General features: G+C 39.5%; 196 protein-coding genes, 2 tRNA genes, 3 rRNA genes, 7 pseudogenes and 1 riboswitch (1 of these 209 cut by a window edge). Of the genes and pseudogenes, 117 read left to right on the top strand and 91 right to left on the bottom strand.

What is annotated here, in order from left to right; all coding sequences use genetic code 11:
• Nucleotides 1-100 precede the first annotated feature (100 nt).
• The 6 genes from dnaA (at nucleotide 101) to H7R46_RS00030 (ending at nucleotide 7,864) form a co-directional block, all read left to right on the top strand.
• A complete protein-coding gene (gene dnaA / locus H7R46_RS00005; RefSeq protein ID WP_002115442.1) occupies nucleotides 101-1,510 on the top strand; it encodes a chromosomal replication initiator protein DnaA in 1,410 nt (469 codons plus the stop codon).
• Nucleotides 1,511-1,607: 97 nt separating this feature from the next.
• Entirely contained in the window at nucleotides 1,608-2,756 is a 1,149-nt protein-coding gene (gene dnaN, locus H7R46_RS00010) for a DNA polymerase III subunit beta (RefSeq protein WP_069122199.1), read from the top strand.
• A gap of 14 nt (nucleotides 2,757-2,770) precedes the next feature.
• On the top strand, nucleotides 2,771-3,853 hold the full coding sequence (gene recF / locus H7R46_RS00015; protein WP_002115479.1) for a DNA replication/repair protein RecF: 1,083 nt from the start codon (nucleotides 2,771-2,773) through the stop codon (nucleotides 3,851-3,853).
• Between the two features lie 52 nt (nucleotides 3,854-3,905).
• Nucleotides 3,906-6,374: a DNA topoisomerase (ATP-hydrolyzing) subunit B gene (gene gyrB, locus H7R46_RS00020; RefSeq protein WP_002115497.1), complete on the top strand. Its 2,469-nt coding sequence runs from the start codon at nucleotides 3,906-3,908 to the stop codon at nucleotides 6,372-6,374.
• A 35-nt stretch (nucleotides 6,375-6,409) separates the two neighbouring features.
• The gene (cybC, locus tag H7R46_RS00025) at nucleotides 6,410-6,802 is read left to right on the top strand and encodes a cytochrome b562 (protein WP_025465985.1); all 393 of its coding nucleotides are present in this window, start codon (nucleotides 6,410-6,412) and stop codon (nucleotides 6,800-6,802) included.
• A gap of 135 nt (nucleotides 6,803-6,937) precedes the next feature.
• Entirely contained in the window at nucleotides 6,938-7,864 is a 927-nt protein-coding gene (locus H7R46_RS00030) for a hypothetical protein (protein ID WP_182924233.1), read from the top strand.
• 50 nt (nucleotides 7,865-7,914) lie between these two features.
• On the opposite strand, the gene H7R46_RS00035 is transcribed toward H7R46_RS00030, so the two are convergent.
• Complete coding sequence (locus H7R46_RS00035) at nucleotides 7,915-9,843, bottom strand: ATP-binding cassette domain-containing protein (protein WP_064784537.1); 1,929 nt, start codon at nucleotides 9,841-9,843, stop codon at nucleotides 7,915-7,917.
• Nucleotides 9,844-10,096: 253 nt separating this feature from the next.
• Between H7R46_RS00035 and H7R46_RS00040 the strand changes: the two genes are divergently transcribed.
• The 4 genes from H7R46_RS00040 to erpA all read left to right on the top strand — a co-directional run bounded on the left by H7R46_RS00040 (nucleotide 10,097) and on the right by erpA (nucleotide 14,180).
• Nucleotides 10,097-11,101, top strand: coding sequence for a putative solute-binding protein (locus tag H7R46_RS00040; RefSeq protein ID WP_086260978.1), 1,005 nt, complete (start codon nucleotides 10,097-10,099; stop codon nucleotides 11,099-11,101).
• Between the two features lie 255 nt (nucleotides 11,102-11,356).
• Nucleotides 11,357-12,364, top strand: a complete 1,008-nt coding sequence (locus tag H7R46_RS00045) for a putative solute-binding protein (protein WP_002115480.1) — start codon at nucleotides 11,357-11,359, stop codon at nucleotides 12,362-12,364.
• A gap of 351 nt (nucleotides 12,365-12,715) precedes the next feature.
• Complete coding sequence (locus tag H7R46_RS00050) at nucleotides 12,716-13,720, top strand: putative solute-binding protein (protein ID WP_005804873.1); 1,005 nt, start codon at nucleotides 12,716-12,718, stop codon at nucleotides 13,718-13,720.
• Nucleotides 13,721-13,844: 124 nt separating this feature from the next.
• Nucleotides 13,845-14,180: an iron-sulfur cluster insertion protein ErpA gene (erpA, locus tag H7R46_RS00055; protein ID WP_002115421.1), complete on the top strand. Its 336-nt coding sequence runs from the start codon at nucleotides 13,845-13,847 to the stop codon at nucleotides 14,178-14,180.
• Between the two features lie 60 nt (nucleotides 14,181-14,240).
• Here the strand turns inward: erpA and H7R46_RS00060 are convergent, their stop codons facing one another.
• Nucleotides 14,241-15,083, bottom strand: coding sequence for an alpha/beta fold hydrolase (locus H7R46_RS00060; protein WP_086260979.1), 843 nt, complete (start codon nucleotides 15,081-15,083; stop codon nucleotides 14,241-14,243).
• Between the two features lie 127 nt (nucleotides 15,084-15,210).
• Nucleotides 15,211-16,338: an anhydro-N-acetylmuramic acid kinase gene (locus H7R46_RS00065; protein WP_086260980.1), complete on the bottom strand. Its 1,128-nt coding sequence runs from the start codon at nucleotides 16,336-16,338 to the stop codon at nucleotides 15,211-15,213.
• A 61-nt stretch (nucleotides 16,339-16,399) separates the two neighbouring features.
• Here H7R46_RS00065 and tyrS point away from each other — a divergent pair, with 61 nt between their 5' ends.
• On the top strand, nucleotides 16,400-17,632 hold the full coding sequence (gene tyrS, locus H7R46_RS00070) for a tyrosine--tRNA ligase (protein WP_017481201.1): 1,233 nt from the start codon (nucleotides 16,400-16,402) through the stop codon (nucleotides 17,630-17,632).
• 167 nt (nucleotides 17,633-17,799) lie between these two features.
• Here the strand turns inward: tyrS and H7R46_RS00075 are convergent, their stop codons facing one another.
• Complete coding sequence (locus tag H7R46_RS00075) at nucleotides 17,800-18,090, bottom strand: hypothetical protein (RefSeq protein ID WP_182924234.1); 291 nt, start codon at nucleotides 18,088-18,090, stop codon at nucleotides 17,800-17,802.
• Nucleotides 18,091-18,633: 543 nt separating this feature from the next.
• On the opposite strand from H7R46_RS00075, the gene H7R46_RS00080 reads away from it, so the two are divergent.
• The 6 genes from H7R46_RS00080 to H7R46_RS00105 all read left to right on the top strand — a co-directional run bounded on the left by H7R46_RS00080 (nucleotide 18,634) and on the right by H7R46_RS00105 (nucleotide 24,742).
• Nucleotides 18,634-20,171 (top strand): 16S ribosomal RNA (locus H7R46_RS00080).
• 59 nt (nucleotides 20,172-20,230) lie between these two features.
• Nucleotides 20,231-20,307, top strand: a tRNA-Ile gene (locus tag H7R46_RS00085).
• Nucleotides 20,308-20,362: 55 nt separating this feature from the next.
• A tRNA-Ala gene (locus H7R46_RS00090) sits at nucleotides 20,363-20,438 on the top strand.
• A 352-nt stretch (nucleotides 20,439-20,790) separates the two neighbouring features.
• Nucleotides 20,791-23,681, top strand: a 23S ribosomal RNA gene (locus H7R46_RS00095).
• A 187-nt stretch (nucleotides 23,682-23,868) separates the two neighbouring features.
• Nucleotides 23,869-23,983 (top strand): 5S ribosomal RNA (rrf, locus tag H7R46_RS00100).
• Together the 16S, 23S and 5S rRNA genes with 2 tRNA genes alongside form the textbook arrangement of a ribosomal RNA operon.
• A gap of 162 nt (nucleotides 23,984-24,145) precedes the next feature.
• On the top strand, nucleotides 24,146-24,742 hold the full coding sequence (locus tag H7R46_RS00105; RefSeq protein ID WP_032012858.1) for a glutathione S-transferase family protein: 597 nt from the start codon (nucleotides 24,146-24,148) through the stop codon (nucleotides 24,740-24,742).
• A 49-nt stretch (nucleotides 24,743-24,791) separates the two neighbouring features.
• On the opposite strand, the gene H7R46_RS00110 is transcribed toward H7R46_RS00105, so the two are convergent.
• Nucleotides 24,792-25,496 (bottom strand): TIGR04219 family outer membrane beta-barrel protein, encoded by a 705-nt coding sequence (locus H7R46_RS00110; protein WP_078219904.1) that lies wholly within the window; start codon nucleotides 25,494-25,496, stop codon nucleotides 24,792-24,794.
• 639 nt (nucleotides 25,497-26,135) lie between these two features.
• Between H7R46_RS00110 and H7R46_RS00115 the strand changes: the two genes are divergently transcribed.
• Nucleotides 26,136-27,614: a sodium-dependent transporter gene (locus H7R46_RS00115; protein WP_002119149.1), complete on the top strand. Its 1,479-nt coding sequence runs from the start codon at nucleotides 26,136-26,138 to the stop codon at nucleotides 27,612-27,614.
• 12 nt (nucleotides 27,615-27,626) lie between these two features.
• Nucleotides 27,627-27,770: a methionine/alanine import family NSS transporter small subunit gene (locus tag H7R46_RS00120; protein WP_016142648.1), complete on the top strand. Its 144-nt coding sequence runs from the start codon at nucleotides 27,627-27,629 to the stop codon at nucleotides 27,768-27,770.
• A 41-nt stretch (nucleotides 27,771-27,811) separates the two neighbouring features.
• Here H7R46_RS00120 and rsmB read toward each other — a convergent pair whose 3' ends face one another.
• Together rsmB and fmt are read right to left on the bottom strand one after the other, a co-directional pair.
• A complete protein-coding gene (gene rsmB, locus H7R46_RS00125) occupies nucleotides 27,812-29,116 on the bottom strand; it encodes a 16S rRNA (cytosine(967)-C(5))-methyltransferase RsmB (RefSeq protein WP_086260912.1) in 1,305 nt (434 codons plus the stop codon).
• Nucleotides 29,113-30,072, bottom strand: a complete 960-nt coding sequence (fmt, locus tag H7R46_RS00130) for a methionyl-tRNA formyltransferase (protein ID WP_005066547.1) — start codon at nucleotides 30,070-30,072, stop codon at nucleotides 29,113-29,115. The genes rsmB and fmt overlap by 4 nt, the downstream gene beginning before the upstream one ends.
• Nucleotides 30,073-30,419: 347 nt before the next feature.
• Here fmt and ilvD point away from each other — a divergent pair, with 347 nt between their 5' ends.
• From ilvD to H7R46_RS00145, 3 genes are all read left to right on the top strand, one after another.
• Nucleotides 30,420-32,249: a dihydroxy-acid dehydratase gene (gene ilvD / locus H7R46_RS00135; RefSeq protein ID WP_025469767.1), complete on the top strand. Its 1,830-nt coding sequence runs from the start codon at nucleotides 30,420-30,422 to the stop codon at nucleotides 32,247-32,249.
• A 313-nt stretch (nucleotides 32,250-32,562) separates the two neighbouring features.
• Nucleotides 32,563-33,852 (top strand): hypothetical protein, encoded by a 1,290-nt coding sequence (locus H7R46_RS00140; protein ID WP_005066551.1) that lies wholly within the window; start codon nucleotides 32,563-32,565, stop codon nucleotides 33,850-33,852.
• Between the two features lie 77 nt (nucleotides 33,853-33,929).
• Nucleotides 33,930-34,661, top strand: coding sequence for a sulfite exporter TauE/SafE family protein (locus tag H7R46_RS00145; protein WP_005066553.1), 732 nt, complete (start codon nucleotides 33,930-33,932; stop codon nucleotides 34,659-34,661).
• An 8-nt stretch (nucleotides 34,662-34,669) separates the two neighbouring features.
• Here the strand turns inward: H7R46_RS00145 and H7R46_RS00150 are convergent, their stop codons facing one another.
• The 4 genes from H7R46_RS00150 to H7R46_RS00165 form a co-directional block, all read right to left on the bottom strand.
• A complete protein-coding gene (locus H7R46_RS00150; RefSeq protein WP_005066556.1) occupies nucleotides 34,670-35,560 on the bottom strand; it encodes a LysR family transcriptional regulator in 891 nt (296 codons plus the stop codon).
• A gap of 79 nt (nucleotides 35,561-35,639) precedes the next feature.
• Nucleotides 35,640-36,935 carry a solute carrier family 23 protein gene (locus H7R46_RS00155; RefSeq protein WP_002119102.1) on the bottom strand — a complete coding sequence of 432 codons (1,296 nt, stop codon included), beginning with the start codon at nucleotides 36,933-36,935 and terminating at the stop codon, nucleotides 35,640-35,642.
• Nucleotides 36,936-37,232: 297 nt separating this feature from the next.
• On the bottom strand, nucleotides 37,233-39,917 hold the full coding sequence (ppc, locus tag H7R46_RS00160) for a phosphoenolpyruvate carboxylase (RefSeq protein ID WP_005066558.1): 2,685 nt from the start codon (nucleotides 39,915-39,917) through the stop codon (nucleotides 37,233-37,235).
• 170 nt (nucleotides 39,918-40,087) lie between these two features.
• Nucleotides 40,088-40,711 carry a TetR/AcrR family transcriptional regulator gene (locus tag H7R46_RS00165; RefSeq protein ID WP_002119184.1) on the bottom strand — a complete coding sequence of 208 codons (624 nt, stop codon included), beginning with the start codon at nucleotides 40,709-40,711 and terminating at the stop codon, nucleotides 40,088-40,090.
• A 148-nt stretch (nucleotides 40,712-40,859) separates the two neighbouring features.
• Here H7R46_RS00165 and H7R46_RS00170 point away from each other — a divergent pair, with 148 nt between their 5' ends.
• The 4 genes from H7R46_RS00170 to dnaJ all read left to right on the top strand — a co-directional run bounded on the left by H7R46_RS00170 (nucleotide 40,860) and on the right by dnaJ (nucleotide 46,821).
• Entirely contained in the window at nucleotides 40,860-41,966 is a 1,107-nt protein-coding gene (locus tag H7R46_RS00170; RefSeq protein WP_005066561.1) for an efflux RND transporter periplasmic adaptor subunit, read from the top strand.
• Nucleotides 41,963-45,088 (top strand): efflux RND transporter permease subunit, encoded by a 3,126-nt coding sequence (locus tag H7R46_RS00175; RefSeq protein WP_005066563.1) that lies wholly within the window; start codon nucleotides 41,963-41,965, stop codon nucleotides 45,086-45,088. Before H7R46_RS00170 ends, H7R46_RS00175 begins: the two co-directional genes overlap by 4 nt.
• A gap of 139 nt (nucleotides 45,089-45,227) precedes the next feature.
• Nucleotides 45,228-45,605 carry a membrane protein gene (locus tag H7R46_RS00180; RefSeq protein WP_002119294.1) on the top strand — a complete coding sequence of 126 codons (378 nt, stop codon included), beginning with the start codon at nucleotides 45,228-45,230 and terminating at the stop codon, nucleotides 45,603-45,605.
• Between the two features lie 103 nt (nucleotides 45,606-45,708).
• Entirely contained in the window at nucleotides 45,709-46,821 is a 1,113-nt protein-coding gene (gene dnaJ / locus H7R46_RS00185; protein WP_002119101.1) for a molecular chaperone DnaJ, read from the top strand.
• 114 nt (nucleotides 46,822-46,935) lie between these two features.
• On the opposite strand, the gene H7R46_RS00190 is transcribed toward dnaJ, so the two are convergent.
• Nucleotides 46,936-47,289: a hypothetical protein gene (locus tag H7R46_RS00190; protein WP_005066567.1), complete on the bottom strand. Its 354-nt coding sequence runs from the start codon at nucleotides 47,287-47,289 to the stop codon at nucleotides 46,936-46,938.
• 183 nt (nucleotides 47,290-47,472) lie between these two features.
• Here H7R46_RS00190 and dapB point away from each other — a divergent pair, with 183 nt between their 5' ends.
• The gene (dapB, locus tag H7R46_RS00195) at nucleotides 47,473-48,294 is read left to right on the top strand and encodes a 4-hydroxy-tetrahydrodipicolinate reductase (RefSeq protein WP_005066570.1); all 822 of its coding nucleotides are present in this window, start codon (nucleotides 47,473-47,475) and stop codon (nucleotides 48,292-48,294) included.
• Between the two features lie 50 nt (nucleotides 48,295-48,344).
• Nucleotides 48,345-48,998, top strand: a complete 654-nt coding sequence (locus H7R46_RS00200; RefSeq protein WP_005066572.1) for an START domain-containing protein — start codon at nucleotides 48,345-48,347, stop codon at nucleotides 48,996-48,998.
• A gap of 40 nt (nucleotides 48,999-49,038) precedes the next feature.
• On the opposite strand, the gene H7R46_RS00205 is transcribed toward H7R46_RS00200, so the two are convergent.
• A complete protein-coding gene (locus H7R46_RS00205; protein WP_005066574.1) occupies nucleotides 49,039-50,229 on the bottom strand; it encodes an MFS transporter in 1,191 nt (396 codons plus the stop codon).
• Nucleotides 50,230-50,233: 4 nt separating this feature from the next.
• Nucleotides 50,234-51,037: a 2,5-didehydrogluconate reductase DkgB gene (dkgB, locus tag H7R46_RS00210; protein WP_005066576.1), complete on the bottom strand. Its 804-nt coding sequence runs from the start codon at nucleotides 51,035-51,037 to the stop codon at nucleotides 50,234-50,236.
• 120 nt (nucleotides 51,038-51,157) lie between these two features.
• Between dkgB and H7R46_RS00215 the strand changes: the two genes are divergently transcribed.
• A complete protein-coding gene (locus tag H7R46_RS00215; protein ID WP_002119144.1) occupies nucleotides 51,158-52,060 on the top strand; it encodes a LysR family transcriptional regulator in 903 nt (300 codons plus the stop codon).
• Here the strand turns inward: H7R46_RS00215 and H7R46_RS00220 are convergent.
• Complete coding sequence (locus tag H7R46_RS00220) at nucleotides 52,044-52,418, bottom strand: hypothetical protein (protein ID WP_005066578.1); 375 nt, start codon at nucleotides 52,416-52,418, stop codon at nucleotides 52,044-52,046. The genes H7R46_RS00215 and H7R46_RS00220 overlap by 17 nt on opposite strands.
• Nucleotides 52,419-52,508: 90 nt before the next feature.
• Between H7R46_RS00220 and H7R46_RS00230 the strand changes: the two genes are divergently transcribed.
• Nucleotides 52,509-53,933, top strand: coding sequence for a PLP-dependent aminotransferase family protein (locus tag H7R46_RS00230; protein ID WP_005066581.1), 1,425 nt, complete (start codon nucleotides 52,509-52,511; stop codon nucleotides 53,931-53,933).
• Nucleotides 53,934-53,935: 2 nt separating this feature from the next.
• Here the strand turns inward: H7R46_RS00230 and ahr are convergent, their stop codons facing one another.
• From ahr to H7R46_RS00270, 8 genes are all read right to left on the bottom strand, one after another.
• On the bottom strand, nucleotides 53,936-54,964 hold the full coding sequence (gene ahr / locus H7R46_RS00235; RefSeq protein WP_005066582.1) for an NADPH-dependent aldehyde reductase Ahr: 1,029 nt from the start codon (nucleotides 54,962-54,964) through the stop codon (nucleotides 53,936-53,938).
• 38 nt (nucleotides 54,965-55,002) lie between these two features.
• Nucleotides 55,003-55,563, bottom strand: a complete 561-nt coding sequence (locus tag H7R46_RS00240) for a DNA-3-methyladenine glycosylase I (RefSeq protein ID WP_005066585.1) — start codon at nucleotides 55,561-55,563, stop codon at nucleotides 55,003-55,005.
• 30 nt (nucleotides 55,564-55,593) lie between these two features.
• Entirely contained in the window at nucleotides 55,594-55,839 is a 246-nt protein-coding gene (locus tag H7R46_RS00245) for a hypothetical protein (protein WP_005066589.1), read from the bottom strand.
• Between the two features lie 9 nt (nucleotides 55,840-55,848).
• A complete protein-coding gene (locus H7R46_RS00250) occupies nucleotides 55,849-56,385 on the bottom strand; it encodes a M23 family metallopeptidase (protein ID WP_005066592.1) in 537 nt (178 codons plus the stop codon).
• A 47-nt stretch (nucleotides 56,386-56,432) separates the two neighbouring features.
• Nucleotides 56,433-57,467, bottom strand: a complete 1,035-nt coding sequence (mutY, locus tag H7R46_RS00255) for an A/G-specific adenine glycosylase (protein ID WP_005066597.1) — start codon at nucleotides 57,465-57,467, stop codon at nucleotides 56,433-56,435.
• A 140-nt stretch (nucleotides 57,468-57,607) separates the two neighbouring features.
• Complete coding sequence (locus tag H7R46_RS00260) at nucleotides 57,608-57,970, bottom strand: HIT family protein (protein WP_005066600.1); 363 nt, start codon at nucleotides 57,968-57,970, stop codon at nucleotides 57,608-57,610.
• Nucleotides 57,971-58,154: 184 nt separating this feature from the next.
• Nucleotides 58,155-58,892, bottom strand: coding sequence for a dienelactone hydrolase family protein (locus H7R46_RS00265; RefSeq protein WP_086260911.1), 738 nt, complete (start codon nucleotides 58,890-58,892; stop codon nucleotides 58,155-58,157).
• Nucleotides 58,893-59,064: 172 nt separating this feature from the next.
• Entirely contained in the window at nucleotides 59,065-59,223 is a 159-nt protein-coding gene (locus H7R46_RS00270) for a DUF1328 domain-containing protein (RefSeq protein WP_002053759.1), read from the bottom strand.
• Between the two features lie 193 nt (nucleotides 59,224-59,416).
• On the opposite strand from H7R46_RS00270, the gene H7R46_RS00275 reads away from it, so the two are divergent.
• The 3 genes and pseudogenes from H7R46_RS00275 (at nucleotide 59,417) to H7R46_RS00285 (ending at nucleotide 62,530) form a co-directional block, all read left to right on the top strand.
• Entirely contained in the window at nucleotides 59,417-59,875 is a 459-nt protein-coding gene (locus tag H7R46_RS00275) for a YcgN family cysteine cluster protein (RefSeq protein WP_057069170.1), read from the top strand.
• Nucleotides 59,876-59,985: 110 nt separating this feature from the next.
• Nucleotides 59,986-61,159 (top strand): annotated as a pseudogene (locus H7R46_RS00280) (PQQ-dependent sugar dehydrogenase).
• Nucleotides 61,160-61,264: 105 nt separating this feature from the next.
• A complete protein-coding gene (locus H7R46_RS00285; RefSeq protein ID WP_017402866.1) occupies nucleotides 61,265-62,530 on the top strand; it encodes a replication-associated recombination protein A in 1,266 nt (421 codons plus the stop codon).
• A gap of 13 nt (nucleotides 62,531-62,543) precedes the next feature.
• Here the strand turns inward: H7R46_RS00285 and H7R46_RS00290 are convergent, their stop codons facing one another.
• The 5 genes from H7R46_RS00290 to dapA form a co-directional block, all read right to left on the bottom strand.
• Nucleotides 62,544-63,380 carry a formate/nitrite transporter family protein gene (locus H7R46_RS00290; RefSeq protein ID WP_057085416.1) on the bottom strand — a complete coding sequence of 279 codons (837 nt, stop codon included), beginning with the start codon at nucleotides 63,378-63,380 and terminating at the stop codon, nucleotides 62,544-62,546.
• Nucleotides 63,381-63,529: 149 nt separating this feature from the next.
• On the bottom strand, nucleotides 63,530-63,733 hold the full coding sequence (locus H7R46_RS00295; protein WP_002119286.1) for a hypothetical protein: 204 nt from the start codon (nucleotides 63,731-63,733) through the stop codon (nucleotides 63,530-63,532).
• Between the two features lie 191 nt (nucleotides 63,734-63,924).
• Nucleotides 63,925-64,644 (bottom strand): phosphoribosylaminoimidazolesuccinocarboxamide synthase, encoded by a 720-nt coding sequence (gene purC, locus H7R46_RS00300; RefSeq protein ID WP_002119240.1) that lies wholly within the window; start codon nucleotides 64,642-64,644, stop codon nucleotides 63,925-63,927.
• A 36-nt stretch (nucleotides 64,645-64,680) separates the two neighbouring features.
• Complete coding sequence (locus H7R46_RS00305; RefSeq protein WP_002119179.1) at nucleotides 64,681-65,283, bottom strand: hypothetical protein; 603 nt, start codon at nucleotides 65,281-65,283, stop codon at nucleotides 64,681-64,683.
• Nucleotides 65,284-65,298: 15 nt separating this feature from the next.
• Nucleotides 65,299-66,192, bottom strand: a complete 894-nt coding sequence (dapA, locus tag H7R46_RS00310; RefSeq protein ID WP_005804343.1) for a 4-hydroxy-tetrahydrodipicolinate synthase — start codon at nucleotides 66,190-66,192, stop codon at nucleotides 65,299-65,301.
• Between the two features lie 328 nt (nucleotides 66,193-66,520).
• On the opposite strand from dapA, the gene pncA reads away from it, so the two are divergent.
• The 3 genes from pncA to H7R46_RS00325 all read left to right on the top strand — a co-directional run bounded on the left by pncA (nucleotide 66,521) and on the right by H7R46_RS00325 (nucleotide 69,678).
• The gene (pncA, locus tag H7R46_RS00315; protein WP_078224876.1) at nucleotides 66,521-67,165 is read left to right on the top strand and encodes a bifunctional nicotinamidase/pyrazinamidase; all 645 of its coding nucleotides are present in this window, start codon (nucleotides 66,521-66,523) and stop codon (nucleotides 67,163-67,165) included.
• Between the two features lie 53 nt (nucleotides 67,166-67,218).
• Nucleotides 67,219-68,157 carry a bile acid:sodium symporter family protein gene (locus tag H7R46_RS00320; protein ID WP_086260910.1) on the top strand — a complete coding sequence of 313 codons (939 nt, stop codon included), beginning with the start codon at nucleotides 67,219-67,221 and terminating at the stop codon, nucleotides 68,155-68,157.
• A 177-nt stretch (nucleotides 68,158-68,334) separates the two neighbouring features.
• Nucleotides 68,335-69,678 carry an MATE family efflux transporter gene (locus H7R46_RS00325; RefSeq protein WP_086260909.1) on the top strand — a complete coding sequence of 448 codons (1,344 nt, stop codon included), beginning with the start codon at nucleotides 68,335-68,337 and terminating at the stop codon, nucleotides 69,676-69,678.
• A 20-nt stretch (nucleotides 69,679-69,698) separates the two neighbouring features.
• Here H7R46_RS00325 and H7R46_RS00330 read toward each other — a convergent pair whose 3' ends face one another.
• Nucleotides 69,699-70,169 carry a DUF523 domain-containing protein gene (locus H7R46_RS00330; RefSeq protein WP_086260908.1) on the bottom strand — a complete coding sequence of 157 codons (471 nt, stop codon included), beginning with the start codon at nucleotides 70,167-70,169 and terminating at the stop codon, nucleotides 69,699-69,701.
• A 528-nt stretch (nucleotides 70,170-70,697) separates the two neighbouring features.
• On the opposite strand from H7R46_RS00330, the gene hppD reads away from it, so the two are divergent.
• The gene (gene hppD / locus H7R46_RS00335) at nucleotides 70,698-71,753 is read left to right on the top strand and encodes a 4-hydroxyphenylpyruvate dioxygenase (RefSeq protein ID WP_005066617.1); all 1,056 of its coding nucleotides are present in this window, start codon (nucleotides 70,698-70,700) and stop codon (nucleotides 71,751-71,753) included.
• A 70-nt stretch (nucleotides 71,754-71,823) separates the two neighbouring features.
• Here the strand turns inward: hppD and H7R46_RS00340 are convergent, their stop codons facing one another.
• The 4 genes from H7R46_RS00340 to fahA form a co-directional block, all read right to left on the bottom strand.
• Nucleotides 71,824-72,603 carry an IclR family transcriptional regulator gene (locus H7R46_RS00340; RefSeq protein ID WP_005066619.1) on the bottom strand — a complete coding sequence of 260 codons (780 nt, stop codon included), beginning with the start codon at nucleotides 72,601-72,603 and terminating at the stop codon, nucleotides 71,824-71,826.
• Nucleotides 72,604-72,897: 294 nt separating this feature from the next.
• A complete protein-coding gene (locus H7R46_RS00345) occupies nucleotides 72,898-73,446 on the bottom strand; it encodes a VOC family protein (protein ID WP_005066622.1) in 549 nt (182 codons plus the stop codon).
• A gap of 17 nt (nucleotides 73,447-73,463) precedes the next feature.
• Entirely contained in the window at nucleotides 73,464-74,096 is a 633-nt protein-coding gene (gene maiA, locus H7R46_RS00350; protein WP_005066626.1) for a maleylacetoacetate isomerase, read from the bottom strand.
• On the bottom strand, nucleotides 74,083-75,390 hold the full coding sequence (gene fahA / locus H7R46_RS00355) for a fumarylacetoacetase (protein WP_005066628.1): 1,308 nt from the start codon (nucleotides 75,388-75,390) through the stop codon (nucleotides 74,083-74,085). Before fahA ends, maiA begins: the two co-directional genes overlap by 14 nt.
• 356 nt (nucleotides 75,391-75,746) lie before the next feature.
• On the opposite strand from fahA, the gene H7R46_RS00360 reads away from it, so the two are divergent.
• From H7R46_RS00360 to zigA, 3 genes are all read left to right on the top strand, one after another.
• Complete coding sequence (locus H7R46_RS00360; RefSeq protein WP_005066632.1) at nucleotides 75,747-77,135, top strand: amino acid permease; 1,389 nt, start codon at nucleotides 75,747-75,749, stop codon at nucleotides 77,133-77,135.
• Between the two features lie 163 nt (nucleotides 77,136-77,298).
• Nucleotides 77,299-77,985: a D-Ala-D-Ala carboxypeptidase family metallohydrolase gene (locus H7R46_RS00365; protein WP_005066633.1), complete on the top strand. Its 687-nt coding sequence runs from the start codon at nucleotides 77,299-77,301 to the stop codon at nucleotides 77,983-77,985.
• Nucleotides 77,986-78,127: 142 nt separating this feature from the next.
• Nucleotides 78,128-79,393, top strand: a complete 1,266-nt coding sequence (gene zigA / locus H7R46_RS00370; RefSeq protein WP_025469768.1) for a zinc metallochaperone GTPase ZigA — start codon at nucleotides 78,128-78,130, stop codon at nucleotides 79,391-79,393.
• A gap of 33 nt (nucleotides 79,394-79,426) precedes the next feature.
• On the opposite strand, the gene H7R46_RS00375 is transcribed toward zigA, so the two are convergent.
• Nucleotides 79,427-80,539, bottom strand: coding sequence for an acyltransferase family protein (locus H7R46_RS00375; protein ID WP_005066638.1), 1,113 nt, complete (start codon nucleotides 80,537-80,539; stop codon nucleotides 79,427-79,429).
• Nucleotides 80,540-80,892: 353 nt separating this feature from the next.
• On the opposite strand from H7R46_RS00375, the gene hutC reads away from it, so the two are divergent.
• The 9 genes and pseudogenes from hutC to H7R46_RS00420 all read left to right on the top strand — a co-directional run.
• Nucleotides 80,893-81,645, top strand: coding sequence for a histidine utilization repressor (gene hutC / locus H7R46_RS00380; protein WP_005066641.1), 753 nt, complete (start codon nucleotides 80,893-80,895; stop codon nucleotides 81,643-81,645).
• A complete protein-coding gene (locus H7R46_RS00385; RefSeq protein WP_005066642.1) occupies nucleotides 81,642-82,217 on the top strand; it encodes a HutD family protein in 576 nt (191 codons plus the stop codon). The genes hutC and H7R46_RS00385 overlap by 4 nt, the downstream gene beginning before the upstream one ends.
• 261 nt (nucleotides 82,218-82,478) lie before the next feature.
• Nucleotides 82,479-84,146 carry a urocanate hydratase gene (gene hutU / locus H7R46_RS00390; RefSeq protein ID WP_014207979.1) on the top strand — a complete coding sequence of 556 codons (1,668 nt, stop codon included), beginning with the start codon at nucleotides 82,479-82,481 and terminating at the stop codon, nucleotides 84,144-84,146.
• Nucleotides 84,147-84,233: 87 nt separating this feature from the next.
• The gene (gene hutH, locus H7R46_RS00395) at nucleotides 84,234-85,772 is read left to right on the top strand and encodes a histidine ammonia-lyase (protein WP_000421598.1); all 1,539 of its coding nucleotides are present in this window, start codon (nucleotides 84,234-84,236) and stop codon (nucleotides 85,770-85,772) included.
• A gap of 64 nt (nucleotides 85,773-85,836) precedes the next feature.
• Nucleotides 85,837-87,249: an amino acid permease gene (locus H7R46_RS00400; RefSeq protein WP_005066647.1), complete on the top strand. Its 1,413-nt coding sequence runs from the start codon at nucleotides 85,837-85,839 to the stop codon at nucleotides 87,247-87,249.
• Between the two features lie 51 nt (nucleotides 87,250-87,300).
• Nucleotides 87,301-88,506 carry an imidazolonepropionase gene (hutI, locus tag H7R46_RS00405; protein WP_005066649.1) on the top strand — a complete coding sequence of 402 codons (1,206 nt, stop codon included), beginning with the start codon at nucleotides 87,301-87,303 and terminating at the stop codon, nucleotides 88,504-88,506.
• 10 nt (nucleotides 88,507-88,516) lie between these two features.
• Nucleotides 88,517-89,437 (top strand): formimidoylglutamase, encoded by a 921-nt coding sequence (gene hutG, locus H7R46_RS00410; RefSeq protein WP_017398981.1) that lies wholly within the window; start codon nucleotides 88,517-88,519, stop codon nucleotides 89,435-89,437.
• 93 nt (nucleotides 89,438-89,530) lie between these two features.
• Nucleotides 89,531-90,059: pseudogene (locus H7R46_RS19245) on the top strand (glutamate racemase); the annotation flags it as partial.
• A gap of 52 nt (nucleotides 90,060-90,111) precedes the next feature.
• Nucleotides 90,112-90,897 (top strand): annotated as a pseudogene (locus H7R46_RS00420) (IS3 family transposase); the annotation flags it as partial.
• An 83-nt stretch (nucleotides 90,898-90,980) separates the two neighbouring features.
• On the opposite strand, the gene H7R46_RS00425 reads toward H7R46_RS00420, so the two are convergent.
• From H7R46_RS00425 to H7R46_RS00445, 5 genes are all read right to left on the bottom strand, one after another.
• Entirely contained in the window at nucleotides 90,981-91,466 is a 486-nt protein-coding gene (locus H7R46_RS00425) for a GNAT family N-acetyltransferase (protein ID WP_001061528.1), read from the bottom strand.
• Nucleotides 91,463-93,427 carry a carbamoyltransferase C-terminal domain-containing protein gene (locus H7R46_RS00430; protein ID WP_005066660.1) on the bottom strand — a complete coding sequence of 655 codons (1,965 nt, stop codon included), beginning with the start codon at nucleotides 93,425-93,427 and terminating at the stop codon, nucleotides 91,463-91,465. Before H7R46_RS00430 ends, H7R46_RS00425 begins: the two co-directional genes overlap by 4 nt.
• A 6-nt stretch (nucleotides 93,428-93,433) precedes the next feature.
• Entirely contained in the window at nucleotides 93,434-94,144 is a 711-nt protein-coding gene (locus H7R46_RS00435; protein ID WP_005066662.1) for a hypothetical protein, read from the bottom strand.
• Nucleotides 94,134-94,805 (bottom strand): hypothetical protein, encoded by a 672-nt coding sequence (locus tag H7R46_RS00440; RefSeq protein ID WP_227591713.1) that lies wholly within the window; start codon nucleotides 94,803-94,805, stop codon nucleotides 94,134-94,136. The genes H7R46_RS00435 and H7R46_RS00440 overlap by 11 nt, the downstream gene beginning before the upstream one ends.
• Before the next feature lie 77 nt (nucleotides 94,806-94,882).
• The gene (locus H7R46_RS00445) at nucleotides 94,883-95,089 is read right to left on the bottom strand and encodes a hypothetical protein (RefSeq protein ID WP_005066667.1); all 207 of its coding nucleotides are present in this window, start codon (nucleotides 95,087-95,089) and stop codon (nucleotides 94,883-94,885) included.
• A 525-nt stretch (nucleotides 95,090-95,614) separates the two neighbouring features.
• Between H7R46_RS00445 and H7R46_RS19470 the strand changes: the two are divergent.
• Nucleotides 95,615-96,714, top strand: a pseudogene (locus H7R46_RS19470) (IS3 family transposase).
• A gap of 44 nt (nucleotides 96,715-96,758) precedes the next feature.
• Here H7R46_RS19470 and H7R46_RS00460 read toward each other — a convergent pair.
• The gene (locus H7R46_RS00460; RefSeq protein ID WP_005066669.1) at nucleotides 96,759-98,867 is read right to left on the bottom strand and encodes a peptidase domain-containing ABC transporter; all 2,109 of its coding nucleotides are present in this window, start codon (nucleotides 98,865-98,867) and stop codon (nucleotides 96,759-96,761) included.
• Between the two features lie 13 nt (nucleotides 98,868-98,880).
• Nucleotides 98,881-99,651, bottom strand: coding sequence for an HlyD family efflux transporter periplasmic adaptor subunit (locus tag H7R46_RS00465; RefSeq protein ID WP_005066671.1), 771 nt, complete (start codon nucleotides 99,649-99,651; stop codon nucleotides 98,881-98,883).
• Nucleotides 99,652-100,858: 1,207 nt separating this feature from the next.
• Between H7R46_RS00465 and H7R46_RS00470 the strand changes: the two are divergent.
• The 4 genes and pseudogenes from H7R46_RS00470 to H7R46_RS00485 all read left to right on the top strand — a co-directional run.
• Nucleotides 100,859-101,347 (top strand): annotated as a pseudogene (locus tag H7R46_RS00470) (DUF885 domain-containing protein); the annotation flags it as partial.
• A gap of 104 nt (nucleotides 101,348-101,451) precedes the next feature.
• A complete protein-coding gene (locus H7R46_RS00475; RefSeq protein ID WP_005066675.1) occupies nucleotides 101,452-102,090 on the top strand; it encodes an HAD family hydrolase in 639 nt (212 codons plus the stop codon).
• Between the two features lie 23 nt (nucleotides 102,091-102,113).
• Complete coding sequence (gene murI / locus H7R46_RS00480; protein ID WP_005066677.1) at nucleotides 102,114-102,914, top strand: glutamate racemase; 801 nt, start codon at nucleotides 102,114-102,116, stop codon at nucleotides 102,912-102,914.
• Between the two features lie 712 nt (nucleotides 102,915-103,626).
• Nucleotides 103,627-103,921 (top strand): annotated as a pseudogene (locus H7R46_RS00485) (hypothetical protein).
• Between the two features lie 242 nt (nucleotides 103,922-104,163).
• Here the strand turns inward: H7R46_RS00485 and glmS are convergent.
• The 8 genes from glmS to H7R46_RS00525 all read right to left on the bottom strand — a co-directional run bounded on the left by glmS (nucleotide 104,164) and on the right by H7R46_RS00525 (nucleotide 112,436).
• Entirely contained in the window at nucleotides 104,164-106,002 is a 1,839-nt protein-coding gene (gene glmS, locus H7R46_RS00490) for a glutamine--fructose-6-phosphate transaminase (isomerizing) (RefSeq protein ID WP_005066680.1), read from the bottom strand.
• A 12-nt stretch (nucleotides 106,003-106,014) separates the two neighbouring features.
• Nucleotides 106,015-107,379: a bifunctional UDP-N-acetylglucosamine diphosphorylase/glucosamine-1-phosphate N-acetyltransferase GlmU gene (gene glmU, locus H7R46_RS00495; protein WP_005066682.1), complete on the bottom strand. Its 1,365-nt coding sequence runs from the start codon at nucleotides 107,377-107,379 to the stop codon at nucleotides 106,015-106,017.
• Nucleotides 107,380-107,387: 8 nt separating this feature from the next.
• Nucleotides 107,388-107,921 (bottom strand): phosphatidylglycerophosphatase A, encoded by a 534-nt coding sequence (locus H7R46_RS00500; protein WP_005066683.1) that lies wholly within the window; start codon nucleotides 107,919-107,921, stop codon nucleotides 107,388-107,390.
• On the bottom strand, nucleotides 107,899-108,816 hold the full coding sequence (thiL, locus tag H7R46_RS00505) for a thiamine-phosphate kinase (RefSeq protein ID WP_005066687.1): 918 nt from the start codon (nucleotides 108,814-108,816) through the stop codon (nucleotides 107,899-107,901). The genes H7R46_RS00500 and thiL overlap by 23 nt, the downstream gene beginning before the upstream one ends.
• Nucleotides 108,817-108,832: 16 nt before the next feature.
• The gene (nusB, locus tag H7R46_RS00510) at nucleotides 108,833-109,282 is read right to left on the bottom strand and encodes a transcription antitermination factor NusB (protein ID WP_002119137.1); all 450 of its coding nucleotides are present in this window, start codon (nucleotides 109,280-109,282) and stop codon (nucleotides 108,833-108,835) included.
• A 3-nt stretch (nucleotides 109,283-109,285) separates the two neighbouring features.
• Nucleotides 109,286-109,756 (bottom strand): 6,7-dimethyl-8-ribityllumazine synthase, encoded by a 471-nt coding sequence (gene ribE, locus H7R46_RS00515; protein ID WP_002119264.1) that lies wholly within the window; start codon nucleotides 109,754-109,756, stop codon nucleotides 109,286-109,288.
• 11 nt (nucleotides 109,757-109,767) lie between these two features.
• On the bottom strand, nucleotides 109,768-110,889 hold the full coding sequence (gene ribBA, locus H7R46_RS00520) for a bifunctional 3,4-dihydroxy-2-butanone-4-phosphate synthase/GTP cyclohydrolase II (RefSeq protein ID WP_002119278.1): 1,122 nt from the start codon (nucleotides 110,887-110,889) through the stop codon (nucleotides 109,768-109,770).
• 239 nt (nucleotides 110,890-111,128) lie between these two features.
• Nucleotides 111,129-112,436 carry a hypothetical protein gene (locus tag H7R46_RS00525; protein ID WP_080564099.1) on the bottom strand — a complete coding sequence of 436 codons (1,308 nt, stop codon included), beginning with the start codon at nucleotides 112,434-112,436 and terminating at the stop codon, nucleotides 111,129-111,131.
• Between the two features lie 59 nt (nucleotides 112,437-112,495).
• On the opposite strand from H7R46_RS00525, the gene serB reads away from it, so the two are divergent.
• Nucleotides 112,496-113,719 (top strand): phosphoserine phosphatase SerB, encoded by a 1,224-nt coding sequence (gene serB, locus H7R46_RS00530; RefSeq protein WP_005066692.1) that lies wholly within the window; start codon nucleotides 112,496-112,498, stop codon nucleotides 113,717-113,719.
• 23 nt (nucleotides 113,720-113,742) lie between these two features.
• Here the strand turns inward: serB and H7R46_RS19445 are convergent, their stop codons facing one another.
• Nucleotides 113,743-114,015 (bottom strand): hypothetical protein, encoded by a 273-nt coding sequence (locus H7R46_RS19445; protein ID WP_025465982.1) that lies wholly within the window; start codon nucleotides 114,013-114,015, stop codon nucleotides 113,743-113,745.
• Between the two features lie 113 nt (nucleotides 114,016-114,128).
• On the opposite strand from H7R46_RS19445, the gene aciT reads away from it, so the two are divergent.
• Nucleotides 114,129-114,464 (top strand): ciprofloxacin tolerance protein AciT, encoded by a 336-nt coding sequence (gene aciT, locus H7R46_RS00535; protein WP_002119105.1) that lies wholly within the window; start codon nucleotides 114,129-114,131, stop codon nucleotides 114,462-114,464.
• A gap of 251 nt (nucleotides 114,465-114,715) precedes the next feature.
• Nucleotides 114,716-115,195, top strand: a complete 480-nt coding sequence (locus H7R46_RS00540) for a hypothetical protein (protein WP_002119134.1) — start codon at nucleotides 114,716-114,718, stop codon at nucleotides 115,193-115,195.
• A gap of 44 nt (nucleotides 115,196-115,239) precedes the next feature.
• On the opposite strand, the gene dtd is transcribed toward H7R46_RS00540, so the two are convergent.
• On the bottom strand, nucleotides 115,240-115,683 hold the full coding sequence (dtd, locus tag H7R46_RS00545) for a D-aminoacyl-tRNA deacylase (RefSeq protein WP_002119296.1): 444 nt from the start codon (nucleotides 115,681-115,683) through the stop codon (nucleotides 115,240-115,242).
• A 168-nt stretch (nucleotides 115,684-115,851) separates the two neighbouring features.
• Here dtd and pncB point away from each other — a divergent pair, with 168 nt between their 5' ends.
• The 5 genes from pncB (at nucleotide 115,852) to H7R46_RS00570 (ending at nucleotide 121,107) form a co-directional block, all read left to right on the top strand.
• Nucleotides 115,852-117,066: a nicotinate phosphoribosyltransferase gene (gene pncB, locus H7R46_RS00550; protein ID WP_005066697.1), complete on the top strand. Its 1,215-nt coding sequence runs from the start codon at nucleotides 115,852-115,854 to the stop codon at nucleotides 117,064-117,066.
• 147 nt (nucleotides 117,067-117,213) lie between these two features.
• Complete coding sequence (locus H7R46_RS00555) at nucleotides 117,214-118,062, top strand: sulfurtransferase (protein WP_025469770.1); 849 nt, start codon at nucleotides 117,214-117,216, stop codon at nucleotides 118,060-118,062.
• On the top strand, nucleotides 118,059-118,910 hold the full coding sequence (gene asd / locus H7R46_RS00560) for an archaetidylserine decarboxylase (protein WP_005066701.1): 852 nt from the start codon (nucleotides 118,059-118,061) through the stop codon (nucleotides 118,908-118,910). Before H7R46_RS00555 ends, asd begins: the two co-directional genes overlap by 4 nt.
• 426 nt (nucleotides 118,911-119,336) lie before the next feature.
• Complete coding sequence (locus H7R46_RS00565; protein ID WP_005066703.1) at nucleotides 119,337-120,557, top strand: acetamidase/formamidase family protein; 1,221 nt, start codon at nucleotides 119,337-119,339, stop codon at nucleotides 120,555-120,557.
• A gap of 130 nt (nucleotides 120,558-120,687) precedes the next feature.
• Nucleotides 120,688-121,107: a hypothetical protein gene (locus H7R46_RS00570; protein WP_005066705.1), complete on the top strand. Its 420-nt coding sequence runs from the start codon at nucleotides 120,688-120,690 to the stop codon at nucleotides 121,105-121,107.
• Between the two features lie 72 nt (nucleotides 121,108-121,179).
• Here the strand turns inward: H7R46_RS00570 and H7R46_RS00575 are convergent, their stop codons facing one another.
• Nucleotides 121,180-121,938 (bottom strand): AcfC family putative adhesin, encoded by a 759-nt coding sequence (locus H7R46_RS00575; protein WP_064784741.1) that lies wholly within the window; start codon nucleotides 121,936-121,938, stop codon nucleotides 121,180-121,182.
• 241 nt (nucleotides 121,939-122,179) lie between these two features.
• Between H7R46_RS00575 and H7R46_RS00580 the strand changes: the two genes are divergently transcribed.
• Nucleotides 122,180-123,376 (top strand): alpha/beta fold hydrolase, encoded by a 1,197-nt coding sequence (locus H7R46_RS00580; protein ID WP_198768975.1) that lies wholly within the window; start codon nucleotides 122,180-122,182, stop codon nucleotides 123,374-123,376.
• Nucleotides 123,377-123,444: 68 nt separating this feature from the next.
• Here the strand turns inward: H7R46_RS00580 and phoR are convergent, their stop codons facing one another.
• The 3 genes from phoR to H7R46_RS00595 form a co-directional block, all read right to left on the bottom strand.
• Nucleotides 123,445-124,803 carry a phosphate regulon sensor histidine kinase PhoR gene (gene phoR / locus H7R46_RS00585; protein ID WP_002121907.1) on the bottom strand — a complete coding sequence of 453 codons (1,359 nt, stop codon included), beginning with the start codon at nucleotides 124,801-124,803 and terminating at the stop codon, nucleotides 123,445-123,447.
• 9 nt (nucleotides 124,804-124,812) lie between these two features.
• Entirely contained in the window at nucleotides 124,813-125,523 is a 711-nt protein-coding gene (phoB, locus tag H7R46_RS00590; RefSeq protein ID WP_000650776.1) for a phosphate regulon transcriptional regulator PhoB, read from the bottom strand.
• Between the two features lie 254 nt (nucleotides 125,524-125,777).
• Entirely contained in the window at nucleotides 125,778-126,449 is a 672-nt protein-coding gene (locus H7R46_RS00595; protein WP_005066712.1) for a TetR/AcrR family transcriptional regulator, read from the bottom strand.
• A 210-nt stretch (nucleotides 126,450-126,659) separates the two neighbouring features.
• Here H7R46_RS00595 and H7R46_RS00600 point away from each other — a divergent pair, with 210 nt between their 5' ends.
• Nucleotides 126,660-127,493 (top strand): SDR family NAD(P)-dependent oxidoreductase, encoded by an 834-nt coding sequence (locus H7R46_RS00600; protein WP_002121857.1) that lies wholly within the window; start codon nucleotides 126,660-126,662, stop codon nucleotides 127,491-127,493.
• 57 nt (nucleotides 127,494-127,550) lie between these two features.
• On the opposite strand, the gene H7R46_RS00605 is transcribed toward H7R46_RS00600, so the two are convergent.
• The 5 genes from H7R46_RS00605 to H7R46_RS00625 all read right to left on the bottom strand — a co-directional run bounded on the left by H7R46_RS00605 (nucleotide 127,551) and on the right by H7R46_RS00625 (nucleotide 132,694).
• Nucleotides 127,551-128,918 carry an MATE family efflux transporter gene (locus tag H7R46_RS00605; RefSeq protein WP_197976151.1) on the bottom strand — a complete coding sequence of 456 codons (1,368 nt, stop codon included), beginning with the start codon at nucleotides 128,916-128,918 and terminating at the stop codon, nucleotides 127,551-127,553.
• A 106-nt stretch (nucleotides 128,919-129,024) separates the two neighbouring features.
• The gene (locus H7R46_RS00610; protein WP_005066718.1) at nucleotides 129,025-130,179 is read right to left on the bottom strand and encodes a pyridoxal phosphate-dependent aminotransferase; all 1,155 of its coding nucleotides are present in this window, start codon (nucleotides 130,177-130,179) and stop codon (nucleotides 129,025-129,027) included.
• A gap of 28 nt (nucleotides 130,180-130,207) precedes the next feature.
• Nucleotides 130,208-131,518, bottom strand: coding sequence for a DUF445 domain-containing protein (locus tag H7R46_RS00615; RefSeq protein ID WP_005066720.1), 1,311 nt, complete (start codon nucleotides 131,516-131,518; stop codon nucleotides 130,208-130,210).
• Nucleotides 131,519-131,531: 13 nt separating this feature from the next.
• Nucleotides 131,532-132,095, bottom strand: a complete 564-nt coding sequence (locus H7R46_RS00620) for a CC0125/CC1285 family lipoprotein (RefSeq protein ID WP_005066722.1) — start codon at nucleotides 132,093-132,095, stop codon at nucleotides 131,532-131,534.
• 59 nt (nucleotides 132,096-132,154) lie between these two features.
• Entirely contained in the window at nucleotides 132,155-132,694 is a 540-nt protein-coding gene (locus H7R46_RS00625) for a DUF924 family protein (RefSeq protein ID WP_002121850.1), read from the bottom strand.
• Between the two features lie 168 nt (nucleotides 132,695-132,862).
• Here H7R46_RS00625 and gshA point away from each other — a divergent pair, with 168 nt between their 5' ends.
• The 6 genes from gshA to H7R46_RS00655 all read left to right on the top strand — a co-directional run bounded on the left by gshA (nucleotide 132,863) and on the right by H7R46_RS00655 (nucleotide 142,609).
• Nucleotides 132,863-134,440: a glutamate--cysteine ligase gene (gene gshA, locus H7R46_RS00630; RefSeq protein WP_005066727.1), complete on the top strand. Its 1,578-nt coding sequence runs from the start codon at nucleotides 132,863-132,865 to the stop codon at nucleotides 134,438-134,440.
• A gap of 16 nt (nucleotides 134,441-134,456) precedes the next feature.
• The gene (locus tag H7R46_RS00635; RefSeq protein ID WP_005066730.1) at nucleotides 134,457-134,978 is read left to right on the top strand and encodes a disulfide bond formation protein B; all 522 of its coding nucleotides are present in this window, start codon (nucleotides 134,457-134,459) and stop codon (nucleotides 134,976-134,978) included.
• Between the two features lie 156 nt (nucleotides 134,979-135,134).
• On the top strand, nucleotides 135,135-138,440 hold the full coding sequence (locus tag H7R46_RS00640) for a type VI secretion system Vgr family protein (RefSeq protein ID WP_032013087.1): 3,306 nt from the start codon (nucleotides 135,135-135,137) through the stop codon (nucleotides 138,438-138,440).
• A gap of 13 nt (nucleotides 138,441-138,453) precedes the next feature.
• Nucleotides 138,454-140,955 (top strand): peptidoglycan DD-metalloendopeptidase family protein, encoded by a 2,502-nt coding sequence (locus H7R46_RS00645; RefSeq protein WP_182924235.1) that lies wholly within the window; start codon nucleotides 138,454-138,456, stop codon nucleotides 140,953-140,955.
• Between the two features lie 4 nt (nucleotides 140,956-140,959).
• Nucleotides 140,960-141,766, top strand: a complete 807-nt coding sequence (locus tag H7R46_RS00650) for a hypothetical protein (protein ID WP_005066744.1) — start codon at nucleotides 140,960-140,962, stop codon at nucleotides 141,764-141,766.
• Between the two features lie 117 nt (nucleotides 141,767-141,883).
• On the top strand, nucleotides 141,884-142,609 hold the full coding sequence (locus H7R46_RS00655) for an SH3 domain-containing protein (protein WP_005066746.1): 726 nt from the start codon (nucleotides 141,884-141,886) through the stop codon (nucleotides 142,607-142,609).
• Nucleotides 142,610-142,673: 64 nt separating this feature from the next.
• Here H7R46_RS00655 and H7R46_RS00660 read toward each other — a convergent pair whose 3' ends face one another.
• A complete protein-coding gene (locus H7R46_RS00660; RefSeq protein WP_005066749.1) occupies nucleotides 142,674-144,017 on the bottom strand; it encodes a hypothetical protein in 1,344 nt (447 codons plus the stop codon).
• A gap of 211 nt (nucleotides 144,018-144,228) precedes the next feature.
• Here H7R46_RS00660 and H7R46_RS00665 point away from each other — a divergent pair, with 211 nt between their 5' ends.
• On the top strand, nucleotides 144,229-144,810 hold the full coding sequence (locus tag H7R46_RS00665) for a YqiA/YcfP family alpha/beta fold hydrolase (protein ID WP_005066751.1): 582 nt from the start codon (nucleotides 144,229-144,231) through the stop codon (nucleotides 144,808-144,810).
• A 14-nt stretch (nucleotides 144,811-144,824) separates the two neighbouring features.
• On the top strand, nucleotides 144,825-146,708 hold the full coding sequence (parE, locus tag H7R46_RS00670; RefSeq protein WP_005066754.1) for a DNA topoisomerase IV subunit B: 1,884 nt from the start codon (nucleotides 144,825-144,827) through the stop codon (nucleotides 146,706-146,708).
• A gap of 129 nt (nucleotides 146,709-146,837) precedes the next feature.
• Here the strand turns inward: parE and H7R46_RS00675 are convergent, their stop codons facing one another.
• Nucleotides 146,838-147,341 carry an ureidoglycolate lyase gene (locus H7R46_RS00675; RefSeq protein WP_005066756.1) on the bottom strand — a complete coding sequence of 168 codons (504 nt, stop codon included), beginning with the start codon at nucleotides 147,339-147,341 and terminating at the stop codon, nucleotides 146,838-146,840.
• A complete protein-coding gene (gene alc, locus H7R46_RS00680; RefSeq protein WP_005066758.1) occupies nucleotides 147,338-148,348 on the bottom strand; it encodes an allantoicase in 1,011 nt (336 codons plus the stop codon). Before alc ends, H7R46_RS00675 begins: the two co-directional genes overlap by 4 nt.
• 199 nt (nucleotides 148,349-148,547) lie before the next feature.
• Here alc and hpxO point away from each other — a divergent pair, with 199 nt between their 5' ends.
• Nucleotides 148,548-149,705, top strand: a complete 1,158-nt coding sequence (gene hpxO / locus H7R46_RS00685; RefSeq protein ID WP_005066760.1) for an FAD-dependent urate hydroxylase HpxO — start codon at nucleotides 148,548-148,550, stop codon at nucleotides 149,703-149,705.
• 52 nt (nucleotides 149,706-149,757) lie between these two features.
• Here hpxO and H7R46_RS00690 read toward each other — a convergent pair whose 3' ends face one another.
• From H7R46_RS00690 to puuE, 5 genes are all read right to left on the bottom strand, one after another.
• On the bottom strand, nucleotides 149,758-150,483 hold the full coding sequence (locus H7R46_RS00690; RefSeq protein WP_005066762.1) for an outer membrane protein OmpK: 726 nt from the start codon (nucleotides 150,481-150,483) through the stop codon (nucleotides 149,758-149,760).
• A 121-nt stretch (nucleotides 150,484-150,604) separates the two neighbouring features.
• On the bottom strand, nucleotides 150,605-151,972 hold the full coding sequence (locus H7R46_RS00695; protein WP_005066765.1) for a nucleobase:cation symporter-2 family protein: 1,368 nt from the start codon (nucleotides 151,970-151,972) through the stop codon (nucleotides 150,605-150,607).
• A gap of 24 nt (nucleotides 151,973-151,996) precedes the next feature.
• Nucleotides 151,997-152,320: a hydroxyisourate hydrolase gene (gene uraH / locus H7R46_RS00700; RefSeq protein ID WP_005066767.1), complete on the bottom strand. Its 324-nt coding sequence runs from the start codon at nucleotides 152,318-152,320 to the stop codon at nucleotides 151,997-151,999.
• Nucleotides 152,317-152,820 (bottom strand): 2-oxo-4-hydroxy-4-carboxy-5-ureidoimidazoline decarboxylase, encoded by a 504-nt coding sequence (gene uraD, locus H7R46_RS00705; RefSeq protein ID WP_005066769.1) that lies wholly within the window; start codon nucleotides 152,818-152,820, stop codon nucleotides 152,317-152,319. The genes uraH and uraD overlap by 4 nt, the downstream gene beginning before the upstream one ends.
• A gap of 99 nt (nucleotides 152,821-152,919) precedes the next feature.
• Nucleotides 152,920-153,885, bottom strand: a complete 966-nt coding sequence (gene puuE / locus H7R46_RS00710) for an allantoinase PuuE (RefSeq protein WP_005066771.1) — start codon at nucleotides 153,883-153,885, stop codon at nucleotides 152,920-152,922.
• Between the two features lie 252 nt (nucleotides 153,886-154,137).
• On the opposite strand from puuE, the gene H7R46_RS00715 reads away from it, so the two are divergent.
• From H7R46_RS00715 to dsbD, 4 genes are all read left to right on the top strand, one after another.
• Nucleotides 154,138-154,488 (top strand): HPF/RaiA family ribosome-associated protein, encoded by a 351-nt coding sequence (locus tag H7R46_RS00715; RefSeq protein ID WP_001019316.1) that lies wholly within the window; start codon nucleotides 154,138-154,140, stop codon nucleotides 154,486-154,488.
• A 153-nt stretch (nucleotides 154,489-154,641) separates the two neighbouring features.
• Nucleotides 154,642-155,187 (top strand): ankyrin repeat domain-containing protein, encoded by a 546-nt coding sequence (locus H7R46_RS00720; RefSeq protein ID WP_005066773.1) that lies wholly within the window; start codon nucleotides 154,642-154,644, stop codon nucleotides 155,185-155,187.
• 12 nt (nucleotides 155,188-155,199) lie between these two features.
• Entirely contained in the window at nucleotides 155,200-155,967 is a 768-nt protein-coding gene (locus tag H7R46_RS00725) for a transporter (RefSeq protein ID WP_005066775.1), read from the top strand.
• An 18-nt stretch (nucleotides 155,968-155,985) separates the two neighbouring features.
• Nucleotides 155,986-157,812 (top strand): protein-disulfide reductase DsbD, encoded by a 1,827-nt coding sequence (gene dsbD / locus H7R46_RS00730; protein WP_005066777.1) that lies wholly within the window; start codon nucleotides 155,986-155,988, stop codon nucleotides 157,810-157,812.
• Here dsbD and H7R46_RS00735 read toward each other — a convergent pair.
• Complete coding sequence (locus H7R46_RS00735; RefSeq protein WP_005066779.1) at nucleotides 157,807-159,000, bottom strand: GGDEF domain-containing protein; 1,194 nt, start codon at nucleotides 158,998-159,000, stop codon at nucleotides 157,807-157,809. The two genes, dsbD and H7R46_RS00735, sit on opposite strands and share 6 nt — an antisense overlap.
• A 174-nt stretch (nucleotides 159,001-159,174) precedes the next feature.
• On the bottom strand, nucleotides 159,175-160,086 hold the full coding sequence (locus H7R46_RS00740; protein WP_005066781.1) for an alpha/beta hydrolase: 912 nt from the start codon (nucleotides 160,084-160,086) through the stop codon (nucleotides 159,175-159,177).
• A 152-nt stretch (nucleotides 160,087-160,238) separates the two neighbouring features.
• Between H7R46_RS00740 and H7R46_RS00745 the strand changes: the two genes are divergently transcribed.
• Nucleotides 160,239-160,676 (top strand): DUF2147 domain-containing protein, encoded by a 438-nt coding sequence (locus H7R46_RS00745; protein WP_005066784.1) that lies wholly within the window; start codon nucleotides 160,239-160,241, stop codon nucleotides 160,674-160,676.
• A 38-nt stretch (nucleotides 160,677-160,714) separates the two neighbouring features.
• On the opposite strand, the gene H7R46_RS00750 is transcribed toward H7R46_RS00745, so the two are convergent.
• Together H7R46_RS00750 and H7R46_RS00755 are read right to left on the bottom strand one after the other, a co-directional pair.
• A complete protein-coding gene (locus H7R46_RS00750; protein WP_005066786.1) occupies nucleotides 160,715-161,065 on the bottom strand; it encodes an arsenate reductase in 351 nt (116 codons plus the stop codon).
• A gap of 452 nt (nucleotides 161,066-161,517) precedes the next feature.
• Nucleotides 161,518-162,342: an exodeoxyribonuclease III gene (locus H7R46_RS00755; protein ID WP_017481819.1), complete on the bottom strand. Its 825-nt coding sequence runs from the start codon at nucleotides 162,340-162,342 to the stop codon at nucleotides 161,518-161,520.
• Between the two features lie 38 nt (nucleotides 162,343-162,380).
• Between H7R46_RS00755 and pyrE the strand changes: the two genes are divergently transcribed.
• Nucleotides 162,381-163,031, top strand: a complete 651-nt coding sequence (gene pyrE, locus H7R46_RS00760; RefSeq protein WP_000211303.1) for an orotate phosphoribosyltransferase — start codon at nucleotides 162,381-162,383, stop codon at nucleotides 163,029-163,031.
• A gap of 239 nt (nucleotides 163,032-163,270) precedes the next feature.
• Nucleotides 163,271-163,465, top strand: coding sequence for a hypothetical protein (locus H7R46_RS00765; protein ID WP_005066792.1), 195 nt, complete (start codon nucleotides 163,271-163,273; stop codon nucleotides 163,463-163,465).
• Between the two features lie 236 nt (nucleotides 163,466-163,701).
• On the opposite strand, the pseudogene H7R46_RS19475 reads toward H7R46_RS00765, so the two are convergent.
• The 4 genes and pseudogenes from H7R46_RS19475 to H7R46_RS00780 all read right to left on the bottom strand — a co-directional run.
• Nucleotides 163,702-163,779: pseudogene (locus tag H7R46_RS19475) on the bottom strand (ferric siderophore receptor protein); the annotation flags it as partial.
• A gap of 62 nt (nucleotides 163,780-163,841) precedes the next feature.
• Nucleotides 163,842-164,986, bottom strand: a protein-coding gene (locus tag H7R46_RS00770) for an IS3 family transposase (RefSeq protein WP_085944219.1) whose coding sequence is annotated in 2 segments (ribosomal slippage) — nucleotides 163,842-164,722 and nucleotides 164,722-164,986 — 1,146 coding nt in all. Because the reading frame shifts where the segments join, the coding sequence is not laid out codon by codon here.
• 54 nt (nucleotides 164,987-165,040) lie between these two features.
• Nucleotides 165,041-167,173: a TonB-dependent receptor gene (locus H7R46_RS00775; protein WP_320104091.1), complete on the bottom strand. Its 2,133-nt coding sequence runs from the start codon at nucleotides 167,171-167,173 to the stop codon at nucleotides 165,041-165,043.
• Between the two features lie 230 nt (nucleotides 167,174-167,403).
• The gene (locus H7R46_RS00780) at nucleotides 167,404-167,616 is read right to left on the bottom strand and encodes a DUF1737 domain-containing protein (protein ID WP_005066797.1); all 213 of its coding nucleotides are present in this window, start codon (nucleotides 167,614-167,616) and stop codon (nucleotides 167,404-167,406) included.
• 160 nt (nucleotides 167,617-167,776) lie between these two features.
• Between H7R46_RS00780 and gshB the strand changes: the two genes are divergently transcribed.
• The 8 genes from gshB to lpxC all read left to right on the top strand — a co-directional run bounded on the left by gshB (nucleotide 167,777) and on the right by lpxC (nucleotide 177,014).
• Nucleotides 167,777-168,721: a glutathione synthase gene (gshB, locus tag H7R46_RS00785; protein ID WP_005066799.1), complete on the top strand. Its 945-nt coding sequence runs from the start codon at nucleotides 167,777-167,779 to the stop codon at nucleotides 168,719-168,721.
• Between the two features lie 238 nt (nucleotides 168,722-168,959).
• A complete protein-coding gene (gene murG / locus H7R46_RS00790) occupies nucleotides 168,960-170,057 on the top strand; it encodes an undecaprenyldiphospho-muramoylpentapeptide beta-N-acetylglucosaminyltransferase (RefSeq protein ID WP_005066800.1) in 1,098 nt (365 codons plus the stop codon).
• A gap of 11 nt (nucleotides 170,058-170,068) precedes the next feature.
• The gene (murC, locus tag H7R46_RS00795) at nucleotides 170,069-171,517 is read left to right on the top strand and encodes a UDP-N-acetylmuramate--L-alanine ligase (protein ID WP_002122011.1); all 1,449 of its coding nucleotides are present in this window, start codon (nucleotides 170,069-170,071) and stop codon (nucleotides 171,515-171,517) included.
• 37 nt (nucleotides 171,518-171,554) lie between these two features.
• Nucleotides 171,555-172,481 carry a D-alanine--D-alanine ligase gene (locus H7R46_RS00800; protein WP_005066802.1) on the top strand — a complete coding sequence of 309 codons (927 nt, stop codon included), beginning with the start codon at nucleotides 171,555-171,557 and terminating at the stop codon, nucleotides 172,479-172,481.
• 2 nt (nucleotides 172,482-172,483) lie between these two features.
• The gene (locus H7R46_RS00805) at nucleotides 172,484-173,338 is read left to right on the top strand and encodes a cell division protein FtsQ/DivIB (RefSeq protein ID WP_005066804.1); all 855 of its coding nucleotides are present in this window, start codon (nucleotides 172,484-172,486) and stop codon (nucleotides 173,336-173,338) included.
• 60 nt (nucleotides 173,339-173,398) lie between these two features.
• Nucleotides 173,399-174,661 carry a cell division protein FtsA gene (gene ftsA, locus H7R46_RS00810; protein WP_002122057.1) on the top strand — a complete coding sequence of 421 codons (1,263 nt, stop codon included), beginning with the start codon at nucleotides 173,399-173,401 and terminating at the stop codon, nucleotides 174,659-174,661.
• A gap of 164 nt (nucleotides 174,662-174,825) precedes the next feature.
• The gene (gene ftsZ, locus H7R46_RS00815; RefSeq protein ID WP_002121912.1) at nucleotides 174,826-176,001 is read left to right on the top strand and encodes a cell division protein FtsZ; all 1,176 of its coding nucleotides are present in this window, start codon (nucleotides 174,826-174,828) and stop codon (nucleotides 175,999-176,001) included.
• Nucleotides 176,002-176,111: 110 nt separating this feature from the next.
• Nucleotides 176,112-177,014 (top strand): UDP-3-O-acyl-N-acetylglucosamine deacetylase, encoded by a 903-nt coding sequence (gene lpxC, locus H7R46_RS00820; protein WP_002121967.1) that lies wholly within the window; start codon nucleotides 176,112-176,114, stop codon nucleotides 177,012-177,014.
• A gap of 97 nt (nucleotides 177,015-177,111) precedes the next feature.
• Here lpxC and H7R46_RS00825 read toward each other — a convergent pair whose 3' ends face one another.
• The gene (locus H7R46_RS00825; RefSeq protein WP_017387570.1) at nucleotides 177,112-177,558 is read right to left on the bottom strand and encodes a DciA family protein; all 447 of its coding nucleotides are present in this window, start codon (nucleotides 177,556-177,558) and stop codon (nucleotides 177,112-177,114) included.
• Between the two features lie 100 nt (nucleotides 177,559-177,658).
• On the opposite strand from H7R46_RS00825, the gene H7R46_RS00830 reads away from it, so the two are divergent.
• The 5 genes from H7R46_RS00830 (at nucleotide 177,659) to H7R46_RS00850 (ending at nucleotide 184,547) form a co-directional block, all read left to right on the top strand.
• Nucleotides 177,659-178,351 (top strand): M23 family metallopeptidase, encoded by a 693-nt coding sequence (locus tag H7R46_RS00830; RefSeq protein ID WP_002121983.1) that lies wholly within the window; start codon nucleotides 177,659-177,661, stop codon nucleotides 178,349-178,351.
• A gap of 249 nt (nucleotides 178,352-178,600) precedes the next feature.
• Nucleotides 178,601-181,318 carry a pyruvate dehydrogenase (acetyl-transferring), homodimeric type gene (gene aceE, locus H7R46_RS00835; RefSeq protein WP_005066811.1) on the top strand — a complete coding sequence of 906 codons (2,718 nt, stop codon included), beginning with the start codon at nucleotides 178,601-178,603 and terminating at the stop codon, nucleotides 181,316-181,318.
• Between the two features lie 2 nt (nucleotides 181,319-181,320).
• The gene (locus tag H7R46_RS00840) at nucleotides 181,321-183,309 is read left to right on the top strand and encodes a 2-oxo acid dehydrogenase subunit E2 (RefSeq protein WP_005066814.1); all 1,989 of its coding nucleotides are present in this window, start codon (nucleotides 181,321-181,323) and stop codon (nucleotides 183,307-183,309) included.
• 146 nt (nucleotides 183,310-183,455) lie between these two features.
• The gene (locus tag H7R46_RS00845; protein ID WP_005066815.1) at nucleotides 183,456-183,734 is read left to right on the top strand and encodes a hypothetical protein; all 279 of its coding nucleotides are present in this window, start codon (nucleotides 183,456-183,458) and stop codon (nucleotides 183,732-183,734) included.
• A 36-nt stretch (nucleotides 183,735-183,770) separates the two neighbouring features.
• Nucleotides 183,771-183,956, top strand: a riboswitch (yybP-ykoY riboswitch).
• Between the two features lie 15 nt (nucleotides 183,957-183,971).
• A complete protein-coding gene (locus H7R46_RS00850) occupies nucleotides 183,972-184,547 on the top strand; it encodes a TMEM165/GDT1 family protein (protein ID WP_005066819.1) in 576 nt (191 codons plus the stop codon).
• Nucleotides 184,548-184,607: 60 nt separating this feature from the next.
• Here H7R46_RS00850 and H7R46_RS00855 read toward each other — a convergent pair whose 3' ends face one another.
• Nucleotides 184,608-186,764: a TonB-dependent siderophore receptor gene (locus H7R46_RS00855; protein WP_005066821.1), complete on the bottom strand. Its 2,157-nt coding sequence runs from the start codon at nucleotides 186,762-186,764 to the stop codon at nucleotides 184,608-184,610.
• Between the two features lie 227 nt (nucleotides 186,765-186,991).
• Between H7R46_RS00855 and H7R46_RS00860 the strand changes: the two genes are divergently transcribed.
• The 5 genes from H7R46_RS00860 to recJ all read left to right on the top strand — a co-directional run bounded on the left by H7R46_RS00860 (nucleotide 186,992) and on the right by recJ (nucleotide 193,305).
• Nucleotides 186,992-187,789: an MBL fold metallo-hydrolase gene (locus H7R46_RS00860; RefSeq protein WP_002121869.1), complete on the top strand. Its 798-nt coding sequence runs from the start codon at nucleotides 186,992-186,994 to the stop codon at nucleotides 187,787-187,789.
• 194 nt (nucleotides 187,790-187,983) lie between these two features.
• On the top strand, nucleotides 187,984-189,450 hold the full coding sequence (gene guaB / locus H7R46_RS00865) for an IMP dehydrogenase (RefSeq protein ID WP_002121951.1): 1,467 nt from the start codon (nucleotides 187,984-187,986) through the stop codon (nucleotides 189,448-189,450).
• Nucleotides 189,451-189,599: 149 nt separating this feature from the next.
• Nucleotides 189,600-190,937, top strand: coding sequence for a phosphoglucosamine mutase (gene glmM / locus H7R46_RS00870; protein ID WP_002121981.1), 1,338 nt, complete (start codon nucleotides 189,600-189,602; stop codon nucleotides 190,935-190,937).
• 10 nt (nucleotides 190,938-190,947) lie between these two features.
• Nucleotides 190,948-191,604, top strand: a complete 657-nt coding sequence (gene pdxH / locus H7R46_RS00875) for a pyridoxamine 5'-phosphate oxidase (RefSeq protein WP_002121930.1) — start codon at nucleotides 190,948-190,950, stop codon at nucleotides 191,602-191,604.
• On the top strand, nucleotides 191,605-193,305 hold the full coding sequence (gene recJ, locus H7R46_RS00880) for a single-stranded-DNA-specific exonuclease RecJ (RefSeq protein WP_005066825.1): 1,701 nt from the start codon (nucleotides 191,605-191,607) through the stop codon (nucleotides 193,303-193,305).
• Nucleotides 193,306-193,350: 45 nt separating this feature from the next.
• Here the strand turns inward: recJ and H7R46_RS00885 are convergent, their stop codons facing one another.
• The gene (locus tag H7R46_RS00885; protein ID WP_002121889.1) at nucleotides 193,351-194,118 is read right to left on the bottom strand and encodes a putative porin; all 768 of its coding nucleotides are present in this window, start codon (nucleotides 194,116-194,118) and stop codon (nucleotides 193,351-193,353) included.
• 392 nt (nucleotides 194,119-194,510) lie between these two features.
• On the opposite strand from H7R46_RS00885, the gene prfB reads away from it, so the two are divergent.
• The 5 genes from prfB (at nucleotide 194,511) to H7R46_RS00910 (ending at nucleotide 199,370) form a co-directional block, all read left to right on the top strand.
• A protein-coding gene (gene prfB / locus H7R46_RS00890) for a peptide chain release factor 2 (protein ID WP_099475557.1) occupies nucleotides 194,511-195,606 on the top strand; the annotation gives its coding sequence in 2 pieces (ribosomal slippage) (nucleotides 194,511-194,582 and nucleotides 194,584-195,606; 1,095 coding nt in all).
• A gap of 221 nt (nucleotides 195,607-195,827) precedes the next feature.
• Nucleotides 195,828-196,130 (top strand): ArsR/SmtB family transcription factor, encoded by a 303-nt coding sequence (locus tag H7R46_RS00895; RefSeq protein WP_002121891.1) that lies wholly within the window; start codon nucleotides 195,828-195,830, stop codon nucleotides 196,128-196,130.
• A 28-nt stretch (nucleotides 196,131-196,158) separates the two neighbouring features.
• A complete protein-coding gene (locus H7R46_RS00900; RefSeq protein WP_005066827.1) occupies nucleotides 196,159-197,217 on the top strand; it encodes an alkene reductase in 1,059 nt (352 codons plus the stop codon).
• A 156-nt stretch (nucleotides 197,218-197,373) separates the two neighbouring features.
• Nucleotides 197,374-198,666, top strand: a complete 1,293-nt coding sequence (locus H7R46_RS00905) for a 3-deoxy-D-manno-octulosonic acid transferase (protein WP_005066829.1) — start codon at nucleotides 197,374-197,376, stop codon at nucleotides 198,664-198,666.
• Nucleotides 198,663-199,370, top strand: a complete 708-nt coding sequence (locus H7R46_RS00910) for a 16S rRNA (uracil(1498)-N(3))-methyltransferase (protein WP_005066833.1) — start codon at nucleotides 198,663-198,665, stop codon at nucleotides 199,368-199,370. The genes H7R46_RS00905 and H7R46_RS00910 overlap by 4 nt, the downstream gene beginning before the upstream one ends.
• Here the strand turns inward: H7R46_RS00910 and H7R46_RS00915 are convergent.
• Complete coding sequence (locus tag H7R46_RS00915; protein WP_005066835.1) at nucleotides 199,350-200,330, bottom strand: mechanosensitive ion channel family protein; 981 nt, start codon at nucleotides 200,328-200,330, stop codon at nucleotides 199,350-199,352. The two genes, H7R46_RS00910 and H7R46_RS00915, sit on opposite strands and share 21 nt — an antisense overlap.
• 113 nt (nucleotides 200,331-200,443) lie before the next feature.
• Nucleotides 200,444-201,019, bottom strand: coding sequence for a DUF805 domain-containing protein (locus tag H7R46_RS00920; protein WP_005066837.1), 576 nt, complete (start codon nucleotides 201,017-201,019; stop codon nucleotides 200,444-200,446).
• 294 nt (nucleotides 201,020-201,313) lie between these two features.
• Here H7R46_RS00920 and acs point away from each other — a divergent pair, with 294 nt between their 5' ends.
• A complete protein-coding gene (acs, locus tag H7R46_RS00925) occupies nucleotides 201,314-203,263 on the top strand; it encodes an acetate--CoA ligase (protein WP_005066839.1) in 1,950 nt (649 codons plus the stop codon).
• A gap of 41 nt (nucleotides 203,264-203,304) precedes the next feature.
• Here the strand turns inward: acs and H7R46_RS00930 are convergent, their stop codons facing one another.
• On the bottom strand, nucleotides 203,305-203,847 hold the full coding sequence (locus H7R46_RS00930) for a cysteine hydrolase family protein (protein ID WP_005066841.1): 543 nt from the start codon (nucleotides 203,845-203,847) through the stop codon (nucleotides 203,305-203,307).
• Between the two features lie 105 nt (nucleotides 203,848-203,952).
• Between H7R46_RS00930 and H7R46_RS00935 the strand changes: the two genes are divergently transcribed.
• Entirely contained in the window at nucleotides 203,953-204,366 is a 414-nt protein-coding gene (locus tag H7R46_RS00935; protein WP_005066843.1) for an Lrp/AsnC family transcriptional regulator, read from the top strand.
• Nucleotides 204,367-204,459: 93 nt separating this feature from the next.
• Here the strand turns inward: H7R46_RS00935 and sfnG are convergent, their stop codons facing one another.
• On the bottom strand, nucleotides 204,460-205,572 hold the full coding sequence (gene sfnG / locus H7R46_RS00940; protein ID WP_005066846.1) for a dimethylsulfone monooxygenase SfnG: 1,113 nt from the start codon (nucleotides 205,570-205,572) through the stop codon (nucleotides 204,460-204,462).
• A 44-nt stretch (nucleotides 205,573-205,616) separates the two neighbouring features.
• Nucleotides 205,617-206,354 (bottom strand): FMN reductase, encoded by a 738-nt coding sequence (msuE, locus tag H7R46_RS00945; RefSeq protein ID WP_005066848.1) that lies wholly within the window; start codon nucleotides 206,352-206,354, stop codon nucleotides 205,617-205,619.
• 376 nt (nucleotides 206,355-206,730) lie between these two features.
• On the opposite strand from msuE, the gene H7R46_RS00950 reads away from it, so the two are divergent.
• Nucleotides 206,731-207,381 carry a response regulator gene (locus tag H7R46_RS00950; protein WP_002122041.1) on the top strand — a complete coding sequence of 217 codons (651 nt, stop codon included), beginning with the start codon at nucleotides 206,731-206,733 and terminating at the stop codon, nucleotides 207,379-207,381.
• A 42-nt stretch (nucleotides 207,382-207,423) separates the two neighbouring features.
• Here the strand turns inward: H7R46_RS00950 and H7R46_RS00955 are convergent, their stop codons facing one another.
• Together H7R46_RS00955 and H7R46_RS00960 are read right to left on the bottom strand one after the other, a co-directional pair.
• Complete coding sequence (locus H7R46_RS00955; protein ID WP_005066850.1) at nucleotides 207,424-208,191, bottom strand: hypothetical protein; 768 nt, start codon at nucleotides 208,189-208,191, stop codon at nucleotides 207,424-207,426.
• A gap of 389 nt (nucleotides 208,192-208,580) precedes the next feature.
• Nucleotides 208,581-212,078 (bottom strand): PAS domain-containing hybrid sensor histidine kinase/response regulator, encoded by a 3,498-nt coding sequence (locus H7R46_RS00960; RefSeq protein ID WP_182924236.1) that lies wholly within the window; start codon nucleotides 212,076-212,078, stop codon nucleotides 208,581-208,583.
• Between the two features lie 181 nt (nucleotides 212,079-212,259).
• Between H7R46_RS00960 and H7R46_RS00965 the strand changes: the two genes are divergently transcribed.
• From H7R46_RS00965 to H7R46_RS00980, 4 genes are all read left to right on the top strand, one after another.
• Nucleotides 212,260-212,592, top strand: coding sequence for a DUF485 domain-containing protein (locus tag H7R46_RS00965; protein WP_000372818.1), 333 nt, complete (start codon nucleotides 212,260-212,262; stop codon nucleotides 212,590-212,592).
• Between the two features lies 1 nt (nucleotide 212,593).
• Complete coding sequence (locus H7R46_RS00970; RefSeq protein WP_002121878.1) at nucleotides 212,594-214,309, top strand: cation acetate symporter; 1,716 nt, start codon at nucleotides 212,594-212,596, stop codon at nucleotides 214,307-214,309.
• Between the two features lie 172 nt (nucleotides 214,310-214,481).
• Nucleotides 214,482-215,174, top strand: coding sequence for an ion channel (locus tag H7R46_RS00975; RefSeq protein ID WP_005066857.1), 693 nt, complete (start codon nucleotides 214,482-214,484; stop codon nucleotides 215,172-215,174).
• Nucleotides 215,175-215,340: 166 nt separating this feature from the next.
• Nucleotides 215,341-217,308 carry a BCCT family transporter gene (locus H7R46_RS00980; protein ID WP_005066859.1) on the top strand — a complete coding sequence of 656 codons (1,968 nt, stop codon included), beginning with the start codon at nucleotides 215,341-215,343 and terminating at the stop codon, nucleotides 217,306-217,308.
• 59 nt (nucleotides 217,309-217,367) lie between these two features.
• On the opposite strand, the gene omp33-36 is transcribed toward H7R46_RS00980, so the two are convergent.
• Nucleotides 217,368-218,270, bottom strand: coding sequence for a porin Omp33-36 (gene omp33-36, locus H7R46_RS00985; protein ID WP_005066862.1), 903 nt, complete (start codon nucleotides 218,268-218,270; stop codon nucleotides 217,368-217,370).
• Between the two features lie 1,010 nt (nucleotides 218,271-219,280).
• On the opposite strand from omp33-36, the gene H7R46_RS00990 reads away from it, so the two are divergent.
• The gene (locus H7R46_RS00990) at nucleotides 219,281-220,990 is read left to right on the top strand and encodes a GGDEF domain-containing protein (RefSeq protein ID WP_005066867.1); all 1,710 of its coding nucleotides are present in this window, start codon (nucleotides 219,281-219,283) and stop codon (nucleotides 220,988-220,990) included.
• A gap of 40 nt (nucleotides 220,991-221,030) precedes the next feature.
• Here H7R46_RS00990 and uvrA read toward each other — a convergent pair whose 3' ends face one another.
• On the bottom strand, nucleotides 221,031-223,862 hold the full coding sequence (gene uvrA / locus H7R46_RS00995) for an excinuclease ABC subunit UvrA (RefSeq protein WP_005066870.1): 2,832 nt from the start codon (nucleotides 223,860-223,862) through the stop codon (nucleotides 221,031-221,033).
• A gap of 296 nt (nucleotides 223,863-224,158) precedes the next feature.
• On the opposite strand from uvrA, the gene H7R46_RS01000 reads away from it, so the two are divergent.
• From H7R46_RS01000 to H7R46_RS01015, 4 genes are all read left to right on the top strand, one after another.
• Entirely contained in the window at nucleotides 224,159-224,761 is a 603-nt protein-coding gene (locus tag H7R46_RS01000; protein WP_005066871.1) for a TetR/AcrR family transcriptional regulator, read from the top strand.
• A gap of 3 nt (nucleotides 224,762-224,764) precedes the next feature.
• Nucleotides 224,765-225,742 carry a zinc-binding dehydrogenase gene (locus H7R46_RS01005; protein ID WP_005066875.1) on the top strand — a complete coding sequence of 326 codons (978 nt, stop codon included), beginning with the start codon at nucleotides 224,765-224,767 and terminating at the stop codon, nucleotides 225,740-225,742.
• A 65-nt stretch (nucleotides 225,743-225,807) separates the two neighbouring features.
• Nucleotides 225,808-226,161 carry a DUF1304 domain-containing protein gene (locus H7R46_RS01010; protein ID WP_005066877.1) on the top strand — a complete coding sequence of 118 codons (354 nt, stop codon included), beginning with the start codon at nucleotides 225,808-225,810 and terminating at the stop codon, nucleotides 226,159-226,161.
• Nucleotides 226,162-226,213: 52 nt separating this feature from the next.
• Nucleotides 226,214-226,555: a GlpM family protein gene (locus tag H7R46_RS01015; RefSeq protein ID WP_005066878.1), complete on the top strand. Its 342-nt coding sequence runs from the start codon at nucleotides 226,214-226,216 to the stop codon at nucleotides 226,553-226,555.
• A 42-nt stretch (nucleotides 226,556-226,597) separates the two neighbouring features.
• Here the strand turns inward: H7R46_RS01015 and H7R46_RS01020 are convergent, their stop codons facing one another.
• The 3 genes from H7R46_RS01020 to tenA all read right to left on the bottom strand — a co-directional run bounded on the left by H7R46_RS01020 (nucleotide 226,598) and on the right by tenA (nucleotide 228,620).
• Nucleotides 226,598-227,404: an SDR family NAD(P)-dependent oxidoreductase gene (locus tag H7R46_RS01020; RefSeq protein WP_005066880.1), complete on the bottom strand. Its 807-nt coding sequence runs from the start codon at nucleotides 227,402-227,404 to the stop codon at nucleotides 226,598-226,600.
• A 103-nt stretch (nucleotides 227,405-227,507) separates the two neighbouring features.
• Nucleotides 227,508-227,879: a MerR family transcriptional regulator gene (locus H7R46_RS01025; protein ID WP_005066882.1), complete on the bottom strand. Its 372-nt coding sequence runs from the start codon at nucleotides 227,877-227,879 to the stop codon at nucleotides 227,508-227,510.
• Nucleotides 227,880-227,945: 66 nt separating this feature from the next.
• A complete protein-coding gene (gene tenA / locus H7R46_RS01030) occupies nucleotides 227,946-228,620 on the bottom strand; it encodes a thiaminase II (RefSeq protein WP_005066884.1) in 675 nt (224 codons plus the stop codon).
• A 262-nt stretch (nucleotides 228,621-228,882) separates the two neighbouring features.
• Between tenA and H7R46_RS01035 the strand changes: the two genes are divergently transcribed.
• Entirely contained in the window at nucleotides 228,883-229,965 is a 1,083-nt protein-coding gene (locus H7R46_RS01035; RefSeq protein ID WP_005066886.1) for a DUF475 domain-containing protein, read from the top strand.
• Between the two features lie 147 nt (nucleotides 229,966-230,112).
• Nucleotides 230,113-230,686, top strand: the beginning of a protein-coding gene (locus tag H7R46_RS01040) for an MFS transporter (protein ID WP_005066887.1). Its footprint extends 791 nt past the window's final position; only the first 574 of its 1,365 coding nucleotides appear in the window; it begins with the start codon at nucleotides 230,113-230,115; its stop codon lies off the right edge, out of view.

Raw genomic sequence — 230,686 nt, forward strand, 5'->3', positions numbered from 1 at the left:
ACAGATGTGGATAACTTGGTTAGAATGGCGACCCCTTCTCATCAGGAAGGGTTAATCTTTAGATTATTTGAATTTAAAAACGCAGAAATAGGGGATACACATGCTTTGGACAGACTGCTTAACTCGCTTGCGACAAGAGCTCTCTGATAACGTCTTTGCGATGTGGATTCGCCCATTAGTTGCTGAAGAAGTAGAAGGGACACTGCGTCTTTATGCACCTAATCCTTATTGGACGCGTTACATTCAAGAGAACCATCTAGAATTAATTTCTATATTGGCCGAACAGTTATCAGAAGGACGAGTACGTCAGGTTGAGATTTTAGTTGATTCTCGTCCTGGTAGTATTTTGTCATCAGGTGAGCAGCCAGCAACTACAACTGCTGCTTTGCAAACTGCGCCCCAACAAAGTATTAAAGTAAAAAAAGAACCAGATTCTATTTCCAGTTCACCTACTACTAATAGTGTAGTGAACCCAAAAACACCGAAAAAGAAACTATTAAACCCCCAATTTACTTTTTCTTTATTTGTTGAAGGCCGTTCGAACCAGATGGCTGCTGAAACATGTAGAAAGGTATTAACACAATTAGGTGCTTCACAGCATAACCCTTTATTCTTATATGGTCCGACAGGATTGGGTAAGACTCACTTGATGCAGGCAGTTGGTAATGCTTTATTGCAAGCCAAGCCTAATGCACGGGTGATGTATATGACCTCTGAGAGCTTCGTTCAGGATTTTGTAAGTTCTTTGCAAAAAGGCAAAGTTGAAGAATTTAAGAAAAATTGCCGTTCTTTAGATTTATTGTTGGTCGATGATATTCATCTTTTAGCAGGTAAAGAAGCAAGTTTGGTTGAATTCTTCTATACATTCAATGCATTACTTGATGAATCTAAACAGATTATTTTAACTTCAGATCGTTATCCAAAAGAATTGACCGAGTTAGACCCGCGTTTGGTTTCTCGCTTTTCTTGGGGACTTTCTGTAGGCGTTGAACCGCCAGATATTGAAACTCGTATCGAAATTTTATTGAAGAAAGCCGAAAATAGCGGTGTTGATTTACCTAGAAACTGTGCTTTATTTATTGCTCAGCAAGTGGTTGCTAATGTACGTGAACTTGAAGGTGCACTTAATAAAGTTGTAGCAATTTCTCGATTTAAAGGTGCGCCAATCGATCTTGATGTTGTCCGTGAGTCTTTAAAAGATGTGTTGGCAATTCGTGCACGTACGATTAGTGTAGAAAATATCCAACGTGTGGTCAGTGAATATTTCCGTATTCCGTTAAAAGAATTGGTTGGCCCAAAACGAACTCGAATCTATGCGCGCCCACGTCAGTTGGCAATGGGACTTGCTCGTGAGTTAACTGGTGATAGCTTTCCCGAGATTGGAATGGCTTTTGGTGGGCGTGACCATAGTACCGTAATGCATGCCTGTGAAAAAGTTGTGAGTCTACGAGAAGAAGATCCGATTTTTGACGAAGATTATAAAAATCTACTGCGTTTACTTCAGAGTTAATGAAATAATAAGACGTTGTTGCAAAGTCTACGTAAGTGCAGCATAGTACACAGCTAAAAAATGAAATATTTGCTCCAAGTTGCTAGAGGAATGAATCGTGCGTTTGAAAATCGCTAAAGAAAGCTTACTCAATGTTTTATCGCATGTTGTCGGTGCGGTAGAACGTCGTCATACATTGAATATTCTTTCAAACGTCAAAATTCAGGCTAATGCTCAGGCACTCACCATTACTGGTTCTGATTTAGAAGTCGAGCTGGTTGCCAGTACTGTTTTAACAGAAGGGGCATGCATTGAAGCAGGTGAAACAACTGTTCCTGCTCGTAAGTTGATGGAAATTTGTAAATCATTGCCAACAGCTGCATTGATCGACTTACAAATTACTGAAGATCAAAGATGTATTTTAAAATCTGGTAATAGTCGTTTTGTTTTAGGTACTTTACCAGCAGAAGATTATCCATTATTGACCACTGAAAATAGTCAGGGTACACAAGTACAGGTCACTCAACGTGAGTTAAAGCGTTTATTTGAAAAAACTGCTTTTGCGATGGCTGTACAAGATGTACGTTTCTATTTAACTGGTACTTTATTAGAAATTGATGAAAATCAATTGCGTGCGGTAACAACAGATGGTCACCGTTTAGCACTTTGTGAAATTACAGCTTCTTCTACCTCATCTCAATTGGTTCAAGCAATTGTGCCTCGCAAAGCTGTGGGGGAATTACAGCGTTTACTTAGCATTGAAGATGAACAATTAACGTTGCTTATTGGCCGTGAATTACTAAATGTAACGATTAATACGCCAAGTCGTGATAAAGAGCAGGGTGATATCACTGTTCGCTTTACTACTAAATTGATTGATGGAAAATTCCCTGATTATCGTCGTGTGATTCCACGTGGTGGCGATAAACATGTATTAATTAGCCATGATGTGTTCAAACAATCATTACAACGCGTCGCAATTTTGAGTAATGAGAAATTACGTGGTGTTTTCTTGAATTTTAATCAGGATTCTTTACAGCTACGTGCAAATAACCCTGAACAAGACGAAGCGATTGAAGATTTAGCGATTCAGTATCAAAACATACCGCTTGAAATGTCATTTAATGCACAATATTTACTGGATGTTTTAGGTGTGCTTGATGGTGATGATGTAAATATGAGCATGACTGAGGCAAATCAATCTGTATTGGTTCAAGATCCGGCACATCCTGATCAAACCTATGTCGTTATGCCGATGCGTGTATAATCTGGCTATCTAATATGCATCTTACGCGTTTAAATATTGAACGTGTGCGTAATTTAAAAACGGTTGCACTCCAAGGGTTGCAACCGTTTAATGTATTTTATGGCGCTAACGGTTCAGGAAAAACTTCAATACTGGAAGCAATCCATTTGCTTGCAACAGGGCGGTCGTTCCGTACCCATATACCTAAAAATTATATTCAATACTCTGCTGAAGATGCGATTGTTTTCGCGCAATCTGCAACTGAAAAAATTGGCATGCAAAAGTTGGCCTCTGGTGAGCAGTTGATGAAGGTCAATGGCGATACAGTGGCTACACAAGGACAACTCGCTAAACTGCTTCCTTTGCAGCATATTGATCCACAAAGTACAGATATTATTGACCATGGGGCGAAACCTCGGCGCCAGCTTTTAGATTGGCTGATGTTCCACGTGGAACCTGAGTTTTATTTTGCTTGGCAATATTATTCTCGTGCATTAAAGCAGCGTAATACTTTGCTTAAAACCAGACGGAATATTTCTCTAGCGGATTTAGAGCCGTGGAATAAAATGTTGAGTGATTATGGTGAAATTTTACACTCTCAGCGTTTAAGTATTGTGGAACAATGGAATGTCTTTTTTCAAAATGATTTAAGTCAATTGCTACCTGATCTAGAGATTGAACTGGAATATAGTCCCGGTTTTCATACAGAGCAGGGACTCATGCAAGACTTGCTGAATCAACACCAAAAAGACATCGAACGACGCTATACCGAATATGGCCCACATCGTGCAGATTTGCGCTTAAAAACCCCGTTTGGACATGCTGATGTAGTTTTATCAAGAGGTCAGAAAAAACTCTTGATTATTGCCTTAAAACTGTCACAAATTGCAATGTTACATGCGAGTAATAAGGAAACTGTGGTATTATTAGATGATCTGACAGCAGAATTAGACTTAACCGCACAACAACGTTTAATTGAACGATTAAGCCAACTTGGTAGCCAGGTTTTTATGACAACTTTAGATCATGCATCGGTAAAAAAACACTTACATGATCTGTCTATTTCATATCAATTATTCAATGTTGAATCCGGTCAAGTTAGTCTTGCTTCACCATAATTTTTTGATGTTACCCATCTTTGAATAAACCTATATTTGCTAGGGAGAAACCATGAGTTCAGAGTCTCAATCAGCCTCTCAAACAGAACAAACCAATGAAAAGGCTTATGATTCCTCTAGTATTAAAGTATTACGTGGATTAGATGCAGTTCGTAAACGTCCGGGTATGTATATTGGGGATACAGACGACGGTACCGGTTTACACCATATGGTATTCGAGGTTGTCGATAACGCAATCGATGAAGCTTTAGCTGGGCATTGTGACGAAATTATTGTCACAATTCACGAAGATGAATCAGTGAGTGTTTCTGATAATGGCCGTGGTATTCCAACAGATATCCACCCTGAAGAAGGGGTGTCTGCAGCGGAAGTAATTCTTACGATCTTGCACGCAGGCGGTAAGTTTGACGACAACAGCTATAAAGTTTCAGGTGGTTTGCACGGCGTAGGCGTTTCAGTTGTAAATGCGCTTTCAAGTAAATTGCATTTAATTATTAATCGCGCTGGCCAAGTGCACGAACAAGAGTATCACCACGGTGATCCGCAATATCCATTACGTGTGATTGGTGAAACGGATAGCAGTGGTACAACTGTACGTTTTTGGCCAAGTGAACTAACTTTTAGTCAAACTATTTTTAACGTTGAAATTTTAGCGCGTCGTTTACGAGAGCTTTCATTTTTAAACGCGGGCGTGCGTATTGTTTTACGTGATGAACGTATTAACCTTGAGCACGTATATGACTACGAAGGTGGTTTATCTGAGTTTGTAAAATACATTAACGAAGGTAAAACCCATCTCAACGAGATTTTCCATTTCACTGCTGATACAGAAAACGGTATTGGTGTAGAAGTTGCATTACAGTGGAATGAAAGTTATCAAGAAAACGTGCGTTGTTTTACCAACAATATTCCTCAAAAGGATGGCGGTACTCATTTAGCAGGTTTCCGTGCAGCTTTAACGCGTGGTCTTAACCAATATCTTGAAAATGAAAATATTCTCAAGAAAGAAAAAGTCAATGTGACAGGCGATGATGCACGAGAAGGTTTAACCGCGATTATTTCGGTAAAAGTACCTGATCCGAAATTCTCTTCTCAAACTAAAGAAAAACTAGTATCGAGTGAAGTAAAACCAGCGGTTGAGCAAGCAATGAACAAAGAGTTCTCTGCTTACTTACTTGAAAACCCGCAAGCTGCAAAATCAATTGCCGGTAAAATTATTGATGCTGCGCGTGCACGTGATGCTGCACGTAAGGCGCGTGAAATGACACGTCGTAAAAGTGCACTTGATATTGCAGGTTTACCAGGTAAATTGGCAGATTGTCAGGAAAAAGACCCAGCACTTTCTGAATTATATCTAGTCGAGGGTGACTCTGCTGGTGGTAGTGCTAAACAAGGTCGTAATCGTAAAATGCAGGCTATTTTACCGTTGAAAGGTAAAATCCTGAACGTTGAACGTGCACGCTTTGACAAAATGATTTCTAGTCAGGAAGTGGGTACTTTAATCACTGCACTTGGCTGTGGTATTGGTCGTGAAGAATATAACCCTGATAAGCTTCGCTATCATAAAATCATTATCATGACCGATGCCGACGTCGATGGTTCGCACATCCGTACCTTGTTGTTAACGTTCTTCTTCCGTCAAATGCCAGAATTGGTTGAGCGTGGGCATATTTATATTGCTCAGCCACCTTTGTATAAATTGAAGAAAGGTAAGCAAGAACAATACATCAAAGATAATGATGCGTTGGAAACTTATCTCATCTCAAATGCAATTGATGAGCTATCTCTACATACCAATGCTGAAGCACCTGCAATTACTGGTGAAGCACTGGCGAAAGTGATTCAAGACTATCAAGTTTCACAAAAGAGCTTACAGCGCTTAACTTTACGTTATCCAGCTAGCTTACTGGATGCTTTACTTGAAGTAGAAGCATTCAAGAGTGATCAAAACCATGATGAAGCTTATGTACAACAATGGGCAGATCAGGTACGCGATATCATTACCAGATTACAGCCAAGTTTACGTCCAGAAATCTCTCTAGAGGCATTTGAACGTGAAAATGCTCAAGGTGAAAAATCTGCGCATTATTGGCCGCGTATTACTGTCTATGTTCATAATCTGCCGCATGCGTATTTGCTTGATGCAGCTTTACTGAATTCTGCTGAATATGCACGTTTACTCAAAAACTCGAAGAGTTGGTTCACTTTACTTGAAGACGGTGCTTTTTTACAAAAAGGTGATCGCCGTATTCAAGTGGCTAACTTCCATCAAGTTTGGCAACATATTTTACAAGATTCACGCCGCGGTATGATGATCCAACGCTATAAAGGTCTTGGAGAGATGAATGCTGAACAGTTGTGGGAAACAACAATGGACCCTGAAAACCGTAATATGTTGCAGGTGACAATTGATGATGCGATTGAAGCAGATCGTATGTTCTCTTGCTTAATGGGTGATGATGTTGAACCACGTCGTGCATTCATCGAAGAGAATGCTTTAAATGCGGATATTGATGCTTAATTCATAACATGATTCTAAATCAGTCTAGGGAGAGAATGATGAGTCAGAAATTATTAGCTAGCCTTTTAATTTCATGTGTGTTTTTAGGAAGTTCTGCTGTTTGGGCGGCAGACCTAGAAACGAATATGAAAACTTTAGCTAAGAGTACTAAAGCATTTGCTGAAGCGAAAGATGCTGATAACGCGAAAAAACAGCTTGTTGTAATGCGTGAAGCAGCAGTTTCTTCTAAGCAATATTTGCCGCATAAACTCGAAGGTTTGCCATCAGAAAATGTAAAGGTAAAAGAGTACCAAGCTGGTTTAGATCAGCTTGTTGCCGAAATTGATAAAGTAACTGTTTTAGTTGAGCAAGGACAATTAGATCAAGCCAAAACTGAAGCAATTAATTTAGTCAAAATACGAAATGAAAATCATAGAAAATTTAGATAATTGATTTTTTATGGTAAAGGGCTAATCATCATTAGCCCTTTTTTTGTATCCGAAAAAGCATTTTGTTTAACACGTAAACTATTCGAAGTTATATTCTCTATGCGGTACTTTCTAATAACAATAGGAAATATAATTATGAAAAAGATTTATAAACTTATATTGGGTAGCATTGTTTTTTTCACTAGTGTGTTTCAATTGCATGCTGCGATAGCCCCCACCTTTTATGGAAAATTAGTATTTCATCGTTATAGTGATTATGAGGCATGGGACAGTAGGCTTTATCTTTATAACTTAACAACACAGCAGACCACATTACTCGGTGCAAATTGGAAAATTGACCATATGATGAATGGTCATTTTTCTCCAGATGGAAAATGGTTAACGTTCATGGGAGTTAACTCTGGGCAGCATTATGGTGATGCATGGGATGTATATGTATGGAAGGTCGGAAGCACTGAGTTACCCATTAATCTAACTCAGGGAAATAATAAGCGCGATGAAGACCCTAAATTTATAGATAACCAGCGTATTATTTTTAAACAAAATGGCGATCTAAAAATCATTAAAATGACGGATCGGACGATGACTTCTGTGACTCAAAATGGTTGGGATATAGAAGAATCGATGCCTTATCCGATGGTGAATACCACTCAAATTTTGTATGCAAAAGGTGCTGGAAATAATTCTAGAATTTTTAGTATTGATCAGACGGGTGCTTATGATACACAGCTGACCAATATCGCTTCATATTATCCAGTATGGTGGCAAGGAAGTCGGTTCTTATATGTGCGCTGGTATAGCCCAACAAATCCTCATGACCAGATCTATATTTATGATATGGCTAATAAACAAACTACACGTTTGCCATTTAACAATATTAATTATGATACTTCCGATCCAGCTCCTTTAGATCAGCGTTACATGGTGGTGTCTCTTGCAGGACAAACAGGAAGTCGAGGCGGATACGATTTATATATTGCAGACAGCTTATCAAGCAATGTCTGGCCTTTACCGATAAATACCAATTTAAATGAATTAGGGGCTTTTTATACGCCTTATTAATCAATAAAAAAGCCGATTAAGAAATCGGCTTTTTTATTTTAGAAAATGGATTAATCAAAAGAAGCTTCCATTTCTTCTAATTCCATCATGAGTTCCAAAAGCTGCTCTTCATGTTGCTCAAGTTTAGCTTTCAGCTCTGTCTGCTCATTCATAAGTTTGAGTAGATCATCCTTACGTGCAGCCTCATATAAAGATGTGTCTGCTAAGGATTCTTCAATTTTGGCGAGCTGAGGTTGTAGCTTTTCAATTTGTGATTCAACCTTTTCAATATTTTTACGAATAGGTCGAGTCTGTTCACGACGACGAGCTGCTTCTTTACGCTGTGCTTCTTTATCAACTTTAGCAGGTGCTGGAGCGGCAGAGGACGAATTATTCTGTGCCACAGCAGTCTGAGCATTGATTTGTTGCTGACGTGCTTCACGTAGCCATTTAGCATAGTCCTGTAAATCACCCTCGAACTCAGTACATTTACCGCCGTGTACTAAAAGAAGCTCATCACATACACTTGCAATAAGTTGACGTTCGTGGGAAACCAGAACAACGGCACCTTCAAAATCTTGTAATGCCATGCTCAGTGCATGACGCATATCAAGATCTAAATGGTTTGTTGGTTCATCGAGAATTAAAACATTTGGACGCTGCCATACAATGAGTGCTAGGGCTAAACGAGCGCGTTCTCCACCAGAAAAGCTTTCACATGGTGTATCCATGCGTTCACCACTAAAGCCAAAACTCCCTAAGAACGAACGTAGAGTGGCTTCACTGATTTGTTTATCTGCTATACGGGCAAGCTGTAACATTGGGCTAGCATGACCATCTAAAGCATCCATCTGGTGCTGCGCAAAGTAACCAATATTAAGCAGCTCGGAAGCTTTACGTTCACCTGCCAAGAGTGGTAAATCACCAACCAAGCTCTTAATCAATGTTGACTTACCTGCGCCGTTCATACCCAGTAAACCAATACGAGAGTTTGGTGTAATTTGTAATCTGATTTTTTCGGCTATCTGTTTATCACCATAACCAATGCTGGCATTGTCTAAAGTCAGCAAAGGTGAACTCATTTTAGTCGGTTCACGGAAACTAAATGTAAACGGCGTATCTACATGGGCTGGTGCAAGTTGCTGCATGCGCTCAAGTTGTTTAATACGACTTTGTGCCTGACGAGCTTTAGTCGCTTTTGCTTTAAAACGATCAATAAACTTTTGTAAGTGAGCACGTGTTTCTTGCTGCTTTTCAAAAGCTTGTTGTTGCTGGGCAAGACGTTCACTACGTGTGGTTTCAAATGTAGAGTAGTTTCCGGTGTAAAGTGTGAGTTCTTGATTTTCAATGTGAAGAATATGATCTGTAATCGCATCTAAAAAGTCGCGGTCATGCGAAATTAGAATGAGTGTACCTTCATAGGCTTTAAGCCAATCTTCTAACCACAGAATTGCATCCAAATCTAAGTGGTTTGTTGGTTCATCCAGTAAGAGTAGATCAGAACGACTCATGAGGGTACGCGCCAAATTTAAACGCATACGCCATCCACCCGAGAAGCTCTCAACGTTCAAACGTAATTGATTTTCTAGAAAACCAAGGCCTGCCATGAGCTGCGCAGCTTTAGAGGGCGCTGAATAACCATGGATTTCATCAAAACGGCCATGCAATTTAGCCAGTTCAAAATTAGTCAGTTGATCTGGTTGAGCAAGCTTATTTTGAATATCCCAAAACTCTTCATCACCTGAAAGAACAAAATCAATTGCAGGCATATCTAGGGCTTTTACTTCTTGGGCCATATGCGCCACGGTCCAGCCTGTAGGACGAGTAAGTGAACCTTCATCTGCACCTAAACTTCCAAGTAATGCAGCAAATAAGGTCGATTTACCTGCACCATTTACACCAGTTAGACCAATCTTCCAACCTGGGTGTAATTGCATAGACGCTTTTTGAAATAGAACACGTCCACCGCGGCGTAAAGAAACTTGGTCAAATTGAATCATCTTATTGTATCGAGGTGAGTTAGGGATGCTGTATTTTAAAGAGAACTGCCGATGAAAACAAAACTTTCCGGATTTTAGTGAGTAGCTGTTAATAATTACATATATCAATACATTCTAAATTTCGCTATTCATCCGAAATTTTCAAAATATTGAACAAGATAGAATACTTTTAAAAAAATATGGCTAAAATAAAAACAGTTTAAAATTTGGTTGATTAATGAGCTACTAATAAAACTAGACTAAGGAAAGTCAAATGAAAAAAAGATTGGGGATAATTGGTGCAGTATTTTGCTGTGCTGTGGGGACAGTACATGCTGGGCAAAGTGTCTGTGTGTTTGATTTATTAGGAAAGTCAGGTGAATCCTATAAAATGATGGAAGAGTGGGCGCTTGCAGCGAAAGAATGGCAAGCAGATATCACTTTAATTCCATTTCAAGATGAAGGCTTAGTTGACCGTAGACTGCGTGAAGGAAAATGTGACGCCGCTTATATGACCTCCATGCGGGCGCGAAATTATAATAAATTTGCAGGTTCAATTGATGCGATTGGAGGGGTAACCAGTAATGCAATTGCCCAAAAAGCTATTAGTTATGTTTTAGATAAGCGTAATAAACATCGCATGGTGACTGCACAAAATGGAACCAATTACGAGGTCGTCGGTATTGTCCAGATTGGATTAGCTTATTTATTTGTGAGAGATAAAAACCTCAACTCAATTGAAAAAGTACGTGGGACTAAGTTTGCTATTTTGCAATATGACGCAGCACAAAAAATTATGGTGGAAAGCGTTGGCGCTCAGCCCATTCCCTCAGAAATTACCGATTTTGTGAAAAAGTTTAATAGTGGCCAAGTCGATGCAATTGCGGCACCAGCCTATGCTTATAAACCTTTAGAGATTGGTAAAGGGGTTGGCGTGAAAGGGGCAATGTTTACTTTCCCCGTAGTTAACGTTACGGGTGATTTAATTGCCCGAAGTGATAAGTTCCCCACAGATTTCGGTATAAAGTCACGTGCTTGGTTTATACAAAAATTACCTCAGAATTTTGTCATGATAAAACGGCTAGAAATGGGCGTACCCTCAAAAATTAAAATTAATTTTTCAGCAGAAGACAAAACTAAATATCAAAAAATTTTACGTGAAGGTCGCCTCAGCTTAACAAAACAAGGTGTATACGATGCAACAATGATGAGTGTGCTAAAGCGTGCCCGCTGTACAGTTGAACGGACAAATTTTGAATGTACGCTTAATGGAGAGTAGTTTATTTTTTAAACACAAAAACGCTACATATATTTCAAAGCTGAATATGGGTATGAAAATTGTGAATATAAAAAATAACTTACGGAAAATTAGCGATTTTTCCTTTTAATAAATAATTTAAAACCAACAAACAATGGTTCAATGAGATAAAAATATTTGAGTAAAAGCTCTATTTTTTTCTAAAAAACATGATTAATATCTGTGTTTGAAAGGAAACTTCAAACAAAAAATCTGTTCCGTGGAAGGATGAAGAAAATGAAAAAAATCGTACTTGCTATGGCTGCCGCTTCTGTTGTTGGTTTTTCTGCTTCAGCGCAAGCAGCGAGTACCGTATGTGTATTCGACCTCTTAGGAAAAGCAGGCGACTCATATAAAATGATGGAAGAATGGGCTCTTGCTGCAAAAGGCTGGGGTACTGAAATTAACTTAGTTCCTCGTCAGGATGAGGCTGTTGCCGATAATGATTTTAAAGCGGGTAAATGTGATGCTGTAGCAATGACAGCAATGCGTGCACGCCAATATAACAAATTCGCAGGATCTATCGACTCACTCGGTGGTGTTCCAAACAACCAAATCGCTCAACGTGCAATTACTTATGTATTAGATGCACGTAATGCAGCAAAAATGACCACAAATATGGGTGGTAAAAAATACGAAGTTGCTGGTATTTCTCCGCTAGGTTCAGCATTCATTTTCGTACGCGACAAAAACATCAACTCTGTTGAAAAAGCTGCGGGTAAAAAATTCGCTGTACTTGGCTATGACGATGCACAAAAAATTATGGTGCAACGTGTAGGTGCTCAAGCAGTTCTTTCTGATATCTCAAACTTTGCTGCTAAATTTAACAATGGTCAGGTAGATATGGTAGGTGCACCTGCTTATGCTTACAAACCATTAGAGTTAAATAAAGGTTTAGGCGCAAACGGTGTAATGTGGAACTTCCCTGTATTACACGTTACAGCAGATCTAGTATTACGTTCTGATAAATTCCCAGCTGGTTTTGGTCAAAAATCTCGTGACTGGTTTGTTAAACAGTTACCTAAGAGCTTTGCAATGATCAACCGTTTAGAAGCGCAAATTCCTGGCAAATACAAAATGAACTTAAGTGCAGAAGACAAACTTAAGTATCAAAAAATGTTGCGTGATGGCCGTATGGACTTAACTAAACGCGGTGTTTACGATGCTGGAATGATGTCTGTACTCAAAAAAGCGCGTTGTTCTGTAGACAAAGCTAACTTTGAATGTTCAATGCCTGGTGAATAATCCTAATTTCTTTCAAAAAGCCTAGACTGAGTTCTAGGCTTTTTGTTTTATATACGCTGTCAGTTCTGCCATTGTGGTTAGTTAGAAAGACGTTAAGCTAAATTTAGATAAAAACTTCATAAGGAAACATGAAGGTATAAAAATAGATCAAGGACTTGAGTGATTAAAATAATTGCTAATAGATAGGTCATTCGCTATCTATTTTTCAGGGAAATAAAATCATAAAAGCAAATACGGTCTATACAAATATTCCATCATGATTTTTATATGAAGCCTATCCGATTCATACCTGATGGTGTGAAATTTCTTGGTATCGAAAAACAAAAACTCCACAAGGAAAGGAAAAAGAATATGCAATTTTCCAAAACGCTATTACTTGCGATGGGACTTACCACAGTTTCTTTTGCAGCCGAGGCTAAACAAACAGTATGTGTTTTTGACTTCGTTGGAAAAAATGGCGACGTTTATGCGCTGATGAAGGATTATCAACTTGCCGCTAAAAACTGGGGAGCTGATATCGAGCTTAAAGTAAACCAGAATGAAGCCGTGATTGCTGAAGATTTTAAAGCGGGTAAATGTGATGGTATTAGCGTGTCAGGGATGCGTGGTCGCCAATTTAACTCATTTACTGGTTCATTAGACGCAATTGGAGCGATTCCTGACCTCAAGCTTGCTGTAAAAGTGATGCAAGGTCTAGCGAGTCCGACTTTTAGTAAATATATGGTTAATGGTCGCTATGAGGTTGTCGGTGTTATTCCGGTTGGTGATGCTTACCTTTTGGTAAATGACCGTAGCATCAATACAGTAGCGAAAGCTGCAGGTAAGAAAATTGCTGTGCTTGATTATGATGAAGCACAAAAAATTATGGTTCAGCAGGTCGGGGCACAGGCGGTTAGTGCTGACGTAACAAATTTCGGTGCGAAATTTAATAACCATCAAGTTGATATTATTGGTGCGCCAGCAGCAGCATTTAAACCTTTGGAACTACAAAAAGGTTTAGGTACAAAAGGTGCGATCGTGAATTATCCAATCTTACAGGTCACAGGAAATATTATTATCCGACCTGATAAGTTTCCAGCTGGTTTTGGACAGAAATCTAGAGAGTGGGTTTCAGGTCAGCTACCACGTGCTTTTACCATCTTGGGTAAGATGAAAGCTGATATTCCACAAAAATACTGGATGGATGTCCCAGCAGCCGATAAACCGGGCTACCAAAAGCTCATGCGTGAGTCTCGAATTAACCTTACACAACGTGGTGTATATGATAAACGCATGATGAAACTATTATGGCAATTCCGTTGTAAGCAAGATGCTAAAAACTTCGAATGTGGCTTACAAGACGAGAATTACAAATAATCTTGATAAAAATACTCAAGATTCGCTTTAAACTTCGAAGACAGACCCTATATTGATTATGCTATACTCAATATAGGGTCTTTTTTATTTTGAAAGGCACAGCAAAATCCGAGGAACAATCATCATGAATGCCCAAGCTCTAGTTTTGACAGATAATGCTGCCAATAAGGTACGCCAACTCCGTGATAGTGAAGGGAATGACGATCTCATGTTACGTGTATATGTAACGGGAGGCGGGTGTTCAGGGTTTTCGTATGGCTTCAATTTTGCTGAAAGCGTAAATGAAGATGATGCAGAATTCGTAAATGGCGATGTAAAAATGCTGGTTGACTCACTTAGCTACCAATACCTCATTGGTTCAGTAGTTGACTATGTAGAAGGTCTTGAAGGTTCGCGTTTTATCGTACAAAACCCGAATGCAACAACAACATGTGGTTGTGGTTCTTCATTCTCGATTTAATAGAATTTTAAAATTTAAAAAACCTCTCTATTTTGAGAGGTTTTTTTATTGATCAAATCATTATTTTTTACGGACAGATTCTAAAAAGTATTGCACCAGTTCAGGCGCATTCTGATAGGGAATCCAATGCGACGCATCCATAAAAACTGCTTCATAACTATTTTTAAAATAATGTGAGTTTAGCTCGGCGCTTTTTTCTGTAACGGCAATATCATGTTTACCCCAAATAAAAAGAGTGGAGACATCTATGGCTTTAAACGGATTTTGAGGTTTGTCCCAAAAAAAGCCACGATACCAATTCAACGCCGTGGTTAATCTATTTTCCTTTATAAACTCAGCCTCAAATATCGCAATTTGCTGTTCAGTCATGCCTGATGACTTTAGAAACCTACGACCCAATTTAGGTATCTTTTTAAATAAAAGTTCGGGCAGAATCGGTAACTGAAAAATTGCAAAATAATAAGATTTAAAAAGTTGTCTACTGCTTAAACAAGCTTTTAAAAATGCAGCTTGGTGGGGTACAGAAACTAAAGTGAGATGTTGAATATATTGTGGATACTTCATAGCAACGCCTGAAGCAATTGCCGAGCCCCAGTCGTGCCCAATTAAATAAACTGGCTGGCCAAGCTGTTCAATTAAACTTGCCACATCTTCTACAAGTTCACTCAATGAATATTGAAATCGGCTTTTAGGCCTAGCATTTAAACTATAACCACGTTGATGAATCGCAAGTGTTCTAAATTGATGCTCATGCAATAATTCCGAAGTCTGCTCCCAACTATGAGCAGTTTCTGGAAAACCATGCAATAAAACAACGAGAGGACCATCTAGAGGGCCTGAATCAATCACATCGAATGTCCAAGCCCCGCGTGTATATTGATGAATACGTTTGGTCAGATCCATACAAACATGCCTTAAATTATTTTTATCGGCATTTATCATGAGTTTTTATGCTCATTTACATAACAGCATTTCGGGTCAGTAAATGTGCTATGAGGTCGAATCTAGTCAAACAAATCAATAAATAGTTTTATACTGCCGTGATCGTACCTAGGATTCTGAAATCCGAAGCGCCTGTGACTGCTGGCAAATTTCCACTTAAACCATCTACAAAGCGCATTGCTAACCATGCAAATGCTGTAGCCTCGACCCAAGTAGGGGAAAGTCCTAACACATCGGTAGGTTGAACAGACCAATTATGTTTACGTAAACGCCAACGTAATTGTTCTAGTAAATAAGAGTTATAAGCTCCACCACCGCAAACATACACTTCGCCTGTTTCCATCTCAGAACGATAAATCGCTTTTTGAATAGCACGCACAGTAAGTTTTAATAGGGTTGCTTGAATGTTTTCAGGGGTATCTTCTAACTCATCGTAAGTTAAATCATTTCGCCAATCGATTAACTGATCATCTAACCAGTCAATATTAAAGTCTTCACGTCCTGTGCTCTTAGGTGGTTCTTTAGAAAAATACTCATGCGCATGAAGACGGTCGAGTAAAGAGCGAATAGGGTGACCATAGGCAGCCCAATCACCATTTTCATCATATGGATGACCTGTATGGCGATGACACCACGCATCCATCAAAATATTTGCAGGTCCTGTATCAAAACCAAATACGCCGTCAGCATTATTGGCTGGCAGCATACTCACATTGGCAATACCACCCAAATTCAAAATCACACGATGAATACTTGGATGTTGAAATAATGCTTGATGGAAAGCCGGAACCAATGGCGCGCCTTGACCTCCTGCTGCCATATCTCTACGACGGAAATCTGAAACAACCGGAATCTGAGTAATTTCAGTAATAATGTTTGGATCACCAATTTGTAGCGTAAAGCCATGTTCTGGACGATGACGAATGGTTTGCCCATGCGAACCAATTGCTTTTATTTGGCTACGGTCTAATTGATGCTTTTCAATGAGAGTATTAATCCCATGACCAATCATTTGGGCCAGAGCAACATCAGCTTTACCCATGCGGTCAATTTCATTGTCATCAGGTAAAGTTAATGCCATAAGCTCATCACGTAACTCGGGTTCGAATGGAACTGTAAGAGTGGCATGAAGCTGTAGTGGCTCAAATGAAGCCGCAACAATATCTACACCATCCATACTAGTGCCAGTCATTACGCCGATATAGATTGCGCTCATATGCAACTTCCCCTGCAAGACGCTGAAAAAATGTTAGTATATCGCACAAATTGAATAACTGATGTGTTTAGGTTTTGTGATGTCAAATTTCTTGCCCGCCGAAGAACAGCTTGCCCTCATCCAACGAGGCACGCACGAAATTATTTCAGAAGAAGATTTACTGAAAAAGCTTAAAGAGAATCGTCCTCTTAAAATTAAAGCTGGTTTTGACCCTACAGCACCAGATTTACATTTAGGACATACGGTTCTTATTAATAAACTAAAAACTTTCCAAGACTTGGGCCATGAAGTTACCTTCTTAATTGGTGACTATACAGCGATGATTGGTGACCCAACTGGTAAAAGCGCAACTCGTCCACCGTTGTCACGTGAACAAGTAGAAGCCAACGCTAAAACTTATCAAGAGCAAGTATTCAAGATATTAGACCCGAATAAAACAAAAGTACGTTTTAACTCAGAATGGTTTAATCAAAAGTCTGCTGCTGACCTTATTCAATTAGCAAGCCAGCAAACCGTATCACGTATGTTAGAGCGTGATGACTTTACTAAGCGTTATAGCAATCATCAGCCGATTGCAATTCATGAGTTTTTATATCCTTTAGTTCAAGGTTATGACTCAATTGCGCTTGAAGCTGACGTTGAGTTAGGCGGTACAGACCAGACCTTTAACTTACTTATGGGTCGTACTTTACAAAGCCGTTATGGCCAAGAATCTCAAGTGTGTATCACCGTGCCGATTCTAGAAGGTCTAGATGGCGTAAATAAAATGTCTAAATCTTTAGGTAACTATATTGGTGTATTTGATACACCAGGGGCAATGTACCAAAAAGTTTTATCAATGCCAGACTCTTTAATTGAACGCTATTTCGATTTATTAAGCTTCAAATCTCTTGATGAGATCAAAGCTCTATTAGATGAAATTGCTGCTGGTCGTAATCCGCAAGAAGTAAAACGCATCCTTGCACTTGAGCTAGTTGAACGCTTCCATGATGCAGAAGCTGCTGCTAATGCCCATAAGAGTGCTGGTAACCGTATTACAGAAGGTGAAGTACCTGAAGACACACCAGAAGTGACTATTTCACTTGGTGAGTTTGGAGGAGAAATCTTTATTGCTACGATTTTACGTGTAGCGGGGCTAAACCCAAATGCAGCTGCGGCAAAAGATGCGGTTGCTCGTGGTGCGGTAAAAGTTGACTGGAATGCCGTTGATGCAAGCTTCTCTGTAAAAGAAAAAGGAAGCTTTATTATTCAATCAGGTAAAAAAGCAATTGCACGTGTAATTTTCACTGACTAATAAAATAAAGTTATAGAGTAAAAAGCAGGAGTAATCCTGCTTTTTTTATTTCTGATCACAAAATCAATTAAGCGTTCCACGTGGAACAATTTGTAATTAACTTAATAAGTAGAAAAATAGAATAAGTAAAGAATAGAAAGTATTAATCAATAAATAGAGTATTTGCTCTAGTCTGTCTTTGGAATCTTTGGAATCTTTGGAATCTTTGGAATCTTTGGAATCTTTGGAATCTTTGGAATCTTTGGAATCTTTGGAATCTTTGGAATCTTTGGAATCTTTGGAATCTTTGGAATCTTTGGAATCTTTGGAATCTTTGGAATCTTTGGAATCTTTGGTATCTTTGGAATCTTTGGAATCTTTGGAATCTTTGGAATCTTTGGAATCTTTGGAATCTTTGGAATCTTTGGAATCTTTGGACTTAAGGGAGTATATATGTCTATAAACCCTATTAAAGACATAGGAAATTAAAAATGTCCCAAATTCTTAAATATAAAACTAATATAAGGCAGTGAAAGTGCCTAAAAAAAAGCCATATATATCACTTTTTTCGCAAAATAGTAGAAAAAAACGGCACTCAAGTGAAAAAGGCTGAAATACCCCTTGCAAAGGGGATGAGATGGTCTATAATGCACATCCATCGGCGGTGATGCAGATAGAAACTTGTTGAAAAACAGTTACTTGTGATTAGATTGGTTGCTTTAAGTGATGAATTTGATGGTAAGTTGGTTTGAGAGATAAGTTTTAAAAATATCGAAATTACCTGTTGACTTTTAAGAGATTAAGAGTAATATAGCCGACCTAGCTTGCTGGTGACGAACCAGGAAGAAGATCATTAAGAGAATTGAAGAACAACTTGTGTGGATTTTTACTGATTGATTAATCGAAATAATTTTCATTAATTGATTGGTTTAAATTACTCGAAGTTTATTTGAGCGAAATTTAAGTCAGTAATTGATGAGCCAGAATTGGCACCTTGTCTTTAATAAGGTGCAAAATGATTTTAACTGAAGAGTTTGATCATGGCTCAGATTGAACGCTGGCGGCAGGCTTAACACATGCAAGTCGAGCGGAGAGAGGTAGCTTGCTACTGATCTTAGCGGCGGACGGGTGAGTAATGCTTAGGAATCTGCCTATTAGTGGGGGACAACATTTCGAAAGGAATGCTAATACCGCATACGTCCTACGGGAGAAAGCAGGGGATCTTCGGACCTTGCGCTAATAGATGAGCCTAAGTCGGATTAGCTAGTTGGTGGGGTAAAGGCCTACCAAGGCGACGATCTGTAGCGGGTCTGAGAGGATGATCCGCCACACTGGGACTGAGACACGGCCCAGACTCCTACGGGAGGCAGCAGTGGGGAATATTGGACAATGGGCGCAAGCCTGATCCAGCCATGCCGCGTGTGTGAAGAAGGCCTTATGGTTGTAAAGCACTTTAAGCGAGGAGGAGGCTACTTTAGTTAATACCTAGAGATAGTGGACGTTACTCGCAGAATAAGCACCGGCTAACTCTGTGCCAGCAGCCGCGGTAATACAGAGGGTGCAAGCGTTAATCGGATTTACTGGGCGTAAAGCGCGCGTAGGCGGCTAATTAAGTCAAATGTGAAATCCCCGAGCTTAACTTGGGAATTGCATTCGATACTGGTTAGCTAGAGTGTGGGAGAGGATGGTAGAATTCCAGGTGTAGCGGTGAAATGCGTAGAGATCTGGAGGAATACCGATGGCGAAGGCAGCCATCTGGCCTAACACTGACGCTGAGGTGCGAAAGCATGGGGAGCAAACAGGATTAGATACCCTGGTAGTCCATGCCGTAAACGATGTCTACTAGCCGTTGGGGCCTTTGAGGCTTTAGTGGCGCAGCTAACGCGATAAGTAGACCGCCTGGGGAGTACGGTCGCAAGACTAAAACTCAAATGAATTGACGGGGGCCCGCACAAGCGGTGGAGCATGTGGTTTAATTCGATGCAACGCGAAGAACCTTACCTGGCCTTGACATAGTAAGAACTTTCCAGAGATGGATTGGTGCCTTCGGGAACTTACATACAGGTGCTGCATGGCTGTCGTCAGCTCGTGTCGTGAGATGTTGGGTTAAGTCCCGCAACGAGCGCAACCCTTTTCCTTATTTGCCAGCGAGTAATGTCGGGAACTTTAAGGATACTGCCAGTGACAAACTGGAGGAAGGCGGGGACGACGTCAAGTCATCATGGCCCTTACGGCCAGGGCTACACACGTGCTACAATGGTCGGTACAAAGGGTTGCTACCTAGCGATAGGATGCTAATCTCAAAAAGCCGATCGTAGTCCGGATTGGAGTCTGCAACTCGACTCCATGAAGTCGGAATCGCTAGTAATCGCGGATCAGAATGCCGCGGTGAATACGTTCCCGGGCCTTGTACACACCGCCCGTCACACCATGGGAGTTTGTTGCACCAGAAGTAGCTAGCCTAACTGCAAAGAGGGCGGTTACCACGGTGTGGCCGATGACTGGGGTGAAGTCGTAACAAGGTAGCCGTAGGGGAACCTGCGGCTGGATCACCTCCTTAACGAAAGATTGACGATTGGTAAGAATCCACAACAAGTTGTTCTTCATAGATGTATCTGAGGGTCTGTAGCTCAGTTGGTTAGAGCACACGCTTGATAAGCGTGGGGTCACAAGTTCAAGTCTTGTCAGACCCACCATGACTTTGACTGGTTGAAGTTATAGATAAAAGATACATGACTGATGATGTAAGCTGGGGACTTAGCTTAGTTGGTAGAGCGCCTGCTTTGCACGCAGGAGGTCAGGAGTTCGACTCTCCTAGTCTCCACCAGAACTTAAGAGAAGTTCGGATTACAGAAATTAGTAAATAGAGATTTAGATCTTGGTTTATTAACTTCTGTGATTTAAGTATCACGGTATTAAGCATGACCTGACGAAGGCATGTTTATTCATTAACAGATTGGCAAAATTGAGTCTGAAATAAATTGTTCACTCAAGAGTTTAGATTAAGCAATTAATCTAGATGAATTGAGAACTAGCAAATTAACTGAATCAAGCGTTTTGGTATATGAATTTAGATTGAAGCTGTACAGTGTTTAAGTACACAGACAACAGATAGTAGCGATGAAGAATCGCACGGACAACACTCACTTGTAGGTGTTGACGACTGTTTGGGGTTGTATAGTCAAGTAATTAAGTGCATGTGGTGGATGCCTTGGCAGTCAGAGGCGATGAAAGACGTGATAGCCTGCGAAAAGCTCCGGGGAGGCGGCAAATATCCTTTGATCCGGAGATTTCTGAATGGGGGAACCCACCTACTTTAAGGTAGGTATTGCAACATGAATACATAGTGTTGCAAGGCGAACGAGGGGAAGTGAAACATCTCAGTACCCTTAGGAAAAGAAATCAATTGAGATTCCCTCAGTAGCGGCGAGCGAACGGGGATCAGCCCATTAAGTTATGTGTGTTTTAGTGGAACGCTCTGGGAAGTGCGAACGTAGAGGGTGATATTCCCGTACACGAAAGGGCACACATAATGATGACGAGTAGGGCGAGGCACGTGAAACCTTGTCTGAATATGGGGGGACCATCCTCCAAGGCTAAATACTCCTGACTGACCGATAGTGAACCAGTACCGTGAGGGAAAGGCGAAAAGAACCCCTGTGAGGGGAGTGAAATAGATCCTGAAACCGCATGCATACAAGCAGTGGGAGCACCTTCGTGGTGTGACTGCGTACCTTTTGTATAATGGGTCAGCGACTTATATTCAGTAGCGAGGTTAACCGTATAGGGGAGCCGTAGAGAAATCGAGTCTTAATAGGGCGTTTAGTTGCTGGGTATAGACCCGAAACCAGGCGATCTATCCATGAGCAGGTTGAAGGTTGGGTAACACTAACTGGAGGACCGAACCCACTGTCGTTGAAAAGCCAGGGGATGACTTGTGGATAGGGGTGAAAGGCTAATCAAGCCTGGTGATAGCTGGTTCTCCCCGAAAGCTATTTAGGTAGCGCCTCGGACGAATACCATAGGGGGTAGAGCACTGTTTCGGCTAGGGGGTCATCCCGACTTACCAAACCGATGCAAACTCCGAATACCTATGAGTACTATCCGGGAGACAGACTGCGGGTGCTAACGTCCGTAGTCAAGAGGAAAACAATCCAGACCGCCAGCTAAGGCCCCAAAATCATAGTTAAGTGGGAAACGATGTGGGAAGGCATAGACAGCTAGGAGGTTGGCTTAGAAGCAGCCACCCTTTAAAGAAAGCGTAATAGCTCACTAGTCGAGTCGGCCTGCGCGGAAGATGTAACGGGGCTAAAATTATGTGCCGAAGCTGCGGATTTGACATTAGTCAAGTGGTAGGGGAGCGTTCTGTAAGCCGATGAAGGTGTATTGAGAAGTATGCTGGAGGTATCAGAAGTGCGAATGCTGACGTGAGTAACGACAAAACGGGTGAAAAACCCGTTCGCCGAAAGACCAAGGGTTCCAGTCCAACGTTAATCGGGGCTGGGTGAGTCGACCCCTAAGGCGAGGCCGAAAGGCGTAGTCGATGGGAAATTGGTTAATATTCCAATACTTCTGTGTAATGCGATGAGAGGACGGAGAAGGTTAAGTCAGCCTGGCGTTGGTTGTCCAGGTGGAAGGATGTAGGTATGTATCTTAGGCAAATCCGGGGTACTCTATACTGAGATCCGATAGCAAGCTGTACTTGTACAGTGAAGTGGCTGATACCATGCTTCCAGGAAAAGTCTCTAAGCTTCAGTTACACAGGAATCGTACCCGAAACCGACACAGGTGGTCAGGTCGAGTAGACCAAGGCGCTTGAGAGAACTCTGCTGAAGGAACTAGGCAAAATGGTACCGTAACTTCGGGAGAAGGTACGCTGTTGTTGGTGATGGAACTTGCTTCCTGAGCTGACGACAGCCGCAGAAACCAGGCCGCTGCAACTGTTTATTAAAAACATAGCACTCTGCAAACACGAAAGTGGACGTATAGGGTGTGATGCCTGCCCGGTGCTGGAAGGTTAATTGATGGGGTTAGCGTAAGCGAAGCTCTTGATCGAAGCCCCAGTAAACGGCGGCCGTAACTATAACGGTCCTAAGGTAGCGAAATTCCTTGTCGGGTAAGTTCCGACCTGCACGAATGGCATAATGATGGCGGCGCTGTCTCCAGCAGAGGCTCAGTGAAATCGAAATCGCTGTGAAGATGCAGTGTACCCGCGGCTAGACGGAAAGACCCCGTGAACCTTTACTGCAGCTTGACACTGAACTTTGACCTTACTTGTGTAGGATAGGTGGGAGGCTTTGAAGTTGGAACGCTAGTTCCAATGGAGCCGTCCTTGAAATACCACCCTGGTAATGTTGAGGTTCTAACTCTGTCCCGTTATCCGGGACGAGGACCGTGTCTGGTGGGTAGTTTGACTGGGGCGGTCTCCTCCTAAAGAGTAACGGAGGAGTACGAAGGTGCGCTCAGCGTGGTCGGAAATCACGCGTAGAGTATAAAGGCAAAAGCGCGCTTAACTGCGAGACCCACAAGTCGAGCAGGTACGAAAGTAGGTCTTAGTGATCCGGTGGTTCTGTATGGAAGGGCCATCGCTCAACGGATAAAAGGTACTCTGGGGATAACAGGCTGATACCGCCCAAGAGTTCATATCGACGGCGGTGTTTGGCACCTCGATGTCGGCTCATCTCATCCTGGGGCTGAAGCAGGTCCCAAGGGTATGGCTGTTCGCCATTTAAAGAGGTACGCGAGCTGGGTTTAGAACGTCGTGAGACAGTTCGGTCCCTATCTACCGTGGGCGCTGGAAATTTGAGAGGATCTGCTCCTAGTACGAGAGGACCAGAGTGGACGAACCTCTGGTGTACCGGTTGTGACGCCAGTCGCATCGCCGGGTAGCTATGTTCGGAAGGGATAACCGCTGAAAGCATCTAAGCGGGAAGCCTACCTCAAGATAAGATTTCCCTAGGAATTTATTCCTCTAAAGAGCCGTTCGAGACTAGGACGTTGATAGGTTGGATGTGGAAGCATAGTGATATGTGAAGCTGACCAATACTAATTGCTCGTGAGGCTTGACTATACAACACCCAAGCAGTTGTATATGAAGCATCAATCGATTCATAAACATGCAAAGCAACTTGATTTAGTTATACTACTAGCTAAAATGAACAACGAAAAATCAGATTCAATCAGCCCATCTGTCAAGATTTGGAAAACGCAACGTATCACACAGTGAATAAAACGAAGCAAGTATCCATACCAGTTGTGCTGGCGACCATAGCAAGAGTGAACCACCTGATCCCTTCCCGAACTCAGAAGTGAAACCTCTTAGCGCTGATGGTAGTGTGGGGTTACCCATGTGAGAGTAAGTCATCGCCAGCTCATTATTCTAAACACCCCCGTTCTAATGAATGGGGGTGTTTTTTTATCGGGGGAGAAAAAATATATAGGCGGAGAATAAATATAAAAATACTAAGGAAGAGTTGTGCTATAAATAATAAGAAAATTAATCTTTTAAGTATGCATAATAAGGGAAGAGCATCTATGATAATTTATGGTGATGTCGGTTCGGGTAACTGCTATAAGATAAAACTATTACTTTCCTTATTAAATATTAATCATAGATGGATCCACGTTGATATTTTAAACAAAGAAACTCAATCAGCTGATTTTTTGTCGTTAAATCCTAATGGAAAAATACCTGTATTAGTCCTAGAAGATGGTCGTGTTTTGAGTGAGTCGAATGCTATCTTAGGTTACTTGGCTGAAGGAACAAAATTTATTCCTACAGATCCTTTTATTAAAGCAAAAATGTACCAATGGATGTTCTTTGAGCAGTATAGTCATGAACCATTTATTGCGGTTGCTCGTTTTATTAATAAATATTTAGGGTTACCACCAGAAAGAATAGAGGAATACCATAATTTACAGCCAAAAGGCCATAAAGCACTATCTATTATGGATAAAGCTTTAGTAGACCACGACTATCTTGTTGGAGATCAATTAACTATTGCTGACATTGCCTTGTATGCATACACGCATGTCGCGGAGGAAGGTGGTTTTGATTTGGAGCTATATCCAAATATTCAAGCGTGGTGTCAAAGGATTCGAGAATATTTAGGTTATGTAGATATGATTTAAATAAAAAAGAACTCATATAGAGTTCTTTTTTTATTTCTGAAATTCTGATTTAGAAATGTGCTTCTAAACCTACATATGGGCCTTTAAACTCAAATTTAAGGTCATTGTTATCGTAGTCATCTAAGTTGATATTAAGTACGCGATAGCCTGCTGTTAGACCCAGATCAATGAGTAAGTTATCTGCAAATTTATATTTTACTTCTGCCAGTGCATCTGTAATTCGTGCATCATCAAAGTTTGTATAAGTTGCTTCACCTTTAGCACTTAAGCCTGTAAACGGTAGTTTTACTTCACCTGACAAATAAGCAATAGGATATGTTTTATCAATATCCACGCGCTTACCTGTGTACGCAGTAATATCACCATTTAATACAGTTGCACCAAGACCAGCATCCACACTTACAATATTATCTAGTAACTCATAGTAGAGGATAAAATCGCTATGATCTAAATCAACTTTATAGTTGGCTTGACCTAAAGTTTCTGATTTAGTTTCGGTATCTAAATTTACATAACGAATTTTTGCATTTGGAATAAATGGAATTGGGTGTTCTACTGCTAATGAGATTTGAGCACTGCCTTTTTGATCTAAATCTTGATCTTCAGGTGATTGAGAAGACATATTAGCTTTACCGTCATAGAACCAGTAACCTACGTCGCCTTTTACTCCTACGAAGTCTGCTTGAGCAAAGCCACTTAAGCCCATCCCGAGCGTTAATAAAGATATTTTTAATATTTTCATTTTTACATCCACATAAAAGAAATCTTTGAGCGCATGATATAGAGATCTTGCTACAGATGCATTGATAAAAAATAAGGATCTGAGGTGTGTGAGATGAGTAAATTTTTAAACCTTAAAAAAGTTTATTTAATTCAAATAATTAATATTTTCTTCTTCATTTAAATGAATTTAATCTTTTAGAAAATTTAGTATAAATTTTGTCAATCGTATCGGACTTATTAAATTTTAATTGATAACTAGGGAGTTAAAAATAAATTAGTGGATAAGTTGAGTAATTAAATAAGTATTTTCAGGGATTACAATAAAATTGCATTGAATAATAATTTTGATCTGCAAGTAGTAGTACGTAAATATTAGCTGAAAAATAACCAATTGTGAAAAAAACTCAGAAAATTCGTAAAATTTCTGACGGAAATTACAGTAAAAAGAAATAAAAACAGGTATTGTTCAGCTATATAGGGGCAAAAAATGGACAAAAATCTTTAAGGAAGAATTTTCTATTTTTGCTTGTTTGTTAAGGGAATAAAAATACTCAAAAGGTGCATTTTATTTTCTACAAACACAAAAGTATTTTTTGGTTCTTTTTTTGCATGCGGAATAACAATCAACAATAGCAGTAAAAATAAGTAATCTTTTAACATTAGGTGTTCTATGACAGATTCTCGTGAAAACTGGACGTCACGATCTGGTTTTATTATTGCAGCCGTTGGTTCGGCTGTAGGCTTAGGTAATATCTGGCGCTTTCCATACGTTGCTTATGAAAATGGTGGTGGCGCATTTCTTATTCCCTATCTATTGGCACTCATTACTGCTGGTTTACCGTTACTATTTTTAGATTATGCGGTAGGACATCGTAGTACTGGTTCACCTCCTAAAGCGTATCGTGCCCTATTTAAAGGCGGGGAAACATTAGGTTGGTGGCAGGTTTGTGTCTGTATCATCATTGGTTTGTACTATGCAAGTGTACTCACTTGGGCTGGTAGTTATGTTTACTTCTCTATTGGCCAAATGTGGGGAAGTGATCCGGAAGGTTTCTTCTTTAATACCTATTTGCAGACCACAAAAGCAACCGGTTTTGATTTACAGTTTGTAGGTCATTTATTCTGGCCGATTGTTGGGATTTGGGCACTTACTCTAATCATTCTTTATGGTGGTGTGAAAAAAGGTGTGGAATTATCGAATAAGATTTTCATGCCTTTATTATTCATTCTCTTCACTATTTTAGTGATTCAATCATTACGTTTACCAGGCGCGGTTCAAGGCTTAAATGCTTTCTTTACGCCGAACTGGTCAGCAATGATGGATTATAAAGTTTGGTTAGCTGCTTATGGCCATACTTTCTTCTCCCTCTCTGTCGGTTTCGGGATCATGGTGACTTATGCATCTTATTTGAAACCAAAAACGAATTTAACAGGTTCTGGTTTAATCGTTGGTTTTGCAAATGCATCAACAGAGATTTTGGCTGGTATTGGTATCTTCGCAGCGCTTGGTTTTATGGCTCATGCAGCAGGTACTGAAGTTAAAGATGTTGTGAGTGGCGGGATTGGGTTAGCATTTATTGCGTTCCCTAAAATTATTTCAAGTTTAGGTACAGGTGCCGATTTATTTGGTTTCTTATTCTTCTCTTCACTTTTCGTCGCAGGTATTTCTTCGATGGTGAGTATTTTGGAAGTACCTATTGCAGCAATGCAAGATAAATTGAAATGGGGCCGTAAAAAAGCTGTAACCATTATTGGTGGTGGTAGTGCACTTGTATCAATTATTTTATTCTCAAGTGTAAACGCAATTAAGCTGGTTGATATTGTTGACCACTTTATCAATAACATCGGTATTATTGGCGGTGCTTTACTTTCTATTATTGCCGTGACTTGGTTTAAACGTTCTGCACTGAAAGAACTTCGTGATCACGTCAATCGCATCTCAACTATTCAATTAGGTAAGGGGTGGGATTTCACTTTAACAGTCATTACATCGTTAATCTTGTTAACTACACTCAGTATGACTGTATTTAATTTGATCAAAAATGGCTATGATACTTATAGTATGAGCTTACAAGGTGTATTCGGCTGGGGCAGTGTGATTTTCTGTGCAGTTGTTGCAATTGTTTTAAGCAAAATGAAAGATCGCTAGGAGGATAGAATAATGAATACTTCAGCAATCGTAATGATGGTAATTTCGATGGTGTTTTTATGGGGTGGCTTGGTTTTATCCATTATCCATTTATCGAAGCATCCTGAAGAGTTAGATGACGTTTTAGAAGAAGTAAAAGATCAGCACACACTTTGATACTGATCGAGAAAAAAAAGCAGGCTTTAAGCCTGCTTTTTTTATGCAATTTTTTGGATTTTACAATAATAAAATCCATCACCAGACTGTGCTTGTGGCAGTAATTGGCGACCATGAGTTTGCTCGATTCCCCAATCAGCATCAATCTTGATCTCTTTTGCATTTGGATTTTCAGCAAAAAAAGTCATCATTTGCTGTTCATTTTCAGCTTTTAAAATTGAACAGGTGATGTAAAGCAATGTGCCGCCAACTTTAAGCTGTTGCCACATGTGGTCCAAGATCTGCTTTTGTAGTTCAATGGTTTGAGCTATATCGGTAGATTGGCGCAATAGGCGTATGTCAGGATGACGACGAATAACCCCTGTAGCAGAGCAAGGTGCATCGAGCACAATACAATCTACTAGCTGTGCAGGTACCCATTGAGTTGCATCCGCTGCCAAAATCTCTGTATGACTTTGATCAAGTGCTAAGCGATTTAAGTTCTCAGTTACACGCACTAAACGGCTTGGGTCCTGATCAATCGCAATGAGCTGAGCAGGTTTAAACTTTTCAAGTAAATGAGCAGTTTTGCCCCCTGGGGCAGCACACGCATCAACTACTATTTTATCGTTCAAATCTGGCAATAATGTTGCGCAAAGCTGAGCGTGTTCATCTTGTACAGAAAACCAACCTTGTTCAAAACCAGGTAGTTGAGTAATTTGTACAGATTGTTCAAGAACAATACCTGCCTCAGACAAAGTACAAGCACGTGCCTGAATTTCTAGACTTTGTAGTTTTGCTAAATAAGCATCGCGGCCAATATGACGCTGGTTCACCCTTAAGGTTAAAGGCGCGACTTGCTTCAAAGATTGGCAGAGAGATTCAGTTTGTTCACCCCAATCCTTTTTTAAGCGTTTGAAAAGCCAGCTTGGTAAGCCATGCGCCTGCTGTAAGCCTTGCTGAAAGTCATCAGTTTCACGAGTAGCTCGGCGCAAAATAGCATTCACAATACCGCTGAGTGCAGGGAAACCAAGTTGTTTGGTTGCATCTACTGTTTCTGAAATAGCGGCATGCGCTGCAATACGCGTGCATAAAACTTGATAAAGACCAACATAAAGACAGGTTTCTACTGTCTCATTATTTAAAGGCTTGCTGAGTAGAGGCAGGCTAATTGATTTAAGTGCAAACCATTGGCGCAATGTACCTAAAACAAGTTCGTGAAACAAAGCGCGATCGCGCTCTGCTACCTGATTGAGCTGTGTATTTAAAATACTAGCGAGTGATTGGCCTTGCTGAACTTTTAATAACGTCTGGACGACTTGAGCACGTAAGTTAAATCGTGACGAATTTGATGAAACCTGACTCATGACAGAATTTGTCCTACATGAAATTTTTGAGTTTGTAACATTTGTTTGCTATTGAGAGCCTTACCACCTGGCCATTGCACACTAGTTAATAGCAATGGTCGACCTTTTCCACAAACCACCATCACACCATGATTGTCTACCCTAACAATTTCACCTGGGACTTTGTTACTAAATTCAGTAATCGTAAGTTCTGCGGCCCAAACACGTAACACTTGCCCGTCTAGTTCACAAAACGACACAGGCCAAGGGTTGAACGCACGAATATTTCGGTCAAGCTGAACAGCATCATTTGACCAGTCAATACGAGCTTCTGATTTCACCAATTTGTGTGCATAGACAGTTAGGCTTTCATCTTGAACTTCACGCTCTGCCAAATATTTTTGTAGTGTTTCTTCTGACTCGAGTACGTCACAAATTGCTGTTGCACCTTGAGCTGCGAGTTTGTCATGTAAAGTCGCTGATGTATCTTCGGCTGTGATTGGACAGTAGGTTTTATACATCATATCCCCTGTATCTAAACCAGCAGCCATTTGCATGATTGTGATTCCGGTTTCTTCATCACCTGTTGCAATCGCACGCTGAATTGGTGCTGCACCGCGCCAACGTGGTAATAATGAACCGTGAATATTTAAACAGCCATATTTCGGTGTATCGAGCACAGTTTGTGGAAGAATTAAACCATAGGCTGCAACCACCATCACATCTGCGCCTAAAGCTGCCAGTTCTTGTTGAGCCGCTAAACCTTCTTCTGTAGATGCTTTGAAGTGAAGGGGTTGATAAACAGGGATATTATGCTCAAGTGCAAGTTGTTTTACAGGAGATGGCGTTAGTTTTTGTCCACGACCCGATTTACGATCTGGCTGAGTGTAAACCGCGATAATTTCATGGGAAGTTTTTAATAAAGCCGCCAATGCTGTTGCAGCAAATTCGGGGGTGCCAGCAAAAATAATTTTCACAAATGCAATCCAAAAAGAGTTTAGGCGTAGTATACGTGAAAAACGATTGAAGCCCTAAAATCATAGCGATTGAGCATTTTAGTTTTTAAATAGTGAACAAAAAATTATTGAAAAACTTTTATTGATAAAAAAAGGTTATGAAAAAATAAAAAATTATTCATGTAAGTTTTGCTAAATATTGACTGTCTATTACTGTTCTTGGCTTTCCGAATATTATTTGCTTCTATAGAATGGAGAATGATCAAATTATGATGATGAGTCAATATTCCGACTGATCTAACGCTATATCAGTATCATTCGCCAGAGCGGGAAAAATTCCGCTCAAGCACAACTTGTTGGAAACACTAATGCCTGACTATCGTTCAAAAACATCGACACACGGAAGAAATATGGCTGGCGCACGTGGCTTATGGCGTGCAACAGGAATGAAAGATGAGGATTTCGGCAAACCGATTATTGCGGTGGTCAACTCATTTACTCAATTTGTGCCGGGCCATGTACATCTTAAAGATCTAGGGCAGCTTGTCGCAGCAGAAATTCAGGCAGCAGGTGGTGTTGCTAAAGAGTTCAATACGATCGCAGTAGATGACGGGATCGCAATGGGGCATGACGGCATGCTTTATTCTTTACCATCACGTGATTTGATTGCTGACTCAGTTGAATATATGGTGAATGCACACTGTGCAGATGCCATGGTGTGTATTTCAAACTGTGACAAAATTACTCCGGGAATGCTCATGGCTGCGATGCGTCTGAATATTCCTGTTGTTTTCGTGTCTGGCGGACCAATGGAAGCTGGTAAGGTTAAGTTCCGCGGTAGTGAAAAAGCGATTGACCTTGTTGATGCAATGGTTGTTGCGGCTGATGAAAGTTATACAGACGAAGAAGTTGAAGAATTTGAACGTTCGGCATGTCCAACCTGTGGTTCATGTTCAGGTATGTTCACTGCAAACTCAATGAACTGTTTAACAGAAGCTTTAGGTTTATCTTTACCGGGTAATGGTTCGATTGTTGCGACGCATGCAAACCGTAAGAAACTATTCTTAAAAGCAGGCCAACTTATTGTTGAATTGGCTAAGCGCTATTACGAACAAGAAGATGCAAGCATTTTACCTCGTTCGATTGCAACAAAGGCTGCATTTAAAAATGCGATGACCCTTGATATTGCAATGGGTGGTTCAACCAATACGGTTCTGCATTTATTGGCTGCGGCAAGTGAAGCAGAAGTTGATTTTACAATGGACGATATTGACGAATTATCACGTCGAGTTCCTGTATTGTCTAAAGTAGCGCCTGCAAAACAAGACGTTCATATGGAAGATGTACACCGTGCGGGTGGCATTATGGCGATCTTAGGTGAGCTTGATCGTGCGAAGTTGCTTGATGTATCTGTACCGACTGTACACGAGAAAACTTTAAAAGATGCGTTGGATAAGTGGGATATTATTCGTACTGAAGATGCAGACGTTTATGAATTCTATCGTTCATCACCAGGTGGTGTTCCAACTCAAGTTGCATTCTCGCAAAATCGCTATTATTCAACATTAGATGGCGACCGTGAAAAAGGCGTTATCCGTAATGCAGAACATGCTTTCTCTAAAGATGGTGGTTTAGCAGTTCTATACGGCAACATCGCGCTTGATGGTTGTATCGTGAAAACTGCAGGTGTTGATGAATCAATCTTGAAATTTACGGGCACAGCGCGTGTATTTGAGAGCCAAGATGCAGCTGTAGATGCAATTTTAGGTCATGACATTAAAGCTGGCGATGTGGTTGTGATTCGTTACGAAGGTCCACGTGGTGGTCCGGGTATGCAAGAAATGCTTTACCCAACTAGCTACCTTAAATCGAAAGGTTTAGGAAAAGACTGTGCATTGGTAACAGATGGTCGTTTCTCTGGTGGTTCATCAGGTCTTTCAATTGGTCACGTTTCACCAGAAGCGGCTGAAGGCGGTGCGATTGGTTTGGTTGAAGATGGTGATACTATTGAAATCGATATTCCAAACCGTACGATTCACTTAAACGTTGATGATGCGACTATGGCACATCGTCGTACAGTACAGGAAGCGAAAGGCTGGCATCCGAAAGAAGAACGTAAACGTAAAGTATCAAAAGCGTTAAAAGTTTATGCAATGCATACAACAAGTGCAGCGAAAGGAGCTGTACGCGTTCTATAAAATATTCAATTTTAATAATTGATTAGGAATCATGCACCCTTTAACACGATGAATTGCTATCATGTTAAGGGTGCATTTTTCATGTCTGGTAAATAAAATCAGCTTGTAGAAAAAGGTGTTTTTAGATCATTCTATGGGTTTGCCATAAAATGGTGATAAAATCTTCACCTACGTAGGAACTTGCTAAAAACATGACTTATTTTCTGCGTAAACTAAGGTAGTTATATTTCAATCTCGACTACTGTTTTACCTTGCACTATGATCAAAACAATCTTTGATCTCGCTTAGGATTTATTTTTTAGAGGCACAACTCATGTCACTGCTACGCCGTTGGTTTGACCCTATTCGATCGAGCTGGTTTTACCAAAAGCCTTCTCGTCAAGCGGTGTTACCCACGGAAAATGGTTTAAGTATTTATTTACGACTTGATGATGTGTATAGCTATTTGGCTGTTCAGCAATTGTCTCAGCTAGATGAAATTTTAAGTGATGAACTTAAGCCTTTAAAAATTATTATTTCTCATACGGCTTCTGAACCTCCAAACAGCATGTCGCATGAAGAGTGGCAAAATTATTGTCTGAATGATGCCAAGATATTAGCCAAACAACATCGTTTCGGTTTCGATGAATTTCCAGAAATCCCAAGCCCAGAATCTTTAAAACAAGCGGCAGTCATATTAAAAAGAACTCCATTACAAGGTCAGAACTTCTTCCATCTATTAGAAGATATTTTTCACATGCTTTGGCAACAACAATATGGAAAGTTGCGTACTTTACATGCCATGGCAGTTAAACATCAGCTTCCTCAACATTTTTCAGAACGCATTTTTACGGATGAGCCTGTACCTGCGGCATACTTTGAATTTGGTGGACGTAAATATCACGCAGTAGATGATTTATTACGTTTGACTCGTCGTCTGAAGCAGCAAAAGTTACTGACGGGCAATCCAATTTTTTTAATTAATCATATCGAATGGCGTGAACATTTGATTAATGATGCTGAGGCGCTTACCGAGATTCAGACGCTTCATCCTGAGCTTGATGTCTATATTGCTTTAGAAGACCCAATGAGCTGGTTGTTACTTGCCTATATTAAGGAAGAGCTGGCTGATTATTATGATATTCAACTAAAAGTTTACCCTTTAAGTTATCAAGGTCGAGACTGGTTTGACTGGAGTTTGGCGACACGTGTTTCTAAACGAACAGGTGTGGCCTTTACGCCATTTTGTCGCCCTACTGAGGAAAGCACATTAGAGATGGCAAAGCTTTTCTATAGTGTGCAAGAGAATCAGCAAATCGATACAATTTTTACGATATTGCAGGCAGTTTGGACAAAAGGAAAAGATTTATCTTTCTTAAAACATTTCCAACAGTTACAGCAACAGCTTGGGATTGAGCAGCTAACCGACCAAGATGTGCAATCTGTTTTGGCGCAGAATGATGCACTTTGCAAAGACAAGCATCAGCCTGATTTACCGGTTTTAGAGCTGCGTATTGATGGTCAGACCTACGTATTTAATAGCTTGTATCGTGTATGGATGATCGAAAGTATTTTTAGTAATGTATTAGAAGAGAAATATAAAACAGCCTCAACTTTTAATTGAGGCCTACTCCTAAAAACAAGAATAGGGCAGTACCTGTTTTTTCCGTAGCATATCCTTTAAGGAATCGGAGATAAACAGTGACTTTTTTAGCAATTATTATAGTGGTCTTTGCCTTCGCTGGCATGATTAAAGGCATGATCGGTTTAGGATTGCCGGCGGTATCGATGGGCTTACTCACTATCGCAATGAGCCCTTTTCAGGCAGCATCTCTGCTCATTGTCCCTTCAATGGTCACCAACGTCTGGCAGCTTTTTGCTGAAGGACATGTCTGGACTTTTATTCGCCGTTTCTGGACTTTGCTTGTCGGCATTATAGTAGGTTCAATATGGAGCTTTTTACCTACTTTAAGTCAAAGTCATGGGCATAGTAGTGAGATTTTATTAGGCTGCATGTTGGCCCTATATGGACTCTATGGTCTGTGCGTGAAGAAACTTCCACACTTAGGGAAGTATGAACGTTGGCTATCACCGATTATTGGATATATCGGCGGGGCAGTGACTGTAGCAACAGGTGTCATTATTATTCCAATCGTTCCTTATTTGCAGTCTTTACATTTAAAGCGGGATGAGTTGGTTCAGGCTTTAGGACTAACGTTTACTGTCTCTACCATTTGTCTTGCAGTCTTTTTACACCACAACCCTATGTCGGGGATGACATTGGATTATCGTTTATCTTTTGCTGCATTGTTGGCGGCGCTCGTTGGAATGTGGTTAGGTAAAAAAATCCGTTATCGGTTAAATGAGCAGTTATTTCGCCGTATCTTTTTTATAGGTTTGGTGTCATTAGGGCTTTATATGATTTTGCATTAAGCCAATTTTTAAGGGCGATGTTGCAATAAAAAATCGGCAAATTGTTTATAACTATTAGGTAGCTGATTGAAATTTTGTGTAGTCAAAAGCAGTTTACGATTTGCCCATGCACCTAGCAGTTGAATGGAATGAAAATCATAGTCCGATTGCAAACGCTGTGCGGCACGAGCTGGCATAATCGCAATTCCGACACCTTTGGCAACGACCTCAGCAATCGCCCCAAAGTTAGGTAAGCGCAAACGGTACTGTATGTTAAAGCCTAATAGCTTAGCTTGAGTTTCGATGGACTGTTGCAACGAATGATGAGGTTTAAGGCCAATAAAACCATAACTTAAAGCCTCTACCAAATTCAGCTGTTGGTGTTGAGCTAAATTGTGAGTAGGAGGACAAATCAGAACTAATGGATCACTAGCAAATTCCTTAGTTTGCAGATGTCTGGTATCAAAAAAATTTGAGACCAGGCCAAGGCTCGCAATTCCTTGGGTTAATGCATCTACAATTTCTGAGCTTTCTGCTTCGTGCAAATCGATATTCATTTCAGGATGAAGTACTAAATATTGCGGTAATAACGGAGGCAAATATTCGCTTTGAGCAGAAGAGTTACACCAAAGCGTTAATGGCTCTATTGTAGAAGACTTAAAGCGCTGCATTTCTTGTTCGAGTTGATCTTTTTGTGCTAAAAGCTGACGAGCATGTTCTACAAAAGCATGTCCCGCTGTGGTGAGCTCTACGCCTGTAGTTTGGCGAATAAATAAAGGTGTTTCAAAATACTGTTCGAGTTTTTTTATACGCTCACTCGCCGCCTGAAGTGAAATTGCAGAGCGGTCAGCACCTTTAGTGAGGCTACCAGTAGAGACAATATGAAGGACCAGCTGTAAATCAAAAAAATCAAAACGCATGATAGGAACGTATTGAAGCGCAAAAATTTATCATACTAAATCGGAATGAAAAAAGGCAGCTTACGCTGCCTTTCTAAACTTAAGTTTTATCTTTTAAACTAAACAACCAATTTAGGATAATGGCCGCAAATGTTGCTGTACCAATACCTCCTAAATTGAAATTACCGAACAATAATTCAAAGTTACCTGCACCTAAAATAATCGTCACAGAAGCAACTATCAGGTTTTTATTATTAGAAAAATCAACTTTGTTTTCGATCCAGATTTTGGCCCCAGCAATGGTAATTAAACCAAACACAACAATAGACGCGCCTGTTAAAACAGCACTTGGAATAGTACTAATTACCGCACCAAATTTTGGAGATAAACCTAAGAAAATTGCAAAGACACCTGCGATCACAAAAACAATGGTTGAGTACACACGAGTGACTGCCATCACACCAATGTTTTCACCGTAAGTAGTCATCCCTGGAGCGCCGACACTACCAGATAATGTTGTTGCCAAACCATCTGCAACAAATGCTTTACCTAATTGTGGAGTCAGGTTTTCACCAGTCATCGCGCCAACAGCTTTAATATGTCCTAGATTTTCTGCTACTAAGATAAGCGCAACTGGCGCAATAATTAGCATAGCATTCGTGTCAAAAGTAGGATGAGAAAAGCTTGGAATCCCGAACCATGCGGCTTGTGAGATCTGGCTAAAATCGATTGGTTTACCTAAACCTAGCCCATTGGTGGTGATGGCATAAATCACATAGGCCAAGATCAAACCAATCAACAGAAGCAAGCGTTGCAACAGGCCACGAGTAAAGACTGCAATACTACCCATACAAAGTACGGTAATTAAGGCCATCCACATTTCAAATGGTTGGCCTGCAACACCTTTAATCGTAACAGGTGCAAGGTTCAGACCAATAATCATCACAATGGCACCAGTCACCACAGGCGGCATGAGTTTTTCAATCCAGCGTGTACCAGTAAGCATCACGATAAAACCGATGATGGCATAAAAAACACCACATGCTACGATTCCACCTAAAGCCATAGATAGATTTGGATTGGCACCTGAACCTGTAATATGCCCAGTTGCAGCTGCAACCACCCCAATAAAGGCAAAACTTGATCCTAAATAACTTGGAACACGACCACCTGTAATTAAGAAAAACAGAATGGTGCAGATTCCAGACATTAAAATAGCAAGGTTAGGATTAAAACCCATGAGTAAGGGTGCTAAAACAGTCGCTCCAAACATAGCAAATGCATGTTGAATACCCAAAACAGCACTTTGAACGGGTGGGAGATATTCATTGGTAGAGACTGGCCGATGGTCAATATCACCTTGGTAAGGCTGCCATTTTGGAAACCAATTGGACATAAAATAAGCTCATTATTCTTTAATTGCTGCCATGATACTCTTTCTTGGGAATGCATTTAATCTCTACAGAGAAGTATGTGAGTGAAAAGTAATTATTTTTTAACGATTGGTATAATTTTAAAAAAACTAAATGTGCGTATTTAGTTATTTTTTTCTCATAAATATTAATTTTATGATTTTTAAAAAATATTCAAAAAAATAGAAAATCGGGGAAAATTTAAGAAAAATAGAGAATTTTGCAAGTAAAAAGCAGCACATCAAGATGCACTGCTTTATAAAACAATTGGTAAAATTAGCTTAACCTGTATTACGTAAACCAGCAGCGATACCCGCGATACTCACCATAAGTGCATGGTCAACAGGGGTATTCTCAGCCTGACGTTCAGCGAGATAATCACGACGTCGTTTCATGAGTTCGGCCTGTAAAAGATGCAAAGGTAGTAAGTATGGTTTACGAACCTGCATAGATTGATCGAGAACTTCATTATTGCTAAGAAGCTTTGATTCATCTTTCAATTTAAGTAGCGTTTCAACAGCATCTTTTAGTCGTTGACGTAATTGATTACCGAGCACTTTTAAATCTTCATCTTCAGTCAAATGAGACTCGTAATAGAGTGCAATGTTGGCATCGGCTTTAGACAATACCATTTCCAGCATATCAATCAGCGTCTGGAAATAAGGCCATTGCTGAAGCATTTCATCAAGTGTTGCTTTTTGCTGATCGGCAATCACTTCATTAATGGCAGCACCTGTACCTAGCCATGCAGGCAACATCAAACGGATTTGTGTCCAAGCAAATACCCATGGAATCGCACGTAAAGACTCGATGCCGCCACTCACTTTTCGTTTTGCAGGACGCGAGCCTAAAGGCAACATTTGTAATTCGAGTTCAGGCGTAACGGTCCGTAAATACTTGACAAAATGTGGGTTTTCACGAACTGTCTGGCGATAGACCTTAACAGAATGATCAGTCATGCGATTCATGAGTTCACGCCACTCAGCCTTAGGCTCTGGTGGTGGTAATAAGGTCGCTTCAAGTGTTGCTGCGGTATAGATCTCAAGGTTTTGCATCGCAATTCCTTCTAGACCGAATTTGAAGCGGATCATTTCCCCTTGTTCAGTGACTCGAATTGCACCAGAAATCGAACCAGGCGGCTGTGAGAATAGAGCTTGTTGGGTTGGTGCGCCACCACGGCTAATTGAACCGCCACGACCATGGAATAGTGTCAACTGTACGCCGTGTGTTTGAGCAATTGCAGTCAGCTCTTCTTGAGCACGATATTGCGCCCAGTTGGCAGACATGAACCCTGCATCTTTTGCAGAGTCGGAGTAACCGATCATGACTTCGTGTTTACCCTGAATGTGCTGTTTATACCAATGCATATTGAACAGCGTATTCATGGTAGTTGCAGCGCCATCTAAGTCTTTTAAAGTCTCAAATAGAGGAACTACACGTAAAGGATGCTGAATACCTGCTTCTTTTTGCAATAACAACACAGCTAAAACATCACTTGGATATTCAGCCATCGAAATAATATATGCCCCTAAAGACTCAGGTGGTTGGTCTGCCAAAGTACGCATGGTTGCAAATACTTCTTGAACATCTGGATGACCAATCAAACTGCCTTCAGGTTCATTAATATATTTCGGTAAAAGCGGGCGTTTACTTTGTAATTCTTGAATGAGGAAATTTTGGCGCGCTTGTTCAGTCCACGATTCAAAATTACCTAAACCTAAATATTCGGTAATGGCTGAAATCGCTTGGCGATGACGGCCTGATTCTTGGCGAATGTCGAGTTTAAGTAATTCAATACCAAAACAGTTCACACGGTAGATAAAGTCGAGCAGTTGACCATTCGCAATTTCAGGTAGGTTACTGTCGATTAAAGAGCGATAGCATAGCAATAATGGTTGTAAAAGCTCATCTTTGCTTTTAATGACATTGCTGTCGTCTGCTTCTAAGCCTTGTAAACGCTGAGCTAACCAGTGTCGAGTCGCTTTTAAACGCTCTCGTGTAGCACGTAAATATTCACGATAAGGTTCTGCATGTTGGCTACCAATTGCCTGAATCATTTCTTCAGAACACGTCTGGATTGAAAGTTCCCAACGTAAGTTTTCGATATCTCTTAGGTAAAGGTCAGCAGCCTGCCAGCGTGATAACCACAGTACTTCTTGGGTAATTTGATGGGTAACATTTGGGTTGCCATCACGATCTCCACCCATCCAAGATGCGAAACGTACTGGTGCAATATTAAGTGGTAAATTGAGTTGGCAGTTTTCTTGAACTAATTCATTTAACTCGCGAATGAATTTAGGTACAGCATTCCAAAGTGTTTGCTCAATTGTGGCAAATCCCCATTTTGCTTCATCGACTGGAGTCGGACGGTGTTGTCTGATTTCATCTGTTTGCCAAGCCGAACTAATTTGTTGCTTTAAATTCGCAAGTGCATTTTGGCGTTCGCGTGGGGTAAGTTTTTGCTGATCAAGCTGTGAGAGGCAAGCGTTAATATCATCATATTTTTGAATGAGGGTACGACGACTCACTTCAGTTGGGTGCGCCGTAAGTACTAACTCAATTTTAAGATCGCAAATTTGCTGGAATAGTTTTTCTGTTGAAATACTTTTATCTTTAAATTTTTGAAATAAGTGAACCAGCGGATTCGGAGAGTTTGCATCCGAATCAAACTCTGCCTGTCTGCGGCTACGGACCACATGATATTGCTCGGCAATATTGGCAAAATTGAGGAAGTGAGAAAAAGCGCGGGTGAGAGGAAGTAACTCTTCATCGGGCAGTTCTAAAAATAATTGTTCTAGTTGCTTTTCGGCTTCAGCTTGACCATCACGTGCACCTTTGGCAAGAGCACGGATTTGCTCGATCTGATTAAACAGTTCTTGTCCTGCATGTTGTTTTAGGGTTTCACCTAACAAATTACCAAGTAAGCGGACATCCTCACGCAGTGGCGCATCGATTTGCTGAACCATGCTATTTTCTCCTGTTCTTATTCTTATCGAATATAGCGCGATTAACAAACATTCCAAGCTTTGAGCGTAAGAAAATGTGAATTTTTGCTTAAAAAATAACATTTAATTCGCTTGTAGTGTCTTAAAAGCTGGCATGCACTTAGCGCAACTTTTGACAATCGGACTTTGGTTTAATTCCGATATTTGAGCAAGAATAAATTAATTGCGTCGCGAATAATTTGCTCTAGCTCCTGTGCATTTGGGGCAGCAGTAATGCCCAGTAAAACCTTGTGATGGCGTACACCAAGCAATAAGGTCAAAAGCAGCTCTGTTTGATAGATCGGATCATCGGCTTGAATGAAACCTAATTGAGCAGCTTTTTGAAAAAACTCAGCTAATTGATTCTCCATTCGTGTATGTGAAGCTTCAAAAAACTGTAGGGCGAGTGGGTTCTGTTCGGCTGCAAGCTCCAACAATACATGATCAAGCTTTAATGCTTCAGGTGAATAAATAATTTGTAAGGCACGTGAACATACAATAAAGAGTGTTTGATAGAAGTCTGCCGATGTATCTAAGTCAAATTGTTTAGTGCACAGTGTCTCTTCACAAGTTTCCGTAATCGCACAGATAAACAGGTTCACTTTATCTTGAAAGTGGTTATAAACCGTGAGTTTAGTAACGCCTGCTTCCTGTGCAATCTGGTTCATGCTAGTACCGTGATAACCGGATTTTAAAAAAATAGCTTTCGCGGCTTGTAGGATACGAGCACGCTTTTCCAGATCTTTGGGGCGACCACTTTGATTAACTGTTTGCACAAAACCCTCTAATAAAAGTTTAGAAAAATAAATATTTATAAGTTTTTTTTAATTAATGTACTCGCAGGTATATTAATTAAAAAACAAACAAATTATGATGCAAGCATATTGTGCCTTAAAAAATCAGTTTGAATAAGAGCGATAAGATATGAATCTGTTAAAACCTCTCATCATGAGTATGGTGATTGTTTGTACGGTCACATTAATGGGATGCAGTAAAGAAGCACCCAAAACAGAAGAAATACCCTATGTGATGGTGGCGCAGCCATTAACCACACTCAATGAACAAAAAAGCTATGCAGGGGACGTGCAGGCTAGACAACAAACGGCTTTGGCATTTCGGGTTGGTGGACAAGTTACGGCGCGCTATGTGGATGTAGGCGACCGAGTTAAAGTTGGACAAGTATTAGCAAAACTCGATGTGGCAGATGCTCAGTTACAATTAAATGCTGCTAAAGCCCAACTGGATAATGCACAGGCTTCGGCAAAAACAGCAGCAGATGAACTTAAACGTTTTCAACAATTACTCCCGATTAATGCAGTGAGCCGTTCGCAGTATGACACTGTAAAAAATCAATATGACGCGGCACAAGCGGCATTACAACAAGCTCGTTCTAACTATGAGGTTTCTGCCAACCAAACTGGTTATAACCAACTCGTTTCTAACAAAAATGGTGTTATTACAGCGCGAAACATAGAAATTGGACAAGTCGTGGCAGCAGGACAAGCTGCTTATCAACTGGCAATTGATGGAGAGCGTGAAGTTGTTATTGGCGTACCAGAACAAGCGGTTAGCGAGATTAAAGTTGGTCAAGCGGCTTGGATCACCTTGTGGTCTAAACCGAATGAAAGGTTTGCCGGATATGTACGCGAAGTTTCTCCGGCGGCGGATCAGTCTCGTACCTTTACAGTGAAAGTTGCACTCAAAGAAGGGCAGTCTGTTATCCAACTTGGACAAAGTGCACGCGTATTTTTTACCTCAACTCAAACCAACGTGATGAGTGTGCCACTTTCGAGCGTTTCAGCAACAGATAATCAGCCTTATGTCTGGGTTGTTAATGCGAATCAGACTTTACGTAAAGTACCTGTAACGGTTGGTGCATATGGCAGAGACAGTGTACCCGTGCTATCTGGTTTAACACCAAATGATTGGGTGGTGATTGGTGGTGTGCATTTGCTACGCGATAAGCAGAAGATTCACCCGATTGACCGTGAAAACCGTGCGGTGAAAATTCAGGGAGCAATCCAGCCATGAAATTCAATCTCTCGGAATGGGCATTAAATAATAAAGGTATCGTCCTTTATTTTATGCTGTTACTTGGCATTATCGGCGCGATCTCTTATTCAAAACTCTCACAAAGTGAAGACCCACCATTTACCTTTAAAGTCATGGTTGTACAAACCTATTGGCCGGGAGCAACAGCGAAAGAAGTTTCAACGCTGGTGACTGACCGTATCGAAAAGGAACTGATGACAACAGGGCAGTATGACAAGATTATGGCTTACTCCCGCCCAGGGGAGTCGATGGTTACGTTTGTTGCCAAGGACTCGCTGACATCGGCACAGATCCCTGATGTTTGGTATAACGTTCGTAAGAAGGTGAATGATATTCGCCATGAACTACCAAATGGTGTACAAGGCCCATTTTTTAACGATGAATTTGGGGACACTTTCGGTAATATTTATGTACTGACAGGCAAAGACTTTGACTATGCACTTTTGAAAGAATATGCAGATCGTTTGCAATTACAGCTTCAACGAGTCAAGGATGTCAGTAAGGTCGAATTGATTGGTCTACAAGACCAAAAAATATGGGTTGAGATTTCTAACACTAAAGCGGTGCAGCTCGGAATTCCAGTTACAGCGATTCAAGAAGCCTTACAAAAGCAAAATAGTATGGCAAGTGCTGGCTTTTTTGAAACGGGTACAGACCGTATTCAAATTAGAGTAAGTGGTCATCTACAAAACATTGATGAAATTAAAAAAACACCTTTATTGGTCGGTGATAAAACCATCCAGCTTGGTGACGTTGCTGATGTTTATCGTGGTTTTAGTCAGCCTGCTCAACCACGTATGCGTTTCATGGGTGAAAATGGTATTGGCATTGCCGTTTCGATGCGTAAAGGCGGTGACATTATTGCCCTTGGTAAAAATCTAGAAACAGAATTTGCCCAACTGCAAAAGACCTTGCCACTCGGCATGAAATTGCAGAAAGTTTCTGACCAACCTGTAGCAGTACAACGCAGTATTCATGAGTTTGTGAAGGTACTCGCTGAAGCAGTCATTATTGTCTTGTTAGTGAGTTTTTTCTCTTTAGGCTTCCGTACGGGATTGGTGGTCGCTTTTTCTATTCCTTTAGTTTTAGCAATGACCTTTGCCGGTATGAGTTTATTCGATGTCGGGCTGCATAAGATTTCACTTGGTGCTTTGATCTTGGCGTTAGGCCTGTTAGTTGACGACGCCATTATCGCCGTCGAGATGATGGCCATTAAGATGGAGCAGGGCTATAGCCGGATTAAAGCCGCCGGATTTGCGTGGAAAACCACAGCATTTCCAATGTTAACCGGAACACTCATCACTGCGGCAGGTTTTTTACCGATTGCTACGGCTCAGTCTAGTACAGGCGAATACACACGCTCTATTTTTCAGGTCGTGACCATTGCTTTATTGGTGTCTTGGATCGCGGCAGTTTTATTCGTACCTTATTTAGGTGAAAAGCTATTACCAGATTTTACCAAGTTAGGACATCAGGCCCCTTGGTATGTCCGTTTGTGGGCAAGATTAACGAAAAAACCGCAACCGCAAACTGTGGCAATTTCACAGGACCATCATTACGATCCTTATCAATCTAGTTTCTATTTACGTTTTAGAAAGATGGTCGAGTTTTGTGTGACCTACCGTAAAACCGTGATTGCAACGACGGTGGGGATTTTTGTGCTCTCTGTGCTGATGTTTAAACTTGTACCTCAGCAGTTTTTCCCGCCTTCAAACCGTGCCGAGATTTTAGTCGATTTAAAACTTGAAGAAGGCGCTTCTTTAACAGCAACAGAACAAGCTGTGAAAAAGGTTGAAAAATTCCTGTCTAAACAAAAAGGTATTGATAACTATGTGGCCTATGTAGGGACAGGTTCACCACGTTTTTATTTACCTTTAGACCAGCAATTACCGCAAGCCAGCTTTGCTCAGTTTGTTGTACTCGCATCATCACTTGATGATCGTGATGACATTCGTCGTTCGTTAGAAACACAAATTAAGCAGTTACTCCCACAAGTCCGTACTCGTGTGTCATTACTCGAAAATGGCCCACCTGTGGGTTATCCATTGCAATATCGTGTGTCAGGTGAAGATTTAAATCTGGTACGTAAAGAAGCACAGCAAGTCGCTAAAGTAATGAGTGAAAACCCGAATACCACCAATGTGCATTTAGATTGGGGCGAGCCAAGTAAGATCATTTCCATTCAAATTGATCAAGACCGTGCTCGACAAATGGGTGTCTCTAGTCTGGATTTAGCGAACTTCATTAATGCATCAATTACTGGTAGTACGATTGAGCAATATCGTGAAAAACGTGAACTCATTGAAATTCGCTTACGCGGGGACCAAGCAGAGCGCGTTGAAGTGGCTTCACTGGCAAGCTTAGCTGTGCCAACGAACAATGGAACCACTGTACCTTTAGCTCAAATCGCGAAGATTGAGTATAAGTTTGAAGATGGTTTGATCTGGCATCGTAACCGCTTACCGACGATTACTGTTCGCGCAGATATTCGTACCAATTTACAGCCTGCTACCGTTGTGGGTGAGTTAGCTGAATCAATGGATAAGTTACGTGCTGAATTGCCAAGTGGCTATCTCATTGAAGTGGGTGGAACCGTAGAAGAGTCTGCACGTGGGCAAGATTCTGTGAATGCGGGTATGCCACTCTTCTTGGCAGTGGTCATGACATTACTGATGATTCAGCTCAAAAGCTTGTCTCGCTCTACCATTGTGTTGTTAACAGCTCCACTGGGTTTAATTGGTGTTGTTTTATTCTTACTGTTATTTAACAAACCATTTGGCTTTGTGGCCATGTTAGGCACAATTGCGCTCTCTGGCATGATCATGCGTAACTCGCTTATTTTGATTGATCAAATTGAGCAGGACCGACAAGCGGGACATCCAACTTGGGAAGCAATTATTGAAGCGACAGTGCGACGATTCCGTCCAATTATTTTGACTGCTTTAGCCGCTGTTCTGGCCATGATTCCACTTTCGCGAAGTATTTTCTTTGGTCCGATGGCAGTTGCGATCATGGGCGGATTGATTGTTGCCACCTTACTGACATTATTTTTCCTACCTGCACTCTACGCAGCGTGGTTTAAGGTGAAAAAAACCGCATAAAATACATAAATTTTTTGTGAATAAAGGTGCGAAATATTGAAAACTCCAATATAGTAGCACCTGTCTTTACACAAAAAATACAGGATTATTTCACTGCATAAAAAATAGGCAAAATGCAGTGAATTGAGGTGAAATACAGATGGGGCAAGACCATATCGAACAGCATCGCCGCTATATAGTAATTTCTTATGCGTTCATGTTTCTTGCATTGTTTACGGTTATTTTTGCGGCCTTTGCTTATTTGGTCGCTCGTAAAGTGGCAGTTGTAGATAATGCAGAAGTTTGGATTCATGCGCATGCGCTATGGATTATGCGCAATGCGATTCTATTTCTATTTATGGCAATTTTTGCTGTTGTCTGGTTTATTCCGCTCTTCTTCTTTGCATGGGATAGTAATCTTTGGGTCACAGCCTCTACGGTTGCTGGCGTAGTTTTTAGCGCTATTGCGTGGTTATTTCTATTAAATGCATGGTTAAAAGGCTTGTCTAAATATTTAAAAAATAAGGCAGTTTTTTAATATATCTATTTTTTAAACATTTCCCCCTTGTAAATTCGGCTAAAGCCCCCCATTTAGTCGGCAATAGAGTATTGATAAAATTCCGTGAGGAGCACCGCCAAAAATGGCTAAACGTGATTATTATGAGGTTTTAGGCGTTTCAAAAACCGCAAGTGATGATGAGATCAAAAAAGCCTACCGTAAATTGGCGATGAAATATCATCCTGATAGAAACCCTGACAATGCCGAAGCTGAAGAGAAATTTAAAGAAGCTGCTGAAGCTTATGAAGTTTTATCGGACAGCGAAAAGCGTAGCATGTACGATCGCATGGGACATAATGCGTTCGAAGGTGGCTTTGGCGGGGGCGGTGGTGGCTTCGGCGGATTTAGTGCAGAAGATATTTTTAGCCAGTTCGGTGATATCTTCGGTGGCGCATTCGGTGGTGGTGGGCGTCAACAGCGTCAACGTCGCGGATCAGATTTACGCTATGTAATGGAACTTACCCTTGAAGAAGCTGTAAAAGGGGTTAAAAAAACCATTACCTTTACTGCTCCAGCACCATGTGATGTGTGTGATGGTAAAGGTTCTAAAAATCCAAAAGATGTTGAAACCTGTAAAACTTGTCATGGTTCAGGACAAGTTCGTATGCAGCAAGGTTTCTTCTCTGTACAACAAACATGTGGTACGTGTCGTGGTCAAGGTAAAATTATTAAAAACCCTTGTCAGGCATGTCATGGTTCAGGTGTTGCCGATCGCCAGCAAACGTTGGAAGTTACAATTCCAGCGGGTGTAGATAATGGTGACCGCGTTCGTTTGAGTGGTAAAGGCGAAGCAATTCGTGATGGCCAATCAGGTGATTTATACGTTGAAGTCGTCGTTCGTGAACACGAAATTTTCCAACGTGATGGCGCAGATCTTTATATGGACGTACCAGTGAGCATTGCTGATGCTGCACTTGGTAAAGAAATTGAAATTCCAACTTTGGAAGGTCGCGTTAGCTTGAAGATTCCTGAGGGAACTCAAACAGGTAAATTATTCCGTTTACGTGGTAAGGGCGTTCGTCCAGTACGTAGCAGCATGGTGGGTGATTTACTCTGCCGTATTGTGGTAGAAACACCAGTCAACTTAAATTCTCGTCAACGTGAATTACTTAAAGAGTTGCAAGCTTCTTTTGATGGCGAAGACAGTGCTTCTTCACCGAAGAAAAAATCATTCTTTGATCGTTTGTTCGATTAATACTTGATTAGATAAGAAATTAAAAAGAAGGCGGATATTGATAAAATATCCGCCTTTTTATTGCGCTGATTCATCTTATTATTTTTATTCTGCTTAAAAGAAAATTACGTCTGCTTACTCTGTAGGGTGAGCAACATCAATATCATTAACACTGACAGTCGGTTCGCTAGAAGCAAGAGTAGGAGCATTTTCGATCACTGGTGCGGCTACTGCTTCTGCCTGTACAGCTACTTTCGGTGCTTCTGCTGTTTTTTCGCCAATAATTGGGTCAATATCTTCAACTTTAACGTCAGCATTGGCATCGCTTGTTTGAGCTGTAGGCGTTGCTGTTTGAGTATTTAAGTTTGTTGTAATACGCGCTTTAGATAAGCTTTCTAATGTGTCTCCTGGCTGGATTGCAGGCTCTGCAAATGCCACTGAACTCATAATCCCCATCATTACTGTAAAACCAATAATTCTCGAATGCATGCTGAACTCCTTATAGTCATCTTTTTCTCATTCGTGGCTCCGTAGTCTGCCGATCAATTCTTTAACTTTTGTGAAAACAGATTAAATTTCGTCCTAACTCAAAAAATAATTTTTACTTTTTAAGATGAGCAAAGAGTTTTGATATAGTAGGTAAATTACGTAAAACCGAAGATTGGGAAGATTATGTCAGCAGCTCCACGCATTGGTATTTTAGGTGCAGGCGGTCGTATGGGCCGTATACTTATTCAAGCAGTTCAACAAGCAGGCTATCAATTAGGAGCAGCCGTTGTACGCCCAGAAAGTACTTTAATCGGTGCTGATGCTGGTGAACTTGCAGGGGTAGGTTCAATTGGAGTGAAGCTTACAGGAAGCTTGGCAGAGGTTCTTAAAGACTGTGACGTCGTAATTGACTTTTCTACTCCTGTTGCAACATCTGAGCATCTAAAGCTATGTCGTGAAGCTGGAGTAGCTATAGTAATCGGGACAACGGGCATGTCAGATGAGCAAAAAGCTGAGCTAGACGAAGTTGCCACCCATATACCTGTGGTTTATGCTGCGAACTATTCAGTGGGTGTAAATGTATCAATCAAGTTACTTGAGCTTGCAGCAAAAGTATTTGGCGATACAGTAGATATTGAAGTGATCGAAGCTCACCACCGTCATAAAGTAGATGCGCCGTCAGGTACAGCATTAATGATGGGTGAAGCAATTGCAGATACTTTAGGTCGTAACTTAAAAGAAGTTGCTGTGTATGGACGTGAAGGGCATACAGGCCCACGTGACCGTCAAACAATTGGTTTTGAAACCATTCGTGGTGGTGACATCGTTGGCGAACACACTGTGATGTTCATTGGTGAAGGTGAGCGCGTTGAAGTGACTCATAAAGCCACTAACCGTATGAACTTTGCTGCTGGTGCAGTACGAGCTGCTGCATGGGTTGTGGGCCGTGAAGCGCGTAAATATGACATGAAAGATGTTTTAGGATTGAACGACGTACAGGTTTAAAACCCTGTCCGTATTCCATGTGTAGCGAGAAAAACAAGATAGAGCAGAACATGAATAAAAAACAAATTGCCTTGACCACTCTTCTTTGCTTAAGCAGCCTCTGGACGGGGGCTGCTTCTACAGAAAAAGCTAAACTCAGCTTAGACCGCAATAATATTAAAGTCTGGACCTATCAAAAAACTGATAATCCAGTCTTTCAATATAAAGCAGAAACGACATTTGATGTGCCACTTGAGCGCGCTGTCGCTGTGATTTTAGATGTAAATCGTGCTGATCAGTGGGTGCCTTATATGGGCAAAGTTGAAATGTTGTCTCAAGATGAGAAAAAAGGTGAGTTCACACTGTATATGGTGTTGGATTTTCCGTTTCCTTTGAAAGATCGTGATGTCGTTGTAAAAGGAAAAATGAGCAAGGCTGCAAATGGCGTTGTGACAATTAAAAATACTGCAATTAGCGGAAATTATCCGATACAACCTGATGTAGTGCGCTTAACACGCTATGAAGGGGATTGGACATTCCAGAAAGTTGCAAATAATAAGGTGAAAGTAACCACCAGTGGTTACGCTGACCCTGCTGGTGCAATCCCGTTGAGCTTTGTAAATATGTTTGTTCAACAGCAACCTTATCAGATGCTGCTTAAAATGAAGCGGGAAGTGACTAGTCCGATTTATGAACACCCTAAATTACCAGATATTTTAAAATAAATAGCTTAAAAAAAGCGCCTGAGATCAGGCGCTTTTTTTATTAATCTGAACACTGCTGTAAAGCTTGTGCAGGGCTACTTTCACGTTTGATTTGAAATAAAACCAATAACAAACCTAAACCAGCTAGTAATGCTCCAGCAAATGATACTGCGCTATAACCCCAACCTAAATCGAGTACTAACGCACCTGCTGCTGCACCTACGGCATTACCTAAGTTAAACGCACCGATATTTACTGAAGAGGCAAGTCCCGGTGCTTCATGAGCGACTGACATTACACGCATTTGCAAAGGTGGTACTAAAGCAAAGGTTGCTGCACCCCAGATCACTAATGCAATGGCTGCTCCAATCTGGCTTTGTGCAAGAATTGGGAAAGTCACCATCATCACAATTAACAGAACCAAGAAACCAATCAAAGTTTTATTAATGGACAAATCTGCAAAACGTCCGCCTAAATGGTTACCAATTGAGAAACCGACACCAATCAGCACCAACATGAACGTAATGAAGGTAGGTGAAGCATGGGTAAACTCAGTCAAACTTGGCGCAATATAGGTGTAGAGTGTAAACATTGCACCTGCACCGAGTACGGTGGTGAGTAGCGCAAGGACCACAGGAGTACGCGTTAATACCTTTAATTCAGCTTTCACATTTGGTTTTTGGGCAACCATACCTTGTGGGAGCGCTTTCCATAAAGCGAGCATGGTAATTACACCAAGCAAAGAAATCGCAAGGAAAGACATACGCCAGCCAATGTTTTGCCCAACCCATGTTGCTAACGGTACACCACCGATATTGGCAATGGTTAAACCCATAAACATGGTTGCTACAGCACTGGCCTGTTTATGTGCGGGCACAATGCTTGCCGCTACAACAGAGCCAATCCCGAAGAAGGCACCATGGTTTAAGCTTGTGATGAGACGAGCACCTAATAAGCTCATATAGCTTGGTGAAAAGGCTGCGATTAGGTTACCGACCGTAAAGATCGCCATCAGCAAAATAAGCGCATTACGTCGTGCAAAACCACCAAACCATAGGGTCATGAATGGGGCACCTAGCATGACGCCAAGTGCATAACCCGTAATTAACATACCTGCCGTTGGAATTGAAATCCCTAAATCATTAGCGATATTCGGCAACAATCCCATTGGTGAGAATTCAGTGGTGCCAATGGCAAAGGCACCTATTGCCAATGCCAATAACGAGAACGCCGTATTTGATTGAGTGTTCATGAGTTTAGTCCCAAACTGGTGCCCATGGCTCTGGGCTAACTTCACGACTGTTACGATCAAGTTCGGCAATCATTTGCATTTCAGCTGAAGTTAACTCGATATCCTGTGCTTTTAAGTTGCTAATCAGGTTTTCACGTTTAGTCGAAGATGGAATGACTGTAAAACCACGTTGCAATGCCCACGCTAGTGCAATTTGTGCTGTTGTTGCTTTATGTGCTGCTGCAATTTCAGCGAGAACTGGGTCTTGAAGCACTTTACCGTACGCAAGTGTCATATATGAAGTCACATCAATATTCTTCTCTTGTAAGAAATTCACAAGCTTATGGTTTTGAAGATAAGGGCTTAACTCAATCTGGTTGGTTGCAATATGCTCTACACCAATTGTGTCAATTGCTTGTTGAGTAAGCTCAATATTGAAGTTTGAAATACCAATTTGTTTAGTTAAGCCCTGTTGTTTTGCTTCAAGTAAAAGCTTCATAACTTCAGGAATCGAAACGCCTAAATCTGGCGCTGGCCAATGGATCAATGTGAGGTCAACATGGTCAGTACGAAGCTTTTGTAGGCTCTCTTTTAAGCTTGGAATGAACTTATCTTGAGCAAAATTATCTACCCAGATTTTTGTGGTTAAAAATAAGTCCTGACGTGATACACCGCTTTCGGCAATGGCTTGACCAATCGCTGCTTCATTATCATAAATTTGAGCAGTATCAATGACACGGTAACCTACGTCTAAAGCAGTTTTAACAGAATCAATAACTGCTTGTTCTTTAAGACGGAAAGTTCCTAGACCAAAACGTGGGATATTCATGTGTTTACCTAAATTTGAATAATCATTTAACTTGATGTGCATTTTGCTTTTTTTATTGTTGCGAAAAAATAGATGAATAAGCAAAATATCTTTGATCATTAGTCAATAATGGAATAAGACATGAAATCAACAATTGAAGAGCTGGTCGCGTTTATCGCAATCGTTGATACAGGCTCTTTTGTTGCGGCGGCAGAACATTTAAAACAAACACCTTCAGGAGTCAGTCGATCTTTAACACGCTTAGAAGCTAAGTTAGATGTGACTTTGTTAGAGCGAACTACACGTAAATTGAAACTCACTCAAGAAGGACAACAGTTTCTGGTAAAGGCCCGCAAAATCTTAAATGAGCTAAATGCGGCTGAAGAAGAACTACAAAAATCTGATCAGGGGACTGCGGGACTCATTCGCATTGATTCAGCAACGCCGTTTGTCTTACACGTAATTGCGCCGTTAATGCATAAATTTCGTGAGTACTATCCAAATATTGAAATTGAACTCAATAGTAATGATCAGGTGATTGATCTATTACAGCAAAAAACCGATGTGGCATTTCGGTTTGGGGAACTTAATGATTCGAGTCTGCATGCCAAATTAGTATGTAGAAGTCGCTTATTTATCGTTGCAAGCCCTGAGTATTTAGCAATTAAGGGTACACCGACACAACCTGAACAGCTTGAACAGCATGATCTGATTGGTTTTACCAGACCTGCCTATATTAATAGCTGGCCGATTAAAGTCGGCGATGAATATTTTTTTGCACAAGCAAATATTAAAGCTTCTAGTGGTGAGACGGTACGCCAACTCACGATTAGAGGCCATGGTATTGCACGACTATCTGAATTTGAAATTTGGAAAGATATTCAAGAAGGACGTTTGATTGCATTATTCGAAGACCAAATTGAACATCAATATCAAAGCATCCATGCTGTGTATTATCAACAAGAGCATCTACCAAAACGGATTCGTTTATTTATTGAGTTTTTGGCAGAACAGTTAAAAGACGGTTTTAAAAACGCTCTCTAAAAGTAGTGTAACTGTCAGTTGGAAAATGAACTTCTAAAAGTGGGGTCGTTTGTCCTTGTGATGAATGTTGAGATAGAAAATAGCTTTTTTGATGTTCTCGGCAGCTAAAATACAAAGTCGAATAAACCGAGTTCACCATTACAACTTCATTTGAGCTATTCCGTTTATATTGATAATGAGAAATCGTACTGGTCTCGTCATCAGTGCGTTGCTCCATTTTATAGTCTTGTTGATTTGTCATTTTTAAATAGCCTTCTATGAGGCTTTGGCAAACAGTATATCTGTACTGCTCATCTTTTGGTTGTTGTTGGCAACCAGCTAAAACAATAGTAAATAACAATATAGCTTTTAATTTCATGACTTTGCTACTTTTTGAGTTGATTTCTATAGCCTAAAGGTGTTCTATAAACCAGTACAGATACAGAAATTTTTAAAAAAGCAGCACAGAATGACTTTCCAATATCAGGTTCTTGCCAATCAATTAGCACATCGTATTTATCAAGATGAGCTTAAACCTCATCAGAAACTTATTTCTTTACGAGATTTTGCTCGTCAGCATGGTATTAGCTTAAGTACAGCAAAAAGTTGTTATGAGTTACTTGAGGCGAGGGGGCTTATTTATGTAAAGCCGAAGTCAGGTTATTTTGTGGTTGCTCGTGCACAATCGGGCCCCATTCCTGAAAGTCCAGATTTCTTGTCTTTACCTCGACAAGTTTCAAATCTGGAATTGCATAATCAAATTCAGGAAGCTGCCTTACAAAGCCATCTTGTACCATTAGGCTCTATTCAGTTAACGCCTCATTTTATTCCTGTGGAAGGTTTACGTCGTTCTATTCAACGGGCTTTAAAAAATTGTCAGCCTCAAGACTTTCTTTATTGTAATAAACAAGGGCATGAGCAATTAAGAAAAGCGCTATCCGATCATTGGCGTGAAGATGGGATTTTTATCGCAGCAGAAGATATTTTTATTACCAATGGCTGCATGCCTGCTTTGTCTTTGGTGATTCAACATCTAACAGAAGTAGGCGATAGTATTTTAATTCCGACACCTACTTTTAATGGACAATTACAGCTTATAGCAAGTTTAAAACGGCAGATTATTGAAATTCCAGCGCATCATCGAGGTATCGATCTTGAGCGCTTAGAATCATTTATGAAGCAAGGTTTGGCTAAAGTTTGCTTAATGACAGCCAACTATCAAAATCCTCTAGGATATTGTTTAAGTAATGCAGAAAAACAAAAGATTGCCGAATTAGCAGCAAAGTATCAGTGCTTTATTATCGAAGATGATATTTATGGAGAGTGTGGTTACAGCGGTGAGCGACCATTACCTATACGCTATTGGGACCGTGAAGGCTATGTGATTTGGTGTGGGTCAGTTTCTAAGTCATTGTCGAGTGCGTATCGCGTAGGGTGGTTCTGTTTAAGTGCGAAGCTACAACATTTAAGGCTTGAGCTGGTAGCCAGTAATATTGGGGTTAATACACCGCTACAACTAGGCCTAGCTGATTTTATTTATAGTCGTGGTTACAGGGAGCATTTAGAGCAGTTAAGACCGAATTTGATGCGGCAAGTCGAGGAGTATCGTAGTTGTATTTTAAATGCGTTTGAAGGTATTCCAATTGCATTGAGCCAACCAGAAGGTGGTTATGCTTTATGGATGCAGTTACCTAAAACTGTAGATAGCTTGGCGCTCTATTACACTGCAAAATCTCACGGAATTACCGTAGTTCCTGGGCATGTTTTTGGTGAGGATGAACGCTATCGGCATTTTATTCGTTTAAATGCAGGTCATGAGTTAACAGCAGATGTCCGCCAAGCAATTAAAGACTTAGCGGACTGGTCACGGCAACAGATGAAAACAGTAAGTTAGGTTTATTCTGCAAAGTCTGCCTTAAGCACAATGCGGTAGCGTGCCTGACCCGAGTGTAGACGTTCAATTGCTTCATTGAGCTGTGACATTTGAAATAGCTCAATTTGAGGCGCAATTTTTTTACGTGCAGCAAACTTTAAAAGCTGACGTAGTGCAGCAGGTGACCCCGTAGGTGAACCAGTTACTGACTTAGCACCACCAATAAGAGAGCCAACAGAAACAGGAACAGGCTCAAGCGTAAGACCTAAGAAATGTAAGGTTCCGTTTGGTGCCAGTGTTGCAATAAAAGCAGACCAATTTAGAGTCACATTCACGGTACTTAGCAATAAATCGAATTTACCTTTTTGAGCTTTTACTGCCTCTGTATCGCGACTATTTACCACATGGTCGGCTCCCATTGCTTTGAGTTCTTCTGTTTTGTCAGGATTAGAACTAAAAGCAGTAATTTCACAGCCCCACGCTTTAAGTAGCTTAATGGCGATATGACCTAAACCACCAATGCCAATTACACCGACATGATGCGTTGCCTGAATTTTGTGTTTGAGTAGTGGGTCAAAAACGGTAATTCCGCCACAAAGTAAAGGACCAGCACTTTCAGCGTCTAAATCTTCAGGGAGGGGAATGGCCCATTGCCAACCTGCACGGACCTTATCGGCAAAGCCACCAGCATGCCCGACGATTGTTGCAATATTTCCACCTGTACACAGTACTTGCTGACCACCAATACATTCATCACAGGCTTGGCAACTTTCAGCTGTCCAACCAATACCGACACGCTGTCCAATTTGTAGACCTTTGGCTTCTGAGCCCAAAGCAACAATTCGTCCAATAATTTCATGGCCTGCAACCACAGGGTACACGGTTGAACGCCATTCATTGTTTAAAACAGAAATATCAGAATGACATAAACCACAATATTCAACTTTTACCTCAACCTGATGCGGTTGTAATTCACCTGCGTCAAATTGATAGGGAACCAGTTTTTCACCTGCCTGCATTGCAGCATAAGCTTGAATCGTATTATTGCTCATCGGAAACTCCTTAAGCGGCTTTGAACCGTTCTGGTGGGTTATGAAGCTTTAAATTGACAATCGTTTTCATGATCATCGACCATGCCTACTGCCTGCATAAAAGCATAGCAGGTGGTTGGGCCAACAAATTTGAAACCATTCTTTTTAAGAGTTTTGGAAAGTTTTACGCTCAGTTCGGTTTGAGCAGGGGCCTTACGATAATCTACAACATCATTGTTTTGTGGAGCTGCATCTACAAACTGCCAAAGCCATGTAGGAACATCACCGACTTGTGCTTTGAGCGCTTGCCAAGCAATCGCATTATCACGAATGGCTTTGAGTTTCCCCAAGTGACGAATTAAGCCAGCATCGGATAATTTTAGTTCTAGAAAATCATCTGTAAATGAAGCAATGTCTGCAATCGGATGATTAAAAAAATGCTGACGATAGCTTTCTCTTTTTTTCAGTACGGTAATCCATGAGAGGCCCGCTTGCTGACCTTCAAGACAGAGCATTTCAAATAATCGTGCTTCGTCGTGTTCGGGTTTACCCCATTCTTCATCATGGTAAGCAATATAGAGTGGATCGTCGGAACACCATCCGCAACGTTGAGTTTTCATGATAATGCTCCTTATATTTATCTTAGAATTTTAAAGTTTAAATAACACCCATTCATTCGGGCGAGTATCCCAATAATACAGTTCTGCTTGTGTTAAGTCTTCAAACTTTAGCCAAAAGTCTTTGCCAACTTTGTCTGAAAAACCGGTACTGATCAGTAGGGCATCATCGCTGATTTCCATGATCCAGCCTTGATAGCTATTGCCATTTAAAACGATCTTTTGCTGGTTACCAGACTCGGCAAACTCTACTAAGCGATTGATCAGCGCTTCCGACATAAAATGTTCCTAGCGTAAATATGAATAAGGATTAACAGCACCACGCCCTTTACCATCTAGATAAAGACCATAATGAAGATGAGGTGAAGTATAACGTGCATTGCCCGTATTGCCGACATAGCCAATGAGGTCGCCTTTTTTGACATAGTCACCCACATTTAAGCCACGTTTGTGACCATCAAGATGAGCATAATAATGCCATGTTCCTGCTGGGCCTAAAATCCAGATGACTTTGCCACCCAAGTTGTTATTACGAAGATCTGCAACGAGTCCTTCGGTTGCACTGTACACTTTGGTTCCACGTGGAGCCAAAATATCAATTCCTTCGTGACTACGGCCCTGACTCCGAGCAGCTCCCCATGTGTCTTTTAATTCATCCCGGTCAATACCTTTTACAGGTACAGGTAGTCGACTTGGAAGCTGCATACTTTTGAGTTTGATGACTTCAGCAGGTGGAAGTGGGGCAGGTTTTTTAGGTGCACTGGCACAGGCCGCCAATAGAATAATCAGAAAACCAAGTGAGAAATGAGAAACAAAACGTCGCACAAAATACTCCCTGTCACAGCCATATCAAAATTATTTTACTCACTATGTCATGAACGGCTTGTCGAGATCAATTTTTTCATAGCGGTTGGAACACCTTTGGTAATGGCTTGTTCCGGACTCAACCATTGACCTTCAAGTTCAATAGCCAGATGTTCTTTTTGATCAGGTTCCACGTGGAACACGTGAGCATTAAGTAACCATGTAAAATGAGTGAAGCTATGGCTGATCTGAAAAGTTTGTGCATGAGGCTGTAATTTATATTGCTGGCTTATGCTCAGTCGTTCATGTTCATTTTCTAAAATAGGTAAACAGAATAAACCGCCCCATAGACCATGAGCTTGACGTTGTTGCCAGAACCATTCACCTTCGCACTGAATAATAAGAACATCTGCTGTTTTAACAGGCGGTGTTTTTTTCGGTTTTTTAAAAGGTAATTCTTGTTCTAACCCTTGCTGATAAGCCTGACAATGAGCTTGCATTGGACAATATAAACATAGCGGTTTTTTAGGCGTACAGATGGTTGCGCCGAGATCCATAATCGCTTGAGTGTAGTCATGATTGCGATGTGTAGGGCAAAGCTCTTCAGCCAGGTTCCACATTTCACGCTCGTGCTGTGGTTTGCTTAAGTCATCTTCAATGGCAAAGAAACGAGCTAAGACGCGTTTCACGTTGCCATCCATGATGACGCCGTACTGACGTAAACCTAAAGACATGAGCGCGCCTGCGGTAGAGCGACCAATGCCAGGTAACGCAATCCATTCTTCTAGCGTTTCAGGAAATTTACCTTGCTGCGTGACAAGACCAGCCGCTTTATGCAAATTGCGTGCACGAGCGTAGTAACCGAGGCCAGCCCAATAAGGTGCTACTTCATCCCAAGTTGCATGACCTAAAGCGTCTACCGTTGGAAAGCGCTCCATAAAGCGGTCAAAATATTGCAAGACCGTTTTCACCTGAGTCTGTTGTAGCATAATTTCAGAAACCCAAACTTTGTATGGATCATCGGCAACTTGCCAAGGCAAATCGTGACGACCATGTTGATCGAACCAGTTTAAAAGGGCATCAGAAAAAGAAAATTCAGGCATGAACAGCTATAGAAGAGAAGTAAGGGCTAAATTATAGCTGAAATTTAGATGAAATTTTGTTTAAAGCAAACGAAGAAAATGGACATATAAAAACAGGGACTACATCAAAAATGTAGTCCCTGTTCTATGGGTAAAAAGAATTAATCCTTTTGTACACCCCAACGTTGATCAAGTTTCAACGGTTGGTTTTTATAGTATGGAATGACATGAATGTGGAAATGGTCAGAAGTCTGTCCAAACACTTCACCATCATTAAAGCCAATATGAAAGCCATCTGGCTGATGGCGAAGCTGTGTCTCATGACGGGCAATTTCAAGAAGTGTAAGCAAGCCTTGATGTTCTTTAGACGTAATGTCAAAAAAAGAACTAACATGGCGCAGTGGTGTTACTACACAGTGGCCTTTAGATAACGGATTAGAATCAGGCAAAATTACGGCAAATTCATTCTTATCAATGATGTCATATTCATCAAATTCGCAATACGGACATTTCTTGTCAGTCATTGTTGTATCCTCTCATGTTATTCCATTAAACCCCGAGTGCGGGAAATAAGACTAGGCTTTGCTCTAGCTCAACGGGAGTATAGTTATTGAAGTATGGTTTAAAAAATACAGTAAAAATATTGCAAAGTCATAAACATTTAAGGGAGCAAATGCAAAAAAATCATTTGCTCCAAATTTGCTTCTTTTATTTTAGAGTACGATCTAATAAAGCGTACATTTTAGCAAGGCCTTGTTTTTCCGCTTCGCTATTGTAGCCAAGGTCCACACCGTTCGCTTTAGCTCTTTCATCGGCAAGCGGGTTACTAAAGCCATGTTTAGCACCTTCTAAAACCACTACTTCATTTTTAACCTCAGCAGCTTGCATCTCTTTTTCAAAATTAGCAACATCTTCTAAGGTGACCATACTGTCTAATTCACCATGTAGAACTAAAACTTCACCTTGAATGTCGCCTTTTTGAGCAGGAGCTTTAGGCGTTAATGTGCCATGGAAAGTTGCAGTCGCTTTTAGTGGAGCACCAGAACGCGCAAGATCTAATACGACTTTACCACCATAGCAATAACCTACAGCGGCAATTTTTTCACTGTTTACTTCCGGCTGAGCAGCTAAAGTTTGAAGCCCAGCATTGGCACGATCAGTCACCGTGTCTAACTCTTCAAATGTCTGCATCATCCATTCATAGGCTTGAGCTGCGGTGGTTGTAACTTTTTTATCACCATACATATCAATTGCAAGCGCAGCATAGCCGTGTTCAGCAAGTTCACGTGCGCGTTGCTCTGTATATTCGTTACGTCCCCACCACTCAGGAGCAACAATCACACCCGCAACAGGTGTTTCGCTATCTGGAGCCGCAAAGTAACCAATTAAATGGCTACCATCTGGTGCAGTATATTGAATTTCACGGGTTTGAATTGCAGTACTCATGACATTAATCCTGAAATTTAAATCGATTTAAATACGCTTGATTAAAGCATAAAAATTAAGAACTAAAATAAATAACTATGTAAAAATCTACATCAAAAGAAAAAGATACAAAGCTATAAGCAATAAAAAAAGAAGGAAACCAGTTCCTTCTTTTTATGTGATCATGATTAAATTAAGTTCGGCCTCGAGAAATGAACCCAATTACAGCTAGAATTACAGCTACAACTAATAAAATCACGGCAAAGTCTTTAGATAGCCCTGCAACACCACCAAACCCTAATAGACTGGCAATGAGTGCAATTACTGCAAAAATTATCGCCCAACGGAACATAATGCTGTCCTCCTTATTTTTCATTGTCATTTAACTATATAGCGTGTTTTTTGCTCGGAATGTGTCGTTTATGTGGTTGAAATGTATATTAAACAATCATTTTGTGATGTCATAAATACAGCTTCTTTTTTAGTACAGACCACTTCAATGCTATACTGATACATCGTTTTATCTCATCAGCTGTTAAAAGATTATGTCTACCGAGACCTCACTTCGACCACTCTTTTGGAAAAACTATCCGTTAGAGCAACTGACTCAACTTGAGTGGGAAGCTTTATGTGATGGCTGTGGTTTGTGCTGTCTGGTAAAACTAGAAGATGAAGATACGCATGAGGTTGCTTATACCAAGGTGGCCTGTAAGTTACTTGATTGTGGTACAGGGCGTTGCACGGACTATCCGAATCGTCAGCAGCAAGTACCTGACTGCCTGCAATTAACGGTAGAGTCTTTAAAAACAATCCACTGGTTGCCATCAAGCTGTGCCTATAAGCGCTTGAATGAAGGCAAGAATTTACCTTCTTGGCATTATTTAAATACGGGTTCGAGACAAAGCGTGGTTAAAGCGAAAAAGTCAGTTGCAGGACGTTGCCTTTCTGAAGTTGATGTCCATGAAGATGATCTTGAAGATTATATTGTGCGATGGGTGCGCTAATTTAGTCTTAAAAGAGAATGTTTGATTACAGCGTATAATAAAGTAACACTTTTATCGTAATTTTTTTGCTCATCTCCGTAATATAACAATAAAAACAAAAGGAGATAAAAATGATGAGACGATTAGCAGCCCCCTTATTATGTAGTAGCTTTTTTTTGTTAATGGCCTGTGGGTCTAATAATACCAATTCAAAAAATCCTGAACAAAATACGACTGCAAAAGCAGATCAGTCTGTTGCTGTCAAACAAACTTATCAGGTTGAAGCAGTTTCACATTTTAATGAACCTTGGGCTGTGACCAGTCTGCCTGATCAGCGTTTATTAGTGACTGAACGGCAAGGTAAATTAAAAATTTTTAACCCAAAAAATAAACAAATGTTGGATGTGCAAGGTGTTCCCGCGGTGAACTATGGGGGGCAAGGTGGTTTAGGAGATGTCATTTTACACCCTGACTTTGCCAAGAATCATTGGGTTTATCTCAGCTATGCTACAAAAGGGCAAGGTGGATCTGGCGCAGTGATTTCACGTGCGAAACTAGATTTATCTCATCCTAATCAGCCAAAACTCACCGATATAAAGCAGATTTGGCAGCAAGTACCTAAAGTCTCGGGACAAGGCCATTATGGACATCGCATGCTTTTTGGTACAGATGGTAAGCTGTGGGTCAGTTCAGGTGAGCGACAAAAGTTTGATCCTGCCCAAAACAGGGAAAAGTAACTTAGGTAAAATCTTGCGTTTAAATGAGGATGGCACCGCGGCTGTAGGTAACCCTTTTTATAAGCAAGGCGGGGTCACTGCTGAAATATGGTCACTGGGACACCGTAACCCGTTAGGTATGGCTCTTGACCGCCAAGGACAGCTGTGGGTGGTTGAGATGGGGCCTAAAGGTGGTGATGAGCTTAATATTATTACCAAAGGTGAAAATTATGGTTATCCAATCGTTTCAAATGGAGACCACTATTCGGGCCAACCTATTCCAGATCATCACACTCAGCCAGAGTTTAAAGCACCAGAAATTGACTGGACTCCTGTTATCTCTCCATCGAGTATGATCATTTATCGTGGTCAGCAATTTCCTGCATGGCAAAATAAAGCCTTAATTGGCGGGTTATCTTCCGAAGCGATTATTGTGGTGGATTTAGAGCATAAGCCCGTGAAAGAAGTGCAAAGATTGGATATGAAAAAACGTATTCGTGGGTTGCATGAAGCAAAAGATGGTTCGATTTGGGTGATTGAAGATGGCTCAAATGCGCGTTTACTCAAGCTGAGTAAGAAACCCTCTTAATGCTAAGCAAGAGCCTGTAAATAAAGAACGTGTCTCATAGATTCAAATTGTAGATTTCTGTGAGACACAATAGACTATAGTGAAAAGACGATAAAGCCATTTGAGATGTCAGACACCCATATTCCACTTCCCGAACGCCTGCGCCCAAGAGACTTGTCTGAAATTATTGGGCAAGATCATTTATTAGGTGAACATGCGCCCTTACGTCAAATGATTGATCAGGGACATTTGCCTTCTATTATTTTTTGGGGACCACCAGGCGTTGGTAAAACAACGATTGCTTTACTTTTGGCGCAGGCAATAGACCGTCCATTTGTGAGCTTGTCTGCGCTGAATACGGGCGTAAAAGAATTACGTGAAGTGATTGCAGAAAGTGGTGATTTACTGACACCTGTTGTTTTTATTGATGAAATTCATCGTTTTAATAAATCACAGCAAGATGCTTTATTAGGTGCAGTTGAAAAAGGCAAAATTACTTTAATTGGTGCAACAACTGAAAACCCGTCTTTTGAGGTGAATAGCGCGCTTTTATCACGCTGTCAGGTCTATACCTTAAATAGTTTAGACAGTGAGGCAATTCAGACACTACTCAACAATGCACTTCAAAGCGATAGATTCTTAAAAGAACGTTACATTCATATAGAAGAATATGATGCGCTCATTCAGTTCGCAGCAGGTGATGCTCGCAAAGCGCTTAATTTACTGGACTTGATCGCAAGTACTTTTGAACCAGAAATTGAAAACACGATTACTAATGCGGTTGTGGTAAAAGTCGCTCAGCAAAATATTGCGCGTTATGACAAATCGGGCGAGCAGCATTACGACCTCGTTTCTGCATTTATTAAATCAATTCGAGGCAGTGATCCAGATGCAACTCTATATTGGATGGCTCGTATGCTTAAAGGCGGAGAAGATCCGGTTTTTATTGCAAGACGTATGCTGATTGCGGCCTCAGAAGACATCGGAAACTCTAATCCAAATGCGCTATTGCTTGCAGGTGAGTGTTTCCGCTCTGTACAAGCGGTGGGCATGCCTGAGGCTCGAATTATTCTAGGTCAAACAGCAGTTTACCTAGCAACAAGTGCAAAAAGTAATAGTACTTATTTAGCGATTAATAAGGCTCTTGAACTTGCTGAAAAAACAGCAAATTTACCTGTGCCTTTACATTTGAGAAATGCGCCAACCAAGCTTATGAAACAGCAAGGCTATGGTATTAATTATCTCTATCCTCATGACTACCCAGAGCACTTTGTGCTGCAAGACTATTTGCCGCCTGAGTTGAAGGGAACCAAACTCTATGAGTCTGCAAGAAATAAGCGTGAGGTTGAAGGTGAGCGCTTACAGCAACGCAGATGGCAGCAGGAACAATAGTTCCTGCTTTATGCTATTCCAGCTCTTCAGTGACTTGACCATAAATCAGTAATGTGAACACACCTGTACCGCCAATAATATTGCCGATAGTGGTTGGGACGAGGAAAGTAAATAGATACTTGCTAATAGAAGCTTCTCCTTGCCAGACTAGATAGGACATTTCTGTAGAACCAACTACTACATGGGTAAAGTCACCCAGTCCTATCAAATACGTCATAAAAAAGATGAGTAGAAACTTATTACTGACTGAAGGCAACATCCAGACCAATGCAGCAATTAACAGCCCTGACATAATGCCTTTGAGCAGATTCTGGGTTGCAGAAAAGGAACCTACATGATGTGCGAGTTCATCTAGTGCTTTGTCAATATCTGGAGTAAACAGGTGAGTAGTTAGGAAAAATAAACTCGCCAAAGCTGTTCCAATGATGTTGCATAGAATCACAATGCCCCATAAGCGGCCCACTGCTCGTAATTTATCGAAAGTAAAGGGATTAAATAAAGGCACAACTGTGGTGATAGTATTCTCGGTAAAGAGTTGCATGTGACTCAAAATAGCGATCAAGAACCCAATGGTATAACCAACATTAGTGATTAAATCGGTCCAGACTGCATCAGCTGGGAGATAAGCAGCAATAATCGCTTTAAATACAAATGAAAAACTGATGACTAAACCCGCGGCAATCCCTGAAAAGATCAATGCAGTTGTTGGACGATCAAGCTCTTCGGCACCATCACGGCGGATAATTTCATAAACCAGACGGGGTGACAGTTTCTCATGTTCTTCGACTGCCATTTTTTCACGCCAGCTTAAAGTTTTCTCGACTTTCTTTTCCTCTATTTCATGGTCCATCAGGTTTACTCCTCACTGTATAAATATCTTATATTTATTGTTTTATTTATTGTTAAGGCAGTGTTCAGGATAAATCTAGTCTATTCATAACAGCTTTATGTGTCTTTTTATAAATTGAATGCACAATGGCTGGATCATCAATCACAAAATCAAAGAAAAGTATAAGCTCTTAAAGTACGGATGAGTGCCATATAGTCGCCTTGAGAGGCTTTAGCAATAACAGATTCAATCTCTGCCTGACTCCAGCCTTGTTTTAAGGCAGAAGTGCTAAAGTTGTTTAATAAGACCAAAGGATTTTCACCAAAATGGATTGGATGATTCATTAATCTCTTTTCAAGCTTAGATAATTCCATAGGTTCATCCGAGTTTTTAAATTTAATTATTGTGAAGTGCTTTGTGTTTTTTTAGATTTTAGTGTTTTAAATTAAGATTATGCAAGTGTTAATTTATTGAAATAGACAAATCTGTCTACATTGTTTGGGGTGCATGGCGCTGAATATAAAAAACCGGGCTTTAGCCCGGTTTTTTTATGAAGTTTTACTGATTAGATGTCAGATAAATCTACGCCTAAACGAGCAGCAACTTCTTCATAAGCTTCAACAACACCGCCTAAACCTTGACGGAAACGGTCTTTGTCGAGTTTCTTCTTAGAGTCTTTATCCCATAAACGGCAGCCGTCTGGAGAGAACTCATCACCAAGCACGATGCGGTCATGGAAAACACCGAATTCAAGCTTGAAGTCCACCAAAATCATGTTGCCTTCAGCAAATAATGCTTTTAATACATCGTTTACCTTATAAGTTAAAACTTTCATTTGTTCTAACTGTTCAGCAGTCGCCCAACCTAAAGCAATCGCTTGAGATTCGTTAACCATTGGGTCGCCTAGACCGTCATCTTTATAGAACAATTCAAATGTAGGAGGAGTTAACTCTTTACCTTCTTCTACACCTAAGCGACGGCATAGAGAACCAGCTGCATAGTTACGAATTACACATTCAACTGGAATCATTTGAAGTTTTTTAACAAGCACTTCAGTTGGAGAAAGCAATTTTTCAAAATGCGTTTCAATACCCGCAGCAGCAAGTTTTTCCATAATGAAGGCGTTAAAACGGTTGTTCACCTTGCCTTTACGATCTAGTTGTTCGATTTTTTCGCCGTTGAACGCAGAGGCATCATCACGAAAGACTAAAATCAGATGGTCGGCATTGTCTGTTTCATATACAGATTTTGCTTTACCAGTATAGAGCAAGGTTTGTTTTAACATGAGGGAACCTTTTTAAAAAAAATGCCTAGTAAACGACTAGGCTGGCCAATTTTGGTAAATCTGGTTTAACACTTCAGCAGCCACATCTGGGCTTGCAAAAGTGTTATCTACATTAAATAGAGCAAGAGTATGACTAGAACCTACACCAGTAAGTTTAAGCACATAAGTATTGTCATTTACTTTAATCGTCGCTTGATTACTGCCTTGAGCGATGATGTTGAAATTTAAAGTACTTAACGTAGCTTTGGTGTATTGCCAGATCTCGGCTGTATTTCCATCAACTTTTAACAACGGATTTTTATTACCGTCAGTCACAAGCTGAGGACGTCCAAGCGCAGTCGTCGTTTGAGCAGAGGCATCTAGTGTCGCATTACCTTGCGTTTGTTCAGGGCGTGGCAGTGCATAGCGGTTGCCACGCTTATTTTCAAACTTCGGTGCGTTATCGATAGCGCGCTGTTCTACAGTTGGTGCAGGATACAAAGGTGTCGCTGGTCGTACAGTTGCATCGGCAGGATATTCAAGCGGGGCAAGTTGCTTGGCATTTTTATAATCTAAAGAGTGATTATTAATTGCGAAGCGACCACAACCAGCTAAACTTAAGGCTGAAACTGCAAGGACTAAACCAAGACGTAATTGCATCATAAATTGCTCTTATTAAATAATTCCCGCATCTTTTAGGGCATTGCGGAGAGGTTCGCGATATTGCTCAGCGAGAGGAGTGAGTGGTAAGCGAATACCAGTATCAATCAGTCCCATCTCATGTAGTGCCCATTTCACAGGAATTGGGTTTGATTCGCAAAATAGAATATTGTGTAAATTTGCAATCTTATTGTTAAGCGTCTTCGCTTGTTGTTCATCTTTGGCAATCGCAACAGCACATACTTCACTCATTGCTTTAGGTGCAATATTTGCAGTAACCGAGATGTTGCCGTCAGCGCCAAGAAGCATAAGTTCCCATGCTGTCTCATCATCACCTGAGTACACAGCCATCTTGCCGTTTAACGCCTCAATTAAAGCTTTACCACGAGGTACGTCACCTGTTGCATCTTTAATGCCGACAATATTCGAGATCTCTGCTAAACGTACAGCTGTGTCGTTTGAAAGGTCTACGCCAGTACGACCAGGTACGTTATAGAGAATAAGCGGTAATTCAACAGCTTCAGCAATCGCTTTATAGTGTTGGTAAAGGCCTTCTTGGGTTGGCTTGTTATAATATGGTGTTACAAGTAAAGCTGCATCAGCACCGAGGTCTTTAGCAGCTTTAGTTAATTCGATTGCTTCACGGGTTGAGTTTGCACCAGTACCGGCAATAATTGGAATACGTTTATTGGCTACACGAATAATTTCTTTAATAACCTGTGTGTGCTCTTCCATGCTCAATGTTGAGGCTTCGCCGGTTGTACCGACGGCTACAATACTGTTTGTACCTTGTTCTATGTGCCACTCAACCAGCTTCTCAAGACCCTTCCAATCTACACCGCCGTCTTTCAACATTGGTGTGACGATTGCGACGATTGAGCCTTGAATGGTCTGTGCTTGCTGAGTCATTTTTAAAAATATCCTATTTATCCATCCGAATCTGAGGTAAGAAAAACAAAATGTGGGATGGTTGCAGTATTTTGATTGTCCAGTTCTAACAATAACAGATTGTTGAATGACAATTATGCAAATTATGACTGATCAGACGCATAAGAACAATACGCCTAACGGATAATCGCGATGTAAACTTGAGGAAAAGATAGGATGTTTTCATTATTGCGCGCTAAGAATACCCAGTAAACATAACAATACGGCTTGATTCGACTGAGCCTTACTTAATATGGGCTTTTTTTGTGGCAAGATAGAATGCAATTTCCCAGTTGGGATTGAAGATGACATGAAAATGAATAAACAACCACAAAATGCGGTTTTAATCGTAGTTGATGTACAAAATGGTTTTACACCGGGTGGAAATTTAGCAGTCGCCGATGCCGATAGAATTATTCCAACGATTAACCAACTTGCTGGTTGTTTTGAAAATGTCGTCCTGACTCAGGACTGGCACCCGGATAATCATATCTCTTTTGCAGCCAATCATTTGGGTAAGCAGCCATTTGAAACCATTGAACTCGACTATGGACCACAGGTGCTTTGGCCTAAGCATTGTGTACAAGGTACTCAAGATGCCGAGTTTCATCCTGATTTAAATATTCCGACAGCTCAACTGATTATCCGAAAAGGCTTTCACGCGCATATTGATAGCTACTCGGCTTTTATGGAAGCAGACCACGCCACCATGACCGGTTTAACCGGTTACCTAAAAGAGCGTGGCATTGATACGGTTTATGTGGTCGGAATTGCCACGGACTTTTGTGTTGCATGGACTGCCTTGGATGCAGTTAAACAAGGTTTTAAAACTTTAGTGGTTGAAGATGCTTGTAAAGGGATTGATCTGAATGGTTCGTTAGAACAAGCTTGGCAAACCATGCAGCAGCAAGGTGTTGTCCGTATTCAGTCGATTGATCTGTTGGGTGAGCGCTAATTATATTGCTCTGGTTTTTAACTTTGATATTTTAATTTTTAGGGATAGAAAGTATGGCTGCATTCCTACGCTTTACCCAATTTATTCAAAAAACTTTTGCCCTATGGGTGATTATTTTTGCAGCGCTAGCGCTATGGCAGCCTGAATTTTTTGTCTGGCTCAAAGCGTACATTCCATGGATATTGGGCATTATTATGCTTGGTATGGGAATGACCATGACCGTCGATGACTTTAAAGGGGTATTACAAAGCCCTAAAGCGGTATTGATTGGGGTGGTAGCGCAGTTTGTCGTAATGCCGGGCTTAGCATATGCTCTATGTAAATTATTTAATTTACCGCCTGAAATTGCGGTTGGGGTCATTTTGGTGGGTTGTTGCCCAGGGGGAACCGCTTCAAACGTAATTACCTATATGGCTAAAGGCAATGTGGCTTTATCGGTGGCCTGTACATCGGTATCAACACTTTTGGCACCGATATTAACCCCTGCGATTTTCTATCTGCTTGCCAGCCAATGGCTAAAGATTGATGCAGCCTCGATGTTTATTTCGATTTTGCAGGTGGTGCTACTGCCTATTGTGATTGGTTTGATTTTAAGAACATGGCTTAAACGTCAGGTCGAATCTTATATTCAAGTCATGCCTTTAGTTTCGGTCATTGCAATTGTAGCGATTGTGGCCGCGATTATTGGTGGAAGCAAAGCAGCAATTTTACAGTCGGGTTTGCTTATTTTGGCTGTGGTGATTTTACATAATGGGCTTGGATATTTATTAGGTTTTACCGCAGCGCGTTTCTTTAAATTACCTTATGCGGACAGTAAGGCGATTGCTATTGAGGTGGGGATGCAAAACTCAGGCTTAGGTGTTGCACTTGCAGCAGTCCATTTTGCTGCTTCTCCGATTACAGCTGTACCAAGCGCAATTTTCAGTCTTTGGCATAATATTTCTGGGCCTGCGCTTGCGACTTATTGGGCAAGTAAACACAAACAAGAATAACTGTATAAACAACATACATTAGGAAAGAAGGCCAAACGAATAGTTTGGCCTTTTTTATTTAAAGCATATTTTAGGGGAGCTAAAGCTAGAACTGGTATGTCTTTTGCTTTGAATTGATGCACTAAAAATAACGTGAATATGAGTATAAATCGTAAAGAAAAATAAGGCATTTCCTTGATGAATCAGATTTTTAAATTATTTATTCCCATGCTCTCAAGCAATTTAATTCTAGTTTTAAGTGGATTGATTGATATTGCTTATGTAGGGCATTTTAGTAACGATCATGTAGCAGCATTATCGGTGACCTTATCTTTATATACAGTGGTTTATGTCATTGGTATGGGGATTCTGCAAGGCGTGATGCTCAAGCTTTCAGAAGCTTATGGTTGCCATAACATACCACGCATTCGTCAAATTTTTATTCAAGGCATCTGGCTGATGTTATGTTCGGCATTGCTAAGTATTGGCTTGCTCTACTTGTTCCGCGATTTACCAAAATTATTTGGTGCATCTGAACATGTTGTGTCAATTACTAAAAACTGTATTTGGGCTTTGGTATTTATTTTACCCGCGCATTTATTGATGCGCTTATTTACAGCTTTGTCTCAGGTCACTGAAAATGCGCATAAGGTTTTATTATCAGATAGTGTTTTCTTCATTCTTAAAATTATTTTGTCCTATCTTTTGATTTATGGTGTCGCTTCATTTTCAATTCCGCCACTTGGTGCCATAGGGGCTTTGTTAGCTACTCTCATTGTACGGTGGTTTATGTTGGCTGTTTATTACCTGTTTTTTCTGGAGAAAAGATACATCTTTATTGAGCATCCCGAACAGTCGATTGAAGATAGCCGAGAAAGTCTGCGGATGATTTTAAAAATAGGTATCCCGACAGCAATTATGGCGTTGATGGACGTCGTTGCATTTTGTTCGGTTGCTATTCTGATTTTGCCTTTTGGGAGTGTGGTGTCAGCGGCACATCAAATTGTCGCGAGTACTGGCGGGTTCATGTTTATTATCCCTTCATCGATTGCCTCGGCTTATAGCATTTTGGTATCGCGATCTATGGGCAGCGGGAACATGGAAGAAGCAAACAAAATTGCCAGACAAAGTATATGGGTGATTATGGCAGTAAGCGGCAGTCTATCCCTGTGTTTATGGCTGGAGAGGGACTTAATTGTCACGTTATATTCAGATGATTTGGCTGTTCAGATTTTGGCTGCATCACTGCTGTTGATTGTCTGTATGTCTCACTTTCTAGATGGCTTAATGACGTTATTGACCTCTTTGCTGCGTTGTTGGGATGTGTCGATTTTACCAATGCTGATTTTCTTGGTCGTGGTGTTATGTTTCGGATTAGGCGGTGGTTGGTGGATGGCCTATAAAGGACTGCATTGGCAAGATATCTCGATTTCTGCGATGGGAATTTATGGTTTCTGGTGGATGGCTGCCATAAGTTATTTAGTGGCTTGTATATTGAGTGCCATCTGTTTCCATTTTAGAAAACAATTAAGAGGTTTTTGATTAGGTAGATCAACACACTCTTAAAGAGGATGTTCTACTAACCAATCTTCAATCTCATTTTCAGAAATTACTTCAAAGCCGTGGCGCTGCAAAAGCGCCGTGGTGATTCCAACTCCCGTAATTTTCTCACCTTGAAAAGTACCGTTATAAATTTTTTGGCTACCACAAGATGGGCTATTCTCTTTTAAAACCACACAAGTCGCTTTTATTTGCTGCGCAACTTCTAGGGTGCGGTAAGCACCTTTTAAATATAACTCTGTCACATCTAAACCAGATGAATCAGTAATTCTTGCTTTGCCATCAAGCACATCTTTACCTGTTCCGCCCACAATTTCTGCGGGTAAACGGGGAGTGGTAAAACCACCTAATAGCTCTGGGCATAATGCATGGGCTTTTTTATTGATTAATAGCTGCTTAAGTCGGGTATTTGGACAAGATTTACCATCATATCGAACAGGTTCACCAATTAAACATGCGCTGACTAAAAGCATAGTTTTCCAAACTCAAAGCAAGAGAGATTTTTGAAGATAAAGAATCATAAACAGAATATCGAATATGACAATTGATTTTAAAAACAGGCAAATTAAAAGATTACTAAAATTATGTAATTCATAATTAAGTTATGTATTGCATAATTTATTTGTTTTTAGTAGCATCTAATTCAAGGTAAATGGCCATTGGAGATCCAACAAGGATGTTGGTCTCCATAAATCTATAAATGATTTTTAGGAAAAGACGATTTTTAAAGGTTTATTGAAAAATCTCAATCGTACTTTTAGATAACAAAGGACAGTGTGTATGGAAAACAAACGCCACATGGAACGGAAATTAATCATTAAAGGCTCTACGCTCATTATATCTTCGTTTTAATGACTCGTTTTTTTCTCATAGGATGCGTTGGGTTAAGGCATTTTGACGGTTCAAATACTCACCCAATGATTACGTATTCTATAGAGAAAGGAGCTGAGTTCATCAGCAATAGAGATAAACGGAACAGGTAATCACCAGAGGGAAACTAGATGGATATTTTAGAGAACCCATTAGAATTATGCGGTTTTGCATTTATTGAGTTTGTTTCAAAAGAAAATGAATTAGATCCAATTTTTGAGACAATCGGCTTTTCAAAAGTAGCCAAGCATAAATCGAAAGAAGCGTACTTATGGCGTCAAGGAAATATCAATATTATCCTGAATTATCAGCCAGAATCTTATGCTTCATTCTTCTTTAATGAACATGGTCCATCTGCTTGTGCGATGGGTTTTAAAACACGTGATGCAGCAAAAGCTTTCCAAAAAGCGGTAGAGCTTGGTGCTGAACCAATGTATTCAAAAGTTGGGCCAATGGAGCTCAACATTCCGGCAATTAAAGGTATTGGTGGTATGCCAATCTTTTTAGTTGACCGTGATATTTATGAAAATGACTTTGTTTTCTTTGATGATGCGGAGAAACGTCCAGTAGGGGCAGGCTTAAACGAAATTGACCACCTAACTCATAACGTCTACAAAGGCCGTATGGAGTATTGGGCAAACTTCTATGAAAAAATCTTTAACTTCCAAGAAATTCGCTACTTTGATATTAAAGGTGAATATACAGGTTTAACGTCTAAAGCATTAACAGCACCAGACGGTAAGATCCGTATTCCGTTAAACGAAGATTCTGACAAAGGAAACGGCCAAATTGCAGAGTTCCTATCTGACTTTAATGGCGAAGGTATTCAGCATATCGCGTTTATTTGTGATGACTTAATCTCGACTTGGGATAAGTTAAAAGGCCTTGGTCTGAAATTTATGACACCGCCGCCAAATACGTATTATGAAATGCTAGAAGATCGTTTACCTGAGCATGGTGAACCGACTGATGAATTAAAACAGCGCGGTATTTTGCTTGATGGTAATACTAAAGACGGTCAGAAAAAGCTTTTATTGCAAATTTTCTCTGAAAACATGATTGGTCCAGTTTTCTTTGAATTTATTCAACGTAAAGATGATGATGGCTTTGGTGAAGGTAACTTCAAGGCGTTATTTGAGTCGATTGAACGTGACCAGATTCGCCGTGGTGTTTTAGAAACTAAATAAATAAGCTGAGCCTTATTCCTGATCTTAAAAAACCAAGAGCTTGATCTCTTGGTTTTTTTATGGCTATTGATTAGCGGCTTTTAATATATTGATTAATGAGATTCACTTCATTTTTCAAGATTTCAATTGTTTTACTATGAGGGTCGACTGGTAAAAACATTTCGCTATCCAGTGCGACAATACAAAACTCAATACTCTGGTTTGAGTTAAATACAGGTAAACCCACCGCATTAATTCCCGTCAGTAAATCACCTTTCGCTGCCGACATTTGTTGCTGGCGAATGGTGTCTTTAAGCTCTGTAAATGCTTGCCAGTTTTGTGGTGCGATGTTTAGACCAAGCTCTTGATGCTTTTGCCATTCCGCTTCCATTAAGGGACGAACAAAATGCTCTGGAAGATAAGAAGCAAATAGACGTCCCGCAGCAGAATTGACTAAAGGCATAATCGAGCCGACTTTAGTAACAATCGAAATAGGGTGGTTTGATTCAATCGACTGAACCACGACAGGGCCTTTTGGTGACCATTTACTAATTTGTATACCGCAACCAATTTTGTTTTGTAGGTCGTAAATTAAATGCTGTACCAGCTGTAGTGTGTCGCTATGTTGAACACAGTTGAGACCTAAGCGCCATGCCTGATCACCTAAAGCATATTGTCCATCATCAAGCTGTTTTGCATATTCCATACGAATAAGGCTGACCAGATAGCGGTGAACCTTGGCAGGATGCATTTCGAGCTTGCTAGACAGATCTTTGAGAATAATAGGTTGATTGTGTTCCAAAAGGGCGTTTAGTACAGATAGACCGACTTCAAGTGATTGAACCCCCCCAGATACTTTTTCTTCAATCATTTAAATACCCTTAATAAATTTACTTCAGCTGTTAAACAGTGACGATCAAAACATAAATTGAAATTGGTGCGTTTTACATCATGCCTGAGCCTAGTGAAAAATAGAAATCACCTTTTTCTATTAGCGAAATTGACATGTTTAATAACCAACAACTTTCTAAAATCACTATGCTCTTATTTATAGCGCAATTTTCTAGAAATTTAGCAGTTTTAAATAATATAAATCGGCATTGATATAGAACTGCTCTTAAAACAATTCTAATCAATGCCGATTTTTTAGTGCGCTCTTTAAAAATTAGGTTCCTAACTCTTCTTCATGCAAGAAATGAGTGTGGTGTGGAGCGCGTTTAGTTTTGCTCCATTCCTCTAGCATTTCAGCTTTCATTTCTTCAGTAATTTTTGCAATTTTTTCTTCAGCATGCGCATCGTTATAAGTCAGTTCTAAACGATGGCCATTTGGGTCAAAGAAGTAAATTGAGTGGAAAATGCCATGGTTAGTTACACCTAAGACTTTCACACCATTTTCTTCTAAATGTTGCTTGGCAGCCATCAACGCATTTAAGTCTTCAACTTCAAAAGCAATATGTTGTACCCATTGAGGCGTATTTTCGTCTCGGCCCATTTCTGGTTGAGTTGGCAATTCAAAAAATGCCAAAACGTTACCTTGACCAGCATCTAAGAATAAATGCATATATGGGTCAAAAGCTTTAGTTGACGGCACATGGTCTTCAGCAAAAGCTAAAATGAAATCCATATTGAGCATTTTTTTATACCACTCAACAGTTTCTTTCGCATCCTTACAACGATATGCAACGTGATGTATTTTTTTAATGGCAAATGTCATATTAAAACTCCTTTTTACTATTCCCAATCTGGTTGTTGTTCTGGCGCCGCGTTATAAAAGGCTGGGATAGACAAACAATGGTGATAAATCGATTCAATTTTTGGAAACGCAGATAAATCAATCTTGAAGCGTTTCGCGTTGTAGACCTGTGGAATCAGGCAGCAATCGGCAATTGTTGCTTGTTGTCCAAAGCAAAATTGTCCATTTGAATCTTGAAGTAGCTGTTCGAGATTTTGAAAGCCTTCAATAATCCAGTGCTGATACCAATAATTTTTTTGTTCGTCTGAAACATTTAAGTCATTTTTTAAATATTTCAGTACGCGTAAGTTATTTAATGGATGAATATCGCAAGCGATTGCTTGAGCAAAAGCACGGATTTTGGCTCTCTCTTGCACATCACTTGGAAGTAATTTGGTTTCTGGATATTGTTCATCCAGATATTCCAAAATACTTAACGATTGAGACAAGGTTAAATCGCCGTCAATTAAAGTCGGGACCAGAGCACTACGGTTTAACTTTAAATAGTCTTCGCTTTGCTGTTCGTTTTTTACTAGATGAACCGGAACAGTCTCATAAGCTAAACCTTTAATGTTCAGACCAATCCGTACTCTGTAGGCTGCAGAGCTACGAAAGTAACTATACAGCTTCATAGTCAGGCTCCGAAGTTTCTGCAAAATCGAAATTTAATGCAGGAAGGACTGTATTTCGAACTTCACCGAAGCCAATGCGAATACCATTTTTCTCACAATGACCTTTCATGATCAGGGTATCGCCGTCTTGCAAGAAACCACGAGTTTCACCATTGGCAAGTGTTAAAGGCTTGGTGGTGTTCCATGTAAGCTCAAGCAAGCTGCCATAAGAGTCAGGTGTAGAACCTGAAATGGTACCTGAACCCATTAAATCACCAACCTGAACATTACAGCCGCCAATGGTGTGGTGAGTAAGCTGTTGAGCCATAGACCAGTACATATATTTGAAATTAGTTTGGCAAATCACGTCAGCTTGTGCCGATTTCGGGCTTTGAATTTCAACACTCAAATTAATGTCATAACTATTCGCGATATTTTCTTGTAGATACGCTAAAGGTTTAGGCTCTTGTTTTGGGCCTTCCACTTTAAATGGCTCAAGTGCTTCAAGTGTGACTACCCAAGGTGAGATGGCACTAGCAAATGATTTTGAATTGAAAGGGCCTAGAGGCACATATTCCCATTGCTGGATATCGCGTGCTGACCAGTCATTGAGTAATACCATTCCAAAAATATGATCCCAAGCATTTTCAATTGAGATTGGCTGGCCAAGCTCTGTTGGTTTACCAATAACAAATGCTGTTTCAAGTTCGAAATCGAGTTTACGCGTAGCTGAGAAAACTGGGCGCTCTTCATTTGGAAGTTTAATTTGTCCAGATGGACGTACGACTTGAGTGCCACTGACGACAACAGAACTAGCACGGCCATTGTAACCAACAGGCAATTCAGTCCAGTTTGGCAGTAAAGCATTTTTAGGGTCGCGGAACATACAGCCTACATTGGTCGCATGTTCTTTAGAAGAATAGAAATCGGTATAACCAGATACTTGAAGTGGTAAATGCAAAGTAACGCTGTCTTGCTTAACCAAAACTTCCTGACGCAATGCTTCATTTTCTTGAAGCGTTAAATTTTCAACCGAGAGAAGAGACTGTAGTGTCTTACGAACTTTTGACCAGTTGGCTTTGCCAGACTCGATAAATTTATTCAGAGTAGGCTGGTTAAAGTATGTGTCTTGTTCTGAAAGTTTTAAAAGACCGTGCTTTTCAAGAGCAGCGAGATCAATCACCCAATCACCAATAGCTACACCAACTTGACGCTCACTTTCGTTAGCTCTGCTAAAAACACCGTAAGGCAAATTATGAATAGTGAAATCTGATTGAGGTGAAACTTCAATAAAAGAGTTTAGTTTTTGTTCCATTTTCGCTTCCTTGTCTTTATCTCGGGTCTTATACAAATAAAAGTTCGGTCTAGGACTGAGCTACTCAATAAGTTTTAACCTTTGCTTAGATCATCTTTTGTCTTATGAGTTTGATATAGACCGAGCACAACCAATTGCTTCATGTCTCTATAATACTGAATTCATAAAATTACGCAATACATAATTTAATTACACATTTCATAATAATTGTCATTTCTTGTATTTTCTGTTTTCATTCGCGGTCATGAGAAAAGTCACGCAATTATTTTTTCATGAATCTCTATGAAAGTTTGATCAATTTATGATATACGTAATTTATTGGAAAAAAATTACGTGACACGGATGAGAATAATCATATGTCAGCACAAGAGCAAGGAAACCTGAAACATGGTTTGAGTAATCGGCACATCCAGCTTATTGCATTGGGTGGGGCGATTGGCACAGGGCTTTTTCTTGGTATATCACAATCGATTAAATTAGCAGGTCCATCGGTCATCCTCGGTTATGCCATTGCAGGATTTATTGCTTTTTTAATGATGCGTCAGCTTGGTGAAATGGTGGTAGAAGAGCCAGTTAGTGGATCTTTTAGTCATTTTGCCTACAAATATTGGGGACCATTTGCAGGGTTCATGTCAGGATGGAACTATTGGGTACTTAATGTACTCGTATGTATGGCAGAACTAAGCGCAATTGGTCTTTACATTCAATATTGGTGGCCGCAAATCCCGACGTGGGCATCTGCTTTAGCCTTCTTTGTCTTAATTAACGGCATTAATTTGCTACACGTTAAGTTTTTTGGCGAAATGGAATTTTGGTTTTCTATTGTCAAAATCTTAGCAATTCTTGCAATGATTGGCTTTGGTTCATATCTACTTGCAACAGGCACAGCAGGTCCACAGGCAAGCATTTCAAACCTTTGGGCACTTGGCGGTTTCTTCCCGTTCGGTGTTGAAGGCTTAGTGATGGCAATGGCGGTCATTATTTTTGCTTTTGGTGGTATTGAGCTTTTCGGTATTACTGCAGCTGAAGCACGTGACCCTGATAAAACTTTACCTAAAGCTGTGAATCAAATTATTTATCGTATTTTGATTTTCTATATTGCGACGCTTTTTGTTTTATTCTCGCTGTTCCCATGGAACCAAATGGCACAAGGCGGAAGCCCGTTTGTAATGGTCTTTGCTTCTTTAGATAGCCAAGGAATTGCAACGTTATTAAACTTTGTGATTTTGACTGCTGCTGTTTCAGTTTATAACGGGACAAGTTATTGCAGTAGCCGTATGTTGTTAGGCCTTGCGCAACAAGGAAATGCACCAAAAGTATTTGCACGTATTAATAAACGCGGTATTCCAACCAATGCAGTGATCCTTTCTGCGGCAGTCACTATTTTATGTGTACTGTTAAATTATATTTTCCCTGAAAAAGCATTTGGTTTACTCATGATGCTTGTGGTTGCAGCGATTGTAATTAACTGGGTTGTAATTTCATGGACGCATTTAAAATTCCGCAAATATATGCAGCGCCAAGGGCAAACAACGAAGTTCCCAAGCTTTATGTATCCGTTTAGCAACTATCTATGCATACTGTTTATGCTGGGTATTTTGGTCGTGATGTCTTTAACACCAGATATGCGTGTTGCGGTCATGATGATTCCTGGCTGGATCTTGTGTTTGATGGCGGCTTACCAATTTAAACGCCGAAAATTAAAAGCTGAGCAGTCTGTACCTGCCTTAGAAGCAGATATTTAATAAATTATTGAGTTGTATCTAAAAAGGACGTCTGACAGGCGTCCTTTTTTATTTTTAAAATTTAGCAACAGAAATCAAAGGATTTTATTATTGTTATAATATAACATTTCATTAATTTAATGATGAGCAATTTTCCCATTTTTGGTGAAGATAGAGCATATTTATGAAGCGTTATTTCGGTTTAATTTTATTATCTCTCACAGCATGTAGCACTCAAACACCCAAGCCAACAACTCCTTTGCACACCCGGACCTCTTTACCTCAACCTACAAAAACAGTAGTCAAAATAAAGCCTCAACCCGAGGCGTATGTTGCGTGGTTAGCTTCAGCAGACCATCAACAGGCTGTACAAGCTTACAAGCAATTTCTTAAGCAAAAAGGGCTTGCCAATTTAGTTCCAGACCATGAATTATTAAGCTCAGCTCGCGATTGGCAAAAATGTGGAGTTGAGCCTTACGCGGTGCCACCACGGGAGATTTGGTCCAATATTGTTCCGACGCTTAGCATTTTAAAAGCGTTAGTTGAGGATGGCGTAATTAATGATTTTGAAGTGACTTCGGTCTACCGGGCGTTGTCTCTAAACCGCTGTGCAGGTGGTGCTGATGCTTCTCGACATGTCTTTAATGCAGCGCTTGATTTTAGAATTGGGCCAGAACAGCCTACCGATTTAGACCAATTCAATATTCAGCAAACTAAAACCAAACTTTGTCAGTTTTGGGCTACAAAAGGCCAAGCGCTTAATATGGGACTAGGTGTTTATGCTTCAGGACAAATCCATATTGATAGCCAAGGATTCCGTGCATGGGAGCCTGACCATCACTACAAAACCTCAATTTGTCAGGGACTATAAAAGCAATTTTTTCAACGACTAAGTAAATTGATTTAAATAAAAGCGGAATAAAAACTTGATTGATAGTTATGTTATAACATAATATTATTGTGGTTTAGAAATAGATTACGCCTGTGATCTGGCCATACTTAGATGGCCAGCCATGATCAGTTTAAATATTATTCGAAGAGATCAAGCCATGCGCACTGCAATCGCCAACTCATTTGCCAAGCTTCCCGTCACTGTTTTATCAGGCTTTTTAGGTGCAGGAAAAACCACATTACTCAACCATATTTTAAATAATCGTGAAGGCCGCCGTATTGCCGTGATTGTCAATGATATGTCTGAGGTGAATATTGATGCGGCATTAGTACGCGAAGGTGGGGCAGAGCTTTCAAGAACGGATGAAAAGCTGGTTGAAATGAGTAATGGCTGTATCTGTTGTACGTTACGCGAAGATTTATTAGTTGAGGTGAGACGTTTAGCCGACGAAGGGCGCTTTGACCAATTGGTGATTGAGTCAACTGGTATTTCAGAACCGTTACCTGTGGCAGAAACTTTTACTTTTGAAGATGAAGATGGAAACTCACTCAATGAGTTCGCTCGACTCGACACCATGGTCACGGTAGTCGATGCTTTTAATTTTCTGAAAGACTACAGTTCAGTTGACTCCCTGCAGCAACGCGGCGAATCATTAGGGGAGCAAGATGAAAGAACTGTAGTCGATCTTCTCATTGATCAAATCGAGTTTTGTGATGTGATTGTGCTGAATAAAATTGATTTGATTGATCAGGCTCAGCAAGACCAGCTGATCGCCATTTTAAGAACTCTAAACCCGCGTGCCCGAATTGAAATTGCTCAATTTGGAAAGATCGCTTTAGATAAAATTTTAAATACACAGCTATTTGATTTTGATGAAGCTGCCCAAGCACCAGGCTGGTTAAAAGAGTTACGTGGTGAGCATACGCCAGAGACTGAAGAGTATGGCATTAGTAGCTTTGTTTACCGCGCTCGCCGACCTTTCCATCCAGAGCGTTTTTATGATTTGGTTCAGGCTGAATGGCCAGGAGTCGTGCGTTCTAAGGGCTTTTTCTGGTTGGCTGCCGAACCGACATTGGCTTATTCATGGTCACAAGCAGGTGCAATGGCTCGACACGGCTTGGCAGGTTATTGGTGGGCCGCCGTTGCAGAAGAAGACTGGCCGAGTGACCTAGCCAGCATTGAAGAAATTAAGAAAAATTGGGATGCTCGCACAGGTGATGCGCGTCAGGAGCTGGTTTTAATTGGTATGCAAATGGATGAGCAAGCTTTAATACAACGCTTGGATCGCTGCTTGTTAAGTGATGAAGAAATGGCTTTAGGACCACAAGTTTGGCAGAACTGGCCTAATCCTTTTAAACAAGAAGATGAAACCATGTTGATCGCTTAATTAAATAAGCCCCTATTTTAAAGGGGCTTATTTTTATGATTTATCTTTAATGAAAATCTTTCGAATGTAGCTGTTGAGTGGGCTGGAATAATATTTTTCAATTGCTGCGCTGATGATAAAAGTCAAAACCAGATAGCTAATTAAAAGCATAATTTTGATGCTAGCGTCGGTTTGAGCTGGAACAAAGGCAACTTTCATAAGGCCTAGTACTACCAGATGAAACAAATAAGTTTCGTAACTTCTTTGCCCCAACCAGACCATCACTTTGGTAAATAGATTATGTGCTTGTGTTTCGGAAGGATGTTGGAAACACAGAATGAGTAAAGCTGTGGCAAGAGCAAATAAGCTAATACCCCATGTACTGACTTCTTTAATAGGCGCATATAAATATAGAGCGGTCATACTCAAAATAATCAACCATGAAAGAGGTTTTTTATAAGTCCAGTCTGGTCGATAGGTATGAGAAAAAATGGCAGTTAAACAGCCCACCGCTATACCATCAAAACTCGAAAAATAATGATATAAATAGGCACCGCTTTCTTCTCCAAAATGCAAAGACCTAAAATAAGGCCCATATAAAATTACGCCAACAAGTAAAGCAATAAAGACCTTATTACTACGCGTAAGTAGACACAATAATGGAAAAACAAAGTAAAAAACTTCTTCTACAGAGAGTGACCACAATACCCCCAAAGCATAGTTTACCCAACCAAATTTAATAATCAGGATATTCATCCAGAAGGTTAAAGCTGCAAAAATTGTTAGTGGATAGGAAACCTCAATGCCATTCGGGGCTTGGTTCATAAAGGGTTTTAAGTCAAATGAACCAAGTATGCTTACACCTAAAATGAGTAATACCAGACACGGTAAAATACGCGCTGCCCGTCGGATATAAAAATGCTTGAGGTTAATTGCGGAAAATTGTTTATCTCTTTTTAAGGTGTGATGAGTAATTAAGAACCCCGAAATTACAAAAAACATGGTCACGCCATAATTTCCGTTTCTTGCGATGACTGTGCTAAATGCTTCACCTAAGAAATCAAAACCTAACCATGTATCTTTAAGTTTATAGGGAATATTAAAATGGTGTAAAAGAACCAAAAGGATAGAAATTCCTCGAAGAATATCTATTTTATAATTACGCATTCGATGTGCTTCCAGTTTTATTAATATACTGTGTGGCAGAAGAATACTATCGATCAGTTATTTTAAATAAAAATTTTAAGCATCATTTCGTAAACCCGAAAAAATGATATTTTTTACATCCTTAAATGAGATACAGGCATAGCAGAAATAATTATTAAATAAATATTTATAAAGCATTTATATATTTGAATTTTTCTACATAAAACTTTAAATTAGCTCTTATTGAGCGATGTTTGTTTTTTAAGCTTTTTAAAATCTATTTAATTCATAAATTAACATGTTGTATGTGGTTGTATATACATAGCATGTCAACTAAAATATCTTTTTGCCTGCCGCCTTTTTGAGTATTTGTTATGCCCAGAACATCAAAACAAGAACATGCTGAGCTTTCGATTGAAGCTGATAGTCCAGTTCCTCTATACCAACGTGTAAAACAGCTGATTTCACAAAAGATTTATGAAGGCTCGTGGGCTGTAAATAAAAAAATTCCTTCGGAAAGTGAACTGGTTAATCAACTCGGTTGTAGCCGTATGACGGTAAACCGTGCGCTTCGTGAGTTAACGACTGAGGGTTTACTCGTTCGTATTCAGGGCGTTGGCTCATTCGTTGCTGAAGGGCAAGGCCGGACTGCACTTTTTCAGATTAATAATATTGCTGATGAGATTATTGCACGAAACCATAAGCACCACGCTGAAGTTTTGGTCTTAGAACAAATTTATGCAAATGCAGAGCAAAGCGTGTTAATGCAGACTCGCGAAGGGCAAAGATTATTTCACTCGATTATTGTGCATTATGAAAATGATGTACCTGTTCAGGTCGAAGATCGTTTAGTCGATGCAGCACTGATTCCAGATTATCTACAACAAGATTTTAAAACCATTACCCCGAATGCTTACCTCATGGCAAAAGCACCTGTGTCAGAAGGTGAGCATATTGTTGAGGCAGTTTTAGCATCTCCTCAAGAGTGTAAGTGGTTGAAGATCACCAAAGCTGAACCATGCTTACTCATCCGTCGCCGTACATGGTCAAATAAACAACTCATTTCAAGTGCACGATTAATTTATCCGGGCAGTCGCTATTATCTCGAAGGGAAATTTAACCCATGATTGAATTGATCAGGGCCGATCAATATACAAAAATGCTTTGGAAAAATGGTGCGGGTTTTACTTTGGAAATTGCCAGAAGCCAAGGTGAGGCTGATTTCGATTGGCGTATTTCGATGGCAGATGTGACCACTTCTGGGCCATTTTCGCTATTTCCCAATAAGCAGCGCATTATTAGCGTACTCGATGGACAGGGTATGGTACTGCATGTCGATGATCTTCCTGCCAAAACGCTGAACCAAGGTGATATTTTTGCTTTTCATGGTGAAAGTCAGGTCCAAAGTGAACTGGTAGACGGTGCAATTCGGGATTTAAATTTAATTTATGATCCTGCAAAGTTTCATGCCCGTTTTCAGTGGTTGAATGAGGTAGCGGAGCAGGCATTTATCAGCTCGGCAGACCTGATTTTTATTTTTAATCAGGGTAGTGAAACGGAAGTGAACGTTGATGATGATTTTGTTCAGCTTGCTGCTCACGAGACGCTAAAAATTGAGAAAAAATCTGGTGTCACATCAATCAATTTTCCAATAAAACAGCTCAAAAGTTGCTATATCATTGAGTTAATTCAACGTTAAAACCTAAGTAATTTGCTTATTCAAAAGCACATGTCTACTGAAAAGACATGTGCTTTTTTTATGCCAGATACAAAAATAAATTAATTTAATTCATGAGCTTATTCAAATTTTTTAAAAAAATATGAGCAAGCCTCTTCACGCCGAAAAATATTTGTGTAGTATATAGATGTATATACAAGTTAATACATTACTATACAAATGCAGAAACAAGTGATGTTCTGCTGATGTAAGCTCAAAGGAAGGAGTCCGCCTGTGACAACAATGACAACAAAATTTCGTGATGTAGAAATTCGTGCGCCACGCGGCACTGAATTGACGGCTAAAAGTTGGTTAACTGAAGCTCCATTACGTATGTTGATGAATAACCTTGATCCGGACGTTGCAGAAAACCCGAAAGAGTTGGTTGTATACGGTGGTATTGGCCGTGCAGCACGAAACTGGGAATGTTTCGACAAAATTGTAGATACGCTAAAAAATCTTGAAACTGATGAAACTTTATTGGTTCAATCAGGCAAACCAGTAGGTGTGTTTAAAACTCATAAAGATGCACCACGCGTTTTAATTGCAAACTCAAACCTTGTACCGCACTGGGCAAACTGGGAACACTTTAACGAATTAGACGCTAAAGCTTTGGCAATGTACGGTCAAATGACAGCAGGTTCATGGATCTACATTGGTAGCCAAGGCATTGTACAAGGTACTTATGAAACTTTCGTTGAAGCAGGCCGCCAACACTACAACGGTGACTTAAAAGGTCGTTGGGTGCTTACTGCTGGTTTAGGTGGTATGGGTGGTGCTCAGCCTCTAGCTGCAACACTTGCAGGTGCATGTTCTTTAAATATTGAATGCCAACAAGCAAGTATCGATTTCCGTTTACGTACGCGTTATGTAGACGAACAAGCAACTGATTTAGACGACGCTTTAGCGCGTATTGACCGTTATACGAAAGAAGGTAAAGCAATTTCAATTGCGCTTCATGGTAACGCTGCTGAAATTTTACCTGAGCTTGTACGCCGTGGTGTACGTCCAGACATGGTGACTGACCAAACAAGTGCGCACGATCCCCTTAATGGCTACTTACCAGTAGGTTGGACTTGGGATGAATACCGTGCACGTGCGAAAACTGAACCAGAAGCTGTTGTAAAAGCTGCAAAACAGTCGATGGCGAAGCACGTACAAGCGATGCTTGATTTCCAAAAAATGGGTGTTCCAACATTTGACTATGGCAACAACATCCGTCAAATGGCGAAAGAAGAAGGTGTAGCAAACGCTTTTGATTTCCCAGGCTTCGTACCTGCATACATTCGTCCATTGTTCTGCCGTGGTATTGGTCCATTCCGTTGGGCAGCGCTTTCTGGTGATCCAGAAGACATTTATAAAACAGATGCCAAAGTTAAAGAGTTAATTCCTGATGATGAACATTTACATCACTGGTTAGACATGGCACGTGAACGTATTAGCTTCCAAGGCTTACCAGCGCGTATTTGCTGGGTTGGTTTAGGCTTACGTGCAAAACTTGGTTTGGCATTTAACGAAATGGTTCGTAGCGGTGAATTATCAGCTCCAGTTGTGATTGGTCGTGACCATTTAGACTCAGGTTCGGTTGCAAGTCCAAACCGTGAAACTGAAGCAATGCAAGACGGCTCAGATGCAGTATCAGACTGGCCTTTATTAAACGCGTTGCTCAATACGGCAGGCGGCGCAACTTGGGTGTCTTTACATCACGGTGGTGGTGTAGGTATGGGCTTCTCTCAACACTCAGGCGTTGTGATTGTGTGTGATGGTACAGATGAAGCTGCTGCACGTATTGCTCGCGTTCTGACCAATGACCCTGCAACAGGTGTTATGCGTCATGCCGATGCAGGTTATGAAATTGCGATTAACTGTGCGAAAGAGCAAGGCCTACACTTGCCAATGATCACGCAATAAAAATACACGGAAGAACTGGCGGTGCTTTTTGCAATTGTGAAAAGCACCGTCTCAGCAGAATATAGTGCAAAAAATTAGGAAGCCAACATGGAATTATTAATCCAACCGGGAAAACTGACCTTAGCCGATTTACGTCAAGCGTACCTCAACCCGATCAAAGTTAAATTAGATGAAAGTGCTTCATCTGCAATTAATGCAAGCGTGGCTTGCGTTGAGAAAATTGTAAATGAAGGACGTACAGCTTACGGTATTAACACGGGCTTTGGCTTACTTGCTTCAACTAAAATTGCGCCTGAAGATTTAGAAAAGTTACAACGTTCATTAGTTCTTTCGCATGCGGCAGGTGTTGGTGAAGCACTTGATGATGCAATGGTTCGTTTGATTATTCTATTGAAAGCAAATAGCTTGGCGCGTGGTTTCTCTGGTATTCGTCGTAAAGTGATTGATGCTTTGTTGGCTTTAATTAATGCCGAAGTTTACCCACACATTCCACTGAAAGGTTCAGTAGGGGCTTCAGGTGACTTGGCACCACTTGCACACATGTCTTTAGTGTTACTTGGTGAAGGTAAGGCACGTTATAAAGGTGAATGGTTACCAGCAGTTGAAGCTTTAAAAGTTGCAGGTTTAGAACCAATTTCTTTAGCAGCTAAAGAAGGCTTAGCACTTTTAAATGGTACACAAGTTTCAACGGCTTATGCTTTACGCGGCTTATTTGAAGCGGAAGATTTATTTGCAGCTGCAACTGTTTGTGGTGGCTTAAGCGTTGAAGCAATGCTGGGTTCACGTGCACCATTCGATGCGCGTATTCACGAAGTACGTGGTCAACGTGGCCAAATTGATGTGGCTGCGGCTTATCGTGACCTATTAACAGACTCAAGTGAAATTGCACATTCACACGAAGACTGTAGCAAAGTCCAAGACCCATACTCTTTACGTTGCCAACCACAGGTGATGGGCGCATGTTTAACCCAAATCCGTCAGGCTGCTGAAGTACTAGAAATTGAAGCGAATGCTGTATCTGATAACCCGCTTGTTTTTGCTGAACAAGGTGATGTGATTTCTGGTGGTAACTTCCATGCAGAACCTGTAGCAATGGCGGCCGATAATCTAGCTTTGGCAATTGCAGAAATTGGTTCACTGTCTGAACGTCGTATTTCAATGATGATGGACCGTCACATGTCACAACTTCCACCGTTCTTAGTGGCAAATGGTGGTGTTAACTCAGGCTTTATGATTGCTCAAGTTACCGCTGCTGCTCTTGCAAGTGACAACAAAGCGCTTGCACATCCAGCAAGTGTTGATAGCTTACCGACTTCTGCCAACCAAGAAGACCATGTATCGATGGCTCCGAATGCTGGTAAACGTCTTTGGTATATGGCTGACAACGTCCGCGGCATTTTAGCTGTTGAATGGTTAGGCGCTTGTCAGGGTCTAGACTTCCGTGAAGGCCTAAAAAGCTCGCCTAAACTTGAACAAGCTCGTAAAATCTTGCGCGCTCAAGTGCCTTACTACAGTGAAGACCGTTTCTTTGCTCCTGATATTGAGCAAGCAAGTGAATTACTCTCAAGCGGCTGCTTAAACGAGTTAATTATTCCAAAACTACTCCCTAGTTTATCTGAAGTGTGATTGATAAAACGGTCACATGGAGTGGCCGAATCTAACTAAATATCCTCAAGGATTGGAGATTATAATGTCACAAAACTCCACACTACAGCGGGGTTTAAACACCCGCCATATTCGTTTCTTGGCATTGGGCTCAGCAATTGGAACTGGGCTTTTCTATGGTTCGGCAACTGCCATTAAAATGGCAGGGCCTTCAGTATTACTTGCGTATATCGTTGCAGGGATTGCAATTTATATCGTTATGCGCGCATTGGGTGAAATGGCTGTCCAAAACCCTGTCTCTGGTTCATTTAGCCACTATGCTTCACAGTACATTGGTCCGCTGGCTGGATTTACGACAGGATGGACTTATGTTTTTGAGATGATCATTGTGGCGTTGGCTGATGTCACTGCTTTTGGTATTTATATGGGGTTCTGGTATCCCGATGTACCACGGTGGATCTGGATTTTATCCCTGATTATGTTCTTGGGTGCAATTAACCTTATTCACGTTAAAGTCTTTGGTGAACTCGAGTTTTGGCTTTCTATTGTCAAGGTGAGCGCCATTGTTGCCATGATTTTAGGTGGAATCGGCTTAATGTTCTATGGTTTCCATGCTGACCATAGCAGTGTGGTACCGGGTATTCAAAACTTATGGATTTATGATGGCTTTATGCCGCATGGGATTGCAGGCTTAGTTGCATGTTTATCTGTGGTTGTATTTGCTTTCGGTGGTATCGAAATTATTGGTATTACAGCAGGTGAATCACAAGATCCGAAAACCACCTTACCTAAAGCAATTAATGCAGTTCCAGTACGTATTTTACTTTTCTATGTGTTGACCATTTTTGTACTGATGTCGATTTTCCCATGGAATCAAATTGGTAGCCAAGGTAGTCCATTTGTACAGATTTTTGAGAATTTGGGCATTCAATCAGCAGCTACAATTTTAAATATTGTCGTGATTACTGCTGCTGTTTCAGCGATTAATAGTGATGTATTTGGTGCTGGTCGTATGCTTTATGGCATGGCAAACCGTGGTCAAGCGCCTCGAGTTTTCCAGAAATTATCACATAATGGTGTGCCATGGATGACTGTAGTGGTTATGGCTGGCGTGCTATTAATTGGTGTAGTGCTGAACTACTTGATTCCTGAAAATGTATTCATGATCATTGCCTCGATTGCAACTTTCGCAACCGTTTGGGTGTGGCTCATGATCTTGCTTTCGCAAGTTGCGATGCGCCGTAAGTTGTCTACTGCTGAAATTAAGGCATTGGATTTCCCTGTTATTGGTTGGCCGTATGCTCCTGCGTTTGCAATTGGTTTTATGGTGTTCATTTTAGTCATGATGGGTTATTTCCCAGATTCACGCCCTGCAATTTATGTGGGAATCACATGGCTTGTTCTGTTAATGATCGCTTATCGCATTTGGGTCAAACCTCAGCAAAATTCGGGAAAGCAAAATAATTCAATTCCGCAAAACATCGAGATAGAAAGCTAACAAGTCAACTGCCCAATGGTTTAACTATTGGGCAGTTTTGAGGAAAGGCGAATGAAAAAACTTTGGCAAAATTGCCACATTGCGACCATGCAAAATGGGCAATATTCCTACATTGAAGATGCTGCAATCGTCACAGAAGGGCATCTCATTCATTGGATTGGAAAACAACAACAACTTCCTGCCGACACTTATTCCGAAACAGTTAACTTAAATGGCGCTTGGGTAACCCCAGGGTTGATCGACTGTCATACGCATAGTGTTTTTGGTGGCAACCGTAGTGTTGAGTTTGAAAAACGCTTGCAAGGTGTGAGCTATGCTGAAATTGCAGCAAGCGGTGGTGGTATTGCCAGCACAGTGCGTGCAACGCGTGAAGCAAGCGAAGAACAATTACTAAGCTCAGCACTTAAACGTATTCGTTGTATGCAACAAGACGGTGTAACCACTATCGAGATTAAGTCTGGTTACGGACTGAATTACGAAAATGAACGCAAGATGCTGCGTGTGATTCGTCAAATTGGTGAAGCTTTACCAATGACGGTAAAAAGTACCTGCCTAGCTGCGCATGCTTTGCCGCCAGAATACAAAGACCAAAGCGATGCTTATATCGAGCATATCTGTACAGAAATGCTGCCTAAACTGCATGCTGAAGGTTTAGTCGATGCAGTTGATGCATTCTGTGAGCATTTAGCATTTTCACCTGCTCAAGTTGAACGTGTTTTTAAAACGGCACAATCATTAGGTCTACCCGTTAAGCTTCATGCTGAGCAGCTCTCATCGCTAGGTGGCTCAAGTTTGGCAGCACGTTATCATGCGTTGTCGGCTGACCATTTAGAGTACATGACTGAAGATGATGTTAAAGCCATGGCAGAGTCGGGCACGGTTGCAGTGTTATTACCGGGTGCCTTTTATTTATTGCGTGAAACACAATATCCACCGATTGAAAGTCTCATTAAACATGGCGTGAGTATCGCGCTGTCGAGTGATTTAAATCCGGGTACATCTCCAGCACTTTCTTTACGTTTAATGCTCAACATAGGCAGTACACTTTTTCGCTTAACGCCTGAGCAAGCATTAGCGGGTGTCACCATTCATGCTGCACAAGCGCTCGGTTTAGAGCAAACACACGGCAGTTTAGAGCAGGGTAAAGTCGCTGACTTTGTGGCTTGGGATATTGAGCATCTATCTGAAATAGTTTACTGGCTGGGCGGAGATTTGCCTAAGCGAGTCGTTCAGCATGGACAAGAAGTTATTTTTTAGACGGTGGCATATGAATCACACATTTAAATGGCAAGGCCGCCATGATGGCGAGGGTGAAGCACACCAACGTATTCACCATATCATGAACAAAACCCAACCTGCTGAATTTGCCCTGATTGGTTTTAGCTCTGATGAAGGCGTGAAACGTAACAAAGGCCGAGTCGGCGCTGCTGATGCACCAGATGCGATTCGTACACAACTGGCTAATTTACCGATTCATCGTCCAGTCAGTATTCTCGATTTGGGTACAGTGACCTGTGAATCTGAGAATTTAGAGCAAGCGCAAACCGAGTTGGCAGAGCAAGTCGCAAATAGCTTACAAAATGGTTTAAAACCGATTGTATTGGGCGGTGGACATGAGGTTGCCTTTGGCAGCTTTAGTGGTCTGTTCCACTATGTACAAGCCCACGCGCCAGATAAAAAAATAGGCATTATTAATTTTGATGCCCACTTTGATTTACGTGAAGCTGAACATGCCACCTCTGGAACACCATTTTTACAGGCAGCTCGACTTTCAGAACAGCATCAAAAACAATTTAATTATTTATGTATTGGGGTCGCCAACCATGCCAATACTAAAGTTTTGTTTGATACAGCCGATGCGCTGAATTGTTCATATTTAAGAGATCATGAGGTTAATATTTTTAACCTAAACAACGTGCTCGCGGCGGTTGATGCTTTTATTGAAAAAGTAGACTGTTTGTACATTACGATTGATTTAGATGTCTTCGCGGCTGCGGTTGCACCGGGGGTCAGTGCGCCAGCCGTAAAAGGAATTGATTTAGCCACTTTTGAAGCAATTTTTAAGCATATTCAAGAGACTGGCAAAATCAAACTTTTAGATATTGCCGAGTGCAATCCAAAATTTGATTTGGACAATCGAACAGCAAAACTGGCTGCGTATATTGTTTATCAATACTTCTTTAATTAATAAGTTAAAGAATATACTTTTGAGTCAGGTCTACTTAAGGCCTGACTTAAAAGAGTGTAAAAAATAATGAACTAGAAGAATAGCCCGATAGGAATGATTGATTCTGGTCTAGGAGGATTGTCTCTATTTATTAAGCACATTCGGCAGACCCTTCCTAATGAAGATATTATTTCCTTTGCAGACTCGAAATATATTCCCTATGGAGATAAAAATAGCGATTGGATTGTTTCAAGAAATACCTACTTAATCTCAAATCATTATAAATAACGGGAAGTACAAAACGATTATTGTTGCTTATAATATAATGACTGCGGGAGCGATTGAAACGACTAGAGCGCAAAATTAGTATTCCACTTATTGCTGCTATATAACCTGCGGTAAAACTAGCTGTAGGAATAACCTTAAGTAAATATATTATCGTTTTGGCAACTGAAACCAGCGTTAAAGGAAAAAATTTAGAAAATTTAATTGAAACTTACGCAAAAGATATCAAAGTGTCTTTACTGCCCTGTATTGGCCTGGCCGAAAAAATTGAAAATACTAAAGCACACACTGCTGAAGTTAAAAGCTATTTAAAAATATTTTGGATTCTCTGTTAGGACAAAAGGTTGATATGATCCTAGCAAAATAATGGACACAAAGTCCCTCTAAAGCTAACTACGGAGATATAAGAAATGGCGAAACGCTTTAGCACTGAATTTAAGCAACAAGCGATAGAGTATGTGCTGGCAAATTCACATGAACCATTAGCTGCCATAGCTAGGAAGTTGGGTGTGGGTTATTAAACGCTAGATAAACGGGTACGTGATACGTGAAATAAAAGTGGCTGGCGCCAGCAAACGACAACTAACACCAGAGCAACAACGTATTCTGGATTTAGAAAAAGAAGTCAAACAGCTTAGTGAAGCGAATGATATTCTAAAAAACGCATGTGTACTTTCTGACCGCAGATCAAACTTCGAAAAGTACACGGTAATTGCGGATTTAACGATGAACAAGAAAGTCACTATCTCTTCAGCCTGTAGATGTTTAGCTGTCAGCGCTGCTGGTTATTATGCTTGGCACAAGCGACGAGTTGATAATGCTCAGAAATATAAGGATTTAAAAGCAGTATATTAGCAACCTCATGCTCGTTTGGGCGCACCGTCATTGGTTTATGACATGCATGATCTGGGCTACAGCATGAGGGAACGTATGGTAGGAAGAATGCTTAAGCATCTTGGGTTATGCAGTAAGATTTCATGCAAATATAAGCATACGACAGATTCAAATCATCGTTTGCATACAACTCCCAATTTATTGGATCGCCAATTTACAGCCACAAAAACGAATCGGGTTCGGGTATGGACAACAGACATTACATACATTTGGATCAAAGAAGGTTAGTTGTATTTATGTGTGATGCTGGATCTATTTAGCCGTCGTATTGTAGGAGGCAAAGCAGCCATAGAATAGACCAATTTAAGGTCTATGAGGACACTAATTTGCCATCACACAATACGATGAATGAAAAGTGCTTTTGTAAAAGAGGCACTTTGTCGAATTATTTTATTTGTTTTCTATAAACATAATCATTATCTTCTTCATGAGTTTTTATAAAACCTGATTTCTCGAGAATTTTTATAGAAAATATGTTTCTAGGATCAACATAACCTTCTAGGTACTGCACATTATCTTTTTCTTTTAAAAAATTTTCAAGCCATTGCAAAGCAGAATATCCATAACCTTGGTTCCAATATTTTTTATAAATTACATAACCTACATAAGCTTTTTTTTCATCTTTTAATACTGTAGCTTGAATTGTACCAATTGGGTACTTTTTATGAAAGTCACTATATATTATCCAGTTCATCCACTCTTCGTTCGTATTATGAGATCCATCTATTAAAGATTGATACCTATTTCTCAATTGTTGTATATTCTCATACTTAACATCTGGAATATACAAATATAATTCATCATCCTGCAGGTAATTAAAAGTATTTTCTGCATCACTGATACTCAATAAAAATACATTTAAATTATTCATAATAAAACCTCATTTATTAAAAAAAATTTATATATAAATAGATTGTATAATTCAAAATGAAGATTTGAATTTTTATTATCTAATAATTTGTCATTAAAATTTAATGGTTGATTAAACAAAAATAATCTTTTTAGAGGCTCTTCTTTAATTATTAAAGAAATATCATTTAAGCTTAGAATGAGATCATCATTTAAATTGTGAGATCCATCATTAAATTTTCTCAGTATAAAAATATTATTATTAATTCTATATTTATTATCCCTTATTGCTTCGATGAAATAATTGTTTCTTTCGACTAAGTAGTTATCTATTAATAAATAATCAACATCAATTTTTTTTAGATACCAATCTATTGCTTGATTATAATTTTCTATAATAGGCTCATCTGGACCATTGAAAGATGTGTTAACTAATACGCCTAAACCTGTTATTTCTTTAAATTTTGTTATTAAATCATATAACCAAGGATCATCTTCATAATCTAGCGTTTGGCATCTTGTCGTATTATCTGGATGTTCTAAAGCTGGCATTTTTCTTAGATTACTATCAGATATATTATATGAGAACGTCATCCAAGAGCTATTTAAGGGACCGTGAAAGATATTTCCTATTTCTTCTTTTAGAATAATAGGTGCAACTGGTCTCCATGACTGTCTCTTCTTTATTTTGTTTAATTTGTTTTTTGTACTATCCAATAGTGGAGAGGCCAATATACTTCGTCCACCAAGTGCTCTTGGGCCAAACTCTGAGCGACCTGAACAACGAGCAAATATTTTCCCATCGAATATTAATTTTGCTACTTCATGGGTATTCGTTTTTTTGAATGAAATGAAATTTTTATGCTCTTTATTTAAAATATCTATATCTAGTTCATATTTGATGCCAAGCCTATCCGTTGTAACTTTGTTAACTTGATCTTTAAGTTTAACTGCACCCCAAAATGCACAACCAATTGATATTCCAGCATCATTTGGCGCACTTGGTAAACTAACACTATCGAAAAAACTACTGTTATAGATTTTAGAATTAGCTAAAATATTAAGAAAAGAGCCGCCTGCTAATGCGATATCCTTTAAACCTGTTAATTCTGATGCTTTCTTTGCATAATGTAAAAGTATATTTTCTGCAGCATTTTGACAACTATCTGCCAAATAAAATTTAGTTTCATCTGTTAATGTAAATTGATCATTATTATTTGAGGGTAATTTATATAGCATCTGTTGCCAATTATTATGATATATGATTTCTCCATCTTCTTCTTCAAAAATTTTTATTAATTCTTTACGTTTGTTATAGGCTGCTAAGGCCATCAAGGAGCCATGTTGCCCTTCTTTATTAAAAATTAATCTACTAACATTTTCATATAAGGCTCCAACACTTTGAATTATTGAAAAGTTATTAGGATGAGGAATTTGGCTTTCTCTATATTTTAAATCAAAGTATTCACCTAATTTAATTTTATAAATACTTAAATTTTCAGATTTAAGTTTGACTGGTTTTTTACATTCAATTATTGAATTATACCATTCCGAAAACTTCATTTCATAATCTTTTAATTCTTCAGTAGCTGATCCAGCATAATCAGATACTAATACACAAATTTCTTTTTTAGGTGCATAACTTGAAGCACAATAAGCATGAGCTAAATGATGTGAAATAACGTAATGATTATTTGAATAGGGATCAAAATCATCAAAATCCTCTTCTATAACCGAATGCTGAAATCCTACACCTCCTCTTGCAGTACCCTGAAAAGAAGACACAATAATATCAACTTGTTCGATTGAAAATCCAAAAGATTCTAAAAAATTCTTTATTTCTAGTCTCTTTGATAAACCATGACAAACGAAGTTTTTTATTCTGGTTATTCGTTCTAATTGTGTAGCTGCTATAAGCGTACCATCTTGAACTAATGCTAATGAAGCATGATGTCCTAAATGAATTCCTAATGATAGTCCCATTATTATTTATCCTCTAGGAGTAAATCCAATTGTTAAAATTCCAATTGACTCATTAACAGATAGTTGTGATCTTCCATGTACTATGGAATCACCATAAGTAATCATTATTTCTCCAGGCTTGAAATAATATTTTCTCATTTTTTCTCCATTAATATCAAATACATATAAGAAAGAATTTTTATTTCCCACTGCTTCATGCCATAGATTTATATTTACATTTATCGAGAAACTTGTTGTATCTACATGCGCAGCCAATCCATCTCCAACTTTCTCATAAAATAAATAGCTTGCTATTCCTGTTGGAGTTGATTGCGTAGTATAAGTAGTGACAAGTTCATTTAGCTCATTTGACAATGCAATTCTATCTGCAATCGTTCCTCCTAATCCTAAATAATGTCCAATTTGTTTAATTGCTCTTGGTCGTACTTCATTTTTTGCTTCATTAATAAGCTGATTTAGCAATTTATCAGTCATGAAGCTAGGTCTTCCAAAGTAATTAACCCCGGTTTCAGAAATTTTATTATGATTTTGAATTCTTGAGATCAAATATGCATACTCTTTGAATAAGGATAGTTCTTCATTATTCTTTGGCAATACTCCATTTGGACATATTTCCTGGATAGCCATAGATAAACTTCCTCTTAATAAGGCTAACTCCTTAGAGTTAAGTTTATCTTTAATTTTTAAAATTGATTCAGAAAAACTTTCAATTACCATTTAATATCTCCAAATTTTTTAATGGGAAGCCATAGGACATAATGCATACTTCCTCTCCTTTCTTTAAAGTAGTTCTTGCATGTACAGTTGTTTTTGCCCAAAATATTATATAGTCACCTGGTTTTAAATTTAATTCTATGGGATCTGATAACATTGGATATAAAATTAATTTTGATGAATCATTTATATTGTAATTATGCTTTAGCATAATAATCATGTTTATACAGAAATCTTCAATATCTATATGTGGATATGCTAATTCACCTTCATTATAAAAATTATAATTACTATTAACCTTTCCATTAAATTTTATTTTATTTTCTTTGAAAATTGTTTTGATAAAATTTTGAAAACTACTGCTATTAAAAAATTTTTTTGACTCAGAACTAGCAATATTCCATCTATGTGCTTTTTTAGGAACAGTTAGACAGTTTTTTTTTAATAATTCCGCCTCTTCACTTAAATATTTAAGCTGTTTTGAGTCTAAGAAATCAAGATGGCCTCTAGAAATTATTGAATGACCAATTTCTTCATTCATTAGTCTAATTACTTGAATAGCAACTCTTAAATAATCTGGAATATCATACCATTTTATATATATTTCTCTCTGTAAATCAGGAATTACAGCCAACGCATGTTTAAATATCTCTTCATTACTCAAAGTAGAAACCATCCCTTTTTTTATGTTAATTAAACTATAAAAGCTATTGTTAATAGCTTTTATAGTCGAATCTTTCTCTACATTTGATGTATAGACATTGGCTTGGCGTATGCTCCTCCTGAAACTAACACGGCTTCTTCTTCAGATAGGGTTTCTCCACGTTTCTTAGCTAACACTAGCATTTTCTTTAATGCGGATTCAGCCTCTCCATTAATACCTTCATTAGTTAGTTTTTCTTTAATTGAATCTAACGCATTTTCTTGATGTATTGCATTTTTTTTCATAATAAATTTCCTTTAAATAATAATGCCAAAAATATGGCACTTAATTTTTTATCATAAGTTAAAAATATATAAAATATTGTTTTTAATTTTATTGTTATTTTATTGTATATTATTTTATAAAGCCTTAAAAATTAAGTAGTTTAGCACTATTTAATTCAATAATTATTTTAGTGCACCATAATGTTGCAATTATAAAATGTGTTTTATTAGATGATAAATAATTTTAAAAAATATAATATTTAATATATTTGAGGGGTGTTTTAATGGTGCAATTATAAATGTATTTCACTAAATAATATTTAAGAATCAATATACTATTAATTCGGTTGCAAGGTACCATAATAGTGCATTTTGATTAAATATTTATAGTAGTTTATGACCTTGTTGCGTAAATATTTAAAAATTTCCTCTTTTCTAACTAATTCTAAGTTACAACTTGGGTGAAGGGCTTACTTGATTCTTGATCTGGACTGTCATTACTCTCCTAGATAAATATCATCTATTCTTTTTGCATAAGAAAATATTATGATTGGACAACGATACACCCCAAAATATAAAGATGAAGCCGCTAAATTGATTACAGGATGTGAATATTCTGTCACTGATGTAGGAGAACGTTTAGGTATGTAAAAGCACAGCATTTATAAATGGCTAAAGGTGCAACCACTCTGATGAAAGTGAACTGCTCGAGGTAAAGAAATAAATCCTGTGCCTTACAAGTCAGCTTAAACAGATTGAAGAGGAATGGAATATCTTAAAAAAGGTCGCAAGATACTTTGCAAGCATGTCCGAGTAAAGTATCAGTTTATCCTTGAATGCAGCCATCAATTTAAAATTAAAACGATGTGTAGGGTTCTTAAGATTGCTCTTGCTCTCTATTATGCCAAGTTGCATGAACTTGAATCAGGCAGAACTATTAAAATAAGCGGTTATTGCAGCTCATCCATTCTTCTTATGATGCCAGTTATGACATCTACGGTTATCGTCATATCACGCTAGATATTTTAAAGAGCTAGGTGAAAGTTGTGAGTCTTCGCGTGCTGACGACCATGAGGAATAATGGCAGGATATAAGAAGTATAAAAGCATGTCGTGGTCGTCCTCAGATTGTGCCACCTATTCGTTTAAATTGAAAATTTGTTGTAAACACACCTGATACCTTGTGGGTGAGTGATCCTAGATCCACATCTACCAAAGTGGGTCATATCTGACTGTGGTTCTCGATTTATATTCAAGGAAATTCATCGATTGGTGAATTAAATCTACGCTTGCCAAGGATATCGTTTTAGATGCACTGTTAATGGCGGTATGGCGACGCAGACTCAATGAACCCAGATCCATACACTTAGACCAAGGTTCAAATACAACAGCAGAGACTGGCAGAAATTCTGTCAGAAGCATAACTTGGCCCCAAGCATGGGCTGTAGAGGGAACTGTTGGGATAATGCTATTGCTGACTCTTTTCTAGCAACTTAAAGAAGGAAAGAATTAAAAAGAGGGTATGAAAAACGAAAAATGGCCCATGCGGATGTGTTTCATTATATCGAGATGTTTTACAATCGGATCAGGTGTCATTCGCATCTCGATGGGATGAGTCCAGAAGCCTTTGAGTCAACTTCAAAATGAGGCTGTTTCATGTCAAGCATACTGGGAATAGTCCAATTTTAACTTTATGAGTTCATAATATCACTACGTAAAATTCCATCTTCAATTATTAAGACTCTATCAGCGGAATTTATAGTTTCTTGTCTGTGAGCAATAATAAATCTAGTAATTTTTAGCTTTTTGATAAGATTATTAACCTCAAACTCTTTATATATATCTAAATTACTTGTTGCCTCATCAAGAAAAAGAATCTTTGGTCTTTTATAAAGAGCTCTAGCTAATAAGATCCTTTGCTTCTGCCCACCAGATAATACGGTCCCCATCTCTCCTATAAGTGTATTATAACCCATACTTGTATTGATTATCTCCTCATGTATAGCTGCCATTTTTGCACACTCTTGAATCCAGTCTAAATTTGAGCTGGCATCAAAAAAAGATATATTGTCTGCTATGGATCCTGAAAAGAGAACATCTTCTTGTAATACCGTACCAACCAGTGATCGTATATTATACAAACCTAATTCTTTGATTTTATGCTCGCCATAAAATACATCACCTGTTGTAGGAGCTAGAATACCAAGCAAAATGTTCAATAAAGTTGATTTCCCACTGCCAGAGGCACCAGTTATGGCAACTGATTGACCATATGGTATTTCGAATGTAATATTATTTAGAATGCTTTTTTCATAATTAGAATAACTAAATGAAATATTTTTAACTTTAATTGATAACTTATTTGAATTTATTTCCATAAATTCTTGAGGATAAATGATTTCGGGTTCAGTAAGGGAAATATCTCTTAATCTATCGTTATGTAATTTTATTGTACCGATTTCTGATAACTTATCAATTAAAGCAGTAATTCTATTTGTAAAAAGTGTTTTGTAAACGACGAATGCAACAAGAGAACCTACACTCAATTCATTTTTTAATACTAGCAATGTGGCTAAGTATATAATTACAATATTTTCTAGTCCAAAAAGAAAAATTCTAAATTCTTTAGTGATTATGTTTATTTTTTCTACTTGTATTTCAGAGTTAATTTGGTTAGTAAGTAGGGAAAACCATATAGATTTTCTTTCAATTTGAGCATTAAACGTCTTAATAGTTTTTACCCCACGGATAGATTCAAGAAAATGAGAGTTCTGTTTTGCAGTATGTATAATGCGTTCTTCATTTTTGTATTTTTGTGGATAATAAAACACTATTTTAATTACTAAATAGAGGATCGTGAAAATAAAAACTATACTAGTTAATAGTGGTGAGTAAAATAATAGTAAGCTAAGTATTAAAATTGACATAATTCCATCAAATATGGCTGTCATAAAGCTTGATGTTATAGTATTCAATATGGTGTTGATTGATCCAAATTTCGAAGCAATATCGCCAATTGATCTTTTTTCAAAAAAATCAACTGGTAAATCTAGTATCTTTGAAACAATATTGGCCTGCCATTTTAGACTAATATTGAATTTCATGAAAATATTAAGATTTTCTCTTGCTAAATCCAATATTACTTGAAATGCTAAAATAAAAACGAAACTTAATGCTAATATTGACAGTGAACTTTCATTCTGAGTAGGAATAATTTGATCGATAATCCATTGTAATAATTGTGGATTTAGTAAGATAACTAGTTCTAGACTTAATGAAATAAAGAAAATTTGTACTAAGACTGATTTAATCCCTATTATTTCATTAAAAAAATTATTAAAGTTTGATTTTTTAATCTTATATTCATTATTTTGGGAGTTAAAGTTTGGTTTTGGCCATATTTCTAAAGCTATACCTGTAAAACTTTTTGAAAAATCTTCTGAATTAATTTTTCTAACACCTATTGCAGGATCATGAATTATATAGTTATTATGATTTATTTTAGTTAAAATAACAAAATGATTGAACTCCCAGTGTAAAATACACGGTAAATTAATGTTTTCTAAATTTTCTATATCAATTTTTATTGGTCTTGTTTGAAGTTGCAAATCATCAGAAATTATCATCAGCATATTCAGTGAAGTGCCTTGTAATGATATTTTATATTTGTTTCTTAATGTGATTATTGAGATGCTTTTACCATAGTAATTTACAATCATTGCTAAGCATGCTAAACCACATTCAGCCGATTCATGTTGTAGAATAACAGGAACTTTTCTCTTCAAACTAAAATTTAACATTTAATCGTAACTCTTAATTTTTAAAGGGGGTTAAGATCCACGCAATAATTTTTTTGCGATCTTGTTTAATTTCTGCTGTTAATGTCAATCCAGCTCTTTCCTCTATTTTATTTTCATAATATTTTTTATTACTTTCTTTTATTTTTACTTCTATCAGGAAGTAGATCTCCCCTTTTTTATCATTATTTAGAATCAAGTTATCGGGATCTATGTCTGATGCAGAATATGCCATATTTGAAATTTTGTATATATATCCTTCTCTCATTCCGTAGGTTTGATATGGATAAGAATCATATTTTAATAAAACTTTATTATTTATTTTAACTTTTGAAATGTACTGACTTTCTAAATATAGATTTATTTTTAATTTGTTACTAGGAGTTATTATCATCATAGTTCTTTCTTTTTTTTGAAATTTATTAGCTATTGAATTAATTATACTTATTGAGCCCTCCACGGGGGATCTTATTTCTTTTTTATAACCATTAATTTCTAAAGTGTAAAGTAAATCATTTTTTTTTACATGATCTCCAACTTTAAAATATTGGTTTTTGATTAAACCTGACTCATTAGTTTGTATTTTTATGTATCCATCTTCTGGTAAGGTTATTCCCTTTACACTGATGTATCTTGTGTACTCTCCAGTAAAAAGAAATGTGGCTATGAGTGTTGTTGTTAATAAAAGAAGATATATATATAATGTTTTTGAGAATGGCCTAACTAATGAAATATTGCTAAAATTTTTATTACTTTGATTTTCGAGTGCTTCTTTTCTATATATCATTAAATTAAACCTAACCTAAATATACGATATTTTCATGCTATTCTAAAATGAATTTTTAGTATGAGTTTAGAATACCTATTAAATTTTTACGAACAAATCATTATATTAAGGATGTAATTGTATCCAAATAATAAGTAAATATTTCGCTAACTTAATTATATAGATGAATTGTTGAGATTTAAATAGACTGTATCTGAATAGTGATTTATTGGCCTAACCACTTATAGATTAAGAAGTATTGAAATGTTATATGTTTTTGAAATGCTTGGATTTAATATTCTTTCTAATCCTTGTAACCATTCATTAAATTCAGTTAGCTCTTCTAAAGGTTTGGGATGCCTTAACGTATAAGTAATTCCGAAATCTTGTAGACGTTCAGCAGAGGGCCATCGAAGAGGGCTTTTAACAATTTTTTAGCAATATGTTTAAAATTATGACTTCAATTATTGAGAGCATGGATTTATACAACTAATGTTTAGATTGGTTTGTGTTATCAGTGAGATCAATTTCTAATATTGCATATCATTGATTCACTATAGAGAGTCTAATTTCAAGTAGGTATTTCCATCTAATGTTCAATGCAAATGTGAATGTCCAACTTTTTAGAGAAAGTGTAGTTTTTCTTCATATTTTAGATAATGTTTCAGGGTGTGGTCTGTAAAGTCGAAATTTACTTTTGATCTCAAACCATTGATAATATGAGATGCATTTAGAATAGGGAGTATGCTTTATAAATGGATTGCCAGCATAATTCCCAATACTAGGTTGGTATTCCTTAACATAACAATGACTTTATTACTCATTCGATTCATCCTTATTCGTGAATAAGTTAATGGCTCATCACCTTCACTGAGTAAATCGTGGTATAAAGGGAAACGTAATTTTAAATTCTCATTAAGTTCATCAGATGACTTCTTCCGCTTTGGCGTAGAAATTATTGATCTGATTATCTTACGTGATTTGGGGCTTCATAATTCGTGTAGCAGTATCAATAGAACTAGATGTTGTGCCTTTTATTTAGAACCTTTCATGGTTTTGATTATTGTGAATCTCGCAGATTCGGCTTTCTGTTTTCGTGTAGACGATAGTATTTCGGTACTTACTTGTTGCTTAACATTCATGACTTTTTGTTTTAGATTATATTGAGCTAATTCGTTTTTTATATTTGTTTATCAAATTTTTTGGGGCACTATTAATTTGCCAAACTTCCCAAAACCTGCCAAATTTGCCGATGTTCCGAAAGCAACCTAACCATACCGCTTATATTGAAGGTTGGACTCTTTACGCAGAGCAATTGGGTAAAGATGTTGGTTTCTATAAAGACCCGCTTTCAGACTATGGAAGACTATCGAGTGAGTTGTTCCGTGCTTGCCGTTTAGTGGTTGACACTGGGGTACATTATAAAAAATGGACCCGTCAGCAAATGATTGATTTTATGCGAGAACACTCTGCTTTAGACGAGCCTGATATTCAGGCAGAGGCAGATCGCTATATTGCTATTCCTGCCCAAGCATTAGCGTATAAGATGGGACAACTGAAAATTTTAGAGCTTCGAGAGCTAGCCAAACAAGAGCTCGGAGACCGTTTTGATATCAAAGCCTTCCATGACATGATTTTAAATGCAGGAACATTGCCTTTAAATATTCTGGATGCGCGTATTAAAAATTGGATTAAGGAACAAAAAGTGGCAGCTTAAAATAAAATTCAAAATTTAGGTCAGGTCCTCGTTGGGCCTGATTTAAAAACCAATAGAAAACAGAATATAATTATAAAAAATATATTTTATTTCAGAACTTTAAAATGGAAAAATCTTTAAAAGAATACCAAGCTATTATTTTTGATATGGACGGTACTTTAGTCGACTCCTTTAGCTTCTTTTTAGGTGCTTTAAATCAGCTTGCCAAGAAGCATAAATTTAAATCTGTAGAGCTACATGAAGTAGAGCAGTACAAACATCTTTCACCAAAAGAAATTATGAAAGAGATGAATGTTTCTAGGTGGAAACTGCCTTGGATTGCCAAAGATTTCATTCGTTTAATGAAAGAAAGAGACCAAGAAGTTTACATGTTTGAAGGCATGCGGGACCACTTAATTGAACTACATAATCGGGGATATACGCTCGCAATTATTACTTCAAACTCTAAAGAAAACTGTCAAAGTCTTTTGGGTGCAGAGCTATGTGAGCTTTTTGCTCATATTGATGGTGGCTCGTCTATATTTGGCAAAGCTAAACGAATTAAGCGTGTTCTAAACATTTTGAATTTAAATAAAGAGCAGGCCATTTATGTCGGAGACCAAACGACTGATGGCGAAGCTGCACATAAAGCAGGCATTGATTTTGCTGCGGTAGGTTGGGGGTATACATCGGCTGAAAAATTAAAAACCATTCAGCCCAAAGTCGTGCTCAATGACTTGGCAACCATGAAAGAATTTTTCTAAATATATGAAATGCAGGACAAACCATGAATAACAATAACAACCCGATTGGAATGATTGATTCTGGTTTAGGCGGGCTGTCTCTATTTAAGTACATTCGGCAGGCCCTTCCGAATGAAGACATTATCTATTTCGCTGACTCGAAATATGTCCCGTATGGAGACAAAGAAAGCGACTGGATTGTTTCACGAACCACGCATTTAATTTCAAATCTAGTTGCACAGGGTAAATGTAAGGCGATCGTGATTGCTTGTAACACCATGACGGCTGTAGCGATTGAAACAATCAGAGCACAAATTAGTGTTCCACTTATTGCGATAGAACCAGCGGTAAAACCCGCGGTAGCAATGACTGTGAGCAAGCATATTGCTGTTTTGGCAACTGCCACCACAGTGAAGGGCAAAAACTTAAAAAGTTTAATTGAAACGTATGCCCAAGATATTAAAGTGTCTTTGGTGCCTTGTATTGGCTTAGCCGAAAAAATCGAAACGGGCAAAGCGCATACAGCGGAAGTTAAGGATTATTTGAAAAATATTTTGGCGCCGTTAGTCGAGCAAAAAGTCGATACGATTATTTTAGGATGCACACACTATCCATTTGTCTCAGACACGATTCAGGAAATTGTAGGCCGTGATATCCAAATTATTGAGCCTTCGGAAGCTGTAACAGCGCAATTAATTCGGCAGCTCAAACAATATCATTTAAGTTCTGAAAGTCCAAATGAGGGGAATCATATTATTTGGACCAGTTCAGACCCGTTGGAAGTCGCAGACGTGACTTTTTCTTTGTTAGGTACGCGTTTACCCGTAAAAGCTATAGAAAAGTAAACTCTAGAAAAGATGATAAGAGGTATATACTTATCATCTTATATATTTATATAAACTGTTAAATTAAAATTAACGATAAATCAATTTTATTAACTAAGTATATACAACTCAATTTTATATTTTAAATTTTATTAAAAGCTGCAAATATAATAGATAGGATAATATTATATAAACATTAATTAAATTATTATATTTAAACTTTTTTATTAAAATAAATTGACGTTCTTTATTATACCGATTATTATCTCGTTGCTGGCCTACATTGCCAGACGGTTTTGACAGACCGTAAGTCCCCATAGCGGATTATAGTTCTACTATAAGTCGTTAGACCCTTGCGTCCCCTTTCTTTGCGGTAGGACGGAAGGGGGACGCCCCGTGCGTGCTGGTCTCTATGGGCACCAGTCTGTCAACCCTCTTTCGTTCTGCCACCCTAATCAATTGACGGTGATTTGGTGGTAGGACTCCATTTTTAAGGAGTTGGCCATGCCACAATTTAAACTCATTTTCTCTCTCATTTAACTATTTTATTTATTTAAAATTGGGATTCTTTCAACCTGATTTTTTAAATTTATAAATTATTTTATTTTAAAATATAAATTATTTTATTTTCCTTTTTTATGGGAGGATTAGCTGTTATTTAAAAAATTATTTTAATATTTAGATGAATCATATTTTTATTTTATTTAAAGATATAAAAAATCATGAGAATAATATGAAACTTCATAAATTTATATTGTTTTTAAACCTTGTGGTCGGTGCTTACGGTATTACAAATGATGACGCCAATGCTCAGCAGGAATTTAAAAGAATTTGCTTGTCAGGTGAGCACATGCTAGCCAGTTGCGATTGTATTTGCCAACAGCTTGCGCAGGTGTATTCATCTCAAACCGTACAACGTTTAAAACACACCAGTTTGCAAAGTCCTGTTCTCCCACAGGACTTTGCCCCTAACTTGTTTAGCAGCATTCAACGCTGCGATAAAACTCAAATGGGCTAAGTTCGCTTAGCTTCTTTATCTCTGTGTCGCAATGATCTCTCAAACTTTAAATCAGCGTAAAAGTAAAAAGTCGGTTGTGACACAGAGTCCTAGGGGAGTGTTCTCAGCTATAAAAATCGACTTTCTTTCATGCGAAAGCGTCTATATAACTGTATGAAGGCAATAAAAAGCCCGATAGGCAATTAATGCATGTCGGGCTTTCTAATCAACAGAAGCTATCTACACCTTTTATGGCATAGATAGCATGTCTGATTATTCTACAGTTACTGACTTCGCCAAGTTACGTGGCTGGTCAACGTCCGTACCACGTAATACAGCAACGTGATACGACAACAACTGAACTGGCACGCTATAAACGATTGGAGCTAGCCATTCGTTTACTGCTGGAATATGTACAACATGTTGACGGTCCTTTTCATTGATTCCGCTATTTTCGTCAGCGAAAACAAATAACTCACCACCACGTGCCTGAACTTCTTCCATATTTGATTTGAGCTTATCAAGCATTTCATCATTTGGAGCAAGAATGACGATCGGCATTTCACTATCAACAAGTGCTAATGGACCGTGTTTTAACTCACCAGCTGCATAGCCTTCGGCATGAATATATGAAATTTCTTTTAGCTTTAATGCGCCTTCCAATGCGATTGGATAATTCGTACCACGGCCTAAGAATAAGCAGTGATTTTTTTCAACGAATAATTCAGACAAACGCAAAATTTCTGGATCATACTTAAGCGTATCAAGAATAACTTTCGGGCTGTGCCATAACTCACGTGTAATTTCTTCAAGCAGAGCAGGGCTAATACGTTGTTTCACTTGACCAATTTTCAAGATTAACAACATAAGTGCAGCAAGCTGAGTCGTAAACGCTTTAGTTGAAGCAACACCAATTTCAGGACCAGCAAGCGTCAATAAGTGATGATCAGTTTCACGAACCATTGAAGACGTCGCAACGTTACAGATAGTCAAAGTCTGAATATCGATATTGTTTGCTTTAGCACGTTTTTGAGTTTCACGTAGTGCAGCTAAAGTATCAGCAGTTTCACCTGACTGTGAAATACAAATATAAAGTGTATTTTCAACAATTACAGGAGTGCGATAGCGGAATTCACTTGCGATTTCAACTTGGCAAGGCACGCCAATCAGTTGCTCAAACCAATATTTCGCAATCATTCCTGAGTGATAACTTGTACCACACGCAATGATTTGTACGCTTTGAATTTTATTGAAATCTGCATCAGCATTTTTCAAGAAATCATCACGTAAGCTATTGCCATCAAGCGCTTGAGAAATTGTTTGCTTGATTGCTTCTGGTTGCTCATAAATTTCTTTGAGCATGTAGTGTTTGTATTCACCTTTTGATGCACTACTTACGGTTGCATCAAGCTCTCGTACTGGACGCTCAACGCGTTCGCCATTTGCAAATACTTCAATTGAAGTACGAGTAAGACGTGCAATATCACCTTCTTCTAGGTACATAAAGCGGTTAGTTACAGGCAAAAGTGCAAGTTGGTCTGAACTAATAAAGTTTTCACCAATACCTACACCAATCACGAGTGGTGAACCTTCACGTACAGTAATGAGTTCATCTGGATAATCGCTGTGGATAATACCTAGCGCGTAAGCACCTTTAAGCTGAGGTACAACAGTTTCAACAGCTTCTAAAAGGCTATCTGTACTTTTTAATGCTTCAGCAACTAAGTGTGCAACAACTTCAGTATCTGTTTGAGAAGTAAAAACGTAACCTAAAGCTTGAAGGTCGTCTTTTAATTCTTGGTAGTTTTCAATGATACCGTTATGTACTACAGCGACCTTACCTGACATATGAGGGTGAGCATTGTTTTCAGTTGGTTTACCATGTGTTGCCCAACGGGTATGCGCAATCCCGATAGCCCCCGCAAGTTGGTGTTCAGCGACAGCTTCTGCAAGATTGATAACTTTACCTACACGACGCTCACGTAAAATTTGTTGGTTATTCAGTAAAGCAACACCCGCAGAATCATAACCGCGGTATTCAAGACGTTTTAAACCTTCAAGTAAAATCTCGGTTACACAACGTTGTGCAACGCCTCCGACGATACCACACATACTTCAATCCTCTTATTTTTTAACCTTTTGGGGACGTTGATAATTTGCTTTTGAAATTTGTTGTGCACGTTCAAAGGAGAGACTTTGCTCGGCTACATCTTTCGTAATCACAGAACCAGCACCAACTGTTGCGCCACTCCCAATGGTCACCGGAGCAACCAGCGAGCTATTAGAACCGATAAAAACGGCATCACCAATAGTGGTTTTGTGTTTATTTGCACCGTCGTAATTACAAGTAATCGTACCTGCCCCAATATTCGATTCAGCACCGATTTCTGCATCACCTAAATAGGTGAAATGGTTAGCTTTACTACCCAATCCAATCGTTGTATTTTTAACTTCAACAAAGTTGCCGATATGTACTTCATTTGCCAATTTAGCGCCTGGGCGTAAGCGTGCAAATGGTCCAATTTGAGCATTTTCGCCTACAACTGCGCCATCAAAAACGCTATAGGCTTGAACTTTAGTTCCGGCTGCAATTTTGGTGTTCTTTAAAATACAACCAGCCCCGATTTCTACAAAATCGCCAAGTTCACAGTCACCTTCAATAATCACATTGACGTCAATACGAACGTCATGTCCAACTTTTACAGAACCGCGTAAGTCAAAGCGTGCAGGGTCTGCAAAAGTTACGCCTTGTTGCATAAGCTCTTTTGCTTGCTGTTGCTGGAACTCACGTTCAAGTGCAGCAAGTTGTAAGCGGTCATTGACGCCTTCAACTTCAAAAGCGAGTTCTGGTTGAATAGATGCGATTTCTAGACCATCTGCAACAGCCATTGCTACGATATCAGTTAGATAATATTCGCCTTGCGCATTTTCGTTTGAAAGTTTAGGCAACCACTCATGAAGTTTTGCATTGCTAACACAGTAAATACCTGTGTTGATTTCTTGAATCTGACGCTGAGCTTCTGTTGCATCTTTATGTTCAACAATCGCTTGAATCTTACCTTCTTGACGAACGATACGACCATAACCTGTTGGGTTGTCGACATGTAAAGTAATCATGCCAATGCCCGTTTTACTTGAAACTTCAACAAGTTGCTCTAGCGTTGTTTGACGTACTAAAGGTACATCACCATAAAGAATTAATGAAATCCCGTCTTTAGGAAGTACGGGTAAAGTCATTTGTACCGCATGACCTGTACCTAGTTGTTCTGCTTGTTCAACCCACTCAATATTTTCTTGTGCAAAAGTTTGCTTGACGTGGCCACCACCATGTCCATAAATCGTAATAATATTTTCTGCATGTATTTTTTTTGCTGTTTGAATGACATGTCCTAGTAGCGGGCGACCAGCTAAAGGTTGCAATACTTTAGGTAGTTGTGAACGCATTCGCGTTCCTTTGCCTGCAGCAAGGATAATGACGGTAGTTGACATGAGTAAACCTACTTAAATGGCGTTACGCCCCAGAAAGTAATAAATATGATGATACAGAGTGCCGCCCAAAGCCCTGCAATGATGTCGTCTAGCATGATCCCGAAACCACCAGCAACTTTCTGGTCGGCAACACGGATTGGCCAAGGTTTCCAAACATCAAATAGGCGGAATAAGCAAAAACCAATTAGTGCCCATTGTAACGACATTATATTAAAAAAGATTAAAGGCAGAAGAGTAATTGATTGTCCTGCAAACTCGTCCCACACAATTCGACCATCATCGTGTACATCAATAACTTTTGCAGTTTGACCACAAATATAAATTCCCACCAATGACATGATGAGGATAGCGATCAAGCTTAAGTTAAAGCCAAGTGATAACCAGATTGGAACAAAAAGTAGGGCAAAGGCAGAGCCAAAAGTACCGGGAGCTTTAGGTGCGAGACCAGATCCGAAACCAACTCCACAGAAAACGATGCAGCGGTTGAACCAAGACATGTCCTTAAAATGAATCGGTGGCTTATGCAAAGTGTTGGTATCCATGAATTTGCAATGGGTAATCTGAACCCAAATGCTCAAAAGTTAGTTGTGTTTGCTCAACGATCTCTCCGATCATTGTAATCTTAATGTCTAGTTGTTTTTGCAAAAGTTTTTCATAATTTTGCGGTGTTATTGTAAAACATAACTCGTAATCATCACCACCAGCTAAAGCATATTGCCAGCGCTGTTGTTCTGGTAGTGCTTGTAGTGTTGAATCAATCGGTAACTTTTCTAAAAGTAATCGGGCACCGACCTTTGAAGCTTTTAAAATATGGCCTAAATCTTGGGCTAATCCATCAGAAATATCAATCATACTAGATGCTAACCCCTTCAGCTGTTGTCCAAGCTGACAACGTGGAGTCGGGTAGTCTAGTCTTTCTTGTAATGGATGACCTAGGTGCTGTAAACCATATGCGGCGTCACCCACTTGACCGCTCACACAAACATAGTCACCGACTTTGGCACCTGAACGTAACACGGCTTGTCCGGTTTCAATCCAGCCCATGGCTGTGACGGTAATGGTGAGATGAGGGCCTTGGGTTGTATCTCCACCAATGAGAGCAACCCCAAATTGATTACAGCAGTCATAAATTCCCTGACTGAATCCTTCAAGCCATTCATGATCAATTTTAGGTAGGCTGAGCGCCAGTAAAATACTATGCGGTTTTGCCCCCATTGCTGCAATATCTGAAAGATTGACAGCTACGCTTTTCCAGCCAATTGCATGGGCAGAAGTATCAAGAGGGAAGTGACGTCCAGCAACGAGTGTATCTGCACAGATCACCAATTGTTGGTTTACGGGAGGGGTAATTAAGGCTGAGTCATCTCCAATACCCAAGGTGACATCTGTGTAAGATTGTCTGTTAAAGTATTGGTCAATAATAGAAAACTCAGCCATATCAACTTCAAACCTATTAGTTTGCTTGTTGTTTTTCAGCACTACGTAGTGTTGAACTTAAACGATCTAGAACGCCATTAATATATTTATGGCTATCTGCTCCACCAAAGTGTTTAGCGAGTTCAATAGCTTCATCTAGAACTACTCGGTAAGGTACTTCTAAATGATCACGTAACTCGTAAGCACCCAAGCGTAATGTTGCTAGCTCTACACCATCAAGTGCACTAAGTTCACGGTCAAGTACCGGAATAAGTAATGCATCAAGATCTTCGTGCTGTGCAATCACTTGTGTTAACAGTTCGTGATAGTAGTTTAAGTCTACCTTGTGCATTGCATTTTCCGCACGGGTGCGTGCTTCGATTTCATGTACAGGGTTGTGACTCATTTGCCACTCATAAATACCTTGTACAGCAAAACGACGTGCTTTACGTTTTGCTGCATAAGCGGCTTGCAGTGTTTGAGACATGCTTTAAATTGCCTTTAATAAATTAACCATTTCAATAGCAGTCAATGCAGCTTCGCTACCTTTGTTTCCTGCTTTTGTACCTGAACGTTCGATGGCTTGCTCGATGCTATCAGTAGTTAATACACCATTGATGACAGGCAAGCTGCTTTCTAACGCGACTACACCTAAACCTTTTGCACATTCACCTGCAACGAAGTCAAAGTGTGGTGTGCTACCACGAATCACTGCGCCAAGTGCGATGATTGCATCAAATTGGTTTGATGTAGCTAATTTTTTAGCAACAATCGGGAGTTCCCATGCGCCAGGAGCATGAATAACAGTAATGTTATCTTCATTTACACCATGACGTTTTAATGTGTCGATTGCACCATCCAATAAGTGTTCAACAACAAAGCTGTTGAAACGACCCACTAAAATCGCATAACGACCTTCGCTTGCGAGATGTAATAAACCTTCAATACGGCGAATTGCCATAGCAACCTCGATTATTTCGTTGTGATTTGATCAGCAGTGACATATTCCACTACTTCTAAATTAAAGCCAGATAAGGCATTGAAACGTAATGGTGAGCTGAGAAGCTTCATTTTTTCAACACCTAAGTCACGCAAAATTTGAGCACCGACACCAATAGTTTGATATTGATGTGAAAGTGCTGCATTGGATTTCACCGGTTTTGGCTTATTTAAATCATCCAACGCTGGTCCCAAGTCTTGCAAATGATCTTGTCCGATCCAGACTAAAACACCGCGATCACTCGCTGCAATCGTCTGTAGGGCACGGTCTAAGTTCCACGCAGGTTCACCATCAGCTTTATTTAGCTTAAGCAAATCGCGAATTGGACTAAAACCATGCACACGTACTGTTGTAACACCTTCTTTTGGCTCGCCTTTAACTAAAGCCAAATGAATGTCCGGGTTACCAATCTCACGATAACGATAAAGTTCAAATGAACCATATTCTGTTTGAATGGTTTTTTGATCCAGACGTTCAACCGTTTGCTCATTGGTCATGCGGTAGTGAATCAAGTCCGCAATTGTACCAATTTTTAAGCCATGCTTCTCGGCAAAAATTTCTAAATCTGCACGGCGTGCCATTGTGCCATCTTCATTAATGATTTCACAAATGACAGAAGCTGGTTCAAGACCTGCTAAACGTGCTAAATCACAACCTGCTTCGGTATGGCCTGCACGATGTAAAACACCACCTGGTTGTGCCATTAACGGGAAAATATGACCCGGCTGTACGATATCAGTTGGTTTTGCATGCGCTGCGACAGCAGCTTGAATTGTATGTGCACGCTCTGCTGCTGAAATACCTGTGGTAATACCTTCGGCAGCTTCGATTGATAAGGTAAAGTTTGTACTGTGCTGAGCACCGTTTTGGTCAACCATCAACGGAAGGTTTAACTGTTTACAGCGCTCACGGCTTAGTGTTAGGCAAACTAGACCACGTGCATGGGTAATCATGAAGTTAATATCTTCAGGACGAACATGCGTTGCTGCAATGACAAGATCACCTTCATTTTCGCGATCTTCGTCATCCATCAAGATAACCATTTTGCCTGCACGAATATCGGCGACAAGATCTTCAACACGACTCAGCGGCATTCGCTTTCACCTTTTTTTGTCGTAAGACAATTTCTATTTAATAAATTTTGCATAGTTTACGCTGTTTAGAGAATTTTGCCTATGATTCTGATTTATCCAAATTTGTGACCTCTAAGAATAGATCGAGATTTATTTATACAAATAAATCATAAGAAAATGGAGTATTTTTAAATAAAAGCTATGAATTTAAATAAAAAAACCTAGCCAAAAGGCTAGGTTCTGATGCGCGTAGTTACTTTTTATGAAGCTGCACTACTTGGACTATCATTTTGTGGGATTGATTTTTTCCCCATTAAAATTTCAGTCCGGATATTTTGGGCAAGTTCAGCACATTCTGCATTCATACCATTGATCATAAATGCATGACGTGTCATCACATTGCTTGGGTTTGGCATAGCAACAAGTTGGTAGCTGTCTTGAATTGCTTTGAGCTGTTCATTTTCGAGATATAAAGCAGATTCTTTAGCGTGAAGATGCTGTGCTAAACGTTGAGCAGCTTCTTTTGCATCGATTTGCATAGCTTCTACAGCGTTACATGTTGCACTACGAGTTTGCAGGGCAAAACGTTTATCTTCACGGTAACGTTTATATAAAACATCTGAAAGTAATTGGAATACGGTTCCAATCATAAGCAGACATTCTACGGCATGCGTATGAGAGGTTGAAATCGCAAGTGTCGCACCGTCGGCATTAAACTCCTCTACTACTTCAATATCTGTGAGCTTCAATTGGTAATGCTTAACGCATAACTCAATACTCTTGTTTAAAAAGAGCTGGCAGAGTTTGAAATAAGGAACAGATACCGATTGGTTAACACTGCTTAATAACTGTTTAGGGTCATAAAACTGAATATTGAGTGCCAACGTATGTTGGTCAGCTGAATCTGAAGTTTTTTCGGCTTGTTGGCGAGCTGCTGGTTTCGCTTTAGCTTGTTGCTGAGCTTGTGCAACCAAGGTTACCGTATTTTGTTTTTCTAGAGCCAATGCTTGAGTTAGCTGCTGAATTTCATGCTTCAAGCGGTTTTCTTCATTAATGCGTGCCAAATATTCACTTCGTGTTGGACGAGCAATCGCACGATAGGCAAGCCATAATAAAACATGCAAAAACAGAGAAGCTAAAATTGCAAGCCATTGAGTACGAAGAATTTCTCCAATACTTGGCTGAATCAACGTAACTTCGATAGATCCGACTTTCTTTTCATTTTGAAGGGCATCACGAGCAAAAATTTCGCCTTGGCGGGTTTTTGAAATTCCGCTCGTTGCTAGAACCTGTTTGTTCGCATCAAGAATGCGAATAGACGCAACACTTGGATTGGTCGCATAGCGATTGGCAATCAGAGCTAAAGACACCGTATTAGCAGGTTCAAGCTCGGATAAGCTGTCTGCAACGAGCTGACTGGTCATGAGCTGACCTTGACTCGCACGGTTTTCATTAAGCTGGTGTGTCGTTGCAATGACCAATAAAAAGGTATGCAATGCAAAACTAACGATCAGTAGGCTAGCAAATAGCCCTTGTCTAGGCGCAATCAAGTTAAACTTCCAAGGCAATTATATTGAAATTCGATTATGATTCTTACAATAGTTGTCACTCAGACTAGAGTCAATTCATGCGAGAAATCATTCTTATATCCTTTTTAGGACCGGACCAACCAAACCAGTTTACCCGATTAATGCAAGTACTATCCGTACATTCATTGCAAATACTGGATGTAGGTCAGGCTGTTATTCATAATCAACTTACATTAGGCATTGTGGTCGCTTCTGATAATGAAACTGCAACCGCATTGGCAATGAAAGAGATTCTGATTTTAGCACATGATATTGGCTTAACAGTGCGCTTTAAACCAATCACGGGCGCAGAATACGATCAATGGGTAAGTGAAGGCGGCCGTACTCGTTATATCGTCACGGCTTTAGCCCCAGAACTCACTGCTGCACATTTACAAGCGGTTACACAAATTGTGTCTAGCCAAGGCTTTAACATCGAAACGGTAACGCGTTTATCAGGTCGTGTCGACTTTGAAAAGGATAGCGCATTCCCACGCCGTGCCTGTGTACAGTTTGGTTTAAGTAGCGGCCCAACTTTAGATGCACAAGCTATGCGTGCTGCTTGTTTACTTCTTTCAAGCGAATTAAATATCGATGTTGCTGTTCAAGAAGACAATGCTTATCGACGCAATCGCCGTTTAGTGTGTTTCGATATGGACTCAACCTTAATTGAGCAAGAAGTGATTGATGAGTTGGCGATTGAAGCAGGGGTAGGCGCTCAAGTTGCTGAAATTACTGAAAGAGCGATGCAAGGTGAGCTTGATTTCCAGCAAAGCTTCCGTGCACGTGTTGCATTATTAAAAGGGCTTGATGCTGCTGTTTTACCTAGAATTGCAGAGCGTTTAACCATTACCGAAGGTGCAGAGCGTCTTATCTCGACCTTAAAGGCACTTGGTTATAAAACGGCAATTTTATCTGGTGGATTCCAGTATTTTGCTGAATATTTACAAGGCAAACTCGGTATTGATGAAGTTCACGCTAACATTTTAGATGTGCAAGACGGTTTCGTAACAGGCGAAGTGAAAGGTGCGATTGTAGATGGTGCCCGTAAAGCTGAGTTATTACGCGAACTTGCAAATAAGATGGGGATTTCTCTAGAGCAAGCGATGGCAGTAGGCGATGGTGCAAACGATTTACCGATGCTTGCGATTGCAGGTTTAGGGGTTGCTTATCGTGCAAAACCATTAGTACGCCAAAACGCAAATCAAGCGATTTCAAGTGTTGGTTTAGATGGTGTGCTTTATTTACTCGGTATGCATGATAAAGATTTAAATCGTGCTTAACCTATATGGATAAGCTTTAAGCGTTACTTCAGAGTAGCGCTTTTTTTATGCAGAATAGTCATAAAAACAAGCAAGTTATGACAAAATTTTGCACAGAAAAAAGGCAATAAAAAAATCTGAAAAAAACTTATTTTGGTCCTTAAAAACAGCATATTTTTTTGTAATGACACGCCAGAATTGATGCCATATAGGGAATCGAACTTTTTGAATTTTACAAAAATGTAATGACAAAAGAATGTTGCGACAAAGTATGTCGCATTAAGAAAAAACGGGTCTTTTTTTCTAAAAAAAAACATCCATAATGCATCGTAAGCTTCAACACAAATCATGAATTAAAGTTGTTTTTGGAATGAGGTCGGGTATTAAAGACCGAATGTTTTTAGACGTTTTCATTAAGACGGAGGTTTCTATGGTAACAGCGAATTTTGCCGCTATCGCCGGATTCAGCTTAATTGCTGTCGCGCTTGTTGCTGTGTTCTTTTCTCCTTACCGTCGTTGGCTTGGTTTTATGCTTGCAGGGATGTTCTTTTGGGGGCTATTGGAAGTGGTCCGTTTTGGAGTTCAAGTCACTTTTGAAATGCCAGTCACATATAGTTATTTAACTGCATTAAGTCTAGCGATGGTAATGGTTACATTTATTTTGTTACGTGAGGATAAACAAGCACAAAAGGCATTGGCAAATCGCCAATATATAGAACACACGCCAGTATATGAAGATGATCAGCAGCAATGTTCTAGCCGATAATTAAATTGTTATCTAACGGTAAAAAGGTATGCACAGCATGCCTTTTTCATTTACGAAACGTGATTTTTATTATACAAAGCATTTATTAAAAAATAGCCAGTTATGCTACGATAGATGGGTCTGTTGACGTTTCATCTAGATTGCGTTGCCAGCTAAAAAATATCAATTGATGCATAAAACATAGGCAATGGTATGACCTTGCTAAGTTTTGCTCTAAAGTTTTCATAAAAATACAATAGGCGTGAATGTTCATGAAACTTTCTTCCATACCTGTAGTCAAGTTACCTCTTGTTGATGTCAGTACAGACCCATTAGATTTGTTGGTAGCAGGTTTAGTGCTGCGTATGAAGCAGTTGGCGCGTACTAGCCCTAAGTTTATTGAACTGATTCATGACCGCGCATTCCGTATTCAGATCGGTACAGATTTAGGTGTTGCACGTCAGATCATTATTAATAATGGTCAGATTGATACCGTTGCAGGCGCACCTGAAAAGGCTGATTTTATTTTGCAATTTGCAGACAGTGAGCAAGGTGTAAAAACTTTGATCAAAGGTGACCCAACAGCATTTATGACGGGTATGCAAGACGGCAGCATTAAAATGGAAGGTGACTTTAGCCTGTTGGTATGGTTCAACCAAGTTGCTAAGCTCATTCCACCTAAGTTACCAAAACCAGTAAAAGATAAAGTACGTCAGGCACGTGCTTTTATTAAAGAGAAAACTGGACGTTAATATCCAGACATAAAAAAACTCCCATTTTGGGAGTTTTTTTATGTCTATGCTTCGACTTCTAGATTGAATGTCACCGGACCATCATTAATCAAATGAACTTTCATGTCAGCAGCAAATATTCCAGTTTGAACGTTTTCAAATTGAGAATGTGCATATTCAACCAATTGTTCGTATAACGCTTTTGCGTCGCTAGGTGGCATTGCTGGGCCAAAGTCTGGACGCAGACCTTTTTGTGTTTGTGCCATCAAGGTAAATTGTGACACAAGCAAGATTCCACCATTTGCTTGAGACACGTTCCAGCCCATTTTGCCTTGTTCATCATCAAAAATTCGATATTTCAAAATCTTATCAATAAGCTTTTGACCAATAGCCAAAGTATCATCTCGGCCAATGCCTAAAAAAACCAGTAGGCCGTGTTGGATTTCGCCTGTAGTTTCACCGTCTACAACCACTTTGGCTTCAAGAACTCGTTGTATTAAAGCGCGCATAGTTAAAGCAAATTTCTATAATTAATTGAATTAACGTAGTTTAGCAGAATTTAAATTAAATGATTTTTAAAAGGAAATTTCATGGAACTGCAACAATGGTATAAAACCTCGTAATTCATCCATAAAAGTATGCTTTAATGCTGAGAAGCAAGCGAATAATCATTGACTATGTCTCCAATTATCCATTCTTTACTAGATACAGACTTGTACAAATTTACGATGCTACAAGTGGTTCTGCATAAATTCCCGCAAACACATAGTGTCTATCATTTTCGTTGCAGAAACTTAGAAGATACACTCTACCCATTAGTGGATATTTTGGATGACTTAAACGAGCAACTCGACCATTTATGTAATCTCAAATATAAAGAAGACGAGCTACAATATTTAAGAAAATTACGCTTTATTAAAAGCGACTTTGTCGATTACTTAGAATTATTCCAACTCAAACGTCGTTTTATTCAGGCTAGTATTGATGCAGAAGGCCGTTTAGATATTCATATTGAAGGACCGATGGTTCAGGCGATGATGTTCGAGATTTTTGTCCTAGCCATTGTAAACGAGTTGTATTTTAGCCGTATCAAAACAGATCAAGTTTGGGCCGAAGGCGAACGCCGTTTACAAGCCAAACTCGATTTGATTCAGCAATATGAAAAATCTCAACAACCAAATGATCCACCGTTTTTAGTTTCTGATTTTGGTACACGTCGTCGTTATAGTTTTGATTGGCAAAAACATGTAGTAGCAGCATTTCATAAAACTGTGCCAAATGTGTTCCGTGGTACAAGTAATGTATTACTGGCTAAAGAGCTTAACATTACACCGATCGGAACCATGGCACATGAATTCCTACAAGCGTTTCAGGCACTTGATGTACGTTTGCGTGATTTCCAAAAAGCTGCTTTAGAAACGTGGGTACAAGAGTACCGTGGAGATTTAGGAATTGCCCTAACCGATGTGGTAGGGATGGATGCTTTCTTACGCGACTTTGACCTGTATTTTGCCAAACTATTTGATGGTTTACGTCATGACAGTGGCGACCCGTATGAATGGGGTGATAAGGCGTATGCACATTACCGTAAATTAAAAATTGATACCAAAACCAAAATGCTGACCTTTAGCGATGGCCTTAATTTGCCAAAGGCATGGGAATTACATCAATACTTTAAAGATCGTTTTCAGGTGAGTTTCGGTATTGGAACTAATTTGACTAACGATATGGGGCAAAAGCCACTGAATATTGTGTTGAAACTGGTTGAATGTAATGGTCAGTCAGTTGCGAAGATCTCTGATAGTCCGGGTAAAACCATGACTGACAACGATACTTTCTTGGCCTATTTACGTCAGGTTTTTGAAATCGAAGAACTTGGAGAAGTGGTTTAAGTAAAAAGTAGTCTCGCTATTTTTATTTTTAAAAGTGAGAATGCTGATATCTGATTTTCTGCTAAAGCGTAGCAGAAAATCAGAGTTTGTTAGATATATGCTTATGCTAAGATTGAAAATAAGCTGGTATAAAAAGAAACCATGACGATGACACTCCTTGATTTTAAACTCGATTTATTAATAGAAGCAGAAGAATTAGTGCCTTATTTAGGCAATGAATATATTCGCATTATAGATTTGAGCCGTGCATCGGTTTATGAACAACTCCATATTCCACATGCCATTCATTTACAGCCTAAATGGTTAGTGGCTCAACAAGAAGAAGCCACTGGTGTTTTGCCAGATGAAGCGGGTTTGCAAGCACTGATTGAAAAATTGAATATTTCACCTAATCATCATGTTGTGGTCTATGACGACGAAGGTGGGGCATGGGCTGGGCGTTTAATCTGGAATTTGCATTGCCTAGGATTTACCCGTACCAGTTTAATTAACGGGGGTATCCATGCATGGTTAGGTGCAGGCTTACCAACCACAGCAGAAGTTGAAAAAATTTCTCCTGTTACGGACTTAATTCAAATTGATTTATCACATGCCGCTCAGTTCCGTGTGAACTATGAAGAGCTACGCAAACAAGTTGAGCAAGAAAGTGTGCAACTGTGGGATTGCCGGACGAGTGATGAATATAGTGGTGTCCGTTTAGCAGCGCGACGCGGTGGTCACATTCCAAATGCCCTCCATTTTGAATGGAGTACTGCACTTAATCGTCAAAATCATCTAAAATTGCATCCGCTTGAACGCACGCGGCAGCGCCTTGAACAACTTGGGTTCGATTTACAACAACCTGTAGTTGTGTACTGCCAGTCACATCACCGTTCCGGTTTGGCCTATATTCTGGCTAGACTCTTGGGCTGGGAAGCAAAAGCCTATGATGGTGCGTGGAGTGAATGGGGCAATCGCCTCGATAGTCCTATTATTACTGGAGAATCACCGTCGTGAGTTTCACATCTCGATTAAAAAAAGAATTATTTATTAAGGCACAAAACCTTGTACCACAGCATCAATTGAGCCGTGTGGTAGGTAAAGTTGCTGCGAGTGAAAATCCAGTTGTGAAAAACGCTGTTATTCATGCGTTTAAAGCTAAATATGGGATTGATTTATCGATTGCTGAACAAGGCAATGCACTGAAATATAAATCTTTTAATGACTTTTTTACCCGTGCATTAAAAGAAGGTGTACGTCTCGTTGACGAAAATGCAGATAGCATTGTGTCACCAGCGGACGGCGCAATTTCTCAAATTGGTAAGATTACTGCAGGTGAAGTCTTTCAAGCAAAAGGTCAAAGTTTCTCTGTAGAGAAACTCATTGGCGATCCACAACTTGCTCAGCCATTCCAAGACGGTGAGTTCGCGACAGTTTATTTATCACCGCGTGATTACCACCGTGTTCATATGCCGTTTGCAGGGACATTAACAGAAACGTTATATGTGCCAGGCGAGCTATTTTCAGTAAATCAGGTCACTGCTGAAAATGTACCTGGATTATTTGCTCGTAATGAACGTATGGTGTGTTTGTTCGATACTGAACTTGGCCGTATGGCTGTTGTTCTAGTGGGTGCGATGATTGTTGCTGGTATTGAAACTGTGGCAACAGGCAAGGTAAAACCTTCAGGCCGTATTGAATTGCAACATCATCAGTTAAAGCTAGAGAAAGGTGCTGAGCTTGGACGTTTTTATTTAGGTTCTACAGCCGTTATTTTATTTGAAAAAGATAAGATCGAATGGGAACAACGTTTTAAAGCTGAGTCTGTAGTTGTAATGGGCGAGCGCATGGGACATACCATTTAGTCCGTTATATTGCTTCCTAAAAACAAGTAAACCCTGACTTTAATTATTCAGGGTTTTTTTGATTTAAATTATATAAAAGTAAAATATATAATTATGTTTGGATTTATATTATATAGAAATATAATTATTATTAAGTGATCTAAATGAGTACGTTTATAAGCTAGTCTATAAATATGTATCTGAAAAGAGCAAAAATATTAATATGATTGAAAATTAATAAATAAAAATAGAATGAAATATTTAAGTTAGACTTAAGTCGAGGTTTTAATTTTATTTGAAGATAAGTTATTAAATCTAAAAAATTTATTTAGTTTTTTTATAAGCATGAAGCGCTTTTTAGATATTACACAACTTTAGCCTTGGCACAATGCTTGCTACTTGTTCAGGACTTTACTGTAACTTTCATATTTTTTAGGTTCTGAAATCATGTTAAAAGTTAAACGCCTGACAGCTTCGGTTTTATCTGTACTTTGTATTTCACTCACCCATGCAGATGATTTTAAAGTTTTAAATCAAATTTCAAAACAGCCTACTCAACTTCAAAGTGGCGAATATAAAGGTAATTATTATGTTCCCTCTACTTTAAATACCATTACATGGGGCTATTTACCAAATCGAGATGCTAAACCCGTGCTTACTGTTCCGTCGGGTAGTGTCGTAACATTTGATACGGTTTCTCATGAAGGTTTGCTTGAAGACCAAGGGCGTAATGCTGAAAAGTTCTTTAAATCGAAGGGTGTAAATTCTAATCAAATATTGGAAGATGCAAAAACAATTACGCAGTCAAATTTAAAGCATGATTTTCATAAAGATGGGCCGCATATTGTGACAGGCCCTGTTGCAATTGAAGGCGCACAGCCCGGTGATATTCTAAAAGTTGAAGTACTTAAAGTTGAGCCACGTGTTCCTTATGGTGTGATTTCAAATCGACATGGTAAAGGTGCTTTAGTAGGAGAGTTTCCTAAAAAAGCAAAGCAAGAAAATGCATCGGCTGAGCATCCTGAACGTTATGGAAATGTATCGATTTTCACCCCAATCGAAAAAAATGCTAAAGGTGAATACGAAGGTGTATTAAAAACAGAATCTGGTAAATCAATACGTTTTCCGCTCTATCCTTTTATGGGAATTATGGGGGTAGCAGCCAATACGTCTGAGCCTGTTCACTCCGTACCCCCTGCAATGTATGGCGGAAATATTGATATTAATGAACTAGGTGCAGGTTCAACTGCGTATTATCCTGTTCAGGTTAAAGGTGCATTATTCTATACGGGTGATAGTCATTTCGCGCAAGGCGATGGGGAAGTGGCATTAACGGCACTAGAAGCTTCAGCCCGCGCCACACTGAAATTTACCTTACTCAAAGCAGGTAAGGACAAAATACCGGGCAAAGAGCTAAAACAACCTTTAGCTGAAAATGCTGAGTTTTGGATTACACCGGGACTTGATGAAGATCTTGATGAAGCGATGAAAAAGTCTACACGTGAAGCCATTCGTTTCTTAAACCAAGAATACGGTATTGATGAAGCGACAGCGTATGCCTATTTAAGTGCCGCGACTGATTTTGAAGTTTCACAAGTAGTAGATAAAACCAAAGGGATCCATGCAAAAATCAGAAAAGCTGATTTTAAAGAGTTTGAGAGTAAATAATTGAGATGACCTAAGCTTGGTGTTTAAAATATTAAATACCAAGTTAATCTTATTTTAACTATTTATAAGTTTTATATATTTTATAATTAAGTATAATAAATCTCACATATATTGATTAGTATAAAATCTAATGCAATCACTTCCTAACGTTCTACTATATTTGGCTGCACTATTAACATTCTGTGCCGCATTACTTCATTTTTTTTGTGTGTTCTGGGGAGCAAATGGTTTTCGGTTTTTAGGAGCTGGTAAAAGTATTGTCCAGATGGTCGAAAGAGGGCACTGGTATCCTAATTTTACAGCTATAACTGTGGGCTTAATTCTAACTATATGTTCTATGTATGCCTTCTTTGCAGCAAAGGGAATACAGATATTACCTTTTACCAAAATTATTTTGTCGCTTGTTGCAGCGGTTTTTCTTATGCGTGGTCTGGCTTTTCCATGGTTAAAGTCAAAATTTGTAGGAAATAGTGATTTATTTTGGTATATCAGTTCAGCCTTTTGTTTAGTACTAGGCACTTTATATGCCGTAGGCGTATATTTAATTTGAAACGAATATATTCTAGGTGAACTAGAGTGAATAATTTTAAAACTAAAAGGGAGCTGCGCTCCCTTTTTTTACTTATTTAGTCCAACCATATTTTTTGAAAATAGTATTACCTTGCTGTGAAGATAGAAACTCTACAAAACGTTTAGCTTCAGTGTCTTTTAAACTATGTTTAGTTAAGGCTACACCTGTGTCGCGATAGACAACTAGCTCCGGTTCGATAGGGATAATTTGTCCAACATCAGGGTTACTAATTCCCCAAATATTAAAAACTAACCAAGCATCATAGCTAGTATTTTCTTCCCAATTTTTCTTGGCAATACCTGTGTTGGCTGCATAGGTGACAATATTCTTTCGAAAAGCTTTTGTTAATTGAATATTTCCAGTTCTACCAGCAATATCTTCCCACATACCGACTTGACCTGCACCATGTGTAACTAAAACCTTAACACCAGATTTAGCGAGGTCTTTAAATCCTTTAATATTTTTAGGATTTCCTTTACGTACTAAAATCGCTGCGGGACGTAAATATAAAGGTTCCACCGAGTCTTTTATAATTTGCTCAGAAAAAGCATTTTCAAAATCAGACATCATGGCTTCGGAACCACTATAGATAACATCTGCATCTAGTTTCGCTTTTTCAGACCATTGAGCAGTAGGTCCAGAAGTCACATGAACTGCTATTCCTGTCTTATTGGTGAATTGTTTGGCGGCTTCTTTCATGGCGGGTGCTGGGCCACCCGGACCATATACTTGTACGTCTGCAAAGCTATGGATGGGTAGAGAACCGAGAATAAGAAAAATCAGGTAGGGTATAAATTTTTGTTTTGACATTTTAATCGCTATCGTAATTAAGAAAATATCAGCATATATTTTTTATTATTGAAATTGGATTAATTTTTGAAACGATATTTATAATACATTTCTTTAAAATATATTTTAATGAGATTTTAAGAGACTATATAAATGTAAATTATTTTGAGTTGAATATAAATATAGAAGATTCTGTGGTAATTTATATTTTATAAATTAATTATTTAAATAGATGTAATGTAAATAATAGAGGAGTAATCCCTTGATTAGAAAAAGTAATTCTTTTTTAAAAATTTTATTCAGCAGTATTTGTTTGGCATCTGGTTCTGCTATGGCTGCTCCAATTGCAGATTTGGGTAAGCAAATTGTGAGCGAAAAACCGGGTTCAATATTGTCGCTAGAACAGCAAGATGTGACGGATTTATTTCCTCATGCCGATCAGCGTTTGTTGGTCAATTATCGTAGTCGAGGTATTCAGGGCGAACCTATTGTTGCATCGGCTTTTATTTTATTACCAAAAGGAACGCCACCAAAAAATGGCTGGCCGATACTGGCTTGGGCACATGGTACGACAGGAGTTGCTGATACTTGTGCACCTTCGGGCGACTATGTGGGTGGGCCAGTTCATTCATATCAAGAAGTTGCTTCAAAAGCGTTAGATGGTTGGCTTGCACGAGGCTATGCAGTAGTAGCACCTGATTATCAAGGTCTGGGTACTTTAGGCGCACATCCCTATATGAATGCAAAGAGCCAGCTGCATACGGTGGTCGATGCAGTGCGGGCATTACATATGCTTAAGCCTAAGAATTTTAATAAACAGTGGTTGGTGATGGGGCATAGTCAAGGCGGGGCTGCGGCAATTGCAGTGTCTGCCTATGGTCAAAAAGATGCTCCCGAATTAGATTTAAAAGGGGCAATCGCTCTTGCGCCAGGCGGCTATCAATATGAAGGCATCGCAGAATATGTGCAGAGTAATCCAAACCCAGAACCAAGTGTGGCAGCTTTCTTCCCGATTGTATTATTGGGTGCGCAAGCAGCAGATCCAAGCATCATTCCTGAAAAGCTGGTAAGTCCAGAAATGAATGCGGTGCTAACTCAAGCACGTAGCCGTTGTTTATCTGAACTTCAATCTGATTTGAAAAAATCGCCTTCGAGCATATTTCGTTCTAATGCTGACTTAAAACCTCTTTTGACTTATCTAAAACAGCAATCTATTGAAAATATGGTGCCGACCGTGCCATTAATGATTGTTCAAGGCTCTAAAGATCATTTAGTCGACCCTAGAGGGACATCTGCTTATTATCAGCAACTATGTAAATTAAAAAAACCAACTATTTATCAAACGATTAATGGTGGAGATCACCGTGATGCACTGCGTCAAAGTAATACTTTTGCCACTAGTTTTTTAAATGTCATCGAGAAAAATCAGACAAAATCGTATTGCTCGAATTCTAAGTAAATTGGTTTAAATAATACAAAAAAGCCGACTTTTCATGAGTCGGCTTTTTAAATGTGAGAGGGGCAAATTTAGGTCATGTTATATAGTCTTTCTTTTGGAAAAACTGCGGTAAATGTTGATCCCTCGTTTTCTTTGGACTGAACATCTAAATAAGCGCCGTGTTGCATAAGCACGTGTTTTACAATTGCTAAGCCTAAACCTGTACCACCTGTTTGACGACTACGATCGCTGTCCACACGATAGAAGCGTTCGGTCAGTCGTGGCAAATGTTTAGGGTTAATTCCGATGCCTGTGTCTTGCACACTAAAGTAAGCATGTTCGCCATCATCATGCCAGCCAATGGTAATGGTTCCACCTTTTGGTGTGTACTTGATGGCATTGGTAATTAAATTACTAAATGCGCTGGCAATTTCCATGTCAGAACCAATCAGGTCACAGTGGCTATCAATGTGTAAATTGAGCGTGTGTCCATAATCGGCATTGTAGGCCTGAGCATCATCAAACAATTGATTCATTAAACTCGGCATTTCAATAATCTGGTTTTTTGCGATTTTCTTATTATTTTCTAAATTTGATAACAACAGTAAATCATTGACCAAAGCATTCATACGCTTGGTTTGTGATTGCATCTGATCAAATGCACGTTTCCAGCGTGGGCTAATATCTTCCTGATCGGTAAATGTCTCGATATAACCACTGAGCACCGTTAATGGCGTACGAAGCTCATGCGAAATATTATCGACAAAGTCTTTACGCATTTGTTCAAGGTTATGCATACGAGTCACGTCGTAAGCTACTAATAAACGACTTTCTCCACCAAAGCGAGTGAGCTTAACCTGTACATAACGGTCATCATCAAAATTTGAGTGAAGCTTAATCCCGTCGGGTGCCTGATCAATATTGTTAAAATATTCAATAAAGGTTGGCTGACGTAAAATCGTTAATAAGTTACGACCACGATCAAGAGGACTGATTCCTAACAAACGTTCCGCAGCAGGGTTCCACCACTCGATTTGATGTTGGTCATCAATGAGTACAACCGCTTCAGCAAGAGCAACTAATGAAGACTGAGCTCGGTCAATTAAACCGACCATTTCGGCCTGAACAATTCGTTCCTGACGCTGAGCACGGTAAACATTAAATAATAATGCCCCCCAAATCCCGTTAAGGTTTGGAGGAACGTCATAAGGTTTATTCGCAATCCAGTCATTGACCAGATATAAAGAACGCAACTGGAGTGTAAAAAACACCACGAAGGCGATAAAAATACAGCTCCAGAAATACCCAATACCGAAACCGACTAAACCGGCAATAATTAGAAAAAATAATAAAAGCCGTAAATCTTGTTTGGCAAACGTCCATAAACTACTGTAGCGAGAAAGCTTTTGTTCACGTACCTGTTCAGGGACGGGGTAGGGTTCATACATAAATCTTGGTTAACCTGCGGCTAAATCTGCACGTGTTGAGAAACGGTAGCCAGTTCCACGTACAGTCTGAACAAATCGGTCAACACCAAAAGGTTCTAACACTTTACGTAAACGACGGATATGCACATCGATAGTGCGGTCTTCAATATATACATTACCGCCCCATACCTGATCGAGCAACTGGGCACGCGTATATGCACGTTCTGGATGGGTCATAAAAAACGCAAGTAAGCGATATTCAGTTGGGCCCATATCTAAAATGCTGTTGCCAAAGCTAACACGTTGGCTTACAGGATCAAGAATTAAACCATTGGCATCAATTGTTTTTTCGCCACTTAATGCATTAGCACGACGCAGAACTGCCTTAATACGTGAAACCAGTTCACGTGTAGAGAAAGGCTTAGTCATGTAGTCATCTGCACCTGCGTCAAGACCTTGTACTTTGTGGTCTTCTTCTCCGCGAGCGGTCAGCATAATCACTGGAATTTCTGCTAGGTTCTCATCGCGTTTTAAGCGGCGACATAAATCGACACCACTTACTCCTCCAGGTAACATCCAATCAAGCAAGATAAGCGCCGGACGTTGGTCGACGATAATTTGATGAGCCTGTTTGGCATCTTCTGCCTGTAAACACTGAAAGCCTGCCATGTCCAAAGAAGTATGGATCATTTCACGAATAGGAAGCTCATCATCGACAATTAAAATATAGTCATCTTTCACAACGCAATATCCTATAGATTTAACGGTGAACCGTTTTGTAGTTATGACAGGCTTATTACAAAGATTAATTATGACAATTTCATTGCAGAAAAGTCTATAAAAATGAATTTAGCAATAATTTGTGACAAAACTAAGGCAAAGGTATGACCAAATTATGACATCTCAGCCTCAAACTTTCTAAAATCATTCAATAGGTTATCACCTTAATTGCTTAGCTATTTTTTCACATTTTTAGCTGTCAAAAAACTTTAATATTATTTTGAAACTTGAGCTAATAAAGATAAGAAAACGATACGGCATGCAGTTAAAACCTGCTCAAGCGACTGCTCAAACCCTCCCATCACCCAACGAATTGCAATTTGAGTGACATATCCATTCAAACCAGTTGCGATTAAAGAGAGTTCATTTTCATGGTGCTGAATTTGCGGCATGGTCAGCATAACAAAGGCTTGAATCATGCGATCAAATTGCGCAAGTGTTTCTTGAATGGTGGCCTGATTATGTAATTCTTGTACCAAGACTGCGTCGACATAGACAATACGAGCTAATCTCGGGTCATCTTTTAATGTCGTCAGCAGTGCTTTTAAACCTGCATCAACCATTTTTTCTGGATCGGGGGCAGCTTTAATCACGGCTTGCATCAGATTTTGCTGTAATTCTTCAATCATTTTTAAAAAGATGGTTTGAAATAAATCTTCACTCTTTTTAAATGATTCATAAAAATAACGTTCGGTGAGTTTTGCCTCTTGGCAGACATCTTTTACCGTCACTGAAAAAAAACCAAGGGTTCCGTAGGTTGCAATACCCGCTTCAATCAGCTTTTCACGGCGTGCCTCTTTACGTTCAGATAGAGATAACCCTTTGAACTGACGTTCTTTACTCACACTTTTTGTTTTCTTTTTACTGGTTGAGTCGTTAGTCGCCATAAATAAATTGTTTCCTGAAGAATGGTTTCCTAATTTATAGGTTTTAGCCAAATATGCTCACTATGATAAAGCCCTCAGCAGAATTGTGCCATTCTATCTGAAATTACAGTGTACTATATTGACAATGTGTATTGTCAAAATTATATTGAAGGTGTCTAAAGTGCACATGCAATGAACCGATTGTGCAAATCGAAAAACAAAGGATGGACAATGAAAAATTTTAAAAACAAAGTCGCTGCAATTACGGGCGCGGGTTCTGGCATTGGGCAACAGTTAGCAATTCTTTTGGCAAAACAGGGCTGCCATCTTTCGTTGAGTGATATTAATGAAAAAGGATTACAACAAACTGTCGAGCTTTTAAAGCCGTACAGCAATATTACTGTTACTACCAAAAAGCTTGATGTGTCTGACCGTGAAGCGGTAAAGCAGTGGGCGCAAGAAACAGTACAAGATCACGGCTCTGTTAACCTGATTTTTAACAATGCTGGTGTTGCGTTAGGTTCGACTGTCGAAGGCGCGACCTACGAAGATTTAGAGTGGATTGTTGGGATTAACTTCTGGGGTGTCGTATACGGGACTAAAGAATTTTTACCGTTCATTAAGCAAACTCAAGATGGGCACATTATTAACATCTCGAGCTTATTTGGTCTGACTGCTCAACCGACTCAATCTGGTTATAACGCAACTAAATTTGCTGTACGTGGCTTTACCGAATCGTTACGCCAAGAGTTGGATATTGAAAAAAGTGGCGTGAGTTCTTTGTGCGTACATCCGGGGGGAATTCGCACCAATATTGCTAAAGCTGCAAAAATGAGTGATAGCTTGAGTACTTTAGGTATGGACCCAGCTAAATCGATTCAAAACTTTGATAAGTTCTTACGTACCCCACCAGAAGAAGCGGCTCGTCAAATTTTGGATGCCGTTTTGAAAAATAAACGCCGTTTATTGATTGGTAGTGATGCAAAATTTCTTGATGCATTGCAGCGTTTGTTCCCAACAGGATATCAACGCGCTTCAACCGTTGTGACCAAATGGATGAAATAAGATTTAGATTAAAAAAAGCCATCAAATGATGGCTTTTTTTATGTGGCTTGGATGGTTCTAAATAAGAACTTTGATCGTCTTTTTCTTCCAGATAAATTGATAATACAAGCCTTGAATAATACATAAACTCACAAATGCCAAGGCATAGGCAACCCAAATGCCTTTAAGGCCCCACATTGAGCTAAACCAGTAAGCACATGGAATTTCAATAAATAAAATGGCAGAGATGTTAATCAGCATTGGAACAGTCACGGTGCCGCTCGCACGCATGATAGATGCAAAAATGGCACCTGCACCAAAGAATAAAATTGCCCAAAGTACAATAAACAAAAGCTGTTGACCTAATACCACCACAGTTGGGTCAGTAATAAACAAAGCCATTAAATATTTTGAAAATAGATAACCAAGTGCAATTAAGGCACCTGTAAATAAAAAGTTCATTCCCAGAGCCGTGCGGGTTACTCGCGCTAATAGATCTGATTTACCCGCACCAATCGCTTGCGCTGCAAAAATTGAGGCTGCGATGGAGATCGAAATCGATGGAAACTGAATATAGTTGAGTACCTGATTCACTGCACCATACGCTGCTGTAGCATGTGAACCATAATGGTTAACCAACCCAACAATAACTAAACCCGCCATTGAGGTCGTAATCATTTGAATACCCGTTGGGACGCCTAAGCGTAAAATGATTTTGCTCAGTTCTGGATTATGACGGATATGTTGCAGAAGCTGACGATTCGGCCGAAGCGAATGATTTTTCTTGTTAAGATAAATCGCGAGAAAAATTAATATTGCGATATAACTAATAATTGATGCTATAGCAGGAGCAATAATCCCTAGGGCAGGAAAGCCAAAATAACCTTTGAGAAGAATTGGTGTAATAATTACACCGATGACACTGGTTAAAGCGAGGGCCAGTAAAGGGGTCGTACTGTCTCCCACTCCACGTAAAATTGAGGTATAGATAATATAAACGAACAGAAGAGGGCTACCCGCCAACATCCATTGTACATAAGGCAAAGCAAGATGCATGACCTTTGGATCTGTACCTAAAAGCTCCAAAATATCATGGGCGAAAAACACACCAAGAATCGCGGTAATAATTCCACCAATGATGGTCATAAACAGGGTAGAACCGACCACACTTTGGACTTTCTCTATATTTTGCGCACCCCATGCTTGCCCTACTAAAACAGTAGTACCCGTTGAAATCCCGATAATAAAAGCGAGTAGCAAAAATAAGATAGGGAAATATACAGAAACTGCCGCAATTGCATCTACTCCCATCATTTGACCAACAAAGATGGTGTTAATAGTTCCCGACAAGTTCTGCAAAATATTGGTTGCAATCAAGGGTAGCAAGAAAACAAAAAATGTTTTCCATAGATTTTGCTGTTGAATTAAGGACTGTCTTGGTGGCATGTATTCTCCATCGCCCATCTCTTTGTTGAGCTGGGCGGATATTCAACTTAGCATATTTGGAGTGAATGACTTGTAGTATTTTTACAGTGCTAAGTGGCTAAATTTATTAACATTGATTCAGAATTTCTCCTGCTTTTTGCAGAGTCTCATCATTTTTAGCAAAGCAGAATCGAATCAAGCGTAAAGACTCAGGCGCTTGCTGGTAGAAAACCGAAACTGGAATAGCCACAATCTTGTGTTGCTCGGCAAGAAACTGGCACATTTCTACATCGTTTAAGTCAGGTCTAATTTGACTGTAATCAAGGTTTTGGAAATAAGTACCTTGAGAAGGTTTTAGTAAAAAACGACTATTGTGAATTGCCTGATTAAATCGATCTCTTTTCGTTTGGTAAAACTGAGAAAGCTCTTGAATATGTTCTGGATGTTGCTCCATATATTGCGCTAGCGCAATCTGACAAGGAGTCGTGCCACAGAAATTCGCATATTGATAAATCTGGCGGAATAAACGCATTAGCTCAGGTGAAGCGACGCAGTAACCCGTTTTCCATCCCGTCACATGAAAGGTTTTTCCAAAAGACCCAATCACAAAACTACGCTCTCTGAGCTCTGGAAAGTGCAATGCACTAAAGTGTTGTTGACCATCAAAAACTAAGTGTTCGTAGACTTCATCGGATAAAACCAAAATATTTTTATCTTGAATCAGTTCAATGAGTTTTAACCAGTCTTGTTTTGCCCAAATCGTACCGGTTGGATTATGGGGCGTATTCACCACAATCATACGGGTTTTGTCATTAATCAAATCTTTAACTTGTTGCCAGTTCACCTTAAAGTTAGGTGCTTGCAACGCAATATGAACAGCTTTACCGCCTGCTAACTCGACAGAAGGGCCATAGCTATCATAACTTGGGTCAAAAATAATGACTTCATCACCTGCATTGATGCACGCTTGTATGGCACAAAAAATTGCAATGGTTGCGCCGGGGGTAATGGTGATTTGAGTAACAGGATCAAGTTGAAGTTGATCACGCTGCTGAAATTGTAAAGTGAGTTGTTCCCGTAAACCGAGAATACCATCGCCAGGCGGGTACTGATTATGTCCAGCTAAAGTCGCTTGAGATAAGGCTTCAAGTAAGGCTTGTGGCGCTGGAAAATCTGGAAAGCCTTGTGACAGGTTGAGTGCGCCTAGACGATGTGCCAGTGCCGTCATGGTACTAAAAATAGTCACGCCTTGAGTAGCCAATTTTGACTGTAGCTGAAGCATATTGTTCTCTTATTAAAAATATTTAAAGTTATAAAATTGACTCAAACACTGCCCGAATTACACCGAGTGTCAAACCAATAAATGCACCCACTACCACACCATTTACTCGGATCATGTGCAAGTCGCCACCGACTTCATTTTCAATTTTCCCGATCATTTCACGTGAATCCCATTCATGAATGCGTTCACTCACATAGCGTATGATTTTATGGCTATATTGATCCGTAAAGTTCATGGCAAGTCCTGTCATTTCTTTGTTGAGAACTTCACGTACTTTTACATTTTGAACGAGATTTTCACCCAACTGCTGAATCGCAGCTCGCAGGTTCATTGCAATGCCAGAGTCTTCTTTCATTAAATCTTCTTTAATGGCATCACACAAAATGGTGACAGCACCACTAATAAAATTTAGAACTTGAGGACTATCAAGGAGCGCATCTTTACCGCTGTTAAGGCGTTGACTGGCAACACTATCGGGTTTCGCTAGCTCTAGCATGAGTGTATGTGCAATCGTTTCAATTTCTTGTCGCCATGGGTGTTCATGGTCGGCCAGCATCGATTCTACTTTTTCAACCAATGAGTCGATGGTACGTTGTTGAACATCAATACCAATCCAGCTTGCGCCTCTTGCAAGTGACCAGACGCCCAGTGCTTTAAACATTTTTCGGGTTAATTCACGGGTTTTATCTGGGTTTTGTACCACCCACTCATGGGCAATATCGAGACCACGTTGTAAAACATCTTGGTGGAAATCATTTTCCAATACCGCACGTAGCATTTCACTGGCGAGTTTGTTGACTTGGGTATTGCGTACCCATTGCACACTGTTGTTTTGCACGAAATTAGCAATTTGCTCTTGGCTCACAAATTCAAAAATTTTCGGTACAGTTTGCTGAATGAGCTGCACCACTTGCGTATTGTTTTGCGGACTTGCCAACCATTGACCAATTGCGAGGCTTAAGTCTGTTTTTTCTAAGCTTTTTTCGACCACTTGAGGTGAAAGAAAATTTTCCTGTACAAAACGGCCCATCGACTCTGCAATCCGTGCCTTGTTACGCGGAATAATCTCGGTATGGTCACGTAAAAACTTAGGAATTGGTAACTTACCAAAAGGGTTCCGAAACAGAACTGTAATCGCGTACCAATCGGCTAGACCACCAACTACGCCTGCTTCGGCCCCTAGCATCAAAATATGAATAAAACCTGTGTACTCTGGCAGAAAACGGTCGGCTACCATCAGTGCAATCCACAGCACAACGACGATGATCAGCGCTAGGGTAGCAAAATATTTACTACGTTTAAGACTGGGCACGTGGTGAACTTCTTCTGCCATGCTCATAAATTTATCCTATTCATTTTTGTTTTACTGGAGGCTCGGGCGGTGGCAACAGCGCTCCTGTCGGACTCAATCCATATTTTTGTCCGATTGATTTCAAGATCAAGGTTGCATCAAAAGCGTCTTGAGGAGCCTGCTTTTGATCCCGATAACATTCAATAGTATACGACACTTGAACAGGGTCGATATTGACCACTTGTGGGAAATCATAGAACGGATCATGCCAGAAACCCGGATAGCGACGACCATAGCCATAAGGATAAAAGCTTGGAGCAGATGGATAAACCACAGCCTGACGTGGTGGTTTCTGACTTTGGTTACTTGGATCATTCAGTACTTTAAAAAAGCGGAAACCTTTTTGTACGGTCGTTTGCGCTGATTTTACCAAAGTGATTTCTTCAGCTGCACCGTAACTCATATTCGGATCGGCTTGAAAACTAATACGAAACGTTTGCGCATTTAAAGGGTATGCGGAAAACTGGCCAAGTTGATCAAAGGTTTTTGGTTTACTTGGAGTCGTTGCACAAGCAGTTAAGGTTAAGGCAGCGCCTAAGGCTAAACAAAGAGAGAGATATTTCATGGTGAACTCCCAGCTGAGCATTAAAACAAAGATGACTCAGCATTAAAAATTAAGAAGCTTTAAAAACTACTGTTCGGTTCTAATAAAAATTCGGTTTCCTCTGGAGTAGAAACACGTCCGAGAATGGTATTGCGATGAGGATAGCGTCCAAAGCGATCAATAATGACTTTATGCTTTTTCTCAAAGCTTAAGTTAATTTCATTGCCAAGACGTTGAAATAATTTTAAGGCAAATTCATGGATCAATTTTGATTCACTATGCATAAACGGCATATATAAAAAAGAGCGTTGCTCTGGATTAAGCTGTGCATCGAGTTGCAAACTAATTGCTTCTTGTGCCAAAGCTAATGCCAAGCTGTCATAGGCAAAAGATTGGGGCTGATCACGATAGATGTTGCGAGAAAACTGGTCTAGTACAATAATCTCTGCCAAACGACCTTCTGCTGTTTTTCGCCAAGACCAGAGTTCTGCTTGAGTTGCCTGTCGATGAACATCAGAAAAATTTTCACGGATTTTTTTGTCAAAATCATCACTTTTTGCAAACCAAAGTGAACGGTGTTCAGGAGAAAACCAGAAGTTTAAAATGTCTTGTTCGTTCATGATATTGACAACTCTTTAGCAATTATTCTTCAATAAAATCACAATTCTTTCGTGTCTTAAATAACAAGATTGTGATAAAAATTGCCAAACTGGAATGATGTGATTATATAAGTAACCGTATCATCTCACGATTTTGTATATAGTGATCTTTAATAAGCGAGCAAATGCATGAGTCAACCCACTACACCATCTCAATCAGTTATTCCTGCTTGGGTGGATTCGTCGCTACTACAAGGCATGTTACGTGGAATAGAGCGTGAAAGCCTACGTATGCAAAGTAATGGGTTCTTATCACAAGAGTTACATCCGAAGGCACTAGGTTCGGCGTTAACACATCCAAAAATTACGACTGATTATTCAGAAGCGTTGATGGAGTTTATTACCTCACCTAAGCCAACGATTGAAGAAGCTCTGCATGAGCTCACCGATATTCATGCGGTTGTACATCGTCATTTAGAAAATGGTGAAAAACTCTGGCCGCTGTCTATGCCATGTATGTTAGACGACAATGAAGAACGGATTCGTCTAGCGCAATATGGCACTTCTAATATTGGCCGTTTTAAAACACTATATCGCCGTGGGTTAGGAATTCGATATGGTCGTCGTATGCAGACCATTTCAGGAGTGCATTACAACTTATCTTTCCCAGATACACTTTTTGCTGAGCTACAAGCTCATGAAACTGACGAACAATTAAAATCATTAAGTTTGCAGGATTACCGTAGCCATCGTTATTTTGGCCTTATTCGTAATTTTATTCGTTTAACACCATTGGTCATGTTCTTGGTGGGCGCGAGTCCAACAGTATGTCGTTGTTTCTTGACTGGACACAAACATCATCTGTTGCCTTTAATCAAAGGTTCATACTATTTACCATATGCTACAGCTTTGCGTATGGGACGATTAGGCTATCAAAACTCAGCACAAAAAAGCTTAGGTATTCATTACAACAATTTGTCTGGCTATCTGGATGGTTTACAAAAAGCCGTTCATTCTCCTTACCCACCATTTAGCCGTTTAGGGTTAAATGATGCATCTGGTGAGCCGTTGCAAATTAATGATCATGTTTTGCAGATTGAGAATGAATATTACAGTCTAGTACGTCCAAAACAGGTGCCTCAAGCAGGTGAAACACCGTCTCAAGCTTTAAAAAATCGAGGCGTCGGTTATGTTGAGTTACGTGCAGTAGATGTAAATCCATACTCGGCAATTGGTGTTGATGAAACGACAGCAGGCTTTCTTGAAGTGTTAGCACTTTATTGTCTGTTAAGTGATAGCCCAGACTTGTTATGTCCTGAGCAAGACTTGGTTGAGAAAAATCAGACAGAGGTGGTCAACCGAGGTCGAGCGCCAAACGCAACCATTACAGATTTAACTGGGTCGTATCACATCGAAGATTGGGCACGTTTATATATTGCAAAAATGCAAGATTGTGCACAGCTACTCGATCAGACCTATGCAACGGACTTGTATGGTTCAGCTTTGGCGGTTATGCAAGCACGAATTGATGAAGTTGATGAAACTTTATCTGCCCATGTCATTGACGATACGTTAAAGCATGGTGGAACTTGGAGTTTTGGTAGCCACATGGCTCAGTTACATGCTGAAAGTTATGAACAGCATGAGCTTAGTGTGGAAACTTTGAAACATTTTGAACAGTTGGCTGCGCAATCTTTACAGCAGCAAGAAAAACTTGAGCAAGATACCAAGATCAGTTTTGATCAATATCTTGAACAATATCGATAATAAAACGAGGTTTTACATGCGATTAAGTTACCGTTTGGTGAGTGGACTACTTGTTTTAGCAAGTATAGTCGGCATGTCTTTTGCGTTGTATCTGGAACATGTAAAAGGTTTAGAGCCATGTCCGCTCTGTATTTTTCAACGTGTTGGCTTAATGGCAATGGGCCTTGTAGCACTCATAGCCTTTTTGCATAACCCAGTTTCCAATGCGGTTAAACGTTTTTATGCATTTTTAGCAGGCATTGCAATTTTATGGTCAGTGGGTGTAGCAGGACGTCATGTCTGGTTGCAACATTTACCACCAGATCAAGTACCAAGCTGTGGTCCGGGTTTAAACTATTTAATTGATGCCTTACCAATGAAAACGGTTTTACAAGAAGTATTGTCGGGTTCAGGTGAATGTGCAGCAATTGATTGGACCTTTTTAGGTCAATCTTTACCAGTTTGGTCATTGGTCTATTTCCTCTTACTATTACTGGTCTGTTTATGGCAGTTGTTCCGTTTTTATCCAGTATTTAAGACAACCAAAAAAAGAGTTTAAAGCTCTTTAAAAAAGCCCAACACTATGTTGGGCTTTTTATTGCTTAGGAATAGGTCAAAATATAAGAAAACAAATTAAAAAAAAGAATAATGATGTAGACAGATAGGTCTGTTTTTTATAAAGTGCAGCCGTTTTATATCCTTATGATTATAAAAAATGCTTTTTAATATCTTTAATGTTTTGGAAAAAATAGGGTTAAGTGCGCAGAAACGTGCCGTCCATGTGCAATTTTCTAATGAACTACTTAATAGCCAAGTTTTTTTACAACGTATAGAAGGCCAACATCAGCTAAATGGGGGATTGGAAGCTGATTTAATCTGCCTTTCAACGAGTGCCCAAATTGCATTGAAGCAGTTTATAGGTGTGCAAGTTGCCGTTGATCAGGTCACTGATTCTGGAGAATTATTTCGAACTACTGGAATTGTAACAGAAGCGAGTTATGGCCAGAGTGACGGTGCTTTAACGCTTTATAAACTCACCTTAAAAGACGCGACAAACTTATGGCACAAGCGCCGTAATAGTCGTGTTTTTATGAATAAAAGCATTATTGAAGTCACGGAAGTTTTATTTAAAGAATGGCAAGAAAGAAGTCCACTTTTTGCGACAAGTTTAAGTCTCGACCTCAGTGGGTTAAGCCAGAGTTATGATATTCGCCCATTTATCATGCAGCACAATGAGTCTGACTATGACTTTCTTACACGCTTATGGCGAAGTGAAGGCGTTAGCTGGCTAATTGATGAAGCAGAGCTTTTTGTTCCTCACTTTACTGCACCTATACAACCTCAAAAACTAAGACTCATTGATGACAATAGCCAGTACCAAGCTTTAGCACGTCGCAGCATTCGCTATCACAGAAGTAGTGCAACAGAATATCAAGATAGCATTACAGGTTTTGTTGCGGTGCGGTCTTTACAGCCGACTGCGGTACATGTGCAGCGTTGGCAACCTGATGCTCTAGCACATGAAGAAGGTGTAGGTTCAGTTATCACTACACACCTACATTCAGAGCAGTTTGATTCAGCGAGTTTGAGTCTTGAACAAGCATGGCATCTTAGTCCTGCTTGGATGCAAGATTTGAAAGGGGAAGATCAGGCCACTGCTTCAAGTAGTAATCAGCTAGAGAAATTGAATCAGCAATTTACGGATATGTATGCGAGTCAGGCCAAATACTTTAAGGCCTATAGTAGTGTTCGTGATAGCCAAGTTGGTTATTGGTTTAACCTACAGGAGCATCCTGAAATTGATCAGCATGAAGGGGCTGATCAAGAGTTCTTAATTATTGCTAAAAATTTTTATAACCAAAATAACTTACCAAAAGATTTACATCAGCAAGTTAGCCAGTTGTTAACCCAAAGTCGTTGGGATAAACATGGTTATGATGATATTGAGCGCCAAGGTAATGAGCTGACCCTAATACGCCGTCAGATCAAGACCGCACCTGAATATAATCCAGAACAGCATCGCCCAATTGCTTACCCGCAAAGAGCCAAAGTCGTGGGGCCAGAGGGAGAGACTATTCATGTTGATGAATGGGGGCGCATTAAGGTGCGTTTTCTATTCACCCGTAGTGATGATCATGGCCATGACGGTGGCGCGGGTAGCAGTGACAATGATACCGATTCAGCTTGGGTAGATGTACTGACTCCTTGGGCAGGCGAAGGCTATGGAGCACGCTTCTTACCACGTATTGGTGAAGTGGTTGTCATTGACTTCTTTGATGGCAATATTGACCGTCCATTTGTGACTGGGCGCATCCATGAAGCGCAGCGCTCACCAACCAAGTTCGATGTGAAAGGGCAGCTTCCTGATACTAAAAAACTAAGCGGAATTCGCAGTCAGGAAATCAGTGGTAGTGGCTTTAACCAATTACGCTTTGATGACACAACGGGGCAGATTAGTACCCAATTACAAAGTAGCCATGCAGCAACACAGCTGAATTTGGGTAATTTAAGCCATCCGAAAGAACAAGCGACGAGTCAGGGTCGTGGAGAAGGCTTCGAGCTAAGAACAGATGCTTGGGGAGCTGTGCGTGCAGGTAAAGGCATGCTCATTAGTACCTATGCACAAGAGCAAGCGATTGCAGACCATCTAGAGGCCGCACAAGCACAATCGTTACTTTCACAAGGTTATGAAAGCATGAAAATGCTCAGTGAAGTTGCAGCAAAGCAACAGACTGATGCTTTGAACGTGATTAATCGCTTACCCAAATTCATCCAGTCACTTGAGCTAAAAACTACAGGACAGGCATTAGATAGTACGGTGAACTTATTTAAAGAAGGCATTAATAATGATCCTATTCACGCTTTAAAAGACTGTAGTGGCTTTATTCAAGATATTGGTGCGCTAGGGGGAAATGCAAAAGGCGTTGTAGACGAATTTAATTCTTTTTTTAGCGATGCCAAAGATGCGGTAGAAAACTTAAAAGCATTTATTGAAAATGTTGAAGAGCATGGTGCCGACATCGTTAAAGGAAAACTTGCCAGTATTAAAGACCGCATTCATAAAAATCCATTTGAAAGTATTCAAGAGGTCGGAAAAGTCTTAGCGAATGTCGAGACTAAAGACTTTGACATGATGAGTGTATGTGGAACGTTTAGTAAAGGCAGTAAATTGGAAGTATCACCTTCTAAAGCATTAAGTTCTTTGCAAGGCTTTATGGAAGGTTATACCCAAGGTTTAGAAAGTAGTTCCGATACTAAACAGCAAGAAAAAGGCAAAATTTTTAGACAAGCCTTGATGTTATTAGCATCGCCAAATGGTATTGCTTTGACGACACCTGAAAATATTATTTTGCAAGCTTCGCAAGATATTGCAGAAAGTGCTAGTGGCTCAATTAACTTAAGTGCACAGAAAAATATCGTTGGGCATGCACAAGACAAAATCAGTTTGTTTGCCGCTCAAAAGGGTTTCCGTGCTTATGCAGCAAAAGGAAAGCTCGAACTACAAGCACAAGACGATGCCATTGAAGCAATTGCTAAAAAGGTCATTAAGCTCATTTCTACGGAAGAAAAAATCGAGCTTACGAGCCCAAAAGAAATTGTTTTAACAGCGGGTGGATCTCAGCTCAAAATTAATGCAGATGGCGTATTTTCAACAACAGGTGGCAAGTTTGAAAGTAAAGCTGGGCAGCATTTGTTTACGAGTGGGGCTAAGGTTTCTTATGAAGTTCCTGAATTGCCGAGTAGTGGTCCGTTCACTAAAGCATTTCATTTTGTATCCTTAGAAGGGGAGAAAATAGAGAATGCAATTATCCAAGTCTACGAAAAAATAAATGATAGTTATAAATTTAAAATAGGTTCTAAAATTGATAAGTCAATCTTTAAATTAGAAGAAAGTGAAGAAAATATTGAATATAAAGCTCTAGTTGGATTTGATGATTGGGTTTCATGGTTTGAAGAAGAAGAAGGAGAAGAAGTTGAAGAGATAGATTTAGGTGAACATTATAATCCGTTTGATAAATAATAAGGGGGATAAGATGAGTAATATACATATAGTCAAAAAAGGTGATACTCTTTGGGGTATCTCAAATAAATACCACATCAAGCTTAATGAATTAATTGAAATTAATGGATTATATGGCAGAAAGAAAAATTTACTAAAAATCGGACAACAGATATATCTAGAAAAAGAGAATGTTAAAAAATATGATACAACTTTAGTGATTAAAATTTATGATTTGAAATGGGAGCCGATTACCCATGGTAAGTTATTGCTAGAGTATGATGACAAATGTCATTTAGCGACTAGTAATGATAAAGGAGTAATAGAAGATATCCAAATTGAAGACGCTTTGAAAGGAATAAAAATAAGCTTTTATACATTAAAAAATAAATTTGAGCTTATAGCTCATCATAAAACATTGCCATTAGGTAAAAAAATACTAAAGCTAAGTTCTCGTGCAATGATGATAAAAGGTAATACTTATAAAGTTGAGGGTATACCTAGAACGAATACAAAAACAATTGAAAAAGAATTGAAAGTTAATAGTAAGAAAGTGCAGCATTCATCTGGAGCATCTGGAGCATCTGGAGCATCTGGAGCATCTGGAGCATCTGGAGCATCTGGAGCATCTGGAGCATCTGGAGCATCTGGAGCATCTGGAGCATCTGGAGCATCTGGAGCATCTGGAGCATCTGGAGCATCTGGAGCATCTGGAGCATCTGGAGCATCTGGAGCATCTGGAGCATCTGAGACAAGAATAGAAGGAGGGCTACCTGCGGTTACAGTAGCTCCAGTGTACTCAGAAGAAAATTTATATTTACATCCAGATAATGAAAAATATCGAAAAATAATTATCGACGCGGCAAAAAAATATAATTTAGCGCCACAAGCCTTGGCTGCAAAAATTAATGCGGAAGCAGGAACAAAAAAAGGTAGCCAAGAATGGAATCCTCAAGCACAAGCTTCGACATCATCAGCAGTAGGTTTGACCCAGTTTTTAAGCGGAACTTGGTATGAGATATGTACAGTTTCTACTTATAAAGACACCTTACTCCAACAATATGTTATTAAGAAAAAATTAATCTCTAATTTTAAAGAGAACATGGCACTTAAATTAATTTCGAATACAGATAAAGCAAAATTAAAAGCACTTGGGACTGACCCTACATTTTCTGTAGATTCTGCTGCCGCATATGCAAGAGCAAATATAAATATTGTTAAGAAAATATATAGTAAAATTGATAGCCTTGAACCAGGGGATCTCGCAAAAGTTGGCTATGTAGCACATCATGATGGTCCAACAGGATTTGGTAAAATAGTTGAAGCTACAAATGATCCTTCATGGTCGAAATTACAAGGACAAGTGTGTCCAAAAAATAATCCAAATTGCGATACTTATCTCAATTATAAAGAGAGGTTCAGCAATGGTAGAGATGCATATCGTTGGTGGTTATGTACTGAATATACAGATTCAAAAATTAATGTTAATCGATTTACGCTTAGTCCAAAGGACGGTAAAAAATTTAAGAATGCTCGAACAATGGAAGAAATTATTGTCTTTTTAGGTGGTAAACCTTTAGTTCGGCCAAGTAGAGATTTTGAAAAAAAGGGTACAACTGATAATTCAAAGCTAAATGATAATATCAATATTGTTATTACTTCTCTTGTAAATAATAAAGTACAAGCTAATATCTCTTATTTTGTAAAATCTAAATACGGGCTAAAACCTCACTCAACAAACGTAAATGGTCATGAAATTATACATGCTAAAAAGGGTGATAAAATTGAAGTTATTTTTAATGATCAAGTTATAGCTTCAATAAATGCAATAAATGACAAAGAGGAGTTTAAAATTAATTTCCCCTCTAAGAATATAACTAATGCATCAACAGAAAAGCAAAGCTCTAACAGCGAACAAAAATTAAATTTCAATAGATGGAGAAATCCTCTAAATGGTATTTGTCAAATAAGAAGATTTGGCTATAACTCATTACCATTAAAAGCAAATGCTAGCTCCTATAATGAAAAAAATTTAGAACAAGCAACAAAAGTTGCATCGAGATTTAATCGTACAAGCTATAGGGCTAGTGGTATTCATCAGGGAGTAGATTTAGAAGCTGATAATGGAGTTAATATTTATCCCGTTTGTGTGGGAACTATCGCAAAAGTAATACCCGCATATCCTGGTTATGGGAAAACAATTATTTTAGAATGTGATGTAAATGATTTACCTAGTTCAAAAAAAGTCTTAGCAAAAAATTTAGACACAATTTACTTTATTTATGCACATTTAAATTCTATAAATGTATCGGAAGGAGATAGTATAACGACTCTTGATACAGTTTTAGGAAAAACGGGTAATAGTGGTAATGCTGGGAGTATGACTAGAGTTGAAGATGGTTCCCATTTACATTTTGAAGTGCGTTCTGAAATAATGAAATCAATGGGTAAATCTGGAATGTCTTATAGATTAGATCCATTCCCATGGCTAGATAATTGTATGACAACTGAAAATGGTGTTAAAGTAAATAGGTAAATATATGATTAAGTATAAATTATGTCTGGCACTCATATTGGGAGCCTCAACAGTAGCTAATGCTGAGTTTAATATAGAAAATAATCCAAATCAGCCTGTATATATAAAATTAGGGTATCAGAATGTTTTAAATTCTTCCTTTATATATACTGATGTCAGCAAAAATGTAGATTTGAAAAAAAATATCGTTACTGTTCCATATGGCGAAGTTACAGTTTTACTAAATCCAGTTTTGAATAATAATAATGAGATAAAAGGAAAGGATTATTACTTTATAAACTATCAACCAAAAATTCTATTAGGAAAAAGTCAGTATAAGCTTCCTTTTGTCATTTCAGATGTTGGAGCAATTGGTACTAGTATTATTTATAATGATAATAATATTTCTATTTTTTCAATTGAAAGTTATGCAAATCCTGTGTCAAATAATAATTCAAAAAAATTTAAAAGTGATATATATATATTTAATAAAAAAAATTTAGGAATATATAATCCATCATTTTTATCAATAAATGTTAAATTAAAAAGTTTAAATGATGCTTCAATGAATTTTACAAAATTATCATCTATAAAATATAATAAAAATGATAAGTCCTATCAAGTAGTATATGATTTTCAGAAAGTAACTGAAGATTTTACTTCAACTGGAAAAGTTAATTATGAGAAGTTTCCAATTCAATATTCTTTTTCCTTGATTCCTGATAAAAATAAACCTTTTTTAATTAAAGATATTATTGAAAAGAGAAAGGGTGATAAAAATATTATTTCGAAAATTGAAAATAATGATATGTATTCATATTTTTTAAAATAGAAATATTTTAATATAAATATATTTTTATAAGCAGTAATAAATTAATATAATTTTTTGCTGCTTATAAGTAATTGGTAATATTGAAAATATTTTCTTATTAATAAAAGTTAATACCGAATGACTAAATATCTTAAATTTATAGTTTTCACTTCTTTCATGATCGGATCTACTGAGGCTTCATATGCTGATTTTGGTTTTATTCAAGATAAAGATGGGTATGTGAATGTAAGGGAAAATTCAAGTTTAAGTTCGAAAGTTATATCCAAATTAAATAATAATGAAATTGTTTCTTGTGTGATGGATGAAGAGACTAATAATTTTTATTTAGTTAATGCAAGTAATAGTGCAACAGGATTTGTCTATAAAAATAGAATAAATAATTTCAGTGGTTATACTTCTATTAAACTATCTCAATATTCTAGAGAAAAGGTTATCTATAGTGATAAAAATATAATAGTAGAAGTGTATGCAAAAAAAGCTATTTCAGATCCTAAACTGTATAAAACTTTTAAAAGTGAATATAAATATTTTAATGATAAAAAGTTTTTTGGCACAGATGGTAGTCTACCTGACAATAATTTTTTACAACTTGATAAAATTATTGTTAAAGAAAAAGATAACACAATAGAAATTAGTAGAACTGAGCTTGAGCAATATTTTTTCCCTAAAGATGGTATCGATGGGGGCAAGAACGAGCTTGCTGATTTTAAAATATATTACTTAAATAATAATATTTTTATTTTAAATACTTTGAATAATGGTGGTGCAGCAGCTTACAACATTGTTTTAAATATAAAAAATGGAAAACTAGTTGCCAATAAAGCTTGGAAGGTTGAAATTTAAAAATATTTTCTTTCTTCTACAAAAGCTAATTAATTAAAAAAGCCCAATATAAGTTGGGCTTTTTTTACGTCTCTACAATCCCTTCTAAATCTTCGAGCTTATAGTTCGGCATATCAATAATATGAGTTTGAATACCCTCTTGAACATAATCATTCACATGAGGATATAACCAGCGAGTGATCTGTTCGGCAACACTCGAGTGATACTGAATTTCAAAATGATTTAAGCCATAAAACACGGCTTTATGTGAGTCTGGAACTTTAAGCTGAAAACGTGGATTAGGGTGTTCGCCTAGCGCGCTTTTTACACTCACTAAGTAGTCGCCAATTACTGTTAACGCTTTATTGCGCACCTTTTCAAATTCTAAGGTCCCTGCAACTAAAAAGGTGTTAATATGTGAAGGCAGTGGAGCAGGCGCACGGTTATCATCCATCATCCCAATACGGGCATCCATATGTTCCCAATCATCATCACGAACGCTACCGTGGCGTAGGTCTAAAATACCATTACTACGAATATTAACCAGTTGACCGAGTAAACCCACAAAAGGGAATGCCCCAAGTTTATCTTGTATAGCAAAGCCAAAGCGCTCAAGTACTGCACCATGGTGTGGGGAACCAATACAGACAAGGTTCTCGACCATATGAATCCATTGATACATATTTTGTTTGCCATAAAATAAAGCACTACGAGATACTAGTCCGCCCATACTATGGCCAATGATATCAATACTGGTAATCCTTGGATTACGTTGTACCAAATCTTCTAATAAGTTTGAAAAACTGCGCCCATTGGCTGAAATGCGTCGGCCTGTATTGTAATTTAAATACAACATGGTGTTATGGTCACGCTGCGCTAACAGGCGCTCACCAATGCCGCCATAGTGTGCATTTGACCAAGTCAGATGATTCATACACAAACCATGAGCTAAAATCACTATGCGGCCTGCAAGTTCCCCTTGCTGTATTGCACCGTAGTGATCGTATAGCACCATAGGTAAGGCGAGGGGACTATGCTGTTTAAGTAGATAATCTCCAAAAATCCCATTCAAAATGCCGACTAAAAAATGAAGGCTTGGGGTGAGCGGTTTTTCGTGAAGTGTGGGATATTTTTCAATAATATGACGTAAGCTTGGCGCTAAAAAACAACTACCGTATTTTTGTAAAGCGCCATAAGAAAACTGATATGCCTTTTGTACAAATGGTCGTTTTTGAAAGTTTTTAGCATTTTGTGTACTCACACCAAAAGCATTTTTTAATACTTCAATATTAATAACTTGAATTAATTCATGTACACCATTTAAGCTGGTACTGAACAGTTGAGCTAAACCTTCTAATACGTCTGCCTGACTAGGTGGCGTACGATCCCATTTACAATAAGTTTCATGTAGTGGTGTTAAGCTCGGCATATCTTTTCCCCATATACGTTATAACCGACGTTTTAAGCTGTACTTTTTATCAACGGCAGCTAACGTTTCCATCTTAGTAGTTTAAATAACACATGTTTTTAAAATACTGATGAATGGTTAGTTGAGTGGTTTTTCTTGTCTGACAATAGTGTTTTTATATACAAACTGAGAACAAAAATGTGAGTTTATTCTCAATTTAGAGGGAAAATATATGAATATTATCTACCTCCATGGCTTTAATAGTAGCTCTCTTTCAATTAAAGGGCTGAGCCTTAAGCAGTATTGTAGCGAATTGGGCATAAATGTGCATTTGCCAGACTTAAATAGATCTCCTGATCTAGTGGTTGAGCAAGTTTCAGAGCTGATAGAGTCTTTACAAGATGTAGCCTTAGTCGGTAGTAGCCTTGGCGGGTTTTTTGCGACATATTTTGTCGCGAAATATAATGTTCCAGCTGTACTGATTAACCCTGCTATGCAACCATGGAAGCTGTTTGATGAGTTATTTCAAGTTGAAAGTATGCCCTATGTGGTGAATGATCAATGGTCAATTGACCATGTTCAGTTACGGCAGTTACAACAACTGGAACTGAAACAACCTGAAAATGCCGACAAAATACTCGTCTTATTGCAACAAGGCGACGAAATTTTGGATTATCGTCAAGCACAACGCTATTATAGTGCTGCAACGCCATCCTCATTGATTTTGACGGATGCTCATGGCAATCATGCTATGGAAGATTTTGAAGAAAAATTACCGTTAGTGATCGAATTCTTTGCGCACACCATCAAATAAGGAAAACGTACAACGTGACACAATATACGGCTCAATCGCTTGAAGTTCTTTCTGGTTTAGACCCTGTTCGTCGTCGTCCAGGGATGTATACCGATACGACTCGACCTAACCATTTAGCCCAAGAAGTTATTGATAATGCTGTTGATGAAGCATTAGCTGGTCATGCCGACAAAATATGTGTCACGGTTTATAAAGATGGTTCGTTGTCGGTTGAAGATAATGGCCGTGGTATGCCGGTCGATATACATCCTGAATATGGCCAAAGTGGTATCGAAATTATTCTGACTAAGCTCCATGCAGGTGGTAAATTCAGTACCGATAACTACCAGTTTTCAGGTGGTTTGCATGGTGTGGGGATTTCCGTTGTAAATGCTTTATCAACACGAGTTGAGGTCGAAGTTCAGCGTCAGGGTAATTTATACCAGATGGCCTTTGAGCAAGGGGAACCAGTAGCACCTTTAGCAGTGCTAGAAGGTAAAGCACCGAAACGTGCGACAGGTACAACGGTACATTTTTGGCCAGAAGCAAAATATTTTGATAGTCCAAAATTTGCTTTAAAAGCACTTAAACACAATTTAAAAGCCAAAGCTGTTTTAGCGGCTGGTTTAAAAATTATTTATATTGATCAAATTAACGATGAAAAAATCGAATGGCAATTTGAAAATGGCCTCGTCGATTATTTGATGGATGAATTGCAAGACCGCGAAATCTTGCCAAACCCTGCTTTTGTGAGCAGTGGTCAGGCAGACCGTGCGGCGTGTGAATTTGCAATTTGTTGGAATGTAGAAGGCGGCGAGCAGGTTCAAGAAAGTTACGTCAACTTAATTCCAACTGCACAAGGCGGTACTCATGTGAACGGTTTACGTTCAGGTGTTACCGAGGCATTGCGCGAGTTCTGTGAGTTACGTAATTTGCTACCACGAAACCTCAAGCTTTCGGCAGAAGATGTTTGGGATGGTGTGAACTATATCTTGTCGCTCAAGTTCCAAGAGCCTCAGTTTTCAGGTCAAACCAAAGAGCGTCTTTCGAGTCGTGAAGCATCAAATATTGTTTTAAATATTGCTAAAGATGCTTTTTCACTCTGGCTCAACCAACATGCTGAAATTGCCATGCAACTTGCTGAAATGGCAATTTCTAAAGCAGGGCGCCGTTTAAAAGCTGCGAAAAAAGTTGAGCGTAAAAAGATTGTTTCTGGCCCGGCTTTACCGGGTAAGCTGGCGGACTGCGTGGGCCAAACACGTGAAGAAAGTGAACTCTTTATTGTTGAGGGTGACTCTGCGGGCGGTAGTGCCAAGCAGGCGCGCGATAAAAACTTTCAAGCGATCATGCCAATTCGTGGAAAAATCTTAAATACGTGGGAAGTTTCTTCAGATGAAGTATTGGCTTCTCAAGAGGTCCACGACATTGCGATTGCGATTGGTGTAGACCCAGGCAGTGATGATTTATCAGAACTGCGTTATGGCAAAATCTGTATTTTGGCCGATGCCGACTCGGACGGTTTACACATTGCGACTTTGCTTTGTGCTTTATTCGTTAAACACTTCCCAGCATTGGTTGAAGAAGGACATTTGTATGTGGCAATGCCACCATTGTTCCGTATCGACATTGGTAAAGATGTCTATTACGCGCTTGATGATGATGAGCTTGAAGCTATTTTGAAAAATGTTAAAGGTAATCGAAATCCGCAAATTACCCGATTCAAAGGGTTGGGGGAGATGAACGCGATTCAATTACGTGAAACGACTATGGATCCGAACACGCGTCGTTTAGTTCAGCTCGACCTAGATGATGTTCACTTAACGGCAGGTTTACTCGACAAGTTGCTTGCGAAAAAGCGTTCGGCAGATCGTAAGCAGTGGCTTGAGCAGAAGGGTAACTTAGCTGATATTACTGTTTAGAAAAATGAAAAAACCCCGCTCAATTAGCGGGGGTTTTTTTATATAAACCTAAGATTGTTAGAAATGACCACAACGATTCCTGCTATTAAGGTTTAGACCATTAAATTAGACAGATCTGTATATTTTAATTTAGGTCGTAATTTTTATAGCATGTGGAAATTGAAAAATATCACAATTCGCTCCCCCTCCAATTCGATCTACTACTGCAAAATCACTTGGTGCTTCAAAGGTAAGCAAAGGATGATGCCATGTGCCTGCCCGATAATTGATGCTTTGCTGTCCGTTTGAAATAAAAGCACATAACTTTGAAATATCAGGAGTATTTTCATCCAAAGCGGGTGCAACAATAATTAAAAACTTTTGTTGCTGTAGTGGAATAAATGCCTGAGAGCCTTTCGGATGGCGCTCTAGCATTGAAATTTCCAGAGGCAGCACACTGGCCTTAATATTACGGAAAATACTAATTCCTGCCTTTGCTTCCCCTTCAATTTCAGTTTCAACGAGCGCATGATAGCGCTCAGTGTGGGCATCGTTAATATGAAAAAAGTCATGCCCATCGCAACAAATGACTTCTCCAAAGGACTGAAAGTTCTCAATGGTTAATGGCTGAATTTGAACATTCTTCATGATCATGACTTGGTAATTTTTCCCCATAAACGAACACGACTAATACCACCGTCTGGAATCATGTTAATACGAATATGCGAGATTTTTTCATGCTGTAAAATCTCATTCACATATTCATGAATATGATCCATTTGCATCGGTTGGGCTTCTAGTAAGTAAGACCAAAACATACTTTGAGGAATTAACTGTGCATCGGTTGCATTTTCGAGGTAAACCGCCTGAATAGATACTTGGGCAGGGAAGTTTCCTTTAAAATGAGCCGTATCAATTTCAAGTTTCTCAATTTTTCCGCTTTTACCCAACGCAAGAATACACCAGTCATAACCCGGTGCACGGCGGCGTTTGGTTTCCCATCCATCGCCCATGTTGACTCCACGGCCTGGGTTAATCAAATTACGAGGATGTCCAAAGTGAGCATCGCTATACGCAACTACGCGGCCACCATTTTCGAGGGCCAATAAATCGAGAGTCTGTTCGCTGTCAGTTACCTGAATATGAACATCACCATAGACACGTAAACGGGCAATACCACCATCTGGGAAAATGTTAAGGCGTATATGAGTGAAAAGTGCATCATTATTGACCATAAAAATATGATGTTGGCTTGGGCCGAGTTCAGTATTTTCTAAAACATTTTCCCATTTTGCTCCTGTCAGGTCCCCATTTGGTGCATAACATGCTTCTAATGATGCAGAGGCAGGATAATTTCCTGTAAAAAAGCTGGTATCAATATCAAGAGCAGTGATTTTTCCACTTACGCCTAACTTCACGATACACCAATCATAACCTGCGTGACGCTTACGACGCGTTTCCCAGCCGTCCATCCATTTGCCGTTATCATCAAATTTATCTTCAACAAAAATAGGTGCATCAAATTGCAGCATACGCTTTGCTTCTGCAAAGAAATCATCTGAACACTCAATGACTTGTGCACCAATTCGGGCATCTGCCAAATTGGTTTTAGTATTCAAAATCTCAGGAAGTTCAAAAGCTGGAGCGTGCAATGTTGCCATAATGGGGTATCCGTATTTCTTGTTAAAAACATGATTTTTCATTTAAAACTGCGCTAACACGGAGCGTGCCAAGTCGAGTTTTATACATAAATATATAAGCATGGTGCATGCCAGTTTTGTGGAAAAGCTAAATAAATTTTGAACGATGGCATGTTTTTAGCATAAGCACTCTATAGGTGAATATCTATAGGAGAGTGTTATGAATGTGGTGATTATTGGTGCAGGAATGGGAGGTCTAACCACAGGCATTGCATTAAAGAAATTTGGTCACCAAGTTCGCATTTTTGAGCAAACTGAAAAAATTCTTCCTGTCGGCGCGGCAATTTCGCTGTGGTCGAATGGTGTGAAATGTCTGAACTATCTGGGATTAACTGACAAAATCGCCAAACTTGGTGGACAAATGGATGATTTGGCCTATGTGGATGGTTTAACTGGAGATGTGATGACACAATTCAGTTTACTGCCATTAATTGAAGAAGTGGGCCAACGACCTTATCCGGTTGCACGTGCTGATTTACAAAATATGTTGATGGATGAATTTGGTCGTAATCAGATTTATTTAGGCAAAAAAATGGTCAGCCTTGAAGACAAAGCTGATTATGTAGAAGTTCATTTTGCAGATGGTAGTTCAACGCAGGCTGATCTATTAATTGGGGCGGACGGCACTCATTCACTTACACGGACCTATGTGTTGGGGCAGCAAGTACAGCGCCGTTACGCAGGTTATGTAAATTGGAATGGTTTGGTTGAGATCTCTGAAGATTTGGCTCCAGCCCAGCAATGGACGACTTATGTGGGCGAAGGCAAGCGAGCTTCTTTAATGCCAGTTGCAGATGGAAAGTTCTATTTCTTTTTAGATGTGCCTTTACCAGCAGGGTTAGATAATAATCGAGATGAATATAAAAAACTTTTAAAACAATATTTTGTTGATTGGTGCCAACCCGTACAGCAGCTTATTGAACGCTTAGACCCGCAAAAAACCAATCGGGTAGAAATCCATGATATTGAACCGTTTACACAGTTTTATAAAGGTCGTATAGTGATTTTGGGTGACGCTGCACATAGCACGACACCTGATATTGGGCAAGGCGGCTGCCAAGCCATGGAAGATGCGATTTATTTAGCGCGCTCTCTGCAAATTAACACTTTGGGGCTAGAGGATGCTTTACGTCGCTATCAAAACAAGCGTAATGAACGTGCCAATGAATTGGTACTTCGTGCACGTAAACGTTGTGATGTGACACATATGAAAGATGAAGCCGTTACACAAGCATGGTATGAAGAATTACGCCGTGAACAAGGTGGACATATTATGCAGGGGATTATTAGTAATATTGTGGGTAATCCACTTGATTAAAAACAAAAACAGCAAGGAATTTTCCTTGCTGTTTATCTTCTAAATTTGGATTTTAGAAGTGGTATTTAACCAATGCACTAACGTTATTTTCGTCGGCACCTTTAATACCAAATTTGTTATTCCATACTGAGTGTTCGATACCTAGGTATAGGCGTGTATCAGGAGAAATGTGTTTACCTACATTCCATTTCCACTGAGTTGTCCAGTTCAACTCGCTCGCATGGTCGCCTTCAGCAGTTGACCAATCAAGGAAACCATCTACCAAGAAATCTTCAGATGCGAGTTTAAATGGAATACCATAAACGAATGTCATTTGATAATCGTCGTCAATGTTCTCATTATTTGCACGGTAGAAGTTTAAATTTGCATATTGGAAATATGGGATATCTAAATCAACTGCAAAACCATAAAGGAAGTTGTCGAAGTTGTTGCCGTCTTCACTGTTACCTTCCCAAGTAGTACTAATGAGTACATCTTTGATTGGGCCATACGACAGTTTTTTACCAGACACTTCGCCTAAACTTAGACGTGGTGATAACTCGAAGTAAGTACTCTTGTGGTCATTTTCACCACGCATGCGGTCCATAAAGAAAAACACATCAGCGTATTTAACTTTTGCTGCATATTCCAAAGTAATCGTGGTTTCTTTGTCATCTACAACTTCATAGTTTTCACCATAAAGTCCAGTCACACTAAAATCTTGCCAGATTGGTTTCGCCTGAACCATGGCAGTTGCAGATAACAAGGCACAAGTCGCCGCAAGTTGCTTTAATTGCATTTAAATGATCTCCCCCCAAATAAAGCACGCTAAGGATACAGGGTCTTAAGCAAAAATGAAGCCAAATTTGATCAACGGTTAAAAAAAAGCCCACCGAAGTGGGGCGCTAAAAATTAAATCTTTAATGAGTATTTCTTGTATTTATTGTTTGGCTTAAATGTGGAGTACGCGAGCTACGAAATGAGGGTAAATGATTAAATAATAAATTCAATAAGATAGCAAAGATACATGTTGAACTAATGCCCGAATGGAACAAAGTTTGTACCCAAACTGGGAAATGAGCATAAAACTCATGGTTAATAATTGGGATCATCCCAGCTGATAAAGCGGTTGCGACAATAATTAAATTTTTCTGATCGTTATAATCTATTTTTGCCAAAGTGCGAATTCCACTCGCTGCAACCGACCCAAACAAGACCAAACCTGCACCACCAAGTACGGGCATTGGAATCGCTGCAATCAAACGACCCATAATAGGTAGTAGACCCAAAATAATCAGAATAACACCGCCTGCTGCGACTACAAAGCGGCTTTTGATGCCTGTAATCGCAACCAGTCCAACATTTTGGGCAAAAGCACTTTGCATGAAAGAACCAAAGATAGGCGCAAAAGCACTTGAGAACATATCTGCACGAACACCATTGGCGATACGTTTTGAATCGACTTCAGTTCCTACAATGTCTCCGACAGCAATAATATCGGCTGTGGTTTCCGTCATAATCACTAAGGTAACGATTAGCATCGATAAAATTGCACTTAGCTCGAAAGTCGGTAAACCAAATGCAAATAAGTGTGGAAATTGGAGCCATGCGCCTGAACTCACCTGACTAAAATCACCAAAACCCATCAGGTAGGCGAGGGTAGTACCAGCCACAATAGCCAACAAAATTGATAAACGACGAATGCTTGCTTGCGGCAGCATATTTAGAACGATCACAATGCCTAAGGTCAGCAGTGCCAAAGAGATATTTTCTACGCTACCCCAGTCAGGCGCTTTGTTGTTGCCGCCCATCATCCAGCGAATCGCAACGGGTAACAAAGATAGACCAATAATCGTGATAACGCATCCCGTCACAACAGGTGGGAAAAAACGAATAATTTTTGAAAAGTAAGGTGCAAGGCATAGCCCAATTAGAGAGGCGGCAATGACCGCACCGTAGACAGCAGGTAAACCACCGCCTGTAGTGATAATGGCGACCATGGTGGCCACACCCGCAAAAGATACACCCTGTACCAGAGGTAATTTTGCGCCTAAATATTTAGTTCCGATTGTTTGGATCAGGGTTGCCAATCCACCTACAAATAGGGCCGCTGCAATTAACATTCCGATTTGTGCTGAGCTTAAGCCAGCTGCCGTTCCAATAATCAAAGGCGGGGCTACAATGCCACCATACATGGTCAGCACATGCTGTAAGCCGTAAGCAAAACTTTTGGAAATTCCTAAATATTCATGCTCTGGAGAAATTGCATTTTTTTGCTGATGATTCATATTTTTCTCCTATTTATAATTGAGTTAGCTACCGCGATAAGTGGAGTAAGCAAATGGGCTAATCAGTAATGGAATGTGATAATGCTGATTGATGTCTTCTATAAAAAATTGGATACAAACACGTGGGAAAAAAGTTTTGACTTGCTGCGATGAAAAATAAGGAGCAATTTCAAATTCAAGCTGATAAGCACCTTCTGCAAAGTCTGTTATTCCAAAATCACTCACTCGACCATCTTGATTAGTGGTTGCTGTCGCTATCAGCTCATGGGTTGCTGCATGAAACAACTTCACTTCTACGTCTGCAGCTGGTTTACCTAAATTCGTATCTAAAATATGAGTGCTGATCATGCTTGTATTTCCTGAGATAGACGTAATAGAGCAATCGCTGCAAGTTGCTCATGTACAATTGTTTTTTCGATAGCTAAGTCGTTTTGTAGTCGTTCATGTAGCTTTTTTAAAATTTCATCGCTACTGAGGCCTGCCGCTTTAATTAAAAAAATAAAGCCAAACTTTTGTTCATAATCAAGATTACCTTGAAGCAGAGCTTGTTGTGTTAGTTCATCTAAAGAAATGCCAGCTTGTTCTTTAGATGAAAAATCTTGCTCTTTTGCATTGAGTTGTTTTTTAGCTTGGCGTTCACCGATTTTTGGATGGGTTGCTAAAGCCGCTAGTATCTCTTGCCATGACCACATTTGACTTAACTGTTCTGCATATTCCAAAAGAGATGATTTTGTTGAATAGGGGCGATTTGAGATGATTTTTTCGGCCCATGCTTGAATGTGGACACAGTTTTTTAACAAAGTCTTGAGTTGTTCTGGTGGGGCTTGATTAAACTCGGCTAAAAACACTGTTATTCCTAAACTCGTTATCTTGATATAGAGTTTTAGCAATAACAGTGCCAATAGCGAGTTTTAATTCGCTTAAGGATTTTGAAAATTAAAAATCAATTATTTAGTTATGTGATTTTTATACCAATGTTCAGCAATTTCCTGACGACGACATATCCAGACCCGATCGTGCATTTGAATATAGTCGAGAAATTTCTGTAGTGCTTTAAAACGACCCGGACGCCCTAAAATGCGGCAATGCATTCCAATCGACATCATTTTTGGTGCAGTTTCTCCCTCTGCATACAACACATCAAAACTATCTTTCAAATATTGAAAAAACTGTTCTGAACTATTAAATCCGCCTGGTGAACAGAACTTCATGTCGTTACATTCTAAAGTGTAAGGAATAATCAGATGAGGACGTGATGCGCCATCAGCATTGGTAAGCGTTGTCCAAAAAGGCAGGTCATCACCATAATAATCTGAGTCATATTGTATTTGTGGAAACTCTGCGAGTAACTGACGTGTATTGGGGCTGTCACGTCCGGTGTACCAACCTATCACTTTATTTTCAAAAAGGTTTTCTAAGACAGTTAAAGCCTGCTCCATATGCTGTTTTTCGACTTCAATATCGGTATCTTGATAGTGAAGCCAGCGGTAACCATGAGAAACCACATCATAATCAGCTTGCTTAATCGCTTCTACAATATAAGGGTTGCGGGCAAGTGCCATTGCAACCCCAAAAATGGTCATTGGAAGTTTGCGCTTTTGAAATTCACTATGAATGCGCCAAAAACCCGCACGTGAACCATATTCGTACATAGAGTCCATCGACATATGTTTAGCTGGGTAACTTGCGGCACCAATAATCTCTGATAAAAACTGTTCTGAGCCATCATCGCCATGCTCTATATGTTTTTCGCCACCTTCTTCATAATTAAGAACAAATTGCACAGCAACCTTGGCATTATTAGGCCATTTAACTTGTGGCGGTTGCCCGTGATATCCGATTAAATCACGTGAATAAGGAGACTTCTGGATTTGCTCAATAAGCTCTGCTCCAGATAGATAAGATTTGGACACGATTGCTCTCCTTTTGTTCAATTTTTCATAAAAATTTAAAAAATCAGCTTGCATATTTTTATAGATGGACTGATATTGAAGGTATGAAGATCTTCAAAATAAATTAAAAGCAGTACGTTTAAGTCAGGAGATAACAAACCATTACACCATCAAAATGTACAATTGAAGTCAGTTCATGCATGCTTAAAACATGCCAACATAAAAAAGTTTTGCATAGAAAAGATCCACAGTAAGAAAGAGAGGATGGTATTTATGAATATTGAAATCCGCACAGATAAAAACATCCATAACAGCGAACGTTTAATTACTTATGTACGTGCAGAACTTACTCAAGAATTCCAACGTCATAGCGAACGTATTACGCATTTTTCGGTTCATTTTAGTGATGAAAATGGGGACAAAGGTGGTGACAAAGATATCCACTGTATGATTGAAGCTCGTCCTTCAGGTTTGAAACCAGTTGCAGTACATCATAAAGCAGGAAATATTGACGCCTCGATTCATGGCGCGATTGAAAAATTAAAACGTAGCCTTGAACATACTTTTGAGAAAAAAGAACACCCGAGAGGTGGTCAACCAGAATTCATTGATGATGAAGTTTAATTTAAAATGCTAAAAAGCCCTTCGGGGCTTTTTTTATATTTGATGAAAATAAAACTATTCACAACATTAGGTTTGCAATGCGATGCAATCAACCTCTAAAATCTTCAGAAGAGATTAGGCATAATAGCCCTAATATATTTTTGAGAGATGGTCATGTTAACCACCCAGCAGCAAGCTTTAATTAAAGCCATAGAAGAATTAGAACTCGCGCAAGTGCAAAAATTACTTGCTGAAGGACTTGATCCGAACTTTATTGATCCGGAACAAGGGCCACCTGTATCAATCATTTGTGATGGAATTTTTAAATGGTGGGAAGATGTATCAGAAGCTTATGAAGCGGGTACACCACTATCAAAAGAAGAAAAGCAACAATCATTACAAGTTTACCTCGATATTCTCGAAGCTTTGATTCAAGCCAAAGCGAATGTACACCTTTGGGATGCGGAAGAGTTTTATGGTCCTTTATGGGATGCGGCAAGCTCGGCATGTGCGCCAGCCGTTCAACGTTTATTAAATGAAAAAGTTGATCCAAACACACGCGATGAAGAAGGACTCACTATTTTATCTTCAATCAGTCAGTTGTTCTTTGATTGTGACTTTGATGAAATAGATTGGTCAGAAGCGCTTCAAGAAGAGCGTGAAACATTAGAATTATTGCGCCAACATGGGGCAAAAATGTCAAAAGAACTAACTACTTGATTGGATAATAGAATGAGAACATTTCAAATTTTAACTTTTGCTTTGACCACTGTTGCCGCAGGAAGTACTTTTGCTGCAGAGTTCTCTTTTGACCGCCCAGGTGCTGGCTTTGGAACAGGGATTACTCCAGTTGGTAAATTGGCTTGGGAACAAGGTTTGCCAAGTGCAACTTATACAGAGTCAACGGTTGATGGCGTCAAAGAAAAGACCGTAACTGTAAATGAAGATATGTTATTCCGTACCGGTTTAGCTGATGGTTTGGAATTACAATTAGGATGGCAAGGTCCAGCATGGACTCAAACTAAACGTGCTGGTAAAAAACACGATACGTCAGGCTTTGGTGATGTCAGCATCGGTTTGAAAAAAGCAATTGATCTAAAAGATGAAAACTTATCAATGGCTGTGTTAGCTGAAGCGATCATTGCCACTGGAAATGATGAATTTACTGCGCATGACGATATTTATAGCTTAAGTTCAGCAGTCGCTTATAAATATAATGACTTAGTCGGCACATCAATTACCATGCGCTACGAAGTACAAAATAGTAACTGGGCAGTAACTGCAATCCCGACGATTGATTATAAAATCGCAGGTAAGCTGTCAGGTTATTCTGAGTTTATTTACCGTAAAGCTGAAAGCCAAGACTACGAATATGGTTTAGGGACAGGTTTAGTCTACGCTGTAAATGATCGTACTCAGCTCGATGCAAGTATCGGGGTTGATTTAGAGGGTCAAGATAAGAGCTACAACGGTGGCTTAGGCGTGGCATTCTTGTTCTAATCGAAGCAATTTAAATTTATGTTAATGAAAAAGCTTATTCATCAGGGAATTCTTTATTTTCTAGCAGTTGCTGTTTGTGTGTTTAGCCAGTTGGTTTCTGCGCAAGATAAGCTACTCTCACCCGAACAAGCTTTTTCATTTTCGGTTGAATCCTCTGAGCCGCATACTGCGAGTTTGTCTTGGCAGATTCAGCCAAATTACTATCTTTATCAGCATAAATTTTCCGTACAACAAGGTACTCAACCTTTAACTTTAAAGTTACCTAAAGCGGTTGCCCAATATGATGAAAATTATGGGCAAAGTCAGGTTTACTACCATCAAGTTAATTTCCAAATTAAGACTAAGCCGTCAGAGCATTATAGTGTGACTTGGCAGGGCTGTGCCAAAGACCGTATTTGTTATCCACCCCAGACCATTGAGTTTCAAACCGATGCAGATGGCTTGGTGGGTGTGCAAAACCAAGCAGGAACAGCGCCAAAACGATTACTAGATTTAGCGAATACACAATCCGACACTTCCTCGGGTTCAGAATCTTTAGAAAAAGAGCAGAGTACAGAGACAGCAGCTGATACAACTACAACTCAAATTGCGCAAGATCAGATCTGGTCAGCCAAGTTAATTGAACACTCGCTTTGGTATGGAGTTTTATTATTTTTAGGTTTAGGCATGTTGCTCGCATTTACGCCATGTTCTTTACCGATGCTTCCTATTTTAACTTCACTGATCATTCGCGAACATAAAGGTTTAAAGGCTTGGACCATTGCGCTTACTTTTGTGTGTAGCATGGCATTGGTTTATGCAGGCTTGGGTTTAATTGCTTCTTCGGCAGGCTTAAATTTCCAACGTTGGCTACAACAGCCAGCGACTTTAATTGCTTTTAGTTTGCTGTTTATTGTTTTTGCTCTGAACTTATTTGGTTTGTTTGAGCTTCGTTTACCTCAGACATGGTTAAACCGACTTGACCGTATTCAGTCGATGCAACAAGGCGGCACTTTAGTAGGTGCAGGAGTCATGGGTGTGGTTTCTGCACTCTTGGTCGGTCCTTGTATGACCGCACCTCTCGCTGGAACTTTATTATTTATTTCTCAAACGCAAAATCAGTGGCAAGGTGCTTTGCTTTTATTCTGCCTAGGTTTTGGAATGGGAATCCCATTGTTGTTGGCAAGTATTTTAGGGGCCAAATTCTTGCCTAAAGCGGGTGACTGGATGCATCAGATTAAAGTGATTTTTGCTTTTCTGATGTTGGGTTTAAGCCTCTACTTTATTCGTCCTTTATTGCCAGATTTGGGTATGCAAGTGCTTAGTCTCGTATTAGGCCTTGCTTTTATAGGCTATGCTGTTTATCAGTTTTTCTGGAAAAAAGGGCAATTACAATGGCTCTACGCGATTTTATTATTAATCGTTACACCTTTTGTAGCCTATAACCAATATCAACATATTCAAAATCGAACTTTGCAAAGTTCTGCCCACATGGCCGAGTGGCATATTGCAACAACAGCAGCGGACTTTGAAAAATTTCTAGCGGCAGCGCCTACTGATCGGGCTATTGTGGTTGATGTCTATGCAGATTGGTGTGTTGCTTGCCAACCGATTGAGCACCGTATTTTAAAAGCACCTGAGGTTCAATCTGCTCTTGCACCTTATTATTTAATTAAGCTTGATTTGAGCCATTATGACCAGTCGCATGAAGCACTACTCAAGCAGTGGAATATTTTAGGACCACCGACCTATTTATTTTTAAGTCCAGAGCAAAAAGAGATTCGTGCTTTACGTTTAACGGGCGCTTTTAGTCAGCAAGAGCTTTTGCAGCAACTCGCGAGTTTGGCAAAATTCAAAGAATCATAAGGTATCAATAGTTTCGGTCTGATGAAATGTACGTACCTGATTACGTCCCGAAGCTTTTACCGCATAAAGTGCTTGGTCAGCCTGCCGAATAACCAGATAAGGGTCTTCTGCAAAAGCTGAACTGCTTATTCCAAAACTCGCACTAATGTGAATAGGATTATTTTGAGCGGTAAAAACAGGTAATTCTTGCAAGGCTTGGCGACAACGCTCAGCAATTTTTTCTGCTTGAATAATATCTGTATGGGGGAGTAGTAAAATAAATTCTTCTCCACCAAATCGACCAATAATATCCTCGCTACGCAAATTCTCAGAAAGACATTGAGCAATTTCAATTAAGACCTGATCACCTTGATGGTGGCCGTATATATCATTAATTTTTTTAAAATGATCGATATCAAGAAGTACCACAGCATAATCAAATTGTTGTTGGTGTAGCGACTCCAAATGCATGTTTAAACTACGTCTATTTAATACATTAGTTAATGGGTCGATTTGGCTTAAACGTTGAATATAAGTTTCTCGCTGACGCCATTGGGTGAGTAATATTTCAAATAAAACAAAACAGGCCAATAAAATAGGCATAATAAAAAAAGCCATACTTCCTAACCAGAAAGAATTGGTTTGGGCATGATCCATGGCTCTAAAATTAAATAGAGGTGCATACGCTAAAGCACCTGTCATACTTAAATATGTACAAACAGTTAAAATAATTGTGGCAGGTACAAGGGCGCTATAAACAATTTTACGGTCAAATAACACCAAACCCACCCCAATCGTACCCACATAACCGACCATAGTGGCAGGGCTGATACTGCCAATTAAATATCCATCATGACATAGCATAAGTGCAAAGAACTGCACGCTAATGAAAGGAATAACTTTTTGAGCCCATTCATCATTTTTGTAGCGGTAACAGGGAATAATCAAAAGGACTAATAAAAATAAGGTAAATAAATTGAGCCAGATTTGTGATTCAACTAAAGGTAAATTTGCCCATTGCCAGACACTTGGTGTAATTAAAATATAGCCTTTCCATAAAATCCAACTGAAATTCATTGCGCAAGCAAGTGTGAGCATCAGTGCGCTTTTTTGTAAGGGAGTCCAGTTGATGATGTGATTATTGTGGATGAAATCGATTATCACCTGTTTTATTCTATTTACGGGATAAGTGATTAAACGATTTTTCATAATAAATAAGGGCTCCTAAATATAGATGCCTCTTTGTTAGACCATCCTAAAATTGGATTGTTTCAATAATTTATATTTTAAACATAACATGATTTTCAATTTATATATGATGACTTTTTATAAAGAAAATGATGTGAAAAGTTTTTAGGCCTATTCACATCATTTATAAATAAATTAAGTTTTATCGAGTTCGTGTGCAAATTCAGCAATATCTGCCAATGCTTGTTTAGCTTCATCAAACCATGCATTAAACATCTGGAAGTTATGCCACATGCCCGTATAAAGTTTGAATTGAACTTTAACGCCAGCATCTTCAGCTTTTTCTCTAAAACGCTTGGCATCGTCTAATAAGATTTCTTTAGAACCCACTTGAACCAAAGTTGGTGGTAGGCCATGTAAGTCATCGAAGATAGGGGAAACACGTGGATCATCAGCTGCGATATGATTGCCTATATAGTACTGAGTGCCTGTTTGTAGGGCTTCAATAGATAATAAGGCATCATGCTTTTTGTTAAACCGAAGAGACTCACTCGTGAGTGTTAAATCCAAAAATGGAGACAACAAGATCAGGCCACTTGGCATGAGCTCAGGTTGTTCTTTTAAACGCAAGCAAAGTGCTAGTGCTAAATTTGCCCCGCATGAATCACCCGATAAAATAATATCTTTCGGCTGAATACCTTGTACCATCAAAGACTGATAGATGTCATATAGGGCTTCAGTTGCCTCAGGGTATGGATGTTCAGGTGCAAGTGGATAGTCCACATGAATAATCTGCATTTGAGTGCGGGCAGCTAAATCCGTCATAAAAGCATGATGTGTTTTAACACTACCAAGGAAAAAAGCACCGCCGTGAATGTGAAAAATCAATTGAGTCGCAGAATCTTGCGGTTTGATTTCTTCACCTTTAATGCCTGCTAATCGAATCGGGCGCACAGAAACATTTTTTTGTCGTGGAAAAGCACGACACATCTGATCTAGTACAGGACGTAAGGCAGTAGCCGGCAAATTTAGCTGGCTTGGCTTGCGAATTGTTGTTTTAAGAAAAGTTTCTGTAAAATAATATTTCCAAACATTTGATATATTCATATAGCATCCATTTTTATGCTAGTTTCTTGTTTTCTTGTAAATTTTATTTTGCAAGATTACAAGGTTACACGAAACAGTCACATTCAAAAATTGCAATATCTTTGCGACTTCTGAATACTGAAAATCTTGAAAGACCCAAGGATATTACAAAAATGAAAAAGATTGCTTTAGCTTTAGGACTCATTGGTATGGCTGCATTTGCCAATGCGGCTGATTCACTCAATGGAACGGTATGGAAAACGATTGATGATCAGACCAACAAGCCAAAAGCCGTAGTGAAATTTACGGAACAGAAGGACGGAACCTTAACTGCAACCATTCAGAGCATTTTGACACCAGGTGAAGAAAACGCTTGTACAAAATGTGAAGGTCCGTACAAAAACAAACCGCTTAAAGGTGTCACCATTGTACATAATTTAAAAAATGTAGGTGGTAACAGTTATGAAAACGGTACGATTTTAGACCCAAAATCAGGTAAAACTTACAAACTGAAAGGTGAGTTAACCGATGGCGGCAAAAAGCTTAAATTACGTGGTTATATTGGCGTTTCTGCACTTGGTCGTAACCAAACGTGGATTCGCGCGAACTAAAAGTTTTAATAAAAAAACGAGCCAAATGGCTCGTTTTTTTAGGCTTGAATATTTTGATAGGCGGTTTCATCGAAACCTACAATAAAGCCTTGTGAAGTTTTTAAAACAGGTCTTTTAATCAAACTTGGTTGAGCAATGAGTGCTTCAATCAGGTGATCTTCACTGCTTAGAGCACGATTTTGTTCTTCTTCTGAAAGCTTGCGCCAAGTCGTGCCTTTTTTGTTGAGAACAGTATCTTGTCCAATTTCTTTTAACCAGATTTTTAAAGTATCTGCATCAATGCCTTGTTTTTTATAATCATGAAAATCATAGTTAAGCCCTTTAGCCTGTAAGGCATCAAATGCTTTTTTCATTGAGTTACAGTTTTTAATTCCATAAATTTTTAACATTTTATCGGACCATGTCAAAAAGAGAGAGCACACAGCCTAACCCAAAATGCTATTAAGCACTACTTTATACCGATACTTTTAAAACAAATGAAAATTAATGATTAATCGAAAGAAAAATGTCATGTTATTGTCATAAGACAAGGTAATAATGAGCTTAATAAGAAGAAGTTAAAACTAAAAGAACTTAGCGCAAAATAAGAGACAGAAAAGAGAAAACCCGCATTTAATCATCCTGATCATGCGGGTCTCATTTCAACGTCCAATGTCACATCCTTGCAAATAAACTTATCATAAGTTTATTTTATCTTCCTACGGCGTCCTATCCTTTTGCGTCATCCTGACTGCTTCCCTGTGCCGTGGGGCTATAATGCCGTTAAAGCTGTGTAAGAAAAATACTCAAAAACGACATATGCTGTAAGCGAAAACGACAATGTAAGTGAACGAGTGTTCACTTATTCTTGAATTTTATAGTCGATAATAACGGGTGCATGGTCGCTAAACCATTGATCTTTATAAACCCATGCGTTAATTGTACGTGCTTTCCAGTCTGGTGAGCATGCATGGTAGTCAATACGCCACCCTACATTTTTTGCACGAGCTTGACCGCGATTTGACCACCATGAATAAAGTTCTGCTTCTTCGCGAACTACACGGAAGGTATCCACATAGCCAAGTTCATCGTAAATATGGTCAAGCCATGCGCGCTCATGTGGTAAACAACCAGATGATTTCTGGTTACCTGACCAGTTTTTGATATCAATACGTTTATGAACAATGTTGTAGTCACCACAAATGATGACTGACTTGTTTTCATCACGCCATTGTTTCAAGATTTTTGCGTATTCACCTAAAAATAAATCTTTACGTGCTTGCGCTTCTTCACCACTTGAGCCCGAAGGTAAGTATAATGACGCAATATGTACCGGATGTGACAAACCTAAATCGAATTCCGCAGAAATAAAGCGGCCTTGACTGTCAGCCAGCTCAAACCCTAAACCATCTTTAACAGAGACGAAGGGTAGGCGGCTATATATCGCAGTCCCCGCGTAACCTGCACGCTCTGCTGGAAAGAGATGGGTATGCCATCCTTCGGGTCTAAATTTTTCAGTCCATTGTTCATGGGTAATGCGGCTTTCCTGCATGCATACGACATCGGCATCTGATTGTTCTAACCATTCAAGTAAGCCTTTCGTTACTGAAGAACGTAAGCCATTTACGTTAATGGAAACGACTCGAAGAATTTTTACATCACTTGGATACTGATCCTTTGGTATCATGCGAAAATTTAACCTCAATTGTGAATTTGGAGCACCTCATGACAACGCCTGTGTCATTTCACCCGCAAGCATTTATCGAACTCGCATTATCACGCGGTGTGCTTAAATTTGGTGAGTTTACTTTAAAATCTGGACGCGTGAGTCCTTATTTTTTTAATGCAGGCCTACTCAACGATGGTGAAGCTTTATCTCTTTTAGCGCAAGGCTATGCTGATAAATTAACACAATGTGAAAATGTTGATGTGATTTTTGGACCAGCTTACAAAGGTATTCCGTTTGTAGCAGCGACTGCTGTTGCTTTGTCGCAAACACATAACAAGAGCGTGCCATGGGGCTTTAACCGTAAAGAAGCGAAAGATCATGGTGAAGGCGGTGTTTTAGTCGGTGCTGCGGTTGAAGGTAAAAAAGTCTGGATTATTGACGACGTAATTACCGCAGGTACAGCGATTCGCGAAGTGGTAACAATTTTGAAAAATGCTGGTGCAACTATTGCAGGCGTTTTGGTGGCATTAGATCGTCAAGAACGTGGTCAAGGTGAGCTTTCTGCAATTCAAGAAGTTCAAAAAGAATTAGAAATTCCTGTACACGCACTGATTACCATGAAAGATTTAATGGATTATTTAGAGGCGAAAGGCGAAAAAGAAGCGCTAGCAAATATGCAAGCTTATCGCGAGAAATATGGTATCTAAGAGTTAGATGTGGAAAAGGAAGCTGAGGCTTCCTTTTACATAATTTAATTATTGAATTGATCTAATTAATGGCATTGGTTAAATGATAGTTGGGGCGTTAAAAATTATAAAAAACCGTTCTAATGCGCTGAAACCTAGAACGGATTAGAATAAGATTTTAATGTTAAAATAAAAATTTAAAGTATTTCGTATAACTCGTATTATGTTAATTTTAGAAATATTTAATAGCTGTGAATAATATGACTAAACAGCCAAAGTGGATAATACAGGGCAAAAGCATCAAACAATTAATTAAAGAATTAGAATCTTTTGAAGATCAAAATTTATTAGTTGAGCTATCTTTTGATGATGGAGAAACATCTAAACCTATAAGCTTAGTTAGTAAAATTGATGGAAAATGTATGTTACTGAACTGTGAAAACTCAACAGAGTAACTCCTCCATTTAATATAATGGGACATTATGCGAAATCCTCTAATTTTATTTATTTAAAATTTTTTACACTCCACTTCTTACCAATGCCATGCTCAACTTGTCTTGTTGACCTTGTTCAGTCATCCCAAAGGTGAAAAAGAAGCGCTAGCAAACATGCAAGCTTATCGCGAAAAACACGGTATCTAAAAAGAAAAAAGCATACCTCTAAATAGGGGTATGCTTTTTAATATTTTTATTTAGAACTGATAATTCAAACGCAATAACACATTACGCGGTGTGCCTGGCATGCTGTCCGAACGCCAGTACTCTTTATTGAGAGGTGGTCCCACATGTTTGAACAACTAAAAGCTTATTTATAAGTGATACTCTGCTCTAGTTAAGCTACCTTATTTTGTTGTGGTAGCTGGTCATAGTAAAACTCATCTGGAGTCATTTTGTCCAGACTCGAATGAGGTCGTTTCAAATTATAAAATTCAAAATATGCGTTTAATTGCTTCTTCGCATCCAAAACATTGCTGTAGGCTTTGAGATACACCTCTTCATATTTAACGCTCCGCCATAATCGTTCAACCATCACATTATCAACCCATCGACCTTTACCATCCATGCTGATTTGGATGTCATTTGATTTCAATACATCAATAAATGCATCACTGGTAAACTGACTGCCTTGGTCTGTATTAAATATTTCAGGTCGACCATATTTTTCAATAGCTTCATTTAATGTTTCTATGCAAAATGTAACCTCCATACTAATCGATACTCTATGCGCAAGTACCTTGCGGCTATGCCAATCAATCACAGCACATAAATAAACAAAGCCTTTTGCCATAGGGATATACGTTATATCCGTAGACCACACTTGATTACTGCGCTGAATAGCCAATCCTTTGAGCAGATATGGATATTTGCGGTGAGCTTGATTAGCCTGGCTTAAATTTGGTTTGCAATATAACGCATTAATGCCCATTTTCTTCATTAAAGTACGTGTATGACGTCGTCCTATATGATGTCCTTGACGATTCAACAAATCACGCATCATACGGCTACCTGCAAAAGGGTATTGCATATGTAACTCATCCATACACCGCATCAGCTTCAGATCTGATGCACTCACAGGTTTTGGGCGATAGTAATAACAACCACGGGAGACTTTCAGCAGCTGAGCTTGCTTAGATACTGAAATCTGAAGTGAGTCATCGATTAACTTTTGTGGTTGAAGCGGCCCAGTTTCTTCAACACACCTTCTAAAAAATCAATTTCTAATGCCTGCTCACCGATTTTTGCATGTAGTTTTTTTAGATCGATGGGTGGTTCTGTTGGAGCTTTTGATTGATCGAAAGCTTGCGAGGAAGCTGAAATCAGTTGATTTTTCCAGTCGATAATTTGGTTTTGATGAACATCAAATTCAGCACTCAATTCAGCAAGTGTTTTTTCTGCTTTAATCGCAGCAAGTGCTACCTTAGCTTTAAAATCATTTGAATGATTTCTTCTTGGTCTACGTGCCATAAAATACTCCATATATTGATGTTTATAACATCATTTGGGGAGCAAAATATCACTTATAAGTGTTGTTCAAATTTCCTGATCCACCTCTTTGGTTAGGTTATTTACCGCAAGTGTGACATTCCAAGGGTCGGCACTGTAGCCAATTGCTGCATCGACACGATTAAAGCCTTCCATTTTTACTTGATTATTAATATTTGGATAATAAGACCCGACATAAGTCACGCCCACCTCGGTATACCACTGCTCGGTTGGTAAATAACGAACAAATAAATTACCGGTATTCTTAGATGTGTTGGCTAAATAGTTGCCTTCTTGTTCAGGTTTTTGTTTATCTTCTTTTACTTTTGCATCTGTGTAGCCATAACCACCGCGCACAAAGACATTATCAAGTACGCGGCCAATAAAGCTAAATTCAAGACCACGAGATTGATGCTGACCCGCAGTTGCCCATACTTCTGGTTGCTCATTAGGATTTGGTTTATAGCGGATATTATTTTTACGAATATCAAAGATAGAAAATTGAGTATTTAAACGATTATCTAACCATTCACTTTTTACACCCACTTCATATTGCTCGTTATATTGAGGCTCTTTATCCATTTTTGTGACATCGGTGCTTCCAGTGACTTGGTTAACACCCATTTGTCCACCAAACGGTGCAAAGCTCTTAGAGTAAGACGTATAAAAGCTATGTTCAGGAAGCGGTTGCCATACCAAGCCAACATTCGGGCTAAAGCTGCCATCTTTTACATTACGGTGTTCTTTTGTCAGCTTGTTGGTGGTTGAAAAGTCAAAGTAATCGTAGCGGACGCCCAGCATGAGTTTAAGTTGGTCATTTAGACCAATTAAATCTTGAATAAATACGCCGTAAGTTGTGCCTTCATTATAGTTGTGCTGTTTCATCACTAATGGGCCACTGCCACGACTGTACTCGCGTTCCCCTGTGATCGGATTGACGTAGCCGTAAATAGATCCATCTTTGGTAGCATTCGCTAGACGTGGTTCTCTTTGCTCATAAGTCCAGTCTGTACCCACCATAATTTGGTGTTCAAGCGAGCCTGTTTTGAACTTGCCCTTAATATCAAAGGTATTGGTGGTGGTCTTATTGCTGGTTTGTTGCCAGTAGTAAATTTGGTCGACGTAACCTTTTTTAGTACAAGACTCATTCTTTGAGTTTTTACCATCTAAACCACAATAAGTTCCAAAATAAAAGTGGTCAAAGTTTTGTTCTGCTTGTCGGTAACTTGCTGCCCAGTGAAAGTTCCAATCAGGCGCATATTGATAATTCACATCGGTGCGGACCACTTGCAAAATATCATCCACATAATCGCCGTCTTGGGCAAATCCCATTTTAATTGAAGTCCCTGCAGGCAGAATGTCACGTGATGGTCCGCGATCAGGTACACGACCTAATTTGTCATAGGTGTATTGTGTGGTCCAAGTGAGTGTTCCATCATCATTTTTATAAGTAAAACTTGGTGAAAACATTTCAATTTTATTTTCAATGCCAGAGCGGAAGCTGCCTGACTCGCCATATTCTCCAGTTAAACGTACTGCTAGATTGTCATTAAGTACTTGGTTGATGTCAGCCGTTGTTCCGTAGTTATCATATGAACCAGCGTACGCACCAACTGAACTTTTAGAGTCAAAATTGGCGAATTTACTCACCATATTCACAACCCCGCCGCCAGCACTACGGCCATATAAAACAGAGGCGGGGCCTTTTAAAATTTCAATACGTTCGATATTTGCTGTACTACGACGTACTTGTCCGCTTTCGCGTATGCCATCACGGTAAATATCACCTGTATCAGCACCAAAGCCACGAATCGTGATCCCATCACCGCGCATATCATAACTGGTTGATACCCCTGGGGTGCCTTGCAGCATAACGCTTAAATCATTTGATCCATAAATTTTATATTTCTGAACATCAATTGTATCAATGGTTTGAGGAATATCTTTTTTGTCTAAACCATTACGTGTGACATTGGCTTTATCATAGTCGATATAACTTTTAATTGGGTCGAGCTCACTCATTGCCTCAATTTTTATCGTGGGCATGGTAGCTGCCACTTTTGCGGCTGAATCAGTCGGTTCCTCTGCGTAGGCACCTTGAATATTCAAGATCATTAAACTGAGTAAGCTCAGCGGGAAAAGACGCTTCATTTGGGGAGATGGTATAGAAATTCTTAACATAAAAATAAAATCAATTAACAAAAATAAAAGTATAAATGATAATTATAATCATTTAATTGTTTAGAATAAAAGAACTATTACCTTAAAAAATGACATATTTATTTTTTAATAACTGATTTTTAGTAAGTTAATTAGCAAATTAAACGAATTGTACGAGTTGACTCATTAGTTTTTCTTGTTAATTTGGTTTTAAAGGGGACTTTTTGTCGATTAAAAGCACCCTTCTGGAATTACGTATTATTTTTGAGAACATCTAAAATATCCATTTCTGGATCATAATTTTCATCAATTGTTTTGCAAATTGCTTGTCCCACAATGACATGCGTGCCGTTAAAGGTCATAGTGGGTGCTTCATATAACTCCCAACCATGATTCAGAGCTTTAGTCACTCGTGCACAAAAAGCAGAGTCATCAGGACCAGTTAAATAGCGATAAAGTTTCATGTTTAGCCTTTAAAAATAATATTTTATGATCATAGTTTAACTGAATTTAGCTTAATTCAAGATAAAGAAATAACCGATAAGGTTTTACTGAAATTAAGAAAAACCAGTGAAAAATCTCAGTTATACTCATGCTAATTTAAATTTTAAGAAGAGCTTGAGCATGCGTGTACTTGTCGTCATGGATCCGATTGAAACCGTAAACCTTAAAAAGGATTCAACCATGGCAATGTTGTGGGCGGCGAGCCGTCGTGGACATGAATTAGGTTATGCATTACAACAAGATTTATATATCGATCAAGGCAAAGCTTACGGCCTCATTTCACCGTTAAAGGTTTTCGAAGATTACAACCATTACTATGAGCTGGGCGAAAAGAAAAAGGAGTCTATCACGGCTTACGATGTTGTGCTCATGCGTAAAGACCCGCCGTTTGATATGAATTTTGTCTACACGACTTACGTGCTTGAGCAAGCTGAGCGCGAAGGTTCATGGATTATTAATAAGCCTCAATCACTGCGTGATTGCAATGAAAAACTCTTTGCAACGCAGTTTCCAGAGCTACAAGTGCCTACACTTGTAACATCTCAACAAAGTTTAATTCGTGAATTTATTAAAGAACATGGCGATGTAATTGTTAAGCCACTTGATGGTATGGGAGGGATGGGAATTTTCCGTTTATACCAAGATGGTGTAAATATTGGTTCTACCTTAGAAATGCTTACAGAGCTAGGTACTCGTCCAATTATGGCTCAGCGCTACATTCCTGAAATTGTAGAAGGGGATAAGCGTATTTTAATGGTAAATGGTGAACCAATTCCTTACTGTCTAGCTCGTATTCCACAAAATGGTGAAGTACGTGGTAACTTGGCGGCAGGCGGTTTAGGCCAAGCGCGTCCGCTTACGGAAAACGATAAATTGATCGCAGCTAAAATTGGCCCTTTCTTACGCGAAAAAGGTTTAGTTTTTGTAGGCTTAGATGTGATTGGTAATTATGTCACTGAAATTAATGTCACTAGTCCAACCTGTATACGTGAAATTGATGCTCAATTTGGTACATCAATTGCCGATGATTTATTTGATGTATTAGAAGCTGGCCGTACAGCTTAATTATTTATTTCAGGTGATTTTCAGCTGTATTTATTGGAAATCACCTGAAAATATATGAATTAATAAAATAACAATACTAAATACACCACAGCTTTGTAGGCATATTTTCAAAAAAGCACATCTTTCTGTTATAAACGAGTGAAATTAGCTTTTCGTTAATGAAGCTTTAGGATTAAAATAAACGGCTACAAAAATAGATGACAATTTCCATTGTTTTTTTGAGTTGAAGAATTAGACCGTGACCGATTCACAGCAAAGCAAACCCAAACATGTCATGATGATGGCTGCCGGTACAGGTGGACATGTTTTTCCAGCCCTCGCCGTAGCCAAACAACTTCAACAACAAGGTTGTCAGGTTTCATGGTTAGCCACGCCAACAGGTATGGAAAATCGGTTATTAAAAGATCAAAATATTCCAATATATCAAATTGATATCCAAGGTGTTCGTGGCAATGGATTAGTCCGTAAAGTTGCTGCACCTTTTAAAATTTTAAAAGCCACTTTTAGTGCAATGCGCTATATGAAACAACTTAAAGTTGATGCGGTTGCAGGCTTTGGTGGTTATGTAGCTGGTCCAGGTGGTTTAGCCGCACGTTTGTTAGGTATTCCTGTACTTATTCACGAGCAAAATGCAGTTGCAGGTTTTACCAATGCACAGTTATCTCGTGTTGCTAAAGTGGTGTGTGAAGCATTTCCAAATACCTTTCCTGCTGGTGGAAAAGTTGTAACCACAGGAAACCCTGTGCGTCGTGAAATCACTGATATTTTAAGCCCAAAGTGGCGCTATGATGAGCGTGAGCAAGCAGGCAAGCCTTTAAATATTTTAATTGTGGGCGGGTCTTTAGGTGCCAAAGCACTCAATGAACGCTTACCTCCAGCATTAAAACAATTACAAGTTCCACTCAATATTTTTCACCAATGTGGTCAGCAACAAGTTGAGGCAACTCAAGCACTTTATGCAGATGCGCCAGCTAATTTAACTGTACACGTTTTGCCGTTTATTGAAGATATGGCAAAAGCTTATAGTGAGGCAGATTTAATTATTTGCCGAGCTGGAGCACTTACGGTAACAGAAGTTGCAACAGCAGGTGTGGCTGCAGTTTTTGTACCACTCCCTATAGCAGTTGATGACCATCAAACTGCAAATGCCAAATTTCTGGTGGATGTCGGTGCTGCGAAAATTTGCCAGCAATCGACCATGACACCAGATGTTTTAAATGAATTGTTCACTTCGCTGATGAACCGCCAATTACTTACTGAAATGGCAGTGAAAGCGCGTCAACATGCCCAACCAAATGCGACTCAGCATGTGGTTGATCTTATCCAAAAAATGTAATCGGATTTACTATGTCTCCATCAACAGCTGCGAACCAAGCAAAAAAACTGATTAAAGTGCCTGAAATGCGCCGTATCAAACACATTCATTTTGTGGGGATCGGTGGCGCTGGGATGTGTGGCATTGCAGAGGTTTTGGGTAACCAAGGCTATAAAATTTCCGGTTCAGACATTAAAGCGTCTAAAACTACAGAACAATTAGAGAAAAATGGCATCAAAGTTTATATTGGCCATCAACCAGAAAATATTAAAAATGCCAATGTGCTTGTAGTTTCTACAGCAATTGATCCGGAAAATCCGGAAATTAAAGCTGCAATTGAACAGCGTGTTCCAATTGTACGTCGTGCAGAGATGCTAGGCGAACTGATGCGTTACCGTCACGGTATTGCTGTGGCTGGTACACATGGTAAAACCACAACCACAAGTCTTTTGACGACGATGTTGGCTGAAGAAAACCTTGACCCAACTTATGTTATTGGTGGCTTACTTAACAGTACAGGCGTAAATGCAGCTTTAGGTGAAAGCCGTTTCATCGTAGCTGAAGCTGATGAATCAGACGCATCTTTCCTTTATTTGCAACCAATGGCAGCGATTGTAACCAATATCGATGCTGACCATATGGATACCTATGAAGGTAGCTTTGATAAATTAAAAGATACGTTTGTACAGTTTCTTCATAACTTACCATTTTATGGCTTGGCTGTAGTCTGCGGTGATGATGCCAACATTCGTGAAATTCTCCCACGTGTAGGCCGTCCAGTTATTACTTATGGTTTTAATGAAGATAATGACATTCGTGCAGTTGATATTGAACAAGATGGTATGCAATCGCATTTCACTGTGTTGCGTAAAGGTCGTGAACCATTGCGTTTAACAATTAATCAACCAGGCTTACATAATGTTTTAAATGCCTTGGCAGCAATTGGTGTTGCAACAGATGAAGGTGTTTCTGATGATGCAATTAGCCGTGCATTAGAAGGATTTAGTGGTGTAGGTCGTCGCTTCCAAGTGCAAGGTGAATTTGAACTTGCTGATGGCAACGTTAAGTTAGTTGATGACTATGGACACCATCCGAAAGAAGTAGAAGCAACTATTAAAGCTGCTCGCCAAAGTCATCCAGATCGTCGTTTGGTTATGTTGTTCCAACCACATCGTTATTCTCGTACCCGCGATTGTTTTGATGACTTCATTGAAGTGCTCTCTCAAGTCGATCAATTATTATTGTTGGAAGTATACCCTGCTGGTGAAAAGCCTATTGTGGGTGCAGACAGCCGTACTTTAGCGCGTAGTATTCGTTTACGCGGACAAGTAGAACCAATTTTGGTCGATCCGGTTGAAGGTAATTTGCAAAACATCATGCAAAATGTGTTACAACCAAATGACTTGTTATTAACACAAGGTGCGGGTAACGTGGGAGCAATTTCAGTAGAACTTGCACAACACCATTTGTATGTGAAATAAACAAAAAGTATTGAATAATCTGGTTAAGGATTTAAACGTGTCAAATGCTACAAAATTCGGCAAAGTTGCCGTGTTGTTTGGTGGGAAATCGGCTGAGCGTGCTGTGTCTTTGGATAGTGGTCAGGCAGTTTTGGACGCTTTGTTACGTTCAGGTGTTCAGGCTGAAGCATTTGATCCACAAGACCGCAGTGTGACTGAACTTGTAAATTATGATCGTGCATTTATTGTATTGCATGGTCGCGGCGGTGAAGATGGCCAAATTCAAGGTGTGCTTGAATGGTTAAATCTGCCTTATACAGGAACAGGCGTGCAAGGTTCTGCTATTGGCATGGATAAAGTTAAAACCAAGCAAATCTGGCAGGGTAGCGATTTACCTACAGCGCCATATCGCATTATTACTAAAGAAACAGATTTAGATGCGGTGATTGCTGATTTAGGCTTACCTGTCATTATCAAACCTGTACATGAAGGCTCGAGTGTCGGCATGAGTAAGGTGGAGAAAGCAGAAGACTTTGCTGCTGCAATTGAAAAGGCGACTCAGCACGATGCTGTGGTGATGGCAGAAAAATGGATCACTGGTCGTGAATTCACAATTTCATTCCTCAATGGACAGCCTTTACCCGTTATTCGTTTGCAACCACCAGCAGATGTTGCTTTCTATGACTATGAAGCGAAATATCAACGTAACGATGTAGAGTATGGTATCCCTTGTGGTCTGAGTGAGGCTGAAGAGAAAAACCTACAAGCATTGTGTTTACGTGCTTTTCAGGCGGTAGGTGCAGAAGGCTGGGGCCGTATTGATGCGATGCAGGATGAGCAAGGCAATTTCTGGCTTTTAGAAGTAAACACTGTTCCAGGTATGACCAGCCACTCTTTAGTTCCAAAAGCTGCTAAAGCTGTTGGTTATAGCTTTGATGAATTGTGTGTTGCGATTCTTGAGCAAACATTGGAAGGTACGGCTTAAATATGGCACAACTTCCGGCTTCCATGCGCCGTAAACGTGCGGCCATCACCTCTATTCATGATAAACCGCCTACGCGTAAGCAGAAGCTTGCGAATGCTGGTGGATGGGTGCTGTTGGTTATTGCTTTTGTAGTGCTGGCAGTCGGAATTTATGGGTTATATAAAGTTATTACAGATGCAACAGTTGCAAAACTAGAAGTTGTAGGTTCAGCATCTTCTGTTGAAACCCAACAAGTGATGCAACATGTTGCTCCAATTATAAAAGCGAATTATTTCACATCTGATTTAGAACAGATTCGTGACAAAACATTAGAAATTTCATGGGTAGACCGAGTTGTTGTATCTCGTGCTTGGCCCAATGGTATTCGTGTTCGTGTCATGCCTCGACATGCTATCGCCCGTTGGGGAACAGGTCGCTTGTTAAGCGATGGAGGCGATGTATTTAGTGAGGCGGAGCCGATAATTCATCCTGAACTTCCGTTGCTTCATGGGCCGGTAAGTCAGTCAAAAATGATGATGCGACGCTATAATGAAATTAATCAATTATTCCATCCTGTTAATTTACGCTTAAAAGAGTTATATCTGACTGAGCGAATGACTTGGTTTATGCAATTTGATTCTGGTTTGCGTATTATTGTTGACCAAGATCAAACAATGAATAAGTTGCAACGTTTAAGTCATCTGGCACAATCTGACTTAAAACCAGTGTGGTCGAAAATCTCAGCCATTGATTTGCGATATCGTAATGGATTATCTATTCAATGGAAGAACGCAACACCACCTAAAATTGTGAATGGTCAGTTTGTTGTAACGAGTGATGACACAAGCATTGCAGGTGGAACAAAAGCAAAGCCATAATACGTGGCTTTAAAATAGGCAATTTGCCTGGTATTAAACAACAAAGAAATGGTATGAGTGATGAGTGAAGCTGTTCCCTCAGTTGTTGCGATTGACATTGGGACGCATAAAGTTTCAGTTTTGATTGGAAAAATTCATGCGCCGGATAACATTCAAGTTATCGGTATGGCAACTGCTCGCAATCGAGGCATGAATAAAGGAAAAATTGTAAGCCTCGATAAAGTCATTGCTGCGATTAAAAATGCTGTTGCTGAAGCGGAAAATATGGCCGAATGTCGCATTCATAGCGCATGGGTATCTATTCCGAGTACCGAGTTGCAAAGTTTTTATGCCTCTGGTCGCACACCAGTATCTAATCCAGCACATGTGATTACAACAAATGAAGTCGTGCGCGCGTTAGAATTGGCAAAAGCAAGTCATGTGACTTCTGATTACTATTTAGCAAGTGCAGTGCCGTTAGGCTTTGAGTTGGGTGATTCTGCTGAATGGGTGCAGAATCCAATTAATATGACTGCCCATAGTATGACTGGACATTATCAGTTAATGATGATGCCTATAGCGACTATGCAAAACCTTGATCGTGCCATGAAAGGTGCAAATATCGGGGTTGAAAAAATGGTGGTGTCTTGTCTGGCAACCGCTGAGGCAAGCTTGCTGAAAGATGAAAAAGAATATGGTGTTTGTCTGGTTGATATTGGCGCAGGCATTACCAATCTTGCTGTTTATCTAGATGGCCGTTTAGCTCTAGCACGTACATTGCAACGCGGTGGTGAGCACGTTACACGTGATATTGCTGCTGTATTGCAAACCACGACAGAAGAAGCTGAACGAATTAAAATTCTGCATGGTTGTGTCGATTTAAGTGCTGTTAAGCCAGATCACATGATTCAGGTAGAAGGAATTGATGGCCCTCAAACAATTAGCCGAATTGAGTTGTCAGAAATTATTATTGCCCGTTATGAAGAGATCTTTAGCCAGATTCGCGATGAACTCGAACAAAGCGGTGCAATTCATGGTTTATACCATGGGGTAGTATTGACAGGGGATGCTTGTCAAATAGAAGGTATGGTGAGTTTAGCTCGTCGTATGTTGGGTGTATCTGCACATTTGGGTAATCCGCCGTTACAGGTTTATGCTGATGATCAACATCAAGCAGCCTTACGTCGTTCTATGTATGCAACAGCAGCTGGTTTGCTCATGTTTAGCCAAAGTGAGTTGCAAGATGCTGTTGAAGAGCCTGAAGAGGCAAATGACCGTTCGGTATGGGAACGAATGGTAAATGGCTGGAATGCGTTTAATAGCAAGTTAAAAGCCATTTTTTAGGATGTATGTATTTATTGGTAGAATTGTTAGGAAGTTGTAAGAGAAAACCGCTGTACTTGACAAGGTTGGTATTGCACAGCATTCTTAAAATTAGTTATTTTTGAAAATCAAGGCAGTATACGGGCTGAAGTGACTGCCATAATGTATTAGGAACCCTAAAGGTCATGGCCTCATTTGAATTTATAGAAGATGAACTAAACGATGGCAACGGTCAAGCCCGTTTCACTGTATTTGGTGTAGGTGGTGGTGGCGGTAATGCCGTTCAACATATGGTGCAGTCTGATATTCAAGGTGTTAAATTCGTTTGTGCCAATACAGACAAACAAGCACTGGACTGTATGAATGCACCTTTCAAAATTCAGTTAGGCGAGCAAAGTACACGTGGTCTAGGTGCTGGTGCTAACCCTGAAGTAGGGCAAGTTGCAGCAGAAGAAAGCCGTGAAATCATCCGTCACCACCTTGAAGGTACGGATATGGTTTTCGTTACCGCTGGTATGGGTGGTGGTACGGGTACTGGTGCAGCGCCTGTTGTGGCTGAAGTTGCCAAAGAAATGGGCATTTTGACTGTTGGTGTAGTTACAACGCCATTTAACTTTGAAGGCCGCCGCCGTTTAAAGTCTGCTGAACGTGGTATTGAAGCACTTGAAGCACATGTTGACTCATTGATTATTATCCCTAACCAACGCTTATTGAGCGTATATGGCGATATTTCAATGAAAGATGCTTATAAAAAAGCTGATGATGTATTGTTAAATGCCGTACGTAGTATCTTTGACTTGGTTGTTAACCGTGGTCACATTAACCTTGACTTCGCCGATTTGAAAACTGCAATGAGTACTCGCGGTTACGCAATGATGGGTGCTGGTTTAGGTCGTGGTGAAGACCGTGCGCGTCAAGCTGCTGAACAAGCGATCCGTAGTCCATTACTTGATAACGTAAATATTATTAATGCCAAGGGCGTGTTAATTAATATTACGGGTGGTGATGATATTACGCTACGTGAGACTGAAATTATTACTGACGTTGTGAACCAGATTGTTGACCTTGATGAAGGCGAAATCTTCTACGGTACAGTATTTGATCCAGATGCACGTGATGAATTACGCGTAACAGTGATTGCAACTGGTTTAACTCGTAATGCAGCTGATGCTGAACCAAGAAAACGTAATACGGTAAGCCATGCATCGTCTCAATCAGCTCAATCTGTTGATGAAGATGACGTTCCTGCAATTAATAAGCGTCAAAACGCCGATAATGAAGTCAGTAGCACAGCAAGTTCTACTCCGCGTTCTTCTCCAATGAGTATTCAAGATTACTTGAAAAATCAGCAACGTAAGTAAATTATCGTTAGATTGAATGAAGGGCAGTGTTTAAACACTGCCTTTTTTTATTTTTGATCAATGACTAAATATGCTAACGTATAGCGGTTTTAAAAAAGAAGTTACAAAGCATGGTGAAACAGCGTACTCTCAATCGTGTGGTAAAAGCGAGTGGAATAGGTCTTCATAGCGGTCAAAAAGTGATGATCAATTTCATTCCACATACCGTGGATGGAGGTATTGTATTTCGCCGTATCGATTTGGATCCGCCCGTCGATATCCCTGCTAATGCATTGCTCATTCAAGAAGCTTTTATGTGCTCCAACTTGGTAACTGGAGATATAAAAGTAGGCACAATTGAGCATGTAATGAGTGCGATTGCAGGTTTAGGAATTGATAACCTGATTGTTGAGGTATCTGCTTCTGAAGTTCCAATTATGGATGGTAGTGCTGGTCCATTTATTTACCTTTTAATGCAAGGTGGATTACGAGAACTGGATGCACCGAAAAAATTCATAAGAATATTAAAACCAGTTGAAGCACTCATCGATGATAAGAAAGCAATTTTCAGCCCTCACAATGGTTTTCAATTAAATTTCACGATTGATTTTGACCATCCGGCATTTGCTAAAGAATATCAATCTGCGACGATCGATTTTTCGACTGAAACGTTTGTTTATGAAGTCAGTGAAGCACGTACTTTTGGTTTCATGAAAGATTTGGACTACCTGAAGGCAAACAATTTAGCACTAGGCGCAAGCTTAGATAATGCAATTGGTGTAGATGATACAGGGGTCGTCAACGAAGAAGGCTTACGTTTCGCCGATGAATTTGTTAGACATAAGATTTTAGATGCAGTTGGTGATTTGTATTTGCTTGGTCATCAAATTATTGCCAAGTTTGATGGCTATAAATCAGGACATGCTTTAAATAATCAGTTGTTACGCAATGTTCAAAGTGATCCGAGTAATTATGAAATTGTAACATTTGATGACGAGAGTCAATGTCCAATTCCATATGTGAGCGTGACATAAGTCCTTGTCTTTGCTTGGCTATGTTATAATGTAACATTAAAAAGTGTGATTATAATCACATAATAATAATGATTCTAATTAAGAAATAGAAAGCTCGTCATTTTTTATTGCTTGCCAAACGTAGTAAAGCTTGGCTAAGCTTAGGGTCGCTCACGAAGTCGGCTGCACTACGTAACATTTCTTGTGTTTCCGGGGGAATGGGTTTAGATGGCTCAGATGAGGGTACATTTGGAATATTTTTATTTCTCAATCGGACCTGAATTCGTTGTAAGTCTTTTAACCCTTCAAGCTGAGATAATTTAGATACATATTGGTTCTGTAAATAGCTGAGTTGACTAATCATCGCTTGATTTTCACCAGTAATGATTAAAGAGCCATTTTGATAACACACGACCTGCCATTGTTCCGGTTGGGGCAATAAGGGTTGGATAATTTTCGTAAGTCTTTGCCATTGCGCGACTTGCGTTGTTAGAAACGTAAGGTTTCCTGTTTTTATGTGTTTTCCGGTTTGTTGAAAAACGTTATCGGGTTTAGACATGGTCATTCTCGGATGGATTCTTGTCTTAATCTTAAGCGTTCATTTCAATCGATATCAAGGAAGAGATCATAAGGAACTTGAGTAAGAACAGTTTCAAGAGGTTTTTATGCACACGCGTCGTATTTTATTAGCGTTTTCACTTGCCGCTTCGGCAGCATCAGTTGCTTTTGCAGATTATCAAACAATTAACCAATCTACTGACTCAGATCGATTGGAACAGCTATCAAAAACATTATCTCAAGGTTCATATACTCATCCCGATGATTTAGATCTTCCGGCGAGTGCGAAAGTTTCTGTGACCTTACGCCAAAAAACAGTTGAACTCAACAATGAGTCGCTCGCAAAGAAGTACGGTAACACAACCGCAAAAAATTCTTTTAATGCCTCTTCTTCAAATTCTTACTCTTGGTTAGTTTCTCACCCTCTTCCTGATACTGTACGAGTTTCTTCAAACTTTGGTGGCCGCACTATGGGTGGTCGTGCAGAGCATCATGGCGGATTAGATATGGCTGCTCCGAGTGGCACGCCAATCTATGCTACAGGCCCAGGTATTGTAACTAAATCTGGCTGGGGCACTGGCTATGGTCAATATGTTGAAATTAACCACGGCAATGGTTATTTAACGCGTTATGCTCATGCTTCACGTCTAATGGTACGTGTAGGCGACCAAGTATCTGCAGGTGAACATATTGCTAATGTAGGGTGTACAGGTCGCTGTACAGGTCCACATTTGCATTATGAAGTAGTAAAAGACGGTCAACGTAAAAACCCAACTACTTACTTGGCGATGCTTCCATAAAAGCATAGTTAAAAAAGTAAGGTTATTAAATTTATGAATCTAAAACTAAGCTAAACCTTTTTTAACGCAAAGATTGTATAAAAAAACGCCATTATTGGCGTTTTTTTGTTATTTTGTTTACTGCTCGGTCAATGACTATTCATTCAGAAAATAATAGGGCCCCCCCACATTCACCCGAGGCAATAACTTGAAAGGGGTAAAACGTGGTAAAAATACAAAGTAGATTAGAGAACAAGGAACAGGTGAATTATGGCGTTTTACGGTGACTCCGACGCACAAGAAACCCAAGAATGGCAAGATGCATTCGATTCAGTTTTACAACATATGGGAACTGAACGAGCGGCATTCTTGTTGGAAAAACTTTACCAACAAGCAATTGCTAAGCATGTTCCAATTCAACGTCTCAATACACCTTACTTAAATACAATTTCTGTTGAAGAACAACCTGCAATGCCAGGCGACCAAGATATGGAACGCCGTATTCGTGCATTGATTCGTTGGAATGCCTTAGCAATGGTACTTCGTGCGAATAAAACAGGTGATGATTTAGGTGGACACTTGGCGAGCTTCGCATCAAGTGCAACATTATATGACGTAGGTTTTAACCATTTCTTCCGCGCAAACAGTAATAGCTTTGGCGGAGATATGATTTATTACCAAGGGCACTGTGCTCCTGGTATTTATGCACGTTCATTCCTTGAAGGACGTTTAACTGAAGAACAGTTAAGTAATTTCCGCCGTGAAGTTGGCTGTAACGGTTTACCAAGCTATCCGCATCCATATTTAATGCCTGACTATTGGCAATTCCCAACTGTATCAATGGGTCTTGGTCCAATCATGTCGATTTATCAAGCACATATTCAAAAATATTTGATGAACCGTGGCTTGATCAAAGAAGAAGATCGTAAAGTTTGGGCTTATCTTGGCGATGGCGAGATGGATGAGCCAGAAAGTACTGGTGCTATTTCACTTGCTGGTCGTGAAAAGCTTGATAACCTTATCTGGGTTGTTAACTGTAACTTACAGCGTCTAGATGGTCCTGTACGTGGTAACGGTAAAATCATTCAAGAACTAGAATCTTTATTCCGTGGTGCGGGCTGGCGTGTTATTAAAGTGGTATGGGGCCGTCATTGGGATCCACTACTTGCAAAAGACAGCACAGGCGCTTTAAAAGCGGTAATGGAAGAGACAGTTGATGGTGAGTACCAACGCTATCAAGTGAAAGGTGGTGCATACACACGTGAAAAATTCTTTGGCAAGTACCCAGAAGCTGCGGAACTTGTAAAAGATTTAAGCGATGAAGATATCGATAATCTTAACCGTGGTGGTCACGACCCTTACAAAGTGTTTGCTGCATATGCAGAAGCAATGAAAGCTAAAGGTCAACCAACAGTTATTCTTGCGAAAACTGTTAAAGGTTACGGTTTGTCTGAAGAAATTGAAGCGGTGAACAAAACTCACCAAATCAAAAAAATGCAGATCGACTCTTTGAAATATGTACGTGACCGTTTCAATCTTCCATTTACAGACGATAAGTTAGAAGAGCTTCCATTCTATCGCCCAAGTGAAAACTCTCCAGAAATGAAGTACATGAAGGCGCGTCGTGAAGCGTTAGGTGGTTACCTACCTGCACGTCGTAAAGAGAGTGAAATTTTAGCGATTCCTGAATTATCTGTATTTGATGCTGTATTAAATGGTTCAGGTGGTAAAGAACAATCTACCACTATGGTCATGGTTCGTTTAATTGCTTCTTTACTCAAAGAAAAAGCGATTAAAGACCGCGTAGTACCAATCGTTCCAGATGAAGCACGTACTTTTGGTCTGGAAGGTATGTTCCGTCAGCTCGGTATCTATGCTGCTCACGGTCAAAAATATACTCCAGAAGACCAAGAACAGTTAATGCATTACCGTGAAGCAAGTGATGGTCACATGCTTCAAGAAGGGATTAACGAAGCTGGTGCAATGAGTGCATGGGCTGCGTTGGCAACAAGTTATTCAACGAATAACTTACCAATGATTCCGATGTACATGTACTACTCAATGTTCGGTTTCCAACGTATTGGTGACATTGCATGGGCTGCGGGCGATGCACAAGCTCAAGGTTTCTTGTTAGGTGCAACAGCTGGTCGTACAACGTTGAATGGTGAAGGTCTACAGCACCAAGATGGTCATTCACATATCTTGGCGAACACTATTCCAAACTGTGTATCTTATGATCCATGTTTTGGTTATGAATTAGCTGTAATCGTACATGACGGTTTACAACGTATGTATGTGAACCAAGAGCGTGTGTTCTACTACTTAACTGTAATGAACGAAAACTACGAGCATCCTGCAATGCCTGAAGGCGCTGAGGAAGGCATTAAACGTGGTATGTACTTGTTCGAAAAAGATGAAAAAGCAACTGTCCAATTACTTGGTTCAGGTGTAATTCTTCGTGAAGTAATCAAAGCTGCGAAAATCTTACGTGATGAATATCAAATCCACTCAAACGTTTGGAGTGTAACAAGCTTCAACGAATTGTCGCGTGATGGTATGGCATGTGAAGAATACAACCGCTTACACCCACTTACTGAAGAAGTAAAAGAGTCTTGGGTATCTAAACAGTTACGTGGTACAGAAGGTATTGTTGTTTCAGCAACAGACCATATGCGTGCGTATAGCGAACAAATCCGTGCTTATCTTCCAGATGGCCGCCCATTTGTTGCATTAGGTACAGATGGTTATGGTCGCTCAGATACACGTGCTAACTTACGTAGTTTCTTTGGTGTTGACGCTGCACATATCGTTGTTGCTACTTTGAAAAAATTAGCTGACGAAGGTGAAGTGGATGCACGTTTAGTTAAAGACGCAATTTCTAACTTTGAGTTAGATACTGACCGTCCAGTGGCATGGGCTCCTCAAGCGCATCCAGAAGTTCAGGCAGTTGCTGAATATAATGAAACGCAAACAGGTGAGGGGAACTAAGCATGCAAATTAAGACCCCTGATATTGGTGTAGATAAAGCAGTTGTTGCTGAAATTTTAGTAAAAGTTGGCGACAGCATTGCAGAAAATGACAGCCTTGTTTTGCTTGAGTCAGATAAAGCCTCTGTTGAAGTGCCTAGCACTTCAGCAGGTGTGGTAAAAAGCATCTTAATCAAAGAAGGTGATAGCGTAACTGAAGGTACGGTATTGCTTGAACTTGAAGCTGAGGGTGCTGCACCAGTAGCTCAAGCAGAAGAAGCTCCAAAAGCTGCACCAGCAGCTGAACAAACAGCAACACCGGCAGCGGCTCAACAGCCTTCAACTGCTGCTCAACCAGCAACGGCAACCACTAGCCAAGTGGTTGAAGTTCAAGTTCCCGATATTGGTGTTGAAAAAGCACTAGTTGGTGAAATTTTAGTAAAAGTTGGCGAACAGATTGATGTTGAACAAAGCATCGTTGTGGTTGAGTCTGACAAAGCAACTGTAGAAGTACCAAGCAGTGTTGCAGGTACTGTAGAAAGCATTCAAGTTAAAGAAGGCGATACAGTTAAAGAAGGTGTTGTGCTCATTAAAGTGAAAACAACGTCTGCATCAAGTGCGCAAGCAGAAGCTCCTGCTTCTACAACAGAAGCTCCAGCGGCAGCACCTGCACCAGCTCAGCAAGAAACTGTAGCATCGACTGCTGCTCAATCTGGACCGGTTGATATTAACGTTCCTGATTTGGGTGTAGATAAAGCAGTTGTTGCTGAAATCTTGGTTCAGGTTGGTGACAAAGTTGATGTAGACCAAAGCCTTGTTGTGGTTGAGTCAGATAAAGCAACTGTGGAAGTTCCAAGTACTGTTGCTGGTGTTGTGAAAGCAATTCACTTGCAAGCAGGCCAACAAGTTTCACAAGGTGTATTGCTGGCAACAATTGAAGCTGAAGGCCAAGCACCTGCTGCTGCACCAGCGGCGAAAGCAGAATCAGCTCCAGCTCCGCAGGCAGCAGCGCCTAAAGCAGCAGCTCCTGCTGCGACTCAGTCTGCGCCTGTAGCGTCAACATCTGGTGCTGATAAGTTAACGAAAGAGCAAGAAGCTGAAAATGCTAAAGTATATGCAGGCCCTGCTGTTCGTAAGCTTGCTCGTGAACTTGGTGTAGTTTTATCTCAAGTTAAAACTTCTGGTGAGCATGGCCGTGTTGTTAAAGAAGATATCTTTGCTTATGTGAAGAGTCGTTTAACTGCACCGCAAGCGGCGCCAGTTGCTGCGGCTGCACCAGCGGTTTCGGGTTTGCCAAAGCTTCCTGACTTTACTGCGTTTGGTGGTGTGGAAGAAAAAGTACTGACGCGTTTGCAGCAAGTATCAATTCCTCAATTGTCGTTGAACAACTTTATTCCGCAAGTCACCCAGTTTGATTTGGCTGACATTACTGAGTTGGAAGATTGGCGTAATGAGTTAAAAGGCAACTTCAAAAAAGAAGGTATCAGCCTGACGATTATGGCATTCATTATCAAAGCGGTTGCGTATTTGTTGAAAGAAGAGCGTGAGTTTGCAGGTCATCTATCTGATGACGGTAAATCAGTGCTCTTGCGCAATGAAATCCATATGGGAATTGCGGTAGCAACACCTGATGGTTTAACTGTGCCAGTACTTCGTAACCCAGACCAAAAATCAATTAAGCAAATTGCAGTTGAATTGGGTGTGTTGGGTCAAAAAGCACGTGATAAGAAATTAACACCAAAAGACTTACAAGGTGCGAATTTCACCATTTCAAGTTTGGGCGCAATTGGTGGTACAGCATTTACACCACTAGTGAACTGGCCGCAAGTTGCAATTTTGGGTATTTCACCTGCAACGATGCAGCCTGTTTGGAATGGTAAGGACTTTGATCCACGCTTGATGTTGCCATTGTCATTATCTTATGACCACCGTGTAATTAATGGTGCAGATGCGGCTCGCTTTACTAATAAGCTTACGAAACTTCTTAAAGATATTCGTACTTTATTAATCTAATATTTTTAAATGAATCATTAAAACCTCGCTTCGGCGGGGTTTTATTTTGATATTTAATTTAATTGGTTTTAAGTTAATCTAAAGACGAAAAATGAAGTGTCGAGAGAGGAGAAATTTCTCGTTAGTCGGTAAAGGAGAAAGAATAAATGGTAGGATTTTTAAAAATCATGGTGCCGATTCTATTAATTGTATTTTTATTAATGGGATTGTGGGTGAGTGTTTTACACTTTCCTTGGGAATGGATGACCTACGTTACAATGGGCTTGGAAGTATTTGTAGCAATGCTTATTTTGCCATTTGAATTTCAGTCTCAGCACGTAACTGGCATTAATCATTTTGGATTTATTAACTTAAGTATTTGTTTAGCTTTACTATTGGGTCTAGGACGATTATTGGTTTGGGCGTGGATAAAATTTTTTGCCTGAATGTTTGAAAAATAGAACTACTCGAATATAATAAACGCATACTTCATTGGGGAGTAGCCGCTATTCATTTCTAAATGAATAGGTGATGATCAACATAATTGTTCAACAGAACATGGTCATCATAGCTTAAACGTCTCATCGTTTCCGAGTTGGCAAGACCTTTGATTTACCACTCTGCAGATATTTGGCTAGCAGGAGGGGTAGGTCATAGGCATTTATGCTAGCCAGAGAAACGACATGCAAGAATTTCTGATTTCTACTTCAATTGTTGCCCTCGCTGAAATGGGCGATAAAACTCAATTATTGGCCCTTTTACTGTCTGCACGTTTCCGTAAGCCAATCCCTATTCTTATTGCGATTCTTTTAGCTACTCTAATTAATCATGGTATTTCTGCTGTACTTGGACAGTGGATTACAACCGTGCTGAGCCCCGAAATTTTAGTCTGGGTCCTTGCCGCTGGCTTCATTGGTATGGCGTTCTGGATGCTTATTCCAGATAAGCTCGATGATGAAACAGATAGTATTAATAAATGGCAAAAATTTGGTGTTTTTGGTGCAACCTTTATCTTGTTTTTCTTAGCAGAAATTGGTGATAAGACTCAAATTGCAACAGTGGCTTTAGCGGCACGTTATGACAGCATTTTCTGGGTTATGCTTGGTACAACAATAGGTATGATGATTGCCAATGCACCCGCTGTATTTATTGGTAATAAACTGGCTGAACGTTTACCCATCTCGCTCATTCATAAAATTGGTGCCGCTATTTTCTTAATTGTAGGTATCTCTACTTTAATACAGTATTACTTCTTCTAAGGCATTTAAAGCTGCTATAAAAAACGCACTCGAATAGAGTGCGTTTTTTTATAGGTAATTTTAATAGTTAAATTTCATAGTAAAGTTAATTTGACGTGGATTACCTAAAGTCACCAAATTTTCATTTAAGGCACCTGCATAATAATCTTTATCGAATAGATTACGGATCGCAAGTTGAGCACCCCAATGTCCTGCATCATAGCCAGCTTCTGTATCAAATACGGTATAGCCTGGAATATGGACATCTAACTTATCCATAGTTTTATAGGTTTCACCTCGGAATCCACCGCCGACATACCAACCAAGTTTTGAGGCAGGGTCAAATTTATAACGAGCCGACAGGCTGTAAGCATGCTCAGGAATATTGTCGAGTGCTTTTCCTACATTGCTCGCGTTTGCATCTTTACTAATTTCAGCATCAATTGTGTAGGTATAGGCAGCTGTTAATTTTAAACCTTCTAAAATTTCTGCGCTTAGCTCAGTTTCAATACCGCGAGTTAACTGTTCGCCACGTTGTACTTTATAGCCACTATTCGCACTATCAGTGACTAAAACATTTTGACGTTTTAAATCGTACCAAGCGATAGCACCTTGAACTCGTTGATCTGGGCTTTGTAATTTCATTCCGACTTCAACCTGTTTCCCTTCTTCAGGTTTGAACGGATTAGTATTTACATCAGTACCGCTATTTGGGGTAAATGAAGTGGCATAGCTGACATAAGGAGCCACAATGTCATTAAGGGTATACATGACAGAGGCACTGCCCGTAAATGCATTGTCTGATTGTTTACTTGTACTGCCAGTCACCAAACTTGTGGTTTGAGTTTGTGCCCAGTCTTGACGACCAGATAAGCTTAAAAGTAATTGGTCATTAAGCTGAATGCGGTCACGTAAATAAAGCCCTAAATATTTGAGACGATTGATATCACGAACATTTTGAGTCAATTTTACATTTTGACCGTAAACGGGGTTATAGATATTTAAATCGCCAATATCGTATTTATCATTGGTGTAGTCACTTTTTTCCTGAAAAGCATCTACCCCAATATTAAGGTCGTGTTGCATGCCATATAAATCAAACTGTTTATTGAAACGGTTATCGATGGCAAAGCTTAAATTATCAATAATTTGGTGGCGGCTATTATTTTTACGGCTAATGGTTGTGTAGTCGATTTCACCTTGTTTGTTTTTTGCCCAAAAGTTGTTACCCGTGCGAGCAAAGACAGCGGTACCATCCATTTCAGTTTTTTGTACGGCAAAGTTCTGATTAAAGTTCCAACCGTTATCAAAAGCGTATTTAAAGGTATAACCTGTACGGTAAACATCGGCCTCATATTTACCAAAATTAGGATCGCCAATATATAAACTTCGGTCTATAGCGCCGTTAGGGTTATCTTTTAATGTACCAATGACAGGTAACCCTTGTTGACGGATGTATTCGCGATGCTGATAGCTTGCGATGACAGATAGATCAGTGTTATCCCCTAATTCAAAGTTATAAGAGGGAGAGATGTAGTAATTTTTAAAATACACATAATCTGTTGGGTCATCTTGGTCAGAGATACGACCATTTAAACGGAAAGCACCTTTTTCACTATTATTAGGACTATAGTTTAAATCGAACGTTCCTTCTTTAAGGTTGTAGCTGCCATAAGTCATAGTGGCCCGAGCAAAGCTTTCAGCTTGAGGGCGTTTAGTCACTAAGTTGACCATACCTCCTGGAGCAACCAAACCAAAATTAATAGAGGCAGGCCCTTTTAAAACTTGTACCTGATCCATGCCTGATAACTCAGTAGCAACATACGTATTTTGGCCTACTCTTAAACCATCTACATAAACTGAATCAGAAGAAGTTTGTCCTCGAATAATGAAATCATCCCAACCACGACGACCAAGTTTCCCAGCTCCAACACCTGCAACGCCTTCAAGGGCATCTGCTAAAGTTTTTGCTTGTTTTTGGTCAAGTTGCTCGCGGGTTACTACCGAAACCGACTGAGCAGTTTTAAATAAGGGTGCATCTGATTTTAAGGCAGAGTTTGCTTTCGTTGCGACATAAGGTGAAGTGCTTTCTTTTTGCGCTTTAACAGAAATCGTGGGGAGAACACTGGTCGAATTTTGTTGTTCTGTTATTTCTTCAGCGTGACTTGCTGTCATCGAAGTAAAAATAGCAACTGCTAACAATGTTTTTGATGTTGAAAAACGGAAGGGTTGATTCATGGGAGGCCTAAGCAGCACAAAAAGTAAATTTGATAATGAGAATTATTTTAATTTATTGTGGGGTAATTTTAAATAACATTATGATTCATTTATAAAATAAGAAAAGCAAAATCAATTTTAAAATATTATTAGAAAAATAAAGTAGTTTATTGCAAGAGTTACTGAATCCCTTTATTTTAGTATGGATATAAAAATATCTAATATTTAAAGTTTTTTTGGGGAATTGTATGGGGTTTGAAAAAACAACATCGCAGATATTATTTGATAATGGCGTACATAAATGTATTAGTTTTACCAGCTTGGTTAAAGGGGAAGGCATCCAAGCCAATCAATTTTTAATTATTGACCATGAACGTGCTGCTGTAATTGATCCGGGTGGCGATTTGACCTACGTTCCATTAACGATGGAATTAAATAAATATACACGTTTGAAAAATCTAGACTATGTGATGGCCTCGCATCAAGATCCGGACATTATTACTTCAATGCCACGCTGGCTGGTTTATACCGATGCTAAAGTCGTTGCATCAAAATTATGGGCACGTTTTTTACCACACCTAAATTCCTCATTTATGAGTGAGCGAATGAAAGGGAATTGGGAAGACCGTCTTATTGAGCTGCCAGATCGTGGTCAAGTGATTCAATTAGGTGAATCAAAGCTTGTGGTAGTTCCCGCTCACTTCTTACATTCGGTGGGTAATTTTCAGTTTTATGATCCAGTTGCTAAGATTCTGTTTTCTGGCGATATGGGTGCCTCGATTGTTGAAGATGCTAATCAGCCTTTAAAAGATTTCGATACGCACGTCATGAAAATGAAGGCTTTTCACCAACGCTATATGTGTTCCAATAAAGTTATCCGTTTGTGGGTAAACATGGTGCGCCAGATGGATATTGAAATGATTGTGCCTCAGCATGGTAGTCCATTTATGGGTAAAGAAATGGTCAATCAGTTTTTAGACTGGATTGAGACCTTGCCATGCGGCGTAGATTTAATGAATGAGCAAATTTTTAGTTGTCCTACCTAAATATTATGTCTAATGATCAACCCAGATAAAATTCTGGGTTGCAAAAACCTCGATTAAAAAATAACGTTAAAACTATAATAAGTGGGAATTATTTGGAGAAGCTCTATATCTATTGCTGAAAAAGGCAAAGATAATATGAAAATTGCATTGAAATTTGTTTATAATAGCTCACGGAATTTACCAGTGAGATTGTTATGCTGACCATCGTTCAAGAAGCGCTAACCTTCGATGATGTCTTATTACTTCCTGCCTACTCTACTGTTCTCCCAAAAGATGTCTCTTTAAAGACACGTTTAACTCGCGGCATTCATTTAAATATTCCATTAGTTTCAGCTGCAATGGATACAGTGACTGAGTCACGTATGGCGATTGCTATGTCACAAAATGGTGGTATCGGGATTTTGCACAAAAACATGGATATTGCTGCTCAAGCTGCAGAAGTACGCCGTGTGAAAAAATTCGAAGCGGGTATGGTGAAAGATCCAATCACTGTAACGCCTGAAACTACAGTACGTGAACTGATTGCAATTACCAGCGCTAATAACATTAGCGGTGTACCTGTTGTTAAAGACGGCAAGGTTGTTGGTATTGTGACAGGCCGTGATACGCGTTTTGAAACCAATTTAGAACAACCTGTTAGCAACATCATGACAGGCCAAGATCGTTTAGTAACTGTACGTGAAGGCGAGTCTAAAGAAAATATTCAAGCATTATTGCAAAAACACCGTATTGAAAAAGTCTTGGTCGTTGGTGAGAGCAACGAACTTAAAGGCTTAATTACAGTAACGGACTTCCGCAAAGCTGAGAGCTATCCAAACAGTTGTAAAGATGATCTTGGTCGTTTACGTGTGGGTGCTGCGGTAGGTACAGGTGCTGATACACCAAGTCGTGTGGAAGCATTGGTTGAAGCCGGTGTTGACGTAATTGTTGTTGATACAGCACATGGTCACTCTGCTGGTGTAATTGAACGTGTACGTTGGGTGAAACAAAACTTCCCTCAAGTACAAGTGATTGGTGGCAACATCGCAACTGGTGATGCTGCATTAGCATTATTAGATGCAGGTGCAGATGCTGTAAAAGTAGGTATTGGCCCTGGTTCTATCTGTACAACACGTATTGTGGCAGGTATTGGTATGCCACAAATTTCTGCGATTGACAGCGTTGCTAGCGCACTAAAAGATCAAATTCCTTTAATTGCAGATGGTGGTATCCGCTTCTCTGGTGATATGGCAAAAGCGATCGGTGCGGGTGCAAGTACGATCATGGTTGGTTCATTACTTGCAGGTACTGAAGAAGCGCCGGGCGAAGTTGAGTTTTTCCAAGGTCGTTACTACAAAGCATATCGTGGTATGGGTTCATTAGGTGCAATGGCGGGAGCAACTGGTTCTGCTGACCGTTATTTCCAAGATTCAAAAGCAGGTGCTGAGAAGTTAGTACCAGAAGGAATCGAAGGCCGTGTTCCTTATAAAGGCCCAATGGGTAACATCGTTCATCAAATGATGGGTGGTTTACGTTCTTCGATGGGTTATACAGGTTCAGCTGTGATTGAAGATCTTCGCCAAAATGCGAAATTTGTGAAAATTACTTCAGCAGGCATGTCTGAGTCACATGTTCATGATGTAACGATTACTAAAGAAGCTCCGAACTATCGTGTTGGTTAGATTTTCGTAACCAAAACAATGAAGAAAGCCGTCATTACACTGACGGCTTTTTGTTTTTGGTGTAAAGTGAATCTGACGAAAAGAGATATGGCGGAATTGCCATATATGCAGTAAGCCACGGCTGAAGTGGCGTAAAAATGAGATAAGCTATGAGTTATTTTGGAACGGATGGTATTCGTGGAAAATTTGGGCAAATGCCTATTACTCCAGAGTTTGCTTTAAAACTCGGTTTTGCTGCAGGGAAGGTATTAAAACGAACGAGTCCAAAAAATAAGCCACTTGTTGTATTAGGAAAAGACACTCGTTTATCTGGTTATATTTTAGAGTCTGCTTTGCAGGCGGGGTTAAACGCTGCTGGCGTATATGTTCATTTGCTTGGCCCATTACCAACCCCAGCAATTGCGCACCTTACTCGTGCTTTACATGCGCATGCAGGTATCGTGATTTCTGCATCACATAACCCATATTTTGATAATGGTATTAAATTTTTCTCAAGCGAAGGTAAAAAACTACCAGATGCGCTACAAGAAGAAATTAACCTCGAATTAGAAAAAGATTTATATATTGATGACACAGCAAACTTAGGTAAAAGTGTTCGTGTAAAAGATGCAAATGGTCGTTACATTGAATTCTGTAAATCTACTTTTCCTTACCATTTTGATTTAAGTAATTTAACAATTGTGGTGGATTGTGCTCATGGTGCAGCGTATAGCGTTGGTCCTTCGGTTTTCCGTGAGTTAGGTGCAAAAGTTGTTGCTTTATATAATGAGCCGGATGGTTTAAATATTAATGAAGGTTGTGGTTCAACACATCCTGAGAACCTACAAAAAGCTGTAGTTGAGCACGAAGCAGATTTAGGGATTGCCTTTGATGGTGATGCTGACCGTGTCGTGATGGTCGATAAGTTTGGTAACTTGATTGATGGCGATCATATTTTATATATCTTGGCGACTCAGGCTCAGAAAAAACCAGCAGGCGTTGTTGGTACTGTCATGAGTAACATGGCACTCGAAATTGCACTTGAAAAAGCGAATGTTGGTTTTGTTCGTGCTAAGGTTGGCGACCGATATGTATTACAAGCTTTAGAAGAAAATGGTTGGGTTACTGGTGGGGAACCATCTGGTCATATTCTAACTTTAGACAAGAGTACGACAGGTGATGCGATTATTGCAGCACTTCAAGTTTTAACCGTGATGGTCGAGCAAAATAAAGCTCTTCATGAGTTGGTTCAAGACTTTAAATTATTCCCGCAAATTCTTGTGAATGTACGTTTAGAACAAATGCTTGATCCGTATTCTATTCCTACATTGGTTGCCGAGTTTGATAAAGCAGAAGCACAGCTCAAAGGACATGGACGAATCTTAATTCGTAAGTCAGGAACAGAGCCTGTAATTCGTGTTATGGTCGAAGGTGATGATGAGCAAGAAGTGAATGCTTTAGCTCAGCATTTAGCAGATTCAGTTCGTTCACAAGCACAAGTCGCATAAGGTGCATGACATGAGTGATGTCATTAAAGATTTAAGTGAATTACGCTTAAGCTACGAGCAAGGAGAATTGCATGAGGGGCAAGTTGAATCTAATCCTCATCAGCAGTTTCTTGGTTGGTTTAACCATGCTCTAGCAGCCAATTTGCATGAACCCTATGCAATGTCATTAGCGACAGCAAGCGCGAATGGCAGACCTCATGTTCGAACAGTTTTGTTACGTGGGGCTACAGAAGCTGGGTATGATTTTTATACTAATTACGACAGTCAAAAAGGTATCGATTTGGCAGAAAATCCATATGCCGAATTATTATTTTACTGGCCAAGTCTAGAGCGTCAGGTGCGAGTTGGTGGTCGTGTAGTCAAAATTGCTGAGCAAGAGTCTACAGATTACTATCGTAAACGACCACGTGATAGCCAAATTGCAGCGCATATCAGTACTCCGCAAAGTGGTAAGATTGAAAGCCGAGAGCTGTTACAGCAACGTTTTCAAGACTTACAACAGCAAGTTACAAGTCGTGAAGTACTTGATAAGCCAGAGTTCTGGGGAGGCTATCGTCTGCAACCAGATTATTATGAATTCTGGCAGGGAAGACCAAATCGTTTACATGACCGCTTGAGTTATGAAAAAATCGACGGTCAATGGACGCTGCACCGACTGATGCCTTAAATGACAAAAATACAAATCAAACAAAGACCTTTATTAACACGCCCTGAACAGTTTCAGGGCGTGCCTCCGTTTATTGCCGAAATTTTGGCAAGGCGTGGGGTACAATCTGAACAGGAATTAGAGTTAAAGCTTAAGAATTTATTAGCTCCACAGCTCAAGGGATTAGAAACTGCTGTGGCATTAATAGATCAAGCTATTGATGAGCAGAAAAAAATTGTTATTGTCGGTGATTATGATGCCGATGGTGCAACCAGTACAGCTTTAATGGTATTGGTGCTTCGCGATATGGGGGCACAAGTCGACTATTTGGTTCCAGACCGATTTAAATACGGTTATGGGCTTACCCCCGCAATTGCAGAGCTTGCACATCAAACTTATCAACCCGATTTATTAATTACTGTCGATAATGGGATTTCCAGCCATGCTGGTGTTGATGCGGCACATGCACTGGGCATGCAAGTGGTTATTACAGATCACCATTTAACCACTAAAGAAACACCGCTTGCAGAAGCAGTTGTAAATCCAAATCAGTTAGGTTGTGAGTTCCCAAGTAAGGCGCTTGCAGGTGTTGGAGTTGCATTTTATGTACTGGCCAATTTAGCAAGTTTACGTAACAAGCAAAACAAAAGTACAAGTAAAGTCACTCAATATCTAGACTTGGTTGCTTTGGGAACGTATGCGGATGTTGCTGTGTTAGATTATAACAATCGTATTTTGGTCGATGCAGGCGTAAAACGTATTCAACAACATCAATGCCGAGTCGGAATATTGGCGTTGCTAGATATTGCTGGCCGTGAGGCTTCATCTTTGCGTGCACAAGATTTAGGTTTTGTTTTAGGTCCGCGTATTAACGCTGCTGGACGCATGGAGAGCATGCGTATAGGCATTGAATGTTTATTAGCTGACACTATGGAATCTGCCTATCCAATCGCGAGACAGTTAAATCAATTAAATATAGAGCGCCGTCAAATCGAAGGGGAGATGAAGCAACAAGCCTTGTCTGCTTTAGATAGCTTGCAGCTCTCAAAGGAAGACGTTCCTCAAGCTCTTATACTCTTCGAAGAAAACTGGCATCAAGGTGTGATTGGGATTGTTGCAGGGCGTTTAAAAGAGCAGTTTCATCGTCCCACTATTGTGTTTGCACCTGATGAAGATGGTATTCATATAAAAGGGTCTGCACGTTCAATTGATGGGGTGCATATTCGAGATACGATTGAACAGGTTGCTGAACAACATCCAGAATTGGTGAGCCATTTTGGTGGGCATGCAGCAGCAGCAGGTTTAACCATACGTAAAGAAAACTTCGAAGCTTTTAAAACAGCATTTACCAATTGCATTGCAGCAATGGAAGAATCTTTGTTTCAAGCAACGCTATGGACGGATGGAGAACTCCCTGCTTCGGCTTTGCAACTAAATACATTAGATTGGATAGAACAGTTGGGGCCTTGGGGACAAAAATTCCCTTTTCCTCAGTTTGAGGGGCATTTTAAAGTTGTTGATTATCGCTGGCTTAAAGAAACGCATTTGAAGCTTAAATTAGCACTCGACCAATACAGTTTTGATGCAATTGCTTTTAATGCAGCAGGCCGTTTTGAATTTGACCCAATGCGGGATTATGTACATTTGGTCTATGAAATAGATCGTAATGCATTTAATGGCAATGTGAATTTACAATTACGCATCATACATTTAAACCAATAAAAAAATCCGCTCAATTGAGCGGATTTTTTATGACTTTAGGATTGATTAGAAGCGGTATGCTGCACGAACACCATAAGTGTTGTCGTTATCACCAAATCCAACACGGCCTTCAACACTTACTTGCTGATTTAAGAATTTTTTAGCATTAATACCAAATTCATCTTTATCAGTTAAGTCGTTGTTGTAGTAATCAGCACCAACACTTAAAGTTTTGTCGATGTAGTAGTCACCACGAACTTTATATTCGTCTAGGTCACCAAACGCACCGAACGCTTCAAGGTTTACGTCATGTTGGCCTACTTGAGTTACGTATTTAGCACGAACTGTTGGATCAGCTCCGTCTTTACCGTCTTTTTCGTCGTAGCCTTTAACACCTAGAGCAAGTAATAAACCTGGAGCTGGTAAATAACCTACTTCGGCTGCATAAGTAGTTACTTTTTGGTCGTAATTAGTGTTATCAATTTCACGCTCATTTCGACCTACATCACCGCTAAGGTAGAAATCTGAGTTAGGAACGTAATATTCAACACCTACGCCATACTGAGTATCTTTTGTACCGCTGTTATCGCCATAGTTGATAAGGGCGTTAACGTTACTTGCACGGCTTAAGAAAGCTGCTTCAGCAAGTGGAGCGTTACGAGTTTGAACAGGATTAAAGTAATAAGTCCCGTCAACACCGAATTTACTTACGCTGCTACCGTTGTCTGGATCAAGATAATTGTAAGAACCACCAACTTCAGCTTGGTAAGCGTTTGCTGCGCCACTCACTGCGAGTGCAGATAAAAGAGCTGATGCAATTGCTAGTTTTTTCATGGAATCTCTCCCCTCTAAAAAGCGATTTTATAAATGTTTTGTTACAACTTTTAGTCTAGACGAAAAAGCTTAGTCGTCAATCTTGCGCAAGTAACCGTACTGTAACCGTGTGATATTTATGTAAATCAATTTAATTTAACAAATTGATTTTAAAGTATAAAAACATAATGTTTTATTTTATTAAAATTGAGGATATTTTGTGTAGATCATAAAAAATGCTGTAAAAGTACCCAATTTTGTATGAGGATGTTACCAATTAATCTTAAATTGAACTGAAGAAAATTTATAAATTAAATTGATGAAATATGATGAGAAATACAAAGCGGGTTCGTAGATAACCGCAGCTATGCTAAAATAATTGACTGTTTATCTGCTCTTATGGGAACACTCGCGTGGAAATTAATCCTTATCTAAACCAATTGAAAGACTTAACTGATCGTAGCCAAACACTACGGGGGTATCTTTGACTACGATCTGAAAAAAGAACGTTTAGAAGAAGTTTTACGTGAGTTAGAAGACCCTGCGATCTGGAATGATCAAAGCCGCGCTCAGGCGATGGCGAAAGAAAAAGGTGAATTAGAAAACGTTATTAATGTATTGGATGGCTTATCTACACAGCTTGAAGATGCAAAAGCGATGTTAGATTTGGCTGTAGAGGCCGACGATGAAAGCCTGCTTGAAGATGTTCAGTCTGAGCTTGGTGCTGCCGAAGATGAACTGGCTAAACTTGAATTCCGTCGTATGTTTAGCAACCCAATGGACCCGAATCCTTGCTATGTCGAGATTCAATCAGGTTCAGGTGGTACGGAAGCACAAGATTGGGCATCTATGCTTTTACGCATGTATATGCGCTGGATTGAACGTCATGGTTTTAAAGCAGAACTTATGGAAGTATCTGACGGTGACGTAGCTGGTATTAAATCAGCAACTATACGTGTGGAAGGTGAATATGCCTACGGTTGGTTACGCACAGAGTCAGGTGTACACCGTTTAGTTCGTAAATCACCATTTGACAGTGGCAACCGTCGTCACACTTCATTCTCTGCGGTATTTATTTCACCAGAAGTTGATGACAATATTGAAATTGATATTAACCCTTCTGATGTTCGTACCGATACTTACCGTGCGTCTGGTGCAGGTGGTCAGCATATTAACAAAACCGACTCGGCTGTACGTTTGACTCACATCCCAACAGGTATTGTGGTGGCATGTCAGAACCAGCGTTCGCAACACGCTAACCGTGACCACGCATGGAAACAGTTACGTGCACGTTTGTATGAATTGGAAATGCAAAAACGTAATGAAGCAGCTCAAGCTCTAGAAGACTCGAAGTCTGATATTGGTTGGGGAAGCCAAATTCGTTCATATGTATTAGATGATTCTCGTATTAAAGATTTACGTACTGGTGTTGAAAACTCTAATACAGGTGCTGTTCTTGATGGTGACCTTGATCGTTTTATCGAAGCGAGTTTAAAACAAGGTTTATAAGAGTCTGCTGAACTTTTAGTTTAAATACAGTTCATCTATGAATATGTAGAACTCTTGGATTTTTAGCGATTAAAACGGCAAAGCAGTTCAGTTTTTGAATATTAATCGAAAAAATACGATATGAATATCGAAAAAAATAGATATGAATATCGAAAAAATGCGATATTATATTTTCGAAATGCTGAACAAAGCTTTGTTCGTTTAAAAGACGTGTTGAGCCTATGGATATTGATGCAATTAGCAAAGCCCTTTCCAATCCGCTCCGTCGGCAGATTTTGCAATGGTTGAAAGAACCTGCGCATTATTTACCGGTGGAAGAGTGTGGTGGTAGTTTTGAGAAGGGTGTTTGCGCAGGTCATATTGAACGTTTGGGTAAAGTAGCTCAGTCTACGATGTCTAATCATTTGTCTGTGTTACAACAGGCGGGGCTTATTCAGGTCCAAAAATATGGTCAATGGTCTTATTTTTCACGTAACGAAGCTTTGATTCAGCAATATATCGAACATTTAAAACAAACACTTTAAATTATTAAAAGTGTAAGTCGAGGCGATTATGGCTGAACTCAATACTCCTTTAACGGTTGGTGATTTTGAAATCAAAAATCGATTGGTAATGGCTCCATTAACGCGTGCGCGTAGTGGTGAAAGCCGAGTGCCTAATGATTTAATGGTTGAATACTATCAACAACGTGCAAATGCTGGTCTAATTTTGACCGAAGCAACAGTAATTGGTTCAAAAACTGTGGGTTACGCAGACACCCCAGGGTTATGGTCACAAGAGCAGGCACAAGCTTGGAATAAAATTATTGAGGCAGTTCATGCTCAAGGTTCAAAAATTGTAGCTCAACTTTGGCATGTAGGCCGTATTTCGCATCCTGAACTTTTAGATGGTGAGATTCCTGTTGCACCAAGTGCAATTCAACCTGCGGGTGAAGTGAGTTTATTACGTCCTAAACGTCCGTATGTAACACCGCGTGCACTTTCAATTGAAGAGATTCAAGAAGTTATTGCTCAATACAAACATTCAGCAGAACTGGCTAAAGCAGCAGGTTTTGATGGTGTTGAATTACACGCAGCAAATGGTTATTTAATTGACCAGTTCCTTCAAAGTAATACCAACCAACGTGATGACGAATACGGTGGTCCTGTTGAGAACCGTGCACGTTTATTATTAGAAGTCGTTGATGCATTTATTGAAGTGTGGGGCGCTGGTCGAGTAGGTGTACATATTGCACCGCGTGGTGATTCACACGATATGGGAGATGAAAACCCTTTAGCAACGTTTGGTTATGTAGTTGAAGAACTTAACCAACGTAATGTTGCTTTCATTTTCTCTCGTGAATATGAAGCTGCTGATAGTATTAGTCCTAAACTTCGCGAAAAATTTAATGGTGTATGGATTGCCAATGAGAACCTAACACCAGAGTCAGCAAAACGTATCTTGCGTGAAGGTCAGGCAGATGCTGTATCTTTTGGTAAGGCATATATTGCTAACCCAGATCTTTTACAGCGTTTAGAAAAAGACTTGCCATTAAATGAACTTCAACCAACGACTTTATATGCGAAAGGTGCTGAAGGTTATACAGACTATCCAACGCTGGAAGCTTCGTAATTTTTTGAACAGATGATTTACTGACCTCTTTAATTTATGGGCTCAGTAAATCGCTTTTCTTGTAATGGTAGAGTTTAGGTATCGAAACTCTGCCATTTTTTCTATCTATGTTATATTTTCCCCAGTTTTAAACTTTGACTATTTGAGGCAAACCGCTTGGCGACCCCTTTTTGGTACAACACCGCACTCCATTTATTAAAACCTTTTTACCAATGGCGGATAAAAAGACGTGCAGAAAGCCAGGAGTTATATAATCAGGAATGTCTTGAAAGATTTGGGCCGTTTGAGCCTCCGAAAAATGTAAGAGCAATTTGGTTCCACGCTGTTTCGGTTGGAGAAACCAATGCTGCGCAGCCTTTAATCGAGCATTATCTTAAACTCGGTCAACCTGTATTAGTTACTAATACAACAAAGACGGGGCAGGCGCGTGCCAAATCATTATTTTTAAAAGCACCTTATTTAGATCTATTTCAAGCAGTTTATTTGCCTGTTGATCAAAAGCATCTTTTAAAACAATTTTTTGAGTTATATCAGCCAAAGCTTTTAGCATTGGTTGAGACTGAGCTTTGGCCAAATTTAATTGATCAAGCCAAGCTACAGCAGGTTCCTTGTTTATTATTAAATGCGCGATTATCAGAAAAATCAGCAAAAGGTTATAGCCGCGTTTCAGGGCTAACAGCAGGAATGCTGAAACAAATTGACTGGGTGCTGGCACAAGATAATGCGACTCGACAACGTTATGTAGAACTTGGTTTAGATCAACAAAAAAGTCAGGTAGTTGGAAATATTAAGTTTGATATCCATGCACCTGAGGCTTTTATAAATCAGGCTGAGCAATTACAACAACAATGGTATTTGGGGCAGCGTAAAGTCCTAACAATTGCCAGTACACATGCGCCAGAAGAACAACAAATTTTGCAGGCACTTGCACCTTATCTAAAGACAGATCCAGATTTAGTTTGTATTGTCGTGCCTCGACATCCTGAACGTTTTGATGAAGTATTTGAAATTTGCCAAAACCTAGATTTAATTACTCATCGTAGAAGTATGAATCATAGTATTCACGCCAGTACACAGGTTTATCTGGCGGATAGTATGGGTGAGCTTTGGCTATGGTATGCCTTAAGTCAGGTGTGTTTTGTGGGGGGATCACTTAATGAACCAGGTGGTGGGCATAATATTTTAGAGCCTATGGTTTTAAATGTACCGACCGTAATTGGACCTCGTTACTTTAATTTCCAAACCATTGTTGATGAATTTATTGATGAAAATGGTGTGCTCATTGCCCAAGATGCTGAGCAAGTCGTAGCAATCTGGATGGCATGTTTAGCCGAACCTGAAGAAGCAAAGCAGGTGGTTGAGCAGGCGCATAAAGTTTTGCAGCGTAACCAAGGTTCATTACAAAAACATATTGGTGTAATTAACCGGTATTTGGTCGAAAAACCATGAATATCGTTTTACTAGAACCTGACGATGTTCAGTCAGAGTTATGGTCAATCCGTTCAAAACGCCAATTGCAGCATTTACGTGAACATCTTGATATTACGGTGGGCCAAAATCTAAAAGTTGGTGTTCGTAATGGTGCACGCTATACCACTGAAATTGTTTCGATGAATGAGCAAGAAGTTTGTATACGGCCTATCACTGAAGAAGTTGTACCTGCAAAACTTCCAGTACATTTAATCGTAGCGTTACCAAGACCCAAAGTTTTACGCCGTTTAATTATGGATAGTGTGACTCTAGGTGTTGAAAGAATTAGTTTGATTCATAGTTATCGGGTAGATAAAAGCTATTGGCAAACTCCATTTTTGCAACAACTTGATAACTATGTGACTTTAGGGCTTGAGCAAGCAGGCGACACCATTGTTCCTGAAATTCAATTATATAAACGCTTTAAACCTTTTGTTGAAGATGTTTTACCAAACTTAATTTCAAAGGAAAGTCCCGCCTATGTGGCTCATCCGTATGCCGAGCAGAGCATGCCAGTTAATATTCCGCATGCGTGCAGTGTAGTCGTTGGACCCGAAGGCGGTTTTATTCCCTATGAAATTGATTTGCTCACAAAAAACGGCTGCCAAGCTGTGAGCTTAGGCAACCGTATTTTAAGAACTGAAACGTCTATTTCTTATATTTTAGGTCGTCTGTTTAGTTGATGCTTCAGGGTTTAAAAGCGGCTGGTTTGCGGCCATTTTTAATTCCTGAATTGGGTAAGGAATATTAATTCCGTTCTCATTAAAAGCTTGTTTTACTTGAGCTTGAATAGTGCTTGTAGATGAGGACATATCAGTTTCAGTAGTATCAACCCACCAACGTACAGTCAGGTTAACCGAGAAATCTGCCAAAGCTGTAACATTAACCGAGAAAGCTGGCTGACTGAGTACATTTCGGTCATTATTAAGAATATCTAAAATAATCTGTTTAGCTTTTTGTTCATCGTCGTCATATCCAATTCCGACTACAAACTCACAACGTCGTTGCTGATAAGCCGTATTTACAGTTAAAGCACTCGTATAAACAGTGGCATTTGGAATAACAATGCGACGGCCATCTGGCGAGCGTAAGAATGTTGCACGAATTTGGATATCTTCAACAGTTCCTTCAAGTGAATTGACCACGATTGAATCGCCAATACGGAAGGGTTCGCTCAATAAAATCAAAATACCTGAAAGCAAGTTTTGGAAAATATCTTTAAATGCGAAACCAATTGCGACCGAACCGATCCCTAACGCGCTCATAAGTTGTCCTGGGGTAAAACCCGGGATCATGATAACAAGTGCAATTAAGAATCCAAAAAATAAAATTGTCGTACTTCCTACACGGTTTAGAACCAACACTAGGTTTTGGCGCGTATAAGAACGATTTTCTAAGGTTTTACGAACAAAGAACTTAAATAATTTGGTGAGTAGCCAAAAAATAATAAAAACGATAATCGCAATACAAATATAAGGCACACGTTCCCAGAAGCTATCCACGATTTTATCAATGGTGGTATAGGCATCATGATACTTTTCGGTATGGGCTAAAACCGTTTGAGTGGTTTTAGTACCTGCTTCTTGCAAAAGTTCGCCTGTATTTTTTGCAACATCCGTTAAGGATTTTTGTTCATCAGCCACAGCAAGTCTCTATTTTAAAAAATTATGAAAGCGATGATCGGCCTTCATTATAGTAGGAGATAAAATGTGCGCCTACTATAATGAGTTCATCTGAATAATAAAGTGTTTTTTAATTAAAAGTATTCCGTTCCTTTTTGTAAGATTTGTGACGGGGTTTGAATAGTATCGGTACCAGAGAAGTAGTAAAAAAAGCCTGCGGTAGAAATAAGGCTAATTAAAATAGCGAATAAAATAAACCAAGCCATTAACTTTTCTATGAACGTTGATGGTCGAGATGGACCATATTGATTTGGACCTGCTGTACCTGAGGCAAGTAGTAAATAAATCATAAAAAAGAACTGAACAACTGGAATGAATAGTAGTAATCCCATCCAACCACTTTTATTTAGATCATGCAAACGTCGCACGACGAGAACAATATTTAAATAAATCAGGAATAGCCAAAAAGCCCATACCACCAAAGCACTGAGGCCAGAAAGAGAGCTATAAAACTCAAAATTAAATAAATTACTTGAAAGCTGAAAACTTCCAAGAAAGGAGGCCAGAATAAAATAACCCACGATTGTGACTAAATAAATCAGTCCATATCCACCTAAATAACTCATACGGTTAAAGCGCCCATGAATTGAAAAAGGGCTATCTTTTAAAGGCAGCTGTGGTGGGCGTGAGGAAGTTGTTTGGGCAAACATATTATTTTATTCCTAGGTTGCATATGAGAGACAAAATAATCTTTGTTGATGATCAAAACCATCAAATATTGAAAAAATTATAAAAGTAAAAGCTATAGACAAATGTTTTAAATCAACTTAATTTTATAAAAATGTTCATAATTTCGTATGCTTGAGTGTGTGGTTAATATATGACCAAAGTCGCATTGTCTAGGCTTTGAAAGAGTCATCATACTGCAAAGGCATGCAAATAAGATCCAGTAAAATAATAGCCACAGTCTCGAGATGGGATGCACAAGATCAAGGAAGTTGCGTATGAATGAGATCTATCCAGTACCAGAGGAATTTAAAAAAACAGCTCGTACTGTTGAAGCAGACTACTTTAAACGTTATCAACACTCTATCGAGAACCCAGATGAATTCTGGGCAGAGCAAGCTAAAATTGTCGATTGGATAAAGCCATTTACCCAAGTTAAAAATACCAGTTTTGACAAAGACAATTTCAAAATTGAATGGTTTGCTGATGGTGAGTTGAACGTGTCAGCAAACTGCCTAGACAGGCATCTTAAAGAACATCCACATAAACCTGCAATTATTTGGGAAGGGGACCATCCTTCTCGTCATAAAATCGTTTCTTATAAAGAATTACACGATGAAGTCTGCCGTTTTGCCAACGTTTTAAAGAAATATGGCATTGGTAAAGGTGACCGCGTTGTACTGTATATGCCAATGGTGACAGAAGCTGCAATTGCCATGTTAGCTTGTGCCCGTATTGGTGCTGTTCACTGTGTGGTATTTGGTGGGTTCTCGCCAGATTCTTTAGCAAGTCGTATTGAAGACAGCCAAGCTAAACTGGTGATTACCGCAGACTCAAGTCTACGTGCCGGAAAACTATTACCACTCAAAGAAAATGTCGATTTGGCTTTAGCATTGCCGGGTACTGAGTGTGTTGAAAATGTGATTGTGGTTTACCGTAATGCAAACCCGATTGAAATGAAGCCTGGTCGTGATTTGTGGTATCACCTCATTATTATGGAGGTTGATGCAAACTGTCCTCCAGAGCCGATGAAGGCAGAAGACCCTTTATTTATTCTTTATACATCGGGCTCGACAGGTAAACCGAAAGGTGTTTTACATACCACAGGCGGTTACTTAGTTTATGTAACCAGTACCTTTAAAGAGGTCTTCGATTTAAAACAAGATGATGTGTATTGGTGTACAGCCGATATCGGTTGGATTACAGGGCATAGTTATTTGATTTATGGGCCGCTGGCAAATGGTACGACCACCTTAATGTTTGAAGGTGTACCTCAATATCCAACATGGGCACGTCTTGGTCATGTGGTCGATAAACATAAAGTTTCTATTTTATATACAGCACCAACCGCAATTCGCGCCATGATGCGAGAAGGTGATTCGTTTGTACGTGAAAGTAACCGTAGCAGCCTGCGTTTACTCGGTTCGGTCGGTGAACCTATTAACCCTGAGGCTTGGAACTGGTATTACAACGTTGTTGGTGAAGGTCGCTGCCCGATTGTTGATACATGGTGGCAAACCGAAACAGGCGGTATTTTGATTGCTCCATTGCCGGGGGCAACAGCCTTAAAACCGGGTTCAGCAACACGTCCATTATTTGGGATTCAACCCGCCATTGTGGATGGTGAAGGTAATGAGCTAGAAGGTGCGGTTGAAGGTAACCTTGTGATTAAAGATTCATGGCCGGGCCAGATGCGTACCATTTGGGGTGACCCAGACCGCTTTATTGAGGCGTATTTCTCAACCTTCAAAAATACTTATTTTACAGGTGATGGCGCCCGCCGTGATGAAGATGATTATTACTGGATTACAGGCCGTGTTGACGATGTCTTAAACGTTTCAGGCCACCGTCTAGGTACGGCTGAAATTGAAAGTGCTCTTGTTTCGCATGAATCGGTGGCAGAAGCAGCCGTGGTGGGTATGCCGCATGATATTAAAGGGCAGGGTATTTGTACTTTCGTGACCTTACAAGCAGGAGTTCCAGAGTCAGAAGAACTGCGTAAAGAGTTAATTAACTGGGTACGTAAAGTACTGGGGCCAGTAGCTTCGCCAGATGCCCTGCACTGGGCGCCAGCATTACCAAAAACCCGTTCGGGTAAAATCATGCGCCGTATTTTAAGAAAAATTGCGGCAAATGAGCTGGATAGTTTAGGTGATACTTCTACCTTGGCTGAACCTGCTGTGGTAGATCAGTTAATTACAACGGTTTATCCTGATAAGCAGAACTAATTTAAAAAAAGCCCCATCTGGGGCTTTTTTATTGCTTTCTACTAAGAGCTTGCTAAAAAGTCAGCAGTATTTTGTACATTTGCAAACGTACTTAGCGCAGTTAAAAAAGCAGTTTGTACGTCTTCAGCTTTTACAGTTTTTCCGTCATGGCTTAAATCGCGAGTTGCGGTTGCATCTGCAATTAAGATAGGTCGATAGCCAAGTTCTTTGGCTGCACGAGTCCCTGAATCAATACACATATGAGTCATCATGCCTGTAATCACGAGTTGTTCAATTTGATGCGCTTTTAAAAGTTCATCTAAATTGGTTTCTAAAAAACTGTTTGGATAATGCTTTGTTACGATTAATGAATCACTGCCAGCACTAAGTTCAGGATGAAGTAAAACTCCATCTGTATTTTCTTTAAAGAAACTCGCTTGTGGAGGGTTAATATGCTGCACATAAATAATGGGTAAATTTTTCTCGTTAAAATATTGTTCAAGTTGCTTTATTTTATCGAGTGCTTGATCTGGTCCAACCAATTCCATTTTGCCATTTTTAAAATAATCATTTTGTACATCGATAATTAATAGTGCTTGTTTCATGGGGTCACTCTTGTTGATATGAGATAAAACAAGATTATTCTCTGCTTGAAAAATCGGCTATAGTCCTATGAAAGCATTAACGCTAGTTTTCTTTCGCCATGAAAAATGAATATTGAATTAGACCCGATTGATCTAAAAATTATTGCATTGCTTAAACAAGATTCTCGTCTGACAAATAAAGAAATTGGGCAGCGTGTCCATCGAACAGGGCAGGCGGTGGGCGCTCGAATTGCTCAGTTAATGGATGCTGGTGTTATCAAAAACTACACCATTGCCGTGCAATATTCGCATAAGCAATTTATTCATTTGCATTTAAATGAACAACGCGCATTTGAAGAAATTGAAAATTTAGTGAAGCAATACGAGCAAATCGATGAATGCTTTAAAGTCATGGGCAATGCTTGCTATATGATTGTCAGCCATTTTGAACCCGCTGCCTTAAATGAATTTATCGAAAAACTTTCAAAATGGTGCCGTTACTCAGTTGAAACTGTGATTCGAGAAGTCGAGAAATCTTAAAAAATAAAGGCTCCAAGCCGAGTCTTGGAGCCAATAAATTCTTTATTTTTAATTTATTGTTTTTATTATCTTGCGCTGTTTTAACTGGGGTGTTTAGGCTGATTTAGCTTGGATTTCTACCTCCTTTTCCTGTTGAAGTTCTAACTGACGAACGAGCGGCAGAACTTTTTCTCCGAAATATTCCACCTCTTCAATAAAGTGTAAAAATCCGGAAAGAATCAAATCAACACCTATATTTTTGAGTGCCACAATACGCTCTGCAATTTGCTGCGGCGTACCAATTAAATTGGTTTTAAAGCCATCGTTGTATTGCACTAAGTCTTCAAAACTTGATTTTGCCCAGTTACCTTGTTGCTCTGGTGAAGCAGCACCTGCTTCACGTGTAGCATCTCCAAATGCATTTACCGCTTCAATATTGGCTTGATCAATAATTTCTTGAAGTACTGCTTTTGCTTCTTCTTCGGTATCTCGGGCAATAATGAAAGCATTTACCCCAATTTTGACATGATGGTTATTGGCTTTTGCTTTAGTACGAATATCTTCGACTTGTTTTTGAATTTCTTCCACAGTATTACCGTTGGTGAAATACCAATCAGATACACGTGAAGCCATGTCACGTGCGGCACGTGAACTGCCACCTTGAAAGACTTCGATATAAGGCTTTTGCAAAGGTTTTGGTTTAAGTGTGTAGTTTTGGAACTGGTAGTATTTACCATTGAAACTATAGTTGTCGGTGGTCCAGATTCCTTTTAGAGTGCGAATAAATTCTTCAGAGCGAACATAACGTTCATCATGCTCAGGCCACTCTTCACCAATGGCATCAAACTCGCCTCTGAACCAACCACTCACTACGTTAATCGCAATACGGCCTTGAGTTAAATAATCAATCGTTGCAAGTTGTTTAGCGGCAAGTGCCGGTTTCCAAGGGCCGGGCAGAATAGCCGCGATGACCTTTAATTTTTCAGTTTTTGCTAGTAATGCATGACTGAAACTTACCGATTCATGTTGGTTTTCTGCCCCGTACCCAGCCGTAAAACGAATTTGGGTGAGCGCATATTCAAAACCATTGTTTTCGGCAGCCTGTGCAAGTCGAACATTGTAGTCATAACTCCAGTCTGTACGCTGTTCGATGTTACTCACTACAAGGCCACCGCTTACGTTTGGTACCCAATAAGCAAATTTAATTGGTTGTTGTAATTGCGTCATGGTTCGCTCTCCCCATTCGTTCTTTTTATTTAGCTATATTGCGCTTAGGCAACATGCGTTAATGATTTGCCAGACTTGTGATGCAAACGAGATTCTGCCGCATCAAGGTCTGGTACAGCTGCTGAAGGTAATACTTCTTCTTGCTCAATTTGCTTGTTAATACCAAGCTCTTGATTTGCTTGCTGTGATTTAGATTTAACCACTTCAGCACGTTTACCTTTCGCTGGCGCCCATTCTAAAATTGGTAATGCGCGTGCCACTGCTAACGTAATACGATCTGATAACTGCTCGCTTTTTACCGTATATTCAGGAGTAAAGTCACGATCGGTCGCATATACGCCAATTGGTAAAGTTTGTGCTTGGAAGAAACTGAATAATGGACGTAGTTGATGTTCAAGTACGAGTGCATGACGATCACTACCGCCCGATGCTGCTAAAAGTACTGGTACATCGACCAACGCAGTTTGTTCAACAAAATCGAAGAAATGTTTGAAAAGACCTGTAAAAGAAGCACGGTAAACGGGTGTACCTACAATTAAAGCATCTGCTGCTTCAACTGCTGCAAGGTCATCTTGTACGCGTTGTGGAAGTTGGTTGCGATAAAATGCGCCGCCTAATAAAGGCCCGATTTCGCTTAATTTAATAAAGTGAACTTTAATATCGATTGCTTCTGATAATTCATCAAGAATGGCTTGAACCAGACTTTCCGTTTTAGATGGGGTATTTAAGCCACCAGAAACAGCAACGATATTTAAAGGTTTTGGTGATGTGATACCAGTCATAATTTGGTTCCTAAGCCTAAAACAAGAGATTGGACTTATTAATCAACAACGACGGTAAACTGTAAAATAACGAAATTGGTCAACCTTATCAGTTTTAAATATAAAAGATAAATAGTAGATTTTTATACTTTGTTTTTCTATTAAGTTGCTGTTTTTGTTTTATATAATTATAGGTGATATATTTTTTATAATAAAAAGGAAGCTTATATAAAAAACAGATTAATTTTGATTAAAAGTTAAAAAACATCTGAAAATCTTGGCTAAGTTCTGCATTTATCAACATTTTGCATAAAAATGGATAAGATGAACGTATCTTTCATCTAAATAGTAGGGTTACAATAGGCCATACTTATGCTCAAGATTACTTTAATCGCTTATGAATATTTTAATCGTTGATGATCATCCTTTGTTTCGTCATGCTTTAATTCAAGCAGTACGTTATAGCCTGCCACAGGCACAAATTCATGAAACAGCCTCGGTTGATGAGTTTTATGAGCGTTTGGAAAATGGGGCAGAACCTGATCTAGTATTACTCGATTTAAATTTACCGGGTGCTTCAGGCTTTTCGGCTCTGGTTTATGTAAGAGCACAGTATCCATCTATTCCGATTATTGTGGTTTCTGCACATGAAGAAACTTCAATCATTCAGCGTGCAATCGCTCATGGCGCTATGGGTTATATTCCTAAGTCGGCTCATCCAAGTCATATTGGCGAAGCGATTCGTCAAGTCTTAGAAGGTGATATCTGGTTACCACCTAATTTGCCATCTAATCTTAACCTTGACCCAAGAGCAGCAGATGAAACTGCTTTAGCTGAACGTATTCAATCTCTAACACCTCAGCAATTCCGTGTTTTGATGATGGTTGCGGAAGGTTTGTTAAATAAGCAGATTGCATACGAGCTAGATGTTTCAGAAGCAACGATTAAAGCTCACGTAACGGCTATCTTTAGAAAATTAGGTGTGCAAAACCGTACACAAGCCGTATTGGCAATTAGTGCACTCAATATTGAAGATAAGAAAATTTAAAAGAAAAAAGACCTCGATCGAGGTCTTTTTTATGTGTGCCACTTAAGCAAGGCAATCTTGCTTTGGTGTTAGGCTGTCGCAGTACAAAGGGTTAAGCGCACATTGCAAATCATCAATTTGTTCTTGAGTCACGTAGCCTTTCATTTTTAAATATTCAGCCACCCGGTCATCACGTAGGCTTAAGAATGCTGCGTCATAAACGCCTAAATCTACAAAAAGTGCAGCTGTTTCTAGGCTATTGAAGCGATCAAGGAAAATGTCATTGCCGTACATTAAGAAGATATGGTCGAGTTTTGCTTTTTCATCAACATGGAGTCGTTCAGCAAGTTGATCTGGATGCGTTTTAATAAAGAGTAAATCCGATAATTCATCAAATTGAGTCATATCTAACTGATTCTCGCCGAGTTTGACATGACCAAGCCAAGCTTTGAAAACGAGTACAGCACCGCCACGGAGTAGCATGCTCCAGATTTGATGACGTGTGTCATGATCAAGATTTTCACTTTCAGCGCTAAGAACTTTTAAGAAATTTTCTTCTTGTTGTGCCAATTTATCAAATAAACCTAAACCTTGCGGATGATAAGCCGCAGGTGCAAATACATCAAAATTTAGATCATGAAATACATTAAGTGCCAGCGGGACTGCACACTGATAAATCGTATTTAATGCTTTGATGTGGGCCTCATTCAGTTTGCTGTGGGGGAAAATACTTTGCCAATCTAGTTCAGGAAGTAAAGCATTGGCACTGTATTGACGATAAAACTGTTGAGACGAAAGTTGGCCTTGCGGGCTGTTATCAGAAATATTCATGGCAATTGTCCTTTGCATTAATTCGTGAGCAGGGGTACTTAATATGGAAATGGGTTATAAAAATAGCTGTACATAGAATAAATTGGTTTTGAATATTTATGTGTCATGAAGAATGCAAGTAGAATACGACTAAAGTCGTATATGGTTATTTTTGGCTAATTATAATTTTAAAAAACAGTAATTTATGAAATTGTAACTAAGTGTACAAGTGTTCACTTACAAAAAAGGTGAGCTTTGCCATAGAAAAAGGACTATTGGAAAGTTTGGCCAATTATTTAATCAACAAAAGTAGACTTTTTGAGCAGTTCTGCCTATTGGCTTAAATTAGTCCAATAATTTTTGCCAAAAATCTCTCCCAAACTTATTAAAAGGTTTGGGAGAGAAAATATTTAATCTACCTCACTGGCAATTTTAAGTCCCGATAACCATGCTCTTAGAGAGGCTGGCTTAAGCGGTTTTTTGAGTAAAACAATATTCAGTTCTTTCAATTGTTGAGGTAACTCAGGATGAGAGTCAGCAGTAATTAAAGCAACAGGAACATCATGTTGACGATTTTGCAAAATAAAATCGACACCGAGTTGGTTGTTATTTAAATGCTGATCGATAAGCCAGACTTGAATATTCTCTTTTTGAATAATTTCAAGTGCTTGTTCAGGTTCAGTGGCTTTAAAAACCTCATAACCCCATCGACCTAATAAGCTGCTCATACCCTCAAGAATGGTTTCATCATTGTCTAAACATAAAATCCGATAGGCTTTGGTTTTTAAAGGTACTGCCTGTACGGTTGGGGTTATCACTTTTGGAGCTTCTATCACCGGAACCTCAATCATAAAGCAGGAGCCTTTATCGAGTTGCGAATAGACATGGACTGGATAATTCAACAAACCAGTCATACGCTGCACAATAGCAAGACCCAAACCTAAGCCTTGCTCGCCCCAAGGCGATAAATGCCCACAGCGTTCGAATTCTTGAAATAGTTTAATACGTTGCTCTTCGGCAATTCCGGGACCTGTATCCCAAACACCAATTCGAATATGACCAGGTTTTTGAGCCGAACGTAATACACCGACAATCACTCGGCCTTTGGCTGTATATCGCAAAGCATTACTTACAAAGTTTTGGATAATACGTCGTATCCACTGTGGATCTGTGTCAATCCAGAACGATACATCGTGAACTTTGAGTGAAATATTTCGCTGAGCAGCAATCGATTTGAACTGGAGTTCAAGATCGCTTAATAAATCGTGCAGAGGATAAGGCTGTCTTTTGGGTTGTATGGTGCCACCTTCCAAACGCGCAATATCGAGTAGGGCAGAGAGCATACTTTCTGCGCCATACAGAGCGCGGTCAAGTTGCTGTAGAGTTTGACGGTCTTCTTCGGTCGCAATGCTTTGTTCAAGAACTGTACTAAACAGACGAGCAGCATGCATAGGTTGTAATAAGTCATGACTGGCCGCTGCAATAAATCGGCTTTTTGACATATTGGCCATATCGGCTTGTTCGCGTGCAAGCTGTTGCTCAGTTAAAGCATCGGCAAGTTGTTGGGTTCGGTCTTTTACGCGGGCTTCGAGTATTGCCTCATTCGCACGGAAAGCAGTAATGTCAGCGAACGTAGTCACAAAGCCCCCACCTGAAATAGGATTACCACGCATTTGAATAACGCGTCCGTCTTTACGGATTCGTTCAAATTCATGCGCACTTCCGACTTTCATCCAGTGCAAACGTTTGCGGACGTGTTCTTCGACTGAACCGGGGCCACATTCGCCACGTTCAGCGTTATAACGAATCAGATCGGCAATTGGACAACCCACATAGACTAAATCTTTAGGGTAGCCAAATAGTTTTAAATATTGGTTATTCCAAGCCACCAAACACATGTTTTTATCAACCACACTTACCCCTTGGGTCATGTGGTCAATCATGGTCATCAGCAAGTTTTGATTAAAACGTTGCCATTGCGAGGCTTGGTCTAAAATATTGGCGACTTGGCCTAATGCCAAACCATTGTTAATCATTGCTGTAGTGAGCAACGTACGTGCAGAGGCTGCGCCGATAATTCCAGCTAGATATTGTTCAGTGAACCGCCACCACATGCCATTGGCGATACTATTTGGGTTGAGCGTGAGATGATTTTGTTCACAAAAGTTCTCGAACGCTTGTGTTGTGGGTTGCTCACCTGTAATTCTTTTAGCAAGAGCGAACAAATCGCCTACTTTTAAACGTGCAGCATCGTGCGGTAAATAAGTTAAGTCGGTAGAAGTGTGCGGTGATGGCAGGGGCTTAGTTTCATAGTAGAAAAAGCTTTCTGCCTGAATTTGTTCTGCCACACTTGGGCGGTAAAGTTTAGAAATCCAAATATATAAAACAATATTTAAACCGAGTGACCAAATAACGCCGTGTGTAAGTGGAGCAAATGATTCAAAGCCAAAAAGTGATTCTGGACGTAATGCATTAATTCCAAAAGGGCCAAAAAGCAAAATACTCTGGGCTGTTTCTTGATAGGCTTCCGGCAAACTACGTAAGATGGTTGGAAATAGTAATGTGTAACTCCACATTAAAAAGCCAACAATAAGACCTGCATAAACGCCTTGGCGACTTCCACCTCGCCAATACAATCCTCCAATTAGTGCAGGAGCGAATTGAGCAACCGCACTAAATGCCAATAAACCAAATACTGAAAGCTGGTTAATATCATTAAAGAAATGGAAGAATAAAAAGCCAAGTAACATCACCGCGACAATACTAATACGACGGCTGAATTTAAGAACTTTAGGTAAATGTTTATCGTGACGTGATAGCAGCTTAAAACGCCATAGTGCGGGCATAATCAAGTCGTTACTGAGCATGATAGATAATGCAACTGATGACACCAGTAACATGCCTGTTGAGGCAGAGAACCCACCTAAAAAGGCCAGTAGGGCTAACCATTCTTGGTTATAACTCAATGGTAATGAGAGTACTGCCACATCAGGCACAGTTAGGAATTTTGGCGCTGCATGCAAAGCCCAGCTTGCAATCGGGATAATAGCTAAAATCGTTAAAATGAGATAAGCCGCAAACCATTTACGTGCACCGCGAATGTGCTTTTCATCGCGTAATTCGACAACAGCCACATGAAACTGACGGGGTAAACAGATAATTGCCAGACCTGCCAATAATGTCTGAATCCAGAAAGTTTCAGGCACCCCAAATAACTGAACTTCTTGAAAGGTTTGGTTTACGTCGGCTGAGACTTGTACTAAGTTCGCGGGTGCTTCAAAAATAAAAAATAAAGCGACACAGATTAGGGCGAATAATTTTACAAAAGATTCAAATGCCACCGCTAACATGAGGCCACCATGCTGCTCAGTGTTTGCAATCTGCCTTGTACCGAAGATCATGGCTAAAATCGCAAGGACACTAGTTAAAAGCAAAACGCTATTGGTGGTCGTATGAATATGAGCATTTTGCTCCAATATGACTGATGTACTTAAGGCAATTGCGCGTAACTGTAGGGCAAGGTAGGGAATAATCGCAATAACTGCCAAGATCGTAACCAACGATGCCAATACGCCGCTTTTGCCATAACGTGCAGCAACAAAGTCAGCAATTGAGGAAATCGCGTGGTGTTGACGTACTCGCCCTAAACGTCGCCAGATATCGTAACCAAACCAGACAAATAACAGCGGACCTAAATAAATAGGTAAGAAAATGACGCCTTCTCGGACGGCAGCTCCGGTTGCACCATAAAATGTCCAAGATGAACAGTAAACACCTAAGGTCAAACTAAACAAGAACATGCGGCCACGTGTACTCAGGCGACTAGCATGCTTCTCGCCAAAAAAAGCACAAATGAATAAGAGTGCTATATAAAGAGTGAGTACCCCAATAATCAGCCAGCTGTTCATATGACCTACATGATTAAAACCTTGCGCCTATCATACCGCAAGCAGAAACAAAGCTATAAATTGATTAAATTTTAACGACCAAAGTCTAAGTTACGAATTACACGTTATTTTGCTAATTTTAATAATGAGAAACTACTATTAAAAAAGTGACCAAGGTTGGGCACAGGCAAGGAGTTTGGTTATGGATCAGAGCCAAGTAGAACAGATTCTACGCAATCCAAAGTTTCAAAAGATGGTCAAGAAAAAAAGTGCATTAAGCTGGACGCTCACAATCATTATGTTAGTGCTTTATGTGGGCTTTATGCTACTTGTTGGCTACAACAAAGAATTTTTAATGAGTTCATTTAGTGGTGGTGTAACGACATGGGGTATTCCACTAGGCTTAGGAATTATTGTTTTATCTTTCCTACTGTGTGGCGTGTATTCCTATATCGCAAACAATACCCTTGACCAGTTGAGTGAAGAAGCGTTGAAGGAAGTTGAAGCCATCACGCATGAGAAAGGATTACACTAATATGAAATGGAATTCATTAAAAGCGAAAGCCTTATTGGCAGCAGCATCGCTATATTCAACTGTTGCTATGGCTGGTCCAGATTTGGGTGAAGCCGAACAGCAAGCCACTAACTGGCATGCCATTATTATGTTCTTGATCTTTGTTGGTTTCACTTTGTTTATTACTAAGTGGGCTGCAAAACAAACTCAATCAGCACAAGATTTCTATACCGCAGGGGGCGGAATCAGCGGTTTCCAAAACGGATTGGCAATTGCCGGTGACTATATGTCAGCTGCATCTTTCCTCGGTATTTCCGCGATGGTGTTTAGTTCGGGTTTTGATGGCTTACTTTATTCTCTTGGGTTTATGGTAGGTTGGCCAATCGTTTTATTCTTGGTTGCAGAGCGTTTACGTAACCTCGGTAAATACAACCTTTCAGATGTAGTGTCATTCCGTCTCGAAGAAAAACCGGTCCGTACTTTAGCTGCCTTAAGCTCGCTTGTGGTTGTGGCATTCTACTTGATCGCTCAAATGGTAGGTGCGGGCCAGCTCATCAAATTACTATTTGGTTTGAACTACAACATCGCTGTTGTCATCGTTGGTCTATTAATGATGGCATATGTGATCTTTGGTGGCATGTTGGCAACAACATGGGTACAGATCATTAAAGCGGTTATGTTGCTTAGTGGTGCGACTTTCATGGCATTCATGGTAATGAAAGCGGTTGGTTTCAGCTTCAGCAACATGTTCACTCAATCAATTGAAGTATTCAGTAAAGTTCACAGCGTAAGCTTTGAAGAAGCTGCAAAAATTATGGGTCCAGGTAAACTTGCCGCAAACCCGATTGATGCATTGTCTCTTGGCTTAGCACTCATGTTTGGTACAGCGGGTCTTCCACACATTCTTATGCGTTTCTTCACTGTAAAAGACGCAAAAGAAGCACGTAAATCGGTTGTGGTTGCGACAGGTTTCATTGGTTACTTCTATCTTTTAACTTTCATTATTGGTTTCGGTGCGATCCTTTTCGTATCAAACAACCCTCAATTCCTTGATGTTGCAAAAATGGCAGTATCAGGCAAGCTTGAACTTGTTGGTGGTAACAACATGGCAGCCGTGCATTTAAGTGACGCTTTAGGCGGTGACTTATTCATGGGCTTCATTTCAGCAGTAGCGTTCGCAACGATTCTTGCTGTTGTTGCTGGTTTAACACTTTCAGGTGCATCTGCAATCTCACATGACTTATACGCTAACGTATTCAAGAAAGGTCAAACGACTCCAGCTTCAGAACTTCGTATGTCAAAAATTGCGACACTTGGTTTAGCAATCTTTGCCATGATTTTGGGTATCTTGTTTGAAAAGCAAAACGTAGCATTCATGGTGGGCTTAGCGTTCTCTGTGGCATGTTGTGCAAACTTCCCAATTCTTGTTCTTTCAATGTTCTGGAAAGGTTTAACTACTCGTGGTGCAGTTATCGGTGGTGTGGTTGGTCTTGTAACAGCGGTAGTACTGATTGTTCTGTCTAAAGCGGTTTGGGTAGATACTTTAAAAATCTCTGATACACCAGTTAACCCATTCAATGGTCCTGCATTATTTGCTATGCCATTGTCATTCCTTTGCTGTTGGTTCTTCTCGGTGACAGACAACTCTGCACGTGCTAAAAAAGAGCGTGCTGCATTCGATGCCCAATACGTTCGTTCAATGACAGGTATCGGTGCTTCTGGTGCCTCAGATCACTAAAATCAAAATGGATTAAATATCTATCTCATTAAAAGCCCTGCGGGGCTTTTTTTGTTGATCTCATACATTAAAGTGAAAGAAGCTCTTTAATAAAGAACAACTTGTTTGTCCTATTTTTTGTACAGTATGATTTCTTATAATTCAAAACATAATGAAAAAGGAAAATAATTAAATGCGATCTATTATGGACTTCTGGGCGAGCTTTCGACTGCTACCTTCTGCATGGTTGCTGCTTGTGCAATTTATCCTACTCATTTTGGCCATGCTCACCTTTCATGATGTATTTTACCGGACCCTAACGTGGGCTTTAGGAGTGCTTGCCTTACTTATTATTGCCAAAGTGATTCGCCAAACTCCAATGTTTACTTTTCTGGGATTAACTTTTGTCAGTGGAGCGATTATATCCTCAGTCTTTATTTTATTGGGCTATAGCAATTTAACGATCCAGATATTTGCTCATAGTTGTGAAGCGCTAGCTTACTTTTCGGCTGCTTACGGTTTATTTCGTTATATGTTTGCTGATCGCTATTTAACAAGAGATGAATTATTTGCAGCCGCCGCGGTTTTTACTTTGCTTGCTTGGGGCTTTGCATTCCTCTACAACATTTGTCAGCTATTGATTCCAGCTAGCTTCCAAAATCCAAACAATGTTCATCATTTGCAGACTTGGTTAGATCTACTGTTCCTGAGCTTCAGCTTACAGTCAGCAACAGGCTTATCTGATTTAATGCCACTTAGTCCACCAGCACGCGTTTTGGCCATGCTACAAATGTTTTGTGGCGTGATGTATCTCGCTTTGATTGTCACACGCTTAATTGCTCTACAGTACATTGCCCATCCAACAAAGAAGGATTCTGACAAATAAAGGAGAAGGTGTTTTAATTTTTTACACCTTTGTAACTGCAATATTATTTAAGTTTATTTAAAGTATTATCGGCTTTCTCTATTGAAAGATTTAACTTTGTTCATTCTGTGAATGTCTTTATTGGCTTTATGCCTGTCACTTTTCATTAAAATAACATGGAGGAGTTATGCCTTCCAAACAACCAGGTTGGTTCGCAAACGTTAATCCTAACGTATTTTTTGGTACGGTCATTATCATTGCTTTGTTCTTGGCAGTTGTTGTGATCGCCCCGAGTTCTTTTGAACTTCTAACGCAGCAATTAAAACAATGGATCACCGATTCATTTAGCTGGTTTTATGTTTTATCTGTAGCCTTCTTTCTCATTTTATTGATTTATATCGCCTGTTCATCAATAGGTCGAATTAAATTAGGACCTGACCATAGTCAGCCTGAATATAATAATGGGTCTTGGTTTGCCATGCTGTTTACAGCAGGGATGGGTATCGGTCTCATGTTCTTCGGGGTTGCCGAACCTGTCATGCATTATGTTAATCCACCGAGTGGAGATGCTCAGACTATTGAGGCAGCACAGCAAGCATTAAGGGTGACCTTCTTCCACTGGGGCTTGCATGCGTGGGCTATTTACGCAGTGGTCGGATTGGCATTGGCTTATTTTGCTTATCGACATAATTTACCGTTAAAGACCCGTTCAGCCCTTTATCCTCTCATTGGTAAGAAGATTTATGGGCCTTGGGGCGACAGCATCGATATATTCGCAACTATTGGTACGGTATTTGGTGTAGCAACTTCTCTAGGGTTTGGCGTTACCCAGATTAACTCGGGTTTACATTATTTGTTCGGTGTCGAGCAAAGCACCCATATTCAAGTATTACTGATTATTTTTGTGAGCATTTTAGCTTCCTTGTCTGTGTTCTTAGGTCTTGATAAAGGGGTTAAACGTTTATCAGAGCTAAACTTAGTCTTAGCCTTAATATTATTAGTCTTTGTTTTTGTTGCTGGTCCTAGTATTTATTTACTCCAGACTACTATTCAAAACACTGGGCAATATATCTCTAACCTTTTTACCATGACATTCAATTTATACGCTTATCAGCCGAATGGATGGATTGGTGGTTGGACCATTTTATATTGGGCTTGGTGGATTTCTTGGTCGCCATTTGTGGGTATGTTTATCGCAAGGGTTTCACGTGGTCGTACCATTCGAGAATTTATTGTAGGGGTTCTCCTCATCCCGACAGGCTTTACCATTATCTGGATGGGCTTTTTAGGAAACGCTGCATTATTTAGCATTATCCATGAACATCAAGCCACTCTCATTCAGGCTGTTCAGCAAGACTCATCAGTAGCTCTATTTGAGTTTTTAGGACACTTACCGTGGTCAGGTGTCATGAATATTTTGGCTACCGTTTTAGTCGTTTTATTCTTTGTGACCTCTGCTGACTCGGGAGCATTGGTAACAGACTACTTAACTGCAAAAACTGAAAATTCACCAACTTGGCAGCGTTTGTTCTGGACAGTATTGATGGCTGTACTCGCCATTATTTTATTGTTAGTCGGTGGTTTGGCTGCGCTTCAATCTTCAATCATTATGAGTGCATTGCCGTTTACTGTGGTTATGCTGTTCATGAGTTGGGGATTAATAAAAGCATTGCATCTTGATGTCACGAAAATGCAAGCAATTCAGGAAGCTCGAATTACCCCACGTGCCATTCATAATCCAAGAAGCTGGCAACAGCGGCTAGGTTTAATCATGCACTATCCTCATAGTGAAGAAGAGGTTAGAGAATATATCGAAAAACAAGTAGCTCGTGCGTTTGAAAATATCAAACATGAATTTAGACGCCGTCATTTAGAAGTTTTAATTACTCAACTTGAGGATGGGATGCAGCTTCGAGTCGATCATCACAATGAAATTAATTTTATTTATAAAGTTGTTTCACGTGAAACAGTACCACCAAGTTTTTTAATTGGACGTACTGAAGCCGAAGATGGGCAATATTTCCAAGCCGAAGTGTTTTTAAGAGAAGGTGGACAGAACTATGATGTAATGGATTGGACCCAAGAGGATTTGATCCAAGACATTATCGATCAATATGAACGCCATTTATATTTCTTAAATATTGTACGAAGCTAAATTTAGCTGTAAAAAAAGGACTCAATTGAGTCCTTTTTTAATTCGATTTCTAAATTAAATTAGAAACGGAATTTAGCATTTAAGCCGATAGTTTGTGTATCGTAGCTAGACTTTTTAACGTCAGCTTTCATGTACGATGCACCAACTGCTACAGCTGGAGTAATGAAGTAGTTTACGTTACCACCCCAAGCTTGACGGAATTCACCAAGGTCATTGCCTTTGATATCAGCTGAACCATCGTTACCAACGAAAGAAGCGCCAACGCTTAACTTAGGAGTTAAGTAAAGGTCAGTTTTCAAACCGTATTGGTTTTCTTGACCGAAAGCACCAGCAGCTTCAAAACCAATTGCCATGTTAGTTCCATCGATTGGACCTACATATTTAGCACGAGCTGTAACAGCATCTTGGTCGTCTTGAATCGCAGCAGTTTGGTTTGCAGCAGTGTAGATACCGTTGCTGATGATACCGAAGTTATCTAAAGCGAATTGGTTAGCAACGCTTGTATAACCAACAGTCATCAAGAAGTTAGGTAACAACATAGCACCAACTTCTAATGCATAACGGTCACCGTTGTCATCTTTAGAGAAGTTGTTTTTACCATCAACATCAGTGTGGTTATAAGTTGCGCTAGCATATACAGGAAGGTAAGGAGTAGGAACGTAAGCCTCACCTTTAACGCCGTATGTACCAACGTGGTAGTTCAAACCGTTGTTTTGGTCATACTGTTGGTAGCTATAACCTAAAGATACGCTAGAAGCTTGGTTCAAGAAAGCTGCTTCAGCTAAAGGACCCTTAGCGGTATCAACATTTTTTAAATAGAATGTACCAGCAACGTCACCAGTGAAGTTTTTATCGTTTGCAGTTGTGTCAACATATTCAGATTGACCTTGAACTTCAAATTGATAAGCATGAGCACCGGTCATGGCTAATAATACAGCAGTGGCTAAACCAAGTTTTTTCATAATCATTTCCAGCATTAACAAGAGATAAAGCTGGGGTCATTGTATTGTAACAATTTATGAAGTCAATAATCTAGAACAGGTAATGTTAAAGATATTTGACACTTATGTTAAAATTGGTGAAAAACTAATCAAATGAAAAGTGGTTTGTCAACCTGATAAAAAAATGAACATTTACAATAAGCTAATAATTATATTTCATTAAGAATTAAGAAGTAAATGTTAAAAAGATATTACAATTGTGATTGGAAAAATAGATTGCATTAATCGGTTTTAACATTAACAAAAATATAGCTGTGTTTACAATGTGAATAAAAAACCGCCATTTTATTGTCAAATTCTTTTTATTTTGAGGAATAGTTAACAATATTTGGATTAGTTTAACTAAAAAATTTAACTATTCTTAATTATTATATAAGTGAATAAAATAAAAGAAATCTCTATTTTAAGTTGAAAAAACGATTAAAATTTTAATCCTGATTAATTTAATCAACTTTACAAAGGTAGAGGTAAATCACATAATTCGATTGCAAAGTTCACTGCCTAACGTTTTTTAGGATTTAAAGTGCTTGCCCAGATACGATGTGTAGAACACATCAGATTTTACGAGCTCAGCTTTCCCCAAGGTTGAGCTTTTTTTTATCTGTAAGAAAATCTAAAAATTAAAATAAGAGTTATGTGAATTTTATTGAAAAAATGAGAGGCCAAAAAGAGCCCAGCTTAAAGCTGGGCAGTGGATGCTGGGAGAGGCATCCAAGAGGACAAGTAAATACTGTTTTTACTATCATGATTAAAAATCTTTAATCTGTAAAATAGAGTTTTTTTATAAAAAGCATTCAATTTTTCGATTCATTTTGTTATTTAAGCTGACAAAATTTAGGGATCGTATAATTATTAAAAAAGAAATGAAGGGGTTAATGATGAAATTTTAGTTATTAAAATGCTAGGATGGATTTAAGCCTAATTTATATCGTATTAAAAATGGCAGGACATTTACGGAGTACCAGCTAGAAATGTCAGGATTACGTTCAGAGCATATTAGTAATCGACTGTTCTTTTTTATGCTGGTTATTATTTTATCCTTATTATTCATGGCAGTACCTCTTATTGTGGGAAGCTATCAGGATTATATAAAAACTAGACAAGCCCTAGCTGAAATAAAAAGTTTAAGAGCAGTAGCCGATATTGCCTATAAAGTTTCTAAGGAACGTGCTCCTGCTAATAAAATGATGTCGAGTGGTCCTCATGATTTGGTAAAAAATCAGCAAGAATTAAAAAAATTTCGTTTAATCGTTGATGCACAAATTGATACAAGCATTTTAATTTTAAAACAAGCTGGTTATGTTTCCTTAGCCAATGAGCTGCAAACCAATTTTAAAGAAAATCTTAGACAAGCCCGACATGTGGTTGATTATTACGGTGAAACTCCATATACAGCAAGAACTTCTGTTCAACTGGATAATGCCATTTTAGGGATGTTTGGCGCATGGGATAATTGTAGGGAAATACTGCAAAAACTAATGTTGCAGTTAAAAAGTAAAGATAGCCGTATCTCTAATTATTTTACGCTTATTATTGTGCTGACTGATATGCGTGATCAGGCTGGGCGTATGGCCTCTAACATTATTGCTCCCGTCAGTTTTAATGAAGAGATCCCAAGTAATAATCGTGCACGTTCATTACAAACTCAACACCAAGCTAGATATTTATGGATTTTGGTCGATACCTTACAGCCTGAACAGGCAAAAACTCCAGAATACCGTCGGTTATATTCTAGAGTGAAAACAGAGTTTATAGATCAGGGTATTCCGATTGTAGAAAGGCTATTAGAAGAAAGCCAAAAGAGCGAACCATATTTTTTAAGTGGTACACAGTTAACCGAAGCAATTGTAGGTAAATTTACCACTGTGGTTGATTTGCAAAGTTATATTCTTGATGAGAGTGTAGTCATTGCCACTCAAGAAAATGCAATTGCTCGAAATGGTTTCTTTTTAACTTTATTTATTTCTCTAATTTCTTTAGCAACAGCGTTACTTACCCTGATATATGCGCAAAGACGAGTATTTTCGCCTTTAATTAAAGCGAGAACTTTAATTTTAGATTTATCGCATAGTTCTGATCATTGTAAAGATGAGATGAATGTCGCCACCAAAGGTGAATTTTTTTCTCTATTTGAAGCAATTGACCGATTACAACGTATGTTGCAACAACGCGACGCTTTTGAATTTCAGTTAAAGAATATTGCCAATACTGATCCACTCACCGGAGTCTCCAATCGTTTAGCTTTATCTGAATATTTAAAAATAGTTGAAAGTTATCCTCAAAAATTTACGCAGACCTGTTTAATGATTATCGATATAGATCGTTTTAAACAGGTGAACGACCAATATGGGCATATTGTAGGTGATCGCGTCATTGTCAGTATTGCCGAGCAATTAAAGCAAAATATTCGTAGTTCGGATTTAATTGTTCGTTATGGCGGAGATGAGTTTTTAATATTGCTAGAGCAGGTGCAATTTATAGATGCTCGTCTTTTAGCAGAGAAAATTCGGATTGCGATTTCTTTAGAAGAAATTTGTTTATCTGGTTCAGATGAAAAATTGCATGTCTCTGTCAGTATTGGTTTTGCCATAGGCGCAGCGAGTTGGATTGAGCTTTTAGAGAAAGCTGACCGTTCTTTATTAAGAGCTAAAGCCAGAGGTCGGAATGCGGTTGAGGGGTAAAAAAGCCGGAAATGAGTTCCGGCTTTTTTTATTCAATAAATTATTTCAACATCGGTTTTAAGAAACGACCTGTATGTGAAATTTCAACCTCAGCCACTTGTTCAGGTGTGCCTTCGGCAATGATCATACCACCGCCCGAACCACCTTCTGGACCTAAGTCGACAACCCAGTCAGCTGTTTTAATCACATCAAGGTTATGTTCAATCACCACAATGGTATTACCCTTGTTACGTAGCTCATGCAAAATATCGAGTAACTTGGCAATATCATGGAAATGTAGACCTGTTGTTGGTTCATCCAAGATATATAAAGTTTTACCCGTATCTCGTTTTGCTAACTCACGTGCAAGTTTTACACGTTGCGCTTCACCACCCGATAAGGTCGTAGCGGCTTGACCTAAACGAATATAGCCTAAGCCCACCTGAGTTAAGGTTTCTAAGCGGCGGTGGATGACTGGAATGGCACTAAAGAACTCAGCAGCATCTTCAACAGTCATTTCTAGAACATCAGAAATGTTTTTGCCTTTATAGCCCACTTCAAGCGTTTCACGGTTATAACGTTTGCCATGACACGCATCGCATGGCACATACATGTCTGGTAGGAAGTGCATTGCGACTTTGATCATACCGTCGCCTTCACAGGCTTCACAGCGTCCGCCTTTTACGTTAAACGAGAAACGACCCGCACTATAACCACGCGCTTTCGCTTCTGGGGTTTGAGCAAATAACTCACGGATTGGCGTAAATAACCCTGTATAAGTCGCTGGGTTAGAACGCGGTGTACGGCCAATCGGGCTTTGGTCAATATCAACAACTTTATCTAGATGTTGAAGTCCATCAATCGAGTCAAACTTTTCAGCGGTTAACGTCGTTGCGCCATTGAGTTGTGTTGCAGCTAATGGAAGCAAAGTACGGTTAATCAGTGTTGATTTACCCGAACCTGAAACGCCAGTCACACAAGTCATAATGCCGAGCGGAATCGTTAAATCGACATTTTTTAAGTTATGACCTGCTGCACCTGAAAGTTTGATGACTTCATCTGGACGTGGTGATTCAGTACGTTTTTTTGGCACTTCAATTTTGAGTTTGCCAGAAAGGTATTGTCCTGTGAGTGAGTCGGCATGTTTAGCCAGTTCATCATAAGTACCTTCAGCAATAATCACACCGCCGTGTACACCAGCACCAGGACCGATATCAATAATATGGTCAGCAGCACGGATTGCATCTTCATCGTGTTCAACGACTAATACCGTGTTGCCTAAATCACGTAAGCGAATCAGAGTTTGTAATAAACGATCGTTATCGCGTTGATGTAGACCAATTGATGGTTCATCGAGCACATACATGACGCCCATTAAACCTGCACCAATCTGCGAAGCTAAACGGATACGCTGTGCTTCACCACCAGATAAGGTTTCTGCAGAGCGAGCCAGACTTAAATAGTTAAGTCCCACACTCACCAAGAAATGTAAACGCTCTCGAATCTCTTTAAAGATTTTATCTGCGATTTCACCTTTAGCACCTTCAAGGTTTAAACCTTGGTAGTAGCTTTCAGCATCACCAATCGACATGCGGGTAATGTCAGCAATGGTTTTGTCTTTCACACGAACATGACGTGAAATTTCATTGAGACGTGAACCATCACATGCATCACACGCTGCATTAGAGAGATATTGAGCTAAATCATCCCGTACATAGTTACTTTCAGTTTCACGGTAACGACGTTCAAGGTGCGGCAAAATCCCTTCAAACGGTTGTACGCGAGTATGTTTACGGCCACGTTCGTCGATATAGCTTAAATCAACTTTTTCTTTGCCAGTACCTTGTAAGAATTTCTTTTGAGTATCTTTATCTAGCTTGTTCCAAGGCGTATCAAGCTGAAAACCAAAATGATCGGCAACTTTTTGTAGCATTGAATAGTAATATGGACGTTGACGATCCCAACCACGAATAGCACCTTCACTAATTGCAAGATCCGGATTTGGAATGAGCTTTTCAGAACTAAAATGACTACGGGTACCTAAACCATCACAAACAGGGCAGGCACCGAACGGGTTGTTAAATGAAAATAAACGTGGCTCAAGTTCTGCGACTGCACGATCACACTCAGGGCATGAATGCTTTGCAGAAAAAACACGATCAGGATGTTCGCCATTCATCCACGATAAAACAGCAATATCGCCTCCTAAACGTAGTGCGGTTTCAAATGATTCGGCAATACGGTTACCTAAGTCTTCACGTACTTTGAAGCGGTCGACTACAACTTCGATGGTATGTTTTTTCTTTTTGTCGAGTTCTGGTGGTGTATCAATATCAATGATTTCACCATCCACACGGGCACGAACAAAACCTTGACCTTGTAGCTGCTCGAACAAGTTACTGTATTCACCTTTACGTTCACGAACCACTGGGGCAAGCAACATAAGTGCTGTGCCTTCTTCAAGCGTTTTTACCGCATCGACCATTTCAGAAACAGTTTGCGCAACCATTGGTAAGTCGTGTTCAGGGCAGTAAGGGGTGCCGACACGTGCGTAAAGTAAACGCAAATAGTCATAAATTTCGGTAATCGTACCAACGGTTGAACGTGGGTTATGACTGGTAGATTTTTGCTCAATGGCAATCGCTGGTGATAAACCTTCAATCGAGTCAACTTCAGGCTTTTCCATTTGCGATAGAAACTGACGGGCATACGCTGAAAGTGATTCGACGTAACGGCGTTGTCCTTCGGCGTACAGGGTATCGAAGGCAAGAGAAGATTTTCCTGAACCTGATAACCCCGTAATTACCACAAATTTGTCGCGTGGAATATCGAGAGACACATTTTTTAAATTATGGGTACGTGCGCCTCGAATACGGATATGACTTTGGCTCATAAAACATCTCAATTATGTATTGATGAAAATTTAGGTGTTGATTGCTCAGTCGCAGAGAGGTGTGACTGGTTATAAACAACAGACCCTATATATGATAACGATTTAAAATTGTTCAAGTGGTACAAAATGATTTAAAGCGACAAATTGTGACGGTTAAACGACAATCGACAAAATTTGTTTAAATAAGCAGATTGTATTTTTAACATTCCTTACTTCAGATTTCTACTCTAAGCAAATTTTAACCAGCAACACAACTTTACTAGACGACTGGTCTAATAGTTGTTTATGATGTGTGCATGAAACGATTAAATAAAAGTGAAACCACGCGACAACACATTTTAGATACGAGCTTTGAGCTGGTACTACGTAAAGGTTTTGTCGGTGTTGGTTTGCAAGAAATCTTAAAGGCTTGTGACGTACCCAAAGGTTCGTTCTATCACTACTTTGCTTCGAAAGAGGCATTTGGCTGTGCATTGCTCGAGCAATATATGGCTGATTATAAAGTTCGTATGGAACAACTTTGGCAACGCAGTGAGCAAAGTGCCCATGCTCGTTTAATGGCCCTATGGCAGGCATGGATTGATGATCCCGTAAACGGTAGTTGGGCTGAAAACTGTCTGATTGTGAAGTTAGCGGCAGAGGTTTCTGACTTATCAGAAGACATGCGCCAAATTCTCAATGACGGTGTGCACAAACTAACGCAACGTTTGGCTTTGCTACTCAAAGAAGGGCAACAAGAAGGATCAATTCCAAAACATATTGAGCCTTTAAAAACTGCGCAAGTCATGTATCAGTTATGGTTAGGTGCTGCTTTACTCACAAAATTGTCGCAAGACAAAGCACATCTACATTTAGCCTTAGAAACTACCCAACAACTCTTAAAACCGATAGAGGAATAAAGCATGCGAAGTATTATCCATCGTAATTTTGGCGAACCTGTAGACGTTTTAGAGCAGGCGGATATGCCAAAGCCAGAACCAAAAGCAGGCGAAGTGCGTATTAAAACCATCATGTCTCCAATTCATAATCATGATGTATGGACAGTACGTGGAAGCTATGGCTACAAGCCAACCTTACCTGCGATTGGTGGTAGTGAAGCACTTGGTGTTGTAGATGCATTGGGTGAAGGCGTTTCTCATGTACAGATAGGGCAACGTATCGCAGTTGCGGCTGTGCATGGCAGTTGGGCTGAATACTTTATTGCACCAGCTCATGGGATTATTCCACTCAATAATGAAATTGATGATGAAACAGCAGCACAGCTGATTGGTATGCCAATTAGTGCTCTCATGCTACTCGACTTTGTAAATGTTCAACCGGGTCAATGGCTCATTCAAAACACGGCAAATGGTGCAGTCGGTAAAACAGTTGCGATGATTGCACAGGCACGTGGCTTACCTGTAATTAATTTAGTTCGTCGTACTGATGCGATTGCAGAGATGCAAGCATTAGGTATTCAGCATGTTGTTGCGACTGATCAGCCAAACTGGAAAGAGCAAGTTAAACAGATTCACGGCGACCAACCGCTGATTGCTGGTGTGGACTCGATTGGAGGAACTGCAAGTGGCGAAATGCTGAATTTACTCAGTGAAAATAGCTTGCTCGTTTCGTTTGGCAGTATGACTGGCGAAACCATGCAGATTTCATCGGGCGATTTGATTTTCAAACAAGCGACAGTAAAAGGTTTCTGGGCGAGTGTGGTCAATAAAGAAATGCCAGCAGCTCGTAAAAAGGAATTGATCGTTGAGCTGCTAACACTAGCGACTCAGAAAAAATTAATTCTGCCTGTAGAAGGTGTATTTAGTTTTGATGAGATTAAAACAGCTGCTCAAAGAGCAACACAAGGTGCTCGTCAAGGCAAAGTGTTGTTAAAACCGTAACACATTAAAAGATCAGTCGAGAGACTGATCTTTTTTCATATCTTTAAAATAAAAAGGAAAATCGTATGATCGGACAAATTTTAATTGCACTTATCGCAATATTACATGTCTATATTTTAGTGTTAGAAATGTTTTTGTGGGACAAGCCTTATGGCATGAAAGCCTTTGGAAATAATGCCGAAAAAGCAAAACTCACCAAAGTGATGGCACAGAACCAAGGTCTTTATAATGGCTTTTTAGCGGCGGGTTTATTCTGGTCCTTATTAGTTGATGCACCATTTGCAACATCAATTGCTAATTTCTTTTTAGGTTGTGTACTGATTGCAGGTATTTATGGCGGTCTGACTGCCAGCAAAAAGATTATTTATATTCAAGCAGTTCCTGCTTTAATTGCTTTGGTCGCTGTTAATTTTCTTTAAAAAGCGCAAAATACAGCGTTTTGAAATGGAAATGACCAGATAGGATCAGCGCATGTGGGCGTTATTTTTAAAGTGTATGTTAGGGGCTGGGGTTGTCCTCATTATTTCGATTTTATCGAAAAGTAAGGCATTTTACATTGCAGGTTTAGTCCCACTTTTTCCTACCTTCGCTTTAATTGCTCATGTGATTGTTTTTCAGCAAAAAGGAGCCGAAGCATTACAAAAAACGGCTCTGTTTGGTCTATGGTCACTTATTCCTTATGCCATTTATTTAGTTGTTGTTTATGTGCTGGCAACACGAATGTCGATGTGGTCTTGTCTAGGATTAGCAACTCTATGTTGGGTCGTAGCTGCGGCAGGTTTAATTTATGGCTGGCAGCTATTTCAACATTAAAAGATTAAGAGAAATCCCTTAATCTTTTAAATTGAACTATTTTTATGAATGCTCAACAACACGGGTTTTGAGCATACCTTCAACTAAATTAATCATCTTTTGGCGAGAAAGAATTCGGGGCAATTGAGACGTCAAATAGTTGCTACATCCCACCACAACTGTTGCTTTATTCTTATCTAATGCTTTAACTGTTGCAGACACAACGTCTTCAACCGTAGAGCTTTTCATACCACTCGTATCTGCATTTGCCACCTGAGTAAAATTGGTTTGGGTATTGCCCGGACAAACTGCCAGAAATTTAACTCCTGAAGAGCCGTATTCTCCTGCAAGAGCCTCAGTAAATTGCAATACATAAGATTTAGTTGCCCCATACACAGCAATATAAGGCAGAGGTTGAAACGCACCTGTAGATGAAATATTAATCATGATGCCTTTTTTGTTCGCAAGCATGTGGGGCAAAAATAAATAACATAAAGACGTTACACTGCTGATATTTAGCGTAATCATTTCTTGATAAGTAGATACAGATTGATCTAGAAATTTAGTCCATTTACCAAATCCTGCGTTGTTAATTAAAATCTCTACCGATAAGTTTCTGGCTTGCACTTCATCAAATAAGCTTTGAGCTGAATGGGGTTGAGCTAAATCTAAGACGATCACCTCAACATTCACGTTATATTTTTTGCTAAGTTCATCGGCTAAATCATTCAGCTTCTGTTCGGAGCGTGCCGTTAAAATGAGATGAATTCCTAAAGACGCAAGTTCTTGAGCATAGGCTTTGCCTATTCCTGAAGATGCGCCTGTAATTAATGCTGTTGAATTTTTAAATGTAGAAAGGTGGGTGCTCATTTTATTGGTCCGTAATAAAAGAAGCTATTACCATAAACCTTGTCCCTAAGGGCAGAGTCAAGCACTCATTTTGAAAGCTATTTTCAGATTTTAATAAACTGTTTTAAGCAAAAATCTCATTGATAATATAAGTCTGAATAATCTCATCTTCCAGTTCTTTTAAATCTTCTTGCAAACGGCTTAAAGCTTCTTTCTGCTCAATAATTTGTTGGTTCTTTTTTTGAATAAGCTGCTGTGCAATTTCTACAGGAAAACGATTATTTTTATATTTTAAAGCCGACAGGTCATAAAGCTCGGAAAGGCTAAATCCAACAGCTTGTGCAAGGCGAATCATCTTAACCGATTGAACATCAATCTCTTCATAAATACGATAATTACCTTTTCTTTTTGCGACTGGCAGTAAACCTAATTTCTCATAATGCCGAATGGCCTTAGGAGTGGCTCCAGTCAAAGCCGCTAATTCGCCGATATACATATCTGTCTCGCATTTTATTGAAAATCGATCAGGCTATTAAGTGCACTGACCGATTCTTTTGAAGTTTTAAATATGATCTAAACCTAACCACTGTCTTTGGTGATAGGCACTATCCCAAAATAACCACTCAAGTTTTGCACCCATCGTATAGGCTGCATGCATTTTCTCTAAAGTATCTGCATCACAACGTGCGGCAACTTTATCTACTGTCGCAATCACATTACGAACGGCGGTATGGAACTCTTCACCTGCATAGGTATCAATCCATGCTTGGTAAGGGTTATTTGGAATGGATTTATTTACAATATCTTTACCGACTTCGGCGTAAATCCAGAAGCAAGGTAAAAGCGCAGCGAGTACAACAGGGTAGCTTTCAGACCAAGCAGTGGCTGTCAAAAATGAAGTGTAATGGTGGCCTGCTAATGTTAATGGGGTATTTTTAAATTCTTCTTTAGTTACACCAAAATTTTTCATGAAGTCATCATGCAAACTACGCTCCACCACAATTGCAATTTTAGCTGCATCTGAAAATTGCATAATATCGTCAGCCTCAAAGGCCTTTGCTGCTGCAACAGCAAGCACACGACCATAGGCCACTAAATATTGAGCATCTTGAATAACATAATGACAAAAAGCTTCTTTATCTAAAGTACCGTTAGCAAGTTCCTGATTAAAAGGCAGGTCGAGAATTTTTTGATATAAATTTAAATTGCGTTGCCAAAGTTCTTGAGAAAAAAGCATAAAAACATTCCATTTAAATTAAGACAGCTGAACCAGATTTTAAATCAATTTTAAAATACAAAAATAATAATGATAGATATATCCAAAGAAAATATTTAATACGATTAATGAGTTAATTAAATATTATAAATTTCTTTATTAAACAGAGAGATAAAGTAACGGGAATAACGGCACAAAACAACATCGTTTTGTGGTTAATTATCGATATAATAGCGGCGGTTTTTAAGAAAGATTAAATTTATTCTTGGTATAGGTCTGATCCATGAAGCATTTCCGATTTTCGATATTTTTTACGGTGGTGTGTTTAGCACTATCCGCGTATTGGGGTTTTACCCATGGACCTGAAGCGGGCGTGTCTACCATGCTTAAAGCTTTAACAATTACAGCCATTTTAGCTGTAATGGAGGTCTCTTTATCTTTTGACAATGCTGTCGTAAATGCATCGGTTCTACGTAATTGGGATCCGTTCTGGAAAATGCTCTTTTTAACGGTAGGTATTTTAATCGCCGTTTTTGGTATGCGTTTAATTTTCCCGGTGGCGATTGTTGCCGTGACTGCGGATATGGGAATGATTGAAGTAGCTAAATTGGCACTCAATGATCCGAAAACCTATTCTGAACGTTTAATGGCACATCACGCTGAAATTTCGGCTTTTGGTGGAACATTCCTATTACTGGTGTTCTTAAACTTCTTCTTTGATGAAGAAAAAGAAACCCATTGGTTCAGATGGCTTGAAGCTAAACTTTCTAGTTTAGCAAGCGTACCGGCAATGTCTGTCTTTATTGCTCTAATTGCGATGTTAATTATGGCAGCAAATGTTGATGAGTCGCAGCGCCTTGTGGTGACTATGGCAGGTATTTGGGGCATTGTGGTTTATATTGGCGTTGAAGTATTAAGTCATATGTTAGGTGGTGAGCCTGAAATTGACGAAGATGGCAATGCTATTATGAAAGATGGATCGGGCGCGGCTTCTGGCGTAGTTAAAGCGGGTATAGGTGGTTTCTTATATCTTGAAGTGTTAGATGCATCATTCAGTTTTGATGGTGTAATCGGTGCTTTTGCAATTACTAGCGACGTTGTGGTGATTATGCTGGGTCTTGCAATCGGTGCTATTTTTGTCCGTTCAATGACAGTTTACCTTGTAGAAAAAGGCACGCTAGACGCTTATGTGTTCTTAGAACATGGTGCGCATTATGCGATCGGTGCCTTGGCATTCATTATGATTGCAAGTGGTACTGGCGTACATGTACCTGAAGTTGTTACTGGTTTAATTGGTGTAGCGTTTATTGTTTGGGCGGTTATTGCTTCAATTCAATATTCAAAGCGTGAGCAACAATCGCCTTAAGCTAATTTTCAGTAAAGTTCGATAGAATAAAGAGGCTAAATGCCTCTTTATTTTTTTTAAGCCCAAATCGTTATTTTAAATAAGGTGTTCCGTATTTTTAGAAACGAATCGGCTTATAATTTACCTAGTTTGATAACGTGTATTGATATGATGAATGCTTTGGAACGTCGCTCAACTTTTGCCTTAAGTAGTATTTTTGCACTACGCATGTTGGGCTTGTTCATGATTATTCCTGTCTTTTCTGTAGTTGGGCAGTCATATCAATATGCGACTCCAGCACTCATTGGTTTGGCTGTAGGTGTCTACGGCTTAAGTCAGGCGATTTTGCAAATTCCATTTAGCTTACTGGCTGACCGTTTTAGCCGTAAACCACTTGTGGTCTTTGGTCTACTACTGTTTGCGATTGGTGGTGCAATTGCGGGTTTATCTGACACGATTTATGGTGTAATTATTGGCCGTGCTATCGCTGGTGCTGGTGCAGTTTCAGCGGTCGTGATGGCGCTTTTAGCCGATGTGACGCGTGAAGAGCAGCGTACTAAAGCCATGGCTGCAATGGGCATGAGTATTGGTCTGTCTTTTGTAGTGGCGTTTAGCCTTGGGCCTTGGCTCACAAGCCTTGTCGGCATTTCTGGCTTATTCTTTGTCACGACCATTATGGGCTTAATTGCGATTGCGATGTTATTGCTTGTACCTAAAGTCACTCGTCATCATCGCAATTATC

The organism is Acinetobacter sp. BEC1-S18-ESBL-01, assembly GCF_014169935.1.
In the GTDB taxonomy this organism is placed as follows: Bacteria; Pseudomonadota; Gammaproteobacteria; order Pseudomonadales; family Moraxellaceae; genus Acinetobacter; species Acinetobacter pittii.

Bases quoted from the DNA above. Each gene is read 5' to 3' on its own strand.
- dnaA (WP_002115442.1), top strand. From the start codon at position 101: ATGCTTTGGACAGACTGCTTAACTCGCTTGCGACAAGAGCTCTCTGAT.
- recF (WP_002115479.1), top strand. From the start codon at position 2,771: ATGCATCTTACGCGTTTAAATATTGAACGTGTGCGTAATTTAAAAACG.
- gyrB (WP_002115497.1), top strand. From the start codon at position 3,906: ATGAGTTCAGAGTCTCAATCAGCCTCTCAAACAGAACAAACCAATGAA.
- cybC (WP_025465985.1), top strand. From the start codon at position 6,410: ATGATGAGTCAGAAATTATTAGCTAGCCTTTTAATTTCATGTGTGTTT.
- H7R46_RS00030 (WP_182924233.1), top strand. From the start codon at position 6,938: ATGAAAAAGATTTATAAACTTATATTGGGTAGCATTGTTTTTTTCACT.
- H7R46_RS00035 (WP_064784537.1), bottom strand. From the start codon at position 9,843: ATGATTCAATTTGACCAAGTTTCTTTACGCCGCGGTGGACGTGTTCTA.
- H7R46_RS00040 (WP_086260978.1), top strand. From the start codon at position 10,097: ATGAAAAAAAGATTGGGGATAATTGGTGCAGTATTTTGCTGTGCTGTG.
- H7R46_RS00045 (WP_002115480.1), top strand. From the start codon at position 11,357: ATGAAAAAAATCGTACTTGCTATGGCTGCCGCTTCTGTTGTTGGTTTT.
- H7R46_RS00050 (WP_005804873.1), top strand. From the start codon at position 12,716: ATGCAATTTTCCAAAACGCTATTACTTGCGATGGGACTTACCACAGTT.
- erpA (WP_002115421.1), top strand. From the start codon at position 13,845: ATGAATGCCCAAGCTCTAGTTTTGACAGATAATGCTGCCAATAAGGTA.
- H7R46_RS00060 (WP_086260979.1), bottom strand. From the start codon at position 15,083: ATGGATCTGACCAAACGTATTCATCAATATACACGCGGGGCTTGGACA.
- H7R46_RS00065 (WP_086260980.1), bottom strand. From the start codon at position 16,338: ATGAGCGCAATCTATATCGGCGTAATGACTGGCACTAGTATGGATGGT.
- tyrS (WP_017481201.1), top strand. From the start codon at position 16,400: ATGTGTTTAGGTTTTGTGATGTCAAATTTCTTGCCCGCCGAAGAACAG.
- H7R46_RS00075 (WP_182924234.1), bottom strand. From the start codon at position 18,090: ATGTCTTTAATAGGGTTTATAGACATATATACTCCCTTAAGTCCAAAG.
- H7R46_RS00105 (WP_032012858.1), top strand. From the start codon at position 24,146: ATGATAATTTATGGTGATGTCGGTTCGGGTAACTGCTATAAGATAAAA.
- H7R46_RS00115 (WP_002119149.1), top strand. From the start codon at position 26,136: ATGACAGATTCTCGTGAAAACTGGACGTCACGATCTGGTTTTATTATT.
- H7R46_RS00120 (WP_016142648.1), top strand. From the start codon at position 27,627: ATGAATACTTCAGCAATCGTAATGATGGTAATTTCGATGGTGTTTTTA.
- rsmB (WP_086260912.1), bottom strand. From the start codon at position 29,116: ATGAGTCAGGTTTCATCAAATTCGTCACGATTTAACTTACGTGCTCAA.
- ilvD (WP_025469767.1), top strand. From the start codon at position 30,420: ATGCCTGACTATCGTTCAAAAACATCGACACACGGAAGAAATATGGCT.
- H7R46_RS00140 (WP_005066551.1), top strand. From the start codon at position 32,563: ATGTCACTGCTACGCCGTTGGTTTGACCCTATTCGATCGAGCTGGTTT.
- H7R46_RS00150 (WP_005066556.1), bottom strand. From the start codon at position 35,560: ATGCGTTTTGATTTTTTTGATTTACAGCTGGTCCTTCATATTGTCTCT.
- H7R46_RS00155 (WP_002119102.1), bottom strand. From the start codon at position 36,935: ATGTCCAATTGGTTTCCAAAATGGCAGCCTTACCAAGGTGATATTGAC.
- ppc (WP_005066558.1), bottom strand. From the start codon at position 39,917: ATGGTTCAGCAAATCGATGCGCCACTGCGTGAGGATGTCCGCTTACTT.
- H7R46_RS00170 (WP_005066561.1), top strand. From the start codon at position 40,860: ATGAATCTGTTAAAACCTCTCATCATGAGTATGGTGATTGTTTGTACG.
- H7R46_RS00175 (WP_005066563.1), top strand. From the start codon at position 41,963: ATGAAATTCAATCTCTCGGAATGGGCATTAAATAATAAAGGTATCGTC.
- H7R46_RS00180 (WP_002119294.1), top strand. From the start codon at position 45,228: ATGGGGCAAGACCATATCGAACAGCATCGCCGCTATATAGTAATTTCT.
- dnaJ (WP_002119101.1), top strand. From the start codon at position 45,709: ATGGCTAAACGTGATTATTATGAGGTTTTAGGCGTTTCAAAAACCGCA.
- H7R46_RS00190 (WP_005066567.1), bottom strand. From the start codon at position 47,289: ATGCATTCGAGAATTATTGGTTTTACAGTAATGATGGGGATTATGAGT.
- dapB (WP_005066570.1), top strand. From the start codon at position 47,473: ATGTCAGCAGCTCCACGCATTGGTATTTTAGGTGCAGGCGGTCGTATG.
- H7R46_RS00200 (WP_005066572.1), top strand. From the start codon at position 48,345: ATGAATAAAAAACAAATTGCCTTGACCACTCTTCTTTGCTTAAGCAGC.
- H7R46_RS00205 (WP_005066574.1), bottom strand. From the start codon at position 50,229: ATGAACACTCAATCAAATACGGCGTTCTCGTTATTGGCATTGGCAATA.
- dkgB (WP_005066576.1), bottom strand. From the start codon at position 51,037: ATGAATATCCCACGTTTTGGTCTAGGAACTTTCCGTCTTAAAGAACAA.
- H7R46_RS00215 (WP_002119144.1), top strand. From the start codon at position 51,158: ATGAAATCAACAATTGAAGAGCTGGTCGCGTTTATCGCAATCGTTGAT.
- H7R46_RS00220 (WP_005066578.1), bottom strand. From the start codon at position 52,418: ATGAAATTAAAAGCTATATTGTTATTTACTATTGTTTTAGCTGGTTGC.
- H7R46_RS00230 (WP_005066581.1), top strand. From the start codon at position 52,509: ATGACTTTCCAATATCAGGTTCTTGCCAATCAATTAGCACATCGTATT.
- ahr (WP_005066582.1), bottom strand. From the start codon at position 54,964: ATGAGCAATAATACGATTCAAGCTTATGCTGCAATGCAGGCAGGTGAA.
- H7R46_RS00240 (WP_005066585.1), bottom strand. From the start codon at position 55,563: ATGAAAACTCAACGTTGCGGATGGTGTTCCGACGATCCACTCTATATT.
- H7R46_RS00245 (WP_005066589.1), bottom strand. From the start codon at position 55,839: ATGTCGGAAGCGCTGATCAATCGCTTAGTAGAGTTTGCCGAGTCTGGT.
- mutY (WP_005066597.1), bottom strand. From the start codon at position 57,467: ATGCCTGAATTTTCTTTTTCTGATGCCCTTTTAAACTGGTTCGATCAA.
- H7R46_RS00260 (WP_005066600.1), bottom strand. From the start codon at position 57,970: ATGACTGACAAGAAATGTCCGTATTGCGAATTTGATGAATATGACATC.
- H7R46_RS00265 (WP_086260911.1), bottom strand. From the start codon at position 58,892: ATGAGTACTGCAATTCAAACCCGTGAAATTCAATATACTGCACCAGAT.
- H7R46_RS00270 (WP_002053759.1), bottom strand. From the start codon at position 59,223: ATGTTCCGTTGGGCGATAATTTTTGCAGTAATTGCACTCATTGCCAGT.
- H7R46_RS00275 (WP_057069170.1), top strand. From the start codon at position 59,417: ATGTCTACCGAGACCTCACTTCGACCACTCTTTTGGAAAAACTATCCG.
- H7R46_RS00285 (WP_017402866.1), top strand. From the start codon at position 61,265: ATGTCAGACACCCATATTCCACTTCCCGAACGCCTGCGCCCAAGAGAC.
- H7R46_RS00290 (WP_057085416.1), bottom strand. From the start codon at position 63,380: ATGGACCATGAAATAGAGGAAAAGAAAGTCGAGAAAACTTTAAGCTGG.
- H7R46_RS00295 (WP_002119286.1), bottom strand. From the start codon at position 63,733: ATGGAATTATCTAAGCTTGAAAAGAGATTAATGAATCATCCAATCCAT.
- purC (WP_002119240.1), bottom strand. From the start codon at position 64,644: ATGTTAAAACAAACCTTGCTCTATACTGGTAAAGCAAAATCTGTATAT.
- H7R46_RS00305 (WP_002119179.1), bottom strand. From the start codon at position 65,283: ATGCAATTACGTCTTGGTTTAGTCCTTGCAGTTTCAGCCTTAAGTTTA.
- dapA (WP_005804343.1), bottom strand. From the start codon at position 66,192: ATGACTCAGCAAGCACAGACCATTCAAGGCTCAATCGTCGCAATCGTC.
- pncA (WP_078224876.1), top strand. From the start codon at position 66,521: ATGAAAATGAATAAACAACCACAAAATGCGGTTTTAATCGTAGTTGAT.
- H7R46_RS00320 (WP_086260910.1), top strand. From the start codon at position 67,219: ATGGCTGCATTCCTACGCTTTACCCAATTTATTCAAAAAACTTTTGCC.
- H7R46_RS00325 (WP_086260909.1), top strand. From the start codon at position 68,335: ATGAATCAGATTTTTAAATTATTTATTCCCATGCTCTCAAGCAATTTA.
- H7R46_RS00330 (WP_086260908.1), bottom strand. From the start codon at position 70,169: ATGCTTTTAGTCAGCGCATGTTTAATTGGTGAACCTGTTCGATATGAT.
- hppD (WP_005066617.1), top strand. From the start codon at position 70,698: ATGGATATTTTAGAGAACCCATTAGAATTATGCGGTTTTGCATTTATT.
- H7R46_RS00340 (WP_005066619.1), bottom strand. From the start codon at position 72,603: ATGATTGAAGAAAAAGTATCTGGGGGGGTTCAATCACTTGAAGTCGGT.
- H7R46_RS00345 (WP_005066622.1), bottom strand. From the start codon at position 73,446: ATGACATTTGCCATTAAAAAAATACATCACGTTGCATATCGTTGTAAG.
- maiA (WP_005066626.1), bottom strand. From the start codon at position 74,096: ATGAAGCTGTATAGTTACTTTCGTAGCTCTGCAGCCTACAGAGTACGG.
- fahA (WP_005066628.1), bottom strand. From the start codon at position 75,390: ATGGAACAAAAACTAAACTCTTTTATTGAAGTTTCACCTCAATCAGAT.
- H7R46_RS00360 (WP_005066632.1), top strand. From the start codon at position 75,747: ATGTCAGCACAAGAGCAAGGAAACCTGAAACATGGTTTGAGTAATCGG.
- H7R46_RS00365 (WP_005066633.1), top strand. From the start codon at position 77,299: ATGAAGCGTTATTTCGGTTTAATTTTATTATCTCTCACAGCATGTAGC.
- zigA (WP_025469768.1), top strand. From the start codon at position 78,128: ATGATCAGTTTAAATATTATTCGAAGAGATCAAGCCATGCGCACTGCA.
- H7R46_RS00375 (WP_005066638.1), bottom strand. From the start codon at position 80,539: ATGCGTAATTATAAAATAGATATTCTTCGAGGAATTTCTATCCTTTTG.
- hutC (WP_005066641.1), top strand. From the start codon at position 80,893: ATGCCCAGAACATCAAAACAAGAACATGCTGAGCTTTCGATTGAAGCT.
- H7R46_RS00385 (WP_005066642.1), top strand. From the start codon at position 81,642: ATGATTGAATTGATCAGGGCCGATCAATATACAAAAATGCTTTGGAAA.
- hutU (WP_014207979.1), top strand. From the start codon at position 82,479: ATGACAACAAAATTTCGTGATGTAGAAATTCGTGCGCCACGCGGCACT.
- hutH (WP_000421598.1), top strand. From the start codon at position 84,234: ATGGAATTATTAATCCAACCGGGAAAACTGACCTTAGCCGATTTACGT.
- H7R46_RS00400 (WP_005066647.1), top strand. From the start codon at position 85,837: ATGTCACAAAACTCCACACTACAGCGGGGTTTAAACACCCGCCATATT.
- hutI (WP_005066649.1), top strand. From the start codon at position 87,301: ATGAAAAAACTTTGGCAAAATTGCCACATTGCGACCATGCAAAATGGG.
- hutG (WP_017398981.1), top strand. From the start codon at position 88,517: ATGAATCACACATTTAAATGGCAAGGCCGCCATGATGGCGAGGGTGAA.
- H7R46_RS00425 (WP_001061528.1), bottom strand. From the start codon at position 91,466: ATGAATAATTTAAATGTATTTTTATTGAGTATCAGTGATGCAGAAAAT.
- H7R46_RS00430 (WP_005066660.1), bottom strand. From the start codon at position 93,427: ATGGGACTATCATTAGGAATTCATTTAGGACATCATGCTTCATTAGCA.
- H7R46_RS00435 (WP_005066662.1), bottom strand. From the start codon at position 94,144: ATGGTAATTGAAAGTTTTTCTGAATCAATTTTAAAAATTAAAGATAAA.
- H7R46_RS00445 (WP_005066667.1), bottom strand. From the start codon at position 95,089: ATGAAAAAAAATGCAATACATCAAGAAAATGCGTTAGATTCAATTAAA.
- H7R46_RS00460 (WP_005066669.1), bottom strand. From the start codon at position 98,867: ATGTTAAATTTTAGTTTGAAGAGAAAAGTTCCTGTTATTCTACAACAT.
- H7R46_RS00465 (WP_005066671.1), bottom strand. From the start codon at position 99,651: ATGATATATAGAAAAGAAGCACTCGAAAATCAAAGTAATAAAAATTTT.
- H7R46_RS00475 (WP_005066675.1), top strand. From the start codon at position 101,452: ATGGAAAAATCTTTAAAAGAATACCAAGCTATTATTTTTGATATGGAC.
- murI (WP_005066677.1), top strand. From the start codon at position 102,114: ATGAATAACAATAACAACCCGATTGGAATGATTGATTCTGGTTTAGGC.
- glmS (WP_005066680.1), bottom strand. From the start codon at position 106,002: ATGTGTGGTATCGTCGGAGGCGTTGCACAACGTTGTGTAACCGAGATT.
- glmU (WP_005066682.1), bottom strand. From the start codon at position 107,379: ATGTCAACTACCGTCATTATCCTTGCTGCAGGCAAAGGAACGCGAATG.
- H7R46_RS00500 (WP_005066683.1), bottom strand. From the start codon at position 107,921: ATGGATACCAACACTTTGCATAAGCCACCGATTCATTTTAAGGACATG.
- thiL (WP_005066687.1), bottom strand. From the start codon at position 108,816: ATGGCTGAGTTTTCTATTATTGACCAATACTTTAACAGACAATCTTAC.
- nusB (WP_002119137.1), bottom strand. From the start codon at position 109,282: ATGTCTCAAACACTGCAAGCCGCTTATGCAGCAAAACGTAAAGCACGT.
- ribE (WP_002119264.1), bottom strand. From the start codon at position 109,756: ATGGCAATTCGCCGTATTGAAGGTTTATTACATCTCGCAAGCGAAGGT.
- ribBA (WP_002119278.1), bottom strand. From the start codon at position 110,889: ATGCCGCTGAGTCGTGTTGAAGATCTTGTCGCCGATATTCGTGCAGGC.
- serB (WP_005066692.1), top strand. From the start codon at position 112,496: ATGCGAGAAATCATTCTTATATCCTTTTTAGGACCGGACCAACCAAAC.
- H7R46_RS19445 (WP_025465982.1), bottom strand. From the start codon at position 114,015: ATGTTTTTTTTTAGAAAAAAAGACCCGTTTTTTCTTAATGCGACATAC.
- aciT (WP_002119105.1), top strand. From the start codon at position 114,129: ATGGTAACAGCGAATTTTGCCGCTATCGCCGGATTCAGCTTAATTGCT.
- H7R46_RS00540 (WP_002119134.1), top strand. From the start codon at position 114,716: ATGAAACTTTCTTCCATACCTGTAGTCAAGTTACCTCTTGTTGATGTC.
- dtd (WP_002119296.1), bottom strand. From the start codon at position 115,683: ATGCGCGCTTTAATACAACGAGTTCTTGAAGCCAAAGTGGTTGTAGAC.
- pncB (WP_005066697.1), top strand. From the start codon at position 115,852: ATGTCTCCAATTATCCATTCTTTACTAGATACAGACTTGTACAAATTT.
- H7R46_RS00555 (WP_025469770.1), top strand. From the start codon at position 117,214: ATGACACTCCTTGATTTTAAACTCGATTTATTAATAGAAGCAGAAGAA.
- H7R46_RS00565 (WP_005066703.1), top strand. From the start codon at position 119,337: ATGTTAAAAGTTAAACGCCTGACAGCTTCGGTTTTATCTGTACTTTGT.
- H7R46_RS00570 (WP_005066705.1), top strand. From the start codon at position 120,688: ATGCAATCACTTCCTAACGTTCTACTATATTTGGCTGCACTATTAACA.
- H7R46_RS00575 (WP_064784741.1), bottom strand. From the start codon at position 121,938: ATGTCAAAACAAAAATTTATACCCTACCTGATTTTTCTTATTCTCGGT.
- phoR (WP_002121907.1), bottom strand. From the start codon at position 124,803: ATGTATGAACCCTACCCCGTCCCTGAACAGGTACGTGAACAAAAGCTT.
- H7R46_RS00595 (WP_005066712.1), bottom strand. From the start codon at position 126,449: ATGGCGACTAACGACTCAACCAGTAAAAAGAAAACAAAAAGTGTGAGT.
- H7R46_RS00600 (WP_002121857.1), top strand. From the start codon at position 126,660: ATGAAAAATTTTAAAAACAAAGTCGCTGCAATTACGGGCGCGGGTTCT.
- H7R46_RS00605 (WP_197976151.1), bottom strand. From the start codon at position 128,918: ATGCCACCAAGACAGTCCTTAATTCAACAGCAAAATCTATGGAAAACA.
- H7R46_RS00610 (WP_005066718.1), bottom strand. From the start codon at position 130,179: ATGCTTCAGCTACAGTCAAAATTGGCTACTCAAGGCGTGACTATTTTT.
- H7R46_RS00615 (WP_005066720.1), bottom strand. From the start codon at position 131,518: ATGAGCATGGCAGAAGAAGTTCACCACGTGCCCAGTCTTAAACGTAGT.
- H7R46_RS00620 (WP_005066722.1), bottom strand. From the start codon at position 132,095: ATGAAATATCTCTCTCTTTGTTTAGCCTTAGGCGCTGCCTTAACCTTA.
- H7R46_RS00625 (WP_002121850.1), bottom strand. From the start codon at position 132,694: ATGAACGAACAAGACATTTTAAACTTCTGGTTTTCTCCTGAACACCGT.
- gshA (WP_005066727.1), top strand. From the start codon at position 132,863: ATGAGTCAACCCACTACACCATCTCAATCAGTTATTCCTGCTTGGGTG.
- H7R46_RS00635 (WP_005066730.1), top strand. From the start codon at position 134,457: ATGCGATTAAGTTACCGTTTGGTGAGTGGACTACTTGTTTTAGCAAGT.
- H7R46_RS00640 (WP_032013087.1), top strand. From the start codon at position 135,135: ATGCTTTTTAATATCTTTAATGTTTTGGAAAAAATAGGGTTAAGTGCG.
- H7R46_RS00645 (WP_182924235.1), top strand. From the start codon at position 138,454: ATGAGTAATATACATATAGTCAAAAAAGGTGATACTCTTTGGGGTATC.
- H7R46_RS00650 (WP_005066744.1), top strand. From the start codon at position 140,960: ATGATTAAGTATAAATTATGTCTGGCACTCATATTGGGAGCCTCAACA.
- H7R46_RS00655 (WP_005066746.1), top strand. From the start codon at position 141,884: ATGACTAAATATCTTAAATTTATAGTTTTCACTTCTTTCATGATCGGA.
- H7R46_RS00660 (WP_005066749.1), bottom strand. From the start codon at position 144,017: ATGCCGAGCTTAACACCACTACATGAAACTTATTGTAAATGGGATCGT.
- H7R46_RS00665 (WP_005066751.1), top strand. From the start codon at position 144,229: ATGAATATTATCTACCTCCATGGCTTTAATAGTAGCTCTCTTTCAATT.
- H7R46_RS00675 (WP_005066756.1), bottom strand. From the start codon at position 147,341: ATGATCATGAAGAATGTTCAAATTCAGCCATTAACCATTGAGAACTTT.
- alc (WP_005066758.1), bottom strand. From the start codon at position 148,348: ATGGCAACATTGCACGCTCCAGCTTTTGAACTTCCTGAGATTTTGAAT.
- hpxO (WP_005066760.1), top strand. From the start codon at position 148,548: ATGAATGTGGTGATTATTGGTGCAGGAATGGGAGGTCTAACCACAGGC.
- H7R46_RS00690 (WP_005066762.1), bottom strand. From the start codon at position 150,483: ATGCAATTAAAGCAACTTGCGGCGACTTGTGCCTTGTTATCTGCAACT.
- H7R46_RS00695 (WP_005066765.1), bottom strand. From the start codon at position 151,972: ATGAATCATCAGCAAAAAAATGCAATTTCTCCAGAGCATGAATATTTA.
- uraH (WP_005066767.1), bottom strand. From the start codon at position 152,320: ATGATCAGCACTCATATTTTAGATACGAATTTAGGTAAACCAGCTGCA.
- H7R46_RS00715 (WP_001019316.1), top strand. From the start codon at position 154,138: ATGAATATTGAAATCCGCACAGATAAAAACATCCATAACAGCGAACGT.
- H7R46_RS00720 (WP_005066773.1), top strand. From the start codon at position 154,642: ATGTTAACCACCCAGCAGCAAGCTTTAATTAAAGCCATAGAAGAATTA.
- H7R46_RS00725 (WP_005066775.1), top strand. From the start codon at position 155,200: ATGAGAACATTTCAAATTTTAACTTTTGCTTTGACCACTGTTGCCGCA.
- dsbD (WP_005066777.1), top strand. From the start codon at position 155,986: ATGTTAATGAAAAAGCTTATTCATCAGGGAATTCTTTATTTTCTAGCA.
- H7R46_RS00735 (WP_005066779.1), bottom strand. From the start codon at position 159,000: ATGAAAAATCGTTTAATCACTTATCCCGTAAATAGAATAAAACAGGTG.
- H7R46_RS00740 (WP_005066781.1), bottom strand. From the start codon at position 160,086: ATGAATATATCAAATGTTTGGAAATATTATTTTACAGAAACTTTTCTT.
- H7R46_RS00745 (WP_005066784.1), top strand. From the start codon at position 160,239: ATGAAAAAGATTGCTTTAGCTTTAGGACTCATTGGTATGGCTGCATTT.
- H7R46_RS00750 (WP_005066786.1), bottom strand. From the start codon at position 161,065: ATGTTAAAAATTTATGGAATTAAAAACTGTAACTCAATGAAAAAAGCA.
- H7R46_RS00755 (WP_017481819.1), bottom strand. From the start codon at position 162,342: ATGATACCAAAGGATCAGTATCCAAGTGATGTAAAAATTCTTCGAGTC.
- pyrE (WP_000211303.1), top strand. From the start codon at position 162,381: ATGACAACGCCTGTGTCATTTCACCCGCAAGCATTTATCGAACTCGCA.
- H7R46_RS00765 (WP_005066792.1), top strand. From the start codon at position 163,271: ATGACTAAACAGCCAAAGTGGATAATACAGGGCAAAAGCATCAAACAA.
- H7R46_RS00775 (WP_320104091.1), bottom strand. From the start codon at position 167,173: ATGTTAAGAATTTCTATACCATCTCCCCAAATGAAGCGTCTTTTCCCG.
- H7R46_RS00780 (WP_005066797.1), bottom strand. From the start codon at position 167,616: ATGAAACTTTATCGCTATTTAACTGGTCCTGATGACTCTGCTTTTTGT.
- gshB (WP_005066799.1), top strand. From the start codon at position 167,777: ATGCGTGTACTTGTCGTCATGGATCCGATTGAAACCGTAAACCTTAAA.
- murC (WP_002122011.1), top strand. From the start codon at position 170,069: ATGTCTCCATCAACAGCTGCGAACCAAGCAAAAAAACTGATTAAAGTG.
- H7R46_RS00805 (WP_005066804.1), top strand. From the start codon at position 172,484: ATGGCACAACTTCCGGCTTCCATGCGCCGTAAACGTGCGGCCATCACC.
- ftsA (WP_002122057.1), top strand. From the start codon at position 173,399: ATGAGTGAAGCTGTTCCCTCAGTTGTTGCGATTGACATTGGGACGCAT.
- ftsZ (WP_002121912.1), top strand. From the start codon at position 174,826: ATGGCCTCATTTGAATTTATAGAAGATGAACTAAACGATGGCAACGGT.
- lpxC (WP_002121967.1), top strand. From the start codon at position 176,112: ATGGTGAAACAGCGTACTCTCAATCGTGTGGTAAAAGCGAGTGGAATA.
- H7R46_RS00825 (WP_017387570.1), bottom strand. From the start codon at position 177,558: ATGACCATGTCTAAACCCGATAACGTTTTTCAACAAACCGGAAAACAC.
- H7R46_RS00830 (WP_002121983.1), top strand. From the start codon at position 177,659: ATGCACACGCGTCGTATTTTATTAGCGTTTTCACTTGCCGCTTCGGCA.
- aceE (WP_005066811.1), top strand. From the start codon at position 178,601: ATGGCGTTTTACGGTGACTCCGACGCACAAGAAACCCAAGAATGGCAA.
- H7R46_RS00840 (WP_005066814.1), top strand. From the start codon at position 181,321: ATGCAAATTAAGACCCCTGATATTGGTGTAGATAAAGCAGTTGTTGCT.
- H7R46_RS00845 (WP_005066815.1), top strand. From the start codon at position 183,456: ATGGTAGGATTTTTAAAAATCATGGTGCCGATTCTATTAATTGTATTT.
- H7R46_RS00850 (WP_005066819.1), top strand. From the start codon at position 183,972: ATGCAAGAATTTCTGATTTCTACTTCAATTGTTGCCCTCGCTGAAATG.
- H7R46_RS00855 (WP_005066821.1), bottom strand. From the start codon at position 186,764: ATGAATCAACCCTTCCGTTTTTCAACATCAAAAACATTGTTAGCAGTT.
- H7R46_RS00860 (WP_002121869.1), top strand. From the start codon at position 186,992: ATGGGGTTTGAAAAAACAACATCGCAGATATTATTTGATAATGGCGTA.
- guaB (WP_002121951.1), top strand. From the start codon at position 187,984: ATGCTGACCATCGTTCAAGAAGCGCTAACCTTCGATGATGTCTTATTA.
- glmM (WP_002121981.1), top strand. From the start codon at position 189,600: ATGAGTTATTTTGGAACGGATGGTATTCGTGGAAAATTTGGGCAAATG.
- pdxH (WP_002121930.1), top strand. From the start codon at position 190,948: ATGAGTGATGTCATTAAAGATTTAAGTGAATTACGCTTAAGCTACGAG.
- recJ (WP_005066825.1), top strand. From the start codon at position 191,605: ATGACAAAAATACAAATCAAACAAAGACCTTTATTAACACGCCCTGAA.
- H7R46_RS00885 (WP_002121889.1), bottom strand. From the start codon at position 194,118: ATGAAAAAACTAGCAATTGCATCAGCTCTTTTATCTGCACTCGCAGTG.
- H7R46_RS00895 (WP_002121891.1), top strand. From the start codon at position 195,828: ATGGATATTGATGCAATTAGCAAAGCCCTTTCCAATCCGCTCCGTCGG.
- H7R46_RS00900 (WP_005066827.1), top strand. From the start codon at position 196,159: ATGGCTGAACTCAATACTCCTTTAACGGTTGGTGATTTTGAAATCAAA.
- H7R46_RS00910 (WP_005066833.1), top strand. From the start codon at position 198,663: ATGAATATCGTTTTACTAGAACCTGACGATGTTCAGTCAGAGTTATGG.
- H7R46_RS00920 (WP_005066837.1), bottom strand. From the start codon at position 201,019: ATGTTTGCCCAAACAACTTCCTCACGCCCACCACAGCTGCCTTTAAAA.
- acs (WP_005066839.1), top strand. From the start codon at position 201,314: ATGAATGAGATCTATCCAGTACCAGAGGAATTTAAAAAAACAGCTCGT.
- H7R46_RS00930 (WP_005066841.1), bottom strand. From the start codon at position 203,847: ATGAAACAAGCACTATTAATTATCGATGTACAAAATGATTATTTTAAA.
- H7R46_RS00935 (WP_005066843.1), top strand. From the start codon at position 203,953: ATGAATATTGAATTAGACCCGATTGATCTAAAAATTATTGCATTGCTT.
- sfnG (WP_005066846.1), bottom strand. From the start codon at position 205,572: ATGACGCAATTACAACAACCAATTAAATTTGCTTATTGGGTACCAAAC.
- msuE (WP_005066848.1), bottom strand. From the start codon at position 206,354: ATGACTGGTATCACATCACCAAAACCTTTAAATATCGTTGCTGTTTCT.
- H7R46_RS00950 (WP_002122041.1), top strand. From the start codon at position 206,731: ATGAATATTTTAATCGTTGATGATCATCCTTTGTTTCGTCATGCTTTA.
- H7R46_RS00955 (WP_005066850.1), bottom strand. From the start codon at position 208,191: ATGAATATTTCTGATAACAGCCCGCAAGGCCAACTTTCGTCTCAACAG.
- H7R46_RS00960 (WP_182924236.1), bottom strand. From the start codon at position 212,078: ATGAACAGCTGGCTGATTATTGGGGTACTCACTCTTTATATAGCACTC.
- H7R46_RS00965 (WP_000372818.1), top strand. From the start codon at position 212,260: ATGGATCAGAGCCAAGTAGAACAGATTCTACGCAATCCAAAGTTTCAA.
- H7R46_RS00970 (WP_002121878.1), top strand. From the start codon at position 212,594: ATGAAATGGAATTCATTAAAAGCGAAAGCCTTATTGGCAGCAGCATCG.
- H7R46_RS00975 (WP_005066857.1), top strand. From the start codon at position 214,482: ATGCGATCTATTATGGACTTCTGGGCGAGCTTTCGACTGCTACCTTCT.
- H7R46_RS00980 (WP_005066859.1), top strand. From the start codon at position 215,341: ATGCCTTCCAAACAACCAGGTTGGTTCGCAAACGTTAATCCTAACGTA.
- omp33-36 (WP_005066862.1), bottom strand. From the start codon at position 218,270: ATGAAAAAACTTGGTTTAGCCACTGCTGTATTATTAGCCATGACCGGT.
- H7R46_RS00990 (WP_005066867.1), top strand. From the start codon at position 219,281: ATGTCAGGATTACGTTCAGAGCATATTAGTAATCGACTGTTCTTTTTT.
- uvrA (WP_005066870.1), bottom strand. From the start codon at position 223,862: ATGAGCCAAAGTCATATCCGTATTCGAGGCGCACGTACCCATAATTTA.
- H7R46_RS01000 (WP_005066871.1), top strand. From the start codon at position 224,159: ATGAAACGATTAAATAAAAGTGAAACCACGCGACAACACATTTTAGAT.
- H7R46_RS01005 (WP_005066875.1), top strand. From the start codon at position 224,765: ATGCGAAGTATTATCCATCGTAATTTTGGCGAACCTGTAGACGTTTTA.
- H7R46_RS01010 (WP_005066877.1), top strand. From the start codon at position 225,808: ATGATCGGACAAATTTTAATTGCACTTATCGCAATATTACATGTCTAT.
- H7R46_RS01015 (WP_005066878.1), top strand. From the start codon at position 226,214: ATGTGGGCGTTATTTTTAAAGTGTATGTTAGGGGCTGGGGTTGTCCTC.
- H7R46_RS01020 (WP_005066880.1), bottom strand. From the start codon at position 227,404: ATGAGCACCCACCTTTCTACATTTAAAAATTCAACAGCATTAATTACA.
- H7R46_RS01025 (WP_005066882.1), bottom strand. From the start codon at position 227,879: ATGTATATCGGCGAATTAGCGGCTTTGACTGGAGCCACTCCTAAGGCC.
- tenA (WP_005066884.1), bottom strand. From the start codon at position 228,620: ATGCTTTTTTCTCAAGAACTTTGGCAACGCAATTTAAATTTATATCAA.
- H7R46_RS01035 (WP_005066886.1), top strand. From the start codon at position 228,883: ATGAAGCATTTCCGATTTTCGATATTTTTTACGGTGGTGTGTTTAGCA.